General features: G+C 42.0%; 155 protein-coding genes and 1 riboswitch. Of the genes, 65 read left to right on the top strand and 90 right to left on the bottom strand.

Annotated elements, in window-relative coordinates; translation table 11 throughout:
* Window positions 1-2: 2 nt before the first annotated feature.
* Entirely contained in the window at window positions 3-1,088 is a 1,086-nt protein-coding gene (aroB, locus tag QZT69_RS18595) for a 3-dehydroquinate synthase (RefSeq protein WP_294680236.1), read from the bottom strand.
* A 79-nt stretch (window positions 1,089-1,167) separates the two neighbouring features.
* Between aroB and QZT69_RS18590 the strand changes: the two genes are divergently transcribed.
* The gene (locus QZT69_RS18590) at window positions 1,168-2,343 is read left to right on the top strand and encodes a proline dehydrogenase family protein (RefSeq protein WP_294680235.1); all 1,176 of its coding nucleotides are present in this window, start codon (window positions 1,168-1,170) and stop codon (window positions 2,341-2,343) included.
* 74 nt (window positions 2,344-2,417) lie between these two features.
* On the opposite strand, the gene QZT69_RS18585 is transcribed toward QZT69_RS18590, so the two are convergent.
* The 5 genes from QZT69_RS18585 to QZT69_RS18565 all read right to left on the bottom strand — a co-directional run bounded on the left by QZT69_RS18585 (window position 2,418) and on the right by QZT69_RS18565 (window position 10,209).
* A complete protein-coding gene (locus QZT69_RS18585; RefSeq protein ID WP_294680234.1) occupies window positions 2,418-5,273 on the bottom strand; it encodes a PKD domain-containing protein in 2,856 nt (951 codons plus the stop codon).
* 232 nt (window positions 5,274-5,505) lie between these two features.
* The gene (gene hemF / locus QZT69_RS18580) at window positions 5,506-6,396 is read right to left on the bottom strand and encodes an oxygen-dependent coproporphyrinogen oxidase (RefSeq protein WP_294680233.1); all 891 of its coding nucleotides are present in this window, start codon (window positions 6,394-6,396) and stop codon (window positions 5,506-5,508) included.
* Entirely contained in the window at window positions 6,389-8,161 is a 1,773-nt protein-coding gene (locus tag QZT69_RS18575) for a LysM peptidoglycan-binding domain-containing protein (protein WP_294680232.1), read from the bottom strand. The genes hemF and QZT69_RS18575 overlap by 8 nt, the downstream gene beginning before the upstream one ends.
* 103 nt (window positions 8,162-8,264) lie before the next feature.
* Window positions 8,265-9,797 carry a glutamine-hydrolyzing GMP synthase gene (gene guaA, locus QZT69_RS18570; RefSeq protein ID WP_294680231.1) on the bottom strand — a complete coding sequence of 511 codons (1,533 nt, stop codon included), beginning with the start codon at window positions 9,795-9,797 and terminating at the stop codon, window positions 8,265-8,267.
* A gap of 142 nt (window positions 9,798-9,939) precedes the next feature.
* Entirely contained in the window at window positions 9,940-10,209 is a 270-nt protein-coding gene (locus QZT69_RS18565) for a hypothetical protein (protein ID WP_294680230.1), read from the bottom strand.
* A gap of 285 nt (window positions 10,210-10,494) precedes the next feature.
* Here QZT69_RS18565 and secA point away from each other — a divergent pair, with 285 nt between their 5' ends.
* The 3 genes from secA to QZT69_RS18545 all read left to right on the top strand — a co-directional run bounded on the left by secA (window position 10,495) and on the right by QZT69_RS18545 (window position 15,243).
* Entirely contained in the window at window positions 10,495-13,848 is a 3,354-nt protein-coding gene (gene secA, locus QZT69_RS18560; RefSeq protein WP_294680229.1) for a preprotein translocase subunit SecA, read from the top strand.
* A gap of 113 nt (window positions 13,849-13,961) precedes the next feature.
* A complete protein-coding gene (locus QZT69_RS18550) occupies window positions 13,962-14,723 on the top strand; it encodes a Rossmann-like and DUF2520 domain-containing protein (RefSeq protein WP_294680227.1) in 762 nt (253 codons plus the stop codon).
* A gap of 1 nt (window position 14,724) precedes the next feature.
* Entirely contained in the window at window positions 14,725-15,243 is a 519-nt protein-coding gene (locus QZT69_RS18545) for an HAD family hydrolase (protein WP_294680226.1), read from the top strand.
* Window positions 15,244-15,299: 56 nt separating this feature from the next.
* Here the strand turns inward: QZT69_RS18545 and QZT69_RS18540 are convergent, their stop codons facing one another.
* The 13 genes from QZT69_RS18540 to QZT69_RS18480 all read right to left on the bottom strand — a co-directional run bounded on the left by QZT69_RS18540 (window position 15,300) and on the right by QZT69_RS18480 (window position 47,275).
* Window positions 15,300-16,262 (bottom strand): hypothetical protein, encoded by a 963-nt coding sequence (locus QZT69_RS18540; RefSeq protein ID WP_294680225.1) that lies wholly within the window; start codon window positions 16,260-16,262, stop codon window positions 15,300-15,302.
* Window positions 16,259-17,536 carry a DUF748 domain-containing protein gene (locus QZT69_RS18535; protein ID WP_294680224.1) on the bottom strand — a complete coding sequence of 426 codons (1,278 nt, stop codon included), beginning with the start codon at window positions 17,534-17,536 and terminating at the stop codon, window positions 16,259-16,261. Before QZT69_RS18535 ends, QZT69_RS18540 begins: the two co-directional genes overlap by 4 nt.
* 807 nt (window positions 17,537-18,343) lie before the next feature.
* A complete protein-coding gene (locus QZT69_RS18530) occupies window positions 18,344-19,210 on the bottom strand; it encodes a YkgJ family cysteine cluster protein (RefSeq protein ID WP_294680223.1) in 867 nt (288 codons plus the stop codon).
* Window positions 19,211-19,340: 130 nt separating this feature from the next.
* Entirely contained in the window at window positions 19,341-19,991 is a 651-nt protein-coding gene (locus QZT69_RS18525; RefSeq protein ID WP_294680222.1) for an IS1 family transposase, read from the bottom strand.
* Window positions 19,992-20,610: 619 nt separating this feature from the next.
* Entirely contained in the window at window positions 20,611-33,129 is a 12,519-nt protein-coding gene (locus QZT69_RS18520; RefSeq protein WP_294680221.1) for an RHS repeat-associated core domain-containing protein, read from the bottom strand.
* An 11-nt stretch (window positions 33,130-33,140) separates the two neighbouring features.
* Window positions 33,141-33,875: a hypothetical protein gene (locus QZT69_RS18515; RefSeq protein WP_294680220.1), complete on the bottom strand. Its 735-nt coding sequence runs from the start codon at window positions 33,873-33,875 to the stop codon at window positions 33,141-33,143.
* Window position 33,876: 1 nt separating this feature from the next.
* Window positions 33,877-34,863 (bottom strand): hypothetical protein, encoded by a 987-nt coding sequence (locus QZT69_RS18510; RefSeq protein WP_294680214.1) that lies wholly within the window; start codon window positions 34,861-34,863, stop codon window positions 33,877-33,879.
* Between the two features lie 14 nt (window positions 34,864-34,877).
* Window positions 34,878-40,613, bottom strand: a complete 5,736-nt coding sequence (locus QZT69_RS18505; protein ID WP_294680212.1) for a hypothetical protein — start codon at window positions 40,611-40,613, stop codon at window positions 34,878-34,880.
* An 81-nt stretch (window positions 40,614-40,694) separates the two neighbouring features.
* Entirely contained in the window at window positions 40,695-41,438 is a 744-nt protein-coding gene (locus QZT69_RS18500) for a hypothetical protein (protein ID WP_294680205.1), read from the bottom strand.
* Window positions 41,439-41,761: 323 nt separating this feature from the next.
* Window positions 41,762-43,228, bottom strand: a complete 1,467-nt coding sequence (locus tag QZT69_RS18495; RefSeq protein ID WP_294680198.1) for a T9SS type A sorting domain-containing protein — start codon at window positions 43,226-43,228, stop codon at window positions 41,762-41,764.
* Complete coding sequence (locus QZT69_RS18490) at window positions 43,216-44,445, bottom strand: DUF5723 family protein (protein WP_294680180.1); 1,230 nt, start codon at window positions 44,443-44,445, stop codon at window positions 43,216-43,218. Before QZT69_RS18490 ends, QZT69_RS18495 begins: the two co-directional genes overlap by 13 nt.
* Window positions 44,445-46,025 carry a hypothetical protein gene (locus tag QZT69_RS18485; protein ID WP_294680173.1) on the bottom strand — a complete coding sequence of 527 codons (1,581 nt, stop codon included), beginning with the start codon at window positions 46,023-46,025 and terminating at the stop codon, window positions 44,445-44,447. The genes QZT69_RS18490 and QZT69_RS18485 overlap by 1 nt, the downstream gene beginning before the upstream one ends.
* A gap of 38 nt (window positions 46,026-46,063) precedes the next feature.
* The gene (locus QZT69_RS18480) at window positions 46,064-47,275 is read right to left on the bottom strand and encodes an acetyl-CoA C-acyltransferase (RefSeq protein ID WP_294680169.1); all 1,212 of its coding nucleotides are present in this window, start codon (window positions 47,273-47,275) and stop codon (window positions 46,064-46,066) included.
* Window positions 47,276-47,437: 162 nt separating this feature from the next.
* Here QZT69_RS18480 and QZT69_RS18475 point away from each other — a divergent pair, with 162 nt between their 5' ends.
* Window positions 47,438-48,535, top strand: a complete 1,098-nt coding sequence (locus QZT69_RS18475; RefSeq protein WP_294680167.1) for a tetratricopeptide repeat protein — start codon at window positions 47,438-47,440, stop codon at window positions 48,533-48,535.
* Window positions 48,536-48,545: 10 nt separating this feature from the next.
* A complete protein-coding gene (locus QZT69_RS18470; RefSeq protein WP_294680163.1) occupies window positions 48,546-50,609 on the top strand; it encodes an OmpA family protein in 2,064 nt (687 codons plus the stop codon).
* A gap of 120 nt (window positions 50,610-50,729) precedes the next feature.
* Here QZT69_RS18470 and QZT69_RS18465 read toward each other — a convergent pair whose 3' ends face one another.
* Together QZT69_RS18465 and QZT69_RS18460 are read right to left on the bottom strand one after the other, a co-directional pair.
* Complete coding sequence (locus QZT69_RS18465; protein ID WP_294680156.1) at window positions 50,730-51,122, bottom strand: VOC family protein; 393 nt, start codon at window positions 51,120-51,122, stop codon at window positions 50,730-50,732.
* A gap of 100 nt (window positions 51,123-51,222) precedes the next feature.
* Entirely contained in the window at window positions 51,223-52,479 is a 1,257-nt protein-coding gene (locus QZT69_RS18460; RefSeq protein ID WP_294680149.1) for a DUF2130 domain-containing protein, read from the bottom strand.
* A 130-nt stretch (window positions 52,480-52,609) separates the two neighbouring features.
* Between QZT69_RS18460 and QZT69_RS18455 the strand changes: the two genes are divergently transcribed.
* The 4 genes from QZT69_RS18455 (at window position 52,610) to QZT69_RS18440 (ending at window position 57,582) form a co-directional block, all read left to right on the top strand.
* The gene (locus QZT69_RS18455; protein WP_294680141.1) at window positions 52,610-54,745 is read left to right on the top strand and encodes a T9SS type A sorting domain-containing protein; all 2,136 of its coding nucleotides are present in this window, start codon (window positions 52,610-52,612) and stop codon (window positions 54,743-54,745) included.
* 104 nt (window positions 54,746-54,849) lie between these two features.
* Complete coding sequence (locus QZT69_RS18450) at window positions 54,850-56,256, top strand: FAD-linked oxidase C-terminal domain-containing protein (protein WP_294680136.1); 1,407 nt, start codon at window positions 54,850-54,852, stop codon at window positions 56,254-56,256.
* Window positions 56,253-56,936 carry a YafY family protein gene (locus tag QZT69_RS18445; protein WP_294680129.1) on the top strand — a complete coding sequence of 228 codons (684 nt, stop codon included), beginning with the start codon at window positions 56,253-56,255 and terminating at the stop codon, window positions 56,934-56,936. Before QZT69_RS18450 ends, QZT69_RS18445 begins: the two co-directional genes overlap by 4 nt.
* A gap of 142 nt (window positions 56,937-57,078) precedes the next feature.
* Window positions 57,079-57,582 (top strand): DinB family protein, encoded by a 504-nt coding sequence (locus QZT69_RS18440; protein WP_294680125.1) that lies wholly within the window; start codon window positions 57,079-57,081, stop codon window positions 57,580-57,582.
* Window positions 57,583-57,674: 92 nt separating this feature from the next.
* Here QZT69_RS18440 and QZT69_RS18435 read toward each other — a convergent pair whose 3' ends face one another.
* The 4 genes from QZT69_RS18435 to QZT69_RS18420 form a co-directional block, all read right to left on the bottom strand.
* Window positions 57,675-63,899, bottom strand: a complete 6,225-nt coding sequence (locus tag QZT69_RS18435) for a PKD domain-containing protein (protein ID WP_294680110.1) — start codon at window positions 63,897-63,899, stop codon at window positions 57,675-57,677.
* 274 nt (window positions 63,900-64,173) lie between these two features.
* Complete coding sequence (locus QZT69_RS18430; protein WP_294680094.1) at window positions 64,174-70,788, bottom strand: choice-of-anchor L domain-containing protein; 6,615 nt, start codon at window positions 70,786-70,788, stop codon at window positions 64,174-64,176.
* Window positions 70,789-70,857: 69 nt separating this feature from the next.
* Complete coding sequence (locus tag QZT69_RS18425) at window positions 70,858-72,282, bottom strand: PorP/SprF family type IX secretion system membrane protein (RefSeq protein ID WP_294680086.1); 1,425 nt, start codon at window positions 72,280-72,282, stop codon at window positions 70,858-70,860.
* The gene (locus QZT69_RS18420) at window positions 72,275-74,500 is read right to left on the bottom strand and encodes a gliding motility-associated C-terminal domain-containing protein (protein WP_294680069.1); all 2,226 of its coding nucleotides are present in this window, start codon (window positions 74,498-74,500) and stop codon (window positions 72,275-72,277) included. Before QZT69_RS18420 ends, QZT69_RS18425 begins: the two co-directional genes overlap by 8 nt.
* Before the next feature lie 231 nt (window positions 74,501-74,731).
* Here QZT69_RS18420 and QZT69_RS18415 point away from each other — a divergent pair, with 231 nt between their 5' ends.
* Window positions 74,732-75,385: a rhodanese-like domain-containing protein gene (locus QZT69_RS18415; protein ID WP_294680062.1), complete on the top strand. Its 654-nt coding sequence runs from the start codon at window positions 74,732-74,734 to the stop codon at window positions 75,383-75,385.
* Window positions 75,386-75,410: 25 nt separating this feature from the next.
* Here the strand turns inward: QZT69_RS18415 and QZT69_RS18410 are convergent, their stop codons facing one another.
* From QZT69_RS18410 to QZT69_RS18395, 4 genes are all read right to left on the bottom strand, one after another.
* Window positions 75,411-75,974 (bottom strand): hypothetical protein, encoded by a 564-nt coding sequence (locus QZT69_RS18410; RefSeq protein ID WP_294680053.1) that lies wholly within the window; start codon window positions 75,972-75,974, stop codon window positions 75,411-75,413.
* Between the two features lie 74 nt (window positions 75,975-76,048).
* Window positions 76,049-77,398, bottom strand: coding sequence for a signal recognition particle protein (gene ffh / locus QZT69_RS18405; RefSeq protein WP_294680044.1), 1,350 nt, complete (start codon window positions 77,396-77,398; stop codon window positions 76,049-76,051).
* Window positions 77,399-77,537: 139 nt separating this feature from the next.
* Entirely contained in the window at window positions 77,538-78,635 is a 1,098-nt protein-coding gene (locus tag QZT69_RS18400) for a hypothetical protein (protein ID WP_294680026.1), read from the bottom strand.
* Window positions 78,636-78,707: 72 nt separating this feature from the next.
* Window positions 78,708-80,807: an amino acid permease gene (locus tag QZT69_RS18395; RefSeq protein ID WP_294680020.1), complete on the bottom strand. Its 2,100-nt coding sequence runs from the start codon at window positions 80,805-80,807 to the stop codon at window positions 78,708-78,710.
* Window positions 80,808-81,158: 351 nt separating this feature from the next.
* On the opposite strand from QZT69_RS18395, the gene QZT69_RS18390 reads away from it, so the two are divergent.
* From QZT69_RS18390 to QZT69_RS18365, 6 genes are all read left to right on the top strand, one after another.
* Window positions 81,159-83,363: a M48 family metallopeptidase gene (locus tag QZT69_RS18390; protein ID WP_294680013.1), complete on the top strand. Its 2,205-nt coding sequence runs from the start codon at window positions 81,159-81,161 to the stop codon at window positions 83,361-83,363.
* Between the two features lie 6 nt (window positions 83,364-83,369).
* Window positions 83,370-84,269 (top strand): hypothetical protein, encoded by a 900-nt coding sequence (locus tag QZT69_RS18385; protein WP_294680005.1) that lies wholly within the window; start codon window positions 83,370-83,372, stop codon window positions 84,267-84,269.
* A 76-nt stretch (window positions 84,270-84,345) separates the two neighbouring features.
* On the top strand, window positions 84,346-85,179 hold the full coding sequence (locus tag QZT69_RS18380) for a hypothetical protein (protein ID WP_294679998.1): 834 nt from the start codon (window positions 84,346-84,348) through the stop codon (window positions 85,177-85,179).
* A gap of 176 nt (window positions 85,180-85,355) precedes the next feature.
* A complete protein-coding gene (locus QZT69_RS18375) occupies window positions 85,356-86,375 on the top strand; it encodes a T9SS type A sorting domain-containing protein (protein WP_294679993.1) in 1,020 nt (339 codons plus the stop codon).
* A gap of 204 nt (window positions 86,376-86,579) precedes the next feature.
* Window positions 86,580-93,536 carry a PKD domain-containing protein gene (locus tag QZT69_RS18370; RefSeq protein ID WP_294679987.1) on the top strand — a complete coding sequence of 2,319 codons (6,957 nt, stop codon included), beginning with the start codon at window positions 86,580-86,582 and terminating at the stop codon, window positions 93,534-93,536.
* A 3-nt stretch (window positions 93,537-93,539) separates the two neighbouring features.
* Window positions 93,540-94,586 (top strand): PorP/SprF family type IX secretion system membrane protein, encoded by a 1,047-nt coding sequence (locus QZT69_RS18365; protein WP_294679981.1) that lies wholly within the window; start codon window positions 93,540-93,542, stop codon window positions 94,584-94,586.
* A gap of 141 nt (window positions 94,587-94,727) precedes the next feature.
* Here QZT69_RS18365 and QZT69_RS18360 read toward each other — a convergent pair whose 3' ends face one another.
* The 5 genes from QZT69_RS18360 to panB are packed head-to-tail and all read right to left on the bottom strand — an operon-like array spanning window position 94,728 to window position 101,034.
* Window positions 94,728-95,381 (bottom strand): response regulator transcription factor, encoded by a 654-nt coding sequence (locus QZT69_RS18360; protein ID WP_294679979.1) that lies wholly within the window; start codon window positions 95,379-95,381, stop codon window positions 94,728-94,730.
* 36 nt (window positions 95,382-95,417) lie between these two features.
* A complete protein-coding gene (locus tag QZT69_RS18355; RefSeq protein WP_294679975.1) occupies window positions 95,418-97,298 on the bottom strand; it encodes a sensor histidine kinase in 1,881 nt (626 codons plus the stop codon).
* Window positions 97,299-97,308: 10 nt separating this feature from the next.
* Window positions 97,309-99,456 carry a hypothetical protein gene (locus QZT69_RS18350; protein WP_294679971.1) on the bottom strand — a complete coding sequence of 716 codons (2,148 nt, stop codon included), beginning with the start codon at window positions 99,454-99,456 and terminating at the stop codon, window positions 97,309-97,311.
* Window positions 99,457-99,498: 42 nt separating this feature from the next.
* Window positions 99,499-100,215, bottom strand: a complete 717-nt coding sequence (locus tag QZT69_RS18345; protein WP_294679967.1) for an RluA family pseudouridine synthase — start codon at window positions 100,213-100,215, stop codon at window positions 99,499-99,501.
* A 3-nt stretch (window positions 100,216-100,218) separates the two neighbouring features.
* Window positions 100,219-101,034 (bottom strand): 3-methyl-2-oxobutanoate hydroxymethyltransferase, encoded by an 816-nt coding sequence (gene panB, locus QZT69_RS18340; RefSeq protein ID WP_294679962.1) that lies wholly within the window; start codon window positions 101,032-101,034, stop codon window positions 100,219-100,221.
* A 311-nt stretch (window positions 101,035-101,345) separates the two neighbouring features.
* Here panB and QZT69_RS18335 point away from each other — a divergent pair, with 311 nt between their 5' ends.
* Window positions 101,346-101,606: a hypothetical protein gene (locus QZT69_RS18335; RefSeq protein WP_294679960.1), complete on the top strand. Its 261-nt coding sequence runs from the start codon at window positions 101,346-101,348 to the stop codon at window positions 101,604-101,606.
* Between the two features lie 312 nt (window positions 101,607-101,918).
* Here QZT69_RS18335 and QZT69_RS18330 read toward each other — a convergent pair whose 3' ends face one another.
* A complete protein-coding gene (locus tag QZT69_RS18330; protein ID WP_294679958.1) occupies window positions 101,919-102,230 on the bottom strand; it encodes a DUF721 domain-containing protein in 312 nt (103 codons plus the stop codon).
* The gene (locus tag QZT69_RS18325; protein WP_294679953.1) at window positions 102,227-103,321 is read right to left on the bottom strand and encodes a DNA replication/repair protein RecF; all 1,095 of its coding nucleotides are present in this window, start codon (window positions 103,319-103,321) and stop codon (window positions 102,227-102,229) included. Before QZT69_RS18325 ends, QZT69_RS18330 begins: the two co-directional genes overlap by 4 nt.
* Window positions 103,322-103,463: 142 nt before the next feature.
* On the opposite strand from QZT69_RS18325, the gene QZT69_RS18320 reads away from it, so the two are divergent.
* The 12 genes from QZT69_RS18320 to QZT69_RS18265 all read left to right on the top strand — a co-directional run bounded on the left by QZT69_RS18320 (window position 103,464) and on the right by QZT69_RS18265 (window position 110,201).
* Window positions 103,464-103,949 carry a nuclear transport factor 2 family protein gene (locus QZT69_RS18320; protein ID WP_294679950.1) on the top strand — a complete coding sequence of 162 codons (486 nt, stop codon included), beginning with the start codon at window positions 103,464-103,466 and terminating at the stop codon, window positions 103,947-103,949.
* A gap of 13 nt (window positions 103,950-103,962) precedes the next feature.
* Window positions 103,963-104,418: an SRPBCC domain-containing protein gene (locus QZT69_RS18315; RefSeq protein WP_294679947.1), complete on the top strand. Its 456-nt coding sequence runs from the start codon at window positions 103,963-103,965 to the stop codon at window positions 104,416-104,418.
* A gap of 8 nt (window positions 104,419-104,426) precedes the next feature.
* Window positions 104,427-105,086 carry a hypothetical protein gene (locus QZT69_RS18310; protein ID WP_294679940.1) on the top strand — a complete coding sequence of 220 codons (660 nt, stop codon included), beginning with the start codon at window positions 104,427-104,429 and terminating at the stop codon, window positions 105,084-105,086.
* Window positions 105,079-105,468, top strand: coding sequence for a hypothetical protein (locus tag QZT69_RS18305; protein WP_294679934.1), 390 nt, complete (start codon window positions 105,079-105,081; stop codon window positions 105,466-105,468). The genes QZT69_RS18310 and QZT69_RS18305 overlap by 8 nt, the downstream gene beginning before the upstream one ends.
* Window positions 105,469-105,544: 76 nt before the next feature.
* A complete protein-coding gene (locus tag QZT69_RS18300) occupies window positions 105,545-106,477 on the top strand; it encodes a hypothetical protein (RefSeq protein WP_294679929.1) in 933 nt (310 codons plus the stop codon).
* 41 nt (window positions 106,478-106,518) lie between these two features.
* Window positions 106,519-106,983, top strand: a complete 465-nt coding sequence (locus QZT69_RS18295) for a hypothetical protein (protein WP_294679921.1) — start codon at window positions 106,519-106,521, stop codon at window positions 106,981-106,983.
* Window positions 106,984-107,142: 159 nt separating this feature from the next.
* A complete protein-coding gene (locus QZT69_RS18290; RefSeq protein WP_294679913.1) occupies window positions 107,143-107,427 on the top strand; it encodes a rhodanese-like domain-containing protein in 285 nt (94 codons plus the stop codon).
* A complete protein-coding gene (locus QZT69_RS18285; protein WP_294679905.1) occupies window positions 107,424-107,741 on the top strand; it encodes a rhodanese-like domain-containing protein in 318 nt (105 codons plus the stop codon). Before QZT69_RS18290 ends, QZT69_RS18285 begins: the two co-directional genes overlap by 4 nt.
* An 86-nt stretch (window positions 107,742-107,827) precedes the next feature.
* Window positions 107,828-108,070 carry a hypothetical protein gene (locus tag QZT69_RS18280; RefSeq protein WP_294679898.1) on the top strand — a complete coding sequence of 81 codons (243 nt, stop codon included), beginning with the start codon at window positions 107,828-107,830 and terminating at the stop codon, window positions 108,068-108,070.
* A 5-nt stretch (window positions 108,071-108,075) separates the two neighbouring features.
* Entirely contained in the window at window positions 108,076-108,774 is a 699-nt protein-coding gene (locus QZT69_RS18275) for a thioredoxin domain-containing protein (protein WP_294679893.1), read from the top strand.
* 27 nt (window positions 108,775-108,801) lie between these two features.
* Entirely contained in the window at window positions 108,802-109,038 is a 237-nt protein-coding gene (locus QZT69_RS18270) for a DUF2798 domain-containing protein (protein ID WP_294679888.1), read from the top strand.
* A gap of 41 nt (window positions 109,039-109,079) precedes the next feature.
* Window positions 109,080-110,201 carry a vWA domain-containing protein gene (locus QZT69_RS18265; RefSeq protein ID WP_294679881.1) on the top strand — a complete coding sequence of 374 codons (1,122 nt, stop codon included), beginning with the start codon at window positions 109,080-109,082 and terminating at the stop codon, window positions 110,199-110,201.
* A 75-nt stretch (window positions 110,202-110,276) separates the two neighbouring features.
* Here QZT69_RS18265 and QZT69_RS18260 read toward each other — a convergent pair whose 3' ends face one another.
* The gene (locus QZT69_RS18260) at window positions 110,277-110,684 is read right to left on the bottom strand and encodes a GxxExxY protein (RefSeq protein WP_294679873.1); all 408 of its coding nucleotides are present in this window, start codon (window positions 110,682-110,684) and stop codon (window positions 110,277-110,279) included.
* Window positions 110,685-110,803: 119 nt separating this feature from the next.
* Between QZT69_RS18260 and QZT69_RS18255 the strand changes: the two genes are divergently transcribed.
* From QZT69_RS18255 to QZT69_RS18220, 8 genes are all read left to right on the top strand, one after another.
* Window positions 110,804-111,313, top strand: a complete 510-nt coding sequence (locus tag QZT69_RS18255; protein ID WP_294679865.1) for a YdeI/OmpD-associated family protein — start codon at window positions 110,804-110,806, stop codon at window positions 111,311-111,313.
* Window positions 111,314-111,359: 46 nt separating this feature from the next.
* Window positions 111,360-112,499 (top strand): cysteine desulfurase family protein, encoded by a 1,140-nt coding sequence (locus tag QZT69_RS18250; RefSeq protein WP_294679858.1) that lies wholly within the window; start codon window positions 111,360-111,362, stop codon window positions 112,497-112,499.
* An 89-nt stretch (window positions 112,500-112,588) separates the two neighbouring features.
* On the top strand, window positions 112,589-113,875 hold the full coding sequence (locus QZT69_RS18245) for a serine hydrolase (RefSeq protein ID WP_294679851.1): 1,287 nt from the start codon (window positions 112,589-112,591) through the stop codon (window positions 113,873-113,875).
* A 54-nt stretch (window positions 113,876-113,929) separates the two neighbouring features.
* The gene (locus QZT69_RS18240; RefSeq protein WP_294679844.1) at window positions 113,930-115,039 is read left to right on the top strand and encodes a glycosyltransferase family 4 protein; all 1,110 of its coding nucleotides are present in this window, start codon (window positions 113,930-113,932) and stop codon (window positions 115,037-115,039) included.
* An 81-nt stretch (window positions 115,040-115,120) separates the two neighbouring features.
* Window positions 115,121-115,564, top strand: coding sequence for a hypothetical protein (locus tag QZT69_RS18235; protein WP_294679836.1), 444 nt, complete (start codon window positions 115,121-115,123; stop codon window positions 115,562-115,564).
* Window positions 115,565-115,735: 171 nt separating this feature from the next.
* On the top strand, window positions 115,736-118,711 hold the full coding sequence (locus QZT69_RS18230) for a TonB-dependent receptor (RefSeq protein ID WP_294679828.1): 2,976 nt from the start codon (window positions 115,736-115,738) through the stop codon (window positions 118,709-118,711).
* A 356-nt stretch (window positions 118,712-119,067) separates the two neighbouring features.
* Window positions 119,068-120,684, top strand: coding sequence for a T9SS type A sorting domain-containing protein (locus QZT69_RS18225; protein WP_294679822.1), 1,617 nt, complete (start codon window positions 119,068-119,070; stop codon window positions 120,682-120,684).
* Window positions 120,685-120,900: 216 nt separating this feature from the next.
* Window positions 120,901-121,434 carry an NADPH-dependent FMN reductase gene (locus tag QZT69_RS18220; protein WP_294679817.1) on the top strand — a complete coding sequence of 178 codons (534 nt, stop codon included), beginning with the start codon at window positions 120,901-120,903 and terminating at the stop codon, window positions 121,432-121,434.
* Here the strand turns inward: QZT69_RS18220 and bshB1 are convergent.
* From bshB1 to QZT69_RS18190, 6 genes are all read right to left on the bottom strand, one after another.
* Window positions 121,417-122,136: a bacillithiol biosynthesis deacetylase BshB1 gene (gene bshB1, locus QZT69_RS18215; RefSeq protein WP_294679808.1), complete on the bottom strand. Its 720-nt coding sequence runs from the start codon at window positions 122,134-122,136 to the stop codon at window positions 121,417-121,419. The two genes, QZT69_RS18220 and bshB1, sit on opposite strands and share 18 nt — an antisense overlap.
* A complete protein-coding gene (locus QZT69_RS18210; protein WP_294679801.1) occupies window positions 122,133-122,597 on the bottom strand; it encodes a glutathione peroxidase in 465 nt (154 codons plus the stop codon). The genes bshB1 and QZT69_RS18210 overlap by 4 nt, the downstream gene beginning before the upstream one ends.
* Window positions 122,594-125,809 (bottom strand): cytochrome c biogenesis protein, encoded by a 3,216-nt coding sequence (gene ccsA, locus QZT69_RS18205; protein WP_294679794.1) that lies wholly within the window; start codon window positions 125,807-125,809, stop codon window positions 122,594-122,596. The genes QZT69_RS18210 and ccsA overlap by 4 nt, the downstream gene beginning before the upstream one ends.
* 345 nt (window positions 125,810-126,154) lie before the next feature.
* Window positions 126,155-126,910, bottom strand: a complete 756-nt coding sequence (locus QZT69_RS18200; RefSeq protein WP_294679777.1) for a C4-type zinc ribbon domain-containing protein — start codon at window positions 126,908-126,910, stop codon at window positions 126,155-126,157.
* A 3-nt stretch (window positions 126,911-126,913) separates the two neighbouring features.
* Window positions 126,914-128,008 carry a Nif3-like dinuclear metal center hexameric protein gene (locus QZT69_RS18195; RefSeq protein WP_294679769.1) on the bottom strand — a complete coding sequence of 365 codons (1,095 nt, stop codon included), beginning with the start codon at window positions 128,006-128,008 and terminating at the stop codon, window positions 126,914-126,916.
* 97 nt (window positions 128,009-128,105) lie between these two features.
* Window positions 128,106-129,089, bottom strand: a complete 984-nt coding sequence (locus tag QZT69_RS18190; protein WP_294679752.1) for a glycosyltransferase family A protein — start codon at window positions 129,087-129,089, stop codon at window positions 128,106-128,108.
* Between the two features lie 159 nt (window positions 129,090-129,248).
* Here QZT69_RS18190 and QZT69_RS18185 point away from each other — a divergent pair, with 159 nt between their 5' ends.
* The 10 genes from QZT69_RS18185 to QZT69_RS18140 all read left to right on the top strand — a co-directional run bounded on the left by QZT69_RS18185 (window position 129,249) and on the right by QZT69_RS18140 (window position 139,625).
* Window positions 129,249-129,632, top strand: a complete 384-nt coding sequence (locus QZT69_RS18185) for a hypothetical protein (RefSeq protein ID WP_294679735.1) — start codon at window positions 129,249-129,251, stop codon at window positions 129,630-129,632.
* A 100-nt stretch (window positions 129,633-129,732) separates the two neighbouring features.
* Window positions 129,733-130,773: a tetraacyldisaccharide 4'-kinase gene (gene lpxK / locus QZT69_RS18180; protein ID WP_294679727.1), complete on the top strand. Its 1,041-nt coding sequence runs from the start codon at window positions 129,733-129,735 to the stop codon at window positions 130,771-130,773.
* Window positions 130,745-131,557, top strand: coding sequence for a purine-nucleoside phosphorylase (locus QZT69_RS18175; RefSeq protein WP_294680237.1), 813 nt, complete (start codon window positions 130,745-130,747; stop codon window positions 131,555-131,557). The genes lpxK and QZT69_RS18175 overlap by 29 nt, the downstream gene beginning before the upstream one ends.
* A gap of 158 nt (window positions 131,558-131,715) precedes the next feature.
* Entirely contained in the window at window positions 131,716-133,575 is a 1,860-nt protein-coding gene (locus tag QZT69_RS18170; RefSeq protein WP_294679719.1) for a DUF2157 domain-containing protein, read from the top strand.
* Window positions 133,559-134,104, top strand: coding sequence for a GDYXXLXY domain-containing protein (locus QZT69_RS18165; protein ID WP_294679711.1), 546 nt, complete (start codon window positions 133,559-133,561; stop codon window positions 134,102-134,104). The genes QZT69_RS18170 and QZT69_RS18165 overlap by 17 nt, the downstream gene beginning before the upstream one ends.
* Before the next feature lie 61 nt (window positions 134,105-134,165).
* Complete coding sequence (locus QZT69_RS18160; RefSeq protein ID WP_294679702.1) at window positions 134,166-134,846, top strand: fibronectin type III domain-containing protein; 681 nt, start codon at window positions 134,166-134,168, stop codon at window positions 134,844-134,846.
* 207 nt (window positions 134,847-135,053) lie between these two features.
* Window positions 135,054-136,508 (top strand): Asp-tRNA(Asn)/Glu-tRNA(Gln) amidotransferase subunit GatB, encoded by a 1,455-nt coding sequence (gatB, locus tag QZT69_RS18155; protein WP_294679696.1) that lies wholly within the window; start codon window positions 135,054-135,056, stop codon window positions 136,506-136,508.
* On the top strand, window positions 136,508-137,683 hold the full coding sequence (locus QZT69_RS18150) for a TlpA disulfide reductase family protein (protein ID WP_294679689.1): 1,176 nt from the start codon (window positions 136,508-136,510) through the stop codon (window positions 137,681-137,683). Before gatB ends, QZT69_RS18150 begins: the two co-directional genes overlap by 1 nt.
* Window positions 137,684-137,761: 78 nt before the next feature.
* The gene (locus QZT69_RS18145; RefSeq protein ID WP_294679682.1) at window positions 137,762-138,868 is read left to right on the top strand and encodes a TlpA disulfide reductase family protein; all 1,107 of its coding nucleotides are present in this window, start codon (window positions 137,762-137,764) and stop codon (window positions 138,866-138,868) included.
* A 1-nt stretch (window position 138,869) separates the two neighbouring features.
* On the top strand, window positions 138,870-139,625 hold the full coding sequence (locus QZT69_RS18140) for a UDP-2,3-diacylglucosamine diphosphatase (RefSeq protein ID WP_294679675.1): 756 nt from the start codon (window positions 138,870-138,872) through the stop codon (window positions 139,623-139,625).
* 62 nt (window positions 139,626-139,687) lie between these two features.
* Here QZT69_RS18140 and QZT69_RS18135 read toward each other — a convergent pair whose 3' ends face one another.
* The 6 genes from QZT69_RS18135 to QZT69_RS18110 all read right to left on the bottom strand — a co-directional run bounded on the left by QZT69_RS18135 (window position 139,688) and on the right by QZT69_RS18110 (window position 145,978).
* On the bottom strand, window positions 139,688-141,010 hold the full coding sequence (locus QZT69_RS18135) for a toxin-antitoxin system YwqK family antitoxin (protein WP_294679669.1): 1,323 nt from the start codon (window positions 141,008-141,010) through the stop codon (window positions 139,688-139,690).
* An 87-nt stretch (window positions 141,011-141,097) separates the two neighbouring features.
* Complete coding sequence (locus QZT69_RS18130) at window positions 141,098-141,505, bottom strand: thioesterase family protein (protein WP_294679662.1); 408 nt, start codon at window positions 141,503-141,505, stop codon at window positions 141,098-141,100.
* A 3-nt stretch (window positions 141,506-141,508) separates the two neighbouring features.
* Window positions 141,509-143,401 carry a nucleoside-diphosphate sugar epimerase/dehydratase gene (locus QZT69_RS18125; RefSeq protein WP_294679653.1) on the bottom strand — a complete coding sequence of 631 codons (1,893 nt, stop codon included), beginning with the start codon at window positions 143,399-143,401 and terminating at the stop codon, window positions 141,509-141,511.
* A 29-nt stretch (window positions 143,402-143,430) separates the two neighbouring features.
* The gene (locus QZT69_RS18120; RefSeq protein WP_294679646.1) at window positions 143,431-144,141 is read right to left on the bottom strand and encodes an SDR family oxidoreductase; all 711 of its coding nucleotides are present in this window, start codon (window positions 144,139-144,141) and stop codon (window positions 143,431-143,433) included.
* On the bottom strand, window positions 144,126-144,998 hold the full coding sequence (locus QZT69_RS18115; RefSeq protein WP_294679640.1) for a GNAT family N-acetyltransferase: 873 nt from the start codon (window positions 144,996-144,998) through the stop codon (window positions 144,126-144,128). The genes QZT69_RS18120 and QZT69_RS18115 overlap by 16 nt, the downstream gene beginning before the upstream one ends.
* On the bottom strand, window positions 144,986-145,978 hold the full coding sequence (locus QZT69_RS18110; protein WP_294679634.1) for a hypothetical protein: 993 nt from the start codon (window positions 145,976-145,978) through the stop codon (window positions 144,986-144,988). The genes QZT69_RS18115 and QZT69_RS18110 overlap by 13 nt, the downstream gene beginning before the upstream one ends.
* 151 nt (window positions 145,979-146,129) lie before the next feature.
* Between QZT69_RS18110 and QZT69_RS18105 the strand changes: the two genes are divergently transcribed.
* Window positions 146,130-146,582: a CYTH domain-containing protein gene (locus QZT69_RS18105; protein WP_294679627.1), complete on the top strand. Its 453-nt coding sequence runs from the start codon at window positions 146,130-146,132 to the stop codon at window positions 146,580-146,582.
* Window positions 146,583-146,790: 208 nt separating this feature from the next.
* Here QZT69_RS18105 and QZT69_RS18100 read toward each other — a convergent pair whose 3' ends face one another.
* From QZT69_RS18100 to rpmH, 10 genes are all read right to left on the bottom strand, one after another.
* Window positions 146,791-147,438, bottom strand: a complete 648-nt coding sequence (locus QZT69_RS18100) for a hypothetical protein (RefSeq protein WP_294679619.1) — start codon at window positions 147,436-147,438, stop codon at window positions 146,791-146,793.
* Window positions 147,439-147,447: 9 nt separating this feature from the next.
* Window positions 147,448-149,592: a TonB-dependent receptor gene (locus tag QZT69_RS18095; RefSeq protein ID WP_294679612.1), complete on the bottom strand. Its 2,145-nt coding sequence runs from the start codon at window positions 149,590-149,592 to the stop codon at window positions 147,448-147,450.
* A 91-nt stretch (window positions 149,593-149,683) separates the two neighbouring features.
* Entirely contained in the window at window positions 149,684-150,013 is a 330-nt protein-coding gene (locus QZT69_RS18090) for a hypothetical protein (protein ID WP_294679605.1), read from the bottom strand.
* 47 nt (window positions 150,014-150,060) lie between these two features.
* Window positions 150,061-150,786 carry a hypothetical protein gene (locus QZT69_RS18085; protein WP_294679597.1) on the bottom strand — a complete coding sequence of 242 codons (726 nt, stop codon included), beginning with the start codon at window positions 150,784-150,786 and terminating at the stop codon, window positions 150,061-150,063.
* Window positions 150,783-151,802 (bottom strand): low-specificity L-threonine aldolase, encoded by a 1,020-nt coding sequence (gene ltaE / locus QZT69_RS18080; RefSeq protein ID WP_294679589.1) that lies wholly within the window; start codon window positions 151,800-151,802, stop codon window positions 150,783-150,785. Before ltaE ends, QZT69_RS18085 begins: the two co-directional genes overlap by 4 nt.
* A gap of 166 nt (window positions 151,803-151,968) precedes the next feature.
* Entirely contained in the window at window positions 151,969-153,333 is a 1,365-nt protein-coding gene (locus QZT69_RS18075; RefSeq protein WP_294679582.1) for an OmpA family protein, read from the bottom strand.
* Window positions 153,334-153,401: 68 nt separating this feature from the next.
* On the bottom strand, window positions 153,402-155,078 hold the full coding sequence (locus QZT69_RS18070; protein ID WP_294679575.1) for an ELWxxDGT repeat protein: 1,677 nt from the start codon (window positions 155,076-155,078) through the stop codon (window positions 153,402-153,404).
* 82 nt (window positions 155,079-155,160) lie between these two features.
* On the bottom strand, window positions 155,161-155,793 hold the full coding sequence (locus QZT69_RS18065) for a response regulator transcription factor (protein ID WP_294679558.1): 633 nt from the start codon (window positions 155,791-155,793) through the stop codon (window positions 155,161-155,163).
* A 9-nt stretch (window positions 155,794-155,802) separates the two neighbouring features.
* On the bottom strand, window positions 155,803-157,629 hold the full coding sequence (locus tag QZT69_RS18060) for a histidine kinase (protein ID WP_294679551.1): 1,827 nt from the start codon (window positions 157,627-157,629) through the stop codon (window positions 155,803-155,805).
* Between the two features lie 57 nt (window positions 157,630-157,686).
* Window positions 157,687-157,845 (bottom strand): 50S ribosomal protein L34, encoded by a 159-nt coding sequence (gene rpmH / locus QZT69_RS18055; protein WP_144333335.1) that lies wholly within the window; start codon window positions 157,843-157,845, stop codon window positions 157,687-157,689.
* A gap of 185 nt (window positions 157,846-158,030) precedes the next feature.
* Between rpmH and QZT69_RS18050 the strand changes: the two genes are divergently transcribed.
* The gene (locus QZT69_RS18050) at window positions 158,031-159,848 is read left to right on the top strand and encodes an ABC transporter transmembrane domain-containing protein (protein WP_294679538.1); all 1,818 of its coding nucleotides are present in this window, start codon (window positions 158,031-158,033) and stop codon (window positions 159,846-159,848) included.
* Window positions 159,849-159,855: 7 nt separating this feature from the next.
* Here QZT69_RS18050 and QZT69_RS18045 read toward each other — a convergent pair whose 3' ends face one another.
* Both QZT69_RS18045 and QZT69_RS18040 read right to left on the bottom strand, forming a co-directional pair.
* Window positions 159,856-160,026: a sigma factor gene (locus tag QZT69_RS18045; RefSeq protein ID WP_294679535.1), complete on the bottom strand. Its 171-nt coding sequence runs from the start codon at window positions 160,024-160,026 to the stop codon at window positions 159,856-159,858.
* Between the two features lie 39 nt (window positions 160,027-160,065).
* Window positions 160,066-160,578, bottom strand: a complete 513-nt coding sequence (locus QZT69_RS18040; protein ID WP_294679531.1) for a hypothetical protein — start codon at window positions 160,576-160,578, stop codon at window positions 160,066-160,068.
* 208 nt (window positions 160,579-160,786) lie between these two features.
* Here QZT69_RS18040 and QZT69_RS18035 point away from each other — a divergent pair, with 208 nt between their 5' ends.
* Complete coding sequence (locus QZT69_RS18035; protein WP_294679528.1) at window positions 160,787-162,844, top strand: gliding motility-associated C-terminal domain-containing protein; 2,058 nt, start codon at window positions 160,787-160,789, stop codon at window positions 162,842-162,844.
* A 39-nt stretch (window positions 162,845-162,883) separates the two neighbouring features.
* Here the strand turns inward: QZT69_RS18035 and QZT69_RS18030 are convergent, their stop codons facing one another.
* Together QZT69_RS18030 and QZT69_RS18025 are read right to left on the bottom strand one after the other, a co-directional pair.
* The gene (locus QZT69_RS18030; RefSeq protein ID WP_294679524.1) at window positions 162,884-163,765 is read right to left on the bottom strand and encodes a hypothetical protein; all 882 of its coding nucleotides are present in this window, start codon (window positions 163,763-163,765) and stop codon (window positions 162,884-162,886) included.
* Window positions 163,743-164,870 (bottom strand): hypothetical protein, encoded by a 1,128-nt coding sequence (locus QZT69_RS18025; RefSeq protein ID WP_294679521.1) that lies wholly within the window; start codon window positions 164,868-164,870, stop codon window positions 163,743-163,745. The genes QZT69_RS18030 and QZT69_RS18025 overlap by 23 nt, the downstream gene beginning before the upstream one ends.
* A gap of 235 nt (window positions 164,871-165,105) precedes the next feature.
* On the opposite strand from QZT69_RS18025, the gene QZT69_RS18020 reads away from it, so the two are divergent.
* The 3 genes from QZT69_RS18020 to QZT69_RS18010 all read left to right on the top strand — a co-directional run bounded on the left by QZT69_RS18020 (window position 165,106) and on the right by QZT69_RS18010 (window position 167,753).
* Complete coding sequence (locus QZT69_RS18020) at window positions 165,106-166,635, top strand: T9SS type A sorting domain-containing protein (protein WP_294679518.1); 1,530 nt, start codon at window positions 165,106-165,108, stop codon at window positions 166,633-166,635.
* A gap of 93 nt (window positions 166,636-166,728) precedes the next feature.
* Window positions 166,729-167,196 carry a DUF1456 family protein gene (locus tag QZT69_RS18015; RefSeq protein ID WP_294679515.1) on the top strand — a complete coding sequence of 156 codons (468 nt, stop codon included), beginning with the start codon at window positions 166,729-166,731 and terminating at the stop codon, window positions 167,194-167,196.
* Between the two features lie 2 nt (window positions 167,197-167,198).
* Window positions 167,199-167,753 (top strand): hypothetical protein, encoded by a 555-nt coding sequence (locus tag QZT69_RS18010; protein ID WP_294679510.1) that lies wholly within the window; start codon window positions 167,199-167,201, stop codon window positions 167,751-167,753.
* A 133-nt stretch (window positions 167,754-167,886) separates the two neighbouring features.
* On the opposite strand, the gene QZT69_RS18005 is transcribed toward QZT69_RS18010, so the two are convergent.
* The 8 genes from QZT69_RS18005 to thiS form a co-directional block, all read right to left on the bottom strand.
* A complete protein-coding gene (locus QZT69_RS18005) occupies window positions 167,887-168,597 on the bottom strand; it encodes a HesA/MoeB/ThiF family protein (RefSeq protein ID WP_294679507.1) in 711 nt (236 codons plus the stop codon).
* Complete coding sequence (thiH, locus tag QZT69_RS18000; protein ID WP_294679503.1) at window positions 168,590-169,762, bottom strand: 2-iminoacetate synthase ThiH; 1,173 nt, start codon at window positions 169,760-169,762, stop codon at window positions 168,590-168,592. Before thiH ends, QZT69_RS18005 begins: the two co-directional genes overlap by 8 nt.
* 50 nt (window positions 169,763-169,812) lie before the next feature.
* Window positions 169,813-170,577, bottom strand: coding sequence for a thiazole synthase (locus QZT69_RS17995; protein WP_294679499.1), 765 nt, complete (start codon window positions 170,575-170,577; stop codon window positions 169,813-169,815).
* Window positions 170,570-171,199, bottom strand: coding sequence for a thiamine phosphate synthase (gene thiE / locus QZT69_RS17990; RefSeq protein ID WP_294679497.1), 630 nt, complete (start codon window positions 171,197-171,199; stop codon window positions 170,570-170,572). The genes QZT69_RS17995 and thiE overlap by 8 nt, the downstream gene beginning before the upstream one ends.
* Window positions 171,189-171,947: a hydroxymethylpyrimidine/phosphomethylpyrimidine kinase gene (locus QZT69_RS17985; protein WP_294679493.1), complete on the bottom strand. Its 759-nt coding sequence runs from the start codon at window positions 171,945-171,947 to the stop codon at window positions 171,189-171,191. The genes thiE and QZT69_RS17985 overlap by 11 nt, the downstream gene beginning before the upstream one ends.
* Window positions 171,948-171,951: 4 nt before the next feature.
* A complete protein-coding gene (locus tag QZT69_RS17980; RefSeq protein WP_294679489.1) occupies window positions 171,952-172,563 on the bottom strand; it encodes a thiamine phosphate synthase in 612 nt (203 codons plus the stop codon).
* Window positions 172,563-174,410 carry a phosphomethylpyrimidine synthase ThiC gene (gene thiC, locus QZT69_RS17975; protein ID WP_294679486.1) on the bottom strand — a complete coding sequence of 616 codons (1,848 nt, stop codon included), beginning with the start codon at window positions 174,408-174,410 and terminating at the stop codon, window positions 172,563-172,565. Before thiC ends, QZT69_RS17980 begins: the two co-directional genes overlap by 1 nt.
* Before the next feature lie 144 nt (window positions 174,411-174,554).
* The gene (thiS, locus tag QZT69_RS17970) at window positions 174,555-174,758 is read right to left on the bottom strand and encodes a sulfur carrier protein ThiS (protein WP_294679482.1); all 204 of its coding nucleotides are present in this window, start codon (window positions 174,756-174,758) and stop codon (window positions 174,555-174,557) included.
* A 42-nt stretch (window positions 174,759-174,800) separates the two neighbouring features.
* A riboswitch (TPP riboswitch) is annotated at window positions 174,801-174,938 on the bottom strand.
* 93 nt (window positions 174,939-175,031) lie between these two features.
* On the opposite strand from thiS, the gene QZT69_RS17965 reads away from it, so the two are divergent.
* Genes QZT69_RS17965 through QZT69_RS17955 form a run of 3 tightly spaced genes read left to right on the top strand, consistent with a single transcriptional unit; the run spans window position 175,032 to window position 176,508 of the window.
* Window positions 175,032-175,517, top strand: a complete 486-nt coding sequence (locus QZT69_RS17965; RefSeq protein ID WP_294679477.1) for a hypothetical protein — start codon at window positions 175,032-175,034, stop codon at window positions 175,515-175,517.
* 16 nt (window positions 175,518-175,533) lie between these two features.
* Window positions 175,534-176,016 carry a hypothetical protein gene (locus tag QZT69_RS17960; RefSeq protein ID WP_294679470.1) on the top strand — a complete coding sequence of 161 codons (483 nt, stop codon included), beginning with the start codon at window positions 175,534-175,536 and terminating at the stop codon, window positions 176,014-176,016.
* 15 nt (window positions 176,017-176,031) lie between these two features.
* Complete coding sequence (locus tag QZT69_RS17955; protein ID WP_294679467.1) at window positions 176,032-176,508, top strand: hypothetical protein; 477 nt, start codon at window positions 176,032-176,034, stop codon at window positions 176,506-176,508.
* Between the two features lies 1 nt (window position 176,509).
* Here the strand turns inward: QZT69_RS17955 and QZT69_RS17950 are convergent, their stop codons facing one another.
* Window positions 176,510-177,178, bottom strand: a complete 669-nt coding sequence (locus QZT69_RS17950; protein WP_294679463.1) for a DUF1361 domain-containing protein — start codon at window positions 177,176-177,178, stop codon at window positions 176,510-176,512.
* A complete protein-coding gene (locus tag QZT69_RS17945) occupies window positions 177,163-177,552 on the bottom strand; it encodes a diacylglycerol kinase (protein ID WP_294679460.1) in 390 nt (129 codons plus the stop codon). Before QZT69_RS17945 ends, QZT69_RS17950 begins: the two co-directional genes overlap by 16 nt.
* 177 nt (window positions 177,553-177,729) lie before the next feature.
* Here QZT69_RS17945 and QZT69_RS17940 point away from each other — a divergent pair, with 177 nt between their 5' ends.
* Window positions 177,730-178,152, top strand: coding sequence for a DoxX family protein (locus tag QZT69_RS17940; RefSeq protein ID WP_294679454.1), 423 nt, complete (start codon window positions 177,730-177,732; stop codon window positions 178,150-178,152).
* 83 nt (window positions 178,153-178,235) lie between these two features.
* Here the strand turns inward: QZT69_RS17940 and QZT69_RS17935 are convergent, their stop codons facing one another.
* The 8 genes from QZT69_RS17935 to QZT69_RS17900 form a co-directional block, all read right to left on the bottom strand.
* Entirely contained in the window at window positions 178,236-180,386 is a 2,151-nt protein-coding gene (locus QZT69_RS17935) for a polyribonucleotide nucleotidyltransferase (protein WP_294679449.1), read from the bottom strand.
* A gap of 170 nt (window positions 180,387-180,556) precedes the next feature.
* Window positions 180,557-180,826, bottom strand: coding sequence for a 30S ribosomal protein S15 (rpsO, locus tag QZT69_RS17930; protein ID WP_144333364.1), 270 nt, complete (start codon window positions 180,824-180,826; stop codon window positions 180,557-180,559).
* A 182-nt stretch (window positions 180,827-181,008) separates the two neighbouring features.
* A complete protein-coding gene (locus tag QZT69_RS17925) occupies window positions 181,009-181,506 on the bottom strand; it encodes a hypothetical protein (RefSeq protein ID WP_294679443.1) in 498 nt (165 codons plus the stop codon).
* 10 nt (window positions 181,507-181,516) lie between these two features.
* On the bottom strand, window positions 181,517-182,440 hold the full coding sequence (locus QZT69_RS17920; RefSeq protein ID WP_294679436.1) for a hypothetical protein: 924 nt from the start codon (window positions 182,438-182,440) through the stop codon (window positions 181,517-181,519).
* Between the two features lie 195 nt (window positions 182,441-182,635).
* Window positions 182,636-183,196, bottom strand: coding sequence for a HutD family protein (locus QZT69_RS17915; protein WP_294679433.1), 561 nt, complete (start codon window positions 183,194-183,196; stop codon window positions 182,636-182,638).
* A gap of 46 nt (window positions 183,197-183,242) precedes the next feature.
* Window positions 183,243-184,088: an acetyl-CoA carboxylase, carboxyltransferase subunit beta gene (gene accD, locus QZT69_RS17910; RefSeq protein ID WP_294679426.1), complete on the bottom strand. Its 846-nt coding sequence runs from the start codon at window positions 184,086-184,088 to the stop codon at window positions 183,243-183,245.
* Window positions 184,089-184,097: 9 nt separating this feature from the next.
* The gene (gene fbaA / locus QZT69_RS17905; RefSeq protein ID WP_294679420.1) at window positions 184,098-185,171 is read right to left on the bottom strand and encodes a class II fructose-bisphosphate aldolase; all 1,074 of its coding nucleotides are present in this window, start codon (window positions 185,169-185,171) and stop codon (window positions 184,098-184,100) included.
* 265 nt (window positions 185,172-185,436) lie between these two features.
* Entirely contained in the window at window positions 185,437-188,310 is a 2,874-nt protein-coding gene (locus QZT69_RS17900; RefSeq protein ID WP_294679413.1) for a BamA/TamA family outer membrane protein, read from the bottom strand.
* 72 nt (window positions 188,311-188,382) lie between these two features.
* On the opposite strand from QZT69_RS17900, the gene QZT69_RS17895 reads away from it, so the two are divergent.
* From QZT69_RS17895 to QZT69_RS17885, 3 genes are read left to right on the top strand one after another with little or no spacing between them, the layout of a single operon-like run.
* The gene (locus QZT69_RS17895; RefSeq protein ID WP_294679407.1) at window positions 188,383-189,111 is read left to right on the top strand and encodes an RNA methyltransferase; all 729 of its coding nucleotides are present in this window, start codon (window positions 188,383-188,385) and stop codon (window positions 189,109-189,111) included.
* A 9-nt stretch (window positions 189,112-189,120) separates the two neighbouring features.
* Window positions 189,121-189,804, top strand: coding sequence for a hypothetical protein (locus tag QZT69_RS17890; protein ID WP_294679399.1), 684 nt, complete (start codon window positions 189,121-189,123; stop codon window positions 189,802-189,804).
* Between the two features lie 8 nt (window positions 189,805-189,812).
* On the top strand, window positions 189,813-190,775 hold the full coding sequence (locus QZT69_RS17885) for a tetratricopeptide repeat protein (protein ID WP_294679392.1): 963 nt from the start codon (window positions 189,813-189,815) through the stop codon (window positions 190,773-190,775).
* A gap of 15 nt (window positions 190,776-190,790) precedes the next feature.
* Here QZT69_RS17885 and QZT69_RS17880 read toward each other — a convergent pair whose 3' ends face one another.
* The 5 genes from QZT69_RS17880 to QZT69_RS17860 all read right to left on the bottom strand — a co-directional run bounded on the left by QZT69_RS17880 (window position 190,791) and on the right by QZT69_RS17860 (window position 196,321).
* Window positions 190,791-192,353, bottom strand: a complete 1,563-nt coding sequence (locus QZT69_RS17880) for an NAD(P)/FAD-dependent oxidoreductase (RefSeq protein ID WP_294679386.1) — start codon at window positions 192,351-192,353, stop codon at window positions 190,791-190,793.
* 64 nt (window positions 192,354-192,417) lie between these two features.
* Entirely contained in the window at window positions 192,418-193,140 is a 723-nt protein-coding gene (locus QZT69_RS17875) for a porin family protein (protein WP_294679379.1), read from the bottom strand.
* Window positions 193,141-193,241: 101 nt separating this feature from the next.
* Window positions 193,242-193,973, bottom strand: coding sequence for a bifunctional demethylmenaquinone methyltransferase/2-methoxy-6-polyprenyl-1,4-benzoquinol methylase UbiE (gene ubiE / locus QZT69_RS17870; protein ID WP_294679363.1), 732 nt, complete (start codon window positions 193,971-193,973; stop codon window positions 193,242-193,244).
* A gap of 167 nt (window positions 193,974-194,140) precedes the next feature.
* Entirely contained in the window at window positions 194,141-195,130 is a 990-nt protein-coding gene (locus QZT69_RS17865) for a bifunctional heptose 7-phosphate kinase/heptose 1-phosphate adenyltransferase (protein WP_294679356.1), read from the bottom strand.
* Window positions 195,131-196,321 carry a pyridoxal phosphate-dependent aminotransferase gene (locus tag QZT69_RS17860; RefSeq protein ID WP_294679348.1) on the bottom strand — a complete coding sequence of 397 codons (1,191 nt, stop codon included), beginning with the start codon at window positions 196,319-196,321 and terminating at the stop codon, window positions 195,131-195,133.
* A 418-nt stretch (window positions 196,322-196,739) separates the two neighbouring features.
* Here QZT69_RS17860 and QZT69_RS17855 point away from each other — a divergent pair, with 418 nt between their 5' ends.
* On the top strand, window positions 196,740-197,807 hold the full coding sequence (locus tag QZT69_RS17855; RefSeq protein ID WP_294679340.1) for a two-component regulator propeller domain-containing protein: 1,068 nt from the start codon (window positions 196,740-196,742) through the stop codon (window positions 197,805-197,807).
* A 63-nt stretch (window positions 197,808-197,870) separates the two neighbouring features.
* On the opposite strand, the gene QZT69_RS17850 is transcribed toward QZT69_RS17855, so the two are convergent.
* From QZT69_RS17850 to QZT69_RS17840, 3 genes are all read right to left on the bottom strand, one after another.
* A complete protein-coding gene (locus QZT69_RS17850) occupies window positions 197,871-198,614 on the bottom strand; it encodes an NYN domain-containing protein (protein WP_294679333.1) in 744 nt (247 codons plus the stop codon).
* A gap of 129 nt (window positions 198,615-198,743) precedes the next feature.
* Window positions 198,744-200,738, bottom strand: a complete 1,995-nt coding sequence (locus QZT69_RS17845) for a hypothetical protein (RefSeq protein WP_294679326.1) — start codon at window positions 200,736-200,738, stop codon at window positions 198,744-198,746.
* A 76-nt stretch (window positions 200,739-200,814) separates the two neighbouring features.
* Entirely contained in the window at window positions 200,815-201,591 is a 777-nt protein-coding gene (locus QZT69_RS17840; RefSeq protein WP_294679320.1) for a phospholipase D family protein, read from the bottom strand.
* Between the two features lie 146 nt (window positions 201,592-201,737).
* Here QZT69_RS17840 and QZT69_RS17835 point away from each other — a divergent pair, with 146 nt between their 5' ends.
* Window positions 201,738-202,265: a hypothetical protein gene (locus tag QZT69_RS17835; RefSeq protein WP_294679313.1), complete on the top strand. Its 528-nt coding sequence runs from the start codon at window positions 201,738-201,740 to the stop codon at window positions 202,263-202,265.
* A 45-nt stretch (window positions 202,266-202,310) separates the two neighbouring features.
* On the opposite strand, the gene QZT69_RS17830 is transcribed toward QZT69_RS17835, so the two are convergent.
* Window positions 202,311-202,937, bottom strand: coding sequence for a hypothetical protein (locus QZT69_RS17830; protein WP_294679311.1), 627 nt, complete (start codon window positions 202,935-202,937; stop codon window positions 202,311-202,313).
* A gap of 208 nt (window positions 202,938-203,145) precedes the next feature.
* Here QZT69_RS17830 and QZT69_RS17825 point away from each other — a divergent pair, with 208 nt between their 5' ends.
* Together QZT69_RS17825 and QZT69_RS17820 are read left to right on the top strand one after the other, a co-directional pair.
* A complete protein-coding gene (locus QZT69_RS17825; RefSeq protein WP_294679309.1) occupies window positions 203,146-204,039 on the top strand; it encodes a 3-hydroxybutyryl-CoA dehydrogenase in 894 nt (297 codons plus the stop codon).
* Window positions 204,040-204,228: 189 nt separating this feature from the next.
* Window positions 204,229-204,931, top strand: a 703-nt coding sequence (locus tag QZT69_RS17820; protein ID WP_294679302.1) for a glycosyltransferase family 39 protein, incomplete at its 3' end; no start/stop codon positions are given.

The following is a 204,931-nucleotide window of genomic DNA, read 5'->3' as shown; positions in this document are numbered from 1 at the left end:
ATTTAATTTTTATAATAACATTGGTACAAATAATTAAACGCCGCCTTGATATCATCCTCATCGATTAAATGATTCCAGGAACATTCTCCGATCTTATTCAAAAAACAGGTTCTTACTCCCTGCTGATCATTTTTCTTATCGTTTTTCATTAGTTCAAGCATGATTCCGACACCAGTCAATAAATCTTCGGGGCACGGATATAAAGCCATCATAACCTGCACAATTTCGTTCAGTTCTTCGGATGTTAAGGTTCCTTTCTGATTCGACAAATATGCTTCGGCAATCATTCCAAGCGCAACGCAGTTTCCATGCGACATCGGGTTCAGTTCCAGGTAATATCCTTCAATAGCGTGGCCGATCGTATGACCAAAATTCAGCGATTTTCTTCTTCCCTTCTCCGTTGGATCTTCCGTCACAATTTTCGCTTTAACACCAATCGATCTTTCCAGGATCTTTTTCACATTCTCTTCAGAGAATAACTCGTCCTGCTTACTGGATATTAATCGCTCCCATTCTTTTTTATCATCGATCAGGGCATGTTTCAAAACCTCCGCGAAACCACTTCTCCACTCTTCTTCCGGCAAAGTTGACAGGAAGCGTTGGTCTACATAAATAGCAACAGGATCATAGAAAGTTCCTATCTGGTTCTTTAAATTCCCCAGATCAATACCGGTTTTACCGCCGATAGCCGCATCAACCATCCCCATCAGGGAAGTAGGAATATGGACGCACGGCAATCCTCTTTTGTAAATAGAAGCGATAAACCCTCCCATATCACTCACAACTCCGCCACCAAGCGTAATAACAAGGTCCGAGCGCACAATTCCATAGTCAGAAAGTGCTTCCAAAACCTGGAAACAAACTTCCATCACTTTATTTTCTTCACCGGTCGGCAGTAAAATCACCTCGGCATCTTCCAACATAGGAAAAGCAGTGAGCAGGTATTCCAAACAAAAATCATGTGTATTCTCATCCACAACGATTACTTTTCGAACATCTCTATAGGATTCCTGAAGTATCGCAGGGAAAGAAGAAAGCTCCAGATTACCAACTTCTACGGTGTAAGAATTACATTTTATTTTTTTCAAAGCGCCAATTTCAATGATGTAACAAATAAATTCAGATTAAAGGTGAACAAAAATACTCGAAAGCGATTAATTTTGCCCCATGATATCTTTTAATAACACAGAAATTGCGTTCAAACATAAGTCAGATAAGGATCTGAAGCGGGCACATTTTCTTTTTTCCGTTATGGCAAGTCCATTTCTTGTAAAATCAGGAAAAGGATTGACCCGTTTTGGTTTGAATATCGGCCTTCCTATCAAGGGGATGATCAAATCAACCATCTTTGCTCAATTCTGCGGTGGAGAAACCATTGAAGAATGTACTTCAACAATTGATGCAATGTGGAAACACCATGTAGGAACGATCCTGGATTATTCTGTGGAAGGAAAAACAAGTGCTGAGGATTTTGAGCACACCACCAAAGAGATCATTGCAACTATCCACAAGGCAAAAGGAAATCCGGGAATTCCCTTCGCAGTATTTAAAGTAACGGGTATTTCACGTTTTGGTCTGCTGGAATTGACGAATGAAGGAATTGAGAACATTTCGGAAAGTGATCTGAAAGAATACCACGAAACAGTGGAACGGGTAAACCGTATCTGCAAGGAAGCATTTGATGCAGATGTACCGGTTTTTATCGATGCGGAAGAAAGCTGGATCCAGGATGTTATTGACCGCATTACGCATGAAATGATGCTGAAATACAACAAGGAACGTGCAATTGTCTTTAACACGGTCCAAATATACCGTCACGATCGTTTGGCATTCTTAAAAGCAAGCATTGCATGGGCAAAAGCCGAAAACATACAATACGGTGTGAAGCTTGTTCGTGGCGCATACATGGAAAAAGAAAGAAAAAGGGCTGTGGAAAACAACTACCCTTCTCCTATTCAGCCGGATAAGAAAACATGTGATACGGATTACGATAACGCTCTGGAGTTTTTAACAGAGTCTGAGAACTTCTCTCAAATGGCTTTATGTGCCGGTTCTCATAATGAACATTCCTCTGCTTATTTGGCAGATTTGATCGAAAAGAAAGGAATCGATAAAACAGATAAACGCGTTTACTTTGCCCAGTTATTGGGAATGAGTGATCATATTTCCTATACCCTGGCTTCTAAAGGATTCAACGTAGCCAAATATGTTCCTTACGGACCGGTGGAAGAAGTAATTCCTTACCTGTTTCGCAGAGCGGATGAAAACACCTCGGTAAAAGGACAAACCGGCAGGGAATTAAAACTAATCAAAGAAGAAATTAAAAGAAGAAAGGGAGCCTGATTGGACTCCCTTTCTTACTGGGTTTGAATTTTATTAATAACAAATAATCGAATTTGTTAAGCTTTGCAGCAACTCTAACGCAATAAGTTCACGTGTCCGAATTGCTCCCTTTTTTCATCACTTGATGAAGTCTTGTACTTAATTTTCCATGAATACATTCCTTCTTTACAAGCAATTCCTTTATAAGTACCGTCCCAACCTTCTTCGGTATCCGTTGTACTGAACACAACTTCCCCCCATCGGTTGAAAATCTCTAATTCGTATTGATTTTTATCTACCCCCGAAGTTACGATCGGAAGGAAAACAGGATTGAACTGGTTCCCATCCGGAGTAAATGAATTCGGTGCATACAAAATTACACCTTTTTCCATTAATATCACCTTCGTAATAGAATCTATACAACCATGTTCGGAAATCGCAACCAATGTTACCGAAAAATTTTGCTCCGGCTCTACCACAAAGGTATGTGTAGGACTGAAGTCATTCGAAATCTCTGTTCCGTCACCGAAATCCCAGATATAATTAGTAGCTCCTGTTGAAGAGTTAATCAGATCTGCTTCTGGTGATATCACGGAAATTACTCCGGGATTTGCTGTGAAGTTCGCTGTAGGATTCGGGTAAACACAAACAAAACTTGGATAACTTTGCGTCCAAACGCATCCCAAAGCGGTCGTTGAAGTAATATTCAAATCATAACACCCCTGGTTTTCATAAAGATTCGTAACCGTATCACTGATACTCGACAAGGTGTTTCCGTCGCCGAATGTCCATTGCGTATTGACACTTGGTGTTCCGGTAGAGTTGTTAAAGATCATCGCCTCATGCGGCTCACACGCAGGTTCCAAACCGGAAGTAATATCGAAAACAACCGGTGCTTCAATAGTCACCATTACCTGGTCCGTATTGGTACATCCTGCCGCAGAAGTTCCGGTAACCGTATACGTCAGATCACTCACCGGTGAAAAAGGAACATTATCCGTAACTCCATTATCCCAGGCATAAGTTTCAGCTCCCGAACCGGAAAGTGTTGCCGAAGTTCCCTGGCAGATAATCTGATCCGGGCCTGCATTCACAATCGGCAATGGGTTTACGATCAAAATAACAGTATCCAGGCCGAAGCAATTGGATGCATCGTAACCGGTTACGACAATCTCAAAGGTACCAACTGCAGGAGTGTAAGCCTGTCCGTCCGTAATTCCATTCGACCAGGTATAGGTATTTGCTGTTCCGGTTCCGGTAAAAGTAACCGGTGTATTCTCGCAAACCGATACATCCGGACCGGCTGAAACAAGAGGTGCCGGTAAAAATGTAACCATCAATGAATCCTTGTTAACACAACCGTTCGCATCTGTTCCTGTAACGATGTACTTTCCATCTACGGTAGGAATAAACGGAGTTCCGTCTGTTGCATTGTTATTCCAGGTATAAAATTGTGCTCCCGAACCATTCAAAGTCATTGGAGTATAAGGACAAAGTTGTTGGTCAACTCCTGCTTCTACCGGCGGAAGCGGATATACTGTAATTGTTTTTGTACGGGTATGTGTACATCCATCCTGGTTGGTCGCAACCAATGTTACAGTATACGTTCCTGCATTTTGATAAATGTGTGCCGGAGCTGCTCCTGTTTCCAATGGAGTTCCGTCGCCGAAATCCCAGGAATAGGTCATTGCCTGATTGATCAAATCCGTCGAAGTATTCGTAGGACTTACCGGAGCCAGCATACACGTGTTCGGGATCGTAAAATCTGCCGTAGGAATAGACTTCACAGTTACCTGCTGGATGATAGTGTCTTTACAGCCGGCCGTTTCAAAAGTGATCAGACGCACGTCGTAAACACCCGGTGCTGCGTATGTATGGCTCGGACTGGATAGTGAAGAAGTCGTATTATCCCCGAAATTCCAAAGGTTGGCAACAATGCTGTTGTTATTTACAGTGGAAGTATTGGTGAACTGCACATTTAACTGTCCGCAGGGTTGAGTGTAGGTGTAGTTGGGATTAATTACTGTTGGCTCAATATCTGTATCGATAGTAACACTGCATGAACCAGCATTGGTAATTGTTGTAAGCTGACAGGAATAATTCGTACCCGAAACAGGATTGGGAATTGTAATCGAAGGAGTTGTTGCTCCATTGCTCCACAAATAGCTGCTGAATCCGGCTGGAGCAGTTAATACGGCATTGTTACTCCCCTGGCAATATTGAACTGACAATCTCAAGGGCATACAACTCATGGTAAAATAAGCATAACCGAAATGCGCACCCTGATCACAATCCTGTGTAATAAATTCTACCTGGATCGTTTGTCCAATATATGCAGACAAATCCACGGCGGCCGTAGACCAGGGTAACCATTTAACAGAATTACATGTTTGGAAGTTTTGCCCCGACTGCCCCGAATAAACATCGTATTGGCCGCACCCACCAGTGATAACATTCCCGGCCCCATCTCTAATTTTAATAGTCATACGTGGTTGTGAATACTGACCATGGTTAGAACCGCCATCCTCCAAAACAGCTGCGTACTTATAAATCAATAGAGAATTATCAATCGTAACCGGCATTGAATAACGTAATGCCTCACACATTGAATTGGTATTATTATCTCCAAGTTTTGCAACCACAAAAGATCCGGGAGGCAAAAGGGGTAAGCCGCCACAAGTGTATGGATCGATTCCCGGTGTGGAAATAATTGTGTGTCTCCCGGACATCACCCCATTTACCTGGAAAGGATCCCAAACTGCCTCAGTAACCGGTGTTGTATTATCATCAGATGCAGATATCATATCACCTGTAGTTGCTGTCCAGTTATTAAATCCACCCATGGAAAAATTCGCATTGGGACAGGCAGGCTGCATCTGAGCATAAGCAGTGCCTGTAATAAATGTCAAGCCTATCAGCGCCAGCTTAACAACAATTTTCTTCACAATCATTTAACTATCATTAATTGATACGCTAAAGTTACGGAAGAATGAAGCGATAGTTGCCTCTAAATGAATTTGATTTTGTTAAAAATAACAGGTATTGAAGGAATCTTAAAGATATTTACATGGAAAGGGGAAATAGTTTAATTTTAAAACAGTATCTGTAATTATCAATTATGAAGTATTTCAATTATCAAGCCGGATCTTTTATGCCTGATAATTCATAATTGATCATTTTTTCTCATAAATAAGTATGTTTTTCCTTCAGATAAGCCAGTGTTTTTCCTTCCGGTGATTCCGGATCGGGTTGGTAATCATACTCCCATTCGGCTACCGGCGGCATGCTCATTAAGATCGATTCTGTTCTTCCACCCGAGTACAATCCGAATTTCGTTCCGCGGTCGAAAGCAAGATTAAATTCCGCATACCGGGCTCTTCGGTAATTCATCCATTGTTTTTCGGATTCGGAGACGGCTTTGTTCTTGCCCCAATTAACCTGTTCTTCATACAGGAAAGGGAAACTCTCGCCCAAATCCACACAGAAACGGAATAATTGTTCTTTGTTCAGCTGGAAATGATTGTTCAGGTGATCGAAAAAGATCCCACCAACTCCACGTGTTTCACCTCTGTGAGGCAGGTAAAAATACTCGTCTGCCCACTCTTTGAATTTCGGGTAGAAGGATTCATCGTATTTATTGCAGACCGATCTAAGTTTTTGATGAAATAAAACTGCCTGCTCTTGTACAACATAATGCGGTGTCAGATCAATTCCTCCACCGAACCAATGAATACCGTTATCCAATTCAAAATAACGCACATTCATGTGAATGATCGGTACATGCGGATTATTGGGATGCAAAACGATGGAAACACCCGTTGCATAGAACTGGTTCCCTTCCATCTTTAACTGTGATTTCATTTCATCTGAAACGGGACCGTAAACTTCGGAAAAAGCCACACCTCCCTTTTCAATCACTGAACCGTTGCGAATGGTACGCGTTTTACCACCCCCGCCTTCTGTACGGTCCCATGCGTCTTCCGAGAACTTCCCGGTTCCGTCAACACGCTCAAGCTCATTACAGATAAAGAGCTGTAAAGCGCGGAATTCCTGTCCTATTGTTTCCTTATTCATAGAAAACTCCTACGCGGATTAGTTCATAATCTTCGTGCTTTAAGATGAAACACGCATGGTTTTCATATCCGCTTCCAGGCAAAGCAGCTTTCAGGTCAAATGCATTGATCACTTCACTCTCTACCTTTTCTTTCATCAGTAAGGTTTTAGCAAAATAATAAACCACATCAAATCCCTGCGCTCCTGCTTTGTTCATATCTGTGTGGAATTTCTTGCGGTACAAACGAAGTAACGTTTGTGTATCCGGTAGGGAATAGTTCAAATCACTGGAAGAAGTCCAGGTAATCTTGTACCTGGTTTTGTAATACCCCGAAACATCATCAAAACCACCCCATTCTTTCGTTCCGAAAACTGTTACATCTGCATTCGGGGATTTTCCGACTGCTTTGTGCAGGGCATTGATGAAACTGATCACTTTTCCTTTATCTCTTGAAGGGAAAATAACCACAGATTCGCCGCTTTTACGGATAAACGTAGTAAAATCACTTGTCTTCGCATCGATCAGTTTGATATTTCCATTCTTCTTGGAAAGCTCCATAAAACGTTTTCTATACGCATCAAACAACTCCTGGTCCTTTGCATTTCCCGGATTCACCAAAATGATCTGAGCGGTTTTGAATTTATCGATTGTATATTTAGCAAGGATTTCCTGCTGGGTCATATCTGAAGTTACAGATGCGTAGATATACGGATTATTCTTCAACAAAGAACTATTGCATGCTGAAGGACAAACCATACGGATCTTTTGTTGGCCACACCATCTTCCCACAATATCCGCACTCTGCGGTACCAATGGTCCGAATACCAGGTCCATTCCTTTCATTTCAGCCGTATTGAGCACTTTTAGGATCCCAACCGAATCCAGCGGAATGTCAATGACCTTAATTGTCGCATCAAATCCAAGCTTTTCCAATGAATCTGCAGCTAATTCAACTCCCATATAAAACTCGGTTGCTAAATTTTTCAATGCTGTATTTGCTGATTTATCGTTCAATCCGAAGCTCAACAATACTGCGATATTGTATTTTGCCTTGGATTTAAAGATCAGTTCCTCATCTACTTTTCGCACTTCTTCTTTCGGCTGTACTTCACGAATCTGGACCTGCTTCACATTTTCTTTCTTCAAAGGAATTCTCAAAACATCTCCCGATTTGATAGAAGCAGATTTCAGGTTATTAAATTTCTGAAGATCATTTACAGGGACCATAAAACGTTTGGAAATCGTATACAGCGTTTCGCCTGCCTTTACTTCGTATACCAAAACCGTATCCGTAAATGTGACGGACGGCGGAGTTACTTTCGGTTTGTCTTCCTGTTTCGGTGGAATATTCTCTGATGTCGGAGCAACGATCACTTTCAGTACCTGTCCTATTTTCAATCCTTTGTCAATTCCCGGATTGTACTTCAGCAGGTCGTCTACAGATGAATTATACTTCTTAGCGATCGAAAACGCTGTTTCTCCTTTTTCAACGGTATGTTCGCGCACAATTGTCCCGCTTTGGACCTTCATATCAGCTCCACCCAACGGAATCAGGTATCGGTATCCTTCCTTCACCCCCTTTTCAATTCCCGGGTTTGCTGCAACGATGTCTTCTACCGGAACATTATAAGTGGTATGGATTCCCCAAAGAGTGTTTCCGGCTTGTGCAATATGGACTGCATATTTCTTCCCGTTGGAGTATTCATACACCCAATCTTTTGTATCGACTTGTGCAAATAATCCTTTGGAAAAGAGGAATAAACAGAGAAAAATGAAATACTTCATAGTTTTAAAAATGTCAAGTGTTAAAAAGGTTCAAAAAGTTCAAAAAGGTTCATTAACCCCTTTTAAAACTTTTAAACTTCCTATCCCAAGAGTTATGCCAATCTTATTCCCACTCAATGGTAGCAGGCGGTTTGGAACTAATATCGTAAGTTACGCGGTTAATTCCTTTCACCTGGTTAATGATCTTATTGGAGATCAGCGCCAGGAACTCATACGGTAAATGACACCAATCTGCTGTCATGCCATCTGTAGAACTTACAGCTCTCAATGCCACTGCGTTTTCATAGGTTCTTTCGTCTCCCATTACTCCCACAGACTGGATCGGAAGGAAAATCGCACCTGCCTGCCAAACATCGTTGTACAAACCGTGCTCTTTTAATCCGTCAATAAAAATAGCGTCTACTTCCTGCAAAATACGTACTTTCTCAGCAGTTACTTCTCCCAGAATGCGAATTCCTAATCCGGGTCCCGGGAAAGGGTGTCTGTTCAGGATGTTTTCCGGAAGTTCCAAAGATCTTCCAACACGTCTCACCTCATCTTTGAACAACAATCTCAAAGGCTCAACGACTTGTAATTTCATATAATCAGGCAATCCGCCCACATTGTGGTGTGATTTGATCGTTTGTGAAGGTCCGCCGTTTACCGAAACCGATTCAATAACGTCCGGGTAGATTGTTCCCTGTCCCAGCCATTTTGCATCCGTTACTAATTTGGATTCCGCATCAAAAACGTCTACGAAAACTTTCCCGATCGCTTTGCGCTTCAATTCAGGGTCAGTCAATCCTGAAAGTGCTGCATAAAAATCCTGGGAAGCATCCACTCCTTTTACGTTCAATCCCAATCCTTTATAGCTTTCCAAAACGGAATTAAACTCATTCTTGCGCAATAATCCGTTGTCCACGAAAATGCAGTGTAAATTGGATCCGATCGCGCGGTGCAGGATCATGGCTGCTACAGAAGAATCAACACCTCCTGATAATCCGAGAATTACCTTATCATTCCCCAATTTTGCTCTTAATTCGGCAACTGTTGTATCAACAAATGAATCCGGTGTCCAGTTTTGAGAACAGCCACAAATATCTACGATAAAGTTTCTCAATAAGATCGCTCCTTCCAATGAATGGTATACTTCCGGGTGGAACTGGATACCATAAGTAGTTTCTCCCTTGATTGCATATCCGGCAACATGCACATCTTTGGTAGATGCAATGATTTGATAAGAATCCGGAACGTTCTTAATGGTATCTCCGTGACTCATCCAAACCTGTGAACCGGTTGACATTCCTGCCACCAATTCGTTTGAGTTGTCTACGAAAGATAAATTTGCACGTCCGTATTCACGAATGGTTGAAGGAAGTACTTCCCCACCGAAATTTTGGGCCATGTACTGCGCTCCGAAACAAACTCCAAGTAAAGGGAATTTTCCTTTGATCGCACTCAAATCAGGTTTCGGGGATTCCGGGTCTCTTGTCGAGAAAGGACTTCCGGACAAAATCACACCTTTGATGTGAGCACCCAGTTCCGGAATTTTATTCCACGGATGGATTTCACAATAAACATTCAATTCGCGTACGCGGCGCGCAATCAACTGAGTGTATTGCGAACCGAAATCAAGGATAAGGATCATTTCTTGCATGTGCAAAGATATAACTTTTGCGCCAAATCAAGTACGTCCAAAATAGAATTCAGTGATTGATTTTTTAAGGTTCGGGACTTAAAACAAAAAATGCCGGCTATCCAAACGATAAACCGGCACAAGCACTAAAATGCCTACTATTTTACTTAGAAAGTTTGCATGAATACTCATAAGTATCCATTTCATCCTGTCCTTTAACGGTTGCTTCATTACAAGCTGCTACCGCCTGAGTTTTAGTTGCACCCTCCACTTGATAAGTATATGTATCTGAATAAGGATGTGCTTCATCAACACCATCAAAATCAGAGTCGTAATAATTGACACCAGAGTCAGTACATGTACAAGAATAGTCTTTTTTACAAGAAACTAAAGCCATTCCGATTAGTGCAAAAGCAAAGATTGATTTTTTCATAGATAATTAAATAGGTAATAAATTTCGACCGAAAATAGAGATATCAGAATAATTCACCAAATAAAATGGCAATAAAAGAGTGACAGATGGTCAGAAAGCGTCTTTATTCAAGCAGTTCTCACCAATTCTTTCCTGTACAGGGCTGTAAATGAACATCCGGAATACTTCCACATGACAATTTGTCCGCTTAAGAATTTTTGGAATAATTTATGACGAACAGCCCTCAATAACTAAAGAAGCATCGGGGAATTTCATTATTTTTGGCTTCGATTTATAATAAACACCATGTTAGGAGGAATTTTAAAGAAAATCTTAGGCGATAAGTCAGCGACTGATCAAAAAAAATACCAGCCTGTTATCCAGCAAGTTGGAGAAATATTCAATACATTACAGAACGAGTCTGACGACGCTTTACGTGGTAGAACAGCCAAGTTTAAACAGAAAGTTCAGGAAGCTATTTCAGCTTTGGAAGCGGAAATTGCCGATCTGACCCAAAAAGCGAACAATCCGAATATGCCTTTGCATCAAAAGGAGGCAATCTATGAAAGCATTGATTCAAAAGAGAAAGAGGTAAACGAAATCATTGAGAAAGTATTGGAAGAAATTCTTCCTGAAGCATTTGCCGTAGTTAAGGAAACAGCAAGACGCTGGGCAGTAAACGGCCAGCTGGCAGTAACCGCAACAGAATTGGACAAAACGCTCGCTACTCAAAAAGACGGTATTATCATCGAAGGGGACAAAGCAATCTGGAGCAACAAATGGACTGCTGCGGGAGCTTCCGTTGAATGGGTGATGGTTCATTATGACGTTCAGCTGATGGGTGGAGCAGTATTACACCGTGGAAACATTGCTGAGATGCAGACCGGGGAAGGTAAAACATTGGTTGCAACACTTCCTGTTTACTTAAATGCACTTTCAGGAAAAGGTGTTCACGTAGTAACCGTGAATGACTACCTGGCAAAACGTGACTCCGAGTGGATGGGGCCTTTGTACCAATTCCACGGGTTAACGGTAGATTGTATTGATAAACACCAACCGAACTCAGAAGCACGCAGAGCCGCTTACATGGCTGATATTACTTTCGGAACGAACAACGAATTCGGGTTCGATTACCTGCGTGACAACATGGCAAGTGCTGTGGAAGATCTGGTTCAGAGAAAACACCATTTTGCAATTGTCGATGAGGTCGATTCCGTATTGATTGATGATGCACGTACACCTTTGATCATTTCAGGTCCAACTCCGAAAGGAGACCAGCACGAATTCTACGAATTGAAACCACGTGTCGAATTAATCGTTGAAGCACAGCGCAAATATGTGAACCAGGCTTTAGCTGACGCAAAAAGAATGCTGACGGTAATCAACGGCGGAACAGTTGAAGGAATGGACCAAAAGACGGCTTTGGAACAAGGAGGAATTGCCTTGCTTCGTGCTCACAGAGGTTTGCCTAAAAACAAAGCATTGCACAAATTCCTGTCCGAACCTGGTATCAAGTCTCACTTGCAGAAAGTAGAGAACCAATACATGGCTGAGCAGGGAAAACAAATGAAAAAAATCGACGTGGAATTGTTCTTCGTAATCGATGAAAAACAAAACACTGTTGAATTGACTGAAAAAGGAATTGACCTGATCTCCGGGAACGAAGACCGTAATTTCTTTGTGATGCCGGATATTTCATCCGAAATCGCTCAATTGCAAAAACAAAACCTTCCTAAGGAAGAGTTCGCTGATAAAAAAGAAGTCCTGATCCGTGACTATACCGTAAAATCGGAACGTATCCACTCTGTTTCCCAATTATTGAAAGCATATGCCCTTTTTGAAAAAGAAGTGGAATATGTGATCATGGACGGAAAGATTAAGATCGTTGACGAATCTACAGGCCGTATCATGGAAGGTCGCCGTTATTCCGACGGATTGCACCAGGCGATCGAAGCAAAAGAAAATGTAACGGTAGAAGCTGCAACGCAAACGTATGCCACTGTTACGCTTCAGAATTACTTCCGTATGTACCACAAACTGGCTGGTATGACAGGTACGGCAGAAACAGAGGCAAAAGAATTCTGGGATATTTACAAATTAGACGTGGTAGTAATTCCTACCAACCGTCCGATTTCACGTAAAGATGATAATGATTTGGTATTCAAAACTGCCCGTGAAAAATATGCGGCAGTGATTGAAGAAGTCAACAAACTGGTTCAGGCCGGAAGACCGGTATTGGTTGGTACAACAACCGTAGAGATTTCCGAGTTATTGAGCCGTATGTTGAAAATGCGCAACATTCCTCACCAGGTCTTGAACGCGAAGTACCACCAGCGTGAAGCTGAGATCGTAGCTGATGCAGGTAAGGCCGGAGCAGTAACAATTGCAACCAACATGGCCGGTCGTGGTACCGATATCAAATTAGGAGAAGGCGTTAAAGAAGCCGGAGGTTTGGCAATTATCGGTACGGAAAGACACGATTCCCGCCGTGTAGACAGACAGCTTCGTGGTCGTTCAGGTCGCCAGGGAGATCCGGGATCTTCTACTTTCTTCGTTTCACTGGAAGATGATTTGATGCGTAAGTTCGGTTCCGAGCGTATTGCCCGAATCATGGACCGTCTTGGTTTGAAAGAAGGAGAAGTGATCCAGCACAGCATGGTTTCCAAATCCATTGAACGTGCGCAGAAAAAGGTAGAAGAAAACAACTTTGGTATCCGTAAGCGTTTATTGGAATACGATGACGTGATGAATGCTCAGCGTAAAGCAATTTATAAAAAGCGCCGCAACGCCTTGTTCGGAGATCGATTAAGCGTAGACGTTTCCAATATGTTCTACGATGTGATCGAAGGATTGGTAAATACGCATCAGGGTGGTTCTTTCGAAAACTTCAACATCGATATGATCCGCATCGTCGGTATGGAATCCCCGGTATCAGAGGAACAATTCAAAACAGCAAAATACGATGATTTGGTAAACGATCTGTATGACGGTGTGATGGAACATTACAACAGAAAGAATGCTCGTTTGGCTGAAATTTCGATGCCTCAGATCAAGCACGTATATGAAACGATGTCCCAATACCAAAATATCCAGTTCCTTATTACAGACGGAGTGAAAACAATGCCTTTGGTTGTGAGCCTGAAAGAAGCTTATGAATCAAACGGAGCATCTGTTCCGAATGCATTGGAACGCAATATTGTTTTGGGAATGATCGACAACGAGTGGAAAGAGCACTTACGTGAAATGGATGATTTACGAAGCTCTGTTCAGCAAGCCGTTTACGAGCAAAAAGATCCGTTGCTGATCTACAAATTGGAATCGTTCGAATTGTTTAAGGCAATGAACGCACGTTTGAGTAATGAAACAGTCGAATTCTTAGTGAAAGCGGATGTTCCGAGAGACCAGCTGGATGATATCCAGACAACGAACAGAGAAGTTACTCAAAACAATTACGCACAAGCACAGATCGAATCAACTTCAACAAGCAGTACTGAAATGCCTCGTTTCAGCGGAAGTGAAGGTTATGAAGAAGCGATGCGAAATTCGGCACCACAACGCGAGAAACAACAACCAATTGTTTCTACGGAACCGAAAATCGGGCGAAATGATCCTTGTCCTTGCGGAAGCGGAAAGAAATACAAACAATGTCACGGAAAATAGAAAAAATGGCGGTTCAATTGAACCGCCATTTTCTTGTTATAAAGATAATAAACAGTAGGGACGCGACGCATCGCGTCCCTACATTGTTTCCAAATAAATTTTACTTTTGAAGCATGAACCAAAAATTGAAAATTGGAATTGTGGGAATGGGAAATGTGGGAATCCATTTTCTACAGCGTCTCCTTGAATTGGGACAAACGAACCTGACAGTTTATTCGCGCTCAGGGAACAATTTACCCGTTTCGATACCTGCAAAAGATGTTCAGTTCACCAATGATTTTAAAGAATTCATTGACTTCGATATCGTTTTTTGCGCGGTGAATGATAACACCATGGTGGAAATGATCCGGCTTGTTTCGAAATTTGCACCTGTTGTTTCTGTTTCGGGAACGGTAAATCTGAACCACTTAAAAACCAAACACCCGGTTGGTACTTTTTATCCATTGCAAAGCTTTAAAGCAGATCAAAGCATTCAATGGAAAGGGCTTCCGCTTTTTATTGAGGCTTCCGACGAGAAATTCAAGACATTCCTGATGAAACTCGCTCAAGAATTCAGCGGAAATGCCATCGAACTATCGGAAGAAAAGCGCCAATACCTGCATGTTGCTGCCGTATTTGCCAATAACTTTACCAATCACATCATTGATCTTGCGGCACATTACTGCCGGGAACACGGTATTGAATTCGACTGGCTGAAACCGCTGATCAATCAAACAATGGAAAAAATCCAGACAAATGATCCCCACGACATATTGACGGGGCCTGCTGTACGCAATGATCAGAGCACGATCAAAAAGCACCTGCAATTGTTGGAGCCGGATCAGAAAAATATCTACCAGACATTAACCAAAAGCATTATCAAACACCACCAATAAGATGATTAGCTACAAAGAGCGTTTAAACAGCATTTCCACATTTATTTTTGATATTGATGGTGTTTTAACAGACGGAACTGTTTATCCCTACCACGGAGAACTATTGCGCGGATTAAATTCCAAAGACGGTTACGCGATCCAATATGCCGTAAAGAAAGGCTATAAGATTTTCATTATCACCGGAGGAAACTCCGAAGACGTAAAAACCAGCCTTATTCATTTGGGCGTAACGGAAGTACACCTGCGTTCATCCCACAAAGTGCAGGTTTACCAACAGCTGAAAGAAAAACACGGTTTCAAAGATGAAGAAGTTCTTTACATGGGAGATGATCTTCCGGATTACCAGGTGATGCAGATAGCAGGAATGGCTGCTTGTCCGCAAGACGCAGCGATGGAAATCAAGCACATTTCGCATTATCAGTCGCCTTATTTTGGCGGCAAGGGTTGTGTGAGGGATGTAATTGAACAGACACTCCGTGTACACGGTGATTGGTTTAAAGAAGATGCTTTCGTTTGGTAAAATTACCTTGAAACAAACAAGTAGGGACGCGAAGCATCGCGTCCCTACAGTGTTTATTATTTATTATTCCTTTTTTCTTTCCGGTCTTCTCGCTTTTCCTGGCGGCGTTCTTTTTTCTTTTCTTTCTCGCGCTTCTTTTCCACTTTCTTTTTTTCCTCGTTTACCAATTCCATTTTCCCCGATGCAAAGATTACCGTAGGAATGCGTTTCATTTTCCCGGCATCGAGGTATCCGCTCAACTTGATACGAAAAGGAAGACGGTCCTTATCTCCCATAATTTTAAAAATAGTTTCCAAAGGATGATTCATTTTTATATTCATGGGGAGCTTCAACACTTGTGAGGACTGCGGCCGGATAGAAACATCCCTCGGGAATTTTCCTTTCGAAGCCAAATCATCACCAATTATGATCTCGTACTGAAGGTCGTGAAGATCAAGAGACAGGTTCTTCCCTTCATTGATAATACTCAGGAAAAGCTGTGCCTCGATATCTTTCTTAAACAACTTAACCTTTCTATCGGTCTTCAATATCCTGAATTTTGGCGGAACGGGAACTTCAATCTTTTTACTTTTTATGAATGGCACCTTCATTCCGGAGTAAACAATTACTGCAGAAATACTTAACCCGGTAGAGTCCTGTCCCTGCAGGCTCATGATCTTATTGCGCGTATGGCTGATCGGGATCTTCACCGAAAAGGTCACCGAATCCGATTGACCGCTTTGCTGGTGCAGTCCCACGTAGTTGCTGGTCGACACCAAAAGCGTTCCGCCGACAGCCAAATCACAGACCACACTATCAATGTTCATTTCATAAGGTGCCTTGTTGGTCACAATGGTATTCACTTCGATATAAGCAGTATCCTGGTGAATGTTCGCCTTTATCAAAGTTATTTTCGTGACTTCCGGAACCAATAGGTTCAGCATTTTTTGTTTCTGAATGAAGAAGTAGACCAAATAGCCGCCACCTCCGAGAAGCAAGATCAGGATTACAGGCCAAAGCCGCAGTTTTAGTATCATCATTTCTTTTTCCGTTCGTTTTTACGCTCTTCACGCTTCTCTTTTCTGGCTTCTCTCTTTTCTTTGCGCGCTTCCTTTTTCTCCGGGTTGCCACCAAAGATTTTTTCCAGGAATGTTTTCTTACCGTCCTCCTTCAAGTTATTAATATTTATGGAATTATCCACAGAAGGTTTCAAAGCATGCAGGAATGCATTGCGCAAAACAAAACTGATTGCCCTCCATGTATTTAAATGAACATTATCAAATGTACCGTTGAAATTAACCTTGGTAGCCAACTGCTCTTTTTTCTGGTTCTGCAGTACCTCGGCTGCACTTGCAACCAGTGTTTCCCAAAGAATTTGCTTGAAATCTCCTTCCTGTTTATTCCACTGCACAACATCCAGGTCCTTCAGGAACGGTTTTACGTATCCTCCGAACTTCCCTTCTTTGGCTGCAAATTCGCCATACATATTAAAAATTCCCTTCTTCACATCGAAATTTCCGTATTCCCGGAGCATATCATTCAACAATACCAGGTTCAGGCTGTTCATGGAAACATTCATGTCGAAGGTCGGTTTCTTCGCGAGCCCGTCGAATTTGGCATTAAGTGCAAACTTTCCTTCATATGCCTCCGCACTGGCTGTGAGTGTTGCAGGAAGCAGTTCTTTACTATCCGTCACATTCGTAAGGTTGGTTGCCGTGATATTGATATTCTTCATAGCGACATCCAGTTTGGGTTTGGCCTCGAGATCGATGTAATGGACCTGCCCGTTGTGAATGTCGAAGCGGTTGATTGTTACCGGCATCAAATCATCTACCAACTGCGCGAAATCGGCTGTATCTGCTTTCACATCCTCCCCTTTGTGACGATCCTTCACGAAATTAAGAACCGGTTCTTCCACACTGATCTCACCCACAATAGAACCATGGAAAATAGCACGCCATTCAATGGAAAGATCGATAGCAGGCGATTTGAAAAAAGGAATCGTATCTTTTTCCCCGGTTTTGCCTTTTTTCTCCACGCGTTTCAGAAGCTTGATATCTTTGATCACATACGCGCCCCGGTACAGATGGATGTCAATATCATCGACATGGCCGTAGTATTCTTCCAGGTTCTCGAGCTTTCCGTTGACATACTTCAAAACGATATATGGCAGAAGAAGCCGGAAAATGACCAATACCACAATGATCGATCCCCAAATAATACGGCGCTTTCTTTTTCTTTTCTTTCGTTCTTCCGGAGTCATAGCTTTTTTGCGCTCTCTCCGGCTCATCTTTGGCGTTTGTTTCTGTTCCATGGCAATCTGTTTAAAATTGTGATGGCAAGCGGCACAAACCCGGTTAGTAATGGAGTGGTTTCATTTATTGAAAGAAAAGATAGGAATTGTTTTTTTACACAAAAAGTTAATTAATTCTAATTACGAATTATCTGCATCGGCTAACCGTATTACGAATTAAATGAATGATGGGTGGTGCGTGCCGCACGCGCAGGGTTTTTGCTCTCGACTATTTAGTTCCTCCTTCCTTACCTAAAGCTTTCGCACTGCCGTTTGTTGCTGTGCGTCTTCAACTGCTGCGCAGTTTCTTCCAAAGCCAAAAAGGAAGCAAAAGGCTTTTTAAGACATCATTCATTGTCAGACGGATAAAAATAAGACTAGGAGTGGCCTAAACATATAAAATACACCTACCCCACAATCACTCTTTTTCTTCTACTTTTTTCCGAGGCAAAAAAAGTAGACAAAAGAAAGCCACTAAGTGGATTGAAGACGAAGTGTAGTTTCATTGAAACGTAACACGAGGTAGCCTTTACCCAATTACGGCGTTCAGCCAACCTGCCGATTCGAACCAATACACGTAAAGGCGGGATCAGGATCCAAAATGCAAATCACAGACGTTTTACAAACGCTGCGATTTAGCACTTTCCGGTATTGGTAAGCGAATTGGCAGGCTGGCAGTTTCATCAGAACATTCTTAGAACGGCTAACGATTTGGTATTCTAAAACATTTCTACCGGTCGTGTAATTGGGTATTGGTCCGCGGTTTCGATCTTCTTTTTGCGATTAAATAACAGTCCCGAAAAGTAATCGAAACTGACTTGAAACAATCTACCCGTGTGCGCCGTGGCTTTTGGCGATTTCGATCCAGTGTTCGGAGAGACCTTTGGAGTCGGCACCGATGGAATGCGATAAAAACAGGGCCAGCGCCATCATGAGAATAGCAGCTTCACGGACGGCATCCAAAGTTGAAAGAGTTTCGGACAGTTCCTGAATTTTGGTATTCAGTAGTTCCTGGTGCCCCTGAACGAAGTTAAGAACATCTTCCGATTGTACTTGCAGGTCGGGGATTACGAGAATATCCAGCCATTCAGCCGGGATTTGTTTACCCAAAGTAACAGCATCCATCGTTCCCAATCTCCGCCAGGAAGCGAGTGTTTGGGTATCACCCGATTCTGCCAAGCCGGTATCGAGCAGTAATTCGAAGGCAACATCTGCCAGATTCTGCATCATTTCCAGGTAGGCGTCCTGGGCTTGCTCAAACGCGCTTGTCTCCTGTCCTATGAGGTATTTTTCAACCGTCAGTTTTGGCAGGTCGAGTACTTCCGGGCATTCTTTCAGACAGGGAAATTCCGAACCCTCGTGCATGTATTGAGTGGTGCCGTTTTGGATCTGCCGGCCCAATGGAAACAAGCGGCAAGCCAATGGCCGGGACGGGTGTACACTGCATCCCAGGCCGTCTTCATACAAACTGCATGAAGGTTTCCCGGTGTGATTGGGGGTTCCATTGAAAAGCAAAACAGTTCCGGCTGACCGGGTATGCTTCCTACGGAATTCCTCCAAAGTCATTCCCTTTGCCTGTGCTAAACGCATCAACTCCCACGGATTAAGCCTTACCCGGTTTCCGTGGCAGCAGGTTCCTGAGCGGGAACAGGTTAATGGGAGGGAATCCGAGCGATTTAATAGCGTATTTTTCACGGGAGAAATAAAGGGTAAAGGTAGGAAAAAGGATGCTTCACTCTATTAAGATCCTATTGTAAGATAAAATGAAGTGAATAAGAAATTCAACAGTATCAGAATATCCCTGGAAGCAGGAATTCCAGATAAATTAACTCCAAAAATAAATCTTCACTACAGCCAAAAGCATTGTTGCTGATTTCGAATAACAAATCGTTCGTCGGTTCAGGCGTTTTATGTGCGTTCTTAAATTGAGGTTTTGCCTTTCAATGTGATTTATTCCACGATTTTTGGTTGAATGGATCCGAACCGGAATAAGTTCTTTGTAGATATTCAGCTTGTCTGTTGTGATTTGCTTTGCATCAGATAAGAGCAAGGTTGAAATAATTCTTTTCAGATTGGTCTTGTTTCTTCTACCTACTACTAAATCAATAACCTCTTTTGTTTTAGCATTCAAGGAGTAGGCAACGCAAACCCGGTTGTTCTTATTTCCGATGTAAGTAAACAACTCATCTACTTGATAGGTTTGGCCGAATGAAACAGTAGGTGACCGTTTTATTGATCTTCCAATCTTCAATATTCTTCGCAGAACCGTTGAATTGGAAATAGTCAAAACTCTTGCAATACTTCTAATTCCGCACCCTTCTTTAACCAGTTGAATTAACTGCTGATCTTCAATTAGTTTTGATCGGTATTTATAGTCCTGGCGTTGGTATTTCAGGCAACTTTTACATTGATAGATCTGAACAGTTTTTTGCTTTCCTTTTCGAATACACGTTTCATGACAATAGTGGCAATTCATACAGGTGATTTTTGATAACATGTAGAACGATCTTATGGAGTTTTAAGTATCTAAGAACGAAAAAAAGAACAAGTGAAGGGGAATCCTCACTTGTTCTTTTTGTCCTAACAGCTTATTTACCACTGATAATTAGACCATTAACTTCTTCAAATTCTAAAAAGTGATTATTGAGAACACTACCTAATTGCTTAACCTAATCAAATTTTACTTTTGGTTATTCCATTTTTCCATTTGAATAATAAGAAATGATTAAACACGAAATTTACTAGTAAAAAGAGAACAGGAATTACAATTAGAAAATCTCCAGATTCCTCACTTCGATCAAAGTAGAAAAACAAATAAAGAGGATAATTAATTGACTGTAAATAAATAAATCCTGAAATAATTAATTCTATCGTGAGAATGGTGAAATAAAAATATTGTAAAAAAAGATTTAGAATTAAAATTGTCTTTGACTTTCCGCTAAGAACAAATAGAAAAGCAGAATACAATACAAAAAAGAAAAGAATTTTTTTATCATGAAATTCCTCTCTTTTTTGTACAAAAGCAATTAAGATGGTAATAAGATTAACTACCATCATTACTTTTAATATCAATTTTGAAAATCTGTTAAGTTTAATCATTGTCCTATATAATTATATGCCTTTTGCCCATTACGCTTAAATCCGTACATATCAGACACTTCTTCAGAAGTCATTATACATGGAGAATCATCCCAACCATTTTTGGTGAAAAAGTACATCGTTCCTTTTTTATCATATCCGAGAAAGATACAGCCATGGGTAGTTTTTTCTTGAGTGCCGTCCATCATATCCCAGCTGGAATTTCTAAACTTAAAAATTGTTCTTCCAAATGTCCACTCATTATATTTGGTAGATACATTTTTATAATCTGGCTCTTCCAAACGGTCGTCAAAATCCTTCGCTGTTCCATATTTATAATTTTTTTCAGCTCCATTCTCTAATGGAAAACGTCCTTGAGAAGTATAAATAGCACTTGCCCAACAATTGTATTCTTCAGAATTTCCCTTTAATGTATTTTGAATAGCTGTGTTTATAGACCCCGCAATATCTTCAGGAATAGGTATGTACTTACCTGCCTCAGATTCGGCTAAGTTACATGCATTTTGAAATAACTTTTCAGCTTCCCTTTCTGGTATGTCAAGAAATTTTGCCAAAGACTTTGCATCGTCTCCCTCTTCAAACTTTGCAGCTAAGATAGTTGTCGTTTTTTGAATGTATTTAGCTTTGTCAGTTGGATGATCTTCTATAGTCTTATGCTCAACAATAACTGGAACCCAACCACCATCTGGATCAATACAAAAAATAGGATTGTTGTTAAAGCTAGTGTATTGAGAACCTACAAACTGACTAAAAGGATCCATGCTCAACCAACGTCCTAAACGTGGGTCATACTGTCTAAACTCTGTCGTGTAGCTATTGCCGTCACCTTTTACTTCATTATCACCTTCGTAGCCGTTGAATGCATAACGATAAGCAGAATTCGAACCGGTAAGTTCCAAATCCCGTTTATGCAGTTTTACCCCAAACGGAGAGTAATCTGTGCTCTGGCGGATGTCGGCTAAGTAACCGGTGACAGTAATATCTTCTATGCTGACATCATCAATATAAAAGGTTCTTGGTGATACAGCTCCGCCCATACTCTCAAAACGCAAATACAAGTTGGTAAACGTAGTTCCCGTAGGAGTATATGTAAATTCATAAGTACCATTGCCGGAGCAGTTCACAATCCCGAAAATGGTTGAACTTATGGCTGTATAAGCCGATACAGGCCCGCTTCCGTTCAAATCTATCTTGAAACGGACCTTGTAGGAATGCCCGGCTGTGGTAAGACTGTTCAATGAGCGGCGTGTACAATAATGGGTTGGAACATTGGATACCTGCAACTGACCGCCAACCAATGATAACACCACTCCGGGATCATTGATAAATCCTCCCAAACCGCTGCTAAAGTCATTGCTGTAAATGGATGTCTGATCAGAAACAGGCAGAACTTTATCACTCACCACACTCAACACATTCCCCAAATGATTGGACAACTCGTATGTCTTATCCCCGATGTGGTGGTGAATGTTTGCCATGGAATAGGTCTCATTTTGAGTACCCAGTAATTCAATACGTTCATTGTGTACTCCAAGTCTGCTGCTTCCGTAGATATGTTTCTCGGTTTGAGTAAAACTCACACTTTGCTCTAAGTTATTTATTATACGTTCATATACACTCATCACATTTCCTTGTGCATCCAATACGTAATATATACTTTTTTCACGATATTCCGCATCTTCATTGGAAATGTGTTTTGCAATACGGTGCCCCATGGCATCGTAATCGAAATAAATATCACGCTTCATTGGCGTACCAGAATTAGGATCCCAATAAGTTGATTCCAATTTGCCATCAACACGCCAATTATAAACTCTGCCTTCCTGTTTGTCATAAATCAAACGTCCTTCTGCATCGTAGCTGTAGTTATTGGATGCCTGCCCTATCCTAATATCATTTCCTTCCGGGTAGTCATAAGCATCCTGTACATTGTACAAGCGGTTGTGCTTTTTAGGGTTTGATGTTCCAATGGCCCCGGCTGCATCTTTGTATTGGTAAGACAACTGGTCAATAATTCCGCTGGCCGTTTCATCGTAGCGCACCTGGGTCATGATGTTCCCGTTGGCGTCGTAGGTGAATTGATTGTAATACATGGTTGTACCACCGGTATTCCAGGAATTGGTAGCCAGGTTTATATTATTAAAGCTGCGTGCTTCATACAAACGGTTCAACTGGTCGTACTTGTACGCATTTCCCAAAGGAAGTACCTCGCGGGTATCCGGATCGGTTATTGTAGTAACCATGCGCCCGATATTCCCATTGTACAGCTGGTTTGAATTCGCCACCATTCCGCTGCCCGCAGTTTGGGTCGCTACAAAGCTGTTATTTCCTCCGATTGCGCCGCCGTAATCGCCATCAAAGTAATGCAGGCTGTAACCAAATACGTCGTGAGCAATGAATTTATTATCACCAGCGGCCCCATCCTGTCCCGGATCGCGGTTCACATCCAGTGTATTGGAGTTAACTCCCTTGATCCAACCCTGCAGCGTGTAAACGTAATCAACACCCTGTACTTCCTGGTCCCCGATAATGGTGCGTGCCAAAGGTCCGTGCTCGTAATATAGGTAATTGACCTCACGGTCCCACATCGTACTGATTTCCGGTTCGTTTTGCAGGGATGCAATCGAAGAATACTCACTTGTCAATGGCGTTTCAACCGTTGTATACACATCCGTAATGCGGTTGTCCGCATCGTAGGCATAAGCATGGTGCCACTGATCGGATTGCCCGGTCTGGTAATCTACCCGGTGTACATTGCCTGAGATCAAATCATAGATATAATCCAGTTTCTTGATCCGTTGCGCGGAAAGATTGGTCATTACCTTCACCAAACGATTGTCCTGGTATAAAGTCTTCACATTCCCGTGAATATCGTAGTCGTAATGTGTAGCATGATCATAGACATTATCACTTGCAGAATAAACTGCCGAATAAGTCACATGGACAATGCGCTTACGTTGTGTGGCTTTATTGAGTGTGGTACTGGTGAAACCAAGATCCGAGTTGATCGCTGCATTGGTCTCATCGTAATAACTTTTTGTGACCTCCTTGCGGGTGTTAACGGCATTATTGGATAACCATACTCCCAGGTTCGCATCATCCACCACGTTCGGTACGGTAGTACCACCAACGTTCGTCCCGAAAATTCCTGCGAATTTAATTCCACTTGTATTTTCGGATTTTTCTCCTGCTTCTTTTACACGTCCCAACCCGTCATAAACAGTATATGAGTACTTGTCATCGGTAATTCCGCTCGCCCCTGCCTGTCTGGAGTTCTGGCTCACTACAATCCTGCCCAAACGATCGTAATAGAAACGCGAAGTGAACAATTCTTTTTCGTATTTCAGGTAGCGCACCATAGCGCCTCTTGAAGTCACATCGGAAGCGTTTACAAATGAACCTCCGTAAATGGCGCTTGTAGAAGAACTGAAAGCCAATGCTGTAATATTGTAGGAAACCAAAGTTGTTCCAAATTCCGGATCGGTAATCGATTCCGGCAGATAACCAAAACCTCCGCTCAGGATATCATGTGTATACGGAGCATTGCTTGAAGAGGATAGACTGTAAATTTTACCTGCATCACCGACAGCCAAACCAACTTTGTTGTCAATAAAATAAACATCCCGGAAAGTAACCCCGGAGACCGTTGCAAGACTATAACCTCCAAGTGCAGCAGGATCATTTCGGTAGTAATAAATGCCGCCGCCGTCCCCGACCATGATCGCAGATGTGTTCTCAAATACATGAAGCCCGCGGATGGTGTTCGCAGCTGTATACACATTCGATGGAGTAATGGTATATGTTCCTGATAAAAGCGTCAGGTTTACTTTCGCCAATGTGCTGTTGAAAGCCATGTAACCGAATAACGGATTTACTTTCGAGAACTGGATATCGTTTACTGTTCCGCTGATCGCATACTCAGCAACTGTTCCGTTATCAGCTTTCAAATAGTAATTAACACCACCTATCAGGGCAAAATGTTCTCCGTTCGGTTTGGACTTGGTCCACACTTTCTTCAGTCCTGTTATACCCGGACCGGTAGTAGGTTTGATTATTTTCCAATCCAATCCGCCGTTTAAAGTAGAACGTACAAAGTAATTATCCCCGATCAAGGTCCCGATTTGACCATTTTCAAAATGCACATCGTTATACTTCGGTCCGAATACCCGGTTGATACGTGTACCGATATTTTGGCTGTAGCGGAATATTTCTGTTCCGGTACCAACCACCATTACTTTATCTGTACCTGTAATAATCGAAGCACCGAGGAAATTGCGATTTGTCTGGCTGATTGCCGGCATAAATGATTCCGTGCTGATATTCGTGGTGTAATAAAGAGCACCGTTATCTCCCACGATACATACTTTACTAACTCCCGATGTTGTTAGAACGGCAATATCATTGATTGTTTGCCCTGACAAATGAGCCTTAACCGAAGACCCGGTTGTCGTATACAATGTTGGAGCAAGCGTTCCGTTTGACTGGATCATAGCCAGGTCTCCGTTTTTACCTCCGTAAACATAATGAGTGTTACCACCATAAGTGACCTGGTTCATCGCACAAAGGTCAGATGTTATTCCAAGCGGCCTCAATTGAGAAGTAGAAGTACCGGTTAAAAAGATCGGTCTTGTGTATGCCTGTCCGTTCTCCCCTGCAATCAGGTTCATAGACGGAGTGTATTTCATTTCCGTTAGTCCGTAAAGCTGGTGGGATTTGCGGTCTGTAAATACCAAAGCAGTTCCTCCACCATTTGAAGGCGGCACAAAATTAACCCCGGTAGAGGTGAAAATTCCCCCGTTAGTTCCGATGAGTGTAACGTTTGAACCGTGTGCTGCGATCTTAGTAATCACCGAACCGCTCAAAGCCGGAGTACCTCCATAATAAACGTATGCACTTGCTCCAGTCGCAGCTCTGACATACAAACGTGTATCTGAAGAGCGATATGCAACAATATGGTCTATCGATGAAATAGTAATTTTATCCATCGATACAATAGATGTCATTCCTGATACCGCTGAGAAAAGAGAGAAACTCGTTACTGCACCCGACGACTGGGAACGGTATAGATTACCATTATCAGCCACTACTTCCACCGCAATTTCAGAGCCGGATTTGGCAACTACCAGTTCTTTCGGAATAATTGAACCGCCTACCCAATCTACAATTGGTGTAAAGCTCACATTAGATCCGATCGTTGTAAAAGAATTGGATTTGTACAGCCTGTAATTTGCAAGCGTGTTATCGTATGCAAGTCCATAATAGGTCAGGTTTGTTCCATCATTGTATGTGTAAACAAGAGACATATTGATATTCTGTGCCATTGTTGGGTTTTGACTCAACTCGGAGCAAATACCCGAGGTGTTCATTACCACATTTTTGGAATAAGCTGCATTAACAGTACCGGCTTCATATCCCTGAACGAGTACTTCGAGCGTAGTAGCCGTGCGCCGGTTAAAAGATAAAGTGGCATCGGTATATTCACTGGAAAGCGCAGTCCAAGTTGTTCCTCCATCTGTTGTTTTTCGAATGACTTTAACACCGTTTTCAGTGATACGGGCAATTCCTACTGTGGCATTCAGCATATGAATTTGATCAATTACTCCTTTCGCGTCTGATTTCTGCAGGCGTTGTCTGAAGGAAGCAGCAGCCGTACCGTCAATTCTGGAAGTATTTCCATCATTACCACCAACGATTGCCGCCGTAGTCGTATAAAATGAAAGTGCCTGGAGATTTCCAACTACCGTTTTATCGAGTAACAAAGCATTTCCGGATGTGTTGCTTGTTATAGCAGTTACATCAAAGGTTTCCGTACCATCACTTACCGTCAGGAGATAGATGATCCCCTGGAAATTGGTTGTGCTTCCCTGCAGTGTAAAATCTTTTACAGCTACCAAAGAATATGGATTCGGCAAAGTTCCGAATAATCCAAGGTAAGTACTGGATACTCCTGATGAGTTAACTTTATAAATGAAACCATTACGATTTAACAAGTATGCATCTGTTCCGATAACTTCCATAGCGACATACTCTGCATAGTTTGCAGCTAGCGGCATGTCGGTCAAATCCCAGTTATTTCCTCCGTCTTTCGTAATTAAACTCAATCCGTTTGATGCCAGTGCATAACCTACTGTGGCAGAGACCATGTATACTTCCCTTAAATCTGTGCCCAAGGTGTTAGTCACGCGCACCCAGTTCAAACCACCGTTACTGGTTTTAAACAAATATCCCCGGTTCACCAGCGGCGCAATTCCGGTTGCATTTATATAACCCGTAAGATACCCCTGGTTTGCATCAATCATTTGGATTCCGGTAGTATTCAAAGCAATCGGCAAGCCATTCGGCAAAGACGGCTCGAAGACTTTTATAGGATCCTGGTCGGGCATATTTTGTGCCACCAGCTGGTTCAACGAGTTATACAGGTAAGTTGTGGCCATACGGTGACTGGTTGTCACTTTGTGCGTATTGTTCAATCGGTCATTTTTAATCCCATCCCGTATCTGCGCATCGTTCATATTGACAAATTCAACTCCTTCCGGTGGAATCGTTTTAACCAGGTTCCCTGCCTGATCGTAGTAGTAAAGGGTAAAATGATGCTCAATCTCTCTGTAACTTAAAGACATGTTTTCAGTAGAGCGCATACAGTGTTCAATATACTCCTGTCCCAATTGGGTATAGAAATCCTGGATTTGCTCATTGAAATGGTTTTGAGCATTCACTTCGTTGTTACTTTCATAAAAAGCTACACACGGATCCTCAAAATCGATCTCAAAGCTTTCGTAACTCACCATCGGAGTATCAACCACGCATGGAATTTCACTTACGGATTGACAAAAGTATAAAAGGTCTCTTGACTCACTGGCCAGGTGGCTCAATGTCAGGCTCAGGTTCGAGCAGTATTCATCCACACAATAACACAATTCTTGTTCCATGAATACGTCGTAATCAACAATAGCAAGGTCTTCCGAATCATTGTTATCATTGAAGTAATTCGTACATGAAACATATTGGTCGTATTTTGAGCTGCAGGTATTTTCGGGTTCAGCATCCATTAATGCACAATAAGAAATAATGCTAATAGGATGACTTAAATTTTGATGCGGATCAGCAGTTAAATACTCCAATAAGTAATTCAAATAGCTAGCTTCACATTTACAGGAAACCACACCAGAAGCTACTGCAGTTAAAGAGGCATTATTTGTTGTGGCCCAATCAGAAGAATTGAAGTAATTTATGACACTAGTATAAATCGTATGCAGATCAACACAGCCTCCACCGCTTAAATTGAATTCTCCGCATAAATCAGCAACAGAATAATTATTTGGACAAGCAGTTGTAGTTGTTAGATCTAATATTGTTCTAAAAGCTGAAAGCATATTATTACCACAGCAATATCTTCCATCTACGAATTGAGGGTAAGTTAGCATCGGGTATAAGCTTGCATAATTAGAACAGGTTGGATTTGTTGTCTGATGAGCTACAAATAAATTATATGCACTCACATAATCTTCATACAAATCTAAACAATAGGTTTCGGAATTATTATCAGCCTCTGTAAACTCTTCATCATTCAAAGAACCCAGGTCAATTTCTCCGTCTACCTGGTCAGACCCCGCAGGTCCGGATTCACCGGCATGGCCCTGGGTACACCCGGTACATCTTTTCAGCTTAAAGCAGGAGGTTCCGAAGATAGAGTCCTGGAAGTAAGATCCTCCGTAAGAATAAGTCACATATAATTTAAAATCGTTGTAAGATCCGTAAACCGTCTGGTTTAACAGGTTAATGCTATTCACGGAAACAATGTTATTGAAATGGAAATTCGGGTTTGTTCCGTTATAAGTCAATACCAGGTTACAGGTATCCGGCATCACATAGGTCAGCTTTGCCCCCACACCGGTTCCGGTAACCGTACCGGTAACTGCAGTTGGGCTTGGCACCAATTGATCATTCAATGTAGAGGTCCAAAGTGGTGAATTGTACAAGCTAAACGGACTGTTTTGATTTTCGAGGGAAAATTTCAAAACAGCCATCAGGTCTTCGTAAGTATCGTACTCCAATCCGGTACACAAAATAGCATCGTCCAATCCGCACTTTCCAACAGGAATAGCTTTGTTGTCTGAACGCAATAATTCACAAGAAAGTGTTGCCAGGTAATTGCTCGAACTGTTCAGACAAACGAGTTCCATCGTATTATTAGCACCGGCTTTTAACTCGTCGATAAATGCGATGGTTGAAATAGATGACAAATTAAATGAGCCCGGATCTGTTCCGGTAATTTTGATAGTAATGGTGTTTGTTGCATCCGTTAATACAAACCCTGGAATAGCGGCATCGTATTTCCATTTAATCGTTGTTCCAGGTGAATAAGCAGGATTGACAGTATACTTCAGTGCATTCGTCATGAAATTGCTGTATGGGATCGCTGTCAGGTCTACATAACTGGTACTGGTCAAAGTTCCCATTTGAGCCAGTGTTTTTACCATATTCTGAAGTGTCTTCCCGAAATCATTCAATTTGCACACATCCGGGAAATTACAGTTGCCAATCTTAAACTTCGTTTTTCCGGTTAAATGCTGAGTGACCATTTCTCCTGAAATCATCACCTTTACATCTATTGTAAAATGGTAGAATGGAGCTAAAAAACCTGTAAACTGCAGGTTATTGAACGAAATAATATCGGACCAGTTGTAGCTGGCACTTCCTGAAGCTTTAACCAGTTGGAAAGTACCATAATTAAAAGTTCCCTCCATTAGGTCTACTTCCAGCGTAGTACTGGTAGTGGTTCCTGTGTTTTGTACCCAGGTTAAATTCGGAATGGAGATTGGCGTTTCAAAGTTGTTAATTGTCATAACCAGGCTTGACAGGTTTGCCAAAGTACTGGATGCTGAAAAATTGGTAGTTGCCAAATTGTGATCTGAAGCAACTTCTGATAACAAACGCTGGAATGCTGTTGCAATAGGACATTGTCCGGTTTGCAGATAAGCCTGGTACGCAACTTGTGCGGGATCCGTATTGACATTTGCCAATTGGTTCCCGAAACGCGGTTGTTTGTATTTGTAATATGCCGCTGTAGCAATAAAACACGGCTGGTTGTTATTCATGAAAAATTGTCCTCCAAAATAAGGAATAGCTCCTGGAAAAACTGTCAGGAATCCAAACTGGAAAGGATTGAAAGAATCGTCACCTATACATCCGTTATATCCCGGATTTGAAACACTCAATGCAGAGGCTCTTGCGGCTTCATATTGAAGCTCCTGCTTTGCAGCGATGTACATTCCACGGAACGTAATCCATTCTGCATCCCGTAACTGGGTATTCTGTGTAGATGTATTCCCTGCAACATCTAATCCGAAAGCCAAATCGGTAGCGGACGGAACAGTTCCAATCAGGCTATTTCCACCCCGGTTCATCATGGCAGCTGTTTCCATCATGGAATAATTGACTCCGTTAATTGTTGTGTAGTTAAATAATTTTGAGTTCATTCCGGAAGGATTCACATAATTGGAGTATGGATCCCATGGATATGTTCCATTAATAGTAAGGATGTTATTGATACGGCCATTTACACTAACTGAGGCATAATTTGGATTAATGAATCCGGCAGTAATTGCATCAGCCCATGTATTAACACTCATCATTTTCTGGTCAAACGACTCTGAAGTATATGGATCGGAAGAATTTACTTTTACGTAATACTCCTTGTATTTTTTCAAATAAGCATATTCCGGGTGGTAATAGACCAACGAATTTCCCCACTGACGGTTTGCATTGTAGTAAGTAACGAAATCACTTACGGATTTTAAGTATTGAGGGTAGGTATAATACGTTCCTGTAGTATTATCCAGGAACACATGAGTTCCTACCGTTCTTGTAGTAGGATGAAGCAATGGTGTTGAAATAAGCATCTGGTTCGATGTAATGCTCACATTTTCCAGGTAAATCCGCGATTTTGTTACTCCATCTTCTTCAAAATAAAAATTCTGAATAGTTGCCTCCACATCGTAGCGTGGATTTCTCCAATGTGCCCCCGTCTTTGGAAGACGGTTTGTACTTCCGCCCGTATTGTCATTCAACACCGAAAGTGGGTACATATCCGGATCTACCGCATTTTGATTATTCAGGTATTGTGCATATTGTCCGTCAGGAAAAACGTCTACCATCAATATCTCACGCATGTTTTCATAATAGGAAGCTCCTTTACACGGTGCATTACATGATTCCAGTTCAAAGTTGTACTGCTCTTCTGTTCCTCCTGCCTGAATGTATTCCAATAAACTGCCCAAATTGGTAACACATTCCGCACAGCTGAAATCATCCGAACAATCATTGATGTTCGAACTTGCACCAATCTGGTCCAAAATATCATCGTATTGATTGATACATCTGTTAATCCCATGTGAAGAGGTATCAGTATACATCTGCAGATAGGTTTCCAGAGCTTCCTCATTAACAGTCAGGATTTTGGTAATCTGGTAAGTTCCGACTTCCAGTGTATCAGTATTAAATGTCGTTGTAAATGAAGTATCTTTGCAATCTGTAAGGAATTGAATGTCTCCGCTTGGTAATTCTTTAAAACGTCCTATCATTTTTGAAGACACTGCTACAGGACTCACCAGATCGCCGCATAAATTCCGTACCTCGATAGACAAATCATATACACAATTCAGACAAAACTCTCCCAGGCAGGCAGTATTAAATCTTCTGATTTCGATGTCATAGCTGATGGACAAACTTGTTCGCCCGCTTAAGGAAATGGTTTGGTTGAATTCTTTCGACATTCCATCAAATGACAACTTATTGGACGTTGAATTCCCGTTTGCATCCTTTGCGAAAAGATCTACGGTTAAAGGAGCAATAGCAGCTGCAGAAGGGAGTTGTTGAAGATTTCCCGGAGCTTCTCCTGCAAGGGAAGTTGCCACAACTCTTCCTTCCTGATCCAAATAAGAAACACTTACTTGTCCATTGGGATCAACCACCATGTTTTTCTGGTAATGGGACGCATCACCGACTTCCGAACCAAATAAACGGTCCAGTTGTTCCTGGAAAGGATGCGCATAATAATACAAGCTCGGATGAGTTGGGATATCCGTTGATAACTGAAATTCTTTCCCTACACCTCCTTGTCTGCGGATGCGCCCAGTATTATCCGGCATATACTCCACCTGGCTGAACGGAAATCCGAGCGCATTCGGAACATATGCCTGGCTTCCGGCATTGTCGGTGTTACTTGTTGAATAATACTTAGAAGCTCCATTACTCGCACTCATCGAGTCGATTTGCATCGGGTTACAAGGATTCTCTTCATTTGAAATATCAAAATCAGTCTTCGAATAAGGCTGATCTGAACTATTCAAATTAAAATCCGGATAGAATTTCAATGAATTCTCCGTATCCTCTACATCACAATGTGAAGGGTCTGTAACCGGTACTGGCAATACCTGAATAACAGGTCTTCCCTGGTGATCGTAGATTGTTTCCCCCACAATGGCGTTATGATCTGTACTGATTTTTGTAACCATTTGCCGGTTTCTAAGGGAACCGTCATAAAAGGAGACTACCTCTTTCTTTTTCCCTTCCTCTGCATACGTTGCGCTATACTGCCAGTTCTTTTTGAGATCGAATGGTTCCGTAGCTTGTTTACTAGTTGCAGGAACAAGTCCAAGTATTTGAGGGCCGTCAAGAATAGACCATTTGGAGAATAAGAAGTTATAAGGAGGCACACTTGATCTCCCCACTGCCCTAACCCGGAAAACGATATACCCCTGATCAAAAAGCAGGGATATTTTGTAACTTGTTTCTTTGGTAGAAACCCTTGTGGCGTTGTTCCGAAAATCAATATTCAGGTTATTAATTTCAGTCGTCGTGAGATCAACAGTATTGACGAATGTCCATTCCAACTGGTATTCTTCAGCACCGGGAACCACATCCCAGGAAACTGTCATTTCATCTCTCACCAGATCACAATCCATATCTAATGGATCTCCCGCTGCAAGATTATAAGTATTGAATCCAACCTGTGAAGTGAAATCATAAATGCGGTCAACAAATACATCTGCCTGCAAATACAAGTTTGCCGGCATAGCCATTGGACTTTGAACAACACCATTCACCTTAACCTGTGTAATGGTAATATCCATTCGCTCCACATTGTCAATTGTAATGGTATTCTCATCCACATAGGTCAAGGAATCAATCGGATAATAAGACACCTTCAATGTCTTTGTCTCCGGGGATGCTCCCGATCCTCCAGCAGCGGTATATTTCACAATACTGATCGTAACTTCGGTCACCGATTGGTTCACGTGATTCAAATAATGGTGGTCCACCCCTAAAGTAATGACACCTTTCCGTGTCAAGTCAACAGTTGGTGAAAGTGACCAGGAAGGTGGTGTAATTGTCGTGAAACCTGAAGTCATACTTCCGGTTAATACCATTGTATTATGAGGTATAAAAACTGCACTTGCATTTAAGCTAACAAGCAGCAGAACTAAAAGTGATATGAATCTTACAACAAACATGGTTCGATTATTTATTTAGGTGATTTGTAACGGGTGTCTTTTAATTGAAAACCGGCCATTTTAGGAGATAATAAATATTCTCCGTCAGCCTTTTTTTCCAGTATATTTTCCAGGGAAATCAGGCTAGCTGTTTCCTTCAATTTCTTCATAGGTTCAAAAATGATTGTCAAATAAGGTGACTCCAGGCTTTCATCTTCCATCGATTCAGAGAAATAATTACCAGGGGGATAGAACATATTAAACTTGAACAATTCCGTTGATTCTTTATGGATATAGAATTCCAAAATTCCAATGGTTTTATTTTCCGGCTCCGCACGAAGTATATAGTATGTTGGAAAAATGGTTTTGGACAACTTGTAATCCTTTAGTACATCCAACGGAATTTGGTTCAACTGTGAAATGTGCTGCAAAGATGAATCCACATTAGAGATAATCACCATACGCTCCGTTGAATCTACCAATACGTTCAATTTCCCCGTCTGGAAATTGATCATACCAGGATTGACCATTTTATAGTCCAATCCTTTTCCGCGTATAATCTGTCCGTTAGCAGATTCTACAACCACCGGTGAGTTAATGTCCTTAAAAACTTCCTTCTTGAACTTAATGGACATCATTTCGGCATTCATCTTTTTACCTAAGAGCACCATTTCGTTATTGAACGATTTCGCATCCAATTCCTTTTTCTCCTGGCCAGCTGAAAAAAGTGAGGTGCATAAACAAATAAGCAATGTGATCCTCTTCATATTAGTACCCGTCTTTAACAGATGTATTCTCTTTATTTTCCTGGATGGTCATGACTCCTCGTTCAGTTTCCTTCTTCACGCGGACCAGTCTCCCTTCATCATCGTATTCGTAGATTTTGGCATAATTTCGTTCGTCCAATTCAGCGATCAAACGCATGGTAACAGGATCATAAACATAACTAACCATGGAAGATTCGTATGGAATTACCCGAATATCGTCAAAGTAGCATTCGTTACTGGTCAAAGAAGATAATTCAATAGCAAACTCACCTGTGCTGTTAGCTGTAACCGTTTCTTCCATACGCTGCCAACCGTCAATGATCTGTCCTGAAACCGGGATTGTTACCGGCGGAGCTGCACCGATAATTACTTTCATAACACATTTATCGTAAGAAGTTTTTGCTTCCCCACCTTGTTCTTTTACCCATCCGGTTACTACATACTTCCCGTTCATAGGTTGAAATTTTGGAATACAATTTTCACATTCAACGTTCAATTTTCCTACGCTGCATCCGAGAGAATAACCTCTCAGATCAAAAGCGACTCTACCTGTACAGGATTGGGAAGTAATTTCCAGCAAATAATGTTTATTCGCTGTTAATGCTGCTGTCATAGCAATCAATGCTGCAGAAGGTCCTCCAACAGAAACCGGCGCGACCACATTGTTTTCCACTAATGAAGCGTAGTCGTCATTCGCATTAAAAGGTCCGTACAACTTATAGGAAATTGTCACAGGAGTTCCTGTACCTGCATTTGCATAGCCCCGAAAACTAATCGTTGAGGCTGCATAATTGTTTTCGGGTTTAAACAGGAAGTACTGTTTGGTATAACCGTTATTACAAATGAAACCGTTAGACGAACTATACAATTTAGTTGAAGGATCAGAACACATTACCCATGCACGATTGGGTGAAAAATTCTGCAAAGTATCCTGCCCGAAAGAGGCAAAGACACTAGAGATAATGAAAATGAGAACAAGATATTTCATAAGTGAAACTGTTTTTACAATTGGGTAATGTTTTCTGTGGTAACTCCACCATCTGAAACTTTGTACTTTTTAGCTGCTTTACAACCTTTGGAATCTGTTACTATAATGATCAGGCTATTGACAGATGAACCTGTATTTATCGAAGTAGTAATTTGAGTACCGGATGTCATATCTGCACTTGCGGTTCCGACTACTTCATAATCCAAAGTATATGGAGCTGTTCCTCCACTAATATTAACGGTAGAACAATTTGACTCCCCGGAGCAGTTAAGTGACAAATTACACGTCTGTGTTGTCGTACAAGTAGAAAGGACATTCTCAAACCTCACAGGATTTCCCTGTAATACTTTGATACTTGTTTTACCTGTATGTGACTGAGTTGTAGAAAGTGATCCGGAAGGAATAGATCCCAAAGCAGAATTCCCGATTTTTGCCTTTGAAAAGAATCCCTGATCCATGCAGTTTGTATAACTTAAATCTTCAAAACCACCGCTTGCAATTTGTATCCCCTTCGCATTAGCAGCAACTGCGGAAGTAAGGGTATTGTTATAACTATACAAGGTAGCTGAATACCTTCCCAAAGCATCTCTTGTTTCCAAAGCCATTCCGTTTGGAGAAAATTCCGTAACTTCAGAAACGAAGGTCCAATTTTGGTTATTCTTTTCCCACACACCATTGCCAAGTTTGTAGAATGGAGCATACGCTGTAAAGACTCCATCCTTGCGAATGTTGGTATTACCATCATAATTTGCCTGCGTACGACCAGTCAGGTATGTATACGAACGGATAGGTCTCCAATTTCCTTTCGTTCCAACCGCGTTCGGGTTAATAGGTCCTTTGAAACAATCACAATACGTTCTCCAATCTTGTCCGAATTCAACTGCTCCGGCATTCAACACATTCGTAAATTGATTGGTAGCAATACCCGCTATCGGATTAGAAAGTGCCGTCATGCTAGCCATTGAAGTGGTTTGTTTGTTTTTATAACCTGAACGAATAACCTTAATGGTCACATTGTTTCCACTAAAGACAGATCCGTCTTTTTTCATTATTTTAATTCCGCTTGCGTTGACATCTACTACCCATCCTTTTACAGGCGTAGCTGAACCTATTGCGACTGACACTTCATCACCCTCAGTAAAATAATTGTACTGGGAAGGAATTGCAGCAAAACCATTGTTGGTAACAGTCGGAGCCTTGTATGAGTACATGATATTTTTGGACGCCTGACCAAACGCCGGGTACTTCCAATATGCCGGGTAATTCAGGGAATATACCTTGTCGTTGAAATTGGTGGTCGTTTGAGTAACCAGTACTTCTCCGGTATTTTTATCAAATGCCAGGTTGTTTGTTTCTACGATGCTTCCATCCTGGTTGGCAACTACTTTTTCCAATACCGCAAAACGATTGATCGTTTTATTCATGGTGGCACTTCGGAAGCGGTTTGTTGTCTGGTCATATCCCGGATAAACGGGTGGCACCAAAATCGGTATGATCCCAATAATAAAACTGTTTGTATTGATGTGGATTTTCGGAACACGTGATTTGGTCTCACTTTCCCGGAAATCACCCACCAGGTCATAACGAACACCAATAGTTGCTGTGGAATTCACTCCTTTTTCATCGATCACTGAAATTTCATTTTTCAATCGCTTGTTGGGAACTCCGTCCAGATTCAGGTCCTGACACTTGTAATAGTATTCTACCGTAGATAAAGGGCTGGTCTGATCTTCTCCATAAACACTTTCCTTTTTTGTTTTTCCGTGCATGTTGTTCAACTCAATGGAGAATCCCTGGTTTGCAGTTAAATACTGATATTTTGGTCCGATAGGAAGTAAACTATGATCTGTCAACATGTCGACATCTGTTCGCTTTACGATGGTCGGGAAATCCTTTGCAGTGTAAAACTCTTTCACCACTTTACCGGTTGCCGTGCGTTTTACTCCTTCATGTGGTAAGTCTTTAATCACGACTCTTGAATAACCTACAGAAGGTGAAGGGAATTGAGACTCCATGATCGGATCATCAATGTACATTTTATCGTCCATCGCCAAACGTCTCTTATTATTCACCATGTAAGCAGTATGCCACGGGTTTTCATCACCTCCAAGCTGTGGCTCATAGGATGCTACTCCGGAAGATGTTCCATCTTCTAAAACGTACTCATAAACCTGTCCGTAAGTGCTTGAAGTTCCTCCCTCCATATCCGACCAATTATCTTTGATCTCGATTTTAGCAACCCGGCTTCCTCCACCATATTTGTGACCGCTCGCACAGTCCAGACGAACCCAGGATTTATTGATAACAATTCGTCGCCCCTTGCCCTGGTCGTAAATTGCTTTATTAGGTCCTGTAACTAATTCTTTGAAACTTGTAAGCATATTGATCGTAGCATTCACAAAACTGATAACGGCTTGTTCGCTTTCACCGGATTCACTACTAGGCTCAAAATTGTTATTGATTGTTCTGGAAAGCTGCGTACGTCCAAATAAAATGGCTTGTGCAATCATAGGGCTGTAAGGTGAATTTGGTGGATCATTATCAGAATCTTTCAACTTCTCACCTCTCAGTTTGATACGCCCATATGCTCTGCCGTCAGCACCAATAACAGGATTTGTTGGATCGGGAAGATTTTGTATAATTCCATAACCCGAAACAAATTCGGTCTTCTTCTTAAAATCATCACCTGTAGGGTTCAATTCGGATAAAACCCGAAAATACAATTGCTGGCCAGCTTTGCAGTGATTTGTAATCCGGTCAGTGGGACTATCCAATTCTACCAATATCTCAGGATTGTTATCCAATGATTGGAAACTAGGAGCATTAGTAACCGACAATCCGGGAGTATTCCCAGGTCCCAGGTAAATTCCGGCAATTTTAAACATCTGGGCAGCTTTCTTGTGCTGGACGTAAGCATAATCATCCGCCTCGTAGGTAACCTCGATCTGCCCACCGGAAGGTAAATGTATCTTTCTTAAAGACCACGCACCTGCATTTGCGTCTGCCGTTGTTTTATTCTGATCCGTATAGGGATAATCCGAATTATTAAGTGGTGTTGTAATGTCCGTTTCTGTTCCCGTAACCGGTTTTTTGTATGTTCCCCAGCGATCAGAGCCTTTCAAATGGTAGTCCGGATTCTCTGTTGAACCGGATCCGTAATCAAATTCATAATCCCTGTATTTCATTTTTTGGGAGTTCTGATAAGAGAATTTGATTTTCTTCAGCGTCAATTTTCCACCCTCGTTAGTTGGAGCAGATGGATCAGTACTCGACGATAAATCATTACCAGGATAATTCTTACACAAGCTGTAATCATACTCAAATTCAACCTTTTGAACTGGAGTGGCCTGTGTTAAATCACTAAAGTGCGCATCGTACTCAGATTTAGTATACAAAGTAATACTTTTAAGAAACCTGGTACTTTGACCATCAGCAGTATTTAATCCACCGTTTCTGCCGGCAGCACTTCGACCATCCTTACGTGGTGCTGTCTGAAAAACAGCGACATAGTTTTTGGTTCTTACAATGTTTAAATACTTCAAATCTTTCTTCCCATGCACAAAACTTGCCTTATCATCTGATTTGTCAGAACGCATTCCTTCGTTGTGATAAGCCGTTCCAGCTTGTATCGGGGTACGCCATTCGTGACTGGTAACCGTTTCATAATCGAATGCAACATAGGATCCCAAGTCGTCTTTACTGGGTCCGGGAGTTCCATCGGAATCCACATAATCATCACTCAAGACCGCAGAAAGCATATAAGAATGTGCATAGGCCGGCATTTTTGTACTGCTGTAATAATGATCAATTCCCCTATCATTTCCGGGAGAAGCATCTCCGGAAGACTCGGATGCTGTTGATATTCCTGTAATGACACCGCTCTGATTTTCTGCATAGTTAATTCCCCCGGATCCGTACAGCCCCGCACCACAGGCAAATGTTACATCTTCCTGGAAGTGGTTGTATACCGGCATTGCAAAAACATACCTTCTTCCATCCTGCCCAAGCTGGGTAATTTCACCGATGTGATGTGCCGGCGCCCCTGAAAATAAGTTCCCGGAAACAAACGGGATGACCCCCAGATTAGCCTGAACTTCGCCTCTGCTTAGGAAATACAGTTGATTGTTTGCATAATCCCGCAATGATTTCTTGTTTTTCGAAATGGTTTTTATGGATCCACCCTGGTTCAAACTGTTATTGATACGCGGAGACATGGCACTTCCTGCAAGGACCAAACGTTCCGGGTTCGGACCATAAAACTGGGTATTCATCATATCATCCTGTGTTACCGAGCTCTCACTTGCTTCGATAAAAGAAAAACTAGGAACGATATTTCCTGCTCCGCCACTTCTGAATCTCAAACTACTGTATGCCGAATTATTATCAGACCATGGACCATTGGTGGTATTGGTAATCGGAATGTCTATATCCACACCGATATCCGTCAGGTTCCCAAACCCTAATTCCACTCCCACATTGGCACCTATATCATAAGCAGAACTAAACGGATCGTATACATAACCAACGTCGTTACGGATCGGACGGAAGCTACCTCCTGTACCCTGAGCCATCACATTGAATAGATCGTAGGTTTGAAAAGCAGAAGGAAGGTTTACGCTGTATTTTGAAAATGACTGATCATTATCGCGGTTAAAATCCAATTGATTACCCGAAGAACTTAAACCATTTTGAGAGAATAAATACCCGTAAGAAGGCTGATTAATCGTTTGATTAGCCGCAGGAATCCAGGAGCGTGACAATGAAACACCAATATTCCCTTGTCCGTCAACACCAAATACTGATCCCGAAACATTCATTCTAAAAGAAGCCGAGGCACCAAATTTGCTGTGCTGGGGAGTCGGCAGGTATTGAGCAACCCCAAAGTCGAAAGCACCACCCGTACTTGCTGTTGAACCCCCATCACCAATTTCCTTTCCAAACTGATTTCTTTCTCGCCAAGTGCTAGTCGCTCCTCCAGCAGTCCAAGTTTTGGTTTTATAGTAAAGTTTTGACACACTAAATCCAAAGCTTATTTGCTGCAAACCTGCACGAGAGTTAAAAGCCGTTCCAATTGTTCCTGTGCGTTTCGTATCCTGTGCTTCACTTACTTTTTCCTTGTAGCTCAAACTCACATTCGGTGAAAATGAAGCTCCGTTTTCACTACTTCCGGATAACGAAAATCCGGCAGTTAGGTTTCCTCCCAGGAATTTTCCAAAATCGAAAGAAGGGCCGATACTTACATTAGAGCTGTATCCTGAGTAATTATTGAATCCCATCCCCACACTCAGGTTCAGGCCGCCTCCGCCGCCTTCCGGAATACTGAATCCAACAATCTCTAACCCCAATCCAGCATCGATATTGATATTGAAATTGGGTTTCGTATTGAGTTTTTTTGTTACCTGGTCTCCATTGAAATCATCCGGTAATCCGCGAAGGGCACGGGTAATTGCTCCGGCATTCAGGTTCCACCCCAAACCAACCCAGGAAGCATCCTGATCCATAGTTACCCCCGAATTGTAGGCAATATTGATCGGATATCCTTCGATATCCATCAAGGGAATATTGTAAGTGAAGTCTCCGGTAAAGGGATCAACCATATCCGAAACTCCAACCGGGGTAAAAGCTGCTGCTTCCGGCTGTGTAGGCCCGCCTGCATAACTGAAAGTCGGTTGTAAAGTAGACCAGGTAAATATAGCCAGTAAAAACCAGGCTCTATTTCTGATTCCCTGAGATTGAGTAGTTCTATTCATAATTTTTAAGATTCAGGGTTGGTACGTTTTTAATTAAGAATTCAGATTCTATGAAAAGGAAGGGACTTTTAGTCAAACGATTCATTTTTCTATAGTAAAATTAAAGGTATACTGTCTTTTAGGTTTCAGGGCCCAATTTACTTTGTAGGTTCCCTTTTCCAAATCCAACTCTTTTAGATTTATTACGAAAAAGCGTTTTGTCCCTTTGTATTCACTCATCTCATCCGTTTTCATCTCTCCGTTTAATAATTCATTGAGGTGAACAGTTCTAACAATTGCTCCTGCTTTGGTTATATTCACTTTTAAGTTCAGTGATCCTGTTTCGTCCGTTACCAAACCAATCTTGTTGTCGATAATTGAAAGCATCTGACCTTCGTTCTTAAAGGCAACCGGGTAAAAGACAGGAGATGGTTCTTTCGGTTTCAAAATCGTGAACTGGTAGGGCTCCGATTGGTCCACTACCAGGTTATTGAAAAGAATGGATACCTGCCAAACGTAGGTATGCCCCTGTTCAAGCAGTGTAGTTGTGGAAGAATACGAATACATGGTGTTTTGATAGTCTTCCAGTACTAAAATCGGGATATTGGCACTGATTGCTTCTCCTTTCAACTGGTTTTCTTCCAATTCACAAAGCACATAACGCTGCGAATAACGCGGATCTGTTTGAAGCGCAGTTATATTGGTCTGCCAGATAAAATTGGGCTCTGTTTCAATGATGGTATCATAATCCATCGGATTGGACAAGATGACCGGAAAAGCGCTTTGAGCGCTTATGTTATTAAAAGCAAAAAGCATCAATAACATCAAATAGCTGGTTAACTTCACTTTTTTCAATTTAGCAGTTCAATACTTCATTAAAAACCGTGCTTTCAGTGCATAATAGTTCACATAACAATTAATCCAAATATGGATATTCAATTGAAATTCTGTAAAACGCACTTTTAAATTTGATTGAAGATTTGGGTGGAAATTCAATGAAATTTGCAAAAGTCGGCTCAGTAACTACGAGTCAAATATAAATCAAAAAAAAGAAATACACATTCAAATGTGGATAGTTTTTTTAAACTATTTTAACAACTAAATTTTCAGTTTTTTATATCCCTTTGAATTCACTGAATTGAAAGGTTTTGTTTCAAAATAGTTTCTTATTATAACTTTACCAGCCTCTTCGAGTGCCAAACTCCGTTTGATTGACAGCGGATAATATACGTTCCCTTCTCCCAGGAAGCTGTTTCGATAGAAGAAATCTGGGAAGATGAAGTAAACACACTTTTACCGGTCAAATCAAAAACCTCCAGAGACTCAAACGGCACCGAACTTTCGATTTGAATGGATTCTGTAAAAGGATTCGGGTACACAGCAATATCCGGATTATTTTCCAAATCTTCTACACTTAAAATGCTGTAGATAGTTGGGGCTGTGTTTGCGGGGAAATCATTGTCGTTCCCTAATTTCACGATAAACATGGAACTTCCTCCGGTACTGAAACCAGGATCGGAATGATATCCGACCAATACTGCATAACCGTCATCGGTTTGAATAATTTCATTCATTTGGTCTTGTCCCAGGGCATTGTAGCCTGATCCGTAGCCGGCCCAGAAAAATGCCGCGTAATAGCAATTGATCACAAAATCTTCTCCGCCTGCATAGGAATACTGCGGATCATTGCCCTGTGTGACAACAAAATACCTGTCGCCGGGAGGTGCTGTATAATTTACGAATCCGGTGTAACGGCTCGGATGCTGCATGTAGAAATCATCCTGTGAAACAAAATTCCCATCCTGTGTAAAGAATATGTGGTAATTGTCGGAATCTGTTTTGCCCACCTTTGTAGCTTCACCTACGCATTTAACCTCGTTGGAGACCCATTGAACGTCGTTCAGAATATATTCCCCGTTACTTCCCGTCAAAGTATCCCATATCAATGTACCATTGATGTGATAATACCCGGTATAAGCTTTCGATTTAAGTGAATCCGCCAGGTATCCCGTTCCTACAGCGGCAAAAGTGGTATCTGTTATCATCACGGCTTTATTGAAATAATCCACTCCGACCCCGCCCTGCTGGTGATTCCAAATTTCATCCCCGTTCTTGTCAATTCGAACGAAGTATTGATCCGGGGTTTGCTCCGGATTGGCATCTGTTTCCCCCAGCATTACGATACTCGTATCCGGCAATAAGATGGCATCTCGGAAACGTTCCCAGCCTCCGTTATCGTACCATTTTTCCCATTGCTGATTGCCTGCAAGGTCTGTAAACACCACATAACCGTCAAAACCATTCGTACCGTTACTGGAAGATGTTCCAACGATGTAATACCCGTAATTCGGAACGAAAAGGACTCTTCTTCCCTCTTCAAACTCCGTTCCTCCATATTGCTTCGACCAAACATGAAAACCGTACTTATCCAGTTTCATTAAAAAAGCCTGCGAAGGTGCATCCTCAAAACTGGAAGAAGAACCTGTAACAATGTAACTGCTGTCGGGCAGCTCGGCAATACCTTCAGCTTTATCGTACCCGCTTCCGCTAAAAACATGGTAAAATGCTATCTGTGCTCTCGATCCGAAAGTGAAAACAAGCAAACATGAGGCGATAATATATCTTAGAATAACCATGACAAACGAATTACTGCTGATTGACCAAATCCTTTTTTAGACACCAAACCATAGATGTCGTCCGTACCTAACTGAATACCTACTTTATCCCCGTGATACCCCAGCATCAGACCTCCGCGAACTGTTGAAGAACCTCCGAAGGCAATATTTGCGGATGCTGAAACACGCGGTACAAAGCGATAGAATAATCCTGCAAACCCTGTCGGTACAATACCAATTGTAGGGTAAAAACGGATCCCAAAGAAGCTTTGCAATTTTTTAGCTGATGATACATCTACCAATTTCATGACCTGGATGTAAGCAGGCACCATCACCCAGCGTTTCACTGATTTCTTTTCTACATTCAGGGAATCCAGCAGGGAGAAATCATCTCCGAACAAATTTCCGTTGTTCTTGATCTGGTCGAAGGTGAACCCGCTGTACCGGTAAGTTGAGTCCGGTAAATAACTGGTTTGCGGTTCGAACATATATGCCGCTCCCAGGTTCTGTACTGTAAACTGGAAAGTGGCCGAATCTTTCAACCAGGGAACTTTCAGGTAGAAATCAAAATCAACTGCAAACCCAATCCCTTTGCTAAATTGTTTCCCGGATGAATACCTCACATCCCCGTTCAAATGAAGACTAATCGAATCCATGTTCGGGTCCTGAGAGAATTCTCCTTTCCGGATATATCCGCCGAATTGATTTTGAACATTGATCGCGTTCAAAGTCAAAGAGCTTCCTGTTTTCTTGTGATAGAACCCAAAACCTGCTTTCTGGAACTGCATCCCCGAAATACGCGTTCCGGTTAGGGTTGCGGTGTCTGCCCCCAGGTAACTATTCCCATAGAAGGTCATTTTGAAAGCATCTTTGGTATAATTGATATTTCCAATAGCGTAATAACCTGCTTTTACCAGCCAGGAATATTTTCCGGATTTAAATAAGTCCGAAGCTCCGGAAACATAAGTGATTTCTCCCGATCCGAAAACCCCAAAACGGTTATTCCCCCTGGTCGACTTCATAGTCCGGTCTTTCATTTCCGAATCGATATAACCACCGAAAGCAAGTGTATTTACGAATTCTTTCCGCATGGAAGTTCCTGTAAGGTCTAAATTTCCGTTGATCAAGAGTCGGTTTTTTGTTAAAAGGCTATCTCTGAAAACCGGGAAAGTTGATTGACCGAACAAGGAATTACCTGTTAAAAGAAAAGTCGTCAGTCCAAAAAGTAGTTTCTTCATTACAGGTGGTTTTCAACGGTTAGATTCGCTCCCAATTTAAACTTGAAGAATGCATTTGCCGGAATCGGCACTTGTACATTTGCTCCGTTAGCATCGTAGGTATTCAGTTTCAATTTGATCATGCAGTGTTTAACAGCTCCGATGTTGTCACAAACGGATTCCGAAACCGGGAAAAAGACTTCACTTTTCTTTTGCATGATTCCGTTGATCACCGAACCAAAAACACTGGATTGAATGTTGCTTGTTCCCGAAACAACTGCGATTGTCTGGTAATTTGCATCCAGCAGGTAAAGCTGTAAACTTCCTTCAAACGGGAAAGCATTCATCGCGTTAACCCAAATCTGGCCCGATTTCACATTTGTTTTAGCGGGATCATTCATCAAACTAAGATCAAATGTATCCTGGAAGATCAGGTCTGAAAGACCTACATTCAACGGGAACATTCCGTTCAGTTTCACACGAAGCGGATGCGAATCATAAATTTCATCCCACCCCCCGGAGACATTTCCCCAGGGATTCATCTGCAATTGAAAGCTCAATTCGTTTTTTGAACCATGATTTTCTATAAACTGTTCAAAATTGCTGTTGCCGGGGGTAAAATTCAACGTTGTGTAGCTGGGAGCAATTGAGTTCTCACTGGAACCTGTTGCCGCATTGATTGTATTCCATGTACCGATATTCGGGTGGTTTAAAGAAACCGCATTACCTGAAGCATTGATGTTTTTAAGGGAGTTGATCTTGAATTTTCCGGTTACTTTTAATCCGTTTTCAATTGCCAGGTCAAAAGTCATGGCGTCCACATCCAGGATCCCGTCCGAAATGTTGTTCATTGCATCGATATTCGCATATACCGTATCAGAAACCAATTCACTTCCGAAATAACCCCGGGCATATGCCAATTGGACATCTTTCATGGAGAATTTAAACCTGATGATATCCGAAGTAGTCACATTTACCGTAGGTCCGTTTGGATCAGAAGTAACGGTCAGCAAAGACTGAAGCCTGTTATATGAAAGCCCGTCCTGACCCGTCAGGTCCAGTTCATAACCGCTCAAGTCAACCAATCCGGTAACCACCCCCGGGTTACTTTGTGTTCCGGCAGGAGCCTCAAAATGTTGAGTTAATACAACCCCGTTTTTGGTTACACCCGGTAATTTGATCGTAAAAAAAGTTTTGGTAGCTATCGGATTAAATACTTTGAGTTCAATTCCGCCGCCTTTAACACGGATTCTTTTTAGCTGCACATCACCGATATTCATCGGGTGCTCTTCTATAGTACCATTCGTAAAACTTGTTCCGGGTGCTGCCGCAAAATTCAACGCAATCGGAAAATCATTCTCAATAGTTGTATCCGGAAGTTCCACAAAATCGCTCAACTTGAATTCGAACAAAGAGGAATTGATATCCAGGACATAATTTCCTCCAACAACGGTTAAAAGCGAATCAGCTACCAAATCGGATAAGGTTAGGCTGTCGTGAACAAGCGGAACCTGCCAATCCGTATCCCAAATTGCTTTCTCGCGTTTCTTACAAGAAGCGAAAACAAGCCCGATACAAAGTACAAACAAGAGTTTTTTCATGGTACAGTAGAGATGCAAAAATAAAAGATAGGTTGGAATTAAACCCTTTCGATAACAGCGGCGTAGCCTTGTCCGACTCCGATACACATGGTAACCAATGCATACTTTCCTCCTGTTCGCTGTAATTGATTGGCTGCAGCGAGTAAAATACGCGATCCGGACATTCCAAGCGGGTGACCGAGTGCAATTGCTCCTCCATTCGGGTTAATTCTCGAATCACGGTCGTCTAAGCCCATCGTTCGTGTACATGCAAGTACCTGAGCGGCGAAAGCTTCATTCAATTCCAATACGTCCATTTGGTCAAGGGTTAAACCTGCTCTTTCCAGTGCTTTGCGTGAAGCTTCCACAGGTCCTATTCCCATGATACGAGGTTCAACGCCAGAAATAGCGGCAGAAACGATACGTGCAATTGGTTTCAATCCGTGATTTTTCAATCCCTGATCAGAAGCCAGCAATAAAGCTGCAGCACCGTCATTCAATCCGGAAGCATTACCTGCTGTTACCGAGCCATCTTTTTTAAAAGCCGGTTTCAAAGCTCCAAGCGTTTCGGTAGTTGTTCCGGGTCTCATGAACTCATCTTTATCGAAAACCAACGGATCTTGTTTTTTTCTCGGGATAGATAATCCTGTGATTTCCTGTGCCAAAATACCTGCATTTTGAGCTATCAAAGCCTTTTCCTGAGACCAGGCTGCAAATTTATCCTGATCTTCCCGTGAAATGTTGTGCAATTCTGCCAGGTTCTCAGCAGTCATTCCCATTGGATCGGTTCCATAAAGGGCATCCAATTTCGGGTTGATAAAACGCCATCCGAAGGAAGAATCGTACAATTGCTGATCCCTCCCGAAAGGAGTTGCAGATTTGGACAAGACCCAAGGCCCCCGGGTCATATGTTCTACTCCGCCAGCCACATAAATATCTCCGGCACCAACCTGGATCGCTCTTGCTGCATTTACAGCCGCCGACATACCTGATGCACACAACCTGTTTACGGTCTCTCCCCCGACTGAAATCGGGTACCCGGCCAAAAGCAATGCCATGCGGGCAACGTTACGGTTATCTTCTCCTGCCTGGTTTGCACATCCCAAAATTACATCTTCGATAGCACTTGGATCCAGCTCCGGTACTTTTTTCAACAATTCTGCTAAAACGTGTGCAGCCAAATCATCTGCTCTGACAGGAGCTAAAGTTCCTCCAAAATTTCCAATGGCTGTTCTTACACCAGCCACGATATATGCGTTGTTTGTCGTCATTAAGTTCTTAGTTTAACTTCAATTCATTTATTCCTTTACGAAATTACGGAATATTCTTTGTCATTCGGTTTCTGTTAAAAGGTTCTGTGCACTGTTGATAAGTATTGATTTCGGAGGGGAGATATTTTATTAAATTCGATACCCTAAACCAAATTACAATCTATGAAAAAACCCGTCTCCATGATGGCCGGAATGCTATTGTGCAGTTTTATCTCTTTCTCACAGATAGAAAGCATGACTCCGGCAGAAATTAGGTATCGTGATTCAATTACCAAATTGAACCAAAGCAACGCAGCTATTGCTGCAAGTCAGGAAGCTTATAACAAAGGAATTGAGCTTTTCAACCAAAAAAACTTCAAAGAAGCCATTGCTTCGTTTAGCAAGTCCATTGCTTCGGACCCGAACTTCACAGCTGCTTATTACAATAAAGGAGTTGCTGAAAACGAAGCTGAAATGTACCAGGATGCCGTTACGACATTCACGACATTGATCGGGAAACAAAAAGGGTACTCCAAGGCTTACTTCCAACGTGGTCGCGGATACCAGGGATTATCGGATTATTTGAAAGCCGAAAAGGACTATGAAGAATCCATTAAATTAGATGCAAATAATCCAAAGGCGTACTACAACTACGGAACTTTAAAATTCTTGCAACAAGATTACAATGCTGCCATCAAATACTTTTCAAAAAGTATCGAACTGGACCCAAACAGCGCTATGGCTTACAATGACCGTGGGAGCTGTTACCGCATGCAGGAAAATTACCCCAAAGCAATCGAGGACTACGAAGCTGCACTTCGCAAAAATCCGAATTTGGCATTTGTATTGAACAATATCGGTACTACCAAAAAGAAAATGAAGGACTATGCCGGAGCATTGATCGCATTTAACCGTGCAATTTCTGTAGACGTAAACTTTTTCCTGGCTTATAACAACCGCGGGGTAACTTTGATTGAGAAAGGAAGTTTGGAGGACGCAATCAAAGACTTTGAAAAAGCCTTGCAGATCAATCCGAAATATGCTCCTGCAGCTTCCAATTTGTCCGGGATCTATTTCAAAAAGAAGGATTTTAAAAAAGCAGAAGACTTGGCAACCAAAGCGATCAACATCGATCCGAACTATGCATCTGCCTACGTAAACAGAGGAATGGCCCGGGAAATGCTCCGCAAAATGGAAGAAGCTTGCAGTGATTGGAAAAAAGCAAGCGACTTAGGATCAACAGAAGGAAAAACATGTCATTCAGGAAACTGCAGCAATTAAAATCAAAACGATGAAAAAAATATTAACACTAGTCGTTATTGGTTTAGCGACAAATCTATTCGGACAAAACGTAGATTTTAAATCTGCAAACTTTAAGGACGATAAAGAAGGTTTAAAAGCAGCAACCACTGCCATTGAAAAAGGAGATGAATTTTACAAAGTGGGTATGGAAGCGGTTTTCGCAGTCCAGGATTTCGGTACGAACTTCAAAAGTGCTTTGAAAGAATACGAAAAAGCTCAGAAATACAATCCGAATAATGCTTTGCTCAATTACAAAATCGGTGTTTGTCATGCAAACTCAACCGATCCTGTAAAGTCTATTAGTTACATCAAAACAGCACAAAAACTGGATCCGAAATGTGATCCTTTCCTGAACTTCTACCTGGGATATACTTCGCAACTGGAAGGGAAATATGACGAGGCTTCCAAGTACTACACCACATTTGAAACGGAATACAAGAAGGCGGATAATTTCATGAAATTTGTAAACCAGCGTAAAAAGCAATGTGTTACAGCGAAGAAATTTGAAGCTTCTCCGGTTCGCTGCTGGGTAGATAATGTTCCGTCCTTAAATTCCGACTGCGATGAAATCGCCCCTTCTATTTCAACAGACGGGTCCGAAATGATCTTAAGTTCGAACAGGCCAAACAGCCACGACGCTAACGCACTGGGTATTTATGACTATGAGATTTATTCTTCCACACTTTTGGAAAACTGGTCTACCCCGACAAAACTTCAGGGGCCGATCAACTCAAACAACGACGATATCTCCAACTGTCTTTCTTATGATGGAACTAAAATGCTATTACACAGAGACGCAGGCGGGCAGACGGATATTTTCGAGTCCAAATTGAAAGGAAATGAGTGGTCAGACCCTAAAATCCTGAGTATTTTTATCAGTACCGACAAAAACAACGAGCGTTATGCCTGTTACAACGAAGACGGATGGAAGATCTATTTCTGCCGGGACAATGATGTACGCGAAACCGGTTCCGAAGTCATGTTCTCCGGAATGCAGAATAAAATGAAACAGGATTACATGATCGCAACCATGCTTACGGGTGTAAACTCGAAGTTTAACGACGGACCGATCTATATCCACATTGACGGAGAAAGTATGTACATCGCGTCTGAAGGACATGATGGAATGGGTGGTTATGATATTTTTCTTTCCAAAAAAGTACAGGGTCAATGGACAACCCCTGTGAATATGGGATACCCGATCAATAGTCCATACGATGACTTCTTCTTTGCTTCTACGGCGAACGGGAAATTTGCTTATATCTCATCCAACAGATCCGGTGGAAAAGGCGGTTATGACATCTACAAAGTGACTTTCTGGGGACCGGAGAAAAAACCGATCTCAGAAACCGAAGACTACTTGCTTGCGAGTATTGTAATGCCGGTAAAGGATCACACGATTGAAAAATCTGTAGAAGTAAAGAAAAAGAGTTTGACCGTATTTAAAGGGATTACCATTGATGCAATCTCCAGAAAACCGGTTGAAGCGCAGATCGAAATCACAGACAATGCAACCGGAAAAGTGATTGAAACATTTACCACCAACTCCGCGACAGGAAAGTTCATTATTACCCTGAACTCGGGTAAAAACTACGGGATTGCCGTGAAAGCACCCGGATACCTGTTTCACTCGGAGAACTTTGACATTCCGGAGGGATCAGCTGACAACCTGGTGAATAAAGTGATCGAATTGAAAAATATCGCAATCGGTTCAAAAATTGCACTTCGCAACATTTTCTTTGATGTGAATAAGGCAACACTTCGTTCGGAATCAAATGCCGAGTTGGAACGATTGGTGCAATTAATGAAGGATGTTCCGGGATTGAAGATCGAAATTTCAGGACACACGGACAATACCGGTTCTGCGACTTTGAACGAAACACTTTCCCAGCAGCGTGCAGAAGCAGTTGTTGCTTATTTGTCCCAAAAAGGTATTTCTGCAAGCAGAATGACTGCTAAGGGATACGGTTCTTCCCAGCCTATCGCATCAAATAACAGCGAGGACGGAAAACAGCAAAACCGTAGAACGGAATTTGAGATTAAAGGGAATTAATTGGAAAACTAAATCCATTTAATACCATTCAAATTATTGACTATGTGTTCTATGTGTACTATTGTGGTTCAATTAAAAAACCACATAGATGCATAGAGCACATAGTTTTTTTTGTATTTTCTAATCCATTGGTGTGCAGATCTCGATCAGGAATCCTTCCAAATCGCGGACATAAGCAACCATTTGCCCCCAGGGCTTTTCTTTCGGTTCTTCGAGTAGTGTAGCTCCGTTCGCAAGGGCCTTTTCAACCAAAGCCGGAACGTCCACGGTTGTAAACCCGATTTCCAATCCGAAAGGTCTGGCCGTTAAACTGCTTTCCTGGAAACCGTCTTTCAAATTGGATTTCGCCAAAGGAAGTGCTGCAAAAGACAAGGTTGTTGTTCCGGAATTTAATTCCGCGTACTCATCACCAGGAGCAATGAAACGCACTTCAAAGTCAAAAGTTCTGGAATAGAATTCAGCTGTACGTTTTACATCTGAAACGTACAAAATAGTGTAAGCAAATTTGATCATGTTACTAATAGGGTTTATAGTTCATTAGTTTAATCGGAAAAGACTTTCCCGTATTTTCCTTTTTCTCCCGGCAGCTACCGGAATTTAATTATCAATTTGATTAGTCTTCATCATCCGCATCCGGAGCTTCCGGCAATTCCAAAGCCCTTACTTCCTGCACGGCATTTCCGGCAATCCCTTTTACGGAACCATACATATCGATGGTATTGACAATCACTTTTTCAATTTGTTTTTCACGCTGTTTCCAAATCCGCTGCATAGATCTTTTTTCACTTTCGAGGTCAGCTTTCATTTGCGTGAATCCTTCCACAATAGCCTCCACCTGCATTCTAAAAGTGGAACTGGTCAGGAAATCATAAAGCAAATGCATTTTATCACCTTTATTTTCCTGGGCTACCAATGTACTGCTAATTTGGATAATTGTTTCCCGAAGCACCGAACAAAGTCCTTTGAACTCTTCATAAGTACAAATCCAAATTCCGTCTTTCAATCCCATTCGCTGCATATCAGCAGGCATTACTTCCGTAACCAACACTCCGATATCAGCTCCTTTATCCCGGATATCTGCTTTGAATTTCTCGATCCATGACGGAGAAAAATCCTTCGCTCTTTTGGATTCATAGTAAATTGTACCACAATTTTGCTGCGCACGCGTATGAACGGTTTGAAGACAATCTCCTCCTCTAGCTCCTTTCCGGATCTCTTCAATGGTGTCCATGGGAAAGTTCGCCATTAACCACTCCTCAATTGCCAGTTCCATGACTTCCCCCTGCAGCTGCATAGAGCCTTGCTCCTGCTTGCGTTTCATTTCTTCTGTCAGCTTTTTTTGGTCTTCCAGCTGCTTCAGCAACTCTCTAACACGTAATTCATTACGTTCTTCTTCTGTCTTCCGGATTTTTTCCTTCTCTTCCTGGATCTGAGCATTTAATTTACGTTGAGCTTCAGCTTCCACCACTTCTTTCATCTCATCTTTTTCCCGCTTCAATTTTTCAATCTCTGCCTTGGTCCGGTTCAATTCCTTGATCTGTTCGGATTTTTCGTTGAGTTCCTTTTGAAGATCTGCAAATTGCTCACCCTGCTCCTGCAGCAGTTTTGTTTTCAGCTTTTCCTCCAGGTTTTTCCGTTCTTCTTTCAGTTTTTGCTCAAAACGCTCCTGGAAAAGTTCATTTTCCCGTCGTTTTTTTTCTTCGAACTCCTCTTTTTCACGAAGCAGGGCATCTTGTTTTTTCGTGAACTCATTCCGCGTCTCATTCAGCTCATTTTGATACTTGCGCTGAATTTGTTCTTCCAGCTGGTGCGCCAAAATATCATTTACATCGATGGAAGTTCCGCAATTGGGACAAGAAATTTGATTCATAACCGCTAAAAATTGAACAAACTTAAAATTACTACCATTTTGACAAATAACCCGAGATTATCCATGTAAAAATTGAAAAGTTCAGGCAACTATTTAAAATCGGGCAAAGTACTTAAAGAAAAACAATACTATGAAGATTTTAAACTATCTAACCTCGATGCTTTTTTTGGCCTCGATTGTATCCTTTAACTCTTATGGCCAGGGATACCAATTAACCGGCAGTCAGAGTAACATGTATGTTACGGACTGTGATTCTTCTATTCATCTGAATGTTTCTATGGAAACCGCAGATTCTTCCGGGGGAGAAACCTTTCAAATCATTACTCAGGGAACAAATCCGCAAGCAAGCAGTCTTTCACTGTTTGTGGCCTGGGGAGACGGTACCAGCAGTACTCACATCGGAGCCCAGACAGGATTGGGAACGGGGATTCTCTTCACTCCGCCGCTAGCACATACCTATCCTACATTTGACAATTACGCCATTCTTTACCAGGTTTCAAATCCTGATAATAATACCTCAGTCTGGGACTCCTTGTATTATACTTACGCAAACTGCGACAGTTTACCCAATACCCTGTACGATCTTTGTCTGTCAGGAACTGTTTATTGCGATCAAGACTCAAACGGCACTTTTTCTGCCGGAGATTCCCCAATTTCCAATGCCTTAATCAATTTCACATATAACGGCATATCCTGGACGGCTTCGGCAAATCAAAACGGTCAATATTCCATTACATACATGGGTACGGGCCTTGGATTTGCAACAACAGCACAAATCGATCAAAACTGGTTGAATCAAAACGGTTACTCATTCTTTTCAACTCCATTCACTACCTGGGCAGACACCTGTGGTAATCAACCTATTCTCAATTTACCTGTCAATTGCAGTACCGACACGATTTCTTACCATTGTGTGAGCGCTAAAATCTTTTGCGATGCAAATGGCAACACTATTCATGAGCCGGGAGAAACACTCATTTCAAATGCTCCGATTAGTTTATGGGTTGGAAATGGCTTTACAACACTCTATTCTGATAGCTTAGGAATGATTTCTTACTGCGGATGGTTTGGGATTGATTCGATGACCACTGCTTACACCTCTGCAACCATTTCGAGTTCTTGGTTAAATGCTCACGGTTATACTAATCAGGCAGGATATATATCGATTCCATTAAACGGGGCAACTGCTGCTTTTCCAATCAATTGTACAGCTCCTGTTTCCTGTGCCAACTTGTATGCCAACGTGACTCCATGGATCGGATACTATCAGAATTACTCCAATACCATTAAAATCTCTTACGGTAACTATGGACCTGCTAATCCGGGAGCATACCAGGTTTCATTGACCTTCCCTGCGGGAGTTACACCAGTTGCATCCAGCTTTGCGAATCAAACCTACACGATCACAGGAAACACAATGACCTGGAACCTTACAGGAGCTTATGCCGGATACAGTTTTAATGATTATGTGTACTTCTCTGTTCCTTCGGGAATTATCAACGGAACAAACCATGCGTATACCATTTCAATTACTCCTATGGGCTCTGTAACAGAGTGTGATTCATCCAACAACTCTTCTACATTGAACATGATTGTAGGTCAAAGTTATGATCCGAATGATAAAACTGTTCACAACCAAAAATACATTGACCCGATGGAAGCAGATGTATTGACTTATGTGATCCGTTTCCAGAACACCGGAACAGCGCCTGCCCAGGATGTTTATATCATCGACTCCATCAGTTCTAATTTAGACCTGAATACACTTGAGATCCTGGAAACATCTCATAATCTGAATGTAGTTGATATGGGCAATGGTGTCATTAAGTTTGACTATCCTCAGATCTGGCTTCCTGATAGTAATTCCAATGAAGCAGCAAGTCATGGCTACGTGGTTTACAAAATCAAGGAACAAGAAAATAACCCGATTGGTTCAAGTATTGAAAACACGGCTTATATCTACTTTGATTGGAATCCTGCGATCATAACCAATACAACCATCAATATTAACCAAACGAACTCTTTGAACGAACAACAAGCAGCGTTTTCGGTTTACCCGAATCCTTTCAACGATCAGATTCGTATTCAGGGAACGACACCAATTACAGGTTATGAATTCATTGATGCAGCCGGAAAAGTTATTTTGAAACACGCAGCAAATTCAAAAGAATTGATGGTTTCAACTGCAGAGCTATCACCAGGTCTTTATTACCTGAATATTCATTCTGAAGGTGGAAGCAGCGTTCAAAAAATTGTAAAACACTAAAAATTAATCTTTTGTTTTTCAGTCCGCCCCGACGATAAATGTCGGGGCGGTTCTGTTTTTATAAGTTTCATAAACATTCGCTACTTTTACTGAAAATCCGCACAATGACAGAAGGTTTAGAAGAAAAACACATCCATTTTTTTAAAAACTTGCTGAAAGACCGTGTTCAAACGGGAACAGGCATTGATCCAAAATATGCCTCGGACCACACGGAGGATTTTGTGTTCTACCCTGCTGTTGTTGTAAAACCCGAAACCACGGAAGAAGTTTCTGCCATCATGAAGTACTGTTATGATAATGAGCTGATTGTAACACCTTCAGGGGCGCGAACCGGTCTAAGCGGCGGTGCGCTGGCAAACCTCGGCGGAGTTCTTTTGAGCCTGGAACGCATGAACAAGATCGTTCAAATCGATCAGAAAAACCACCAGGTGACCACCGAACCGGGAGTTGTAACCGAGGAGCTTCAAAATGCAGTAAAGGCCGTTGGTTTGTTCTATCCTCCCGACCCCGCTTCCAAAGGTTCTTGTTTTATTGGTGGTAATATTGCTGAGAATTCCGGCGGACCCAAAGCGGTCAAATACGGGGTCACCAAAGATTGGGTACTGAACCTGGAAGTTGTTCTCCCGAACGGTGATATTCTTTGGACCGGGGCAAATGTCATTAAGAATGCAACCGGTTATAACCTGACCCAGCTGATCATCGGAAGTGAAGGAACGCTGGCAGTTGTGACGAAGATCGTTCTCCGCTTAATCCCTCATCCTACGCATGATTTGCTGTTACTGATTCCTTTCAGAAGTGGTATTGAGGCATGTGAAGCAGTCGGTAAGATTTTCATGGCCGGAATCATTCCAAGCGGATTGGAATACATGGACCGGGATGCCATCTTATTTACAAGTCCGTATGTAGATGATGCCCCAAATTTACTCAAGGATGACCAGGATGCACATTTACTGATCGAATTAGACGGATTCAATTTAGAAGTTTTAATGCAGGAATGTGAAAAGATCATGGAGCTTGTAGAGCAGTTCGACATTGATGAAATACTTTTTGCGGAAACGGAGGCTCAAAAAGAAAGTCTCTGGCGCTTGAGAAGAAAGATCGGAGAATCTGTAAAAACGCATTCCATTTATAAAGAGGAAGATACAGTGGTCCCAAGAAATGAATTACCGAAGCTGCTTAAGAAAGTCAAAGAACTGGAGCAGAAATACGGTTTCAAATCGGTTTGTTATGGGCATGCCGGAGACGGAAATCTGCATGTAAACATTATCAAAGATAACCTGGATGATGACACCTGGAACAATCAGCTTCCTCATGCTATACGCGAACTATTCGCAGAAGTAGTCCGTTTGGGCGGTACCATTTCCGGGGAACACGGGATCGGTTTGGTGCAGACTCCATATATGGATTTGGCTTTCAGTGAAATCGGGCTTGACCTGATGCGCTCGATCAAACAAGTCTTTGATCCGAAGAATTTATTGAACCCCGGAAAAGTAATACCAGCAAAGAGATGAATCGCGTAGACCGTTTATTTGGCATCGTTACCCTGCTTCAATCCCGTAAGTTTGTCAGCGCCGAACGCATTTCTGAGAAATTCGAGATTAGTGTGCGTACCGTTTACAGAGATATCAAAGCGATTGGTGAAGCTGGAATTCCGGTTAGCTTCGAGCCGAACAAAGGTTATTTCATCATACCGGGTTACTTTACTCCACCGGTTTCATTTACACTGGAAGAAGCTAATGCATTATTATTGTCCCAATCTTTGATTGGAGGCTTCGGAGACCGATCGATACAGGCAACATTCGACAATGCAATTACAAAGATCCGGTCAGTTCTAAAGCAAGTTGATAAAGAAAAAATAGCTATACTGGATGAAAGTATTAAATTACAGCTTCCGGAGAGGCTTACTTTCGAATTTGAATACCTGGCACAAATCCAGCATGCAATAACCGAACAAACCCAAATTAAAATCACTTATCAGAGTTTAAAAGATGAACGGCTGGAAAGGACTATTGAACCGATCGGCTTGGTTTTCTATGCTTTTTCATGGCATTTGATAGGCTATTGTCAATTGCGTAAGGATTACCGGGATTTCAAAGTTGAACGCATAAAAGCACTCCGCAAAACCACATCTCCTTTTGAAGTAAGTGATCATATTCCTCTCAGCGCTTATAAACTTCCGGTGAACTATTAGTTCAAGGGTTGAAAAAGTTCAAAGAGTTTAAACGTTCAATTTGAACATTATTTAATCTTTTGCATTTTTATTTTGAATTGAAAAACAGACTGCCATAGGGTTGTCAGTGGCCTGCCTTTTCTTTGTATAAAAATTAGAAATCATGACAAGAAAAAAGCAATTACAAGCGCAATTAGCTGCTGAAGCAGCAACTACCCGAAAATTCATTGAGGCATTCCCTTTTGACAAAAAAGATTACCAGGTACATGAAAAGAGCATGAAAATCGGTGATATCCTCTTACATGTTATCGATCTGCCTCTTTGGGCAGAAATGGCGGTAACAACCGATGAATTGGATTTTGAAAAAACTCCTTACAATCCCAAGCAATTGAATTCGGTTGAAGAAGCAATGACTTACTTCAATGAGTGCGTGTCAAAAGGGATGAATGCTCTGGAGAATGCCAATGATTCTGTATTTGATGAAAGATGGGTTCTTCGAAATGGAGATCAGATTTATTCGGATAGTACAAAAGAAGAAATCGTGCGAGTGGCTCATAATCAAACTATACATCACCGGGCGCAATTGGGTGTCAATTACAGGATGCTGAACATTCCTGTACCTCAGAGTTACGGACCGACAGCTGACTACCCTGAATTCCAGTCATAACTCTCAAGATGTTGGATTAACCAATGCTATTGAACCAATAGAGGCGCGATTAATCGCGCCTCTATTGGTTTTTATTATTTCTTAGCCAGAACTTACCTCAACATATTGACATGACCTTCGGCCTCGCGGGATTTTTTGTCACCACCGCCTTTAGCAACAATTGTCCAGGTATAAACCCCTTCTTTTACCGGTACTTCATGGTAGGTTCCATCCCATCCGAATTCTACGTCATGTGATTCGAACATAACTTCTCCCCATCTGTTATAAACTTTGAAAGTATAATCATCCAGAACCATTCCCGGAGGAATAACCGGTTTGAAGATATTGTTGAACTCATCTCCGTCCGGAGTAAATGTATTCGGTACGAATATCAGGAATTCTTCAATAAATACGATTGGTTTACAAATCTCATTTCTACATCCTTCCGGTGAAGTAACCATCAAACAAACTTGCTGACTTCCGGCTTCAATATCTCCGTAATTAACGGTTGGGTCCTCCAGTGTTGAAGTTCCATAAGCTCCGAAATCCCATTCATAAGCGGCTGCATTCTCTGAGTTATCATAAAAATGAACCGTTGAATTGATGGTTGTCGGCTGAACCGGTGACCAGGTGAAATCCGCAATAGGATCAGGTACGACACATACGACATTCTGCATAGTTGTATCCGTTACACAGCCTTCAGCAGTAGTGATCTGCACACTCACATCGTAACATCCGACAGGAATATATTCATGTGATACAGTTGTACCTGTTCCCGTAGCTCCATCACCGAAAGTCCACTGAGCGCTTGTTACCAAACCAGCTGTTGCGTTAGGGAAGCTAAATCCAGTCGTAAGCGGAGAACATCCGGATGCAGGGTCTACCACGAATTCAGGACTAGGCAATGCGTAAACCTGAACTGTTACCGGCAATGTATCGTATCTGTAACACTCGTCATGGGCAACCATCAATACCGTTTCTGATCCATTCGGAATATAGGTATAAGATGTCCCGGTTGACAAAGTATCATGTGTTATTTCTGTCAACCATTCGTAGGTATAACCAGGCAAACCATCTACTCCGGAACCAGTCATTGTAACCGGTTGTCCCGGACAAGCTGATACTGGAGTTGTTACAGAAGCAACAAACGGTGGTCTTACAGTCACATCAGCACTTTGAGCATTCGATACGCACCCGTTCTGATCATAAACCGTACATGTAAACGTTGCCGGAGCAGTTAAGTTCACATTCAGGTATTGAGTTGTATCACCTGTATTCCATACAAAGTAGTAAGGAGCTGTTCCACCTGTTGCACTTCCTGATAACGTACCGTAACCATCGTAACAGATCAGTAATCCGTCTTCCGGAATAGCTCCCTGAACCAATGGCTGAGGCTGTCCAACTGTAATTGTACCTGATTGTGTACATCCTGCCGCATCCTGGATCTGGATAGTATAAGTGTTTGCACAAAGGCCATTGAATGTATTTGACGGTTGGAAAGTCGCTCCGTTGTCAACACTATATCCCGTTGCAAGATTTGAATTAATCGTAATTGTACCATTGCAGTCTCCATCACACAATGCATCAGTTGCACTTGTACTGGTAATCACTAATAACGGTGGCTCCGAGATATTAAAACTCTGAACAGCCGTACACAAGTTATCATCTGTAACTGTTAAACTGTAAGAAGCTGCACATAACCCATTCGTCGTGTTCGAACCGGTTGCCCCATTCGACCAGGAATAGTTGTATGGTGCTGTACCACCTGCAATTGTAGCGGTTGCATCCCCATCACATACCCCAAAACAGCTCGCATCATTCGTTGCAATATTCTGAACAACTAATTGAGCCGGTTCGGTTACTATGATGTTCGTATTCACCAAACAGCCATTTGCATCCTGAACCACCGTGTTGTAAGTACCCGCGCTCAGGAACTGGACATTTGTCTGGGTAGAAAATGACGCCCCATTATCTGTACTATAACTGTAAGGTGCTGTTCCGCCGGATGCATTGAAAGTAATCTCTCCGGTGTTGTTGTTGAAACATGTCAGTGCCGTTGGAGTAACGATAGCTGTAAGTGGTGCCGGTTCTGTTACCGTAACTGGATCTGTATCCGTACAACCGTTTGCATCCGTAATCGTTAAGGTGTAAGTGCCTGCACAAATATTCGTAATCAGCGATCCTGCCTGAGGCGTTCCGATTGAATAACTGATCGCTCCCGTTCCGCCGGATACCGTCACCTGAAGCTGACCGTCACATGCCGCGTTACATGTCACATTCTGAACTGCAGCTCCGATGATAATCGGTGATGCCTGGTTCGAAATCGAAACGGATGTACTTGCCAGACAGTTGTTAGCATCCTGGATAAATACATCGTAAGCTCCTGCAGGTAAACCCGTATAAGTAGCTATTCCGCTGTAAGTGGCTCCGTTGTCGATACTGTAAGTATATGCTCCGGTTCCGCCTGATCCCGTGATCACGATCTGACCGTTAGAAGCTGCACAGGTCTCATCCGTTGGTACTGCATTCAATGTAACCTGGCTTGGCTGGCCGATAACCTGAACTGCGGTGATGAAACAACCATTGTCATCCTTAACCTGAAGGTCTATATTACCGGCACACAAGCCCTGAAGGGTCGGTGATACATAATAGTTCAACCCGTTGTCAGGACTGTAGACATAGGGTGCAGTCCCGCCTGATGCTGCAACAACGATTTCTCCGTCACAAGCATCAAAACACTGCGCATTGGCCGGTGTATAGGTTGCTGTCAGCTGTGATGGCTCGTTTACCGTTGCTGTGCCTGTAATCTGGCATCCGGCTGCATCCTGGGTAATTAAGTCGTAAGTTCCTGCATCCAGGTTAAAGAATGATTCAATTGGAGAGAAGGTCGCCCCATTGTCAATACTGTACTGGTAAGCTCCTGTTCCTCCGGTAGCTCCGATCTGGATACCTCCCGATGCGTCATTAAAACAAGCCAGATCAAAGATCGTTGTTGCCATTGCCAATGCAGGAGCCTGGGTAAGTGTAACTGTTGCATTTACCATACATCCGTTCACATCCGTTACAGCCAATTCATAAGTACCCGCTGCAAGTCCTGTAAAGGTTGTTCCTGTTTGGAAAGTGGCCCCGTTATCAATACTGTATTGGTACGCACCCGTTCCCCCGGTTACATTGATAAACTCTATTTCTCCGCTGTTCCCGCCGTTACAGCTGATATTGGTAAGATCGGTATCAAACTGGATCTCGGCCGGTTCATCGGTTATGAATGGGATTGTAAAAACACAGTTACCTGCATCTGAAATTGTTACTACGTGGGAACCAAATGCAAGGCTCGGGAAGAATCCGCTGAACTGTGTTGCTCCTGAGTTGTCTAATTCATAGGTAATCGGAAGCGCTCCGCTTACGTTTGTTACCTCGATAGTTCCATCCGGTACACCAAAACAGTTCGCATCAGTCTGGATTAAGACAATACCCTGCATCTCAATATCATTGATCCCGAAGAATACTGACTCGGAACACCCAAGGGCATCGACTGCTGTGATCTCATAAGCACCTCCGTAAAGGTTGGTCCAAGTACCATTCGACTGGAAAGGACCGCCGTCCATTGAGTAAGTGAAAGGACCGTTGGTTCCGTTAGCTACTACTGTAATTTCCCCGTTGTTAAATCCACAGTTGGATTCTACCACAACTGTTGTATCAATTCCGAATCCCGGAGGATCCACCAGGTTTTGTACCGAAGTAAACTGGCATCCTTGGGCATCCTGGATAAGGATCGTGTTATTTCCTCCGCACGCTCCTGTAATTGTATTTCCAGGCTGCAAAGCACCGCCGTTCAATGAGTATTGGTATAAAGGTGTTCCGCCTGATGCTGTGACGGTAATCGTACCATCGCAGGCTCCGTTACAGATCGGATCGGTTTTAACAAAAGTTGCTGATACCGGTGCCGGCTGTGTGATTGTAACATCCGAGTTGGTCAAACACCCGTTGGCATCTTTCACCACCACGTTAATAACTCCTGCACACAAACCTGTTATTGGGTTGGCAAGCGCATAAGTAATCCCGTTATTGGATGAATACTGGTAAGGTGCTGTTCCTCCTGATGCTGTGATCTGGATTTGCCCGTCACATACTCCGTTACACGAAGCGGCTGTAGCTGTTGTTGTAAAAGTCAGCTGAGGAGGGCTTGTAATGGTAATGGTAACCGTTCCCGAACAGCCGTTAGCATCCGTAACTGTTCCGGTATAAGTACCTGCTGTAAGGTTCGTAAATGTATTTGAGGCCTGGGCTGGTCCGCCGTTTAAGGAATAAGTAAACGGTGATGAACCTCCTGCAACACCGATAATCACAGATCCGTTCACACCACCGAAACAACTTACATTGTTCTGGCTCTGGATCGAGGCAACAGGTGAGTTCGAAGAAGTGATCGTAATGGATAAGTTCTTGGTACAACCGTTGTTGTCCGTAACTACAACGTTATGCGTTCCCGCTGTCAATCCGTTGAAAGTAGCACCTGCCTGGCTGGCTCCTCCATCAATAGTATAAGTATATGGTGCTGTACCTCCGGTTGGTGCAACCGTTACAGATCCGTTATTTGCTCCACAGGTTGCCGGAGTAATAGCACTCTGTGTTAGGTTCAATACTGCAGGCTGGGTAATATTCTGGTTCAGGAGAATCGTACAGTTGTTCGCATCTCTGATAGTCACTGCATACGTTCCGTTACATAATCCCGTAAAGGTATTGGAAGCCTGGAAAGGACCGCCATTAATGCTGTACTGATAAGGCGGTGTACCGCCCGATGCCGCTACCGTGATTGTTCCGTTGCAGGCACCGTTACAAGTAACATTGACTGGTGTCAGTGTACCGCTTAAAGCAGCAGGCTGGGTAATCACAACGTTTGCTGTGGCAACACAGCCCGAGTTGTCGGTCATCGTAACTGTATAAGAACCGGCCCCAAGGCTGGATGCCGTTTGGGAAGTTTGCCCGCCTGTCCAGGAATAACTAAACGGTGCTAAACCTGTTGGTGTAGCGGTGGCTGAACCGGTGGTTGCTCCGTTACAGGCAACGTTGGATCCTGCAGCTGTAACACTACAACAAACGGGTCCAGGTGCAATCGTAAACGTTCCACTGGCTGTACAGCCATTTGCACCGGTGACTGTATAACTATAATTTCCATCGGGCAAATTCGTAAAATTGGCGGTAGCGCCCGCAGTATTTGCTTCGACGACAGACCCGGTTGCGGGTCCGGATATATTGACGGTATAAGGCCCGGCACCGGCCGGGTTATTAATAATTACAGAACCATTATTATAGTTTGCACATGATTCGGCAGTTGGTGTAACAGTCGGTGGAGTTAAATTCGAGAAGTTAACCGTTACAGCATCATTTGCCGTAACAGTAGTTCCGTCACATCGATTATAAGTAACTACTGAAGTATAAGTTGTTGTTCCTGTCGGACAAACGTTGATGGTATTTCCTGTACCGATTTGAGTTGCCCCCTGGAACCAGGCCACCGAGTAATTAGGTGTCCCTGTAGGGGTAAATCTCCATCCTTCAGGAGTTGACACGGTCCAGTTTGCACCTGCATTTCTACCTGGCGCAGCAATTCCCGCAGTACCTGCAGGGTTTTGAATACCAATAATTGCCCGACCACCATTCCAGCCAGTACAAATATCTTTCTCCTGAACATAAATATCGATCACATTCGTAGTTTCATACAATACCATCATCGTTGTTGAAAACTGGCTGGTATTACAACTGCCTGAGAAATGAGGAAGATTATTAAAAGCTACCGCAAAAATTCGACATGGAGCTGTTCCTAATAAGTACCATTTCACAGTTCCTCCATATGATGGATCGATATCATGGTAAACTCCAAAAACATCACCGGCGGCACTTAAAGCTGTACTTGGGCAGCTTGCAGTAAATGACCAAGGGTTAAAGGATCCTCCTGCCGTACCTCCACCGAATTGAATGGTACCATTCGAACCAACATTAATTGTCGTATAGTTCGTTCCATAGTAACAAAAGTTAAACGGTAAAGAAATCGGGTTTGACCAAACGTCATCCGTTCCAACCGAAACAGCTGTTCCCCCCGCTTGATTATAAGCAATTGGCGGTGTATGAGGAATGGAACTTACCGAATAGGTTGTTGTTGCACCCGTAGCAAATGGAGTTGCAGTTAAGTTCGTACATGGTGTAGAACAAGGAAGTGTTTGATCAGGACCAGCATTGATTGCCGGACATCCCGGAAATTGAGCAATGGATACTGTTGAAAACCCCAAAGTGAACAATAACAGCAGTAAACTGCAGATTGATCTGAAAGTAGTAGTTCTTTTCATAGTTATAGAGTTCTAGTTCAATGTATTGACTGTAGTTTTCATAAAGGGTTGCCTTAAGTTGTTAATTATTTATATAATTTCAAGCTGAGGCTCTACAATTATATAAATAATTGTTGGATTTCATAACTAAATACGACACGAATATTCATTAGGATTTAAACGCATAAAAAAAGGCGTTTTAGAACTTTCTAAAACGCCTCTTAATTAGTTAATTATATTTTACTAAATCCTTTTACCAAAATGAGTATCGCAAGCAAAATACCTTTTGGAACTTCTATCTCAGCATATTTACATGGCCTTCGAACTTGCGCATCTTTTTATCATCTCCGCCTTTAGCAACAATTGTCCAGGTATAAACCCCTTCTTTTACCAAAGCATCATGGTATGTACCATCCCATCCGAATTGTATATCGTGTGATTCGAATAATACTTCACCCCATCTGTTATAGATTATAAAAGTATAGTCATCCAGAACCATTCCAGTGGGAATAACCGGTTTGAAGATATTGTTGAACTCATCTCCGTCCGGAGTAAATGTATTCGGTACGAATATCAGGAATTCTTCAATAAATACGATTGGTTTACAAATCTCATTTACACATCCTTCCGGTGAAGTAACCATCAAACAAACCTGGTAGCTGCCTGCTTCAACATCACCGTAGCTCACTATTGGATTTTCAAGCGTTGAAGACCCGTAAGCTCCGAAATCCCACTCATATTCGGACGCATTCTCCGAATTATCATAAAAGTGTACCGTAGAACTAACTGTTGTAGGCGGTACCGGCGACCAGGTAAAGTCCGCAATAGGATCCGGGAACACGCAAGCTACATTAAGCATTGTTGTATCAACTGTACATCCATCAATAGTTGTGATTTCAACTGACACATCATAGCACCCAACAGAATCATATGTATGAAAAATCGAAGCTGATGTTCCACTTTCGGTTGAACCATCACCGAAGTCCCAATTTGCCCCCGCTATCAAACCGGCGGAACCTTGCTGAAAGCTGAATTCAACAGGTAAAGGAGAACATCCTGATGCAGGATCTAATGTAAACACTGCATTCGGTAACGGCAGCACATTTACAACTGCGGTTAATGTATCATAAGTAAAACATTCGTCATGAGCCACCAAAATAAGTGTATCAGTTCCTGAAGGTGCGAACGTATATGTTTCCCCCAAATCGATAGGTGTAAAATCCGGAGACGAGAACCATTGATAAACGTAAGGGAATCCTCCTGCTCCCGGTAAACCATCCGAACCTGAAGCTGTAAAAGTAATTGTGTCACCCGGACAAACAGTCAGAGGCGTTGTTACTGAGGCGGAAAACAATGGTATAATTCCCACATCAGCGCTCATTACGTTTGCAGCTACACATCCATTCTGATCATAAACGGTACATGTAAATGTTGCCGGAGCAGTTAAGTTCACATTCAGGTATTGAGTTGTATCACCTGTATTCCATACAAAGTAGTAAGGTGCTGTTCCTCCCGTTGCATTAGCTGAAATAGTCCCGTTACCGTTATAACAAATCAGTAATCCGTCTTCCGGAATAGCTCCCTGAACCAATGGTTGCGGCTCACCTATTGTTACTGTCCCTGACTGGGAACAACCGGCCGCATCTTGTACCTGGACATTGTATGTACCGGCACAAAGGCCATTGAATGTATTTGATGGCTGGAAAGTCACCCCATTATCGATACTGTAACTAACCGCAAACGGAGAATTAATTGTGGCAATACCATCGCAACTCGTGTTACACAAAGCATCAGTAACATCAGTACTTGTAATCACCAATAATGGCGGTTCTGTGATACTAAAATTTTGAATAGCTGTACATCCGTTCGCATCTTCAACCGTAACATCGTAGGAACCTACACATAATCCATTCGTTGTATTTTGCCCAGCAGTTCCATTCGACCAGGTATAATCATAAGGAATTGTACCTCCTCCCGCAGTTGCAGTTGCATCTCCATCACACAATCCAAAACAGCTCGCATCATTCGTTGCAATATTCTGAACAACTAATTGAGCCGGTTCGGTTACTGTAATTATTGTATTTATTATACATCCATGAGCATCTTGCACAACTGTATTGTAATTACCTGCATTCAACAGCTGAACGTTAGTTTGGTTATTGAACGACGCCCCATTATCTGTACTATAACTGTAAGGTGCTGTTCCGCCGGATGCATTGAAAGTAATCTCTCCGGTGTTGTTGTTGAAACATGTCAGTGCCGTTGGAGTAACGATAGCTGTAAGTGGTGCCGGTTCTGTTACCGTAACTGGATCTGTATCCGTACAACCGTTTGCATCCGTAATCGTTAAGGTGTAAGTGCCTGCACAAATATTCGTAATCAGCGATCCTGCCTGAGGCGTTCCGATTGAATAACTGATCGCTCCCGTTCCGCCGGATACCGTCACCTGAAGCTGACCGTCACATGCCGCGTTACATGTCACATTCTGAACTGCAGCTCCGATGATAATCGGTGATGCCTGGTTCGAAATCGAAACGGATGTACTTGCCAGACAGTTGTTAGCATCCTGGATAAATACATCGTAAGCTCCTGCAGGTAAACCCGTATAAGTAGCTATTCCGCTGTAAGTGGCTCCGTTGTCGATACTGTAAGTATATGCTCCGGTTCCGCCTGATCCCGTGATCACGATCTGACCGTTAGAAGCTGCACAGGTCTCATCCGTTGGTACTGCATTCAATGTAACCTGGCTTGGCTGGCCGATAACCTGAACTGCGGTGATGAAACAACCATTGTCATCCTTAACCTGAAGGTCTATATTACCGGCACACAAGCCCTGAAGGGTCGGTGATACATAATAGTTCAACCCGTTGTCAGGACTGTAGACATAGGGTGCAGTCCCGCCTGATGCTGCAACAACGATTTCTCCGTCACAAGCATCAAAACACTGCGCATTGGCCGGTGTATAGGTTGCTGTCAGCTGTGATGGCTCGTTTACCGTTGCTGTGCCTGTAATCTGGCATCCGGCTGCATCCTGGGTAATTAAGTCGTAAGTTCCTGCATCCAGGTTAAAGAATGATTCAATTGGAGAGAAGGTCGCCCCATTGTCAATACTGTACTGGTAAGCTCCTGTTCCTCCGGTAGCTCCGATCTGGATACCTCCCGATGCGTCATTAAAACAAGCCAGATCAAAGATCGTTGTTGCCATTGCCAATGCAGGAGCCTGGGTAAGTGTAACTGTTGCATTTACCATACATCCGTTCACATCCGTTACAGCCAATTCATAAGTACCCGCTGCAAGTCCTGTAAAGGTTGTTCCTGTTTGGAAAGTGGCCCCGTTATCAATACTGTATTGGTACGCACCCGTTCCCCCGGTTACATTGATAAACTCTATTTCTCCGCTGTTCCCGCCGTTACAGCTGATATTGGTAAGATCGGTATCAAACTGGATCTCGGCCGGTTCATCGGTTATGAATGGGATTGTAAAAACACAGTTACCTGCATCTGAAATTGTTACTACGTGGGAACCAAATGCAAGGCTCGGGAAGAATCCGCTGAACTGTGTTGCTCCTGAGTTGTCTAATTCATAGGTAATCGGAAGCGCTCCGCTTACGTTTGTTACCTCGATAGTTCCATCCGGTACACCAAAACAGTTCGCATCAGTCTGGATTAAGACAATACCCTGCATCTCAATATCATTGATCCCGAAGAATACTGACTCGGAACACCCAAGGGCATCGACTGCTGTGATCTCATAAGCACCTCCGTAAAGGTTGGTCCAAGTACCATTCGACTGGAAAGGACCGCCGTCCATTGAGTAAGTGAAAGGACCGTTGGTTCCGTTAGCTACTACTGTAATTTCCCCGTTGTTAAATCCACAGTTGGATTCTACCACAACTGTTGTATCAATTCCGAATCCCGGAGGATCCACCAGGTTTTGTACCGAAGTAAACTGGCATCCTTGGGCATCCTGGATAAGGATCGTGTTATTTCCTCCGCACGCTCCTGTAATTGTATTTCCAGGCTGCAAAGCACCGCCGTTCAATGAGTATTGGTATAAAGGTGTTCCGCCTGATGCTGTGACGGTAATCGTACCATCGCAGGCTCCGTTACAGATCGGATCGGTTTTAACAAAAGTTGCTGATACCGGTGCCGGCTGTGTGATTGTAACATCCGAGTTGGTCAAACACCCGTTGGCATCTTTCACCACCACGTTAATAACTCCTGCACACAAACCTGTTATTGGGTTGGCAAGCGCATAAGTAATCCCGTTATTGGATGAATACTGGTAAGGTGCTGTTCCTCCTGATGCTGTGATCTGGATTTGCCCGTCACATACTCCGTTACACGAAGCGGCTGTAGCTGTTGTTGTAAAAGTCAGCTGAGGAGGGCTTGTAATGGTAATGGTAACCGTTCCCGAACAGCCGTTAGCATCCGTAACTGTTCCGGTATAAGTACCTGCTGTAAGGTTCGTAAATGTATTTGAGGCCTGGGCTGGTCCGCCGTTTAAGGAATAAGTAAACGGTGATGAACCTCCTGCAACACCGATAATCACAGATCCGTTCACACCACCGAAACAACTTACATTGTTCTGGCTCTGGATCGAGGCAACAGGTGAGTTCGAAGAAGTGATCGTAATGGATAAGTTCTTGGTACAACCGTTGTTGTCCGTAACTACAACGTTATGCGTTCCCGCTGTCAATCCGTTGAAAGTAGCACCTGCCTGGCTGGCTCCTCCATCAATAGTATAAGTATATGGTGCTGTACCTCCGGTTGGTGCAACCGTTACAGATCCGTTATTTGCTCCACAGGTTGCCGGAGTAATAGCACTCTGTGTTAGGTTCAATACTGCAGGCTGGGTAATATTCTGGTTCAGGAGAATCGTACAGTTGTTCGCATCTCTGATAGTCACTGCATACGTTCCGTTACATAATCCCGTAAAGGTATTGGAAGCCTGGAAAGGACCGCCATTAATGCTGTACTGATAAGGCGGTGTACCGCCCGATGCCGCTACCGTGATTGTTCCGTTGCAGGCACCGTTACAAGTAACATTGACTGGTGTCAGTGTACCGCTTAAAGCAGCAGGCTGGGTAATCACAACGTTTGCTGTGGCAACACAGCCCGAGTTGTCGGTCATTGTAACTGTATAAGAACCGGCCCCAAGGCTGGATGCCGTTTGGGAAGTTTGTCCGCCTGTCCAGGAATAACTAAACGGTGCTAAACCTGTTGGTGTAGCGGTGGCTGAACCGGTGGTTGTACCTCCACAAATTACATTTGACGCAGCAACAGTTACTCCACAACACACAGGTCCAACTCCAATAGTAAAGGTACCTGTTCTTGTACATCCGTTTGCACCGGTGACGATATAATTGTAATTACCATCAGGAAGATTTGTAAAATTGGCCGTAGCGCCGGCAGTATTTGCTTCGACGACAGATCCGGTTGCCGGTCCTGAAATACTTACCGTATACGGCCCATTACCTGCGGGGTTGTTGATAATTACAGAACCATTATTATAATTTGCGCATGATTCGGCAGTTGGTGTCACTGTTGGAGCTGCTAGTGTTCCGTTTGTAACAATTACCTGATCTGTTGCCGTATTTCCACATTGATCGGTTGCTGTAACCGTATACGTTGTAGTAGTAGCTGGGGCAACTGTTACAGGGGTCCCTGTTCCTGCTCCATTATTCCAGGTAAGGGTTACAGTACCTGTTCCACCTGAGGATGTTGCCGAAATCGGTACACTTCCACCGGCTGTACATATCAATGCATCTGCACTGGCAACGGTTGTCAATGGATTGCCATCAATAATATTTACAATTGCTGCACCGGGAATACATACCGTTTCCGGATAATTACAGATCAATGTTTCTGTTCCTTCAGCAATACCATCCAGGGTAACATTCACAGGGATTGTAACAGAAGTCTGGCCGGCAGGAATAGTTATCGTAGTCGGTAATGCTGCGTAGTCAACCCCCGAAGTTGCGGTACCTGTCCATGTCACATTGAAAGAAAAGTTTGCTGCCTGTGCTGCAGGTATTGAGAAAGTCATTGTATTGTTATTACAACCTTCCGGAAAAATACCTGGTCCTGCTCCACTTGATGTAACAGATGAAACAGGCGGATTACCTACAGCAAATAATCCGTTTTCCTGAATAAATACCCAGGAATCATAAACTTGGTCGCCCCCGTCTGCAATCATCAAACGAATATGGTAGGTTTGACAAGCTTGCACAGCACGCGAAGCTGTTAATTGAACAGTATAACCATCCATAACGTTATTGTTGTTCAATGTTTCATTATTCCGATAAGAACCTGTATTTGTAAAACTATTGATATTATCAATTGTAACGGGGGTTGTTGGAGGAAGTACTGCAATGTTTGTCGGTGTACCAATTCCCGGACCGCTGATGAAAAATGCGAAAGCATCGTTATACCCCGAATTAACGAATTCGTTGTATTCTTCCGATCCAAACACATAGTTTACACTGATATTATTCGTTATAGGAATAAAGTCGAACTCCAAAATAATACCATCTCTGGCAGTGGCACCTGCAATGGTATTTAATTCAGCAATAGTTATTCCATTATTATCAGAAGACACAAAAGTTCCGGGACCTCCCTGAAGTGCATTTGCAGTATTCACATACCCGGTACTCATTACGATACCGGAATTCATCGATGCACCGATACCAGCAGATGTACCGCCTCCAAACTGAGCAATAGCTCCGACGTCACCGGTAAGAGTCACATTTGAAAATGTAATTCCCGGACCACAAATTGCTGCTACATAAGCATTTGCAGTAGATTGGGTTAATGTTATTTGTCCATACGTGGTAAAATGTCCAAATAAAACCGCGAGTAAGCATGCAAAAACAATGCTAACTGATTTAAAAGCAGTAGATATCTTCATAGTCATGGGTGTTTTTTGGTATAAATTAGAACATGCTGTTCTTGCCGTAATCTAATCCTTATTTACTAATTAATTTTTCAAATAATTTAAAATCCAAACTTTCTGTTTCTTCTTTGCTTTGTAGTCATTAAAGGTCTTCGAAGCCAATTCCTGATCCAATGAATACAAGATAACCACATAGTAGTAATTATTTGACTCATTAATAACCAGGTATGACCCAGGATATTCACTCAGGTTTTTGGAAAGCATCTGATCCGCATTCTGCCTGTTCGAAAACACTCCCGTAATAACATAGAATCCATCCGGAGACTGGCTCTTATCCAGATTCACGAAGCTATACCCTTTTGCAACCGGAATGACTTCAGGAGTGGTAACAACCTTCGGTTTTACGGTATCAACAGGAACAGGCTTTTCGACCTTAGCCAAATTTGCCAAAGAATCCTTCTCTCTTTGCAAACGGTCCTTCTCAGCTCGTTCTTCCAATAAACGTTTCAACTGATTTTCCAGGTCATCCTTTAATCTTTGAACCGAATCACGCTGTTTTGCTGCCAAATCATCGGTTACACGAACTTCTTTTTCTACTACCTGAATTTCTTTCTCTCGCTTTCCTTTAAAGGAAAACCCTAAGAATAATTCGTGGTTCATTCCCGTATTGTATGTCTTGATAGAACCGATCAATAATTCATAGCTGTAACCCACTCTCAGGAAATCAAAAACACGGACCCCTGCATTAAATTGAACTGCGTAATCCGATTTATAGGTCGCAGAAGCCCAGATCACATCATTATACATTGCCATTACCGTTCCGTCGTATTGAAAAGGAACGTTCGGCATGTATCTCGCAACAGCATTCGGACGAATAATGAATTTTTCAGTTACGTGGAAATCATATTCCAACGACATCATATAGTGTCTTTCCAACTGGTAATATCCACGGCTTTTTTCGCGGGCATATTTGACTTTTCCACCGATAATCTGAGGAACAGAAATACCAATTCTCAAATCTTTCCAGTTATACATCAACCCAACATTCATATCGAAAGTAGGTGCTGTCGGTCTCAATCCCGTTAAATAAGGATCATCAATATCCTCGGCATTTATTTGGTTATAATCAATGCGATTATCCAATACACCGGCGGAAACTCCGAAACGGATATTGTTATTTTCATTGATTTTCAATTTATAGCTGTAATTCAGGCTAGACATTAACTGCTGCTGAATTCCCTGGTTCTGATGCGCAACGATTAGTCCCAATCCCATATTTCCTTTCGCTATGGGGCCTTCAACTGTAAGGTAATTATTTACTGCTGTAGAACCAAAAGATGAATAACGCTGATTGCGAACGAAACTCGCATTGACATAATCACTTGCCCCTGTGGAAGCCGGATTATAGACAAATGGATTTATCAGGTAATGATTGTAGAACGGAACTTGTTGTCCATATATACTTCCCCAGCAAAAACAAAGACAAAGTAGTAGTAGTAGTTTATTCATTTCCTAATAATGTAATTGTTCCTTTATATTCTTCTTCTGTTCCACCCTTCATAACAACATAGTAATAGGTTCCATTTGGCAATTTAGAACCGTTAAAACTACCATTCCAGTCGTTCTTGTAATCTTCGCTCTCATAAAGAATTTTACCATATTGGTTAAACACTTTAACAGTCGTCATCGGGAAAAATTCAACCCCCGTAATATTCCAGGTATCATTCACATTATCATTATTCATGGTAATGACATTGCGAATATTAAACTGGATCGGGTCCATAACAGTGATTAGAACGGAGTCTCCTCCGAAACACCCATTTGCATCAATTACATAGTATGAGTAGGTCGTTGTTATAGACGGTGTTGCAACAGGATTTGCACTTGCAGAGTCTGAAAGTGTTGCTCCCGGCATCCAGATACCTGTAACGCCGCCAGAACCATTTAACGTAATTGATTCTCCCAAATAGATGGATGTATCGTTACCCGCATCGGCAACAGGTAAAGGCAGCATGGTTATGGTAACCTGATTGGAAACGGCTGGCGGACAAACGCCATTCAATGCTGTTACCTGGAACAAAACATCTTCTACTATTGAAAAAGTGGTATAATCTATCGTATCGGAATTTGCTATCGTTTGCCACGTTACACCATTGTCTGTCGAGTACTCCCAAAACAAAGAATCTGCAGCCGATCCAACCAGATGCAGGTCTTCAACCTGGTACTCACAAACACTTCCGCTTTGGTTCAAAACTCCAACAACCGGTGCCGAATCTAATTTAATAATGGCTGTATCCGAATAATAATCCGGGCAGAAACCTCCTTCTAACAGAGCACGGTACATAGTTGTTACATTTTGCCCTGTATAATCGTATGAAGTGCTTGCACTACTTGGAATTGGAGTCCAGGTTGTTCCCCCATTCGTTGATAAATCCCAATTCAGAACAGGTGTAGTCATACCCGTCATGTTTAGAATTCCGGCAACAGCCGAAGCACACACGGTATCGGAAGGTCCTATGGTTGGTCGAACAGGTAATGGCTGAACATAAATAATTGCTGTATCCGAAACAACATCCGGACATTGGCCGCCTTCAGTGATCATTCGGTAATAAGTTGTCTGGGTAATGTTGGTATATCCCAAACTGGTCGGATTACTTCCGGTACCTGTCCAGGTTACCCCATTGTCTATCGAATATTCCCAATTCAATATCGGACCGAAAGCACCTGTTGCAGTGATAAAGCCTGTAGCATTGGTAATACACAAAGAATCACTTCCCACAAGTACGGTAGGTGCATAAACCGGATCCACATAGATCATTGCGGTATCGGAGTAAGCATCCGAACAAATTGCTCCATCTACGAGCACACGGTAAATGGTTGTACTGGTAAGTCCGGTGTAATTATAGGTTGTAAGTGTACTTGTAACATTTGTCCAGGTTCCACCTCCGTTCGTAGAGTATTCCCATTGAATCGGAGTTTGGTTATTTCCGGAAAGTGTAAGTACACCGTTAGCCACGTTTTCACACAAAGAATCTGATCCGGAAATGGTTCCTCCAACCGGAGGCGTTTGAACTGACACCGTAGCATAAGCTGAGATTGCATCCGGACAATATCCGCCATCAATCAATACGTGGTACTGCGTATTCTGCGTCACGTTCGTATACGCGTAGGAAGGTGTTGTTACTGCCGGCGCTATCGGTGTCCAGGTTGTTCCACCATTCGTGGAAGATTCCCAACCGGTAATTGTTCCGTAAGACCAACCTGAAAGTGATAGTGTTCCTGCATTTGCCCCTTCGCAAACAGTAATATCCGAAGTTACGGTTCCGGGAACAATCGGACAGTCATTCTGAACAGTCCACAATAAAGTATCATTGAGGTGGTTTACATCACCGGGCCTGGAAACCCAGACTTTCAATATATGCGCACCACAAGCTGACAAATCTGCTTTTTGGGAAAAACTAAAATTCCAGGAAGCACCCGCTGTCAAATTGGAAGATAAAGGCTGATTCACAACCGTTCCTCCATCCACACTGTAATATACCTGAATGGTATTGGAGGTCATGGTGGTGGCGGAATTATTGTTAACCAAAACAGTTACCGTCTCTATATTCGACAATGAACAACCGGAATTTGGAGAAAAGTGATTTTGTAACCAAACGTCCTGAGCTCTTGTTATAGAAGAAAATCCGGCAAGTATGGTCAACAAAAATAAGTATCGACGAAACATAGGGTATACGTGTTGATAAGCAGTATTATATTGAATTTTCTAACATTATCCAGATCGAAATTAACAGTTTTTTAAATGTAATCCAAATGCGTAATATGTACATTTACGTCGAAAAAGGGTATTTGGTTTCCAAAAGCCGGATATAATCCAACAAACCCCTTGTTTCAGTGTACATATTATAACTGATGGTCAATGATATATCAAAAATATTTCACAAAGCAAATTCCATTATTGATTTTATTAACAATTTCATTTCACCTGTTTTCACAGCGTGGAGAATTGGATGCTAAATCGTTTTTAGACTCGATTCAGAACAAACAGAACCAGTTATTGGACGTTCGTACTCCGGAAGAGTATAATCTGGGGCATATTGAGGGTGCCTTTCAAGCTGATTGGAACAATTTCGAGCAATTCAAAGAGCGGACAGCTTCACTGGACAAGCACAAACCATTGTATATCTATTGTTTAGCCGGTTCCAGAAGTGCTGCAGCCCAAAAGTGGCTGATCAAAGAGGGCTTTGAAAGGGTGATTAATCTTCGTGGCGGAATAAATGCCTGGAACCTGGAAGATCTTCCTGTTTCCGGCAAAAAGGAAGTTAAAGCGATTCCTCTATCCGAGTTTATGACTTCTCTTCCTAAAGACAAAACGGTACTCGTGGATGTTGGAGCAGAATGGTGTCCGCCCTGCAAAAAGATGAGTCCAATAATTACAGAAATATCAAAAGAATATCCGGTAATTTATGTCGATGGAGGAACTCAAACGCAATTAGCCAAAGACCTTCGTGCAGACGCATTTCCAACATTTATCGTCTATAAAAACGGAATGGAAGCAGGACGTATTACGGGAGTTTGTTCGAAGGAGGACCTGAAGAGTTTACTGGAGTAAAGGGAATTTGTGAATTCTCGTTTTGTTATTTACCAAGCAATCCGATAGCTTCTTCCCTATCTCTCCAAATATCTTCTAAAGTCATTTGAAAAGCAGGATTCCTGGTCAACCACCCCTGTAAATAATGCTTGTGGATCATTATTTTCCAATCAACCACCTGGTTCGGATCAATACGCTGCTCCCGAACAATTTTCGGAGCAATTACTTCCATCCGATTAGAAGCATCTGTATAATCGAATCGTTCTCCCTGAAAACGCAGGTAACAATGACATTCCGGGATATTCGGATAACTTTTATCCGTAAAAAAACCATTTAATCGGGAATGTGTTTCTTCATTCATCAGGAAAATTCCGGCTATCAATTCCACTTCGGGATGTCCGTTTTCTAATGCCAGGGAAGCCAGTAAAGCGTGTTTGGAAGAGCATGTGCCTTTCATTTCTGAAAGTACCAACCCAAAATCTTCGCGATTCGTATTTCTGCCATAAGGAAGCTTAGCAATAAAACCGCAGGCTTCTTTGAAGGATGTCATTTTCAGTTCACGAAAACGTGAAGAATAAATCTGATCGGATGAAAGTTCAAAGTCTAACATTAAATTATGAATTGGGTAATTATCAATTATCAAGCAGGTTCTCTTGATAATTACGTCATTGATCATTCATAATTTTACATCCCCGGCATTCCGCCGCGCATTCCTTTCATTTGCTTCATCATTCCCATCATGTTCTTCGGATTACTCATCATTTTCATCATCTTCTTAGTATCCTCGAACTGTTTCAGCAGTTTATTCACTTCCTGGATATTTGTCCCGGACCCCGCAGCAATACGGTTTTTGCGCTGACCATTCATAATAGAAGGATTTGCACGCTCTTTCGGCGTCATGGAATAAATAATAGCTTCGATATGTTTGAATGCATCGTCCTGGATATCCACATCTTTGACAGCTTTTCCCATTCCGGGGATCATTCCCATCAAGTCTTTTACATTACCCATTTTCTTGATCTGCTGGATTTGACCCAAGAAGTCATTGAAATCAAACTGATCTTTCTGAATGCGTTTCTGAAGTTTGCGAGCCTCTTCTTCGTTGAATTGTTCCTGAGCACGTTCTACCAATGAAACAACGTCACCCATTCCTAAAATCCGATCGGCCATACGCTTTGGATAGAACACATCCAATGCGTCCATCTTCTCGCCTGTTCCTACAAATTTGATCGGTTTATCTACAACGGTTTTGATTGACAATGCTGCTCCCCCACGGGTATCACCATCCAACTTGGTCAAAACTACCCCGTCAAAATTGATGCGGTCGTTAAATGCTTTCGCTGTATTGACTGCATCCTGCCCAGTCATGGAATCCACTACGAACAAAGTTTCCGTTGGCTTGATCGCATCTTTTACACGAGCAATCTCGTCCATCATTGCTTCGTCAATTGCCAAACGCCCGGCAGTATCGACAATCACAACGTTAAAACCTTTACTTCTGGCATGATTGATTGCTTCGGTAGCGATTTTAACCGGATCTTTTTCTTCTTTATTGGAGTAAACCTCGATTCCAAGTTGTTCACCCAGAACATGCAGCTGATCGATAGCAGCAGGACGGTAAACATCACAGGCAACCAACAACGGTTTTTTATTCTTTTTTGTCTTTAGATAGCTGGCCAATTTTCCGGAGAAAGTGGTTTTACCCGACCCCTGAAGACCTGACATCAAAACAATTCCCGGATTTCCCTGGATTTGAATCTCACTTTCGTTACCCCCCATTAATTCTACCAACTCTTCGTGGCAGATCTTCACCATTAACTGGCTCGGGGAAATAGCAGTTAGTACGTTTGCACCCATTGCCTTGTCTTTCACACGAACGGTGAAATCTTTGGCAGTCTTAAAGTTCACATCGGCATCCAATAAGGCTCTGCGAACCTCTTTCAATGTTTCTGCTACGTTAATTTCAGTAATTTGTCCTTGTCCTTTCAGGACTTTAAAGGCGCGTTCAAACTTATCGGTAAGATTATCAAACATGCTATTGAGCGATTTTTTTGGAATACAAAGATAAGACTAATTGAAAATGTAAAATTGAAAATTGAAAAGGAATTACATAATTTATGAAAAGATTCCTTCAAATGAAACCTTTTCAATTGTCCTATTATCAATTTTCCATTCAAAACCGTACCAAAGCACTGTATCCAAGCAATCCAAGTGACTGGGTCATCACTCCGCCAATAAACGTAGAATCATTGATAAATGACAATGATCCTGCCAAACGATAGCTGTTTACGCTTTGCGGGTGGTTTTTCATATTCATATAGGTCAATCGCTTTTTGTTGCTTCCATTTGCATCCATCACCCACCAGTCGGCTCCCTGTAATTGCCCGGGGAAAATATCGCAGTTCGCCCCGGTCATGTACACAATTTTTTGCCCGTTTGGCGTGTAGGTCGGTGACTGAGAAAAGCTTTCTGTTGTCAGTTTCGTAGTATTCCCGCTAGCCAGATCTATGCGGTAAATCGGAGTTGCTATCAGGTTATGTGATTCGAAAGTACTGTAAACCAATATGTCCGTTTTCGAAGGACTGATACTCTCCACTTCTCCTCCGGCCGGTTCATTTCCAGGCTGGTATGTTCGAATATTGGAGAAAACCGGGTTTGGATTCCAACTCACATCTGCAACTTTGAAGACATAAGCACCGGCGGCTAAGTTCAGATCCGGGAAAACCGGCGCCTGAATACGTTCTGTCCAGGTAAACATGGTCCCGTCGTTTGAAATTGCCCCGTGAATGATCCCGTGATTATAATCATTCGGAAAATTAGTCATCTGCCAGGCCTGGCTTCCATCCCGTTTAATGATCCAGAGATCGGTATAAGCTCCGTAGCCGGGTATAGCATCTTCGGGAGTTCGTGTATGACCACTTTCGGCAACATAATCCGTTTTTTCAATATAACAGTACAAATATTGTCCGGTCGGATCCCATTCTTCAGCCCATTGATGCCTGTCAGGATCCCAGCCCGGATATGTCAGCTGTACCTCCCCGCTCCCATCGTAATTGGAAATATAAATCTTGTATGTTCCGTCACCATCCGGTTTATTATAAGCCACACTGTTTGTAGCCTGGTTATAAATTACTCCCATGGCATTTTCCTTATACACTTCCATTGAGGCGTATGTTGTACCGTTGTTTTCCGGGTCAACGGGTTTCTTTTTACAGGAATTGAGAACAAAACCTGTAATTAATAAGGTGTAAAGAATTGCAGTAGTTTTCATAGAACAGGCTTAGAATGAAACGAATATTTTACAAGTAAGGCGTGCGATTAATCGCACGCCTTACTTTAACTATTATTGATTCTTTAACCCCAGCTTCGAATTTTTCCGGCTATACAGGAAATAGATTACCAAGCCCACAGCCAGCCAAATCACAAATGCGATCCAGTTGCGGAGCTCGATCTGGCTCATCATGTACAAACAGGAAAGCAATCCGAGAAGAGGAATCAACGACAAGTTTTTACGGATGGTTACGATGGTAATAAATAAAGTAAACAAAATGAAAATCCAGGTTGGAATCTTATGTGCAAAATGAGAAAAACCACTATTGTATAATCGTTTACCGGTAACACCTATTGGTCTTAATGCATTTTCAATGTCAATCTTAGGCCCCTGGGCATAGTAGTCCTCCAAATCAGAATCCATTAATTTAAATCCTTTTTCATCGTACCCTTCCAGGAAATGGACCAATTGTTCTTTGGTTTCCGTATCTAGTTCGGCAACGGTCTCCGCTCCTGAGGTGCTTTTGATTCCCTTCAGGCATGTTTTCAGGTCGATTTTCGGGGCTTGCTCAAAATAAGCCAATAAATCGGAGCCTAAACGCTCCAATCCTTCTTTGTCAACAGCTGCAACTGTTTTGTTCAGCTGTGCTGACTCAGCTTCCGATAAATCCACTATCAGGTCTTTCGTCTCTTTGAGTTCCGATTCGTTTTTCAGGAAAGCCATGAGCTCACTTTTATATTGAACAAACCCGAAAACAATTCCTCCGACTACCAGGAATGGCAATACATATTTTCCGTTGACATAAGGTGTACGGAACTTCCCTCGCGGAATATCCGTTTTGTTCTGCAGGATCAATACTCCGCCGCAAACCAATACAAAAGCAAATAAAGTACCGATACTGCAAAGGTCCGTAACCATTGTTAAGTTCATGAACAAGGCCGGAACTGCAACTACAAACCCAACAACAACTGTTGCGAATGAAGGCGTTTTGTATTTCGGGTGAACTTTGGAGAATTTCTTAGGCAGCAAACCATCCCTGCTCATTGACATCCAGATACGCGGCTGTCCCATTTGGAAAACCAACAGCACGGAGGCCATCGCAATGACAGCAGAAACAGCAATAATTCCCGACATCCATTTCAGATCGATTTCACGAAAAACGAATGCAAGCGGGTCACCGACACCCAACAGTTTATAATTCACCAATCCGGTCAGGATCAATGAAATGATAACATACAAAATGGTACAAATAATGATTGCCCACATCATTCCACGCGGAAGATCGCGTTGCGGGTTCTCACACTCTTCGGCAGTAGTAGAAATCGCATCAAAACCGATATAGGCAAAGAAAACGGCAGAAACTCCTTTTAAGATACCGGAAACTCCGTTCGGTGCAAATGGGCTCCAGTTTTCAGTATCTACATAAAAGATTCCCACAGCAATTACCAACAGAATTATTGCCAGCTTAATGACTACCATTACGTTGCTGGCATTCCGACTTTCCTTCATTCCCCGATATACCAGCCAGGTAATCAATACAATGATAAACAAAGCCGGCAGGTCAAAAATAATGTGAAAGTTGAAAATCGTGGGGGAAGTTTTCCAGGCGGTATAAGCTGCCTGCAAACCGCTATCCAGGTTCTCAATACTCTTCCCTCCCTGCATCAGGGCATATGCTTCTTCATAGCCGTTATGAGCCGTCAGGTAATCTGTTTGTATCCATTGCGGAAGGTGGATGTTCAGCCCTTCGAGCATCCCCGTAAAATAATCACTCCAACTGATAGCAACGGTGATATTCCCGATGGCATATTCCATGATCAGCGCCCAGCCGATCACCCAGGCAATGATTTCTCCGAAGGCGACATAAGAATAAGTATATGCAGATCCGGCAACCGGTACCATGGATGCAAATTCCGCATAGGCAAAAGCTGCAAATCCACAGGCAACCGCAGTGAAAATGAATAAAAAAATCACTGCCGGACCGCCGTTTGAACTCGCTTCACCAATGGTAGAAAAAATACCGGCCCCAATAATCGCCGCAATTCCAAAAGCCGCCAGATCTCGTACTTTCAAATGTTTTCCAAGTGACTCATGACCGTCAGACTGACCTTGTTGTGTCGATGCCAGAATGTCCTGGACAGTTTTTTTACGGAAGAGGGAATTTTGTTTCATAGTATTTCGCAAGGGAAACAAAAATAAGAAAAAGCTTTAGCTTTTGATACCTGGCAAACGTTAGAGCAGCCAGAATTTATCCAAACTCAACAAAACAAAAACCTTTTCTCTTGTTTTTTACCCTTAGAAGCTTTAGCTTTTGATAACTGGCAAACGTTAGTGCGGCCAGAATTTATCCAAACTCAACAAAACAAAACCTTTTCCCTCTACTTTTTACCCATAGAAGTATCAGCTTTTGATATGCCAAACGTAAGTACCTTGATATTATTTGAATCGATAAATCTTTAATCGAAGATTACAGATATCTGCCGGATTCATTACTTTTACGGCTGGTTACCTAAAAAGCCTATTATGTTAAAACAGACTTTCATTCTAACTTTCCTATTATCACTATCTGTTTCGGGTGCTTTGTTTGCTCAATCCAAAACGGACTTCAATAACTACAGAACGCTTCTTTCCAACGGTTCCATTCCGGATGACATTCGTCTTACCACCCCTGAAAAAGTGGAGCGTGATATGCAGATAAGCCGCCCTGAACTTGCTTCTTCCGTAAAACGGAAATTCTATGTCGGGATTCATACTTCCATTGATAGAATCCTTCATTCGGAAGATTGTGTGTTCGGAGACCCGATTTCAACATACGTTAAAGACATTGCGAAGAATTTATTGAAGGATGATGCGGAAACTTTCAGCCAGTTGCGTTTTTATACCTTAAAATCCAACGAAACGAATGCATTTTCTACCGATCAGGGAATTATTTTCGTAACTACCGGATTGATATCACAGGTTAGCTCGGAAGCCCAGATTGCTTATATACTGGCGCACGAAATAGCACATTATAAGCGTAAACACGTATTGGAACGCTTCAAACAAAACGTTACCCTGAAAAATGCCGACTATTATGAATTAAGCACATACAGTAAGGAACGTGAATTGGAAGCAGATGCAGATGCCATCGAACTTTACAAGAAAGCCGGATACGATGAAGCATTGATCGAACCTACTTTCGATGTGTTGATGTACTCCTACCTTCCGTTTGACGAAGTCAGAATCCCGGAAAACTTTTTCAATTCCAACGAATTTTACGTACCCGATTTCAAATTCCCAAAAGAAGTTTTTGCAATCACTGCAGAAGAAAACTATAACGACAGCAAAAGCTCCCATCCGAATATTTCCAAAAGGAAAAAACAGGTTTTGGAGGTACTTGAAAAAGGCAGCGGCTGGACGGGAAGTCCAACTATTTTAGGTGCGGACCGTTTCAATGAGATCCGTACTATTGCCCGTTTTGAATCGATTAGAAACAGCATTATTTCCCTGGACCTGACGAATGCTTTGTATTCCATTTACATCCTGGAAAAAGAATTTCCGCAGTCGAACTACCTCACTTCCATGAAGGCAAAAACCTGGCTGGCACTTGCACAGACCAAGTCTCAAAGCATGTCAAAACCTTATGAATCACGCAAGCATAAAGAAGGTGAAATAGCGGCACTTCATTCCATATTAAAGAAAATGGACAAGCTGGAGCTTGCTTCCATTGCGCTCAGACAAATCTATGATATCCGTGCTGCCCAACCGGCAAACCAGGAAATTCAGGCGATCTATGAACGAATGGTTGAAACAGCAGCTAACACAAAACAATTTTCTCTGGAATCCTTTTCAAAGTACAATTACCAGCAGGCTGTTCAGCGCAACAAATCCTACAATGATTCGATCGCTAAAATTCCGGTTGACAGTTTGTCAAAAGCAACTCCGCCAGCAGTAAACGAATCCAAGTATGACAAGATCAAGAAAAAAAGATCGGTAGACGGAAATATTGACCTGCAGGTTTTTGATTCAACCGCTTATTACCTCTACGGGATGCAGGATATTATGTCCGACAGCAGCTTTGTAAAAACTTTTAAGGAATTTCAGAACAAATCCACAAATAGTTCGAAAAACAGCGAAAACAATTCGAGGTTAATTCCGGCGATCCCTGACCTGAAGAACAAAAGCATAGCCCTGGTTGAACCGGATGTGGAAATTTTAGAATCATCCAAAAAAACTGTAAAAGTTTCTGAGTCTATTAAAGCCAATGCCACAGAGCTGGTCGTTGCAGAGGCGGCAGACAACGGATACAATATAAATACAGACAATGCTCCCAACGAGCTGACCATAGAAGGTATCCAGGCTTTTACATTCCTGAAAACAGCGTTAATACAAACGAAAGGATACTCCAAAGTAAACTTCTTCCCTGTTGATTATTTAGAATTGCAAAGCATGGCTAAGAAATACAGTTCCGATGTGATCATGATCCCGAGCATCCTTTACGTCGACAGTAAGAAAAGCGCACCGATGGACATTGCAAGACCGGTTATTGCAACCTGGTATGTCCCACCAATGGCTGTGATCCTTTTAACAGGAAAACTGCTTGACTCACAAAAAACAGCGATCCAGTTTGTCGGAGTGGACCTGAAGAATGGTCATGCTGACCAATCCAATGTTTACATGATCAGCGGAAGACCTTCCAGAATTTTGCTTGGGTCTAAAATTTATGAAATTTTCAAATCAACTAACTAAAATCACATGTTAAGAATAGTATCTCTAATCCTTACTGTTTCTTTAATCAGCGCAGTTTCTTTTGCCCAAACAACCAAAAGTGATGCTGCAAAGAAAAAAAGCCAGCTAACCGGATTTTACGGAAAACGCTTCACACTTCAGTTGGGAGCAGGAGCTCATCACAATACACTTTTAAAGCTGATCAGCTATAATGAATCAAAACTCCGTACTTATGCTTATTACAGCAAATACAGGAATCAGATCAAAAGCGATCAATTCAACTACAGCCTTTACGCCAACCTCGGATTTACGTTAAAAGAACGTGTGGCATTGTCCCTGGATTTCAATTACTATGCAGGCAATATCTTCCTGCAGAATTTGGAAACCAAGGCAATTTATGACGAATGGGGATACTATGTTACAACTATCGGTGGATATGACGCAAGGGTGAAGTACAACACCTTCCGTATCATGCCCCGGATTGAGATTGGATCAAAAGGTTCCAACATGCCTGCCGGATTAGTACATGTGCTGGGACTTGGTGTTGAACTTTCCAAATTAAAATCAGGGAACTACAAGGCTATTACAGCTTCGGAAGCTGTCGATTATGGCTTCTACCCAACTGACTCTATTGCAATCAGCAACCAGGATATTCGTTTCGCAGACGAAATGGTCGTTAACCTGACGGTCATGTATGGATTGGAATACCGACTTCCCATATCGAAAAACATTGCCTGGAACTTTGGCGGATATGTTCATCTGAACCTACCCATCCAGTCAGCACTTGACGATTTTATCGGTTCGGTGGATTACTACTATTATCCTTATGGAGTAACGAATTACTCGGAAGAACATAAAAATCAATTGTCGCGTTACCGTTTTCAGAATTTATTCAGTCTGCGTACCGGGGTGGTGATTATGTTGTAACATTTCCAACTTTTCGAAAAACAATTCATCAGATTACAAAATCCGACCAGCGGGTTCTAACCAAACTCCACGATGTATGTTGAAATCACTATGCATGTCGATAGGTTTATGCCTGGCATTAACGGCATCCGGTCAATCGGAAACCGGGTTTTACGGAAAGCGTTTCACATTACAGCTTGGAGCAGGTGCACATCATAACACTTTACTGAAGCTGGCAAGCCGTTCCGAAAGAACTTTTCTGAAGAACGACTATTACCGGAATTACCGAAAACAAACAGGAACCAATCCATTCAACTACAGCTTCTATGCCTGCATGGGAGTTGTTCTAAAGGAAGGAGTTAGCTTTTCACTTGATTTTCAATGCTATTACGGAAAGATTTTTTTCAGCGACCTGGGTATCGAATACCATGAATCATCCTATCCGGGAGGAGGCTATTATTACACCAGTACATACGACTGTCTTGTCAACTACAATACCATCCGGTTGATGCCGCGCATCGAAATCAGTTCCGAAAACTCGAATGCCCCGACCGGCTTGACACATATACTTGGAATTGGAGTAGAAATCTCCCAATTAAAATCCGGGAATTACCGGTGTATTGATTCCAATTACAGCGGAACCACTTTCTCTCCCGACTCTATTCTGATCACCACAGACTATATCAGGCTGGGAAAAGAGAACGCCATTAACATTACACTGATGTACGGAATGGAATACCGCATCCCGCTATCCAGATCTTTCGCATGGAATTTCGGAGGTTACCTGCATGCAAATTTACCGGCACTTTTCCCTTCTTACATAGATGATTCACCTTATTTCACAAGTGAAAGAGATCAGCATCGAAAGTTAGCCCTTCATCGTTTTCAGAATTTATTCAGTCTGCGGACCGGACTGGTCATCATGCTATAAATGCTAAAACCCCATTTTATTCCAAATAACTAACAGGCATGATTTTGAATTTTGAATTTTGAATATTTTCCAACCTTTTTGTTAAATAAGTATTCATTAGGTAAATAAAGATTACCATTCAAGTAAAATCGATTTGGTAAATCATGTAAAATTGTAATTTTAGAAAAAAATAAACTATGAAATTAAATTTACTCTTAGCTACTAGCTTGATTGCAGGAGCTGCTTTCGGTCAGTTCACAGATGCAAATAAACCTGCAATCGGAACCACAGTTACCATGTATGTGATGGATTCCAACACAGTTGATTTCGCTGCAATGACGGGAACAAATCAAACATGGGATTACAGTACTACTCCGGGAATTTACGGTGAAACAAGAGATGTTGCTGTTGTAGCTCCGTCTTCTACTGCTTATTCGGGAGATTATCCTTCTTCTACATTTGCGGTTGAAATCCCAGGATTCGTTACTTCATTCTACACATCAACTGCAAGCAACCGCAATTCACAAGGATTTGTGTTTGACGCCGGTTCTTTCGGAGGAACAGCAATCGTAAAATTGAATTCAAACGATGAGTTGTTAATGAACTACCCGTATGATTTCGGAAGTACTCCAATTGCTTCTGATCCTTTTTCAGGAGACGCAAATGTAATGGGTAATGATTATCCGACTACGGGAACGGTTTCAACATCTGTAGATGGTACAGGAACATTGATATTGAATGCTGCAACAACTTTAACAGGTGTTTTACGCTACAAATCGCATGATGTGGCTTCTGTATCGATTCCTTTAATAGGAACTATCACTATGGACCGCACACAATACGAGTACTACCACCACGCAACATCTAACTTACCGGTGTTTGTTCACGCTACGCTGGTAATTAACCTTGGAGGTAGTCCAACAACTCAAACAATTGCTATGAGCAGCGTTGCTCCGGATGAGTATTTGAGCGTATCCGAAAACAATCAAATCGCATTCGGTATGTATCCGAACCCTGCAAATGAATCAGTTGTTATTTCAGGATTGACCGGAAACGAACAGATCTCAATCGTTGACATGGCGGGAAGAACAGTTTTGACAGCTCAAAACAACGGAACTTCTCAAACATTGAACGTAGCTGATTTCCAGGCTGGTATTTACAACGTAGTTGTTACTGCTAACGGAATCAAATCAACAAAAAAATTGACTATCAACTAAGAAATAGTCAGCTTGATACTTAAAAATCCCTTCCCGGTTAAACCGGGAAGGGATTTTTTTTTGCAGGCAACTTCTGTTTCTTTTCTGCGTTTTATTTCATAAATTAGCTCACCAATAGCTTGAAAGACAATTGCTATTACTACAATTGAGGTATTTGAGGTTTGAAATTTATATTCTTCCTTTGTATCGGCTACAAAACTACGAATGAAGCAACTATTACTCCTTGTTACTGCACAGTTATTGCTCCTTACAGCAGCTTATGCTCAGTGTACTGCAGATGCAGGACCGGACTCTACGGTTTGCATCGGTGCTTCCATTCAATTGGGGGGAACCCCATCAGGAACCGGAGCCGGAACACTCTCCTATTCCTGGTCTCCTGCTGCGGGACTTTCATGTACCAACTGCCCGAATCCTACACTGACAGCAGCAACGAACCAAACTTATACGCTCACCGTAAGTTCATCTTTGGGGTGTACAGACAATAGTACCGTAAACATATCTGTAGCGCCTCCTCCAACGGCTTCATTCACTATTACAGGAAATAACAGCTGTTCCAGTGTTCCTATTCAATTTACAAACACCTCATCCGGAACAGGATTAAGTTATTCCTGGAATTTTGGTGATCCCGGGTCCGGTGCACAAAACACAAGTAATCTTATCAACCCGGTTCACCAATACAATGCTGTTGGATCCGGATCTCAAAATTACACCGTAACCCTTGTGGTTACTAATTCAAACGGATGCACGGCGAGCATCAGCCAGACAGTAACTGTAAATGCGCTTCCAAATCCCACCCTGGTCGATCCGATTGCAGGAATGCGCAACTGTGATGGTTCGAACTTCGCTTTAACAGTCTATGATGCCTCTTCAACGACCCTTGTTTCAAATTATACCATTCAATGGGGAGACGGTTCTCCCGATTTTAACTCAGGCACCTTTCCCGGAGGAGGTGTATCTCACACCTACACCACTGCAGAGATTTTTTCGCTGGTTTACACCATTACCGGAGACAACGGATGTGTCCAGTCGACATCCTATAATATTGCAAACATTACCAATCCGGCAATCGGAGCGGCAAACCCCGGAGCAACTACCGGATGCGGCCCCATAACATTGTGCTTTCCATTGAGTAATTATTCATCCAATCACAATACTACTTTTTATGTGGTGGATTATGGAGACGGCTCGCCAACAGATACCCTTTCACATCCGCCTCCGGCAACCATTTGTCATACCTACACCACTTCTTCCTGCGGGCGCCCCGGAAATCAGTTCATATTCCGTATAAAAGCAATTAATTTATGCGACAGCAGTGAGGCCTCAATCTCACCAATTCGTGTATATACGGGGCCAACAGCAAACTTTAACGTTGCGGCACCCAATAACTGCGTGGGTTCTTCCGTATTGTTCTTAAACACTACACAAACGGGTTTCAACAGCGCCTGTAGTTCCAGCACACTGTTCCAATGGGATTTCGGTGACGGACAAACACTCACCACCACAACGGCAACCAATCCGACGCACATTTACACTGCTCCGGGAACATATACGGTAACCTTAACAACTACCAACAATTGCAGTGTAAATGTAATTACAAGGACCGTTTGTATCGAAAATCCACCGACTCCGGCATTTACTGTCACACCGACTTCAGCTTGTATTCCTTTTACAGCGCAGGTAACCAATACATCCAACCTGACAAACACCTGTAATGTGACAGGTGTTTGGACCGTACTTTTCAATGGAAGCCCATGCCTTCCTTCTTCCGGAGCATTTTCATTTGTCGGAGGAACGAATGCTTCATCTGTCAACCCCCAAATTCAATTTACCCAACCCGGAAATTATACGATCCGTTTAACCTTAACGAATTCCTGTGGTTCTTTCATTGCCAATCAGGCAGTTGTAGCACAGGCTCCGCCACAGGTAACAATCAATGCTGTTCCGAGTGTTTGTGCAGGGTTGAGTGTGAATCCGGCAGCTGTTGTCAATGACTGCCTGGAACCTTCGGATACTTATAACTGGTCATTTACCGGTGGAACTCCTGCAAGTGCAACAACACTTATTCCGGGAACGGTTTCTTATTCAACAGCCGGAACTTTTCCAATTTCACTGGCAGTTACGAATGCCTGCGGTACAACAACGGCTAATACTTCCGTTGTAATCAACCCCATCCCTCCAGCGCTCAATCCACAAGTAAACACCCCTGTTTGTGCAGGCGGAACAGCGAATTTCACTTCCAGTTCATCTGCTTCAACTACATACTCCTGGTCCGGACCGAATTCCTTTACCAGTAATCAGCAAAATTTTAATCTGACTAACATAACAGCAGCACAAGGCGGAACCTATACCGTATTTGGAACGATGAACGGCTGCACCGGGCCAAGCGCTTCCGTTACTTTAGTCGTAAATCCTATCCCGGTCATATCGGTAACACCACCCAATGCAACAATCTGCAACGGTCAATCTGTTTCTTTAACAGCCTCAGGAGCAAGCAGCTACACGTGGAGCCCGTCAACCGGTCTTTCAGCAACGAATACAGCAACTGTTACTGCGAATCCAACAACTACACAAACATATACTGTTATCGGATCCGACGGAACCTGTTCCGGATCTGCAACAGTAACCATTACCGTAAATCCTTTACCGGTTGTCAACGCCGGCCCAGATGTGACGCTTTGTGACCAGCCCATTCCTTTCTCACTTACTCCAACGCCAAACGGCGGTACGTGGACAGGAACGAATGTCACTCCTGGTGGAGTATTCACCCCAAACGGAACCGGAACTTTCCCGCTGGTCTATTCTTTCACCAATGGAAACGGATGTACAAATACTGACACGGTTCTGGTAACGGTTGTTAGTCCGACACCAGCACTTGCGGGACCTGATTCATCGCGATGTTTCGGTTCGGGAACTATTACACTGATCGGAACACCATCCGGGGGAACCTGGAGCGGAACAAGCATTACGGCCGCCGGAGTATTTACTCCAAATGTAGTTGGAACACATGCTTTGGTTTACACTTTCGGAACAGGGACCTGTCTTTCACGAGATACCATGCTGATGACAGTAAATCCATTACCTGTTGTAGATGCAGGCCCTGATTTCTCTGTATGTATCGATGCAGGTATTCAAACATTAAACGGAACACCCGCAGGAGGAACATGGGCTGGAACCGGAATTACAAATACAGCCGGGGAATTTACACCTTCCGTTGCCGGAACCGGAAACAAAACACTGACCTATTCATTTACCGACGGAAATGTTTGTACAGCGACTGATAATTTAGTAATAACCGTGAACCCGCTTCCTATCGTCAATGCCGGGCCGGATACAACTGCTTGTGATCAGCCGAATCCGTTCCAGTTGAGTTATTCTCCGACCGGCGGAATCTGGACAGGTACCAACGTTACTTCGGGTGGGCTTTTCACACCGAACGGAACGGGAACTTTTACGCTTACATATACCTTTACCAATACGAATGGCTGCACCAATTCGGATACACGGGTCGTAACGATCATCAGTCCTACACAACCGGATGCAGGTCCTGATTTTGCGGTTTGTATCGATGCGCCGAATGTAACCTTATCTCCTACTCCGACCGGCGGAACCTGGAGCGGTTCTTCCACTACTCCGGCCGGAATCTTCAACCCCACAACTGCAGGGAGCTTTAACCTGGTTTATACTTTGGGTTCCGGAGCCTGCTTGCTACGCGATACACTTGTTGCAATAGTCAATCCACTACCGGTTGTAAACACCGGAACTGACTTCCCTATTTGTATAGATGCAGGAATACAGACGCTGAACGGAACCCCGGTGGGCGGAACCTGGACAGGAACGGGAATCACCAATCCCGTGGGAGAGTTCACTCCTTCCATTGCCGGAACCGGAAATAAGACGCTTACTTATTCATTCACGGACCTTAACGGCTGCACGAATTCAGACAACCTGGTAATCACCGTAAATCCATTACCTATTGTTAATGCCGGAAACGACACCACTTTATGTAACCAGCCTTTCCCTATCCAGTTTACAGCAACACCACCCGGGGGAACCTGGGCAGGAACAGGTATAACTTCTTCGGGATTATTTACCCCGGCTTCAGTTGGAGTATTTAATCTCACTTATACGTTTACAAATGCAAATGGCTGTACAAACTTGGATGCGCGTGCTGTAACGGTTGTCAATCCGGCTCTTGCAAATGCGGGTCCGGATCTGGAAGCCTGTATCGATGCTCCGGATGTTCCCTTGAACGGTACACCTGTCAGTGGCACATGGACCGGAAGTTTTGTAAGCTCCGGCGGATTATTCAATCCAACGACTGCGGGAACTTTCCCACTGGTTATTTCCAATGGCGCCGGGAACTGCCTGACTCGTGATACGATGCTTTTCACAGTTCATCCGCTGCCTGTTGTGAATATTGGAACCGATGAAGCATTCTGTCCCAGCGAAAATCCGGTTAATTTTTCAGGAACTCCGGCAAACGGTGTTTGGAGTGGAAATGGTATAACCGATGCTTCATTAGGAACTTTCGACCCTGGAATAGCTCCGGTTGGAACGAATACAATTGTCTACACTTATACAGATCCGGTAACCGGCTGCATTAACCGGGACACTTTACAGGCAATCATTCACCCGATGCCGGTTGCAAACTTTACATACAATCCGATTACCTGTATCGGGACAAACGAGTTATTCACGAATACAAGTAACCTGGCCGACCAAAACAACTGGAGCTTTGGCGACGGAAGTACTTCTTCACTGGTTAGTCCGACTCATGGATATGCATCCGCCGGATTTTTCGATATCGAATTAGTTGTCAGCACTTCTTTCGGATGCCTGGATTCAATTACACAGCAAATTGAGGTACGGATTCCACCTGTTGCAGATTTCAGCTTAACTCCGGATTCCGCCTGCGGCCCCATGTTAGTAGATTTCACAGACCTGTCTTTAGGCCAAAGCTTAACTTATAACTGGGATTACGGAAATGGTCAGTCAAGTACCAATGCTGTTCCGGTTTCACAAACATATCCGGCAAGCAATACCAGCGACACCAGTTACACCATCACATTGAGTCTGACCAATTTTTGCGGAAGCAGCAGTCATTCCGAGGAAATTACGGTAATGCCTTCACCAACTGCTGTTTTCGGGACTCTGGTCGATATCGGATGTACACCACTTGTACTGGATATGGTAAACAACAGTTTCGGACTTCCCGACACCTTTGAATGGAATTTCGGTGATGGTAACACTTCAACGGATTCCGCAGCAACACTTCAGCATACGTTTTATACAAGAACAGAGGATACTACTTATACCATTCAGCTGATCGTCACTAACGAATGCGGCTCAGACACGGTCCAGCATCAAATCACGGTACTTCCGCCACAGGTTAATGCATTTTTCAATATTGATGCTCCGGACGGATGTGTTCCGCATACCATCAACCTGACACAATTCTCACAAGGAGCAAGCTTCTCTTCCTGGGATTTCGGAGACGGAAACCTTTCTACAACTTATAACCCTTCTCATACATTTACTTCTCCGGGAACTTACGTGGTTTCACTTTTTGCTGCCGGATGCGGCTTTGATACTGCTACGACCGTCGTAACTGTTCATCCTTTGCCTCAAATTGATTTCACTTCGCTGGATTCCGTTTGTCTCAACGCAGGACTTGCATTCACGAATTTAAGCACCAATATTGCATCCATGAACTGGAATTTCGGGGACGGAACCGGTTCTTCCTTAACCAACCCGGTACATGTTTATTCGACCCCAGGCTTTTACACCGTGACTTTATCCGGAATCAGTCAAAGTTATGGCTGTACAACCCAGGCAACGAAAATTATCAAAGTCAACCAGGGACCAACTTCCCAATTATCACTCGGACCCAATGCCGGCTGTGTGGAGCTAACTGTTCAAATGACCAATAACAGCACCGGCATTGTCAGTCAGGTCTGGAATTTCGGTGACGGGAATTCCTCTTTGCTGAATAATCCAAGTCATACTTTTACAACCCCCGGATCATATGCTGTTCAATTGATCGTGCTGGATAATATCGGCTGCCCGGATACTGCAACACAGGTTGTTACGGTTCATCCGCTGCCTGTGGTTGATTTTACATTTACAACGGTAGATCCTTGTGTTCAGCCGACAGTGGTTAATTTCACCAATCAAAGTACGAATGCGGCAGGCTATAACTGGAACTTCGGGAATGGTTTATCTTCTACGCTAACGGACCCGAGTTCAACCTATCAGCAGGTTGGTGATTATACCGTAACATTAGTCGGAACAACTATTCATGGCTGTATTGACAGCATTCAAAAAACAGTATCGTCTTACCAAATGCCGACAGCTTCGTTTGTATTACCAACTGATTCCTTATGTGTCGGTGAGGAAATTACTCTCCAGGCCAATACCCAATTCGCAAGTTCGGTTTCCTGGTTCCTAGGCAATGGAACGATTCTGACCCAAAATCCGGTGGTGACTTCATTCGATACCAGCGGTAGTTATCCGGTAACATTCATTGCTTATGGAAACGGAGGTTGTAATGACACCGTTTCTTCAGGAACATCCATTACAGTGCTCCCCCAGCCTACTGCGGATTTCAGCTATACCAATGTGGAAGGCCCGGAACCATTGAGCGGGATTGTAGACTTTACAAACCTGAGCAGTCTGGCAGATAACTATTCGTGGGAATTTGGCAACGGAACTGCATCATCGGAAGAAAATCCAACTATCCGTTACGAGGAAAACGGAGAGTTCACGGTAACATTGATCGCGTCAACAATTTACGGCTGTGCGGACACGCTTGTAAAACCAATTACAGTGGATTTCTTCTATGGATTATTTATTCCAAATGCCATGAGTCCGGGACACACTGATTTTGAAGTGGCGAATTTTGTTCCGAAAGGTGTAAATATGAAAGATTTTGAGCTGTTGATCTATGATGATTGGGGGAACCTGATCTGGTCAACAACTGCCCTGGATGAAAACGGCCGACCGACAGAATACTGGGATGGAACTTATCGCGGAGAACCTGTGCAGCAGGATGCATACGTCTGGAAAGCAAGTGCAACTTTCAGAAATTCGAACGTTTGGGAAGGAAAGGAATATCCGAAAGGGCGGATCAAGCGTTCGGGAACTGTAACAGTAATAAGATAAATTATGAAAGGACTGATTTTATTCATAGTGTTCATTACTGCCGGATCCGCATACGCGCAAGACCCCAATTTTTCGCAGTTCTACAACAACCCGATCTATTACAATCCTTCCATGACCGCTGTCAACAATGGAATTGGAATAAGACTGAACGCACGTTCTTTGTGGGGACCTATTCCCGGAAGGTTCAATACCTTTTCCTTCTCTGCCGAAGCACAAACCATGTATAAAATGGGACTTGGGATCATGGCTTATTCAGATGTGGGTGGTGAAGCATTACTGAGAACGGCAGGCGGATATGTCAATTACTCATACAGACCTGTTGATACGAAGAATTTTATCCTGCAGGCCGGTGTGAGCGGCGGGTTTATCACTAAGAATATCGATTGGTCGAAATTGACTTTTTCCGATCAGTTGGACGAAACGATGGGAAAAATTAAAGAAAGCAGTTTCAACAGACCCAATTACAACAGTGTTTCCTATGCAGACTTCAACGCAGGGCTAGTGGCTCGGTTCAACGGTTCGACCCGGAAACAAAGAGGCGCATTTAAACGCTTTAACGTAACACTTGGAGGTGCGATTCATCATTTATCCCAGCCAAAGGATGCTTTCCTGGCAGATGCGGAAAAATTGCCCTTTAAATTGGTATTCCATGGTTCATCCAACCTGCTTTTCAATGAATTTGTGGTTTCTCCGGGAATTGTTTACGAAATGCAGAACGAATTCAGAACTTTCAGTGTGGGTAGTAATTTCATCAGCCAGCCGTTTATTATCGGGATCTGGATGCGCAACCGAACTGCAGCAATGAGTTTCAAACAATACGATTCGTTTATTTTTACTCTTGGCTTGAACCTGCGTACCAAGTATGAAACTTTGTGGCGGGTAACTTATAATTTTGACATGACGATTTCCCGTTTGAAAACCAGTAGTTACGGAAGTCATGAAATTTCTCTCCTGTTCGAAATCCCGACAAAGGTATTGTTCTCCAAGAATGTGAACAGCAAGAGTATGCGCAGAAGGTATCAGTGTCCGAAGGAGTTTAGCGGATTCTGAAATAATTATCAATGATGAATGGATGAATTATCAAGTATCAAATATCATTTCAGTTGGGCTAGTACTATCTGTTTTTAGTCTTTTAAATTACCAAGATCTTAAACTTGATAATTAACTCGCTGATAATTGATAATTATTCCTCTAAACCCATTTCTTTTGCATGGCCAGTCGAACGGCTTCTACTTTGGAGTTTACGTGCAGTTTTTCGTAGATATTGGTCATGTGCTTACGCACTGTATGCGGACTAATGAATAATTCATCTGCAATCGTAGTATAGCTTTTTCCCTGAGCCAGGCAGTTCAGGATATCCATTTCGCGTGAACTTAATGGAGTTGTTTCCTGACTGGATGTTTCCGTAGGTTGGTTTTGGATAAAATTGTATGCTTTTTTGGCAATCGCCGGAGCTAATGGCGCCGCCCCGAATTGCAGTACGTTGTCAATTGCCTGATGCAGATTCGCTATGGATTCATCTTTGAGCAGATAACCGCTTGCTCCGGCCTGGATAGCTGAAAAAATACGCTCTTCATCGTCAAAAACGGTGATCATGATAAAATGGATCTGCGGATAAAGTACTTTCGCTTGTTTTACAGCTTCGATCCCATCCATTAGCGGCATATCGATATCCATGAATATAATTTCCGGAAGCGGGTTCAGGGTCGGAAGTAAGTGCAGGAATGCCTGACCGTTAAATGCAGACATCGTTATTTTCACTCCCGACTTCGCTTCCAGCTTTTCAGTCAGGATTTGTACATTGTACACTTTGTCATCGACAATTCCAATTGGACAAATTCCCATAGTAACAAATGTGGTAATTTATTCTGCTATTTCCAATTACGCAATTGTGCTATTTTTCTTCCAGCGGAGCAACAAGACCATACCGCTGTGATCCGGGCTTTTGGTCATGGAATAAACTGCACCTATCTTTTCCACACGCTGTTCGATGCTTTTTAGTCCGTAGTGGAATTCCGGTTTTATTTCCGGATCAAATCCCACTCCGAAGTCTTCCATGGAAAGCACCAGGTAATCTCCATCTTCTTTCAGGTTTATTTCCACTTTTTTGGTCTTGGCATGTTTGTAGATATTGCTGATTCCTTCCTGGAAAATGCGCATAACATGCAGCGAAACTCCGGGATCAAGAACGCAATCTTCCATCTGAACGTTAAATTTAACCTCAATGGAATTATCTTCCAGCCATTTCTTAGCCACGTTCTTCATGCGGTCTAACAACACCTTTGAAGACATATTTTCAGAATGTAAAGCCCAAACAGTATCCCGCAAAGAACTCATGGCTTCCTGGCTCATCATAAATGTTCTGTTGATACGTTTGTTTTCCTTGTCGCTAAATGCAAGCAATTCCAGGTTATTGACCACAAAACTCAATTGTGAACCTACCAAATCATGCAAATCGTAAGAAATACGTTTCCGTTCTTCGTTCGTAGCATGGAACACTTGCTGCTGAGTTAGTAATTCTTTTTTCAACGAACGTCTGACGAAGTAAAAGACCAGGGTTATCACTGTCAGGGCCAATAACGATACCAAAACAATCCACCAGGTATTTTCCGCTTTCCTTTTCAATTGCTGCTGAAGCAGTTCTGCATCTTTTTTCTTCCGGTATAATTCTGTCTGTTGTTTTTCGGATTTGATATCGTAAATGGCATCTGTTTTAGCTATTGTACGATCGCGCAGATCCATATAATAACGCTGGTGATAAATTTCATATTTATTCCACAGAAGCTTCGCTTTTTGGTTTTCGTTCCGGTCCAGGTATATTTCACCCAAGGCCTTATAAACTTTATACAGCTGTTCATTCGCTTTCAGTTTTTCAGCGATTGGCAATGCTTCCAAAAGGATTTTTTCTTCTTTCGGGGTATTTTTCATATCCCTGTTCAATCTTGCCCAATTAATAAGGACACTCAGGTACAAATATTCGTTCTCGATCTTTTTCGACAATGCTGCACTTTCCTCATATATTTTCAATGCTTCTTCATAACGCTTATAATCATCGAGGATCATTGCTTTATTGCACAAAACAATAGCCAGCCCGTACTTGTTGGAAGTTCTTCTATATCCCTGAATGGCCAATTCCGAATAATGCAAACTGGAATCTCCTTTATTCAGGGCATTGAAAGCCGTACCCATATTGGAATAGGTATCCAGGATCTGATCTTTGTCATTCCCCTTTTTGTAAGAAGCGATACTTTTCCGGTACCAAAATAAAGCTGTTTTTTCAAGGTCCAACTCTTCATAGATCAGGCCAAGGTTATTTTGGGTAGCTCCAACGTTGATGTAATCAGCCATTTTCTCGAAATACAATTTCGCCTGGTGGAAGGACCGGATCGCTCGGTTCAGTTCATTCTTTCTCCAATAAATGAGCCCCAGGTTATTCTGACACGAAGCAATTCCTTTCAGGTATTTTTGTTCCTCTGAAATTGCCAGCGCTTTTTTGTAATTATCAATAGACAAGTCTGTTTGAGAGAGCACATCGTAAGCAATACCGATACGGATATAAGCGCGGATCTCTCCGATGTGAAATTTACAGGTATTTGCCTGAGCAGCAATCTTCCGGCATTCTGCAATTGCAGCTTTAGGGTTTTCATAGCACAGGTTCAATACTTTGTCATTCCTTGTATTGATCTTGTTAGTATCACACTGTGCAGTCCCCTTCAAAAAAGAAAAGCTCAACAGTAAAGTGAGTAGTAGTAACCGTTTCATTGTTTTGGGATTACTTGTTGAGTTCGAGTTTTTTCAGACGTTTTCTGCGTTTCAAATAAAGCAGGCCGAAGAAGCCAACTAAAATACCTGCTATGAACCAAATCAATGTATCTTCATACCAGGAAGCCCGAATTTTAAAACGAGTGCTTTCCGGATCGGAGTAGCGGCCGGTCCCGGGATCAAACAATCGCAGTTCCAATGAATAAGAACCTGAACTCAAATGCTCGAAGGTAAGTTTGGTCAGACCAAGGGAAGTATTCGACCAATGAATTTGATCATTTTCCCCATTCCGGATCAAACGGTATTGCAATTCATACGGGTGGTTCCCCATTAATTCTACCAATTCATATGGAATTGTTACCTCCGTATTTGCAGCTTCAAACTTATTTCCGTTTTCCTCCTGGTGATCCCCGCTCGGTTTTCCCAGAATAAAAGATGGAAAGTCTGTTTTCATCTTTTCCCATTTGAATGCAAACAAGCCGAATTGAGTAGCAACATAGACTTTGTCGTCGAGAACTACAAAATCCCTTAAGAACAAGTTATTCATGCGGGAAAGTTCTTCCAATCGCTCCAGATTACCAGTGAGCTTCTTCGTTCGGTAAAGTGTTTTATCCGAAAGGATATAGAATTGATCATTGAAAATTTTTAGTTTGGAAACCAACAGATTACTCCCGTTCTCACGGAAGTTCACTTCGTGGGCTACTTTCCCGTTTTTAATCGTAAAAATCTTATTAGCAGCACTCAGAACATACCAGCAATTCTTGTGAAAAAGAATTTCCGAAGGGTCGATAATTTCATTGAAATAACGGATCGAACGGTATTCCAGGGTGCTCAGATTGAGTGTAAACAATCCTTCCAGGTTGGAGAACAGCACTTCATTCGTATCCGACTGCTGAAATAATTTCACCGGGCTTTCCAAAATCACCTGTCGCTCCTTGCCTTTTACGAGTTTTTCACGTAATTCTTTTTCTGTTTTCGCTTGTATTGTGAATAATCCTTTGGAAGAAACAATCAGGAAATCCTCATTTTGAAGTGGAATAAGTTCTTTCACAAACTCGTCTCCCAGGATCAGAGGCACGGAGAATGCTCCCCCTGGCTTCCAATTTTTCTGAGTGGTCCCTTCTTTTTGAACCACATTTCGCACTTTGCGTCCAAATTTATTCAGGACCATCATTTCCCCGGAATTACTGCGTGCCACAATTCCATCCTTGTACAGGTCAAGAAAGTTGAATTCCGTTGAATTTACCAATTTGTAAGATCCTGCCGGGATACAATACAGGCCTTTCGACTTTGTTCCGAGCCAGATATTGCTGTTCCTATCCTTAAAAACAGCCGTTACATGCAGTCCCACAATAATGGATTTCACGCGCATATCGCCGGCTTTCAACACAATCATCCCCGTTTCTGAAAGCAGGTATACTTTTTCATCAATGTGCACCACTTTTTGGATGGAATGATTGAAAGCACCAATTAATTTATTCAGGTTCTTAAAACGCTTATTGATATACTGCAGCGAAATGGCTGAATTCGGTTTTACAGGAAAAATGATCACTTTATTATCCTGATTGATCAGCCATCTTCCGGTCATTCCGGGTAAAGTACGCGCTGTCTGTTCATTCACATCAATCAATTCGTTGCTTGAAAGCAGCGCAAAACGTCCTTTATCGTTCTCCACATAATCGATCAGCTCCGATTTTCCTTTTTCAAAGAACGGAATTTCCGTTTTTGAAATGAAGGTAAACGGATTTGGCTTAAAGGAATAAACGGCATCCGGACAAAGCAACCTCAAATTCCCTTCTTTCGTGTTTTCCAGCTTCAAAATCTGGCTTTTAACCTGTGGCAAAGGCACTGGCAAGACTTTTTCTCCTTTGATCTCAAACAATTGCCCTGTTTTGGTTAAACCGACCAGTTTATTCTTCAATTTCAAAAGCTGAATAATGTCCTGGGAATACAATTTAGAAGAAGCAATCTGTTTTGACTGGAACCCGTTGAAGCTAAAAACACCTTTATCAGTTCCCACTATCAAACGCCCGAATGCATCTTCTTCAATAGCCATAATATGGTGATCTCCCAAAGATGTTGCAACCGGGTAATAGTAAAATTTTGTTTGGGCAAACAGAAAGGAAGTGAAGAGCAGAAAGACCGGAACTAATTTCATTATGTAGAAGAGTTTATTTGTAATTTCTAGTTGATGACCGTGTTAACGCTTGTCATTTATCGTCCGTTTTACGGATTCTTCAAACCATTGCCACAACTTATCTTTTGGCACGGGCGCTGTTATTTTTACTGTTTCTTTCGTTGTAGGATGTTCAAATTCCAACTCCCTGGAATGCAAATAGATAGAGCCATCAGGATTGGAGCGTTTCGCACCGTATTTCAGATCGCCCTTAATAATACATCCGATTGCGGACAACTGTGCCCGAATCTGGTGATGTCTGCCCGTTTCTAATTCTACTTCCAATAAGGTGTAATTGTCGGAACTGAGCAAAAGCCGGTATTTCAGTCGTGCTTCTTTCGAATCCTTACGCGCCTCATTATAGCTGTAAGTTTTATTTTGCTTTTCGTTACGCACCAGGTGGTGAACCAAATAACCTGATTTCTCTTTCGGTGCTTTTTCTACGACCGCCCAATAGATCTTTCGCGGATGTTTCTCGGCAAAAAGCTTATTCATTCGTGTCAAAGCCTTACTTGTACGTGCAAAGGTAATTGCCCCCGAAACAGGCCGGTCCAAACGGTGGATCAAACCACAAAAAACATTTCCGGGCTTTTCAAATTTATGACGGATGTATTCCCGGACTTTTTCCACCAGCGGGAAATCCCCTGAAATATCTCCCTGCACATTTTCTCCTGCGTGCTTATTCACCACCATCAAATGGTTATCCTCATACAGTACATCTTCCGGGCGGATTTGCTCCATCTACTAATATTGTTCGTTTTGGTTCGGGAAATCACCGCTGCGCACGTCATCTATGTAGTTCTTGACAGCTTCCGTCATGATATCGTAGAGATTGGCGTACTTGCGCAGGAAGCGCGGAGAGAATTCGTTGTTGATCCCGAGCATGTCGTGAACAACCAACACTTGTCCGTCCACCCCATTTCCTGCTCCGATACCAATAATCGGTACAGAAACGGATTTCGCTACTTTTTCTGCCAATGCCGCAGGTATTTTCTCCAATACAATGGCAAAACAACCGGCTTCTTCCAATGCTTTCGCATCTTCAATCAGGCGCTGAGCCTCGTTTTCTTCTTTGGCACGAACTACGTATGTTCCGAACTTATAAATGGATTGCGGGGTCAATCCCAAATGTCCCATCACCGGAATTCCGGCCGTGAGAATCCGTTTAATGGATTCTATGATCTCAATCCCGCCTTCCAGTTTCACGGCATGTCCACCGGATTCTTTCATAATACGGATCGCATTCGACAGCGCTTCTTTGGAATTTCCCTGGTAAGAACCAAAAGGCATATCCACCACTACCAATGCTCTTTCGACTGCGCGAACAACGGACCCGGCATGGTAAATCATTTGGTCTAAAGTAATGGGAAGCGTCGTTTCATGTCCGGCCATGACATTGGAAGCGGAATCTCCTACCAAAATAACATCAATTCCGGCTGAATCAATGATTCGGGCCATGGAAAAGTCGTAGCCGGTCAGCATGGAAATCTTCGTCCCGGAATTCTTCATTTCTTGTAAAACATTCGTAGTAACGCGTTTTACATTTTTATGCACAGACATGAGCGATTAATTTAGCTAACAAAGTTAAGTAATTCCGAATTACGAATACCGAATTACGCATTGGAATTGTGGATTAGCGATCGTTTCTTCATACCTCATGCAAATTTGCCAGTTTGCCAAATGGCAAACCATGAAACATACTCCGGGCAAAATAGACAGATATCTATTCGTAAATTTTGAGAGTGATTTGTTCGGTTGCCAAAATACATCTAAAACAGCACTATCCCTTATTTATATCGAAAGCTGTTAAAATTGGTTTTCAGGGTTTTGGGTTTGTAATCACAACTATTTTTCTTCTTATCTTTGATTTTATGAGTACGGCAGACAACAAATTACATTTAGTTCAGATGATCATAGAGTCAGAAGATAAAACTTTTGTGGCTAAAATGTTGGAATATGCGCGTAGTCTTAAGATTCAAAAATCGAACGTCCTGGAAGAAGATATTCCGGATTATGTCGTGAAAGAAGTTCAATTAGCTATGGAAGAACTCGATAATGGTTCAGATCCTGGCACGCCTCATGAAGAGATGTTGGAGCAGTTTAGGAAAGAATTCCCTGGTTTAAAGATTTAATCCCATGCAAATTATCTGGAGTGCCCGATCAAAAAAACTCTGGGAATCATTCGTTTGCATATTCGAACTCATTTTACCTCTAAAGAAGAATTGGAATTCATAAATCAGGTTATCCAAACTATCCAATCGATAAATACTTTTCCAAAAGGTTTTCCAGAATGCAAGAAGCCGAAACAAGCAAGAAAAGCTGTTATTCATCCGCACAGTACTTTGTTTTATCGTATCAAAAGCAAAAGAGAATTGAATTACTTTTGTTTTGGGATAATAGAAACAATCCAAAGAAAATAAAGTAAGCCGGAGTTAATGAGATTATCACTCGAACCACACATCGTGTATGATCTGCTTACCGGCGGTTTCATTTACCCGCTGGATAATGATCTGTTTTCCATGCAGCAGTTCATCGCGCATAACGGAAGAATTCAGGGCAACGATCAAAACTCTATGGCGGATCTGAAGGTTGGTTGTCCTGCTGGCAACGGCTTTTCCCATCATTTCTTCCCACTTGCTCAAAACTTCCATTTCGGTCATTTTTCCCTGCAATTGGTAAGCACTCATGAGTTTGTCCACCAATTCTTTCATCGGCTGGGCATTCCCCGATCTTTTACGTTCGTCCCATTCGCTCATACTAATTCGGAATTAAAAATGATCATATTCGGTTTTACCTGTATCGTATCAAAAATAGCAGAAACGCGGTTCTCGTCGGTATCTGTTACTAAAACCTGCCCGAAGGTGTTTTTGGAAACCAATTCCATCAATTGCGCTACACGAAGATTGTCCAGCTTATCGAAAATATCGTCCAATAAAAGAATCGGAGTCTGTTTGAGGCGTTCTTTCAACCAGTCGAACTGGGCCAAACGCAAAGCGATGAGGAAACTTTTCTGTTGTCCCTGGGAACCGAAACGCTTGATAGGCAATCCTTCCAACAGGAAGGTAATATCGTCTTTATGAATTCCAACAGAGGTATAATGGACCCGCATGTCTTTCGGATAAGCCTGCTGCAGCAAAGTCCTGAAATCCGTTTCGGTCAATTTGGATTCGTAATTCAAAGAAACTGCCTCCTGTTCCTGCGAAATCCACTTGTAATAATGCTGGAACAAAGGAATGAATGCTTCAATAAATGTTACGCGCTTATGGTGAATTGCTGTTCCGTAGCGGATCAATTGCTCGTCCCATATCTCGATAGATTCCCGCTCGAAGAAACCGTTTTCGAATTGCAGTTTCAACAAAGCATTTCGCTGATCGAGCACTTTATTATAGCGTTGCAGATCATTCAAATACTCATGGTCGAACTGCGAAATGATCCCATCCATCCATTTCCTGCGCACTTCGCTTCCTTCGGAAATTAAGTCCGTATCGTAAGGTGAGATCATAACAACCGGGAAATGCCCGATGTGGTCCGCCAACCGGTCGTATTCCTTTTTATTTTTCTTGAAAACCTTTTTGGAACCCGATTTTACCCCGCAATACAGATTAAAGGGCTGTTCGTCTTTCATCCAGCATCCCTGGATCACAAAAAACTGCTCATTGAAGCGGATATTCTGGCGGTCGATGGGATTTAAATAAGAACGGCACATGCTCAAATAATGAACCGCGTCGAGCACATTCGTTTTTCCCGAGCCGTTCTTCCCCACAATGCAATTCACACCGGATTCGAACTGGAATTCAGCTTCGCTGTGATTGCGGAAATTGACTAATGAAAGGGATTCGACGAACATCCTGCAAAATTACGAATTCCGAATGACGAATCCCGAATTGCTGATCGTGAATTGTATGACGCAGGGTCGAAAAATTTTTCGGCCCTACTGAATTCGGAATTAATATTCGTAATTTTCCAAATGAAACTCCAATTTCAGAAGAATGAAAAACCTATTCCTTTTTTGCTGGCTTACAATCAGTTGTTTTTCTTTCGCACAGGTTGAACCGAATTCCGTCTTGCACAAAACCATTCTGGAAAAAGACAGCCTGCTGTTCAACATTGGTTTCAATACCTGTGATATTTCGCAGTTTGAAAAGCTATTGAGCACAAACTTTGAGTTTTTTCACGACAAATCGGGAATCTCCGACCGCAAAAAATTCCTGACTGATTTGAAGAACGGTCTGTGCAAGTCTCCGGAAACCTACCAGTCGCGAAGAGAACTGCTTACTGAAAAAACACTTGTTTTCCCACTTTACAACCAGGGCGAACTTTACGGAGCAATTCAGTATGGAGAACACCGCTTTTATGAGAAAATGGAAGGAAAAGCAGAACAATATGCCAGTACCGCAAAGTTTACACATGTATGGATCATCGAAGACGGGAAATGGAAATTGAAGTCGGGATTGAGTTACGATCACCAGCACTAATTCCTGGTTAAGAATGCCGAAATCCGAATTACCGAATTTCCCTCAGCGGATCGAAAAGCGTATCCTGATTGCTGCCAATTCTTCAGAAGTTTGGGCTTATTTGACCGTTCCTGCTTTCATGAAAGGATGGATGGGCGACGAAGAAATGAAAATCGACATTATCAGCGATTGGAAAACAGGAAGTTCTTTTGCAATCAAAGGATTTCACCATGAGCAGTTCGAGAACCGGGGAACCATCCTGCAGCTCGATCCGGAAAGCGTTTTCAGCTATGCCTATTTGAGTTCTTTATCCGGTCTGGAGGATGAAACGAAGAATTATACCACGATTTCTTTCTGTTTAATTCCCAAAGCTGGCGGAACAGAACTGCGGGTTGAAGCAACTAACTTTCCGACATTTGAGATTTATAAGCATTTGGAGTTTTATTGGAATGGAACCTTGCAAATTATCAAATGGAGAATTGAAAATTGAAAAGAAATATGAAATTCATTTTTATCATACCATTTTTAATACTTGCTTTGATATCTTGTAAGCATGAGCCAAAAGTTTTAAGTGAGGATTATCAGGCTATTTGCTTTGTAAGTAATGGTGATGAAATCGGATTAGGAAATGAAGTCTATATGAATTCTCCAACGATTCATTATGTTTTATTTCTATACCATGACACTATTTTTCAGGTTCAGATCAGTGACAAACAACCCGCTTATTTCTATTTGAAATGCCGCAGAAACGGAAAAGACAGTTTGGAATCCTTATTCGAAAAATACGATAAGTTTTCACTGAATGAGCAATTGAAAGTCATGGAGAAAAACGGATATGAAGGAACCTGTGCTCCGAATGGTTATTTCCTCACGAGGAAGAGTGAGACACTGAATTTCGGGCTATTTACTTATATGGATTATTATGAGTGGTCGAGGCATTACCACTGGAAAGAAATCAAACTGAATCCCGGTCAATTCCCAAAAATATATCCAACCATTTACCATACACTGAACTCCAAACAATGGGATTATTTCATGAGTGATGCGTATTATTACAAGGATGTGAGGACGCATCGAAAAATTCAATTCCAATTTGAACCAACAGCCAATAAAAATGAATCAGCTATCTTTATAAAAAATCGCATCCACCATGAATGAATTAGCCCGACAAGGCAGAAGCCAAACGATTGCTATCTCGATCAGTATCATTCTTATTTCCATGTTCGTTATTGCATTTTACCACATTCCCCAGGATTCGATAAATCCGAAAAAGTTCTTTCAACAAATCGTGCGGTTTGTGCTCACACTGGCACTGCTTTATTTCTTGTTCCAGGGAAAAAACTGGGCGAGAATCACGCTGCTTGTTTTGTTCTTGCTGGCAATACTCAGTGGGTTGATCCTACTGTTCATCCCCTTTCCAGTTGCAGGAAAGATTCCTATTCTGGTTATGATTATTATCTATGGACTTGGGGCTTACAATCTTTATTTCTCAAAGTCTTTTAAAGCTTATTTTACTTATTTGAATTCGAAAAACAGATAGTTACTCCTGAAGACGAACCAATACCTCGCAAAAAGGCTTTTGGAAAGAATTGAAGGATAAAAAACATTTCTCAATCATGACTAAATTATTCCTCACATACATTCTGACTTCTTTAGCAATTACTTGCTTTGGACAGCAAACAGAAATTATTAACGAAAAGACCAACCAGCATATCCGTATTCCGGGCACCCGAGTATTTCTGATTCCGCCGAAAGGATTCACTATTGCCAAAGGTTTTCTTGGATTGCGCAAAGGTGATGATGCATACATTCAAATTTTCGATTTAGTTGGCGGCAGTTTTTATTCCAATGCTCGTTCCATAAACAGGGAAAATTTTGAGGCCGCGGGAATGAAAGTGTACGACTACTCTGAATTCCAATTCGATAACTATCCTGCTAAATATATATACCTGAGGGGAACAAACCTTTTAAATAGTTATCAGCTTACTTTTGGAGATTCTACTTTTTCAGCAATGATGCTGTCCGCGTTTTATCCTGATGACAAGGAAATGGAAAAACAAGTCAAAGAATGCATACTATCAGCCTATTATGATACTTCCGTAAAGATTGATCCTTTTGAAACTGCATACTTTAGCATTGATGAATCATCCACAAAATATAAGTTTCAAGAATACGCGGCAAACATTTATGCCTATTCTGTGGATGGAGTAAAAAGCGAAGACACATTTTCTCCAACCGTAATGATTACTCAATTACCCGCGGAAGCAAACAGCACTTATGAAACTCTCATTGAATCAATGATCAATGGTTTAAAACAAAACTCTTTCATCCAGACAGGAATTGTATCTTCAACCGAAAAAACAATCAATGGATTCAAAGGGTATGAAAAAATAGTGAAAGGTTATTTCAAACGAAAAAAAGTGACCGTTTACTATTTAGCATTTATAAAAGATGATATCAGTATTGTTTTTTGTGGAATTACTCATGCTGAAGACGATAGCGATCTAAAAGACTTTGTTACTTTCTCAAGTACTATGAAATTAAAATAACACTGGCAAAATTCTTGCTAACTTCACATAAAATCCAAGTCATGAAAATTCTTCTTTTTATTGCTGTTTCTGCTTCTGTACTTTTAGGCTGTAATACCAGCAAACCGGCTGCTTCAGACAATGCAATCATCAGCATCACGCACGGAACCAACTTTGGGCATTGCCGCGGATACTGCCGGAAAGAAGTGGTATTTTCCCAGGATCAGATCATGTATTTTGAATCGAGTGTCGACTCTGCAAGGAATCCTGTGAAAACTGAAAAGTTTGACATTTCGGCAGATCAATGGAAAAGCATTGCTGATAAAATCGACTGGAATACCTTCGAAAAACTGGATGAAAGCTATGGCTGTCCGGATTGTGCTGACGGCGGTTCGGAATACATCGAAATTAAAACAACCGATGGAACAAAACGTGTCACAATCGAATTCAATAAAGAAGGCCCGCAATTGGAGCCATTGCTGACAGAACTGCGTACTCAGCGCAAACAACTTTTAAAGACCAACTAGAAAAGACGTTACACCTTCTTTTCAAAAAAGAAAGCGCGTGTAACAAATGTTACTGTGGCTTCCGGAATAAGCTTGCAACTTTGCATAGTGAAATTCACTTGTGAAAGCACCTTTCATGGGTGGAACAAGGAATAAGTTCAGTAACAAAAACACATGCAGATGAGCGTAGAACAAATTATCAAAGAAAATGCGGGTACGATCGTAGACGTAAGAACAGTAGCAGAATTCAGAGGAGGACATGTTGCAGAATCCATCAACATCCCGGTACAGGAAATTACCGAAAGGTTAGAAGAAATCAAGCAATTAAAGCAACCTTTGGTTCTTTGTTGTGCTTCCGGCGGAAGAAGCGGACAAGCCACTCAATTCCTGTCTCAAATGGGGATCGAATGCTACAATGGCGGTTCTTGGCTGGATGTTAATTATTTTCAAACACAAGCGCTATGATGAACGCGATCAAACAGTTATTCGGTATCGGGCCTAAAACGGATTTCGCCCAACTCGTAAAAGACGGAGCCATCATCTTAGATGTGCGCAGCAAAGGAGAATACGCCGGCGGACACATCCGGGGATCGGTCAATATCAGTGTAGATACACTGGCGAACAACCTCGATAAACTCAAAGATAAAAACAAGCCTGTTATTACCTGCTGCGCAAGTGGTATGCGAAGTGCTTCAGCTAAAAACATCCTGAAATCAAAAGGATACACCCAGGTGTACAACGGTGGCGGCTGGTACGGATTGCAACAAAAAATCAGGTAAATTATCTTTATTCGAAATGGATTTTGTCGGACGGATTCCAACTACAACATTCAATCCGATGAAATCCATTCCTTTTTTTCAATGAAATGAAAGAACGTATTTTAAAAAACTGGACACTCAGCAGAGCCTTATTCCTGATTTTAGGAAGTGTGGTCATCATTCAGTCTATTTTGAACCAGCAGTGGCCGGGAATTTTATTTGGCAGCTATTTTGCTTCCATGGGATTATTTTCATTCGGATGTGCTTCCGGAAATTGTTATAATGGAAACTGCAGTATCGATAATAAGCCGGCTACCGAACAGACTGATAAAATGAACCCGAAAATTTAAATTTCATGAAACAACTTTTTTCCATAGCACTTGTAACTCTTCTGTTAATGAGTTGCTCCCACAGTCAAACACAAAATTCTCTTTCTGCAAAAGCATTTGCCGAGAAACTAAAAGCACTTCCGGAAGCACCGGTTATCGATGTAAGAACCGCTGAGGAATTTTCAAGCGGGCACTTGCAAAATGCCGTAAATTACGATTGGAACGGTTCGCAATTTGAAGCGCAAATCAAAACACTCGACAAATCCAAACCTGTATTCGTTTATTGCCTGAGCGGAGGACGAAGCGCTGCCGCAGCTTCAAAAATGCGGGCTGACGGATTCAGTGAAGTGTACGAGTTGGAGGGCGGAATGATGAAGTGGAGAAATGAAAACCTGCCTGAAACGACGAACGATCAGGTTTCTTCAACGGGTATGAGCGAACAAGATTTCCAGTCCCTTTTGAATTCGGATAAAACTATTTTGATCGATTTTTATGCCGATTGGTGTATTCCCTGCAAAAAAATGGAGCCTTACCTGAATGACATTTCAAAAGAGCAAAAAAATACCCTCACACTCATTCGAATCAATGTAGAGGAAAATCAGGAACTGTGTCAGAAATTAGGAATAAGCGCAATCCCGGTATTACAAGTTTATAAAAACAGAAAAATGACGTGGACCAATACCGGATTCATTGAAAAAGAAACGGTTTTGAAAGCATTGGAATAATTTTTATCTGCTACCTCATCCGGAACTGTGAAAAAGCATTCTTTCAAGTTGATCAACACCCTGCTTGTTGTTTTTCCAATGACATTCATCATGGCTTTTGCAGGAACAATCCGTAACTATGGCTTCGGTAAAGACTGGTTTTTACTATTGCTAAAATCATGGAGTATTATGTTTCCGATTGCTTATGGTGCCGCATTCATTATTATACCGAACGCGAGAAAATTAACTGAGAAGCTCGTCTCAAACTCCAAAAAAGAAAAATGAACCTTTTTTAAAGCGGGGTGTAATGGTAAAAAACAAAAGCCATGAAAACATCCCTTGTAAGTTTACTTCTTTGCATCAGTTCATTCTCTTTTGCTCAGCTGCTCCATCCAAGTGATGAAGCCCGAAAAATCCAGATTGCGATCCTTTTTGACACCTCCGGAAGTATGGATGGTTTGATCGAACAAGCCAAATCTACCATCTGGAAAATTGTCAATATGGCATCCAAAATGTCGGATAAAGGGAAAACTCCCCAGTTAGAAATTGCACTTTACGACTATGGAAACGACGAAATTACCGTTCCGAATTGGATCCGCAAACGCACGGACCTGATTTCAGACCTGGATTCCATTTCCGGACAGCTTTTCTCACTTAAAACCAATGGCGGAACAGAATACTGCGCTGCTGTTATCGAATCTTCCATCAATGATCTGCTTTGGTCAGCCAAGCCAGGTGATTTACGTTTAATCTACATCGCCGGGAACGAACCTTTCAACCAGGGACCTATCGATTACAAAAAGATCCTGAAAATCGCAGCAACCAAAGACATTATCGTCAACACGATCTACTGCGGACCTTATGACCAGGGAGTCAAAGAATTCTGGTACGACGGAGCTCTTCAAACACAGGGTTCCTATTTCAATATCAATTCAGACGATGAAATCAGACACATCGATACTCCTTACGACAAAGAAATTATCTCCATCAATGATTCCCTGAATAAGACCTATATCGGATATGGACGAGAAGGTGCCTACCGCGCTAGTAAACAAGCTGAAGAAGACAACAATGCGAGTTCCAAAGGTTATGCGGTAATGAGCGAGCGCGCAGAAGCAAAATCCAAATCGAACTACAAAAATGCCAACTGGGATTTAGTGGATGGTTTGGAGCAGGGAAATGTGAACCTGGACAGTTTACGCAAAGAAGATCTTCCGGAAGAACTGAAAGGGAAATCCAAAGAAGAACAATTGAAGTATATTGAAAATAAGAAAACCGAACGGACCAAATACCAAAATAAGATAGGAGAACTTTCGAAGAAACGGGAAGAATACATCGCAGAGGAAACGAAAAAGATCAACGAATCCAATGCAAAAAAAGATCTTGGATCAGCAATCATTGAATCGTTAGTTGCTACCGCTCAAAAAACAGGATTCACGGTTGAATAAGAGGAAGAGCCTTCAAGTAATATTGAGGGCTTTTCTTTACCACAAAGGAACATAGGCCACATAGTTAAATTATAATTAATCATGAAGAACTCTGTATTTCTCATTAACGAATGTCTTTTGGCCTTCCCGAAAGATGTTAGTAGAATTAAAGTTTAAAAGAATACCTTTGGGTGAATCCAAAAGCTTCATGTAAGTTAAGAGCTGTGCTTCAAATATTGGTTCAATTGCCTTTGCAGCTTTCAATTCAACTACGACTGAATTTTCAACGTATAAATCACACCGTAGTACTGTTTCCAATTCTTGGCCATTGTAAAATATAGGAACAGTCATTTCGGTCTTAAAGGAAATACCTCTTTCTGCCAATTCGATCTTCATGCACTTATGATAAATACTTTCGAGTAAACCAGGACCTAGCTGACTATGCACCTTAATAGCGGCTCCAATGATGTCGTAAGTCAATTGATCTAAATAAGACTTTGTCATAGAAATAGAATAATGATTATATCTTTAAGATAACAAAAAAATCCACAATATCTTAAGTCTTTCTATGTGCCCTATGTTCCTATATGGTTTTATTATCTTTATGCTTCCAAGAATACTTCATGATTGAATTTGAAACCGACATCAAAGCACTCGATTACCTGAATTACTGGTTCGTTGAGATCACACCGGATATCCTGGCGCAGCTTCCCGGTAGAAAAGAAAAAGGAGATTTCAATCAGCGGCTGATCATTATCCTCGACTCCAAAATCCGATGGCAGGCGGGAATTCTGGCTCTCGGCAATGGAAGCGGCCTCATTACCGTTCAAAAGGACCGTTTGAAAAAGCTTGGCAAGACTTTGGGCGATTTCGTGCAGGTACAACTGGAAAAAGACGATTCGGAATTCGGAGTACCTGTTGCCGAAGAAATCGAAGAATACTGGATACAGGTACCGGAATCAAAAGACCGTTTCGATGCATTGACTCCTGCAATGAAACGCTATATCCTGAACCATGTTTCTACCGCAAAATCAGCCGAAAAAAGACTGGAACGTACGCACCTGCTCCTTTCGAATCTGCTTTTAGCTCCCCAAGGAAAAGAGACATTTCGGTTCCTTCTTGGCAAAGATTAGTTCCTTTCTTCCCTTGATTCTATTAAATTTGCAATAAAAAAAGTCAATGCGAGTATATTTAGACAATGCTGCAACTACGCCTCTTGCAAAAGAAGTTGCCGAAGCAATGATCCCTGTTTTACAAAACGAATTCGGAAATCCTTCTTCCACGCATTTCTATGGTCGACAGACCAAAGCATTGATTGAAACTTCACGCCGTTCGATCGCCAAGCAGTTAAACTGTTCTCCGAACGAGCTGATCTTCACTTCCGGAGGGACCGAAGCAGATAATATAGCATTAAATACTGCTGTTTTCCAGCTGGGAGTAAAACGCATTATTTCAACGACCATTGAACACCATGCAGTGTGTCATACGATTGAACATTTGGCGGAACGCGAAAACATTGAAGCCTGTTGGTTGAAAGTAGACTCAAAAGGAAATATCGACCTCAACGAACTGGAAACCTATCTGCAGGATGAAAAACCAACTTTGGTTTCCTTAATGCACGCCAATAATGAGATCGGGACATTGACCCCTATTGAAAAAGTGAGCGTACTTTGTAAAAAATACAACGCCTACTTTCATACAGACACTGTTCAGACAATGGGCCATTATGCCTTTGACCTGAATGCTTTAGGAATTGATTTTGTTACCTGTGCCGCACATAAATTCCACGGACCAAAGGGAATTGGATTCTTATACGCAAACAAACGTATCAAGACGGATGTTTTGATCCACGGAGGTGCCCAGGAAAGAGGATTACGAGGTGGAACTGAAAATGTTTACGGGATTGTTGGCCTTGCAAAAGCAATCGAATTGGCCTACAGCCACCTGGAAGAACATCAAAATCATGTCCAGGGATTGAAAACCTATATGATTGACCGTTTGAGATCCACCCTTTCCGATGTAAGTTTCCACGGAGAAATTGCTCCTGAAAAAAGCTTGTATACGGTTCTGAATGTGTGCCTGCCTCCAACAGAAAAATCCGGAATGCTGTTATTTACACTCGATCTGAAAGGTGTTGCCTGTTCAGGAGGTTCTGCCTGCTCTTCCGGTGCCGCTAAAGGTTCTCACGTATTGGAAGGAATCCGGGCTGATAATTCCCGCCCGAATGCGCGTTTCTCTTTTTCCAGATATACAACCAAAGAAGAAATAGATTTTGCCATTGAACAATTGGAGGCAATCTATGAAAAAGTATTGGTTTAGTCCGGGCTGCTGAAAGAAAATAGTTTTCAAAGAATTTTAAACCTTTGAAGTCTTTGGTTATCTTAGCAATACAAGATAACAACTACAGCATGAAACTACTTTTGATCTGCTTCCTTTCTATCATCGGATTCTCAAGCCTGAGAGCGCAAACTTATTTTCCTCCTTTAACAGGAAATACCTGGTCAACAACCGATCCCGCAACACTGGGCTGGTGCCAGGATTCAATCGATATGATGTACGATTGGCTGGAAAACTCCGATTCAAAAGCATTCATCGTCTTAAAAGATGGAAAAATAGTCCTGGAAAAATATTTCGGGACCTTTACCGCAGATAGTTTTTACGTTTGGAATTCGGCCGGTAAAACACTCACGGCCTACGCAGTAGGAATTGCCCAGCATGAGGGATTCCTGGATATTGACGATGCAACCAGTGATTATTTGGGATCAGGCTGGACAAGTCTGACCCTGCCCCAGGAAAATGCGATAACGATCAAACACCAGTTAACAATGACAACCGGTTTGGACGATGGTGTTGCCGATATTCACTGCACAGATCCGGCATGCCTGATTTACAAAGCAGACCCCGGAACACGCTGGGCGTACCACAATGGTCCGTATACCTTGCTTGATACCGTCATCGAATCCGCTACAGGAATGACGCTCAACGCATGGGTCAACCAAAAAATCTCTTCCAAAATAGGATTAACCGGTTTATACATCCAGGTGGGATACAACAACGTATTCGCTTCAAGAGCGCGCGGCATGGCGCGGTTCGGACTATTACTTTCACAAGACGGTTATTGGAACGGAACAGCGGTTCTTCCGGACGTAACTTACCTAAACGAAATGCGCAACAGCAGTCAAACGCTCAACAATTCTTACGGTTATTTGACCTGGTTAAACGGAAAATCCTCTTTCATGATTCCTCAATCACAGTTTGTTTTCCCGGGAGAATTATGTCCCAATGCGCCAGCTGACATGTACGCCGCAGAAGGAAAGAACGGACAGATCATTAATGTTGTACCATCTGAAGGTTTGGTGTTGGTGCGTATGGGAAGTACTATGGGAAACAGTTTGGTCGGGACCCAGTACAATGATACGATCTGGCAGTATATGAATCGTTTGGGGTGTGTTGCAAGTCTCGAAAATCAATCATTGGAAGCGATCCAAATCTCTCCAAATCCGACCAATGAATTAATCCGCATTTCCGAACTTCAGGGAGACGAAAAAATGGAACTAAAAAACCAGCTGGGGCAATCCGTTCCGTTTCAACAACTTGGAAACGAAATTTCGTTGAAAAATTTACAATCCGGAGTTTATTTTCTCACAATTCGTAAAGAAAAACACGCAAAAACTTTCCGCGTCATACGCAATTAGTGAAAAATGCAGTAAATTTAGCCTATGTCAGGCACGAAAAGACATATACTCATCATGAGTTCTTGGTTTCCTACACGCATAGATCCATACGCAGGAAATTTCGTAGAACGCTTTGCACACTTGCTTTCCGACACTTATGAAGTGACTGTATTGCATACGATGGGAGATAAAAACTGCAGTTCTATCGAGGTCGATGACCAGCAGAACGGCAACCTGCGTATCATTCGTATTTATCATCATATTTCGAAAAACCGTTTCATTCATTGGTGGCTTCAGCGAAAAGCCTTACGAAAAGGATTGCTGATGCTGGACCACATTGATTTGATTTTTGCACATGTTTTTCTTCCCAGAGCCATGCAGTTTGCACGTGTACAGAACTATTTCCACGTTCCTTTAATTGTTATGGAACATGGTTCGTACTACCATAAGAAACTGGTAAAAAGTTTTATTTCGCTTCATCAGCAGTTGATTAAACGAGGAAGCAGGCATACCAGTGAAATCGTTGCTGTATCCAATGTATTGAGAAGTGATATGAAGCCGCTCTTCCCTACTACCAAAATCCAGGTAATCCCCAATTTTGTAGATGAGGAAATCTTTACTTTAAGAGATAACAATCCGGAGAAGCGCACGAAGTTCATTCATATTTCCACACTGGATAAAAACACCAAAAATCCAGCCTTTCTTTTTGACGGATTCTTAAATGCATACCTGGAATCGGGGAAAAAGGTCAGCTTGACAGTTGTTTCCGATCAGGATACCGATGAGTGGGAAAGGTGGGCAAAACTAAACAGCTGCCGGGAAGCGATTACTTTCACCGGACCTTGTGAATGGGACGAAGTCAGTAGATTATTAAAGGAACACGATGCGTTGATCCTCACCTCCGAGTACGAAACATTCAGCATTGTACTTGCCGAAGCCTGGTTAACCGGAACTCCGGTCATTTCAACCCCGGTGGGAATTGCAGCGAATATGACCGATGCATTGGGTATCAAAATAGATCACAACAATATTGCCGACCTGAAACACGCTATTTTAGATATGATGAACGGGAAATTCCAGTTCGACAAAGAATTGATGCGTGCTTTCGGGATGCAATTTTCAAAGGAAAGCGTCCGTAAGCAATTAATCGAATTGTTTAATAAACACTTCATTATCTATGAATAGTTCAAGATGTTCGATCGTTCAAAAAGTTAAAAGAAACTATCTTTGAACATTTTAAACTTTTGAACCCCTTGAACCCTCTCTATGGACAAAAAAGCATTCTTCCGGCATATATCAACTACTATTTCTGAGAAAATAACTTCTTTACAGGAAGATATTGCAGATCTTCAAAAAGGAATTGCCGAGGACAGCAAAAGTTCGGCCGGGGACAAATTCGAAACGTCGCGTGAAATGGCCCAGCAGGAATTAGTCAAGCTCAACACACAATTAAACGAACAGCAGCGTTTAAAGAGCTTAGTCGACAATCAATCTGCAGATCAGGCAAATCAGGTGCAATTGGGAGCTGTAATCCAAACCAATAAAGGGATATTCCTAATTGGAATTCCAATTGGAAACAGTGCTTTCGAAGGGAAGAATGTAATAGGCATTGGATTGGGTGCTCCACTTGGACAGTTATTGCTTCACAAAAAGAAAGGAGAAAGTGTTTTGTTCAATAACCAGCAATTCATCGTAGAAGAAATTTATTAAGTGTAATCCGAAGGGAAAAGCTATTTTTGAGTGCTGCCAAAACCTTTTAGCTTAATGTTAATTAAATATTAAGTGACTTCATAATTTATTCACACAAGCCTCACAATGCAATAATTTTGCTCTTAATTTAGAATAACGTTATAGTAGTTCCTTTGTGGCAAAATTAAAGCTATGAAGATATTTCTTTCCGTTGTTACCTTATTAGTTGCAGGTTTTGCATTCTCGCAAGACAAAAACACCGGAGTAATTCAAGGAAAAGTAATCGATTCTGAAACCGGAGAAGGGCTTCCTTCTGCCCAGGTAGAATTGGTTGAAAAAACAAAACGAATCCTGTCAGACATCGAAGGTATTTACAATTTCGACAAATTGGAAAACGGAACATATACTGTCAAAGTATTGTACGCCGGAATGCCCACTCAAATTGTAAATGGTATCCAGGTTAAATCAGGAGAAATTACCACCATTGATGTAGTTATGTCACCACCGGCTGAGGACAGTACTTCCATCGGTGAAATTGTCGTTTCTGCAAAAAGGATCACGGATACTGACCAGGGGGTTGTTTTGGCACAAAAGAATGCGATCAGCGTAGGCGACGTCATGTCGAGCCAGTCTATTCAGCGTTCTACGGCTAGCAACACCAGTGATGTTTTGAAAATGGTGAGTGGTGCGAGTATCCAGGACAATAAATTTGCGGTTATTCGCGGTTTGAATGACCGATACAATGCAGCTTTCCTGAACGGTTCTCCGCTTCCAAGTTCTGAAAGCGACAGAAAAGCATTCTCATTCGATATGTTCCCTTCGAACATGCTTGATAATTTAACAATCACAAAATCTGCAACACCGGAACAGCCCGCAGAATTTGCAGGTGGTTTGATCCAGATCAATACTAAAAGCATTCCTGAAAAGAACTTTTTCTCCTTCCAGGTCGGAGGCGGTTACAATACCATTACAACATTCAAAGACCGCACTTCTTATAAAGGAGGAAAAATGGACTGGTTAGGAATTGATGACGGTTCCAGAAAAATTCCAGCTGCTGTTGCGCCGTTCGGACAGTACCCGTTAAATATTCATGAACAGGCAAAGGTCGCTCAGCAAGTATCTACGAATTGGGGAACAACCGAAGGTAAATTCCTTCCAAACTTAAGTCTTCAGGCATCCGGAGGTTTCAACAAAAAATTCGGTAAACGTGAATTCGGAATGATTGCGGCCTTGACATACAGCAGAAGCTTCAGCTATAATGAGACGGTTCGAAACAGTTACCTGAATAGTACTGACCCGAACTCATCTCAGTCAACACAAATGGAAAATGATTACCTGGATAAAAACAATGTAACGAACTTACTGGCTGGTGCATTGGCGAATTTTGCATTCAAGATCAATGAGCGTAATACCATCAGCTTCAAAAATATCTACAGCATTAATTCCTCCGATAAATTAATCAATAGAACAGGTGCTACAAATGCAATGGAATCAAATCCGATCCTTATCCGTTCGAATGCGCGCTGGTTTACTTCAGACCGGGTTTATTCCGGACAGCTTGAAGGACAGCACGGATTGAGAGCAAAGGGATTCAAAGTAAACTGGTTGGCAGGTTACAGTAACGTAAACCGTTCTATTCCAAACCTAAGCCGTTCGGTATATTCCCGAAACAAGACATTTATCGATCCATCCAATCCTGATTCGAGAGATACCATGTATTCTGCAAATATTTCCACATCCAGTGTTGGTCCGGCTTATGGCGGTGGAATGTTCTTCTCTGAAAACAAAGAAAGTTCCGTTAACAGCCGTTTGGATTTAGCTTATGCGACGGATCTTTTCGGAAAATTCAAAAGTGAATTTAAAATTGGAGTTTACAACCAGGTGCGTAACCGTAAATTTGCTGCGCGCCAATTGGGATATACAAAGTATGGCGTGAGCGGAGGAAATGTTCAGTTTGATGAAAGCTTATTATACCTTCCTGAAGACGAGATTTTCGCTGCTCAAAACATGGGACTGATTGAGCCTGCAGCTAACGGAAATCCAGGAAAAGGAGGATTCAAACTAACAGACGGAACAAAACCTTCCGATCAATACGATGCCCAATCTGTCTTAAATGCTGCATATCTGCAATTAGACAACCGATTTGGTAAACGATTCCGATTCATTTATGGAGTTCGTGCTGAATATTTCCAACAAGAACTGACATCATTAAAAGATGACCTTTCCGAATTAAAGATCAGCACCAAAAAACTGGATGTACTTCCTTCCATCAACGCCATATTTGAAGCCAATAAACGTACCAATGTTCGTTTGAGCTACTCTCAAACTTTGAACAGACCTGAATACCGAGAATTGGCTCCGTTTGCATTCTATGATTTCACTACTAACTTCGTTGTTTCCGGGAACGATTCTCTGAAACGTGCTTTGATCCACAACCTGGATTTGAGGTATGAAACATTCCCGGGAAGAGGTCAATTGTTCTCAGCAACTATTTTCTACAAAAACTTCATTAATCCGATCGAGCAAAAATCGCGTCCGGACGTAGTAGGAGAAATTTCCTTCCAAAATGTTCCTTCAGCAACGAATTACGGATTAGAACTGGAGGCAAGATCATTGATATCAACAATCTTTGGGATGGACACCTCTTCTTTATTTGATGATTTAACGGTTTACTCCAATTTATCAATCATTCGTTCTCAGGTGGATGTTTCAGGTGTTGCGGGAAGTGTAGCTGATTCCAGACCGCTTCAGGGGCAGTCGCCTTATGTCTTCAATGCAGGTATACGTTATGACAATACACGTAACCAATGGGGAGTAGCTTTGAATGTGAACCGTGTGGGACAGCGTATTTACATTGTTGGAAACGTGAACGAACCGGATTTATGGGAACAGGGAAGAACATTCCTTGATCTTCAAATCACTAAAGGGTTCTGGAAAGGACGTGCACAATTCAAATTAAATATTCAAAATATCCTGGCACAAGATCAGATCTTCTATCAGAATAACTTCACTGCCAGATCCGAAGCGAATGGGTTAAACGGATTCTTCAACACCATTTTTATAGGAGATAAGAACAATGCAAAAGGTTTTGATAAAGACATTGACCAACGAGTTTGGAAAACAAACTTCGGAAGAACATTCAGTGCTTCTATCAGTTTCAGATTGTAAAAAATAGTCAAAACGCCTGAGAGGCCATCAGTCAGCTGACTGATGGCTTTTCTTTTTTAATGGTTTCCAGTAGTGCCGAAAAATTTTTCGGCACTACAAGATGAATGGAAAGTTAAACAGCACCAATAATCAAATAAACGATCAACTCCACATACCCGGTCCGACCTCTTGAGGCTTCCAATCCTCTACTCCGCTCTACTCTAACCTAAATCGAAAAACTAAATCCTTTTACCTATGTTAAGTCAATGCTAAATCAATTAAACCTCGCTTAACATTTATTTACTCGAATCGTAACTTAAAGGAAAGGATAGAACAAGGTTTGAACAGCAATTTTGTACCAAGAAAAAAAACGAAAAATGAAAAAGATTTACTTAAGTGCATTATTCGCAGGTTTAGGAACCTTTGCAGCATTCGGACAGTTGTTCGAACCAACAACGTATCGCGGTGCTTTCGCTCCAGCTCCAACAGCAATGTGGACAGAAGGATGGGCTAACTGGGATCCTCAGAACACAAACTACGGTACTCCAAACCAAACGATCTCTACAAACATTACAACAAACACTACCTGGACAGCAGGAAACGTTTACTTGTTGCAAGGTCAGATCTATGTAAAAAACAACGCTACGTTGACTATTGAGCCGGGAACAATCATCATGGGTGATAAAGCGGTTCAGGGATCAGGTTTGTTTATTACCAAAGGAGCAAAATTAATGGCTCAGGGTACAGTAAATGCTCCGATCGTATTTACTTCCAACCAGCCTGTAGGATCTCGTGCAGCAGGTGACTGGGGTGGATTGATCTTCTTAGGAAAAGCTGCTAACAACCAAACAAACGGTGTTGCAAACATCGAAGGTCTTGCTCCAACTGCAGATACGGAATTCGGTGGAGGCGCTGCTCCGGACGATCATGACAATTCAGGTAAACTGACTTTCGTTCGTGTAGAATTCCCTGGATATGCATACCAAACAGATAAAGAAATCAACGGGATAACTTTTGGTTCTGTTGGTGATGCTACAGAAGTAAACTTTGTTCAGGTATCTTTCTGTAACGATGATGCATTTGAATGGTTCGGTGGAACGATGAATGCGAAGCACCTGGTTTCATACAGAAATTTGGATGATGATTTTGATGCTGATTTTGGATACACCGGAAATGTTCAATTCGGTTTGATCGTTCGTGATCCGAATCTTGCTGACAACCCGGCTATCTCTACTTCAGAAGGTTTTGAAACGGATAATGATGCAACCGGTTCTACTAATACTCCTCAAACAAATGCAACATTCTCTAATATCACTGCAGTTGGACCATACAGAGGTAACACATCAAACACCATTGCTACAGGTTACCGTCGTGGAGCACGTATTCGTAAAAATTCAGCTCTTGACATCCGCAATTCAATCTTTATGGATTTCCAAAGAGGTATTTTCATCGACGGAACTGCTTGTGAAGCAAATGCAACAAACGGATTGATCCTTTACAAGAACAACATCGTTGCAGGTAACTCTCCTGGTAAAGTAACGGAAAGAACCGCTTCAAGTACATTTGATATCCAGTCTTGGTTTGCTGCCGGAATGAATGATTCTATCGCTTCTACAGCTGGTATTTTGACAACTCCTTATAATTACCTTGCTCCTGACTACCGTCCGGCTGCCAGTTCTCCACTTTTGAGCGGAGCTGACTTTACAGGTCTTTTGGGAATCAAAGAAGTTTCAGCTATTGCAGGTGTTTCTTTATACCCTAACCCAACAAACGAAAACGCAAAATTATTTGTTGACGTAGCTCAAAACAGCACTATCGAAGTAACTGTAATGAACGCAAACGGACAAGTAATGCAGACAGTTGGTACAAAATATGCGGAAGTTGGAACTCATGAGTTCACAATCAACGCTGCTGATTTTGCTCAAGGATTGTACTACGCAGTTGTAAGAACTGGTGATGCAGTTAAGACTGTTAAATTGAGCGTAGTGAAGTAAGTTTTCTCTGTTAGTTTAGTTTTATAGCAAAGTTTAAGGGGTTTCCGCTGCGGCGGAAGCCCTTTTTTAATATCCTTGAATTACTATAAAATGCTATCCTATTTTCGTTATATAATGAAGGCATGAAACTAAAACGGGATCTGTAAGCTGTAAAATCTGTAAATCAAAGCACCTCATTAGTTTGAGAATATGCCTATCTTCGTAAAAAGAAACACCATGAAAATATTAGCATTCGGAGCAAGTACCAGTAAATCCTCTATCAATCAGCAATTTGCGCTTTTTGCAGCACATCAGTTTGACGGAGAAGTCAACATGATAGATCTGAATGACTTTGAAATGCCTGTATTTTCAGTAGACAAAGAAAAAGAAGATGGTTACCCTGTTCAGGCTCATGAACTTCACGAAATCATTGAAAGTTCTGATTTCCTGGTAATCTCCATGACCGAGCACAACGGAAGTTACTCAGCAGCATTCAAGAATACACTGGATTGGTGTTCCAGATTGAATAACAGCGTGTTCCATGACAAACCGACGTTATTGATATCTACCTCTCCGGGTAAACTGGGCGCAAAATTCTCGCTGGAGGCTGCTTTAAGCCGTTTTCCACGTCATTCTGCAAACATTTTGGGGCATTTCAGCTTACCGAGTTTCCAGGAAAACTTCAAAGACGGAATTATCAACGAAGAACTGGCAAAGGAATTCAATGATTTGATCTCAAATGTGAAAGAAACCTTATCTAAGCTGAAATAAGGAATCCACTCCGATAACGCGTTCAACCGTGTATCCTTCCGCATAACGAGCCCCGATGGATCGTCCGAATTCGGCCATTCTGCCACGCAGGAACTCAAAAAATTCTTCTCCTGAAATCGGTGTTTTTGGTTCCGAAGAATTCGGATCCCAGAATTGGGTTTTATAGGCTTTGATCGAATCGAATTTCTGTTCTACGAAATCTGTGACATCAATCACAAAATCCGGTTTGAGGTAGCGGTCCTGGATGTAATGGTAAACAAACTTTGGCCGGTGAGCTTCCTGTAATACACCGTTCCAGGTTGTTTCAATTCTACGCAATCCGGCTAAAAAACAAGCTTCGGAAGCCAATTTACTTCCTTTACCATGATCCGGGTGACGGTCGGAAACAGCATTCATTAAAACAATTTCGGGTTTGAAACGGCGGATTTGTTCAATGATCAATCGCAGGTTTTCTTCGGAGTGTTCAAAAAAACCGTCTGCCATTTTCAGGTTAACACGTTCTGTTAACCCCAGGATTTTAGCTGCTGCATCAGCTTCTTCTTTTCGAGTTTCTTTCGTTCCGCGTGAGCCTAACTCACCCTGTGTAAGATCAATTATCCCGGTAGAATACCCCATTGCACGGTGTTTCAGTAAAGTTCCCGAAGCTGAGAGTTCCACGTCATCCGGGTGCGCGCCGATTGCTAAAACATCAATTTGACTCATGATTTTTGGATCCAATCTAAAATGTGTGACTCAGCAGGTTCTGTTTGCGGGGAAAAATAACCGGCAATTTTACCTTCTCCATCAATCAGGTATTTCTGAAAATTCCAGCTTACTTCCGTACCTGTTTGTTCCTTCAGCCATTCATAAATCGGATGGATCTCCTCACCTATGGTATGTACCTTTTCAGAAAGCGGGAAACTTACTCCATAATTCGTAGAACAAAAAGCCGCGATCTCTTCTGCCGTTCCCGGTTCCTGCCCTGCAAAATCATTACAGGGAACTCCAAGTATAGTGAAACGATCCCCGCCAAACTCTTCATTCAGCTCTTGCAGCTGCGTATACTGAGGAGTAAGACCGCATTGGGAAGCAACATTCACCAGAAGGATTTTCTTGCCTTTAAAAGTACTCCAATCGATGGGATTACCATCTAAATAATTCAATGAAAAATCATACAACGTCATAACAATTCTCTTTGAGTCTTAAGGTACTTTTTATTTCGAACTCCTGCAACTATCGTTAATAACAGGAAGATTGCAATCGTAACCCATACATATCCCGGTAAATTCACAGATCCGTCGCCGTTAGCGTAAGAGTGTAATCCAACTAAAATGAAGTTTACTCCAAAGAAGGTGAACAAAATAGCCGCATACCCCCACATAGCCGCAGCATTGAAAGCGAATTTACCTTTCAATCCCGGAATGTATCTGAAATGCAGGATAATTGCGTAAACCAATACGGAAACCAGCGCCCATGTTTCTTTCGGGTCCCAGCCCCAATACCTTCCCCAGGATTCATTTGCCCATATACCTCCAAGAAAAGTACCGATTGTGAGCATAAACAACCCAATTGTAATGGTCATTTCACTGACAGCTGTAAGCACAGTAATATTCTTCGTTACTTCTTTTCCATTCCCGGAGCTTCTTGTCAGGTAAAGAATAATATTGACAAAACTGATAATAAATCCAAGTCCGAGGAACCCGTAACTGCTCGTAATAATCGCTACGTGGATCATCAACCAGTAGCTTTTCAATACCGGCTGCAAAGGAGTAATTTCCGGATCCAGCAAATTCAACTGGGAAACAAAAATGAAGAACCAAGCCAGTAAAGCAGCTGCAGCCAAAATAACCACACTAACACGTGAGAAGATAAATCCTGCCAATACAATTACCCAGGCGATGAAAACCATTGCTTCGTACCCGTCACTCCACGGCGCGTGCCCTGAAATCATACTTCTCATGACCAATCCTGCACCATGATACAGAAAGATAATCGCCATCAGAACAAAAATCACTTTCCCGATGATCGAATAACGGCGATCCGATTTTTCAGAAGGATTGAAAAATACCCGAATGAAGAAGATGATCAACAAAACCAATGAAAACAGGATATAGGAATTCCCTGCATTCTTAAAGATTCCCATTTTATTGTAAGAAACTTCCATTTTCACATGTGATCCGGAAGGAAGAATCGATGCCGGGGCAATCGAACGCTGCATGTTCTTCAGATCATTCAACAACTTCGTTGATTTGGAAAAATCACCATTGGATTTTGCCGCATCATTCAACGAGCTAATGTATGTCAAGGCTAAACGACTTGAAATACTGTCGTGCATCATCAATTCCTGGTTGAAAGGCATAAACCAGCGATTGGCTTTATCCCCTTTCATCGGAATGATCTTCATGTAGTTCCAGTTGATCACTCCAAGTAACACCTGGTATTTCTCCCCTAACTTGATGAGTTTCTTCTGTACTTCCGATTGCTGGCCTTCCGGTTTTTGCAAAGCCGCATTGTAATCATTGATCCACCTGAAGTTTCCTGTTTCATCCGTTAATTCACGGAAAGAAGCATATTTCGTCAGGTTGTATTCATCATACAATGCCATCGGGACAAGGATTACCTTCTGGTCCAGCCAGTAATCCGGGTACATGTGCATGCTGATTACAGTTTGTACGGCATTACGTCCTTCGTATTTATTGGAACGGTATAATTTGCTCAGTAACTGATCGCACAGAGTATGCATCGGGATGATACGGCCACGGTTATCCTGAACCAGCAAAGTTGCCAGTTCATCACTCTGATCTTCCGAAATAAAGTAAACGACCGGTTTTACCGGAGCAGCAGGCATCGCCTGTTCGTGTTCGTGTGTGTGATCATGAGTATGCTCGTGATCATGAGCATGTTCGGAAGAATCCTGTGCATAAGCTGCTGCTGAAAACACTGTGAATAATAGAGCAATCACTGATTTTGCATGTGATTTTTTCAATACTCCGATCAACTCTCTGAAGCGGGAACTTGGAGCAAACAAACTAAACACCATACCGATAAACATCATTAAATACCCGAAATAAGTAATATTCGTTCCCCAAAAATCGTGGTTTACACTTAAAATAGTTCCCTTCTCATCCGGATCATAAGAAGACTGGAAGAAACGGTAACCGCCATAATCCAAAACGTGATTCATAAACACACGTTTCGTCCCGAATTCATTGTTTGCCGTATCCAAAACCTGTAAATCGCTTGCATAAGACGAAGGCATATCTGACCCGGGGTAACGATCCAAAATGAAGTCGTTACATTTCATGTAGAAAGGAATTTTAATGCGTTTCATTCCATATTCCAGGCGGTAATTCAATCCGTTCAGCTCAAAGTACGCAGATTCACCGATTTCCTTTGCTCCACCTCTCAAACGCACGATTTTCGAATGTGAACCGTCGGTTACTTTTACCGTCAGGTAATCCGAACCGACATCTCTTCTTCCGGAAGACATTAACTTCTTCCCCACATTCGGAATTTCCTGTTTGAATACGAATTGCTGTCCGGCAATTTGGTAAAGCGTTGTGGTAGCAAACACCACTTCCTGGCCCGGAGCTACTTTCACGAAAACAGAATCCGGCGGAGCAATACCGCTTTGGCGGGCTTTCTGCATTTCCTTCATCGGAATATACTGCAGCGGCATGTTCGGCTTCAAACGTAAAGTATCCTTCCTGCGGTAGATATTTACTCCATTCACCAGGTTCGGTGAGAAGGCTACCGGAACTCCATTCAGGTTAAATATCTCATTATCGATCACATAGTTGGACTTCATTCCGTCCGTAACGATATCCAAAGCACTTGTTTTGTATTTCGGGCTGATTTCTATGGTATCGATCTGCTTTGATTTAAAATCAACGTATTCGATAGAAATAGGTGTTTTATGTTTTGGAAATTCGATATCCAAATCTGCTGAGTTAAAAGGATAGGATTCCGCCAGGAAAGTCTTCACATCGTGTGTCAGCTGGAATTCCTTTCCGTCGTTGATATTGACCCACAAATATGGATCTGATGTGTAAACCACATTCGACGCGGCACCCTCGCGGATCATCATCATTCCTTCATAACTGATGTACCTTGTAACCCAGGCGCCAATAATGATTACGATAAATGAGATATGGAAAAGGAAAACTGCAATTTTCTCGCGTTTCCACATTTGATAGCGGAAAATATTCGCAACCAGGTTCACACACAAATAAGCCAAAAGGATCTCAAACCATTTCGCATTATAGATCCACAATTTGGCAGCCTGCGTATTTTCGTAAGATTCTATAAAGGTAGCGATTGCGATTGCAGTAAGGAATATGAATAATCCCATTGCCATTGCTCTCATCGAGAAAAGAGCTTTTGCTAGTTTTTCCATGTAAAAACGGATTGATAATTTTCAGGTACAAAAGTAACTATTCGTTTGGGTTTTCAGCCTAATTAACGGCGCAATAATTTCTCCCGCAGATCACACAGATTCCGCAGAAAAAATATTCTCTCCCGACTCAACTGAATTTGAACAGTTTATTCAGCAATTCTAGCTGCAATTCGAAGTTCAGCTCATCATCTGCGTTCCTCTTTAGGATGAGGATATACTAATTATAAATCCGCGCGATTTGCGAGATGCGTTCTGCGGGCAAAAAAAAAGAGGATTCGTTCATGAATCCCCTTCTAACATATCACTTAAAGTGATGAATATTTATAACTGCGCTAACGCAGGCTCTTATTCTGCGTCTACAACCTCTGCAGGAACCAAAATTCTTCCGCAGTGTTCGCAAACGATTACTTTTCTACGTGTATCGATATCCAATTGACGCTGAGGCGGGATTTTATTGAAACATCCACCGCAAGAATCACGGTCAACACCCACTACAGCCAATCCGTTTTTCGCGTTGGAACGCAAACGGTCGTAAGCTGCGATCAAACGGGAATCGATCAATGATTTTGCCTTTTCAGACTGAGCAATCAATGCCTCCTCTTCTTTTTGTGTTTCACCAACGATCTCGTTCAACTCATCCTGTTTCACTTTCAAATCGCCTTTACGCAATTCCAAACGTTCTTTTGCCTCGTCCAAAACCTCTTTTTTAGCAGTGATCTTGATCTTAGCTTCTTTCATACGCTTGTCGTGCAATTTGATCTCCAACTCCTGGTATTCGATCTCTTTTGCCAAAGATTCAAACTCACGATTGTTTCGTACATTATTTTGTTGATCCTTGAACTTCACAATAGCAGCTTCAGCATCTTTCATTGCAATTTTGCGGTCAGCAACTTCAGTATCCAATTCTTTCGCTTCATCCTGAAGGTTTTTGATTCTAGTCTCTAACCCTTCGATCTCGTCCTCTAAATCCTGAACCTCCAAAGGCAATTCACCACGTACGGTTCTAATTTTATCGATTTGAGAATCAATCTTTTGCAACGCATACAATGCGTCCAACTTTTCAGCAACTGTTGTTTCTTTTGTACTTGCTTTTGCAGCCATACTTTAGAGATAATTTATCGGATTCGTATTTACACTCGTTAAACGAACCGCAAAATTAGTAAATTTTTTCTTCATTTGTGCTACTAACCACTCAGAAGTGTATTGTTCTGATTCAAAATGACCGATATCTGCAATCATCAGGTGATCTTCCGCATCAAAAAACTCGTGGTATTTAAAGTCTCCGGTGATAAAAACATCTGCTTTCGCCCTGATCGCATCTTTCAATAAAAAACTTCCAGAACCTCCGCAAACAGCAATTGTTTTGACAACGGATTTGGTTGGATGCGTATAACGTACCGTCCCGCAATGGAATGTTTTTTTCAGAAAATTCAAAAACTCCATAACCTCCATCCCATTTTCCAATGTTCCGATCATCCCGCTACCGATATATTCATTGGTATTGGTAAGTCCAATCACATCGTACGCAATTTCTTCGTAAGGATGGGTAGCTTTCATTGAATGTAAAACTGCATTTAGTGCATGTTCCGAAACTATCACTTCAATTTTCACCTCTTTCACGACTTCCAGTTCTCCGGATTTACCCAAAAACGGACTGGCATCTGCACCGGGACGGAACCTTCCTTCACCTTCCGAAGAAAAACTGCAGAAATCATAATCACCAATATGCCCGGCACCCGCTTTTGCCATGGCTTCACGTAAAAGATCTGCATGGGTTTGAGGGGCAAAAACAGCCAATTTGAAATTCGTTGCCGCCTTCGGGCTCAAAATTTTGCAGTTTTTCAATCCCAACTTTTCGGAAATGATGTGGTTTACCCCGAAATGCACATTATCCAGGTTGGTATGAATTGCAATCAGGCTGATATCGTTCTTAATAGCTTTCAGTACCGTGCGTTCTACGTAATTTGCTCCCGTAATGCGGCGTAATCCTTTAAAAATGATCGGGTGATGTGTCACAATTACATTTGCACCATGCAAAATGGCTTCATCAACAACCGATTCGATGCAGTCCAAAGCTACCAAAACTCCTTTTATCTCGTTGTTCGGATCTCCGACAAGCAATCCGGAATTGTCATACGATTCCTGGTAGGAAAACGGCGCGATGTGATTTAAAAAGGAAACGAGTTCTTTGACTTGCATGTGACTGATTTTATCATTCAAAATTACAAATTCCATCCCGATAATCATCGGGAGACGAATTCCTAATTAATGCCTGAATATTGAGTTAAAAGACTGATTACAGATTGAAAAATCGAATTTCGGAAATTACCGGTTGGTAAACCTTTTCCAATTCCAATTCTGAAACCAAAGTCGTATTTAAAATCTGAGCCTCACTGCAAACAGGCAAACTATTCAATCCAACCAGCGGATGACCGAAAATCCCATCCGGAAATTTCTCAGGCTCGTGCGACACCCAAACGAATGGAACCAGGTTTTTTATCAAGAGCTTTGCTGTCAAACGCCCTTTCTGACCCGTTCCGTTAACAATCAACTGCTTTTCCGGTTCCCAATCCAATTGAACAAACCGATCGATCTTCAACAAAAAAAACGCCTTTTGCTGATAGTCAGTACTGGTTTTAGAAGTCCTGAGTTCGTGATCACGCCACAAATGAGTCACCAGATCCAGTCCTTTGATGGAAAACCCGGCTTCGTACCAGCGGAACAACAGGTCATAATCTTCAGGATAACGCAAACCATTAAAACCACCGCAATCTTCCAAATCTGCTTTCCGCATCATCCAATTTCCGGATGCCAATGAACATTCCCGGTAAATATGCCGGTAGAAATCTTGTCGATCGACACGCTCATTTAACCAATTTTCATATCCCTGGTATCCCTTTGAAATACTGCCTTCCTCTGAAAAATAGCGCACTTTTCCGGTTACAATATGTTCCTTAGAACTTTGCAGACTTTTTAAAAATGCTTCCAATTTAAAATCCGGCATTACATCATCTGCGTCCATACGCGTAATGTATTCTCCACCGGCATGCATCATTCCGGTACAAAGTGCATCAATAATTCCCTTTCCCTTGTTCTCAAGCAGCATTATCCGCGGATCATCCAATAAACCGGCAATTGCTTCCGCTTCATTTTCACCGCTGTGGTCATTGACCAAAATCCACTCCCAGTTAGTATGCGTCTGCCTCAAAACAGATTCCGCAGTTTCCCGGATAAACTTTTCAGCGTTTCTATAAGGTGTAAGAATCGAAATACGCGACATGGTGTAAAAGTAACAGCAAATTAAAACATAGAGTTCCCAGATAACTCTATTCCGTTATTTCCGGATAAAAATCATCCATCCGAATGATCTAAGTCATTTTTTACCAGGCACATGCGCTTTATTTTTGAATCAAATAATCACAACATAATAATACAGACCATGAGCGAGAAGGAATTTATCTATAAGCAGCACGAAGAAAATACCGAATGGTTGAACAAATTGGAATTTTACAAAGACGAACTAAAAATAATTCAGCACAGGCTGGAAGAGATTGCAGGTAAGAATAACAGCAAAGAAGTACTTGCTTTGGTAGAGCAATTCCAGAACCAACTGCTTATCCATCGAAATGCAATTGATGAAATACAGCATAATGTGATTATTTCAGAAGACAAACTCCAACGGGAAATTGAAAAAAATCCGGTAGCAACCGACCATCGAAAGACAGAATATCATCAAGTCGAAAAAGAAGAGCTTCAAGTCTTCGAAAAATTATTCAGTGAGTTACGTGAAAATTTTAATCGATTTGCTTCTAAATGGATGTAACGGTCCATCCATTAGTTTCAAAGGAAAGGGAATTCTTAACGGGGTTCCCTTCTCTTTTTTACGCACTTCGGGATAAGGGATTTCTATTATCTTTATCGCTATGTATTCATGGCGGATTGTTCTGATTCCTTTTTCCCTGCTTTACGGCCTCATTGTTGGACTACGAAATTGGTTTTATCAACTTGGAGTCTTCCAATCACGATCGATTCCGGGAGCTTCAATCTGCATCGGCAATATTACGGTAGGCGGAACAGGAAAATCGCCACTAACAGCTTATATCGCCCAATTATTCAAAGAACAAAACCCGGTTATTTTATCGCGTGGGTACGGACGGAAAACACAAGGACTTCATATTGCTGATCCGAATAGTTCTGCCAGTGATATTGGCGATGAGCCGATGATGTACTGGACCAGCTTCAACCACAAAATACCGGTAGTTGTTGCAGAAAAACGGCAGACCGGAGTGAATTGGATCAGGGAACACCATAAGAACTCATTGATAATCCTGGATGATGCATTCCAGCACAGAGCTGTAAAGGCAGGATTAAACCTTTTACTCATGACTTACGACCGTCCCGTTTTCAAGGACTTTGTTTTTCCAGCCGGAAATCTCAGGGAACCACGAGCAGGAATGAAACGCGCCGACATTGCTTTAGTGACCAAGTGCCCGAAAGACCTTCCCGAAAATAAAAAAACGCTTTTCAGGAAGAAAATACCTCTAAAAACAGAGCATATTTTCTTCAGCGAGGTCATTTACGGAGAGTTGAAAGGACTTTTTGGTGCTGTTTGGGAAAATTTTGATCAATTAATTTTAGTAACGGGCATTGCTCAGCCTGAACCACTATATCGTTTTTTAGCTGAGAACCATCGCGTTGAGTCCATTAATTTTCCCGATCATCACAGCTTTACCCGGGAAGATATTCAACAAATCCAACAAAAAGTTGCTACTTTTGCGCACCAACGTTGTGCTGTTGTTACAACCGAAAAAGACGCGGTGCGTTTTGCAGAGTGGCAGGAAGTCATTTTGGAAAGTCAAATCCCGTTTTTTGTGCAAAGTATTTCGTTAAAAATAGATAGAGAAGAAGATTTTAAAGCATTACTCAAAAATTATGTTGTTAGAGCAAATGAAAGAGGCTGCTGATTATATCAACAGCAAAACACAGGTTAAACCAAGCATCGGTATCATTTTAGGAACCGGATTGGGTGGATTGGTAAAGGAAATCGAGATTATCGATGAAATTCCTTATGAGCAGATCCCGCATTTCCCGGTTTCAACGGTAGAAAGCCATTCGGGGAAATTGATCTTCGGAAATTTAGGCGGAAAACAAGTGGTTGCCATGCAGGGCCGTTTTCACTTTTACGAAGGCTACAACATGCAGCAGGTTACTTTCCCTGTACGTGTAATGAAACTATTGGGAATCGAACGTTTATTTGTAAGTAATGCTTCCGGTGGTGTGAACCCGGATTTCGAAGTCGGAGAAATCATGATCTTAAACGACCACATCAACTTATTCCCTGCTCATCCGCTGATCGGGAAGAATATTGATGAATTAGGACCTCGTTTCCCGGATATGAGCGAACCTTACGATCACGCAATGATTGAAGTTGCTAAAAACATTGCAGCAGAAAACAACATCAAAGTTTCCGTTGGAACATACGCAGCTTTGACAGGACCAACATTGGAAACTCCTGCAGAATATGGTTACGTTCGCGCTATCGGAGCTGATGCAGTTGGAATGTCAACGATTCCTGAAGTAATCGTGGCCCGCCACATGGAAATTCCATGTTTCGCGATTTCCATCATTACGGATTTGGGTGTTCCCGGAAAAATCCAAAAAGTAAGTCTACAAGATGTTATTGACGTTGCAAGCAGACAGGAGCCTAAAATGACTCTGATTATGAGCCAGCTGATCGCTCGTTTGTAATCCTGTTAAATCAATTAATTATAGTAAGCCCCGACATTATCGCCGGGGCTTTTTGTTGGGTGCTAATACTGCATGAAAACAGGATATCCTGTTTTCATGATTTTGATCAGGAATGATGGCCTGTACCGGAAGTTTTTTACATTAGTAAAAAAATAACTATGAACCTCAAAGACTTTTTAGAGGATTGTAAACAAGAGAACATCATCGACCAGGCTACTATGGATCGCATGTATGCTCATTTCCTGGTAAAAAAGGAACAGCAACCAATCCAGGCGCAAAATCTGCAGGCAGTCTCTAAACAAAGTTCCGGAAACGGGTTAATTATTACCGTGAGTATTATCGGGGTATTCCTGATCGGTTTCGGAGTTATTTACCTGTTTGCTCATAATTGGGACGAACTTTCACGTCCTGCAAAAACCATTCTTAGCCTTTTACCTGTATTCCTTTCGGCACTTGCAAATATTTTCACGGTTACAAAACGCAAAGACAATGTGATTTGGCAGGAATCTACGGCCATTTCCACCTTCCTGGCCGTAGGAAGTATGCTTGGATTGATTCTCCAGGTCTACCAGCTTCCCGGAATTGAAAACTATTTCTATACTTACTGGTGTATCCTTTGCTTACCGGTAGTTTACCTGCTTAGATCGCACAGCGCAGTTTTTTGTGCCATGGCTCTCATGCTGATGAATCTCTTCAGTTACCCGATGGACCAAAGCGCCATATACCAGGTTCCATGGTTCGGAAGTTTGATAATGTTCTTTGCATTGGTTCCGTATTTGAAACGTTTATTCACACTTCGACAGCCGGAATCATTGTTTGTTACACACCAGATTGTGGTTCCTTTTCTCATCTGTTTGAGTGCAATAATCAGTATGCGCGGATCTGACTCCTCTATCTGGCTGATCCTGTTCTTACTACTTGCTAATTTCCATTTATTCGGAACAAGCAGGTTTCTGAGAAACGCCAATCGTCAACCGAATGCGATGGCAATACTGAGCTATACAGGCTTGAGTTTAAGTTTAACCTACCTGTTACTTTATAACAAATGGGGATTTGATAAAATCCTGCAGGCTGAAAACGACGATTACCGATTGATTTTCATTCCGATTCTTTTTGCACTGGGGCTTGTTCAGTTGTTCATTTATTTTTCCAAAGAAAAAATTACTGCAAGTAATCTTTACAAATTGCTTTTGCTTTTACCCGTTCCTTTCATAGTCATGGACTATTTCGGGGTTAATTCATTCCGTTATTACCAGGTGGCGATTTTAATCGGTGCTGCTATCGTTGTTCATTTTGCCCAGGAACGGAAAGACGGCTGGCAAATTTATCCTGCCCTGGGTCTATTAGCCATGCTTATTTTTAGTTTCTCCTACATCAACGGAGGAATTATGAGTTTTTTCCTTTTGTCTCTCATTCCGAGCATGTACTACCTCGTACCGGCGGCATTAATTGATGAAAAGTCAAAAAACACCTTAAGTGCCGATCAGATTGTGATTCTCTCTTTTCAAATCCTGTTCCTGATCATTGCCAGTTTCGGAGGATTTTGGGCCTTGTTCGATTACACTCCTTACCTGTCGATCCATGCAACATTTGTTCCTCCGTCTATGAATCCTTTCCAGGCCGCACTTACCGGAATCATTTGCTTCGGACTTATTCTGAACGTTGTGAAACTGCGTAAGCAGTTATTTTCTCATGTAAATGGCTTATTTGCGCTTTTCAGTCTGGCAGTTCCGGCTTTGATCTGGATCGGGTGTATTTCTTCTGTAGGTCTCCAGCACATGTACTCCATCTTCCTGTTGGTTTTAGGAGTTATCTTACTGGTTTACAGCGCTATAAAATCCAACCTGACTGTAGCAAACCTTTCGCTTGGATTAATCGGATTGGTGATGGCATGCCGCTTCTTCGATCTGAAAATGTCCTTAACCGTTAAAGGAGTCCTGTTCATCCTGATCGGAAGTTCCTTTTTTGTTGCCAACTACCTCATTTTAAAAAACAGAAAGCATGAAAACAGGAACTAAAAGACTCATCGCGATCATTGTCATTTCGCTTATTCAGCTGAGCTTTCCGCTTTTCTTCATCGCTGCCAAAGAACAGGTCATTGAAACGGGGAAGGAATACCTTTTCCGCATTCAGCCTGTTGATCCTTATGATTTTTTCCAGGGAAGATATGTGCGGCTGAACGTGCAGCCCTTGTACTACAAAACCTCCCAATCGGGTAATTTCAAACAAAACGATATTGTTTATGTTGAATTTGCACAAGACACAGCCGGAGTGAAAGTTACTGCCCTGTCTCACAAAAAAACAACCCATTCCCTAAAGCTGAAGCTGTATGGCCAACCGCAAAATCCGGTTTACATAAAACTTCCGTTCAGAAGGTTCTACCTGGAAGAAAATAAAGCCATAACAATCGAAGACAGGCTTTCAACAGATAGGGAACACACAAATTTCGTGCACGCAAGGATTCTGAACGGAGACTTTGTTCTGACAGATATCAGTTCAAACGGGAAATCATTGATTACCGGCTTACCCGTTAAAACTCCTAAATAACTAATGCACTTTCCATTCGGGATTTACTTACTTTTGTCCTAATAAAATCAATCTATAACTTATGAGAACCGGATTATACCTTACACTTTTTGTATTTCTCGTTTTAACCGCATGTAAAAAGAAAGACACTACCAAGGAGACACAAACATCCGTCAATGCATGTGGGAAACCTACTAATTTAAATGTATTTGCAATCGGACCGGATGTACTTTTCGAGTGGGATGATCCGAATATTCCAGGTTCTGGTCATTATCAATTTGAATATGGTCTGACAGGATTTTCACATGGCTCGGGAACGACACTGATAACACCGAATAAATTCAGTGCAAATATTTCGATGTCTGCAGGAAATACTTACGAATTTTATGTACGAGGTTATTGCGACGCTACAGGTGGATACAGCGAATGGGCAGGACCTTTCAGCTTTTACAGCAATGAAAATCATAACCTGTGCCTGTCGCCAGGCAATGTTCAGTATACTATTGAATACAATGCTCTCAATGAACCGGTTGGGGCAAACATGACCTGGAACCACAACGGTGAATCTATATTTGAATGTGTAATGGTTTCGGATGGAGCTAATCCTGATAATGGGAATATCCAGGCTTTTAGCTATTCCGAGGGAACACCGACTTATTCTCTTACTCAAAATACCGAATACGACTTTTATGTCCGGGCAAATTGTAAAAACGGAGATACGCCCAATTGGATAGGTCCGAAAAATGTGAATATCGGGGGCTAGACGATCGTCACCGGCATAGCACGAAGTTTTGGTATTTCTTTTTAAGACACCGACAAATAGTAGATCTGTTAGGCGAACATTGTTAGCGAAAAAAGCCATTCATCCTAACTTTAAAGAATTTTAATGGATCTGATTCACATTAATTTGCTTTTTGAGGTCATTATTCGGCGAAAAAACTCGAAATTTGCTACTCATTTAAAATGAATCATGTCGATAAGAGATAAATACGAAGTAATCATTGGTTTGGAGGTTCACACTCAGCTGTTGACCAAAACCAAAGCATACTCTTCAGATATCAATGAATACGGGGCACACCCGAATACCAATGTGAGTGTGGTTACTCTGGGACATCCGGGAACATTGCCTGTGATGAACAAAAAAACAATCGAGTTTGCGGTGAGATTAGGTCTTGCCTGCGGCTGTAAGATTGCAGAACACCAGCATTTTGCCCGTAAAAATTACTTCTACCCCGATCTTCCGAAAGGATACCAGATTACACAGGATACTACTCCGATTTGTACCGGAGGAGCCATCGTCATCAAAGGTGACGACGGACAGGAAAAGACAGTGGGCCTGACACGTATCCACATGGAAGAAGACGCCGGAAAATCAATCCACGATGTTGATCTATACGATACCTTGGTCGATTTGAACCGTGCCGGAACTCCACTGCTGGAAATCGTTTCCGAACCTGAGATCCGTTCCAGCCAGGAAGCATATAATTATTTGACAGAAGTACGCCGTTTGGTGCGCTACCTGGACATCTGCGACGGTAACATGGAAGAAGGTTCATTGCGTTGTGATGCGAATATTTCGGTGATGCTGAAAGGTGCTTCCGAATTCGGTACAAAGGTCGAAGTTAAAAATATGAACTCGATCCGCAACGTACAACGAGCAATCGAATTCGAAGTAGAGCGCCAAATCGCTGCTGTGGAAAACGGAGAACGTATTTCGCAGGAAACCCGCAGTTTTGATGCTTTGAAAGGAATTACCATTTCTATGCGCAGCAAAGAAGCTGCAAACGATTACCGTTATTTCCCGGAGCCCGATTTACAACCTATTGTTGTAGATGAAGTTTACGTGAATCAGGTAAAAGCAAAAATGCCTGCCCTTCCGAGAGAATTGTTCGCGAAATACACACAAGACTTAAAGCTTTCCGATTACGATGCCGGAATTTTGACCGATTCCAAATCCATTGCATTGTTCTTCGAGGAAGTCATTTCAAATACAAAAAATTACAAATCGGCAGCCAACTGGGTAATGGGTGAAGTGAAATCCTACCTAAACCAAAACGGGTTAGAAATCGAAGACTTACCGGTTTCTGCGAAACAAATTGCCGGAATTATCAATATGATCGAAGGTGGTAAAGTTTCAAATTCCGCAGCGGCACAAAAGCTTTTCCCGGCATTGATCGAAAACCCAACGGCAGATATTGATGAACTGGCAGTTTCTTTGAACATCATTCAGGAATCCAATGCTGACTCGTTAAAAGAAGTTATTTTAGGCGTTTTCGGGCAACACCCGGACGAAGTTTCCCGTTTTAAAGCAGGAGAAAACCAATTAACCGGCTTCTTCATGGGACAAATCATGAAAGCTTCCGGTGGTAAAGCAGATCCAAAAACAACTAATGCGCTTTTGCGTGAATTAATACAAACCGTTTGATGAACCGATTTTCTTTTTTTAGCGTACTTTTTTTAGGAGTATTCCTTTTCACTTCTTGCGGCGACAGCAACCTGGATGAAGAAACAGGTTTGGAAAAGAACTTCCACATAGAAGGTCAGATAAAAGGTGCTGCGAACCAAAAATTGAAAATCGAAGCACAGTCTCAACAAGGTGTTATTGAAGTTGCTCAAACCATGACAGACGGTTCAGGAAACTTTGAATTGGACGGAAATATTCCCGGAATGGGGATTTACTCCATAACACTTGGTGAAAACGGAAAAAATGCAGTGGTTATCCCGATGGACGTGAATGACCAGGTGACCATTCATGCTACAAAAGAGACATTTGCCATTACCCCGGTTTTTTCGGGCACAAAATGGGCAAAGCCTTTAACGAAATACATGGTGCTGTTCAGTGATTTTGCTAAAAAACAAATGGAACAACTGCCTAAAATCGAAGATCCGGAAAAACAACTGGCAGTTTTTGCAGAGTTGAAAAAGCCCATTGTGAAATTCTCACAGCAGCAGATACGAAAAGATCCGGCAAACCCGGTAAACATTATCCTGATCAATCTAATCATGCCTTCGCAAGAAGAAGGTTTTGCTAATTGGGATCCGGCAAACCTGAACGATTTGAGAAAGATTGAAACTGCTTTCCAACGAAATTATGCGGATTCACCCATAACAGGTATGTTATCCCAGCAGGTCGCGGCAATTGATGCTCAATACCAAAGTTACCAGCAGTATAACTCAGGAACAATGGCAGCTCCTGAGATCGCTTTGAAAAATCCATCGGGAACAGAAATGCGTTTGTCTAATTTAAAAGGAAAAGTTGTCCTTATTGACTTCTGGGCTTCCTGGTGTGCTCCTTGCCGCAAAGAAAACCCGAATGTCGTGCGTATGTACCAAAAGTACCGCAATCAAGGATTCGAAGTATTCTCCGTTTCCCTGGACCAGGATGCGGATGCATGGAAAGGGGCAATTGCTAAAGACGGATTGATCTGGAAAAACCATGTTTCGGATTTAATGGGTTGGCAGACGCCGCTTGTTCAATCTTACGGAATCCAGGGCATTCCTCATACCGTTCTTTTAAATAGGGAAGGAAATATTGTGGGAGTTGGATTGAGAGGTGAGCAATTGGAACAAAAATTGATAGAACAACTCGCAAAAAAGTAAAACAGCGAATCTTTTGATCCGTAACAGACAAGCGTCAGTACAGTCTTACAACAAAAATCGCTATATAAAAAAATAACTATGAAACAGTTCATCCTTTGTTTAACACTTTTATCCGGATTCGCTTTCGGTCAGAACCCTGTAAAGGTTGAAGTCAGCGGAAACATCTTCAACACCAACGGAGACAGTATCAAAATATCGCAATTCTACGGTTCTCACTACCAGGATTTCATCAACGGGAAACTGGACAAAAAAGGAAATTACAGCCTGAAAGGGACTGTTCCTGTAGCTGACTATTACGTATTGCGCTTAGGGCAGCAGCATATCAATCTCATCCTGAAAGAAGGATCTGTTATCCGCGTGAATGCAGACGGCAACAATATCAATGCATTCCATACGATCACCGGATCTGATGAAAGCATTGCTTTGAATGAGTTTGTAGGTCAAATGCAATATTTCAACCACAAAAAAGACTCTGCAATCAATGCTATGAAAGCTACTCCTGAAAACCAGGAAGCAATCAATAAATACTATCAAACAGAATTTTACAAGTTCTCGGCATACAGACAAAAATTCATTGCCGAACATCCCAATTCTCCGGCATTACTTCCAGTTGTAAGTACTTTGGATACAGATAAAGAACTGACAACTTATGAAGCTATCGTGAATCAGTTACTGGCTGTTTTCCCATCTTCTCCAAGTGTTCAGAATGCAAAGACAAACTACGATCAGCTGAAAGCACAGAAAGACAAACAAAACTTCCTGGCTTCCGGGAAACCTGCTCCGAATTTCACGCAAAATGATGTGAACGGCAAACCTATTTCCCTGTCTGATCTGAAAGGAAAGGTGGTGCTTCTGGATTTTTGGGCTTCCTGGTGCGGGCCTTGCCGTAAAGAAAACCCGAATGTGGTAGCATTGTACAACAAATACAAAGATGCCGGATTTACGGTTATGAGTGTTTCGCTGGACAAAGACAAGACTCCCTGGTTAGCAGCCATTGAGAAGGATAAATTGATCTGGCCCAACCATGTTTCCGATCTGAAATACTGGTCCAACGAAGTTGCAAAAATGTACCAGGTTTCATCCATTCCATTTACCGTATTGATCGATAGAGACGGAAAGGTTATCGATACCAAACTGAGAGGGGTAGAATTAGAACAGGCGCTTAAAACGATCTTCGGATTCTAAGATGGAAATTCCCGCAGGAAAGAAAATATATTTTGCTTCTGATTTCCATTTAGGTGTACCAGTCGGAAAATCAAGCTTTGAACGCGAAAAACGCATCATTGACTGGCTGGATCATATCCGACAGGATGCTTTTGAAATTTACCTGGTTGGTGACATCTTCGATTTTTGGTTTGAGTACAAACACGCCATCCCAAAAGGATTTGTGCGTATACAGGGAAAAATAGCCGAATTGGTCGATTCCGGCATTCCGGTTTATTTCTTTACCGGAAACCACGACATGTGGATGTTTGACTACTTTGAAAAGGAGCTCGGTGTAAAAATCTACAGAGAACCCATTCACAGAAACTACAACAGCAAAAAATTCCTGATTGGTCACGGAGACGGTTTAGGACCGGGAGACCGCGGCTATAAGTTTATCAAGAAGGTTTTCGCAGCGAAGTGGTCCCAATGGATGTTCGCACGTCTTCATCCGAACTTCGGTATTGCTCTGGCAAATTATTTTTCCCGGAAAAGCAGAATCGCAACCGGTGATTCCGACAGTAAATTCCTGGGTGAGGATAACGAATGGCTTGTTCAATATTGTAAGGAACAGGAAGGAATCAATCCACAGGATTATTACATTTTCGGTCACCGGCATCTTCCTATGACTATCCGGATCAGTGAACGTGCAACATACATCAACCTGGGTGAGTGGATCCATTACAATACCTATGCGGTATTCGACGGACTTGAAACGAAATTGCTGGAATGGAAATAAAATAATTATAACAAAATAAAACAAGTAGGGACGCGAAGTATCACGTCCCTACAGATGTTTTTTTATTCACCCTTTTTAGGTTCTTTCTTCTTCTTTTCCTTCTCTTTTTTCTGCTTAGGAGTTGTCGGCATGGCATCGTCTTCTTTACCAGAATTGGGAGTTCCTCCAAATGTCCGGATTTCTCTTCCCTGTTCGTCGAAAACGTGCTCTTCTATCAAAATGTCGTTTTTATAGATTGCACGGCTTTTAATTTTGCCATCCGGGAAACGTTCTTCGAATGCACCTTCACGTACTTCCATCTTAGTCATTGACTTCAGTTCGCTTACCACCGCTATGTAATACAATTTCCCCGATTTGATCGGCCTGTTTACACCTTTTGCGAGGTTATTTCCTTTTAGAACAGTTTCATTAAGGGCTTCTCCACGAAGCTGGCTCACTACAATATTTGCGTCTTTCAAACTATCCAGAGCTTGTTTTTTGGGCTTTTTATCGTACAACATCTGCCCCAATGCTTCAGCAATCTCTTTTGTAGGACATCCGTATAATTCAGCCGTCACATACTGATTTGGCTTCGCCGTCACTTTTTTATAGTTCTCAATGGATTGCAGTGTTTGATTGTAAAACAAAGTCTTAAATTCTCCATTACGGGAATCCATGTCCCAGGTTTCGGTGCGTAATAACTTTCCATCATCATAATAATAATGCTGCACACCGTGCTTCTTCCCTTCCTTGAAGTTCAACTCTTCAATGATTTTCCCTTCGCGGTTATAAACCAGGAAAGCACCATCTAATAAGCCATTCACATAATTCACCTGCTTGCTTCTCACTCCTTTTGAATCATAAGTGATTTTTGGTCCGTTTAAAACGCCATCCGTATACTTCTCAAATTTTGCCGTATCCCCTTTTGCATTGTAGGTCAATTGTGGTCCCTCCAGCTGTCCGAGCCTATACGTTTTTTCCCAGGCAGGAATTTGTGTAGAATCATTGAAATAAGTCCAGTGTCCGTCTTCTACTCCCTGAACATGTGAGCGGATTACCATGATGCAACCCGACTTGTAATAGGTTGTATCAATTCCATTGGCATATCCGTCAACAAAAGTAACACGGCGTTCCAGTATCCCGTTCATATGGCATGTTTCACACATCCCGGAGAAAGGCATTTTCTGAGAACTTGTCACAACGCGTTTTCCATCCTGCGACATTTCCAGTTTTTCATTGCAGTTTACCACTCCGGCGATCTTACCGCAGTCCCATTCGGTATAGCGCTGCTTGGAACGATCCGCAGCTTTTTGATAACACGGAACAGATTCTTTTTTTACTCCAAAATCAGGCTGGGCGGCAACTGCCAGTGAAAACAAACAAAAAATTACAACTAAAATTCTCATATTTTCTAAGACTTAAGACTAAAGACACAAGACGCAAGACCCATCTTTTGTCCTGTGTCTAACGTCTAAAAGTCTTGAATTAATCAATTATTGTTCCAACTTCAACGAAAGCTTTGACAGCGCATCTCTCATTCTTTTCGGAATCGGAATAGAACATTTATTAATGCTGTCGTAGCAAACAAGCACGGAGCTCCCGGTTGTTTTGACTTCGTTCAATACTTTTACTTCGTAAGATAAGGTAAAACTTTTTTCTCCGACATGTTTCAGGTAAACAAAAATTTCGACCGGCTCATGCAGGAATACTGGTTTCAGGTATTCCAATTCATTCTTTCGGAGGATCACACCGGTCTTTTTCCAATCCCAGTCCATACCAAGCATCTGACGGAAATAATGGATCCTTGCTTCTTCGAAATAATTCAGGTAAACAGCATTATTCACATGCTGCATCATATCACAATCAGAAAAACGAACCTGCAGTCTGTAAGAATCTAACATGAGCTATTTTTTATCTAAAACACTATATTCTGAGTTGTTCGAAATAAATTCGGGAACAACTTCTTTCATCAAGCCAACCAGGGAAAAATTATCTGTTTTTCCCACTGAATCCAATAATTTTTCAATGATATCGTAAACCCGTGGATCAACTTCTCTTTCCGATGCGATCAGTATTTTCGGGTGGTGGGTTTCCTGCACGTTCTCCGCATCATTCAAGAGTTCTTCATACAGTTTTTCACCAGGCCTCAACCCGGAATAACGGATCTCAATATCTTTCCCCAATTCCAGTCCGGATAATTTAATCATTTTTTTTGCCAAATCAACAATCTTAACGGATTTACCCATGTCGAATACATAAATCTCGCCACCGCTTCCCATGATTCCTGCTTCCAACACCAACTGGCAGGCTTCGGGAATGGTCATGAAATAACGGGTAATTCGTTCGTCAGTTACAGTGACAGGTCCGCCCTGTTCTATCTGTTTCTTAAACAAGGGGATCACCGAACCGTTTGACCCCAATACATTTCCGAAACGCGTGGTAATAAATTGTGTTTGACCGGTATTAGCCGCTTGCGCAATAATCTCGGCAATACGTTTACTTGCTCCCATTACATTTGTCGGATTCACGGCTTTATCCGTTGATATCATGACAAACTTGTGAACAGCCTTCTTATTAGACAAATCAACCAGAATTTTAGTCCCTTTGATATTATTCCTTACAGCTTCCGACGGGTTCAACTCCATCATCGGTACATGTTTGTATGCAGCTGCATGGAAAACCCAGGAAGGCTTAAATGTGTCGAATAAACGTTCCATGCGTTCTTCGTTACAAATATCCCCGATTACGACTTCAAATGCAGGAATGTCTTTCAATTGTTTCAATTCAAACTCCAGGTCATACATTGCCGACTCCGCCTGGTCCAAAAGAACAACCAATTTCGGTTTGTATTCCAATACCTGACGAACAATTCCCGAACCAATAGAACCTGCCGCACCGCTTACAAGTACAACCTGGTCTTTCAAACCATCGACGAGTTTATCCTGGTTCAGAACAATCGGAGTTCTTCCAAGCAGGTCTTCAATATTTACCTGCGCAATTTGGTTAGTGGTAAAGGCACCATTTATCCAGCTTTTAGGACTTGGTACTTTTTTCACTTCAACCCCGGCTTCAATGCTTTTTTCAACAATGATGCTTCTTTTTTCTGGCTCCAGGTTTTGGATGGCAATAATCACTTGGTGGATCTTATTTTTTTGAAGGATTTCTTCCAACTTGGATGTGTGGAACACTTCAACCCCTTCTATTCTATTTCCGGAAATACGGCTATTATCATCCAGGAAACCAAAAACTTTCAAATTGATCCGGACATCTTTCTCTATAATACGTTTTGCAATCAACCCTGAAACTCCGGCACCATAAATCAGCACCAATTTTTGCTCACTACTTGATTTCACCGATTCGAGGTACAATAATTTCACTACAAAACGGGAAACGGCCAGTAAAAAGAAACAGAAAACGTATTCGATTACGATCACTGAACTAGGGAACAGGTAATAATTATCAATCCAATAATAGCGTACTATTCCCAGGATTACAAAAACAATAGATGAAGCCGTTGTTGCTAAAAAAAGACGCTTAAAATCGGAAGTAGAAGTATGCCGTACAATTCCTTTATGAATTCCGAATAAGAGGAAAACGATCAATCTGACAGCAAAGAAAACAATGATCGAATACTTGACAATTCCCAACTCAAGTTTCCATTGGCCTTGATCGGCTTTTATATCAAAGCGTATCAGGTAAGCGATCACCAAAGAAACCGCAGAAATGAATAAATCAATCAGAATTATTATCCAACGGGGTAAGTTTTTCTTAGGAAACATGTTGATCGTGCTATTCATTTTGTTCACTGCAAATTTAAGGGAATAAATCAGGTAAACAACCCGCCGTTTAAAGAAATCGTTTGACCGGTAACATAATCGGATTCATCTTTCAGAAGCCAGTCGATTGTAGTCAAAACAGTTTCAACGCCACCTAAACGGTTCTTCGGGATTTGGGAAATAATCTGCTGCTGCATTTCTTCCGAGACTTCGGAAATCATTCCCTGATCGAAGTAACCCAGTGCCAAAGCATTACAGGTAATCGCGCCGTTTGCAAGTTCTTTAGCTATGGTTTTTGTCATCCCCAAAACACCTGCTTTACTAGCCGCGTATGCCACCGTGCCCGGAACACCTGTCTGTGCAACGACGGAAGAAATAGTAATAATCCGCCCGAAATTATTGGTTCGCATGCCAGGTATAACTCCCTGGCAAAGCAGGAACGGTGCAGTTAAATTCACGGCAATAACTTCATTAAAATCTGCTGGCGACAATTTCCAGCTCATGCCATTCTTTGAAATTCCGGCATTGTTAATGAGCACATCCACCCTTCCGAAGTTGGCAAGGATACTCGCTAGTAAATTCTTTACCTGGTTCTCATCCCTCAAATCAGCTTTGAACCACGCATGTTCACATTCTACTTCAAACGGTTCCTGCTGAAAAGTATGCAATGCAAGTCTCACATCCTGTTTTTCAAAATGTTTCACCATTGCAGAACCTAATCCGCCTGTAGCTCCGGTAATCAGAATTACTTTTTTATCCATTTATCTCTTATCTTTTTCACTATTCTCCACCAAAACGGAGCATTATTCCAGCTTATATGCGAATATACGACATCTTCCGCGCCGAAATTCAAATTAAACCTTCTCACTGACTCCACATTCGAACCTCCGAAATCGAATATCTTTCCCCTGGACGCCGCGTACTCAATGGCACTCAGCATCAATTTGTACATTCCTCCGGATTTCTTTGCTTCCTCATTGGTCGTTCCTTTCAGATAAAGAACTGCAGTATCTGTTTCCAATATCCAAATGCCGCCCAGCCAGTTGTTACCGTCCAATAAATTAAACTGTAACAGGCGCTTATCCGCATAATTCTCCACCAATTTCTCCAATATAGGAAGTGTTTGCTCATTGATCCCGTGAATACGGTTCTGCAACTCATTTTGAAGCAAATCCATCATTGCCGGAATGTTCTGCTCCCTGGTTACTACAAAATTGACCGACTTATTCAAGGAGCGCTTTGCCTGCTGGTTCAGTTTCAACTTTCCAGGATCCAATTCCTGGTAAATCCGCTGATTTAAGCTAAATCCTCTTCCTACTTGCAGATCTGCAACCGGGAATTCACCCTTAAGAGCGGCAATCAGTTCCTCTTCCGGAATCGGTTCTCCCACCCACTCCATAAAACGGTTGAAAAATGGAGTTACCAAAATCTTCACACCGCCTTTAACAACGTACGGACAAGCCATCCCGGATTTAAAATCATCCGAATAGAGAATAGACCAATTATCTGCCGTGGCATCCAAATACACCGACTCCGAGAAAACAGAACAATGATTCAATGAGACCAATTCGTCCCATTTGTTTTTTATGGCTTTCGAATCCGCTTTTACAAACTGCATGAGTCGAAATTTACGAATTCATAAAGGGATTTTGTACGGGAAATAAATTTCTCCAGCTGTTTTAGGGAATAGTGAGTCATTCCTTTCGGATGTCCGATTACCACAAACGTTTTCACCTTTTTGTCCGAATAATAGTTCGCCTGTTTTGTTAATTGTGAAGCATAATAACCGTCGGAACTTACATGATTCCAGGTTTTATGGAGCAAAACAGACTTTTTCCTTCCCGGTTGAGCCAAAAAAGATCCGTCACCTATCATTTTATGAGCCGAAGGATTCAACCGGCCCAACACATACAGCCGCCAATAGAACAGTGGAGAAAACTCCCAGGAAGCAATCGGTATTTCGAGGAAATATCCGTTTGGTTCTGCTTTCGTGACATCGGATTGAAAGCGGTAGGGATTTTCGAAGCGTGAAACAGCTGTAAAATCAAACTGATAATGCTCCGACTCGAACTTTCCTCCCGGAAAAACAGTAGAATCCTTTTCGATCCCAAGTTCCTGAAGCACCTTCTCAATCTGGCTAAATGGCTGAATACACCAACCTCCCCCACGATAGGTCGTTGGTTTTTTACCTGTAAAATTTGTCAGGTATTGATAATACTTCCGAACGATAGCTTCCGCTTCCTCATCCGGAAAATCGGACAATTTGTAACAGCCATCCGTAACAACCACCCATTTTTCACCGTCGTAATGAGATTTTTCCCAATGCGGATGAATGTGCAATTGAACTTCGGAGTTGGAGGCCGCAATTTCGGCAAACTGATTTCTTATGCTATTATAATCTTCTTCCAGTTCCGGGAAGTGCTGCTTGTATTCCTGCAGTTTGATCAGAAAACCAATATCCACGAAGAAAACCAGTGGAATATCAAATTTGCGGGCAATTGCCAACAGACGATCAGTTGGCTCGATCATACATTTTTGGACGCTTCCGGTATATGTTCCGAAGAACAACTCGTAATCAAATGTCAGAATTACCTGCATACTACGAAGATAATATAATCGGTTGGTTTACGGACCAGCAGAATGTTTTTCCCAAAATCTATCGTATTTTAGCAGACATTAGACCTGAGACCAAAGACAAGAGACTAGTTTGGTCTTCAGTCTCTTGTCTAATGTCTTTAGTCTAAAATAAATGAAAGAAATTGAGCGGAAATACCTGGTAAGCGATACCATCACAGATGTAGTCAAATACCTGCAATCAAAAAAAATACGACAGGGATACATTTCCGATATCGATGGGAAAACAGTTCGTGTGCGCACCAAGGGGGACAAAGGATATTTAACCATTAAGGGAAAATCAATAGGAATCTCAAGAGACGAATTTGAATACGAAATCCCATTGGAGGATGCCAATCAGCTGCTAAGTAATTTCTGTCCGAAAGTACTGGAAAAGGAACGCTTTGAGCTGGTTATAGGAGAAAAGAAATGGGAAATTGATATCTTCCACGGCAAACTGGAAGGATTGAAGATCGCAGAGATCGAATTGGAATCCGAAGAAGAAGCATTTGAGCTTCCTGGTTGGATTGAAAAAGAGGTTAGTGATGATGTGCAGTATTACAATTCGAAATTGATTGAAAAAGCATAAAACATAATGTGGGCACGCGATTAATCGCGTGCCCACATTATTCCTTGTCCGCGCTAACGCTTGACATCATCAAAAGCTTCGCAATTGTCCGCGCTAACGCTTGACATCATCAAAAGCTTCGCAATTGTCCGCGCTAACGCTTGACATCATCAAAAGCTTCGCAATTGTCCGCGCTAACGCTTGACATCATCAAAAGCTTCGCTTTTTCTTATTTATTTAATTCCTTTGCAACCTCACCGAAGAAATACCTGCAGGTACCTCTTCCCCACCAATAAGGTTTATCTACATCTGTGTAGGTGATCAAATCGTATTTTGCCTGCGCTTTTTCAAAGTAAGTCTGAGCATTTTTAGCACCTCCGCCAAACATTTTCGGCGTATAGAAAGTAGAAATTCCCTTCAACAGGTATATGTGCGGATTGTTCTCATTGATTCCTTTGGCAGCCTTCAGGTTATCGTCAAAAATTTTCCCGTATTTCTGCCAGCGGTTTTCAGGATCCGCCCCGATTCTTGCGTTTGCTATAAGCGCCTTCATGATGTGCACCTCATCCGTCAAAGGGCATGCTTCGATTTTAGTCATCTGTCCTTCCGCATTATCAACCAACATATCTTTTAGTGTCAAAGCAGTTTCAAAATAAGACATCTGTACACATGAATATGCGTAATAATAAGCCGGCATCCAATTCTCAGGATATTTTTCCTTCAGGACTGCGAACTGATCCGATTTCGCTTTCCATCCTTCCAGGGTGTAAGTCGAATCAAAGGTTGCGCAAATTGGTTCCAGTTCTTTTTTGATTTCATCCTGTGCATTTGCTTGAAGTGTAAATGCCAAAATCACTGTTAAAATCACTTGCTTCATAATCTGTAATTAAAGTTCATCTTTATTAAATTCCTTCAGAGATAAATTGAACCCGAAGAAAATATTGAAATAAAACGGAGGCTTCACATCAAATCTCTGGCTTCCGTCGTAACTGTATCTGTACCCCAGCACATTGTGCTGATTGGTGATGTTATCCAAACTAATATAAAATACCGTAAAGAACTTTTTAATAGTTGTTAAATACGCTGCCGTAAATGCCAGGTTGTGATACTCCGGTGAGCGATCTCCCAGGAATCTTGTGCTGGTCGGATTATAGTACGGTCTTCCGCTTGCGTAGCTATAGGTAAGTGAAAAACTCGTTTGAAGTTTCATCGAAAAATACTTCATCACTACATTCAGGTTGTGATCGGAAACATAATCGGGTGTGACCTTGCTGATGTAGTTTTGGTACAATCGCTTTGTATCGATATAACTGTATGAAATCCAGTAATCAAAATTTTTGATTGATTTTTTATCTCTCCAGAAAACATCAATTCCCTGGGCATAACCCGATCCGCTGTTATCCACCATTCCATAATTGAAGCGGAATGCATTCGGTGTATAAGCAACACCCTGTTCGCGGATCAACTGGTCGTAAGATTTGTAATAACCTTCCAATCTGAATATGCGGTTCTTTGCAATGATCTGGTAATTTGCCATTAAATGCAGCGCTTCCTGGAAATTCGGTCTGTAGCCCTGCATCAGATAGTTTTGCGATGCAAGCTGATAGAAATACCCGGAAGCCAGTGAGATCTGGCTGTTTTTACTTGTTTTGATAGCCATTGCCAATCGCGGGGAAATATTTCCCTTTGCCAATAATTTCGAATATTCAGCGCGCACTCCCGGTTTGATCGCAAAGTTCCGGAACGGGATAATATCTGCTTCTATATAACCCGCACTCAGCATTTCTGCAAATTGTCCGGTTAAAGTATCAAAAGTCTGACGGTATTGGAAATGCTGTAATTCAGATCCTATTACCATCTTAAAACGATTGCCGGCTGTATAGATCAATTCACCGCGCCCCTGAACACGTTTGTCATTCCTGGTAGAAATCAGTGTGTCCCAGGTAATATCATCGTCGTTATTGCTCAATGAGAATCCCACATAATACAACCACTTATCGTTGATAAAATTCTTAAATGTCGTATTGACATAGGTATTTTGGTTTTTCAGTCCGAAACGCATATCAGCCCCCGCCACCTCCGGATTCGGGATTTCCAATCCTGAACTGTTATAAGTTTGATTGAAGGTCATTTTGAACATTCCCCTGGTAGAGGTTTTAGCGACATATCTTCCTGAAAAGCCAAATCCCTGCGGAGCTTCATAGAATTTCACATTTGCTTTTGCCAGGGCTAAAAAGGGTGACAAATTCTGATAAAACCCCGTAAATTCAACAGCCTGGTTTTCCATTAATTTAGAACCTCCCAGGAAAATCCCTGCAAAATTTGCCCCGATATTGATATTTGTCTGGTCCGGAAGATCTAAAGTGCTTAAATCCAAAACAGAAGACAAAGCCTGGCCGTAGCGTGCAGTGTATCCTCCGGTACTGAAAGCAGTTCCCTTGAACTGGAAAGGATTGAAACGTGTTCTTTGTGCCACTCCGGGAACAGCACTTCCAAAAGCATTTTGGGCTACCAAACCATCTACAATGAAAGACGTTTCGCTTACATCTCCTCCACGCACCATCAAACCAGTTTGGTCACCACCATTTCGCTGCACTCCGGGAAGTGTTTGGATTGCACCGGCAATATCTCCCTGTCCGCCGGCTGTTGTCACAATATCCAAAGGATCCAGGATCGCGACAGTGCGGTCATTGGATGCCGACATCGTTCCCGCGGAAATAACCACTTCTTCAATGGCTTTTGACTGCCGGACTTTAATATTTTGGGTAAGCGGAGATCCTGTCAGATTGACTTCGATGGATTGTTCTTCCAATTCATCTCCGCGAATAACAAGCGTTTGCTTACCCGTCATTTTAGTAGACAGCTTGTACATCCCTTTTTCATCTGTCTGAGCTCCGTCGGTAGTTCCTTTAACGAAAACAGTGGCCATAAAAACAGGCTTTCCACTTTGGTTCAATACGGTTCCTTCAATGGAAGTCTGCGCCATTAAACAAAAGGGAATCAAGCCCATAAGCAATAGTAAATACTTCATAATAATCAATTATGGAGCTAAATTAGATCGAAAAAAAAGAAAACGGGTGCTAAAATCGGTGAAATGATTTCAACAATCGGTCAAATGCTATTTATAACTTGTCGCTTTCCAAATCTGTCTTTTGTGTGTCAAAAACGCTTGATCCTATGCGAATTGTGAACCACTCGAGGAATAATTCCAGGGTTGGTTTCGGGTACTCATCGTCTGAATCGACTACTGCCAGACACTCATTTTTCATGATTTTCTTGAAATGTGCTTCGATCAACGGTTCGTACTCAAAAAAGTCTTCCTCAATTAGATAAAGATTTCCTTCCAGGTCGTCCGATTCATCAAAATCAAATTCCGGGTCATGCTGCTTAGCCCAATCGCAAAAGGCTTGTTTCGGTTCTACGTAAATGTATCCTCTGTTTACTACTTTCATGTTTCTTTTTTTTTGAGACCAAAGACATCAGACAAAAGACTTAAGACTTAAATAGTCTTTTGTCTTGCGTCTTCTGTCTTTTGTCCGTTTAATTCTTTCAACTCTCCTTCTTTCATTGTAGACCAGCGGGTAAGCTTCCTTCCCGGTATTTCGAGCACGTATATCCAATTCCGGTCTTTCTTCTTTTCATTCAGGATACCAATCAATGCTTCTGTTTTAATCGGTGATTGAGATTCTAAATAAACCAAATGGTTTACCCCGATAAGAAATAGGGAATTCCTACTTTGTTTTTTGAACTGAGATCCAACCTGGTAAGAAGCGCATTTTGGTCCATAACAGTCAATCCAGTTGAAAAAGGCATTTTTTGTTCTCAGGCTGTCTTTGAATTCATAGTGAAGTGCTACAATACTGTCTTTTTTGTTTAACAGGTACCATTTTTCCATTTTGGAAGGACCGAAACGGTCCGGGAAAAGCAAACTGTCAAGCATAAACCAGGATGCATCTTTGTAGATTGAATCGAACGCCGTTAAAAAATACCCTTTCTTAGGTTTTTGATCTTTTATTTCCACCTGGGGCTTATCGTCGTCAATATGATCGAACTTATCCGAAGTGTGGGAAATATCCTCCAGCGAAACCGTGTCCGGTTTATCATCTCCGCAGGAAACGAGCAAGATCATTGTAAATGCGGTAAGGAATACTGTGAATATTTTCCATGCCATTTTCGCACTGACGCTTGTCATGGCATTGTCTTCAAAAGCTTCGCTTTTTCTCATATCTTCTTCAATTGTTCGATCGTGTATGTTACGTCTTCCGGAGAAACATCCAAATGCGTCACCAAACGGATCATTCCGGGTCCGAATGCCGAAACTTTTACCCCCAGCTCCCCGAGTTTGTGAATGTAATGGTCCCGCTTCGTTTCGTCCTTCAAAATTACCACTAAAATATTTGTTTCTACAGGCAGACTGCTTTCAATCCAATTGCATGCCAAAAAAGCACTTTCCAATTGTTTAGCCAGTTCATGATCTTCGGAAAGGCGGCTGACATTATTCTTTAATGCATAAAGACCCGCTGCTGCGAGGAATCCGGCCTGGCGCATTCCCCCACCCATGACCTTGCGCACTCTTCTGGCTTGGTGGATGAATTCCTTCGTCCCTACAAGCAAAGATCCCACGGGAGCTCCCAAACCTTTCGACAGGCAAATAGAGATCGAATCGAACTGAGATGCATATTTTTTGATATCAATTCCATTCACATCAAGCGCATTAAAAATACGTGCGCCATCCAAATGCAGGGGAATATTTTTAGACTTCGCCAAACGGGAGATCGCTTCTATATCACTAAAATCATACACTGCACCGCCACCGCGATTGGCCGTATCTTCGAGGGAAATTAACTGTGTTACCGGAAAATGCACATCATCCGGCATGATCCATTTTTCAATTTCAGCAGCCGTTAAACGTCCGCGGTTTCCGGGAAGCAAACGAACGGATGCCCCGGAGTTTTTTGCAATTCCGCCGCCTTCATACTTGTAAATGTGGCTTTCTTCGTGGCAGATGACTTCTCCGCCGGGTTTCACATGAATATTGATCGCGATTTGGTTGGTTTGTGTTCCGCTTGCGCAAAACAAAGCTGCTTCCTTTCCGAAAAGCTGTGCTGCATATTCCTGCAATTCGTTTACAGTCGGGTCTTCGCCATATACATCATCTCCCACAGAAGCATTAAACATGGCATCCAGCATTTCTTTAGAAGGCTTGGTAACGGTATCTGAGCGGAAGTCAACAAAATGCATGAGTCTTTTTTTGAAAACAAACTTAGGGCAATTCCTGATAAAAATGGCCAAAAATGAACTTTTTTCAACTCCCGGAATTAAAAAGGTGAGAACCGAAATCCTCACCTTTTACGCTCTACTTACCTAACACTGTTAACTACAACCTAGAGCCAATTATTTATTCCTATTACATTTTCAAGAATTCGACCCTTCGGTTATTGGCCTTTCCGACAGCAGTTGCATTTGAATCTGTCGGTTCACTTTCACCTTTTCCATCCGTTTCCATCCTGGAGGCTTCGATTTTAAATTCATTGATTAACGCCTGCTTAACTGCAAGTGCCCGTTTTTTGGACAATTCTTCGTTGACATGCTCATCTCCGTCCGAATCCGTGTGACCAACTATCTTGACACGTACAGTCGGGTTTTCATTTAATGTCGCTGCAATTTCCTTCAGTATTCCATAAGATTCCGGCTTTAACTGATCCGAGTTTGATGCAAACAAAATTCCTTTTGTCACCAGCTTCCCTTCCGTAATCAGTTTGCTTCGCGTATCCTGACCACCTTCCGCATACCTTACATTGGAGATCATAAACAGGTCTTTATCATCTGCTGTGGCGAAATTCATGTAATGTGATCCTATCTTAAAGGCATTGTACTTCCTGGTTGGGCTAAATGCTCGCGGAAGGTCAATGATCTTAAGTCCATCCGCATAAATACGCAAACGCGTTTTTTGCCGCCAGATAGAAAAATGTACTTTAGCAGGCATATTTCCGTCCTCCGGGCATTTTAATGCCGGAACGATCAATCCTTCGTTCTTGGTCATTTCCTCTCCTCCTTCGTAAATAACATAGGAAGCATTTTCGAGACATCCGGACCATGTAAACTGAAAACTTCCCTGAGTCAGATATTTTTCTGACAAATCTCTGTTGGGATTATCGGTACTGTAAATATCAAAACCGTAAGCAAGGATATTGGAACTCTTGTACCTGGTCAGAACATCAAATTCAATGGTAAAGTTTTCAGGCATATTGGAAATAAAATCAGGTTGCAGGTATCCGTCAGATGTTAGCATTAACCAACGTTGTTCGCTTTGATCTAAACGCACTACCTCAGCCGAACTGTTTGTATTCCACTCCAATGGAAAATCTCCTACCGGAACTCCTGTAAAATCATCATAACCCAACACCTTCTCACCCGAAACAAAATCAAACTTCGAATAGACTTTGAACTCCGGATTGCCCGTACCTTTCGGGGAAGAATTCGTTTTCGCTGATGTTGCTTCTTCCTGGTTGGTTCCCGATTGTTCTTGACCGGAAAACGGCGCATTCGTTTCAGTTTCCTTTTCTGTTTTTTTCTTCTTCCCGTCCTTTATCCCACTTTCGATTTCTTCTTCGGTTTTATCGAGTGTTTTATCAATCCCCTGCTCCACTCTGTTTTCTGCCCGCTGCTTGATCTTCTCTTTTGTTTTGGCAGCTTGTCGTTCTAAGAGGGTTTCCTGTGCTGAAACCATAGTCGAGCAACCTAAAGCAATCAATATCACTATTTTCTTCATAAGAAACTCTTTTATTAATCCTGGTAACAGGCCGGATTTCTCCGGCCCGGCATAGGTAGTTATCCTAATTATTCTATAACTAGTTTAACTTGTTGGCTGCTTCCGCTTTTGGTTGTAATGGTGAGAATATATAAGCCTGAATGATAATTGGAAAGTCCCTCGATGATCATTTTACCCTGAGCAGAAAACGCGTAGGACAGAGTTACCGGCTGACCGGATAAGCTTTGTAAAGTCACTCCACTCACCTGATCCAAATTACTAACAGATTCAACTGTAATCCGATCAATGGCTGGATTGGGATAAACGGTAAATACTTCCTGTTTGTATTCTTCTAAACCTACAGGCTGTGTAGCTTGATTGCAAACCGTATAAATTTCTTCGCCTGTTGCACCGTTATTATCACCGCGTACAAGTAAGCAGCCATTCACCAAATGAAGCGGTTGGAACTCATTTGCATCAAAGGTAGAAGCTGTTAGCAACACATTTTGATTGGCTAAATCAGTCGTACGGTAAACTCCATAATTCATATTTCCGTTTACATCATCGTATGCCGTATAATACAAATAATTCGTCGTTGCCAGCAAGTTCAGCGGGTGGGAATTGTATGCCGCCGGAATATCTGCCTGAGGTGATGTTCCCGCTGCAGTTCCATCGGAATACCAAATGGATGAGAATCCCTGTCCATTAATGCCATCATTAGCTGCAAAAAAAAGTTTGTTTTTAAAAATCACGAACGGATCGTCCAATGACAATATAGGTCCGCCGCTACTTGGTGGTTTCACGGCAACTGTACCGGCATTTGTTCCGTTGGATTTATATAAAGTATAATTTTGATCAGGATAAAATGCTGAAAAATAGAGCAACCCGTTGTATTCAATCATGTTTGACGGTGAGCCGCTGCCTGCAGCCAGATCTTTTACCAAGACCGTTCCGGCTTCCGTGCCATCTGTTTTCCACAGTTCTCTTCCATCCACCGGACGCAGAGCGGAAAAATAAACTGCATTGTTGTATTTGCAGAAAAACGCCGGATTACTTCCTAAGTTCGGAACAATGGCTTCGGAAGTATCGATATTGGCTACCAGGGTTGTACCTGCTTCTGTCCCGTCGGATTTCCACAACTCTGCCCCATTCACAGGTTCGGCAGCCCCAAAATAGATGAAGCCGTTTAGCTCTGCAAAGTATTGGTCAGGAGACGTTATTAAAAGACATGATTCAGCTCCAGGATTGATATCCTTTACCAAATAAGTTCCGGCAGTTGTTCCATCTGTTCTCCACAATTCAAAACCTGTTACCCCGTCGTTTCCAAGGAAATACAGGACATTGTTCATGGTAATGGTCATCGGATAAGCGACAAACCAGTCGTTTCCCTGGTGATAATCTGCGACTAGTTCACCTGCACCCGGCGTACCGTTTGTTTTGTAAAGTCCGAATGAACCACCGTTCAAAAAATCACCTGCTATGTACAACAAATCATCTCCTAAAAAACCAAGAATCAAAGAGATATACATACTGCTTCCTCCTTCAAGTACCACCGTATTCCCGGAAGTTCCGTCGGTTTTATACAAACGGTTTGTTATTCCATCCGGATTTGCAATGAAATATAGCTCGTTGTTTCGTTGAAAAGCATTGTCAAAACCAGGTTCACTCCCATCCAGTCCGGGGCGCAAATCTGTCAGCAGGTTTTGAGCATTTAAATTGATGAAATTGCCTAGCAAAATCAGCATTAAAAAGGATAATTTCTTCATAATCGGTAATTTTCAACAAAGTTCCGCTTATGTGGAGAATCCCCTTTTAGGGAAAACACTCAAAATGCTCTTAGGGAAAACCCTAATTACGAGAATCCGGACCTTCCTGATAGAACCCTTGAAGTATCGCTTTCTTTACCAGGCCGGAAACGTTTTTAACATCAAATTTGATGAACAGATTGGATCTGTAGTGTTCTACGGTCTTTTCGGACACAAACAGGCTTTCGGCTATTTCTTTTGTGGATTTTTCATCCAGAATTCCTTTCAAAACCCCTTTTTCCCGTTCTGATAAGCGCACTTCCGGAATGGATTCAGAATTCCCAGCTAAAACGGCCTGTACTTCCGGACTCAGATAAGTACTTCCTGAAACAACTGCATGAATGGCATCAATAATCCTTCCCGTTGGTTCTGATTTTAAAACATAGCCTGAAACATTGGTTGCCAGTACCGACTGAATGGAAGCTAAATCATCCAAACTGGTCAAAGCAATGATCCTTAAGCTTGGGAATTCCTGACGGATAGCAGGTATGATTGTGCGGGCATCTGTTTTTCCAAAACGAATATCCTGGATCAATACATCAAAAGGCTGTTCATTTAGTAACTGATACAGCATTTTTTCATTCATTGCGGGAAATACATTCATTTCCTGCTGTTCCAGAACGGCCCGTAGTCCGTCAATGATTAAAGCATGATCCTCCGCAATAATGATATTCATACCACAAACTTACAATTTGGGTAAAGAAATATCAATTTTAAAACCGTCAAATGATCCGTCTGCCACCACAAGTGTTCCATTGATTGCTGTCAAGCGCATTAGAAAAGACTGCCATCCGTTTCCTTTCTCCAGCTCCTGTTCGGTTGTTCCTTTTCCATTGTCTGCATATTGGATTAAAATCCGGTTATTCTCTTCCAGAATAAGCAGTTCACATTCCGTTGCATCTGCATGTTTCAAGGTATTCTGTATCAATTCCTGCAATATGCGATAAACAACCATTCCTCTTTGATTGTTCAATTGATCTTCATCATATTTGGCAGTAAAATGAACGGCAAATTTAGCCGACTGAACAGAAGATAAGAATCTCTGAAACGACTGATTCCATCCTTCTTCTTTGAAATTGAACGGTGATATATTCTGTGAGATTAAACGCACTTCGTTTCTTAGATTCTGTAAATGGGTGGCAAATTCATTCAAACCGCCCGAATGATCCGTTTGTTCTGCCTGCAGCATTAATCCGGTCAATGTACTGGCTATTCCATCATGGATATCGGAAGCAATGCGCTCGCGTTCTCTTCTTTCCCCTTCAACAAATGCTTCCAGCTGCCGTTTTTCTGCACTCAACTGCATGGTTGTTAATCGTATCCGATTCCGCCTTCTCCACCAAAGGAACAAAACCAGGAACAGGGACAAGGTAAAAAGCAAGGCCAAAATCCAGGTCACTGCGCGACTTAATACCAATTCCTTTTGGAACAGCTCACGTTCCTTCTTCTCCGTCTCATATTTCGTCAAAAGTTCCTGGATCGCTTTTTTGTTTTCAACGCTGCTATATTCGCGATACATGGTATTGGCGTTCCTCAAATAATCAAAAGCCTTCTGATAATTACCAACTCCATAATAAGCCTCTGACAATTGCTGATAAATCGTATAATCCGAATAATGAAGATTCAGGGCTTTATTGAGAGCAAGTACTTTTTCTCCTTCCACAATCGCTTCCGGGTACATGTGCAATGAAACATAACAGGATAATAAACCTATTCGCCCATAAGATTCAAATTGAAAAAGACGCAGCTTTTCCGACTGTTTTACCACTTCTGAATACTGAGATCTGGCCTTGTCCCATTGTTTCTCCTGGGCAAAAACATCTCCAAGGGCATATTTTCCTAGAATCACTGCAACCGGAAGATGGTATTTTTCTCCAGCAGAGACTGCAGTATAGGCATGTTCCCGTGCGGATCGGATCCGTTTTGTTTTTGCCTCCGAAATAGCTACAATTGCTGCAATCTGCGGATAATACACCGTGTCATTCAACTGATGAACAACCTCATAGGATTCCTTTGCGTAAGAGTAAGCCGACTCGAAATCATTCAGATTGAAAAATACATTGGCGACATTATTTTTTACATATGCTGCTTCTCTTCTCATTTCCAATGAATCATAGAGCCTGAGAGCCAATTGATAGTTATGAATGGCCTGTTCGAATTTACGTTCTGTTGCGCGGATACTTCCTTCCAGGCTAAAAAAGTTGGCAAGCAATACCGGTTCTTTCTTAAAAATTTGTTTCGCCCGCAAGACTAATTTCTCAGCTCCCTCACTATTTCCCTTTCTCAGTTCGAATTTAGTACGCAAAGCCAAGATATCTGCGAGAACAGGTTTGTTTTGCAGGTTCCTTTGCTCGATTTTAGCAACTTTTCCAAGGTAAAAGGGTTGTTTTTCCGGGTAAAACAAAGCACTATCCAGCCATTTTGCAGTTTGCAGGGAGTCAGATTGCGGTCTGGCGGTTAAAGACACAAAAAACAGGCAGAAAAAGAAAAAATAACGAATTGCGGTCATCATGGTATAAAAATAAAAAAAGCCCCGAAATATCGGAGCTTTAAAAATTCTTTACACGAATTAACGTTTGTGGAAGCCTTCGTCAGAAACAGTTAATTTCTTACGACCTTTGCGACGACGAGCCGCTAATACTTTTCTTCCGTTTTTAGTCGCCATACGACTACGGAAACCGTGCTTGTTTCTTCTTTTTCTTACAGACGGTTGAAACGTTCTTTTCATGATCTATACTTTATCGAATGTTCTTATTGCTTCTTAAAATCCCTCGAAATGTCAGACATTTGTCAGAATGGGGTGCAAAGATAGGCAGATTTTCTAATTTTTCAAGTTTTAATCGAAAATAATCGAAAAAAAAGTTTGTTGCAATCAATCGCCTATTACTTTTGTGATACAAAACTAGCAAAAAGATGTTGCGACCAAAGCAAGCGAAGAAAGAAAAGATCCAATTAACGCGTGAAAGCTATAAAAAGGCCCGCAAACTTTTTCACTATCTAAAGCCATACCGATTTGAATACGGGGTCGGCTGGATTTTTCTCGTCCTTTCAACATCCGTAGGATTGATATTCCCTATTTTACTGGGACAATTACTGGGTTTAAGCAGCGGTTCCCAAACCAGTATGGCAGAGGCTATCAAAGCAATTGATTTATCGAACATTACCACCGTTGCCGTTTCATTGTTTGCACTTTTCGGCGGTCAGGCTGTTTTTAGTTATTTCCGGGTCGTTTTGTTTACCAACGTGACTGAAAAAGCATTGCGGGATTTGCGTCATGACGTTTTCCAGCGCATGCTTCACCTTCCGATGGATTTTTTCAACCGAAATACCGTTGGAGAATTGACGAGCCGCATTTCCGCAGACATCACCCAAATCCAGGAGACACTCCGAACAACAGTTGCCGAATTCTTCCGTCAGATAGTGATGGTTGTAGGAGGTATTGCTTATTTGACATTTGTATCCTGGAAGCTTTCCCTCATTATGCTTTCAACAGTGCCGGTTATTATGATAGTAGCCGTTTTGTTCGGAAGATTTATCAAACGATTATCCAAGGAAGCACAGGACCAAACAGCCACATCCAATGCTATTGCAGAAGAATCCCTCACCGGAATCGGTAATATAAAAGCTTTCACGAACGAAAACTACCTCATCAAACGATTTAAAACATCTATTGAAGAGATCCGTCGCTTAAACATAAAAAGTGGAATTTGGAGAGGCTTGTTCATTTCCTTCATGGTTTTCTGCATGTTCGGATCCATCGTTTTCATTGTTTGGCAAGGCTTGTTGATGACACAGGGAACGAACCCTGAATTAAGCCAGGGAGATTTGTATTCCTTCCTGATGGTTACCCTGCTGATGGCTGCAAGTATCGGTTCACTGCCGGATTTCTACAGCGGTATCCAAAAAACGATCGGTGGAACAGAAAAATTAATGGACATCATTAACGAATCCAGCGAATCTGAAATATTTAAAGGAACAGACAAACCGGAAATTGATGGTTCCATCCGTTTCGAAAACGTTCGTTTCTCCTATCCGCAGCGTCCGGAAATAGAAGTTCTGAAAGGTATTTCATTTGAATTGAACCGCAATGAAACATTGGCGCTGGTTGGTACTTCCGGAGGTGGAAAAACTACCATATCTTCACTCGTACTGAATTATTACAAGGTAAGCCAGGGAGCAGTTTTCTTCGGTGAGACCAATGCAGATTCCATCGACATTAAATACTTAAGAGAGCACATCGCCATCGTTCCGCAAGACGTATTACTGTTTGCAGGAACTATTTTTGAGAACATTGCATTCGGAAGACCCGGAGCAAGTGAGGAAGAAATTATCAGCTCAGCAAAACAGGCAAATGCTTACGATTTCATTATGAGTTTCCCGGATGGTTTTAAAACACAGGTCGGTGACCGGGGAATCCAGTTATCCGGAGGTCAGAAGCAACGTATCGCTATTGCACGGGCTATTTTGAAAAATCCGACTATTCTGATCCTGGACGAGGCAACATCTGCTTTGGATTCGGAATCAGAACGCGTGGTACAGGATGCTTTGGAAACATTGATGAAGGGAAGAACCTGTATCGTAATTGCACATCGTTTGAGTACTATTCGCAACGCCAATAAGATTTTGGTACTTCAAAACGGTCAGATTGTTGAAAGCGGAAACCATTCGGATTTGATGGCAACCAGTGGCGCTTATTCGGATTTGGTGAAGATGCAGATTAACTTAGGATAATAAGTACTCATTCCATCTTTTTCGCTTTTAGAAAATCCAGTGATTTATTGATCGTAATCCGGTAGAGCCAGGTTCCGTGATTGGATTCATTCCGGAATTTATCCAATGCCTTGTGAGCGGCGAGGAAAACATCTTGCGTAATTTCTTCTGCATCACTGAGATTTTGAACGTACTGCAAAGCCAGGTTGTAATGATGCCAAAAGTTTAATCAACGTGGTTATTTCCGATAAACGTCCATGGCAAATTTAGAGGTGTGTTTGGAACGTGTTGCATCCCGAATCAGGTATATACCATTGAATTCAGTCAGCCAATAGGCGTTCTCACCCAATCGGCTGGTTTTAGCACGGAACCAAAGAAAACTTTGGCTAGCAGTCAGCTCTTCAAATTTATAATTCCAGACAAACGTTTTCTGATAGGTCGCCGAATCCATGTATACAATTATTTCCTCATCCAGTGAACCTCTCACAATGACATACGGATTATAAAGCAATCCACGCTCTTTTACCAGTGCAAATAAGCGCATTTCATCACTCAGATTATTTTCCTTTTTTGCTTTTTCATAGAGTTTCTCGTATAGTTTGATTGATTTTTTAGCAGATTTTTTACTTAACCCGTAAGCGCTGTATTGATTAATAAAAGGAAATACAATCTCACCACTTACATCAAGGGTTCTCTGAGCCCGAACTAACGAAAAAAGAAGCAGGCAGAAAAGGAACAAAAATGTTTTCAAGGTTACATTTTTAAGGGAAAAAATACTTATTCAAACTTAAACAATTCAAAACGAAAAATTACATGATAATAACCATTTGGTAACATATTTTACCTGAAGAATTAACTATTTCAGCCTATCTTTGCCGTGAAAAGTTGAGCTTGTAATCCTTGAAGCACAAGATCCGTTGCTGAAACCAGGTTCAATTAGAGTTTATTACGTTCAAAAAATGCGTTCTCTCTGCGTAGTTGCTGGATTCATTTTAGGTTTTACTTTCCAGTCTTATTCACAACAATTGATCATTAATGAGGTTTCCCAGGGAACCGGAACACAGGAATATGTTGAGTTCATCGTAACAGGAACTCCTACGTGTCAAACACCTGTACCTACGGTAGATCTAAGAGGAGTTGTTTTTGATGACAACAACGGTACTTTTGCTTCCGGGAGTGGTGTTGGAATTGCTGCGGGCGCAGTTCGTTTTGCGGACAATGCATTCTGGAATGCTATTCCACAGGGGACATTGATCGTTGTTTATAACGAGTCAGACCGCAACGGTGCAATTCCACCTGATGATCTAAGCATGTCAGATGGAAACTGCCGTTTGATCATTCCTATAAACTCTACCTTATTTGAAGGACAAAGTGTAAGCCCCACAAGTTCAAACACCTCTTACCCTCCGAATGCGAGCTGGCTTACAGGAGCCGGAAGCTGGAGTCAGGTAGCTATGGCCAACGGAGGCGATTCTTTCTTAGTTCAGTCAAGTACTACATCTCCGGTTTATCATGCAGTAAGCTGGGGAAGCAACAACTCCAACAACTTTATTTATTTCACGGGTTCCGCGAGTGGAAAAGTATTTTCATTGACAGGAACAAATCCGTTTGCACAGGCAGACTGGACCTCCGGAAACGTTGGTACAGATGAAACACCGGGAGCTGCAAATAACGCATCAAACAGCGCATGGATCGGTTCTATGAATCCGCAGTGCGGAGTAACAACCGGTTTACAGGCAACCGCAACAGCAACTCCAACAGGTTGTGGAGGAGCATGCAGCGGTACTGCAAATGTAACCATTACAGGTGGGGCCGCTCCTTATACGATTCTATGGTCGAACGGCGCAACAACAGCAAACATCACGGGGCTATGTGCCGGAACTTATACTGCACAAATTACCGACAATGCAGGTTGTACGACAACAGCACAAACAACGGTAACCAACTCAGGAAGTACAATTGCCGTGCAGACAACCGTTACTAATGAAACATGTCTAAATGCCTGTGACGGAACAGCAACTGCAACCATTTCCGGGGGAACAGCTCCATATACGATTTTATGGTCAAATACGGCAACTACAGCGGCTATTTCAAATCTTTGCCCCGACACTTACAACGTAACAGTTACAGATAACGGCGGTTGTTCCGCAAGTGCTTCTGCAACAATTCTGGCCGGAGCACCTGTACAGGATCCAACCATTCAAACCACGGGACCTTTCTCAACTTCTGATACACCTATCCAATTTGTAGCAGCAAGTGCAGGAGGAATGTGGACGGCTAGCTGCGGAACCTGCATTTCAGCATCAGGTGTATTTGACCCTGCTTCAGCGGGAGCCGGAACTTACCAGGTTTGTTACGCTGTAGGAAATGGAGCTTGTGCCGATCAGGATTGTAACAGTATTGTAGTTACCGGATGTTCTCCACAAACAACCAATGAATCTCAAAGCATTTGTCCGGGTGATACATATACCTATAACGGACAAACTTTTTCGGATGCAGGTTCTTATCCTTTCGTATTTACCGGTCAAAATGGCTGTGACAGTACGCACACTTTAAACTTGTCGTTCTTTACAGTAACTCCAACGTCTCAAACATTAACAAGTTGTGATGGAGATTCTTTGCTGGTTGAAGGAACATGGTATTACGAATCAGATAATGTAGTAATAAATGTGCAGGATGCGAACGGCTGCCCTACTACTCATACTACCCAAATCTTATTCCAGGACTGCAGCATGGAAGACTACGCGGTTTTCATTCCAAACGTCTTCACTCCTAACAATGACAACATCAATGATTTCTTTTCTATCAGCATTACCGGAGGTTACCTTTTAGAAGGATTTATACTAAACCGCTGGGGTAATACCATCAAAGAATTCCATGAAAATGACCTGAAATGGGACGGAAGATCCAACGATGGTATGATGGTACCAGATGGAGTTTACACTTACATTTTCATCATTTCTGATACTAAGGGAAACAAAACGCGTTACGATGGTTTTGTGACCATGATCCGATAACGAATTATCAAGGTAGCGGCGCGATTAATCGCGCCGCTACTATTTTACACGAATTCCTATCACATTCGGCAGAGGCCAAAATGTCTCATTTGTATCTTTTGCATAAGTTCCCGCCACGTAACTTCCCACTTTCTGCAAACAAAAATCTCCAACATTTACATACAAACTGGTTTCCGGACCGCCTTCCATATAAATCGCATTATGAAGCGGTGTTGGGAATTGTTTCATAAAAGCAATCATCTGGTTCGGAGAAAAGGGCGAACGATTGAAAATAACAATCAGGTTATCCTGGTCGTCATGGGCACAAACCAACATGCTGCACGCCTGATTTTTCTTCCAGTTCATCGGATTTCCGGAACAATCCAGCATACGGATCCCTTGTGCAAAACTCGCATACTTTTCTTTGATCGAATCGTAAGCAATACATTGCATGTCGTAAACAACAGCGTCTGCAACATTCAGTGTATCCACCGGATTAATTGCAAACATCACATTCCAGCCATCTTTAAAAGCAAATTGATTATGATGGTGACCATTTTTCAATAAACCACGGCTTATCAAAGGTTTTGCCAGATCATACATGCCGGCGTTGAATACAATATCCAGGTTCATGGTATCTGCCCAAACATTTACCGGTTTGGAAGTACTGTCCATTGCAGAGGCGGTAAAAAGATCAAATTCCACTTGTTTCGGGTCGATTTTAAGTATGGTAAGTTTCGAATCCCCCATCATAGATCTGACCGGTGCATCGGTTTCACAAAACTGCACACCTTTCCCGATTTGTCTCCATTTCACCACCAGATCCATGGTATCTTTCGGTCGTTTATAGAGTGTATCTGTCCGGTCCTGGGCAAAAACACTTCCCGAACAGCATACGATCAGGAAAAAAATGATCCAACTATGCCTCTTCCTTCCAGTCAAATTTCTTTTTTTCAAACGGGAAAAGATCGAAAAGTTCTCCCGAATAATAGAACTGGTATGCAATTGCACCAAAAGAATACGGTTTGTCATAAATTTTAATTGTAGAACCTCCTACTCTCGGATTGGGTTTAGGCTTCGACTGCGGATAGCCTACATTGAACAAGGTAGCTAAAATTTCCGGACGTTTATCAATCGGATAGCCCGCTTTTTCCCATTGTACTTTTACCTGTTTCAAAAACAAGGCGGCGTACATGTAGGAATAGTAATGGTTGTGAAAATCCGTCAGGCGGTCGATGCGTTCTTTGTTAATCGCTGCGGTATCCTGTCCTTTAAAATCGAGTAATCCTTCGTATTGAGGGCCCAAATAATAAATACTCGTCGGATCCTTCAGATTATGTTCGATATTTTTGGCTGTATGCTCTTTGATTCCGGTTACACCAAATGAAAATTGTGATTCCACGGAAAGGACTTTCAAAGGACCGATCCACTTCTTGTATGCTTCACGGGAAGAGTTGAATAAACGGATCTGCTCACCCACCAGGCAGGAAACGATCAATCTTCCTTCAACGCCCGTTTGCTTTGCCACAGAATCGATTAATTTTTTGTCTTTCGAAACAGCTTCTTTAAAAGTTTTCCATTCCGCAATATTCATCCAATCGAAAGCACTCAGATCAGACACTTCTTTGATTCTTTTTGAATTGAATTTGATCTTCGAAAGCGCTCGTTTGTAAGCTTTATTGTCTTTTAGCTGTAAATCAACGGCATCAAGCATCCGCAGTACCTCATACTCATCAGCTCCCGTTTGAAGCACAGACAGGATGTACTGGGCATTTTGCGGATAATACTCATTCAAAACAATGATGCGCTCCATGGCTTCGTAGCGTTTCTGTACCATTGTTGCGCTATCCACTTTGAAATCCTGATTGTACTTATCCTGCATTTCCTGGAAGTAACGATTATTTGCATCAACAATACCGCCTTCTTTTGTCCATCCGAACTGGATAGCCGCGTAAGAAACCGTTAAAAAAAAGCCGATAGCGGCAAAGATTAAAGTCAGGGTGTAGAATGGTATTTTGAACCATTTACTTTTAAAGAATCGTTTCACTTGAAGACAAATTTGGTGCAGCGCCTTTGCCATAGCTTCAGCGCCGGCACAAAAGTACTACGGATTCAACTAACTTCATCGGAATGAGTAAATAAAAAAAATCAATCTGTTAGCCTGGTTTACTCCCTAATCCAAAAATAATGCACTTTTCATGACAAAAATCAGGCTCAATACTGTCTATTTATTCTGAAAAAACCTTACTTTTCATCAATTAAATCTATCAATCAAGCAACCGATGAAAATTCTATACACTTTCCTTTTATTCATTTGCGGGACTTCCTTTGCCCAGGATTCGCTTTACTCTGAAGTAATTGCAAGTACCACCGACAGGTATACGGCAAGAGCAGGTTCCCTGGACAGAAATCATTACATCGGTCAAACCGGGCTTACATTCTCCTTAGGTTTTTTCACCTACCTGGATAGTTTGGGAAACATTTTGTACCACCAGACTTACAGTGTTTCTGGCGATCATAATCAGACGCAATTCCATCAGTTGATTACCTCTTCGGATGACAAATTCGTTTTGTGTGGAAGCAGCTATTTAAATTCCACCAATAAATGGGTGGGTAACTTAACCAAAGTAGATTCAACCGGCTCTATTATTTGGTCCAAACAGCTTAAAGGAATAAACACCAATTCATTCCAGTTAACCGCTTTATCCGAATCATCCGATTCTACTTATTTGACGGCAGGAGTTGATTTGGAAGGTTTCAATGCTACGTTTTTCGAGATTGACCGAAATGGAAATGCATTAAACTCCTTTACATTAACCAGTTCCGAAGGGTATTTTTCAATTACCAGTCTCCTGGAAATCTCAGATACAAGCATATTGTTACTCGGCTCTGAAAACCCTCCTTTCCAAAATCCCAAAGCGATTGCTATCTGTTGCAGTAAGACCGGAGTTATTTATTGGACAAATTCGATCGATAATGCCGCTTTTTCTGATGGAGAAAAAGGAACAAACGCTATCTGGATAGCAACCAGGTATGCGGGCGAACTGGCTGTAACTTCCGTCAGCCAATCCGGACCATTCAATTCCTTAACCACCTACGGATTCTCTAATTCCTACACCAACAATGCCCGGATATGTGTCATAAAAGACTCAACAATACTTTTGTCCGACGGTGAAAGTTATATTCCGGCTGCGATCCTCTTAAAGACAGTTGTCGGATCCACAGATATTTCTCAATTGTACCCTGAATTTTCCCCGACGGATCTGGTTAAACGTGAACATGACGGTGCGTATGTTTTGGGGAATGGTCCGCTTTACGGCATAAAAAGTGCTAATCAATTTGATCATTCTTCGTTCATCCGGATAGACAGCTCATTCTCTTCCACTCTTTGCCTGTCGAACAGTACAATTGGAAATGCAACGACAGTAGCGGTAAACAATAATGCGTTAACATCCCTAAGTATTGATGCTGCCGGTTCTGTAAGTAATTTAAGTTTAGCAAGTGAAACAGCAAGCTTAAATACCTATATCGGCTGTGTTGATTTCCTGGGTTCGGTAACTGAAAATGAGTTAAACTTTCTAAGCATTTATCCCAATCCCGGAAATGGTAAATTAACGATTGAAAATTCAAGTAATCAGATGTGCAACCTACGGATCAGAAATTCTCAGGGAGCTTTATTGTGGGAAGAAAAATTAATGCATCCACACCAATCCATTGATTGGAATGAATTAGCATCCGGCTGGTATTTGATTGAGTTGATTGAATCTGAAACGGGGAATTCTTTAGGCAAACAAGCATACATCAAAAACTAACTTGAATCAGATGCAATTAGATCGACCTTTTCTTAAATGAAATCAAAGGCTGATCAGTTTCAGACCTAACGGGTTTTATTCTACCTTTGCTTCATGGACAACAATTACATCTTTTACAAACTGCGCAAAATTTACGAATGGGACGAAGAGAAAATCGGGAATCTCTTCAAATCGGTGGAATTTATCGTTTCTCCGCTGGATATTTTTGCCTGGATGAAGCAGGAACAATACGAGGGGTTCAAGGCAATGCCCGACCAGGCTTTGGCCGCGCTTCTCAATGGGTTCATCGTGGATAAAAGGGGTTTGAAAGACGGTAAAATCCCGGAAGCAGAAGAAAAACTGACCAACAACATCATTTTTCGCAAATTGCGTATTGCATTGAATTTCAAAGACGATGATATTGTTGAAACACTTAAAAGAGCGGACATACGCATCGGGAAACCCGAACTGAATGCATTTTTCAGGGATCCGAAACACCCGCATTACCGTGTTTGCGGTGACCAATTCCTTCGGAATTTCCTCCGTGGACTGCAATTAGAAAACCATTCAAACAGAAAATAATCATGCTTATTTCACCTACTACTTTTTTAATCTTCAAAGGTGCTGTAGGAATTGCACTATTCGCTAGTTGTTTTTACCTGATCAAACAGCGTTTGGAGCAGAAGAAAAAAACGGTCATCAGTATTATTGCCGGGATTATTGGCTTCAGTGCAATGCAGTTCTCCTGTTCCAAAGTTTATATGGTAGAAAGAGATCTGATGTATGAAGAATACTACCTGATGGGGCGTACCAAACAGGAAATGGGTAACGGAAAAACAATTACGATCTCGCCCAGCCGCTTTGACAAGGTCAACATTGTGAATAAATCCGAATTCAAATTGATCCTGGAAGAAATTATTTACGCTGACAACAGCAACTCGGTCAGTGCGAATGGCGATTATGAAATAGCACCTTACTCCACAAAAGAAGTATTCCTTCCAAGTCCTGAAATAACCTATTTCTTCGAAGACAACATTCCGGATGCACTAGAAGTAAGAGGCAGAAGTTCCGAAACCAAATACTGGCTGCGTCTGGAAAGCCAGGCGGAAGATAATGAAACGATGGAAGAAGTGGATTAATTTCACGTAGACCAAACCACATCGGAACATAGGTCACATAGTTTTTTTGTATGTTCCTATTTTTTTTGTAATAAAAAAACAAGTGTATCCTGTAATAATGGATTCTGCTATGTGTGTTATGTGACTTACGCGGTTAAAACCTGAGCTTCTTCATTTCAAGGCTTAACAGATCGAAAACATGATAAGTATTGAGGTTTACTTCAAGTTCCAAAATACATTTTAAAGCTTCATTTGCCATGAGCGTACCTATGATGCCGGGAACAACTCCCAAAACACCGTTATCCGAACAATTCGGAACATCTTCCGCATTCGGTGGTTCCGGAAATAAGTCTCTGAGGTTTTTGCTCCCCTGGTGATTAAACACCGCCAGCTGCCCCTGGAAACCTAAAATACTTCCGTACACCAATGGTAAGCCCAATTCAACGCAGGTATCATTTACCGTATAGCGGGTCAGGAAATTATCACAACCGTCGATTACGAGATCAAATTGAGTTAAAATAAATGCAGCATTTTCGTCCGTTAGTGCACAGTCGAACAATTCGATTTGAGTATCCGGATTTTGGGCCAAAGCCCGCTCCTTTGCCACTTCCGCTTTCTTTTTGCCCACATCTTCCGGACCATACAAAATCTGGCGGTGCAGGTTCGAATGCTCAATGAGATCGAAATCCACAATACCGATAGTTCCTACTCCGCAAGCTGATAAATACTGGATGATCGGACAGCCCAAACCTCCGGCCCCGATCACTAAAAGACGTGCATTTTTGAGTTTGGCCTGCCCTAACAATCCCACCTCATCGAGGATTGTTTGTTTCGCATAGCGTTTTGCTTCGTTGGGACTAAACATCTGAAGTTTTAATTACCGTGTTTCGTTCCTCATTCTCATTCTGTTTCCCGCTCTGCAAAGCAAAACTTCGATCCCAGTCTTTCCAGACGGCTTCGTACCCGCTATCCCTGATCAATCGGGCAATTTCCTCTACCGGACGTTCATCTGAAATCTCAAACTGCTCCAAAGATTCAGGTTCTACCACATATCCTCCGGGATTTGTTTTCGAACCGGCGCTCATCGTTGTTACTCCCAATGGAATTACGTGATTTCTAAAATGTTCGGATTCTCTGGTAGAAACAGATAATTCCACATCTTCGTTAAACAGGCGGTATGCACAGATCAATTGCACCAATTCCCGGTCACCGACGATCACATTGGGTTCGATAATACCTTCAGCAGGGCGCATTCTCGGGAAAGAGATCGAGTATTTGGTCTGCCAGTATGTTTTCTGCAAATAATCCAAATGAAGTGCACAAAAAAATGAGTCTGTACGCCAGTCTTCTAACCCTAACAGGATTCCCAAACCGATTTTGTGGATTCCGGCTTTTCCGCAACGGTCAGGTGTATCCAACCTATACTCAAAGTTGGATTTTTTCCCCTTGGGATGATAAGCTTTATATACATCCTGGTGATAAGTTTCCTGGTAAACCAATACGGAATATACACCTGCTTCATGCAAAACTCCATATTCAGCTTCGTCGAGGGGCTGCACTTCAATCGAAATATTTGCAAATTCATTCCGGATCAGGTCCATAACACGCTTAAAATAGGGTACATGAACCGTATGATTTGCTTCACCTGTGACCAACAAAATGTGGTTAAATCCGCGTTCTTTCAGGTATGCGACTTCCTTCAGGATTTCTTCATCGGTCAAAGTCTTTCTCCTGATTTTATTATCGAAACTAAATCCGCAATAGGTACAGATATTGTTGCATTCATTACTTAAATACATAGGTGTATAAAGCTGAATGGTCTTTCCAAAACGTTTTTGAGTGAGCGCATTACTTTCCTTTGCCATCCGTTCCAAATAAGGTTCGGCGGCCGGTGAGATCAGGGCCTTAAAATCTTCTAACGTGCGTTTTCCTGAAGACAATGCGCGCTCTACATCAACAGCAGTTTTGCTGTAGATGGAAGATTTTATTTCTTCCCAGTTTGTGGTATTGAATAATTCTTTAAATGTCATATTCTTTTTTATTTTGGAATATGGTGGGGACGCGATGCCTCGCGTCCCTATCACATATTCAAAAATCCTGTTAATGGGCTGGAAGCATTCGCGGAACGGGATATTGCTCCCAAACCTGCTTCATAAGCCATTCTTCCGGATTCTACAGCCATTTTAAATGCTAAAGCCATTTCTTCCGGGTTCTTCGCCACCGCAATTGCCGTATTTACCAAAACGGCGTCTGCTCCCAATTCCATGGCGTGTGCTGCATGAGATGGGGAACCGATACCGGCATCAACAATAACCGGGACCCGGCTTTGTTCGATGATGATCTCCAAAAAATCAAGGGTCTTCAATCCTTTATTGGTACCGATCGGTGCACCCAGAGGCATTACAGCTGCAGTTCCCGCATCTTCCAGCCGCTTGCATAAAACAGGATCCGCATGGATGTAAGGCAAAATGATAAATCCCAGTTTTGCCAGTTCTTCTGTCGCTTTTAGTGTTTCTATCGGATCGGGAAGCAGGTATTTGGGATCCGGATGAATTTCCAGTTTCAGCCAATTTGTCTCCATGGCTTCTCTTGCCAACTGTGCGGCAAAAACAGCTTCCTTTGCATTTCTCGCTCCGGAAGTATTGGGCAAAAGATTGATATGACTGTGCTTCAAATGCGCCAGCAAATCGTCTGTTTCTGTTTCCAAATCTACCCGTTTCAAAGCCACCGTTACCAATTCCGAACCGGAAGCCAAAACGGCTGCTTCCATTTGTTTCGAAGAACCAAATTTTCCTGTTCCGAGGAACAAACGCGATTTGAGCTCTTTATCTCCTATTTTAAACATAATCCAATGTTTGATTTATTTCACTTATCAATGCTGCCCTGTTAGTGGCCTCCGAGATCATTCCTGAAACGGCAATTCCATAAATACCCGTTTTTTTCAACAGTTCAACATCGTTTTGTACAATTCCTCCGATCGCATAGATCGGAATAGACAACCCCGCTGATTCCAGTTCTTTCGCAATTCTTTGATATCCTTCAAAACCCAGAAGCGGGCTCAGCTTTTCTTTCGTTGGAGTGAAACGCAGCGGTCCCAATCCTACATAATCACACTTTTCCCTGATCCGCTGCAACACATCTTCCAATGTATTGGCCGTTCCCCCGATAATTTTAGAAGGACCTAATGCCTTACGGGCTTCTGCTATCGAGTCATCCGTCAATCCTAAATGGACTCCATCTGCATCTACTTTTTGAGCGATTTCTATGGAATCATTGATGATTAATAGTGCATTTGCATAAGTACACCAATTACGGACCTGTGAAGCTACTTCCAGGAAGTCCTTTCCGGAACCTTTTTTGAAACGGACCTGAATCATTTTGCACCCCGCTTCCAGGGCATTCAGAACGTTCCTTTTTTGTTCTTCAACAGTATCTCCGTGAGATATGTACTGAATCTTACTCAACATGGTATGCTAATAAATATTCGTTACTTGAAAGTCTTTTTTCTATGTATTCCTTTGCTTCCCGGCAAGCCTCCCCGAGGTTTCTGCCTAAAGCCAGGTTGCAGGCAATTCCTGCGGAAAGGATGCATCCTGAACCATGTTTTGCCTTGTATTTTGATACTTCAGCTTTGGAAGGTATTTCCCGTGGAATTCCGCCTTCAAACAACAGGTCAACACCCGGACGCGAAGTACTGTGACCTCCTTTCAAAAGAACACGGGTCGATTTTGCCAGTTGGAATGCTGCTTCAATTTCATCTTCCATCCCCGTAATCTTTCTCGCTTCATGGACATTTGGGGTAACCAGATCGATCATTCCCAACACCTGGTCCAAAGTCTCCTCATTCCAGCTTGTATGCAGTTCGAAACCGGCAGATGCTGATAACACAGGATCCCAAACAATAGGAACAGCAGGAAATGTTCTTTTCACAAGTGACAGAACTTCTGATAAGACTTCCAAATTTTCTACAATTCCTATCTTAACAGCTGAAATTTCATAGGTATTCAGAATGGGTTGCAGCTGTGCAAAAATCACCTGTATGTCAAACCAGTCAACCGACAGAAACTCTGTCTCTGTCTGATTGGTATTTGCAGTCAAAACAGCCATTCCCAAACAATGGTGCTGCTCACATGTTTTTACATCAGCAAGCACGCCTGCTCCGCCAGTCGGATCGAAACCGGCAATGCTCAGAACTATGGGACGTTTGTATTTCATTGATTTATTCAATTGATTTTATTGTAGGTACGCGATTAATCGCGTACCTACAATTTTGTATTTCCTCCAGAGGATTATCCGAATGCCAAATCGCACCCAATAGGGCCGCTCCGTCAAATCCCATTTCAAAAACCCGTTTCACATTATCTGCCCGTATGCCCCCTAAACCAATTAACAGGGTTTCTTTTTTTGTTCGTTTTCCTAAATCAAACGTTACCGCCTTGTAATCTGTTTTAGAAATACTGTCAAAAACTGGACTCAGAAAAGCATAGGAAAAATGGTCCGGTAATTCGTTATATTCTTCCACACTGTGAACCGAAGTGGAATATACAAATACTTTATCAGCATCCTTCCAATTTTGCTCTTTCCAGGTAAGCCGATCCCTTTCGGAATAGTGAAACCTTTTTATCCCCATGCTTCTGCCCCATTCATGATGATGATGCAAAACCAGTTTTGAACGATATTCCGGAGCAATGCCGCCCACCCATTCCAATAATGATTCTTCACCTGCTCCGTATTTCCGCAAATGGAACAAATCCAATCCAGCGAGAAAAAGCTGATTAACAATCTCTGTCTCACCGGATCTAAAATCACTATCTGAAAGGACGATCAGCATTAAGAATAAATCTGACTGCCTTTTGTTTTAAATTCTTCCGACTTCTCAAACATCCCTGATTCCGCCGCATCACGAATATCCTGCGTGATTTTCATCGAACAGAATTTAGGTCCGCACATCGAACAGAAATGCGCTACTTTCGCACCTTCTGCAGGAAGAGTTTCGTCGTGGAACTCACGAGCCGTATCCGGGTCCAATGATAAATTGAACTGATCTTCCCATCGGAATTCGAAACGCGCTTTACTCAGTGCATTATCCCGGTATTGTGCTCCGGGATGTCCTTTTGCCAAATCTGCTGCGTGAGCCGCCAATTTGTATGTGATCACTCCGTCTTTCACATCTTTTCGGTTTGGTAATCCCAAGTGCTCTTTAGGAGTTACGTAGCAAAGCATTGCTGTTCCGAACCAACCGATCATTGCCGCCCCGATTGCAGAAGTAATGTGGTCGTAACCCGGTGCAATATCTGTTGTCAATGGTCCGAGCGTATAGAAAGGTGCTTCATGACATTCTTTCAACTGCTTGTCCATGTTTTCTTTAATCATATGCATCGGAACGTGTCCCGGTCCTTCGATCATTACCTGCACATCGTGTTTCCAGGCAATTTTTGTCAATTCTCCTAAAGTTTCCAACTCACCGAACTGAGCCGCATCGTTTGCATCTGCCAGGGATCCCGGACGTAGTCCGTCGCCCAGTGAAAATGCCACGTCGTATGCTTTCATGATCTCACAAATCTCTTCGAAATGCGTATACAGGAAGTTTTCCTTGTGATGCGCCAGACACCATTTCGCCATGATAGAACCACCGCGTGAAACAATTCCGGTAACACGTTTTGCAGTCAAAGGAATGTAGCGCAGCAATACTCCGGCATGGATCGTAAAGTAAGAAACTCCCTGCTCCGCCTGTTCGATCAGTGTATCGCGGAAAATTTCCCAGGTTAAATCCTCTGCAACTCCATTTACTTTTTCCAAAGCCTGGTAAATCGGAACGGTCCCGATCGGAACCGGAGAGTTGCGAATGATCCATTCACGTGTTTCGTGGATATTCTTGCCCGTAGAAAGGTCCATAATCGTATCAGCTCCCCAGCGGCAAGCCCAAACAGCTTTTTCCACTTCTTCTTCGATAGAAGATGTAACAGCCGAGTTCCCGATATTTGCGTTGATCTTTACCAGGAAATTACGACCGATGATCATGGGTTCTGATTCCGGGTGATTGATGTTATTCGGTATAATTGCACGACCGGCTGCAATTTCATCGCGTACAAACTCCGGAGTAATGTATCCTTTCGGCGTATTTGCTCCGAAACTTTCTCCCGGATGCTGTGCGGTCAACATTTCATAACTTCCGTTCAGTTGGGATTTCAATTCATCCACTCGCTGATTTTCACGGATCGCAATGTATTCCATTTCCGGCGTGATAATCCCTTTTTTGGCGTAGTGCAGCTGGGAAACATTCATTCCTGCTTTTGCACGCAGGGGTTTACTGATGTGCTCAAAACGCAATTCATCCAGTTTCGCATCGTTCTTACGTTCTTTCCCGTAATCAGAGCTCACTTCCGGCAATTCTTCCACGTCCCCGCGATCCAAAATCCATTGTTCACGCAAACGAGGCAGTCCTTTGCGCACATCGATCATTGCATTGTCATCCGTGTACGCACCACCTGTATCGTAAACAGTAACCGGAGCATTTTCTTCCAATCTTCCGTTTGCGTGTTTGGTCGGTGTAAGTGTAATCTCACGCATTGCCACTTGAATATCGTGGATCTTACCTTGCACATATACTTTCTTTGAGCCTGAAATTGCACCTGTAGTGATACTTCCTGCTTCCGGTGTTTTGTCTGCTTTTTTCATTTCTTTTATTTGAGTTTTGTCTTAGTTTAACTTCATGTTTCCCTCCTTGAGGAGGGATTAAGGGAGGTGGTTAGCGTGGGCGTTCTCTGCAAGATAGGATAGGACACCACCCTCCTTGGTCCTCCCTCAAGGGAGGAAGAAAGATTACCCCCCCTGCGTTGCCTTAATTATTAAAATATCATCGTTCTCACTGACCACCGTTTCCTGCCAGGATGTTTTCGGGATTACCTGTCCGTTAATGGCCACAGCAATTCCTTTGGAGTTTTCTCCCAACTGATTGAAAACCACATTTGAAAGCAACGTTTGTGCTTCTACTTCGAGTGTTTGATTATTTACTGATATTGTCATTCCAATTGGTAATTTACGCACTTTAGGAATGACTACAAAGAATGTATCCATCTCACTTTTCCCTACGTCGGTACAAACCGAATCCCGACGATAAATGTCGGGATGCTGATTGCCTTAACATCAGCGTCAGGTTCAAAGGGTATTTCTCAGTCAGCTTTGCCGACACCCCTAAAGCGATGATAAAGATAGATTGAATCAATTGCAATTAAAAATGAAAACTGTTAAATATTGAATAGCAATCAGAATTTCATTACTTTTCGTAAAATTTCGACCATGAAAATCAACATCTTAGTCTTTTTATTGGTGGGTATTTTGGCTTTCTCCTGTAAAAAGAAAGAATCTGAAACCAAAAGCACCAATTCGCCCACCGGCTCTCTGAACAGTTTTACCTTGAAAAAGGATGGTGTACTCTATACTCCGAACACTATTCTTGTTGGTTTAGCAGATGAGGATTTACTCAGCATTGAGACCTATATGGTTTACGGGCAGCCGGAAAACAATACTTACGGCCTGCTTATCCGCAAATCCATCACTCCCGGAATGTATCTGTTGCAAGATGGTGAATCCCCTTATTTTGGAATTTATCACATACAGGATGCAGATCATTTATATGGTTGGTCAGACGGATCATTGAATGTCCTTTCGAACGATACGACCGCCGGTATTTTGCACTGCAAGTTTGATGTGTATCTGTATAATGATGATTGCAAAGGCAGTTGTCCCCACATTACAGATGGTGAAATGACCATCCATTACTAAAACAATCCACCCTGCCATGCGAAGTGTACTGCTCACTACTTTATCTCTTTTCATGCTGCTTTCTTCCTGCAAAAAACCGGAAACGAAGCCTAAAACAAATGCTACCGGCCCAATAACAGGAAACAGCACCTTCTTTCTTAAAAAAGACGGAGTTCCTTTTAATCCCGGGTATATCGAAACCGGTGATTTTTTGGAGTTCGCTGTGGACATTTATGCAGCAGCCAACTCACAAAGCAATGCAGATGTTTATAGTTTTATAATCCAAAAGGAAGTTCCGGTGGGAATCTATGATTATGAAACACTGGTAGAAGAATATGGTTGCTGGTTTTCTTATTCCACACCTACTAACGACCTGTGTTATATTAACAATGGGACTTTTGAAATTGTAACACAGGACACCATTCAAAAAGTGCTGGATATGAATTTCCAATTTGAAATGGAGGATTCAAACGGACAAACTTACCAGGTTACGGAGGGAAAGCTAAAAGCTTATTATTGACATTTTATTCCAAATATGAAAAACCACATTTTTATTCTTTTGAGCTTTTTTGTGTTTGCATTTACTGCTTGTAAAAAGGAGAAAAAAGAAACACCAAAATCCGATGCAACGGTATTCAATGACTCATTCAGTTTAAAACAGGATGGAGTTTTATACACCACCAATACTCCTGATGTGGCAGCAAACAATACCTGGATCGGGGTAACCGCAGGAACGATCGGAGAAACCGGAAATTTCTACCAAATTGGAGTTCAGAAAAATCTCCTTCCCGGTACATATGACTATCAGGGCGGAATGGATGATGTTATTCAGTATCTCATGATCTCTGATCAATTAGTTTATGTTATAAACCATGGAAGTGTTACTGTTGTTTCAAACGACACAGTCCTAAAAAGAATGGAATTTAACTTTGAATTTGAGATGTATGAGGACAATACCCATTTAGACACCATTCAGATTACGGAAGGTCATGCCAGTATTTCCTACCAATAGATCAATTTACCCGACCTTTTCTCATAAATTTAAAGGTAAAATAGAGCATTACCAGGAACAGTCCCATGAAAATGGTCACACCCCAAGTTCTTGAATGATCGAAGGGATTGATGAGCCTGTCTCCAACATCTCCTATTAAACGACCGGGATGATGTAATATATCCCAGCTATTCCAACGCAGATACCTTCCGATATAAATTCCGAAACTGCTTACAAATAACAGGAAAACTGAAATCCAGGTGATCATTCGTTTGGACAGAAACTGCTCCATCAGCTCTTCCAGGTTCCACAGACTCAGGAATCCGTACAGCAACCCCGTCCAGGCAAAAGATAAGATCAATACCAGGTCGAACCAAATGGGCATGGATGAATGATGGCTCAGGTGGAACAAATCCGTCAAAATATAAGACGCGTTCGGGAAGAATAAGAGCCAAACACCCAGCATCCCGAAAACGGCCAGGCGGCTTTTTTGCAGGTTCTGGTTCATGCTTAAAATAACTGTCAACAGCCAAGGCACGAATGCCAGGAATAAATTCCAGTTTAAGAATAGAAAATGTTTCGTCCCTGACATTTCCATTCTAAAAAGTGACAATCCGAAACAAAAAAGGGATAAAACTCCCATAAAAACGGAAATTTGAAATTGGTTGGTCTTGATCAGTTGTTTGTACATAAGCTGATGATTTTAGGTAAAAAAATGATGATTCCGGTTATTAACGCGGCAAATGCACTGACGAAAACAGCCGCAGCAGCCAGGTCTTTTACTTTTTTGATTTGCAGGTGTTTTTCCGGGGAAACGAAATCAGCGAGGGTTTCCAGTGAGGTATTGAATAATTCACAAATAAAGACCAGGCAAATTGTACCGACCAGTAAAATCCACTCAGTTACGGAGATATTTAATACGAAACCAAGAGCCATTGCAACCACTGCTGCGATGAGATGAATACGTGCATTGTGTTCTTCTGCAAATAAAGTTCTTAGTCCTGCAAAAGCATATTTAAAGCTTTTGAGTCGCTGGGATATGGAAAATGGGTCGGACGATTTCATCTTTTGCGCAGTTAACTTTTACAGGAACGCAAAGAATCGCAGATATTGTGGAATTAGGATTTATTGGGAAATCTGATTCAAATGATTGTTCACTCTTTTCACATCTATTTCCGGTCGATAAAAAATTGCCTAGTTACTTAATATTCACTAACTTACGATTAAATAAATATTTGCTCCATGAAAACAATTGTTAGAATGAACAAATGGGCAAATGCCCATACTTCAATTGGTTTGGATGTGCTTCGCATTGCTTTAGGCATCTTCCTGTTTTGGAAAGGAATAGAGTTTGCCGGACAAACAAAAGAGCTGGCACAACTTATTGCTCCGAATGATAATGATGCTACACCATTGATTTTAGCACATTACATTGCTATGTGCCATTTTTCAGGCGGTATCCTGGTTGTATTTGGTCTGCTTACCCGACTTTCCCTTGCATTTCAATACCCGATATTGATCGGAGCGGTGATCATAAACTTCACCGGGGAAATGGATACACTCGCATTGGTTCAAGCCATTGCCGCACTTCTTTTAGCAACATTCTTTTTGATCATAGGTTCGGGAAAGCACTCAGTTGATTACACACTGAAAATGAATGTGTAGTTCGGAATGAAGGGAGAGATTTTGTTATTACCAAAAAAGCCCTGACGATAACTGTCAGGGCTTTTCTTTTATACTGGTTTCAATTACTCAGCTTTTGGAGCTTCCGCAGTCGGTTTTTCCGGTCTTGGCAACAACACTTTACGAGACAATTTCCATTTTTTCGTTTTCGGGTCTTTTCCGACTACTTTAAATTTCAATACGTCTCCTTCTTTTGTTACGTCTTCCATTTTCGCTACTTTCTCCCAGGAGAACTCAGAGATATGGATCAACCCGTCTGTTCCCGGAAGGATTTCAACGAATACACCGAAATCTTTGATTGCTTTCACTTTTCCTTCGTATTCCATTCCTTCTTCCACAGTTGGAGGGAATGCGATAGAGCGGATACGGGAAACCGCAGCTTTCATATCATCCCCATTGTTGGACATGATCTGAACACGACCTTCACCTGTTTCCAATTCTTCGATTGTAATGGTTGTATTCGTGTCTTTCTGGATTCCCTGGATGATTTTTCCTCCAGGTCCGATGATTGCTCCAATCATATCGTTAGGCACATTGAATGCTTCGATACGAGGAGTTTGCGGTTTGAAATCCGGATTTGGTTTCGCGATAGTCTCAACGATCTTGTTCAGGATGTGTAAACGACCTGCACGAGCCTGCTCCAATGCCTGGATCAATACTTCGTATGGCAATCCGTCTACTTTGATATCCATCTGACAAGCTGTAATACCTGCTGCAGTACCGGTTACTTTGAAGTCCATATCTCCTAAGTGATCCTCGTCTCCTAAGATATCGGACAATACTGCAAATTTACCTTCATCGGCAACCAATCCCATTGCAATACCTGATACAGGCGCTTTGATCTGAACACCACCGTCCATCAATGCCAATGTACCTGCACAAACTGTTGCCATGGAAGAAGAACCGTTTGATTCCAAAATATCAGAAACCAAGCGGATTGTATAAGCGTTATCTTCAGGAAGAACCGGCTTCAACGCACGTAACGCCAGGTTTCCGTGTCCGATCTCGCGACGGGAAGTTCCGCGCAAAGGCTTCGCTTCTCCTGTGGAGAACGGAGGGAAGTTATAATGCAATAAGAATTTCTCTGTTCCGTGGAAAGTTACTCCGTCGATCAATTGCTCATCCATTTTACCTCCAAGGGTCAATGTTGTCAATGACTGTGTTTCCCCACGTGTAAACACGGAAGATCCGTGAACCATCGGTAAGTAATCTACCTCAGCCCAAATCGGACGAATCTCATCGAATTTACGACCATCCAAACGCTTTTGTTCGTTCAACATCACCCAACGAACCGCTTTCTTCTTCACTTCAGAGAAATAAGTAGAAATGAATCCGCTTACGGTCTCTAATTCCTCTTCTGTAAATGCTGCTTTTACTTCTGTTTTGATAGCGTCGAACAACTCCGTACGTTTCGCTTTATTTGCAAGGCCCTGACGTGCAACTTCCTTACACTTGTCCATTGCCAATTCGTATACTTTCGCTCTTACAGCTTCGTCATGCGTCTCGTGAGAATATTCACGTTTCGGATTAGCTGTCGGGATCATTGCTGCAAGATCCAACTGGAACTGGCATTGCTCCTGGATGGCTGCGTGACCAAGCTTAATGGCTTCAACCATTTCCAATTCGGAAATTTCTTTGAACTCTCCTTCAATCATGTTCACATCCTTCATGGTACCGGCAATCATCAAATCGATATCAGCCGATTTCATTTCTTCCATTGTTGGGTTTACGATCCACTCACCGTTTACGCGTCCAACACGTACTTCCGACATTGGTCCGTTGAATGGAATATCAGATACTGCAATTGCTGCAGAAGCTGCCAAACCACACAATGCATCCGGGTTGTTTACACCGTCGTAAGCCAACAATTGGATCATCAACTGAACTTCAGCATGGTAATCATCCGGGAATAATGGGCGCAATGCGCGGTCCACTAAACGCATGATTAAGATCTCTGCTTCAGAAGGACGCGCCTCTCTACGGAAGAAACCTCCCGGGAAACGACCTGCTGCCGCATATTTTTCACGGTAATCTACCGTTAACGGAAGGAAATCTACTCCTTCTTTTGCCTCAGGTGCTGCAACTACTGTTGCCAAAAGCACCGTGTTGCCCATTTGTAACACTACTGACCCGTCGGCTTGTTTTGCCAATTTTCCGGTCTCGATGGAAATTTCTTTCCCGCCAGTAACGATGGACTTTTTGATTCCTATATTCATATTTATCTATTACATTTTTATACGAACGCGATTAATCGCGTTCCTGCTATTTTCCGTTCCACGAACGATTTAAACAAAAAGGGGGACACCGGATAATTCCGACAAGCCCCCCTTTTAATATTTTGTCAAAGTAGGGGCGAAAAATTTTTCGCTCCTACTGAAAATTCGAATTAACGACGTAAACCTAATTCTTTGATCAACGCACGGTATTTCTCGATATCCTTTTTCTTCAGGTAATCTAACATACTACGACGCTTACCAACTAATAATTGCAAAGATCTTTGTGTTCCGTAATCTTTGCGGTTCTTTTTCAAATGCTCCGTTAAGTGAGCAATACGAAATGTGAACAAAGCAACTTGTGCTTCTGTTGAACCTGTGTTTGTTTCTGAACCTCCGTGTTTAGCGAAGATTTCTTTCTTTTTTGCTGAATCTAAATACATGCCAATATTACTTGAATGATTATTATGTAGAACTCCAACTCTTGGAAATCCGTTGCAAAGATACTAGATAATTCCGAATTACGAATGCCGAATTGCGAATTATTCTTTAATTGTCAATTCCGTAATTATAAATTGCCTAGGATCTAGCTGATCATCTTTATCATTGAACCATTCATAATTAATCATTTTTCGTAGTAGACCTCAAGGGCTTGCTGATATTTTTTAAGTTCTTTCGGGAAATTGATCCATGCGTAATGGCTTACCCATGTGGTTATCAATTCCTTGTTTTGATTGTGGTAAGTAAATGAAACCGGTTTCTCAAAATCAATAAAAACTTCCGAATTTTTCATACGATAACGCACAGCTTCCACGTCTTTTTTACCGGCTTTAATCCTGGCATTTGCAGCCGGATCAAAAACCAGATTAAACTGGAGAGTGTCGGTTATTTTCCAATCGGTCAAAATCTCCAATATCACATGTATCTCAAGGTTGGTCGAATCTTTTGGTACTACACGTATATCGGAAACAATGCGTTTACCATCCAAATCCCCTACTCCAACATACTGAATCCATCCCCTATCAGGGAACAAATGTTCTACATTTTGAGAATAAGAAACAAAAGAAAAACCAAGTATTAATGAAAATACCAAATGAATAATCCGGAACTTGGAATTATTCATTCGCAATTAATTAAAGTCCTCCGTCAGAAACATACATTCCATCTTTGAAAATGCGGACTTTCAGCAAAACGCCGTCACGGTCGTAGACGAACACTTTTCCGTCTTTCAACTGACCGTTCTTAAATTGTCCGTCTATCCAGATCTCATCGGAATTGGTGTACAATTTATTGAATCCGTTCGGTTGGAAAGTTGCTCCTTTTGCCACACGCGGTGTATGCACAAATGGTGCATTCATGATGGAATTACGCATGTTCGAATTACTAGTATTTGAATCCTGGATACGTTCAATTTTACTTACTACGTTTTGGATTTCAGGATTCTCTACTGTTACTTTGTGCGGTGTTCTCACGTTCAGGTAGGTAGAATACAATTGCTGGTAATTTAATGACAACCAGGCAAAATTTACCGTTGCATTTTGCGATTGGTTCTGATTAAGCGATTCTTCTACCCAAAACTGGTATGAATAAGGCACACTGAATACGCGTTTAGCAAAGAAAACCTGTCCGGCAACCATTTCACGATTATGAAACATCATACGGCAGTCAAATAATCCGTTGTGCACTTCTAAACTCTGAGATTGTATAATTTTTCTCGGAACAGTACTTGCCTGAAGCAATTCCCCTTTTTTATCAAAGCGGAAATAAGCACCGCCAGGTCTGTTATCAAGGTATTCCCCTATCAATCTAGGAGTTTCCCCATCAGGATAATAGCAGATCCACGCACCGAACTTTCGTCCCTTAACGTATCTTCCTTCTTTTCTTTTTGATTTACTTTCCAGTGTAGTAGCATCATTTTCCTCATCAACAACCCAATAGCCGGTTCTCTTCCCGTTAGCATCCAGTTTATTCAACGTATCTGCTTTATTCCCTTTTGCAGACCATCCTATATTGGTAAGCAAAAAGATAAAAGTGAATATGCTAATTAATTTGTTCAAGGTAAATCTGTCTTTAGTTATACTAGTTTTCAGTAGAACGAATATATACTTTTCATCCATATACGTGAATACCTGATGAAAATATTTTCTGAACAAATGAATATTCATACTATTTCAACGAATAATTAAATGTATACGGGAAAATTGGCTTAATTAAGCGATTTAACTGGTATTTACAGGTAAATAAGCAGGAAATCAACCTACTAAATCCATTTCTATGGAAATAATCCGTGAACCGGCTGAACAGGTAATGTTCCATTCTCTGTGCTGCTCATTTACCAATATTGCAGGAGCATGAACTTCACGACCGTCCGCTTTGCAGATTCCTTCCTGAAGGAATAGAATATGTACCCCGCCTTCAATATCAATAGTTTTTTCTTCTGAAAAAAGGGTTACGTGTACTTTGGGATGGTAATTCGGTTTGAAGATCAGGTTAAAATCGGTTAGTTTTCCTTTTGCTTTGGTAGGCCAGGAACCGCTGAAGCGCGCCAATTGGAATTCACTGACATTTTGCTGAATGACCCCATTAGGTGTCTGGTGCTCCATTTCCAGTTTTCCTTTCAAAGGGATCAAAATACGCTCATACCCATCGAAGATCGTGAAATCGGATGCTTCCGTTTCCACTAATGCGGAACTGATTCGCCAGTCGAAATTACGTTCGGACAAGGTTGTTCCTTCCGGCGAAATAAAAAGCTGGGTGGTTGTTCCGCCACTCCAGGCTGTAATTAAAAAGTCCGTTTCAGTCAGTATCTTCATGGCAAAAAAAATCCCCCCGGTCAGCCGGGAGGAATTTGTTACGTTATTATGATCTGAAAAGTTTCAGGGAATGTCCTAATTTTTCTTTCAATTCTGTTCGATCAATAATATAATCCAGGAATCCATGTTCCAAAACGAACTCGGAAGTCTGGAACCCGTCCGGAAGGTCACGTCCAATAGTTTCTTTCACTACGCGTGGCCCGGCAAATCCTATCAATGCTTCCGGTTCTGCGATATTAATATCTCCAAGCATTGCAAAAGAAGCGGTAACACCTCCGGTTGTAGGATCTGTCAAATAGGAAATATACGGAAGTTTGTGACTTGCCAATTGTCCCAGTTTACCGGAAACCTTTGCCATCTGCATCAGTGAAAATCCTGCTTCCATCATACGAGCCCCTCCTGATTTCGAGATAATCATAAAAGGTGCTTTTAATTCGATAGCCTTATCGATTGCACGGGCAATCTTTTCTCCCATTACAGACCCCATCGAACCTCCTACGAAATTAAAATCCATTGCAGCTACTACAAACGGGAAACCGTTCATATCTCCGTATGCTGTTCTGATCGCATCTTTTAAACCTGTTGCTTTCTGGGTAGCTTTTATACGGTCTGTATATTTCTTAGTATCAACAAACTCTAAAGGGTCACCCGAAGTAACTTTGTCGTTGATCTCGGTGTATTTCCCTTCATCAAAAATAATTTTGAAGTACTGCTCGGAACCGATACGCTCGTGGTTTGAACAGCGGTCACACACATAATTATTTTTCTCCAGATCGTCGTGTGTGAACAATGTCTTACAACGGGAACACTTGTTCCACAATCCTTCGGGAGTTTCTTTTTTATCTTTTGTTGAGGTAGTAATACCTTCTTTGGAACGTTTAAACCAACTCATATCACTCTCTTATTTATTCAATGTATTGATATTATTCAGGTCTGAGAAAGATTTTTCTAATCGCTGTACGAACGTCAATTCGCCTTCACGCAGCCATTTTCTCGGATCGTAGTATTTCTTATTCGGAACATCTTCTCCTTCCGGGTTACCGATCTGTGTTTTCAGGTATTCGATCTTAGAAGTCACGTAATCACGAACTCCTTCTGTAAATGCAAACTGAAGGTCTGTATCCAGGTTCATTTTGATGACTCCGTAACCAATTGCTTCACGAATTTCTTCTACTGTTGAACCTGAACCTCCATGGAACACAAAATCAACCGGATTATGTCCTGTATTGAATTTTTCCTGTACGTATTTCTGAGAATTCAATAAGATCTTCGGTGTCAATTTCACATTCCCCGGTTTGTAAACTCCATGAACATTTCCGAATGCGGCCGCAATCGTAAAACGCGGACTTACTTTCATCAATTCTTCATACGCATATGCAACTTCTTCGGGTTGAGTGTATAGTTTGGAGGAATCAACATCACTATTGTCTACTCCGTCTTCTTCTCCACCCGTAATTCCCAATTCGATTTCCAGTGTCATACCTATTTTGCTCATACGAGCCAAATATTTTTTACAAATCTCAATGTTCTCTTCGATCGGTTCTTCGGAAAGATCGAGCATGTGGGAAGAGTATAGGGGCTTCCCGGTTTCTTTGTAGAACTGTTCTCCGGCATCCAGCAAACCATCCATCCATGGAAGCAGGTTTTTGGCACAGTGGTCGGTATGAAGGATTACGGTTACGCCATATGCTTCTGCTAAAGCATGAACGTGTTTCGCACCTGAGATTCCTCCTAAAATTGCAGCTTTTTCGTCTTTATTAGACAAGGATTTTCCTGCAAAGAAATGTGCTCCGCCATTGGAGAATTGAATGATCACCGGGGAGTTTAACTTCGCAGCAGTTTCCATTACTGCATTGACTGTAGAAGTACTTGTTACATTTACTGCCGGAAGCGCAAAACCTTTTTCTTTCGCATAACGAAAAATTTCCTGAACCTCATCTCCAGAGGCAACTCCGGGTTTAATTGAATAAGCCATTTTAGTCATTATTTGGGGTGTAAAAGTAATGAAAAGCGCCGAATAACATCTGATCGAGTAGAAGAATATTGTCTGATGGTTTTTATTTCCCGCAGAGGTAAGCGGATGAGCACAGATTTTAATCGCTTCTATTTCATTGAATGGCATGTATAGTCTCTTTTATTTTCTCCAGGTTTTCTTTATAAAACCAAAAGTAAAGAAGATATACTGCTTTTTGGAGTTAAAATTGCAATGCTGAAATATACACTACTGAGAAACAGTATTCTTAGAACGGGAAACCGATCCCGAAGTTGATACGCATCGGGTAAAGGAATTGAGGGATCGATTCTTTGTACTCCGCACCATAGACTGCCTCTGCTTTGGCATTGAACTCGGGTTTCGGGGTAAATATCCAGCGTTCTCCTTCCGGGAAGCCCGGATTGTGGATCGGTACACCTAAATCGAAACGAAGTACGAAGTAGTTAAAGTCGAAACGAAGTCCGTAACCCACTGAAATACCCAATTCTTTCATGAAACGTGCTGAGATCTGTCCGCCAATCCGGTTATCGTCTTTATTCATTGTCCAGATATTTCCGGCATCTATAAACAGGGCATGATTCAAAATTCCGCCGGAGCCAAAACGGTATTCCAATGACGCGTTGAAACGGATATCCCCGATTTGAGTGGCAATCAGGTCCGGATCCAGTAATCCCTGGTAGGCACCCGGTCCCAATGTTCTTGCTGCCCATCCCCTGTTGTCGTTCGATCCTCCGGCAAAGAAGGAATAATCGTAAGGAAGGGATGTCGGCGAGTTTTTCATTGGGAAACCAACTCCACCCATAGTCCTGAAGGCGATGAGACTGTGTTTTCCTGTTTTGTAATAGGCAACGATCTTATTATCGATTACTGAGAACTGCGAATAAGGAACACCGATGAACAACTTATGTCCAAGAGAATCGTATTTCGGGTTGATGGATGTAATAGCATTCAAGAGGTTTCCTGCAATGGAGAAACTTCCGGAATAGGTAAGACGAAGTTTCGGGAATTTTCTGCGTGTTTTATTTAAGTTATCAAAATCAAAGGTTATTTTGAAGTCTTCCCATATGAACTGATCGCGGTATGCATTTTTCAGGAACAGGTCATTGAGCAGAGCAAGCTTGGTTTCAAAATCCGGTTTCGGATCAAGTGAAACATACTTAATCACGGATGCAAAAGGGAGACCGAATGAAACGGATTGGGTTTTACCATCTCCTACCAGGAACTTATAGAGGTAGTTGAACTGCAAAACGCTTCTTGCGAAATCCGGTCGCTGCTGGTAATTGTATGCAGCTGAAAGTTCCGTACGCGGGCGCTGTCTTTTCCCAAGAATAGTTACCCCGAAAGGAAAAAGGCCTGGGATATCCAATTTAGCAGAAGGCCCGAATTCAAAAGTGTTAAAGCTTCTTCCCTGCGTTTTGATCGTGTTCCCTTTATCATCCGTACTGAAAACACTAGGGTTGGATTCAAAACCACCGGAAACGGAAAAAATGAAGTTCGTTCCCGTTCTGAAAATATTCCTGTTCGTATAGTTCAGAGACGCACTTAATCCAAGGAAACCGTTAGAGTTCTTTGCACGCGGTTCAAAACTAAAGCTCTGTTTGGTTGCCGGAACGAGGTAATAACGAACGCGCACAACACCGCTTCCGGGATAAGTTTCTACAATTTCCGGCTTGATCACTGAAAACAAGTTCAACTGCACCAAACGCGTAAAGGAACGTTCCAGGTAATATTCTTTGTAATAATTGTCGCTTTCCAGGTAGTTCTGGGCTTCAATCAATGTAGGACTAACAAAGGGTTTCGTGTTGTAGTAAAAAGTTGCAACCCTGTTCGGATCGAAATCGATACTATCTTTTGCCTTTCCCGTAATGGTGAAATCCACTTTGCTTTTAAGGTATACTCGCTGGCTTCTCGGAAGTCCCAGCTCTTTGGCAACCGGATCTTCGACTTTTTTACGCACTTTTCTGTATACCAGAGAATCCAGTGAGATTAAGAAACCGTTTTCTTTTAACTCCAAACCTCTGCTTGCGACTGTTTCCCTAAAATTCCCTTTAAAAAAACTGGTATCTGAAAAATGGAAGGAAACCTCTTCCACTTTTGTGGAAACATGCGGAATGTATTTTATGACGTTGGGATTATCTTCATTGGGTACAACCCGGTCGCCGATTACTACGGTCAGGGTCATTTTCAATTCCTTATCCTTTGAGTTGGTAGCTCGCGATGTATCTGCTTTATAACTCACATTCGACTCTACAAAACCAAAGTAGGTCCTGTCGCGCAGGTAACGGGCCAATTCTCCCCGGTAAGCACTTAATTTATCGGCGTCAAACGGAAGGTTAATTGTTTTTTTATCGACGATACTTGCTTTGAAATCCGGGTTCAATCCATTCTTATCCATCTCTTTCTGGATGTAATATGTAAACTCACCTGTCATCACCGGATTCTTACAAATCAATTTCACGGTATCTATATAAATACGAAGCCCGGTTTTGATCTCGTAATTGGCAATTACTTTTTTCTTGGTCTTGTGCTTATTGAGCATTCGGTGAATGGTATCGAAATGACCGTTTACTTCCGCGTAGAAATATCCTTTTGAGTGCATGTATGCCTGCACCTGCACCAACGAACGCGACATGGCCCCTGTGTCAGCAATAACAGGTGCTTCCCCGAATTTGTACTTTATCAATTGTCTAAAGGTCAAATTCGGGTCCAGCGTATCTTTCAGTTTGATCGTTTTGTAGATATAATCCGGATCTCCTTTTCGAATGGCACGCTGTCTTCTTCTTTCATTGATGCGGATTTCCCGTTTGGTCTTTTTGGCATTTTTCCGATTCAAACGATCGAGTTTACGTATCCTCCCGCGTTCTGTTTTAGTGCTATCAATAGAGTTATAGAGTTTCAGTCGAAAAGGAACACCTATTACCCGAAGGTTTGGCTTTTGTTTCAAAACATCCTCCACTTCAGAAGTACTTATTTTGTCTCCTTCAATTTTGAATTTATTTTTTTTGAGTAAATGTTTATTCTCCGGGACCAGTTTGGTAGACAAACACCCCTGGACAGCAAAAGCAACCGTAAGAACTACGAATAAGTGCTTTAGATTAAGCTGTTCAAATCCCCTCAACATATAGACAAAAATAAGAAACCAAAACAAAAATTCATTTAAAAGACACGAATTTGGTATGTTTGACAAAAAAAAGTGCAAGCCCTTTCTAAAGCTAAACAAAAATGGATCCGATCCCTGCAGTTGAAAAAAAACCGGGACCAGGAAATGCTTTTCGTTGTAGAAGGCGAAAAATCAGTACTTGAAGGACTTTCTGCCTTTGCTTCGCATCTGGAAATCATCGTTTCACTTGAAACATTTTCTTTGCAAATTCCGAGCCAATTCCATCCGAAAACAGTTACCGTTACAACTAAGGAATTAGAGCAAATTTCCGAATTGAAGACTCCGAATAAATGCATTGCGGTATTTAAGCGTCCGGACTATGCTTTATTGACCGATCAGTTTACCATTGCTCTGGACGGAATCCAGGATCCGGGAAACATGGGAACAATCCTGCGTTTGGCTGACTGGTTCGGTGTGAAACAAATCGTTTGTTCCAAAGACACTGTGGACTGCTACAATTCAAAGGTCATCCAGGCCTCCATGGGAGCCATTTACCGCATTCCGGTGCATTACACGGACCTGGCAAGCTATTTAAAGAACAGTACGCAGCAGAAATATGGTGCCATGCTGAATGGAAAAAACTACAAATCGATTGATTATCCGAAGGACGGGATCCTAATCATGGGAAATGAGGGAAAAGGCGTTCGTCCCGAAATTGAGGCATTAATAGACTTTCCGGTTACCATTCCACGTTTCGGGGAGGCAGAATCGCTCAATGTAGCAACAGCAACCGCTATTTTACTGGCGGAAATTATTCAATGATCTTACAATATGAAAAAGTACCTGATTGTTATTTTATTACTATTGATTGCGCCGATGGTGTTTTCACAATCGAAAAAAAAGTTCCCCAAAACAACTTTTGCAGGTGGAACCGGTAAAGAAATGACTATTAACAACCCTCGGTCATTTATGGTGATTTCCAACCAGAATTACACCTTCATAAAAGATTCCCTGAATTATTTATCTGCAATTTCACACGGTTACGATGACACAAAATTAGAATGTGAAAACTGTACACTTAGTCAAGAAGAAAATACACTCGATTATTTAGTGTACACCCCAAAATCTGGTAGTTGTAGAATTATAATATATGGTATCAATAGAACTACGAATAAAACTGTCTGTTTGGGTGCTTTTTCGTTTAATGTAGCTGATAGTGTATACCATGATGTCTATTTAGATAATGTTCGGTCAGGAAATTCAATTACCTCTAATATTACCTCAATTGAATGCAGAAACAGAGATTATTGGAACGGAGATGAAGAAATGACCCTAATAAGCTGGAAATTGAATTCTGGTTCCAAAGAAGTCGTAGGTACTGGAAATGAACTAACCAAAGAAGCGATTCAATTTGTTAAGGAAATTCCTTCGGGAGAGATTATTGTTGTGACTACCACCTCAAAAAGTAATTTTCAAAAAACATTCGTAACAAAGGGCCTTTTTTTTAAAGACTAAGTTGATTCATGAAACTTCTGAACATTTTATTTTTCATCTGTATTTCGATTCGATTGAGTGCTCAATTCGACCAAATCGACACCAGTAAATACGCTTCCTACCGGCTATCGATCCGCATAGCTAATAACCGCATCCAGGCTGACAGCAACAATGCCGAAGCTTATATCCAAAGAGGTTACTACCGGAATTTACTGCGGGATTTTGACGGAGCACTGCAGGATATTGACAAATACATTTCCCTGAGACCGACTGAAGCTTCCACCTATAAATCGCGGGCAAAAGTGAACTATGAAAAAGGCGACCTGGAGCAAGCCATACGAGATATCAACAAGGCAATCGAATTGAAGCCCGATTATTACGAGGCGATTAATGACCGTTCGACCCTGTATTACAAAACCGGAAATTACGAAGCTTGCAAGGCGGATTTACTCGTCTTATTGAAACACAATCCATCGGACCTTTCGCCGCTTCTTTACCTGGGATACTGTGAAACCAAACTGGAGAACTTTGAGAAAGCCATTAGTCATTTCAAGACTATTCTATCGAAAGATTCCCTTTACAAAGAAGCCTGGAACAGCATCGGTAACTGTTATTTCCGTTTGGGAGACAATGCAAAAGCGCTACAAGCCATCAACAAAGCAATCCGGATAGATCCACGCTATGCAGAAGCTTATGAGAAAAGAGCGCAAGTCAAAATTTCGGAACATGACGGTACTGGCGCACTGGAAGATCTAACAACAGCACTTTCTTACAACCCTTTCTTAACAACCTCACTCAATAACCGCACTTTGGTTTATATCGCGGCTAAAAGGTATCCCGAAGCACTTGGGGATATTAATCTGCTGCTGCAACTGGTATATCCTACTCCGGAACTTTTAAAAACACGAGCTGGTATTTACAAGGAATTGGGAGAGACAAAGCTGATGGAAGAAGATTTGAAGTTGGCGGAGGAAATTGAAAATTTAAAATGAACTATTGAGATGTAATTATGAATTATGAATTGAATCATAATACATTTTTACCGCGTCCACACACTTCATTCCGTCTATTGCTGCTGAAATAATCCCGCCGGCGTAGCCTGCTCCTTCTCCGCATGGAAATAATCCTTTGGTATTGATACTCATGCAGGTGTCATTATCCCTTGGCACGGAAACCGGGCTGGATGTGCGTGATTCCGGCGCATGAAGCACGGCATCATTGGTCAGGAACCCGCGCATTTTCCGGTCAAAATCCTTAAAGGCCTGGCGCAGTCTTTTTGCAATAAAATCCGGAAGAACCTCATTCAGGTCAACAGAAACAATTCCCGGCTGGTATGAAGTTCTCGGGAAATCTTTTGATTTTTTACCTTCCACAAAGTCTTTCAGGCGCTGAGCAGGAACGGCTTGCGTACTTCCGGCTGCTTTCCAGCATTCCTGTTCCACCTTTTGCTGGAATTCAAGGCTGATTAACGGATTTTTTGGTGAATAACCAGGTAATTCAGCCGGCTCCACGCTTACCACGATTCCGGAATTAGCCGTCGGATTGTTCCGTTTGGATGGTGACCAACCGTTTGTAACGACTTCGCCGTTTTCAGTAGCACATGGTGCAATGATCCCTCCCGGACACATACAGAAAGAATAAACTCCCTGGTCTGCAACCTGAGTTACCAGTGAATAAGAAGCCGGGGGAAGAAACCAATCGTTGTGTCTTCCGTGGTACTGGATCTCATCTATCATTTCCTGGGTATGTTCAACCCTTACTCCCAATGCGAATGCTTTCGCCTGGATAGCTACCTGCTTTTCTTTCAGAAGGTAAAAAATATCCCTGGCGGAATGACCGGTTGCCAGTACTAAAGCTTTACACGGAATAACTTGTTCCTTATTGATCTCAATAGCCTGAATCTCTCCGTTTGTAATAGTAAGATCTGTCAGTTTTGATTCAAAATGCACTTCACCTCCGTATTCGCGGATACAATTGCGCATGGCAACAATAATTTGCGGTAATTTATTCGTACCGATGTGCGGATGTGCGTCTACAATAATGTCTTCATGAGCACCGAAATGAACGAACCACTTCAAAGCACGCATGACATCTCCGCGTTTTTTAGAACGTGTGTACAGCTTACCGTCCGAATAAGTTCCTGCCCCACCTTCACCGAAACAATAGTTGGATTCCGGGTTTACAATGTGTTCTTTGTTGAGCCTTGCAAGATCACGTCTCCTGGAACGCACATCTTTTCCTCTTTCAAAAACAACGGGTTTCAGCCCTAGTTCCAAAGCTCTCAGTCCGGCGTACAAACCTGCTGGCCCCGCCCCGATGATGTGAACGATCTTAGAATCTTCCGTTGCTTTTAGCGGAGTAAACTCCGGTTCAAACGGCGGAACAACTCCATCCGGGAACACCTCAAAACTCGCATTGATCTTGATATCGCGTTTGCGTGCATCGATAGAACGCTTGTGCCATTTATATGCAAATGAGTCGATAGGAAGTTTTAATTCACGGGAAATGGCTGAACGAATGAAGTGTTCGTCTTTTGCTTCTTCAGGGGAAAATTGGAATTGTACCTGCATTTGGGGTCAAAGATAAGGGATTAAGCATTAACCACAAAGGGCACGAGGGACCTTTAGGTTTACCTTATCCTTCGAAGATGAGGGAAATCCAAAGGACTTTGTTGTTAAGTCGGTCTATCGGTTTAGAAACAGGTGAATTATCCTGGATCAATGAGTTCTGGAAGCTTTGGGAAAATTTCACTTCGAAACCAAACTTGAAGAATGGAGCAAACCACTCCAAGCCACCACCAACTTGTCCCTGGAAATCATTTGCTTTGATTTTTATGAAAGGATCAATAAAATTTTGAGAAGCTTCTTCCTGCGACTGCAAATCGTAAGAATACTGTCCGCCGACCAACACGTAAGCCGCAAAATTATTGATTCGCAATGTCCGGAACTGCAGCATTAAAGGGAAATCCAGGTTGGTGGAATTCACACGCTCTTCCTTAAACAGATCCTTTGTTTTGCTTGGGTCAGGATCCTGATAGTAATACTGAACCGCTCGTTCCTGGAAGGATAATGTAGGAACAAAGCGCAGACGAACTACCGGATGCCCCAGCTTAACGGTTGTTACAATTCCGACCTGTCCGCCGGGCTGGCGCTTGGTTTCCAAAGATTTCAAACCGTAACTGGCATATGCATCATTTACCGGAGTCGCTTTAAAATTCGCAGAATTCACGCCCAGCATAAATCCAAAGTGAATCCAGCGCTCATCAAAACGTTTATAATTCTTCGTTTTTTCAGGTTGCGCGAAAAGTATGCCGGTCATTAACACACCGACCAACGTAACGGCCCATTTTGTATTCATACCTTTCAAACGGTGTTTGATTTTTTTTATTTTAAAAAAATCAGTTCAAAGAGTCTAAATATTCAAAAAGTTTAAACTTTTTAACTCTTGAACCTTTTCAACTACTTTATTCCTGAATAGATCGTTGCAATACCTCCCGACACCAATCTTGCACTCACTTTTTGGTAGCCTAGTTTTTCCAGTATATCCGTAAAAGCTTTTCCTTCCGGGAAAGCTACAATCGATTCAGGTAAGTAAACATAAGCCTCATTACTCTTTGAAATACGTTTTCCGAAGAACGGAATGATGTATTTCGAGTGGAAAGCATAATATTGTTTTACCGGAAATTTCTTCGGCTTGGAGAATTCCAGGATGATCAGCTTGCCTCCGGGGCGAACAACGCGCAGCATTTCAGACAGTCCTTTTTCCAGGTTTTCGTAGTTACGCACCCCGAACCCGACTGTCAATGCATCAAAATAATTGTCTTCGAAAGGCAGGTTCTCAGAATCTCCCAATACCATAGAGATGACTTTATCGAGACTGCGTTTCTTCATTTTTTCGCGACCAACTTCCAGCATCCCTTCGGAAATATCCATTCCCACAATTTCCACCGGATTCAATTTCATCAGTTGAATGGCGAAATCACCTGTTCCTGTAGCCAGGTCCAGAATACGTTTCGGCTGGATCTCTTTGAGCATATTCACTGCTTTTCGTCTCCAGATCTTATCGATTCCAAGGGATAAAAAGTGATTCAGGAAATCATACCGCTTAGAGATCTTGTTGAACATCTCTGCAACTTCTTCCTTCTTCGACTTATCGTCTTTACCGTAAGGTTTTACTATTTTTCTTTCCACTTTTTCTAATTGATAATGGAAAATTGACAATTGACAAGTATGTTAAATCTGCTTCAGCAGATGTATCGAAAGCAATGCTTAGTAAACTGCACTAATCCCGAAACTTCGGGATTTTTATCGAAAGCAGTGCTTTCTCTTCTTTTCAATTCTCAATTTTCAATTCTACATTAATTATATTGTTTTCCTTCGCACTCCTGTATCAACTGGTCGGGATCGATACTCACTACACCGCTTTTTTCGCAAACCAAGCCTCCTGCAAGATTGGACAATTCGGCAATACTCTCGATAGAAAGTTCGGCAGTGAGACACAACGTTGCCACGGAAATGACCGTATCCCCTGCTCCGCTTACATCTGCGATGTTCCTGAAATGTGCCGGAGTATGATAATCCGCTTCGTCTTTCTTAATGAAAACGCCATGTTCGGAAAGGGTTACGAACGTAATTTCATTCTCCAGTGCTTTTTCCAATTCAGCTACTGCCTGATTGAACAGATCACGCTGCTGGAACGAGCAGTCGATGCCGATTCCCTCTTTTAATTCTTTCAAATTCGGTTTAAACAGCGTTACACCTTTGTATGCCAGGAAGTTTTCTTTTTTAGGATCGACCGTTGTTGGTATCTGTTTTTCAGCAGCCCATTTCACCACTTCGCTGATCACTTTCGGCGTGAGCACTCCTTTGTTGTAATCCTCAAAAATGATTGCATCGATCGTTTCTCTATCTAAAACCGCCCGGATCTTTTCCAGGAAATGATCTTCCTCCACTCGTGATAAAGGATGTGTATCTTCCGCATCAATTCTCAGTAAATGCTGGTTATTCCCGATTACCCGTGTTTTAACGGTAGTTACACGTTCAGAGCTTTTCAGTATCCCATCTGCCGACATGTCCAAGCCGGTAAGCAGACCTGTCAGATCGTGTCCTTTTTGATCACTTCCAACCACCGAACAGATGATTGGATTTGCTCCCAACGACTGAAGATTTAAAGCCACATTTGCAGCTCCGCCCAAACGCTGTTCTTCCTTCCCCAAACTAATAATGGGAACCGGAGCTTCGGGGCTTATTCGGTGAACTTTCCCCAGCATGTAAGCATCAATCATTACATCTCCAACCACTAAAATGCGCTTGGTTTTGAATGCAGCGAGTATTTCGTGTATTGTCATTTAGTTCAATTCTGCTAATGCGTTTGCAACGCGTTTCATGGCTTCAGTCAATGTTTCTTCGGAAGCTGCGTAGGAAATCCGCATACAGTTTGCGTCACCGAAAGCTTCACCGGAAACCAGGGCCACACCTTTATCCAACAGATACATACACAGATCTTCTGCACTTTTGATGGTTGCTTCGCCATGCTTTTTCCCAAAGAAACTGGAAATATCCGGGAACACATAAAATGCCCCACCCGGTTTATTGGTTTTCACCCCCGGCATTTTATCCAGCGCATCCAAAACCAATTTGCGTCTGTTCTCAAATGCTTTTACCATGTCTTTCAAAATGGCAGGATCTGCATTTACCGCGGCAATAGTTGCTCGCTGGGCAATGGAACAGGTACCGGAGGTAAATTGTCCCTGGATCTTATTACAGGCATCTGCAATTTCTTTCGGAGCACCGATATAACCGACCCTCCAGCCAGTCATAGCCCAGGCTTTGGAAACACCATTTACGGTTACAACCTGCTCACGCACATCATCAAACTGCGCCATGGAATGATTGTGTCCCACGAAATTAATATGTTCATAGATCTCATCCGACATGACAATGACTTGCGGGTTTTCTTTTACCACATCAGCCAATGCTCTTAGTTCCTCTTTGGTATAAACAGTTCCGGTTGGATTACACGGAGACGAGAACATCATCATTTTTGTCTTCGGTGAAAGAGCTTTGCGGAATTGTTCCGGGGTGAATTTAAAATCACTTTCAATCGTTGTAGAAACCACAACCGGAATACCACCTGCTACTTTCACGATCTCCGCATAAGAAACCCAATAAGGCGCCGGTATGATCACCTCATCACCAGGATTGATCGCTGCCATTACCAGGTTCGCTATAGATTGTTTTGCTCCGGTAGAAACAACAATGTTTTCACGCTTATATGGAATACCGTTATCGCGGTTAAATTTATTCGCAATCGCATCTCTCAAATCATCGTAACCGGGAACAGGCGTGTAAGTTGTAAAATTCTGCTCCATGGCCTCTTCGGCAGCTTTTTTGATGAAATCCGGAGTATGAAAATCGGGTTCACCCAAACTTAATGAAATGATGTCTTTTCCCTGTGCACGTAATTCTCTGCTTTTTCGAGACATGGCCAGGGTAGCCGACTCTTCCATTTCCAATACGCGATTTGATAATTGAATCATAAAATTGCTTCGTTAATGAGTTTCAAATTTAGGGATTATTCAGAAGACCGGTGCAATAAATCGGGAATAAACCAATGGGATTTTTTCTTAATGGGATTTTGGTTTGTGACAGGTAATGACTTTGTGAGTTCAGTGTTTTATTTCCTGTAGAAACAAAGCGGACTTTCAGCCGCTTTCATTGAGCAAAAACGCAGCTATTTATTAGAATAAACCAACCTGTCTTTTCACACAGAACTCTAAAGCATGTTCCTACGCTATCCTTGCTGCGCTGATCGCAGATTAATTTTGGATTTAAAAGAATAAAACCCATCACTTACTGAAGAACCAGAGAAAGTAAGGGTCAACTTTTACACTAATTTACATTGCTTTAAATATGCTGAAGAATGCTTGTCCTACCTTCGGAAAAATTCGGAAAATTATGAAAGCATTTATTATTGGTGCGCTGGTTATTTTTTGCCATTACAGCTCTCAAACCTTAGACGTAAAAAAATTGAAAGTTACGATTCCAAAATCGGACGAGCGGGAGGACACCGTCATTTATGGTCCGCAGCTTCCTTGTTACTACAGCAGGGCGGTTAGCGAATATATCAGGCGAACTTTCCAGGACAGCAAAGGTAATTTGTGGTTTGCGACCAATACCGACGGTTTGGCAAAATACGATGGTAAGGTACTTAGTTATCTTACTATAAAAGAAGGTTTAAGCGGTTCACAGGTTACAGGAATTATGGAAGACAAAAACGGGAATCTTTGGTTCTCTACCAATGAGGGAATTACGCGTTATAATCCTTCTCAAAATGAAAAGAATATAGACCGATTCTCAACAGAAGACGGGCTGAGTCATGCAAGTACCTGGAGCATTTTCCAGGACAGCAGAGGAACAATCTGGGCAGGTACGTTCAGCGGATTGTGCCGCTTCAACGGAACAAGATTTGAGACATTCCCTCTTCCAAATGCTCAAGGAAATTGGATCCGGTCAATTACCGAAGACAAAAAAGGAAATTTATGGATCGCCACTTCCGGTAAAGGAGCTTTTAAAATATCGACTGAAAAAACGGAGCAGTTTTCAAAAAAAGAAGGATTGTGCTCCAATGATCTGACCTGTATCCTTGAAGATAAAAAAGGAAATATTTGGTTTAGCTCCATGGATGGCGGAGTGAGTAAATACAACGGAACAACTTTCATCCATTTTACTTCTGAAAAAGAGATCAGGAACAATGAAGTATGGACTATTTATGAAGATAAAAGCGGAAATATCTGGTTTCCATCCGAAGGATACGGCGTTTACAGGTACAAAGACGGAGTTCTGGTAAATTTCGGTGAAAAAGAAGGTTTTGCGGTGAAAGCCATTCAAACCATCTATGAAGACAGATCCGGGGGACTGTGGTTCGGAGGCGGAGACAGCGGAAATGGCAAGTCACTGCTTTTATATTTCGGAGGAGCATTCACACCTGTCACGAAAGAAGGACCGTGGGTAGAAGGGTGCTGATGAATTATCAATGACCTATAGCGGAAATTATCAAATGGGACGCGAAGCATCGCGTCCCTGTACTTATTCTTTTATTTTCACGTAGATGTGTTTGGTATTTTTATTGGTTGTTTCCCGAATATCCACATCAAATTCATTGGTACTTTTTATTAATGGGAGTAATTTCTGGAAACCATAATTCCTTGGATCGAAATCGCGTTTCTTTTTTATCAGGAAGTTACCCAATTCTCCCAGGAATGTCCATCCGGTATCATCTGCCAGGTCACCGACACTTTCCTTCAGAAGTGTCACTAATTTCTGATCAACCCTATTCATCGGACCAACTTCCTTCTTACCGTCTTTTTGCTTGGTTTCGGACTTTGAAGGAAGTGTTTTTTGCTTCAGGATCTCGATGTAAACAAATTTATCGCAGGCTGTAATAAACGGAAGCGGTGTTTTCTTCTCCCCGATCCCCATGACTTTCTTGCCTGATTCACGTAAACGCGTTGCCAGTCTTGTGAAATCACTGTCTGAGGAAACAATGCAGAAAGCATCCACCTGGTTTCCATACAAAATATCCATCGCATCAATGATCAGTGCGCTGTCGCTTGAATTTTTCCCGCTGGTATAACTGTACTGCTGAATCGGAGTAATTGCATTTTCCAGGAGAACGGCTTTCCAACCGTTTGCATTGGGTTTTGTCCAGTCAGCATATATTCGTTTGATCGTTGGTGTTCCATTCTTTGCTACTTCTTCCAGCATTTCTTTAATGCTGGAGTAAGGTACATTATCGGCGTCTATTAAAACCGCCATTCTTTGTTCACTCATATTCTTCAATTAACTTATCCGGACTATTCAATTCAGCATTGGAAAGATCACGAATAGCCGACAAGATAGGAAAAAGAATCAGCAATTATTATCAAGGCCTGAGAATTGACTATGATGTCATTGAGAATTCTACCTCACAGGTAAAACAAACCAGGCACCATTTTGACCGACGAGCACTTCCCGTTTGTTTTGATCTGTCCCCCTTACAAACCAATATCCATTTAACGAATTTGAAAAAGAGGCCGTTTTTTGATTTTTAGAATGCAGGACGATGGGTTCCTTCGTTAGTTTTTTTCCATTGATCGCATAAATATCCGTGAGATTATTACCGAGGTTGTCTATCACATACAGACCGTCATCCGAAATTTCCGAAGAAGCATTCAAAGTCCCGTTTTGAAAAGAAGGGATTAGCTTTTTAGGAATCTCTGCATAATCATCATCACTGGGAGGCGGTGTCGGACGAAAAATAAGCTGTTTTCCATTTTGGAACGCCGAAATTATCGGCTGCAGGTATGTGTACTTTGGATTCCCATATTTCATTTGAGTCAGATAGTAAGCATTTACGTGCACCGAATCGTATTCACAAGGTACAACCAGGGTTGTTTCATTGGACAGCATCCCTGCTCTTCCATCTTTGTAAACGTGGAAGAAATACGGGAAACTTTGACTATATACGATCGAATCATAGTATTCATTGTTGTCTGTAATCTGGTCTTTTGAATCCTTCACAAAATCTTTCATTTTCACCAGTTTCACCTGTGTTTTATTCTTTGAAAGATGTTCTTTTACCCGGATGAAGTAGCCGTAAATATCGAGCTCGTCAGCTGCATTCCCGGTGAAAATCGTATCCAGTTTTTTCATTCGGGGATTATAGGAAAGAAGGAACAATTGCTTAGCTTTCCGGATGAGCAGCCATTCTTCATCGTACTTACTTCGGATATATTCCGGGTTGGCAAATTTTGCCGGCAGCAGCTCATTTCCCCCGGCGTCAATTACCCCATACAGATCTCCTTTCTTTGTAACCAGGAAACGGCTCATTTTATCTGTCTTAAGAATGACCTCATCTGTGTTTACATGAAAGATCGTATCTTTCTGTCTATTAGCTCCCAATTCATCTAAAAAATAGGATTTCACTTCCCAATTCCCTTTGCTTCCCGTGACGGTCATTTTTGCCAGGTAGTATCTGGTATAATTGATACTATGCAGCACATTCCTCTGTTCAAAAGATTTGATCACATTGATAGGTTTCCTCGTCCATGCTCCTGAAATCAAAAGCTCTCTGTCCCTTGAAATATCTAGAATTTTCGGTTCTAAGCGAACTGATTCAGGCATAGGTCCTTCAGGTTCTTTTCCCTGCAAATGCTTTCGACTCACATTCGGTGGAATTGACACTATATCATTGGATGAATGGAATTTATGATAATAAGTATACGCTTTCGCAGTTTTCGAAATCGGGTTCCAAACCACATAGAAATCTCCCCGAAACTCTATGTATTGCTCCGAAAAGGGGAGGATTTCCGTCATTGTAAAAGCTGCCGGATCAAATTGAAACAAGGTTTCCTGCTTCCCCTTTCTGAATACAAATAAACCATTCCACTCATACAGATCATCGACCGGTTCTTTGGTTAGAAGCATTGATTTACCCGACTTATTGACATAAAACAACTGAGCTTGTTCTCCCATGTTTGCCAGAAAAAAAACACCGCTGTCTTTGCTTATCAATTCCCTGGTTGGTGAGTTTATTTCGTATTTATCGATTTCAGAATAATCAAACCCGCTAAGAATCGTTCCCTCAAGCGTTCCCAGCGCATATTTTCCATTTTGTTCCAGCGCAAATAAATGGTACCATGCTATCCCGGTATGAATCGGTGTAATCGAAGCATAGAGTAATGGAAACACATATTTACCTTCTTTCACAACCCCATACAAACCGTTCTTCCCGACAATGTATTCGCTTTTACGGGAGATCATATTATAGATGCTGTCAAAACGCTCTGCAACCGGAATACTCCCGTTTGTATCAGCAAGGATGAATTGATTATCGATTTTAAACGGCCGGTATTTGTCCTGGGCAATTACGGAGCCGGCAAAGAAAGTGATAAGGAACAGTAGCGTTGTTTTCATTTGAAATGGTATAGATTTAGGCAAAAATACAATTACTTGCCAGGCAAAACAAAATCAGACCAGTTTATTCTCATTCTCATTCCGCCCCTCCATACAACTCCTTCCCCCACTCGTCTACACTGGTGTGATCATATTCCTCGCTCCAAAGCAGTTCGCTGAATTCCTGCCGCAATTGTCGGATTGCCTGCAGATCGGTGATGCGGACACGGGTTTCGTGGTTGAACAAACATCCTGACCTGGTAAAATTGACGGACCCCAGATAAGCGATACAGTCATCTATGATATAGAGCTTGCTGTGAAGGTTAAAGGACTTGGATGTGTTGTTTTTATTTCCGGAGAAATGGGAACGAAATATTTTGACTGGAAAAAGAGAACTGTAGGAATACTGCCAAAAACGGATTCCAAGAGCATATTTACGGATAAGCTGCCCTAAAAGCATCAATCCTGCCAGTATACCGAATTCGATGAAGTCGGAAATTTCGGCAGATGGTGAGAATACGTTCTCCAGGTTGGTAATTGTCAAAAGTCCGAATGTGGTCATCCAAACAATTCCTGTCCAATGCAGGATATTTTTCCGGTTCCGGAGCGTTTCGTCAACGTGTTTGTGCTGTCTGATGATGCGGTAACAGTTCTTTCGTTCGTGTGCATAATCTTCCACATAGCCGGAAGTTACCAGCTCAATATGTACACCGCTCGTAAAACGGTTGAGGAGCATTTCTACCAGGCCGGCAGACAAATAAGGCGACATGACCCGAACGGATTTTTTCGCTTTCCGGATGTCATCCAGGATCATTTTCCCGGATTCTTTCCCTATGTAAATATCTCCGGGTACATTATTGATTGTTTTGCTCATGGTCAGTGGTTTTTTTCATCCAATCATATAATAAGTCAAAAAAGGGGATTCGGTACAGTAGTCAGACCTAAACTTTAACAAACATTTTTTGCTATCAATAACAGCATTCATTAACTTACCCGTTATTCACTGTAATTTTTAAGTTTATGTATCGATCTGCAAAATATCGAAACACACTTAACTTAATACCTTTATTACTAGTAGGAGTCCTAATTCTTTGCGTAAATTATCAAATCATCCTTTGGGGAATCAGGCATGATTACCTGAACGTGATTTATTTTGTCTGGGTGCTGATCGGTTTCACGATCTTCATCTTTTACCTGGAGCTGATTTATTTTGTTTATTCGGTCATGGAGATTACCCCGCGGGAAATCATTTTCACCAAGCCCCTGAGACGTTTCGGCCTATTCCGCAAACGGCAAAACAGATGGGTTATCCCGCATTCTGAGTGGACCGAATTGCATGCATTCAATGTGAAATCTAGTTCCACACTTTATTTCCGCAAAGAACGGGATTCGGTTTTCTTTGCAACTATTGAAGGTGGGAGTGCATTTGCACGGAAGATCAAAAAGCATTTCCGTGAAAAGCTGATTTATTACTCCTCCAACCAATTCCCGCAAAAATTACGCAACAAAATGCTCGATGAAACTGCAGAACGTGTGATGCGCTATTAACTAAAAAATCCCGGTTGATTTGACCGGGATTTTTTAGTTCTATATTTATCCGGGATGCGTTGACCAGGTGTTGTCCGGATTTAGAACTACATTTATTGTTGTAATTCCTTCCGGAAACTCAATCTGCATTGGATTTGTTATCTCCTTTGAGTTCACAACCTGACCTTTTTCATACTCTCCGAACGCAATCCAATATTGGGGATTTGGAGAAAAGGCCATCTCCATATTTGGTTGTGCAGGCACCAAAAAAACAGGTGCTCCTGACATTCCCAAACCAGCCCTAACCTCAAAAGGGCCAATAGTACTGTCGGTTTGGATGTACAAATTTCCCGTTACTCCTCCTGCCGGCTGAGTAATAAAATTATATCCACCATCATAAGTCAACAAGGCAACATTGTTGGATTCCAGGTTCGCAGGAATGCATTGAAAGGTAACAGAAGAGATATCTGCAGCAAGTGATTTTTGCTCCATCCAGACAAAATCATACCCTGTTTTCCAACTGAATATACCATTTGTATTCGGATGAAGGTATTTTGTAAACCAGACCAGCGCTGAAGAATCCGGCATATTCATATCCGGATGTTCCTGGAAAACCATGAAGTTTCCTGCATTTGTTGAGTTGTTGGTGAAGTTGATCTGGTATTCAACTCCCGTAGAATTGTTTTCAGCCATAATGAATAATAGTTAAGAGGTGCTAATGTAATGAATAAATTCATTCCCCTTTTTTCATTGCCGAAATGCATACAAAATCAAGGGATAACCCGGAAATTCAAAACTACCGAATCTCAAAACATCCCCTAAAAACAAGACTCTTCTGAATTTTGAATTTTGCATTTTTAATTTTCTGTACCTTCGTACACGAAAAATAAGAACTCACTTCATGAAAAAAGTAGCAGTAATTGGTGCAGGAACAATGGGAAATGGGATTGCCCACACATTCGCACAATTTGGATATCAAGTATCGTTAATCGACGTAGCGCAGGCTTCATTGGATAAAGGATTGGCAACAATCACGAAAAACCTGGACCGCCAGGTTGCAAAAGAAGCCATTACAGAGGCTGATAAGTCGGCAACTTTGGCAAACATCACCACTTTCACTTCTATGGAAGAAGGAGTAAAAGATGTAGAACTGGTGGTTGAAGCAGCAACGGAAAATGTAGACCTGAAATTGAATATTTTCAAACAGCTGGATGCTTTAACTCCTGAAAATGTGATCCTCGCATCGAATACTTCTTCTATTTCCATTACAAAAATTGCTTCTGTGACGAACCGTCCGGAAAAAGTAATCGGAATGCACTTCATGAACCCGGTTCCGGTGATGAAACTAGTTGAGATCATTCGTGGTTATTCAACAACTGATGAGGTTACTAACCTGATCATGGAAACTTCCAAAAAACTGAACAAGGTTCCTGTGGAAGTAAATGATTACCCGGGATTTGTGGCAAACCGTATTTTGATGCCGATGATCAATGAAGCAATTTATACGTTGTATGAAGGAGTTGCCGGAGTTGAAGAAATCGATACCGTAATGAAACTGGGAATGGCACACCCGATGGGACCGCTTCAGTTAGCTGATTTCATTGGATTGGACGTGTGTTTAGCAATTTTGGAAGTACTTCACGACGGTTTTGGAAATCCGAAATACGCTCCATGTCCGTTGTTGGTAAACATGGTAACTGCAGGTAAAAAAGGTGTAAAGACCGGCGAAGGATTCTACTCGTGGAACCACGGAACAAAAGACCTGATTGTTGCTCCGAACTTTGCTAAGAAATAATTTTTACAAAATATGCTGAAAAGCGGCTCCCCTAAAAGTGGAAGCCGCTTTTTTTTTGAGAAATTCTGATATTGTGATATATCAACATTGCAATATCGTCATGTTGCAACTAGCAATTTGCTAGTTTGAAAAATAACCCGCTAACCATTTTCAAAGTTTTCTCCTAACTTAGCAAAACAAAGAAAACACGTGAGATCATTCTTCGCACTTCCTATCTTTAAAGACATTCGCTTCTGGATCATTTTGTTCTTCCTGATTCGCATGTATGGAATTACCAATCCGCCGTTGGAAGTTGCCCACAACTGGCGCCAGACAACCGGAACCATGGTTACACGGAATTTCTTCGAAGGATCGGCGAATATTCTTTATCCGCGCATTGATTTTGCCGGAGATAAAACCGGAATTACCGGAATGGAGTTTCCGCTCCTGAATTACATCGATTATTGGGTTTCGGAACTGTTCGGTTATCAGCACTGGTATGGAAGATTAATCAACCTCATTGTAAGCAGTTTGGGAATTTGGTTCTTTTTCAAACTTTTAAAGCGCTATTTCACTCCAGAAACTGCATTCAATGCTTCTATTATTCTTTTAGCGTCCATTTGGTTTGCCTACAGCCGGAAGATCATGCCGGATACCTTTGCTACCTCACTCGTCATTATAGGATTTTATTATGCGGCCTGCTATTTCGAAGAAGAAAGGCGGAGATGGCTGCACCTATTCCTTTTCGGATGCTTCACTTTAATGGGCGTGCTGGCCAAATTACCGGCAGGTTTTCTGCTTGTCCTATACGTATTTTTCATCCTGAACAGACAGATATCTATCCATCTGAAGATCGTGTTTTTTATCGTCAGCGGCGTATTATTAGCCCCCATAGCCTGGTGGTATTTCAGCT

It is taken from the genome of uncultured Fluviicola sp., assembly GCF_902168135.1.
In the GTDB taxonomy this organism is placed as follows: domain Bacteria; phylum Bacteroidota; class Bacteroidia; order Flavobacteriales_D; family Crocinitomicaceae; genus Fluviicola.
This window is presented reverse-complemented; position numbering and strand designations above follow the sequence as displayed.

Bases quoted from the DNA above. Each gene is read 5' to 3' on its own strand.
- QZT69_RS17980 (WP_294679489.1), bottom strand. From the start codon at position 172,563: ATGCTGATCGTCCTTTCAGATAGTGATTTTAGATCCGGTGAGACAGAG.
- QZT69_RS18105 (WP_294679627.1), top strand. From the start codon at position 146,130: ATGAAAGAAATTGAGCGGAAATACCTGGTAAGCGATACCATCACAGAT.
- QZT69_RS17875 (WP_294679379.1), bottom strand. From the start codon at position 193,140: ATGAATACAAAATGGGCCGTTACGTTGGTCGGTGTGTTAATGACCGGC.
- QZT69_RS17885 (WP_294679392.1), top strand. From the start codon at position 189,813: ATGAAACTTCTGAACATTTTATTTTTCATCTGTATTTCGATTCGATTG.
- lpxK (WP_294679727.1), top strand. From the start codon at position 129,733: ATGTATTCATGGCGGATTGTTCTGATTCCTTTTTCCCTGCTTTACGGC.
- QZT69_RS18245 (WP_294679851.1), top strand. From the start codon at position 112,589: ATGAAACTACTTTTGATCTGCTTCCTTTCTATCATCGGATTCTCAAGC.
- QZT69_RS18225 (WP_294679822.1), top strand. From the start codon at position 119,068: ATGAAAAAGATTTACTTAAGTGCATTATTCGCAGGTTTAGGAACCTTT.
- QZT69_RS18295 (WP_294679921.1), top strand. From the start codon at position 106,519: ATGAAAATTCTTCTTTTTATTGCTGTTTCTGCTTCTGTACTTTTAGGC.
- QZT69_RS18425 (WP_294680086.1), bottom strand. From the start codon at position 72,282: ATGAATAAACTACTACTACTACTTTGTCTTTGTTTTTGCTGGGGAAGT.
- QZT69_RS18090 (WP_294679605.1), bottom strand. From the start codon at position 150,013: ATGAAAGTAGTAAACAGAGGATACATTTACGTAGAACCGAAACAAGCC.
- QZT69_RS18550 (WP_294680227.1), top strand. From the start codon at position 13,962: ATGAACCAAAAATTGAAAATTGGAATTGTGGGAATGGGAAATGTGGGA.
- QZT69_RS18385 (WP_294680005.1), top strand. From the start codon at position 83,370: ATGTTAAGAATAGTATCTCTAATCCTTACTGTTTCTTTAATCAGCGCA.
- QZT69_RS17925 (WP_294679443.1), bottom strand. From the start codon at position 181,506: ATGAATAATTCCAAGTTCCGGATTATTCATTTGGTATTTTCATTAATA.
- ltaE (WP_294679589.1), bottom strand. From the start codon at position 151,802: ATGCATTTTGTTGACTTCCGCTCAGATACCGTTACCAAGCCTTCTAAA.
- QZT69_RS17960 (WP_294679470.1), top strand. From the start codon at position 175,534: ATGCGAAGTGTACTGCTCACTACTTTATCTCTTTTCATGCTGCTTTCT.
- QZT69_RS17945 (WP_294679460.1), bottom strand. From the start codon at position 177,552: ATGAAATCGTCCGACCCATTTTCCATATCCCAGCGACTCAAAAGCTTT.
- QZT69_RS18085 (WP_294679597.1), bottom strand. From the start codon at position 150,786: ATGAGAAAAAGCGAAGCTTTTGAAGACAATGCCATGACAAGCGTCAGT.
- QZT69_RS17890 (WP_294679399.1), top strand. From the start codon at position 189,121: ATGAAAAAGTACCTGATTGTTATTTTATTACTATTGATTGCGCCGATG.
- QZT69_RS17845 (WP_294679326.1), bottom strand. From the start codon at position 200,738: ATGAAAACAACGCTACTGTTCCTTATCACTTTCTTTGCCGGCTCCGTA.
- QZT69_RS18200 (WP_294679777.1), bottom strand. From the start codon at position 126,910: ATGGCTGCAAAAGCAAGTACAAAAGAAACAACAGTTGCTGAAAAGTTG.
- QZT69_RS18135 (WP_294679669.1), bottom strand. From the start codon at position 141,010: ATGAGAATTTTAGTTGTAATTTTTTGTTTGTTTTCACTGGCAGTTGCC.
- QZT69_RS18545 (WP_294680226.1), top strand. From the start codon at position 14,725: ATGATTAGCTACAAAGAGCGTTTAAACAGCATTTCCACATTTATTTTT.
- QZT69_RS18150 (WP_294679689.1), top strand. From the start codon at position 136,508: ATGAACCGATTTTCTTTTTTTAGCGTACTTTTTTTAGGAGTATTCCTT.
- QZT69_RS18005 (WP_294679507.1), bottom strand. From the start codon at position 168,597: ATGTTTAGTCCCAACGAAGCAAAACGCTATGCGAAACAAACAATCCTC.
- QZT69_RS18535 (WP_294680224.1), bottom strand. From the start codon at position 17,536: ATGGAACAGAAACAAACGCCAAAGATGAGCCGGAGAGAGCGCAAAAAA.
- secA (WP_294680229.1), top strand. From the start codon at position 10,495: ATGTTAGGAGGAATTTTAAAGAAAATCTTAGGCGATAAGTCAGCGACT.
- thiS (WP_294679482.1), bottom strand. From the start codon at position 174,758: ATGACAATATCAGTAAATAATCAAACACTCGAAGTAGAAGCACAAACG.
- QZT69_RS17850 (WP_294679333.1), bottom strand. From the start codon at position 198,614: ATGAGTGAACAAAGAATGGCGGTTTTAATAGACGCCGATAATGTACCT.
- QZT69_RS17900 (WP_294679413.1), bottom strand. From the start codon at position 188,310: ATGTTGAGGGGATTTGAACAGCTTAATCTAAAGCACTTATTCGTAGTT.
- QZT69_RS17830 (WP_294679311.1), bottom strand. From the start codon at position 202,937: ATGGCTGAAAACAATTCTACGGGAGTTGAATACCAGATCAACTTCACC.
- QZT69_RS18285 (WP_294679905.1), top strand. From the start codon at position 107,424: ATGATGAACGCGATCAAACAGTTATTCGGTATCGGGCCTAAAACGGAT.
- rpsO (WP_144333364.1), bottom strand. From the start codon at position 180,826: ATGTATTTAGATTCAGCAAAAAAGAAAGAAATCTTCGCTAAACACGGA.
- QZT69_RS18160 (WP_294679702.1), top strand. From the start codon at position 134,166: ATGAGAACCGGATTATACCTTACACTTTTTGTATTTCTCGTTTTAACC.
- QZT69_RS18240 (WP_294679844.1), top strand. From the start codon at position 113,930: ATGAGTTCTTGGTTTCCTACACGCATAGATCCATACGCAGGAAATTTC.
- QZT69_RS18325 (WP_294679953.1), bottom strand. From the start codon at position 103,321: ATGTTCGTCGAATCCCTTTCATTAGTCAATTTCCGCAATCACAGCGAA.
- QZT69_RS18390 (WP_294680013.1), top strand. From the start codon at position 81,159: ATGTTAAAACAGACTTTCATTCTAACTTTCCTATTATCACTATCTGTT.
- QZT69_RS18485 (WP_294680173.1), bottom strand. From the start codon at position 46,025: ATGAAAAAACTCTTGTTTGTACTTTGTATCGGGCTTGTTTTCGCTTCT.
- QZT69_RS18450 (WP_294680136.1), top strand. From the start codon at position 54,850: ATGACAGAAGGTTTAGAAGAAAAACACATCCATTTTTTTAAAAACTTG.
- QZT69_RS18185 (WP_294679735.1), top strand. From the start codon at position 129,249: ATGAGCGAGAAGGAATTTATCTATAAGCAGCACGAAGAAAATACCGAA.
- thiH (WP_294679503.1), bottom strand. From the start codon at position 169,762: ATGACATTTAAAGAATTATTCAATACCACAAACTGGGAAGAAATAAAA.
- QZT69_RS18455 (WP_294680141.1), top strand. From the start codon at position 52,610: ATGAAGATTTTAAACTATCTAACCTCGATGCTTTTTTTGGCCTCGATT.
- QZT69_RS17915 (WP_294679433.1), bottom strand. From the start codon at position 183,196: ATGAAGATACTGACTGAAACGGACTTTTTAATTACAGCCTGGAGTGGC.
- QZT69_RS17860 (WP_294679348.1), bottom strand. From the start codon at position 196,321: ATGATTCAATTATCAAATCGCGTATTGGAAATGGAAGAGTCGGCTACC.
- QZT69_RS18420 (WP_294680069.1), bottom strand. From the start codon at position 74,500: ATGTTTCGTCGATACTTATTTTTGTTGACCATACTTGCCGGATTTTCT.
- QZT69_RS18265 (WP_294679881.1), top strand. From the start codon at position 109,080: ATGAAAACATCCCTTGTAAGTTTACTTCTTTGCATCAGTTCATTCTCT.
- QZT69_RS17865 (WP_294679356.1), bottom strand. From the start codon at position 195,130: ATGACAATACACGAAATACTCGCTGCATTCAAAACCAAGCGCATTTTA.
- QZT69_RS18355 (WP_294679975.1), bottom strand. From the start codon at position 97,298: ATGAAACGGTTACTACTACTCACTTTACTGTTGAGCTTTTCTTTTTTG.
- QZT69_RS18465 (WP_294680156.1), bottom strand. From the start codon at position 51,122: ATGATCAAATTTGCTTACACTATTTTGTACGTTTCAGATGTAAAACGT.
- ffh (WP_294680044.1), bottom strand. From the start codon at position 77,398: ATGTTTGATAATCTTACCGATAAGTTTGAACGCGCCTTTAAAGTCCTG.
- QZT69_RS18130 (WP_294679662.1), bottom strand. From the start codon at position 141,505: ATGTTAGATTCTTACAGACTGCAGGTTCGTTTTTCTGATTGTGATATG.
- QZT69_RS18470 (WP_294680163.1), top strand. From the start codon at position 48,546: ATGAAAAAAATATTAACACTAGTCGTTATTGGTTTAGCGACAAATCTA.
- QZT69_RS18075 (WP_294679582.1), bottom strand. From the start codon at position 153,333: ATGAAGAAAATAGTGATATTGATTGCTTTAGGTTGCTCGACTATGGTT.
- QZT69_RS18050 (WP_294679538.1), top strand. From the start codon at position 158,031: ATGTTGCGACCAAAGCAAGCGAAGAAAGAAAAGATCCAATTAACGCGT.
- QZT69_RS18230 (WP_294679828.1), top strand. From the start codon at position 115,736: ATGAAGATATTTCTTTCCGTTGTTACCTTATTAGTTGCAGGTTTTGCA.
- QZT69_RS18410 (WP_294680053.1), bottom strand. From the start codon at position 75,974: ATGTTAGACTTTGAACTTTCATCCGATCAGATTTATTCTTCACGTTTT.
- panB (WP_294679962.1), bottom strand. From the start codon at position 101,034: ATGTCTGTGCATAAAAATGTAAAACGCGTTACTACGAATGTTTTACAA.
- QZT69_RS18195 (WP_294679769.1), bottom strand. From the start codon at position 128,008: ATGCAAGTCAAAGAACTCGTTTCCTTTTTAAATCACATCGCGCCGTTT.
- QZT69_RS18520 (WP_294680221.1), bottom strand. From the start codon at position 33,129: ATGTTTGTTGTAAGATTCATATCACTTTTAGTTCTGCTGCTTGTTAGC.
- QZT69_RS18145 (WP_294679682.1), top strand. From the start codon at position 137,762: ATGAAACAGTTCATCCTTTGTTTAACACTTTTATCCGGATTCGCTTTC.
- QZT69_RS18235 (WP_294679836.1), top strand. From the start codon at position 115,121: ATGGACAAAAAAGCATTCTTCCGGCATATATCAACTACTATTTCTGAG.
- QZT69_RS18350 (WP_294679971.1), bottom strand. From the start codon at position 99,456: ATGAAATTAGTTCCGGTCTTTCTGCTCTTCACTTCCTTTCTGTTTGCC.
- QZT69_RS18140 (WP_294679675.1), top strand. From the start codon at position 138,870: ATGGAAATTCCCGCAGGAAAGAAAATATATTTTGCTTCTGATTTCCAT.
- QZT69_RS18220 (WP_294679817.1), top strand. From the start codon at position 120,901: ATGAAAATATTAGCATTCGGAGCAAGTACCAGTAAATCCTCTATCAAT.
- QZT69_RS17995 (WP_294679499.1), bottom strand. From the start codon at position 170,577: ATGTTTAAAATAGGAGATAAAGAGCTCAAATCGCGTTTGTTCCTCGGA.
- QZT69_RS18395 (WP_294680020.1), bottom strand. From the start codon at position 80,807: ATGAAACAAAATTCCCTCTTCCGTAAAAAAACTGTCCAGGACATTCTG.
- QZT69_RS17825 (WP_294679309.1), top strand. From the start codon at position 203,146: ATGAAAAAAGTAGCAGTAATTGGTGCAGGAACAATGGGAAATGGGATT.
- QZT69_RS18020 (WP_294679518.1), top strand. From the start codon at position 165,106: ATGAAAATTCTATACACTTTCCTTTTATTCATTTGCGGGACTTCCTTT.
- QZT69_RS18460 (WP_294680149.1), bottom strand. From the start codon at position 52,479: ATGAATCAAATTTCTTGTCCCAATTGCGGAACTTCCATCGATGTAAAT.
- bshB1 (WP_294679808.1), bottom strand. From the start codon at position 122,136: ATGAGTCAAATTGATGTTTTAGCAATCGGCGCGCACCCGGATGACGTG.
- QZT69_RS18065 (WP_294679558.1), bottom strand. From the start codon at position 155,793: ATGAATATCATTATTGCGGAGGATCATGCTTTAATCATTGACGGACTA.
- QZT69_RS17840 (WP_294679320.1), bottom strand. From the start codon at position 201,591: ATGAGCAAAACAATCAATAATGTACCCGGAGATATTTACATAGGGAAA.
- QZT69_RS18110 (WP_294679634.1), bottom strand. From the start codon at position 145,978: ATGCAGGTAATTCTGACATTTGATTACGAGTTGTTCTTCGGAACATAT.
- guaA (WP_294680231.1), bottom strand. From the start codon at position 9,797: ATGCAAGAAATGATCCTTATCCTTGATTTCGGTTCGCAATACACTCAG.
- QZT69_RS18540 (WP_294680225.1), bottom strand. From the start codon at position 16,262: ATGATGATACTAAAACTGCGGCTTTGGCCTGTAATCCTGATCTTGCTT.
- thiE (WP_294679497.1), bottom strand. From the start codon at position 171,199: ATGTTGAGTAAGATTCAGTACATATCTCACGGAGATACTGTTGAAGAA.
- hemF (WP_294680233.1), bottom strand. From the start codon at position 6,396: ATGAATAAGGAAACAATAGGACAGGAATTCCGCGCTTTACAGCTCTTT.
- QZT69_RS18260 (WP_294679873.1), bottom strand. From the start codon at position 110,684: ATGACAAAGTCTTATTTAGATCAATTGACTTACGACATCATTGGAGCC.
- QZT69_RS18250 (WP_294679858.1), top strand. From the start codon at position 111,360: ATGCGAGTATATTTAGACAATGCTGCAACTACGCCTCTTGCAAAAGAA.
- QZT69_RS17835 (WP_294679313.1), top strand. From the start codon at position 201,738: ATGTATCGATCTGCAAAATATCGAAACACACTTAACTTAATACCTTTA.
- QZT69_RS18590 (WP_294680235.1), top strand. From the start codon at position 1,168: ATGATATCTTTTAATAACACAGAAATTGCGTTCAAACATAAGTCAGAT.
- QZT69_RS18125 (WP_294679653.1), bottom strand. From the start codon at position 143,401: ATGAATAGCACGATCAACATGTTTCCTAAGAAAAACTTACCCCGTTGG.
- QZT69_RS18440 (WP_294680125.1), top strand. From the start codon at position 57,079: ATGACAAGAAAAAAGCAATTACAAGCGCAATTAGCTGCTGAAGCAGCA.
- QZT69_RS18400 (WP_294680026.1), bottom strand. From the start codon at position 78,635: ATGAAAACTACTGCAATTCTTTACACCTTATTAATTACAGGTTTTGTT.
- QZT69_RS18480 (WP_294680169.1), bottom strand. From the start codon at position 47,275: ATGACGACAAACAACGCATATATCGTGGCTGGTGTAAGAACAGCCATT.
- QZT69_RS18060 (WP_294679551.1), bottom strand. From the start codon at position 157,629: ATGATGACCGCAATTCGTTATTTTTTCTTTTTCTGCCTGTTTTTTGTG.
- accD (WP_294679426.1), bottom strand. From the start codon at position 184,088: ATGAGTTGGTTTAAACGTTCCAAAGAAGGTATTACTACCTCAACAAAA.
- QZT69_RS18115 (WP_294679640.1), bottom strand. From the start codon at position 144,998: ATGCAGTTTGTAAAAGCGGATTCGAAAGCCATAAAAAACAAATGGGAC.
- QZT69_RS18165 (WP_294679711.1), top strand. From the start codon at position 133,559: ATGAAAACAGGAACTAAAAGACTCATCGCGATCATTGTCATTTCGCTT.
- QZT69_RS18490 (WP_294680180.1), bottom strand. From the start codon at position 44,445: ATGAAGAAACTACTTTTTGGACTGACGACTTTTCTTTTAACAGGTAAT.
- QZT69_RS18445 (WP_294680129.1), top strand. From the start codon at position 56,253: ATGAATCGCGTAGACCGTTTATTTGGCATCGTTACCCTGCTTCAATCC.
- QZT69_RS17880 (WP_294679386.1), bottom strand. From the start codon at position 192,353: ATGCAGGTACAATTCCAATTTTCCCCTGAAGAAGCAAAAGACGAACAC.
- QZT69_RS18010 (WP_294679510.1), top strand. From the start codon at position 167,199: ATGCTTATTTCACCTACTACTTTTTTAATCTTCAAAGGTGCTGTAGGA.
- QZT69_RS18095 (WP_294679612.1), bottom strand. From the start codon at position 149,592: ATGAAGTATTTACTATTGCTTATGGGCTTGATTCCCTTTTGTTTAATG.
- QZT69_RS18360 (WP_294679979.1), bottom strand. From the start codon at position 95,381: ATGGGAATTTGTCCAATTGGAATTGTCGATGACAAAGTGTACAATGTA.
- QZT69_RS18330 (WP_294679958.1), bottom strand. From the start codon at position 102,230: ATGAGCGAATGGGACGAACGTAAAAGATCGGGGAATGCCCAGCCGATG.
- QZT69_RS18365 (WP_294679981.1), top strand. From the start codon at position 93,540: ATGAAAGGACTGATTTTATTCATAGTGTTCATTACTGCCGGATCCGCA.
- QZT69_RS18430 (WP_294680094.1), bottom strand. From the start codon at position 70,788: ATGAAGATATCTACTGCTTTTAAATCAGTTAGCATTGTTTTTGCATGC.
- QZT69_RS18275 (WP_294679893.1), top strand. From the start codon at position 108,076: ATGAAACAACTTTTTTCCATAGCACTTGTAACTCTTCTGTTAATGAGT.
- QZT69_RS18335 (WP_294679960.1), top strand. From the start codon at position 101,346: ATGAGTACGGCAGACAACAAATTACATTTAGTTCAGATGATCATAGAG.
- QZT69_RS18300 (WP_294679929.1), top strand. From the start codon at position 105,545: ATGACTAAATTATTCCTCACATACATTCTGACTTCTTTAGCAATTACT.
- QZT69_RS17965 (WP_294679477.1), top strand. From the start codon at position 175,032: ATGAAAATCAACATCTTAGTCTTTTTATTGGTGGGTATTTTGGCTTTC.
- QZT69_RS18310 (WP_294679940.1), top strand. From the start codon at position 104,427: ATGAAATTCATTTTTATCATACCATTTTTAATACTTGCTTTGATATCT.
- QZT69_RS18290 (WP_294679913.1), top strand. From the start codon at position 107,143: ATGAGCGTAGAACAAATTATCAAAGAAAATGCGGGTACGATCGTAGAC.
- QZT69_RS18190 (WP_294679752.1), bottom strand. From the start codon at position 129,089: ATGTCGCGTATTTCGATTCTTACACCTTATAGAAACGCTGAAAAGTTT.
- QZT69_RS18100 (WP_294679619.1), bottom strand. From the start codon at position 147,438: ATGAAGCAAGTGATTTTAACAGTGATTTTGGCATTTACACTTCAAGCA.
- QZT69_RS18435 (WP_294680110.1), bottom strand. From the start codon at position 63,899: ATGAAAAGAACTACTACTTTCAGATCAATCTGCAGTTTACTGCTGTTA.
- QZT69_RS17935 (WP_294679449.1), bottom strand. From the start codon at position 180,386: ATGAATATAGGAATCAAAAAGTCCATCGTTACTGGCGGGAAAGAAATT.
- QZT69_RS18345 (WP_294679967.1), bottom strand. From the start codon at position 100,215: ATGGAGCAAATCCGCCCGGAAGATGTACTGTATGAGGATAACCATTTG.
- QZT69_RS18320 (WP_294679950.1), top strand. From the start codon at position 103,464: ATGAAAAACCTATTCCTTTTTTGCTGGCTTACAATCAGTTGTTTTTCT.
- QZT69_RS18585 (WP_294680234.1), bottom strand. From the start codon at position 5,273: ATGATTGTGAAGAAAATTGTTGTTAAGCTGGCGCTGATAGGCTTGACA.
- QZT69_RS17950 (WP_294679463.1), bottom strand. From the start codon at position 177,178: ATGTACAAACAACTGATCAAGACCAACCAATTTCAAATTTCCGTTTTT.
- QZT69_RS18305 (WP_294679934.1), top strand. From the start codon at position 105,079: ATGAATGAATTAGCCCGACAAGGCAGAAGCCAAACGATTGCTATCTCG.
- QZT69_RS18170 (WP_294679719.1), top strand. From the start codon at position 131,716: ATGAACCTCAAAGACTTTTTAGAGGATTGTAAACAAGAGAACATCATC.
- QZT69_RS18255 (WP_294679865.1), top strand. From the start codon at position 110,804: ATGATTGAATTTGAAACCGACATCAAAGCACTCGATTACCTGAATTAC.
- QZT69_RS18565 (WP_294680230.1), bottom strand. From the start codon at position 10,209: ATGAAAAAATCAATCTTTGCTTTTGCACTAATCGGAATGGCTTTAGTT.
- thiC (WP_294679486.1), bottom strand. From the start codon at position 174,410: ATGAAAAAAGCAGACAAAACACCGGAAGCAGGAAGTATCACTACAGGT.
- QZT69_RS18525 (WP_294680222.1), bottom strand. From the start codon at position 19,991: ATGAATTGCCACTATTGTCATGAAACGTGTATTCGAAAAGGAAAGCAA.
- QZT69_RS18315 (WP_294679947.1), top strand. From the start codon at position 103,963: ATGCCGAAATCCGAATTACCGAATTTCCCTCAGCGGATCGAAAAGCGT.
- QZT69_RS18510 (WP_294680214.1), bottom strand. From the start codon at position 34,863: ATGAAATATCTTGTTCTCATTTTCATTATCTCTAGTGTCTTTGCCTCT.
- QZT69_RS18070 (WP_294679575.1), bottom strand. From the start codon at position 155,078: ATGAAGAAATTATCCTTTTTAATGCTGATTTTGCTAGGCAATTTCATC.
- QZT69_RS18210 (WP_294679801.1), bottom strand. From the start codon at position 122,597: ATGACGTTGTATGATTTTTCATTGAATTATTTAGATGGTAATCCCATC.
- QZT69_RS18495 (WP_294680198.1), bottom strand. From the start codon at position 43,228: ATGGTTATTCTAAGATATATTATCGCCTCATGTTTGCTTGTTTTCACT.
- gatB (WP_294679696.1), top strand. From the start codon at position 135,054: ATGTCGATAAGAGATAAATACGAAGTAATCATTGGTTTGGAGGTTCAC.
- QZT69_RS18575 (WP_294680232.1), bottom strand. From the start codon at position 8,161: ATGAAGTATTTCATTTTTCTCTGTTTATTCCTCTTTTCCAAAGGATTA.
- QZT69_RS17985 (WP_294679493.1), bottom strand. From the start codon at position 171,947: ATGAAATACAAACGTCCCATAGTTCTGAGCATTGCCGGTTTCGATCCG.
- QZT69_RS18475 (WP_294680167.1), top strand. From the start codon at position 47,438: ATGAAAAAACCCGTCTCCATGATGGCCGGAATGCTATTGTGCAGTTTT.
- QZT69_RS18505 (WP_294680212.1), bottom strand. From the start codon at position 40,613: ATGAATAGAACTACTCAATCTCAGGGAATCAGAAATAGAGCCTGGTTT.
- ccsA (WP_294679794.1), bottom strand. From the start codon at position 125,809: ATGGAAAAACTAGCAAAAGCTCTTTTCTCGATGAGAGCAATGGCAATG.
- QZT69_RS17955 (WP_294679467.1), top strand. From the start codon at position 176,032: ATGAAAAACCACATTTTTATTCTTTTGAGCTTTTTTGTGTTTGCATTT.
- QZT69_RS18015 (WP_294679515.1), top strand. From the start codon at position 166,729: ATGGACAACAATTACATCTTTTACAAACTGCGCAAAATTTACGAATGG.
- fbaA (WP_294679420.1), bottom strand. From the start codon at position 185,171: ATGGCTTATTCAATTAAACCCGGAGTTGCCTCTGGAGATGAGGTTCAG.
- QZT69_RS18380 (WP_294679998.1), top strand. From the start codon at position 84,346: ATGTTGAAATCACTATGCATGTCGATAGGTTTATGCCTGGCATTAACG.
- QZT69_RS18515 (WP_294680220.1), bottom strand. From the start codon at position 33,875: ATGAAGAGGATCACATTGCTTATTTGTTTATGCACCTCACTTTTTTCA.
- QZT69_RS18370 (WP_294679987.1), top strand. From the start codon at position 86,580: ATGAAGCAACTATTACTCCTTGTTACTGCACAGTTATTGCTCCTTACA.
- QZT69_RS17855 (WP_294679340.1), top strand. From the start codon at position 196,740: ATGAAAGCATTTATTATTGGTGCGCTGGTTATTTTTTGCCATTACAGC.
- QZT69_RS18120 (WP_294679646.1), bottom strand. From the start codon at position 144,141: ATGGATAAAAAAGTAATTCTGATTACCGGAGCTACAGGCGGATTAGGT.
- QZT69_RS18375 (WP_294679993.1), top strand. From the start codon at position 85,356: ATGAAATTAAATTTACTCTTAGCTACTAGCTTGATTGCAGGAGCTGCT.
- rpmH (WP_144333335.1), bottom strand. From the start codon at position 157,845: ATGAAAAGAACGTTTCAACCGTCTGTAAGAAAAAGAAGAAACAAGCAC.
- QZT69_RS18035 (WP_294679528.1), top strand. From the start codon at position 160,787: ATGCGTTCTCTCTGCGTAGTTGCTGGATTCATTTTAGGTTTTACTTTC.
- QZT69_RS17940 (WP_294679454.1), top strand. From the start codon at position 177,730: ATGAAAACAATTGTTAGAATGAACAAATGGGCAAATGCCCATACTTCA.
- QZT69_RS18280 (WP_294679898.1), top strand. From the start codon at position 107,828: ATGAAAGAACGTATTTTAAAAAACTGGACACTCAGCAGAGCCTTATTC.